160 protein-coding genes, 1 tRNA gene, 1 other RNA gene and 1 pseudogene (1 of these 163 cut by a window edge) are annotated in these 198,864 nt (G+C 55.1%); 54 read left to right on the top strand and 109 right to left on the bottom strand.

The genetic code is table 11. The features are described from left to right. The 10 genes from ACETPC_RS08390 to ACETPC_RS08345 all read right to left on the bottom strand — a co-directional run. Nucleotides 1-6,566, bottom strand: a 6,566-nt coding sequence (locus tag ACETPC_RS08390) for a hemagglutinin repeat-containing protein (RefSeq protein WP_380180392.1), incomplete at its 3' end; no start/stop codon positions are given. 24 nt (nucleotides 6,567-6,590) lie between these two features. After that, a complete protein-coding gene (locus tag ACETPC_RS08385; RefSeq protein WP_380180391.1) occupies nucleotides 6,591-8,291 on the bottom strand; it encodes a ShlB/FhaC/HecB family hemolysin secretion/activation protein in 1,701 nt (566 codons plus the stop codon). 478 nt (nucleotides 8,292-8,769) lie between these two features. Beyond that, nucleotides 8,770-9,246 carry a hypothetical protein gene (locus tag ACETPC_RS08380; RefSeq protein WP_380180390.1) on the bottom strand — a complete coding sequence of 159 codons (477 nt, stop codon included), beginning with the start codon at nucleotides 9,244-9,246 and terminating at the stop codon, nucleotides 8,770-8,772. Nucleotides 9,247-9,536: 290 nt separating this feature from the next. Further along, nucleotides 9,537-10,964: an efflux transporter outer membrane subunit gene (locus ACETPC_RS08375; protein ID WP_380180389.1), complete on the bottom strand. Its 1,428-nt coding sequence runs from the start codon at nucleotides 10,962-10,964 to the stop codon at nucleotides 9,537-9,539. Between the two features lie 8 nt (nucleotides 10,965-10,972). Next, the gene (locus tag ACETPC_RS08370) at nucleotides 10,973-14,065 is read right to left on the bottom strand and encodes a multidrug efflux RND transporter permease subunit (RefSeq protein WP_380180388.1); all 3,093 of its coding nucleotides are present in this window, start codon (nucleotides 14,063-14,065) and stop codon (nucleotides 10,973-10,975) included. Next, nucleotides 14,062-17,241: an efflux RND transporter permease subunit gene (locus ACETPC_RS08365; RefSeq protein ID WP_380180387.1), complete on the bottom strand. Its 3,180-nt coding sequence runs from the start codon at nucleotides 17,239-17,241 to the stop codon at nucleotides 14,062-14,064. The genes ACETPC_RS08370 and ACETPC_RS08365 overlap by 4 nt, the downstream gene beginning before the upstream one ends. After that, nucleotides 17,238-18,473, bottom strand: a complete 1,236-nt coding sequence (locus ACETPC_RS08360) for an MdtA/MuxA family multidrug efflux RND transporter periplasmic adaptor subunit (protein WP_380180386.1) — start codon at nucleotides 18,471-18,473, stop codon at nucleotides 17,238-17,240. The genes ACETPC_RS08365 and ACETPC_RS08360 overlap by 4 nt, the downstream gene beginning before the upstream one ends. Nucleotides 18,474-18,663: 190 nt before the next feature. Continuing rightward, entirely contained in the window at nucleotides 18,664-20,064 is a 1,401-nt protein-coding gene (locus ACETPC_RS08355; protein ID WP_380180385.1) for an efflux transporter outer membrane subunit, read from the bottom strand. Further along, complete coding sequence (locus ACETPC_RS08350; RefSeq protein ID WP_380180384.1) at nucleotides 20,064-23,174, bottom strand: efflux RND transporter permease subunit; 3,111 nt, start codon at nucleotides 23,172-23,174, stop codon at nucleotides 20,064-20,066. Before ACETPC_RS08350 ends, ACETPC_RS08355 begins: the two co-directional genes overlap by 1 nt. A gap of 9 nt (nucleotides 23,175-23,183) precedes the next feature. Further along, nucleotides 23,184-24,311 carry an efflux RND transporter periplasmic adaptor subunit gene (locus ACETPC_RS08345; protein WP_380180383.1) on the bottom strand — a complete coding sequence of 376 codons (1,128 nt, stop codon included), beginning with the start codon at nucleotides 24,309-24,311 and terminating at the stop codon, nucleotides 23,184-23,186. 476 nt (nucleotides 24,312-24,787) lie between these two features. Here ACETPC_RS08345 and ACETPC_RS08340 point away from each other — a divergent pair, with 476 nt between their 5' ends. Then, nucleotides 24,788-25,246 (top strand): acyltransferase, encoded by a 459-nt coding sequence (locus ACETPC_RS08340; RefSeq protein ID WP_380180382.1) that lies wholly within the window; start codon nucleotides 24,788-24,790, stop codon nucleotides 25,244-25,246. A 94-nt stretch (nucleotides 25,247-25,340) separates the two neighbouring features. Here the strand turns inward: ACETPC_RS08340 and ACETPC_RS08335 are convergent, their stop codons facing one another. The 4 genes from ACETPC_RS08335 to ACETPC_RS08320 all read right to left on the bottom strand — a co-directional run bounded on the left by ACETPC_RS08335 (nucleotide 25,341) and on the right by ACETPC_RS08320 (nucleotide 33,795). Further along, entirely contained in the window at nucleotides 25,341-28,226 is a 2,886-nt protein-coding gene (locus tag ACETPC_RS08335) for an autotransporter domain-containing protein (RefSeq protein ID WP_380180380.1), read from the bottom strand. A gap of 328 nt (nucleotides 28,227-28,554) precedes the next feature. Further along, nucleotides 28,555-30,279 carry a penicillin-binding transpeptidase domain-containing protein gene (locus tag ACETPC_RS08330; protein WP_380180378.1) on the bottom strand — a complete coding sequence of 575 codons (1,725 nt, stop codon included), beginning with the start codon at nucleotides 30,277-30,279 and terminating at the stop codon, nucleotides 28,555-28,557. 387 nt (nucleotides 30,280-30,666) lie between these two features. Beyond that, nucleotides 30,667-31,329 carry a hypothetical protein gene (locus tag ACETPC_RS08325; RefSeq protein WP_380180376.1) on the bottom strand — a complete coding sequence of 221 codons (663 nt, stop codon included), beginning with the start codon at nucleotides 31,327-31,329 and terminating at the stop codon, nucleotides 30,667-30,669. A gap of 189 nt (nucleotides 31,330-31,518) precedes the next feature. Beyond that, entirely contained in the window at nucleotides 31,519-33,795 is a 2,277-nt protein-coding gene (locus ACETPC_RS08320; RefSeq protein ID WP_380180374.1) for a molybdopterin guanine dinucleotide-containing S/N-oxide reductase, read from the bottom strand. Nucleotides 33,796-34,045: 250 nt separating this feature from the next. Between ACETPC_RS08320 and galR the strand changes: the two genes are divergently transcribed. After that, a complete protein-coding gene (galR, locus tag ACETPC_RS08315) occupies nucleotides 34,046-35,047 on the top strand; it encodes an HTH-type transcriptional regulator GalR (RefSeq protein WP_380180373.1) in 1,002 nt (333 codons plus the stop codon). Here galR and lysA read toward each other — a convergent pair. Beyond that, nucleotides 35,044-36,297 (bottom strand): diaminopimelate decarboxylase, encoded by a 1,254-nt coding sequence (gene lysA, locus ACETPC_RS08310; protein WP_380180372.1) that lies wholly within the window; start codon nucleotides 36,295-36,297, stop codon nucleotides 35,044-35,046. The two genes, galR and lysA, sit on opposite strands and share 4 nt — an antisense overlap. 120 nt (nucleotides 36,298-36,417) lie before the next feature. Between lysA and ACETPC_RS08305 the strand changes: the two genes are divergently transcribed. Next, nucleotides 36,418-37,338 (top strand): LysR family transcriptional regulator, encoded by a 921-nt coding sequence (locus ACETPC_RS08305; protein WP_380180410.1) that lies wholly within the window; start codon nucleotides 36,418-36,420, stop codon nucleotides 37,336-37,338. Here ACETPC_RS08305 and ACETPC_RS08300 read toward each other — a convergent pair. Beyond that, complete coding sequence (locus ACETPC_RS08300; RefSeq protein WP_380180371.1) at nucleotides 37,335-38,498, bottom strand: MFS transporter; 1,164 nt, start codon at nucleotides 38,496-38,498, stop codon at nucleotides 37,335-37,337. The genes ACETPC_RS08305 and ACETPC_RS08300 overlap by 4 nt on opposite strands. Here ACETPC_RS08300 and ACETPC_RS08295 point away from each other — a divergent pair. After that, nucleotides 38,497-38,724: a hypothetical protein gene (locus tag ACETPC_RS08295; protein WP_380180370.1), complete on the top strand. Its 228-nt coding sequence runs from the start codon at nucleotides 38,497-38,499 to the stop codon at nucleotides 38,722-38,724. The genes ACETPC_RS08300 and ACETPC_RS08295 overlap by 2 nt on opposite strands. 216 nt (nucleotides 38,725-38,940) lie before the next feature. Next, nucleotides 38,941-39,564: a serine protease gene (locus ACETPC_RS08290; protein WP_380180369.1), complete on the top strand. Its 624-nt coding sequence runs from the start codon at nucleotides 38,941-38,943 to the stop codon at nucleotides 39,562-39,564. Nucleotides 39,565-39,572: 8 nt separating this feature from the next. On the opposite strand, the gene ACETPC_RS08285 is transcribed toward ACETPC_RS08290, so the two are convergent. The 8 genes from ACETPC_RS08285 to xerD form a co-directional block, all read right to left on the bottom strand. Next, complete coding sequence (locus ACETPC_RS08285) at nucleotides 39,573-40,268, bottom strand: aspartate/glutamate racemase family protein (RefSeq protein ID WP_380180368.1); 696 nt, start codon at nucleotides 40,266-40,268, stop codon at nucleotides 39,573-39,575. A 114-nt stretch (nucleotides 40,269-40,382) separates the two neighbouring features. Continuing rightward, nucleotides 40,383-41,903 (bottom strand): lysine--tRNA ligase, encoded by a 1,521-nt coding sequence (gene lysS, locus ACETPC_RS08280; protein ID WP_380180367.1) that lies wholly within the window; start codon nucleotides 41,901-41,903, stop codon nucleotides 40,383-40,385. 9 nt (nucleotides 41,904-41,912) lie between these two features. Continuing rightward, nucleotides 41,913-43,011 (bottom strand): peptide chain release factor 2 gene (gene prfB / locus ACETPC_RS08275; RefSeq protein ID WP_380180366.1). Its coding sequence is split into 2 segments (ribosomal slippage): nucleotides 41,913-42,935 and nucleotides 42,937-43,011, totalling 1,098 coding nucleotides; the frame shifts between segments, so codons are not numbered across the junction. Between the two features lie 126 nt (nucleotides 43,012-43,137). Next, nucleotides 43,138-43,536: a type II toxin-antitoxin system HigA family antitoxin gene (locus ACETPC_RS08270; protein ID WP_380180409.1), complete on the bottom strand. Its 399-nt coding sequence runs from the start codon at nucleotides 43,534-43,536 to the stop codon at nucleotides 43,138-43,140. Beyond that, entirely contained in the window at nucleotides 43,536-43,835 is a 300-nt protein-coding gene (locus ACETPC_RS08265; protein ID WP_380180365.1) for a type II toxin-antitoxin system HigB family toxin, read from the bottom strand. The genes ACETPC_RS08270 and ACETPC_RS08265 overlap by 1 nt, the downstream gene beginning before the upstream one ends. Nucleotides 43,836-43,989: 154 nt before the next feature. Next, entirely contained in the window at nucleotides 43,990-45,708 is a 1,719-nt protein-coding gene (gene recJ / locus ACETPC_RS08260; RefSeq protein WP_380180364.1) for a single-stranded-DNA-specific exonuclease RecJ, read from the bottom strand. Nucleotides 45,709-45,713: 5 nt separating this feature from the next. Continuing rightward, on the bottom strand, nucleotides 45,714-46,412 hold the full coding sequence (gene dsbC, locus ACETPC_RS08255) for a bifunctional protein-disulfide isomerase/oxidoreductase DsbC (protein WP_380180363.1): 699 nt from the start codon (nucleotides 46,410-46,412) through the stop codon (nucleotides 45,714-45,716). A gap of 44 nt (nucleotides 46,413-46,456) precedes the next feature. Beyond that, nucleotides 46,457-47,350, bottom strand: coding sequence for a site-specific tyrosine recombinase XerD (gene xerD / locus ACETPC_RS08250; RefSeq protein WP_380180362.1), 894 nt, complete (start codon nucleotides 47,348-47,350; stop codon nucleotides 46,457-46,459). Nucleotides 47,351-47,446: 96 nt separating this feature from the next. Here xerD and fldB point away from each other — a divergent pair, with 96 nt between their 5' ends. Next, complete coding sequence (gene fldB, locus ACETPC_RS08245) at nucleotides 47,447-47,965, top strand: flavodoxin FldB (protein ID WP_380180408.1); 519 nt, start codon at nucleotides 47,447-47,449, stop codon at nucleotides 47,963-47,965. A gap of 157 nt (nucleotides 47,966-48,122) precedes the next feature. On the opposite strand, the gene ACETPC_RS08240 is transcribed toward fldB, so the two are convergent. Further along, nucleotides 48,123-48,521 (bottom strand): protein YgfX, encoded by a 399-nt coding sequence (locus ACETPC_RS08240; protein WP_380180361.1) that lies wholly within the window; start codon nucleotides 48,519-48,521, stop codon nucleotides 48,123-48,125. After that, nucleotides 48,502-48,768, bottom strand: coding sequence for an FAD assembly factor SdhE (sdhE, locus tag ACETPC_RS08235; protein WP_380180360.1), 267 nt, complete (start codon nucleotides 48,766-48,768; stop codon nucleotides 48,502-48,504). Before sdhE ends, ACETPC_RS08240 begins: the two co-directional genes overlap by 20 nt. Nucleotides 48,769-48,982: 214 nt before the next feature. On the opposite strand from sdhE, the gene ygfZ reads away from it, so the two are divergent. Then, nucleotides 48,983-49,963: a tRNA-modifying protein YgfZ gene (gene ygfZ / locus ACETPC_RS08230; RefSeq protein WP_380180359.1), complete on the top strand. Its 981-nt coding sequence runs from the start codon at nucleotides 48,983-48,985 to the stop codon at nucleotides 49,961-49,963. Between the two features lie 26 nt (nucleotides 49,964-49,989). On the opposite strand, the gene ACETPC_RS08225 is transcribed toward ygfZ, so the two are convergent. The 9 genes from ACETPC_RS08225 to ACETPC_RS08185 form a co-directional block, all read right to left on the bottom strand. Further along, on the bottom strand, nucleotides 49,990-50,646 hold the full coding sequence (locus ACETPC_RS08225) for a hemolysin III family protein (protein WP_380180358.1): 657 nt from the start codon (nucleotides 50,644-50,646) through the stop codon (nucleotides 49,990-49,992). Between the two features lie 192 nt (nucleotides 50,647-50,838). Next, complete coding sequence (locus ACETPC_RS08220) at nucleotides 50,839-51,582, bottom strand: SDR family oxidoreductase (protein WP_380180357.1); 744 nt, start codon at nucleotides 51,580-51,582, stop codon at nucleotides 50,839-50,841. Nucleotides 51,583-51,732: 150 nt separating this feature from the next. Further along, nucleotides 51,733-54,600: an aminomethyl-transferring glycine dehydrogenase gene (gcvP, locus tag ACETPC_RS08215; RefSeq protein ID WP_380180356.1), complete on the bottom strand. Its 2,868-nt coding sequence runs from the start codon at nucleotides 54,598-54,600 to the stop codon at nucleotides 51,733-51,735. A gap of 87 nt (nucleotides 54,601-54,687) precedes the next feature. After that, the gene (gene gcvH / locus ACETPC_RS08210) at nucleotides 54,688-55,074 is read right to left on the bottom strand and encodes a glycine cleavage system protein GcvH (RefSeq protein WP_380180355.1); all 387 of its coding nucleotides are present in this window, start codon (nucleotides 55,072-55,074) and stop codon (nucleotides 54,688-54,690) included. Between the two features lie 55 nt (nucleotides 55,075-55,129). Then, nucleotides 55,130-56,224 carry a glycine cleavage system aminomethyltransferase GcvT gene (gene gcvT, locus ACETPC_RS08205; protein ID WP_380180354.1) on the bottom strand — a complete coding sequence of 365 codons (1,095 nt, stop codon included), beginning with the start codon at nucleotides 56,222-56,224 and terminating at the stop codon, nucleotides 55,130-55,132. A 472-nt stretch (nucleotides 56,225-56,696) separates the two neighbouring features. Beyond that, nucleotides 56,697-57,899 (bottom strand): FAD-dependent 2-octaprenylphenol hydroxylase, encoded by a 1,203-nt coding sequence (gene ubiI, locus ACETPC_RS08200; protein ID WP_380180407.1) that lies wholly within the window; start codon nucleotides 57,897-57,899, stop codon nucleotides 56,697-56,699. Nucleotides 57,900-57,912: 13 nt separating this feature from the next. Next, nucleotides 57,913-59,091 carry a 2-octaprenyl-6-methoxyphenyl hydroxylase gene (gene ubiH / locus ACETPC_RS08195; protein ID WP_380180353.1) on the bottom strand — a complete coding sequence of 393 codons (1,179 nt, stop codon included), beginning with the start codon at nucleotides 59,089-59,091 and terminating at the stop codon, nucleotides 57,913-57,915. Further along, complete coding sequence (gene pepP / locus ACETPC_RS08190) at nucleotides 59,088-60,404, bottom strand: Xaa-Pro aminopeptidase (RefSeq protein ID WP_380180352.1); 1,317 nt, start codon at nucleotides 60,402-60,404, stop codon at nucleotides 59,088-59,090. The genes ubiH and pepP overlap by 4 nt, the downstream gene beginning before the upstream one ends. Before the next feature lie 71 nt (nucleotides 60,405-60,475). Beyond that, nucleotides 60,476-61,054, bottom strand: coding sequence for a YecA family protein (locus ACETPC_RS08185; protein WP_380180351.1), 579 nt, complete (start codon nucleotides 61,052-61,054; stop codon nucleotides 60,476-60,478). A 170-nt stretch (nucleotides 61,055-61,224) separates the two neighbouring features. On the opposite strand from ACETPC_RS08185, the gene zapA reads away from it, so the two are divergent. From zapA to ACETPC_RS08170, 3 genes are all read left to right on the top strand, one after another. Next, on the top strand, nucleotides 61,225-61,554 hold the full coding sequence (zapA, locus tag ACETPC_RS08180) for a cell division protein ZapA (RefSeq protein WP_125287340.1): 330 nt from the start codon (nucleotides 61,225-61,227) through the stop codon (nucleotides 61,552-61,554). Between the two features lie 41 nt (nucleotides 61,555-61,595). After that, nucleotides 61,596-61,780: non-coding RNA, 6S RNA (gene ssrS, locus ACETPC_RS08175), on the top strand. A 77-nt stretch (nucleotides 61,781-61,857) separates the two neighbouring features. After that, nucleotides 61,858-62,445, top strand: coding sequence for a 5-formyltetrahydrofolate cyclo-ligase (locus ACETPC_RS08170; protein WP_380180350.1), 588 nt, complete (start codon nucleotides 61,858-61,860; stop codon nucleotides 62,443-62,445). Between the two features lie 48 nt (nucleotides 62,446-62,493). Here the strand turns inward: ACETPC_RS08170 and serA are convergent, their stop codons facing one another. The 3 genes from serA to rpiA all read right to left on the bottom strand — a co-directional run bounded on the left by serA (nucleotide 62,494) and on the right by rpiA (nucleotide 64,811). Then, nucleotides 62,494-63,729, bottom strand: coding sequence for a phosphoglycerate dehydrogenase (gene serA / locus ACETPC_RS08165; RefSeq protein WP_380180349.1), 1,236 nt, complete (start codon nucleotides 63,727-63,729; stop codon nucleotides 62,494-62,496). Nucleotides 63,730-63,752: 23 nt separating this feature from the next. Continuing rightward, nucleotides 63,753-64,052, bottom strand: a complete 300-nt coding sequence (locus ACETPC_RS08160; protein WP_380180348.1) for a hypothetical protein — start codon at nucleotides 64,050-64,052, stop codon at nucleotides 63,753-63,755. Between the two features lie 99 nt (nucleotides 64,053-64,151). Next, complete coding sequence (rpiA, locus tag ACETPC_RS08155) at nucleotides 64,152-64,811, bottom strand: ribose-5-phosphate isomerase RpiA (protein WP_380180347.1); 660 nt, start codon at nucleotides 64,809-64,811, stop codon at nucleotides 64,152-64,154. 198 nt (nucleotides 64,812-65,009) lie between these two features. On the opposite strand from rpiA, the gene ACETPC_RS08150 reads away from it, so the two are divergent. Further along, a complete protein-coding gene (locus ACETPC_RS08150) occupies nucleotides 65,010-65,906 on the top strand; it encodes a LysR family transcriptional regulator ArgP (protein ID WP_125287336.1) in 897 nt (298 codons plus the stop codon). A gap of 55 nt (nucleotides 65,907-65,961) precedes the next feature. On the opposite strand, the gene ACETPC_RS08145 is transcribed toward ACETPC_RS08150, so the two are convergent. The 34 genes and pseudogenes from ACETPC_RS08145 to epd all read right to left on the bottom strand — a co-directional run bounded on the left by ACETPC_RS08145 (nucleotide 65,962) and on the right by epd (nucleotide 109,488). Then, nucleotides 65,962-66,681, bottom strand: a complete 720-nt coding sequence (locus ACETPC_RS08145; protein ID WP_380180346.1) for an oxidative stress defense protein — start codon at nucleotides 66,679-66,681, stop codon at nucleotides 65,962-65,964. A gap of 143 nt (nucleotides 66,682-66,824) precedes the next feature. After that, complete coding sequence (gene argO, locus ACETPC_RS08140) at nucleotides 66,825-67,445, bottom strand: arginine exporter ArgO (RefSeq protein WP_380180345.1); 621 nt, start codon at nucleotides 67,443-67,445, stop codon at nucleotides 66,825-66,827. A gap of 150 nt (nucleotides 67,446-67,595) precedes the next feature. Next, complete coding sequence (mscS, locus tag ACETPC_RS08135; RefSeq protein ID WP_380180344.1) at nucleotides 67,596-68,486, bottom strand: small-conductance mechanosensitive channel MscS; 891 nt, start codon at nucleotides 68,484-68,486, stop codon at nucleotides 67,596-67,598. A 222-nt stretch (nucleotides 68,487-68,708) separates the two neighbouring features. Continuing rightward, nucleotides 68,709-68,975 (bottom strand): hypothetical protein, encoded by a 267-nt coding sequence (locus ACETPC_RS08130; RefSeq protein ID WP_380180406.1) that lies wholly within the window; start codon nucleotides 68,973-68,975, stop codon nucleotides 68,709-68,711. A 381-nt stretch (nucleotides 68,976-69,356) separates the two neighbouring features. Then, entirely contained in the window at nucleotides 69,357-69,635 is a 279-nt protein-coding gene (locus ACETPC_RS08125; protein WP_380180343.1) for a hypothetical protein, read from the bottom strand. A 2-nt stretch (nucleotides 69,636-69,637) separates the two neighbouring features. Then, entirely contained in the window at nucleotides 69,638-70,303 is a 666-nt protein-coding gene (locus tag ACETPC_RS08120) for an RHS repeat-associated core domain-containing protein (RefSeq protein WP_380180405.1), read from the bottom strand. A 295-nt stretch (nucleotides 70,304-70,598) separates the two neighbouring features. Then, the gene (locus tag ACETPC_RS08115; protein WP_380180342.1) at nucleotides 70,599-71,000 is read right to left on the bottom strand and encodes an NTF2 fold immunity protein; all 402 of its coding nucleotides are present in this window, start codon (nucleotides 70,998-71,000) and stop codon (nucleotides 70,599-70,601) included. 8 nt (nucleotides 71,001-71,008) lie between these two features. After that, nucleotides 71,009-75,151 (bottom strand): RHS repeat-associated core domain-containing protein, encoded by a 4,143-nt coding sequence (locus tag ACETPC_RS08110; RefSeq protein ID WP_380180341.1) that lies wholly within the window; start codon nucleotides 75,149-75,151, stop codon nucleotides 71,009-71,011. Nucleotides 75,152-75,313: 162 nt separating this feature from the next. Further along, complete coding sequence (locus tag ACETPC_RS08105) at nucleotides 75,314-76,894, bottom strand: hypothetical protein (RefSeq protein ID WP_380180340.1); 1,581 nt, start codon at nucleotides 76,892-76,894, stop codon at nucleotides 75,314-75,316. Between the two features lie 23 nt (nucleotides 76,895-76,917). Next, nucleotides 76,918-79,206 carry a type VI secretion system Vgr family protein gene (locus ACETPC_RS08100; RefSeq protein WP_380180339.1) on the bottom strand — a complete coding sequence of 763 codons (2,289 nt, stop codon included), beginning with the start codon at nucleotides 79,204-79,206 and terminating at the stop codon, nucleotides 76,918-76,920. 89 nt (nucleotides 79,207-79,295) lie between these two features. Continuing rightward, entirely contained in the window at nucleotides 79,296-79,688 is a 393-nt protein-coding gene (locus ACETPC_RS08095) for a DUF4150 domain-containing protein (RefSeq protein ID WP_380180338.1), read from the bottom strand. A gap of 5 nt (nucleotides 79,689-79,693) precedes the next feature. After that, a complete protein-coding gene (locus ACETPC_RS08090) occupies nucleotides 79,694-80,299 on the bottom strand; it encodes a DUF3540 domain-containing protein (RefSeq protein WP_380180337.1) in 606 nt (201 codons plus the stop codon). Nucleotides 80,300-80,310: 11 nt separating this feature from the next. Further along, nucleotides 80,311-81,381: a pentapeptide repeat-containing protein gene (locus tag ACETPC_RS08085; protein WP_380180336.1), complete on the bottom strand. Its 1,071-nt coding sequence runs from the start codon at nucleotides 81,379-81,381 to the stop codon at nucleotides 80,311-80,313. Beyond that, the gene (locus tag ACETPC_RS08080; RefSeq protein WP_380180335.1) at nucleotides 81,378-83,918 is read right to left on the bottom strand and encodes a DUF2169 domain-containing protein; all 2,541 of its coding nucleotides are present in this window, start codon (nucleotides 83,916-83,918) and stop codon (nucleotides 81,378-81,380) included. Before ACETPC_RS08080 ends, ACETPC_RS08085 begins: the two co-directional genes overlap by 4 nt. Nucleotides 83,919-84,142: 224 nt before the next feature. Continuing rightward, on the bottom strand, nucleotides 84,143-84,511 hold the full coding sequence (locus ACETPC_RS08075; protein ID WP_380180334.1) for a hypothetical protein: 369 nt from the start codon (nucleotides 84,509-84,511) through the stop codon (nucleotides 84,143-84,145). A 13-nt stretch (nucleotides 84,512-84,524) separates the two neighbouring features. Continuing rightward, nucleotides 84,525-86,861 (bottom strand): type VI secretion system Vgr family protein, encoded by a 2,337-nt coding sequence (locus tag ACETPC_RS08070; protein WP_380180333.1) that lies wholly within the window; start codon nucleotides 86,859-86,861, stop codon nucleotides 84,525-84,527. Between the two features lie 176 nt (nucleotides 86,862-87,037). Next, nucleotides 87,038-87,937, bottom strand: a pseudogene (locus ACETPC_RS08065) (serine/threonine protein kinase); the annotation flags it as partial. Between the two features lie 60 nt (nucleotides 87,938-87,997). Further along, on the bottom strand, nucleotides 87,998-89,047 hold the full coding sequence (gene tssG / locus ACETPC_RS08060; RefSeq protein ID WP_380180332.1) for a type VI secretion system baseplate subunit TssG: 1,050 nt from the start codon (nucleotides 89,045-89,047) through the stop codon (nucleotides 87,998-88,000). Next, entirely contained in the window at nucleotides 89,044-90,909 is a 1,866-nt protein-coding gene (tssF, locus tag ACETPC_RS08055) for a type VI secretion system baseplate subunit TssF (RefSeq protein ID WP_380180331.1), read from the bottom strand. The genes tssG and tssF overlap by 4 nt, the downstream gene beginning before the upstream one ends. 2 nt (nucleotides 90,910-90,911) lie before the next feature. Further along, nucleotides 90,912-91,481 carry a type VI secretion system baseplate subunit TssE gene (gene tssE, locus ACETPC_RS08050; protein WP_380180330.1) on the bottom strand — a complete coding sequence of 190 codons (570 nt, stop codon included), beginning with the start codon at nucleotides 91,479-91,481 and terminating at the stop codon, nucleotides 90,912-90,914. A gap of 52 nt (nucleotides 91,482-91,533) precedes the next feature. Then, nucleotides 91,534-92,319 carry a PP2C family protein-serine/threonine phosphatase gene (locus ACETPC_RS08045; RefSeq protein WP_380180403.1) on the bottom strand — a complete coding sequence of 262 codons (786 nt, stop codon included), beginning with the start codon at nucleotides 92,317-92,319 and terminating at the stop codon, nucleotides 91,534-91,536. Beyond that, nucleotides 92,309-94,066 (bottom strand): type VI secretion system-associated FHA domain protein TagH, encoded by a 1,758-nt coding sequence (tagH, locus tag ACETPC_RS08040; RefSeq protein ID WP_380180329.1) that lies wholly within the window; start codon nucleotides 94,064-94,066, stop codon nucleotides 92,309-92,311. The genes ACETPC_RS08045 and tagH overlap by 11 nt, the downstream gene beginning before the upstream one ends. A gap of 226 nt (nucleotides 94,067-94,292) precedes the next feature. Next, nucleotides 94,293-94,775, bottom strand: a complete 483-nt coding sequence (locus tag ACETPC_RS08035; protein ID WP_380180328.1) for an Hcp family type VI secretion system effector — start codon at nucleotides 94,773-94,775, stop codon at nucleotides 94,293-94,295. 177 nt (nucleotides 94,776-94,952) lie between these two features. Beyond that, nucleotides 94,953-96,452, bottom strand: a complete 1,500-nt coding sequence (gene tssC / locus ACETPC_RS08030; protein ID WP_380180327.1) for a type VI secretion system contractile sheath large subunit — start codon at nucleotides 96,450-96,452, stop codon at nucleotides 94,953-94,955. Then, nucleotides 96,449-96,991: a type VI secretion system contractile sheath small subunit gene (gene tssB / locus ACETPC_RS08025; RefSeq protein WP_380180326.1), complete on the bottom strand. Its 543-nt coding sequence runs from the start codon at nucleotides 96,989-96,991 to the stop codon at nucleotides 96,449-96,451. Before tssB ends, tssC begins: the two co-directional genes overlap by 4 nt. 58 nt (nucleotides 96,992-97,049) lie before the next feature. Next, nucleotides 97,050-98,087, bottom strand: a complete 1,038-nt coding sequence (gene tssA, locus ACETPC_RS08020) for a type VI secretion system protein TssA (RefSeq protein WP_380180325.1) — start codon at nucleotides 98,085-98,087, stop codon at nucleotides 97,050-97,052. A 24-nt stretch (nucleotides 98,088-98,111) separates the two neighbouring features. Then, nucleotides 98,112-98,816, bottom strand: a complete 705-nt coding sequence (tagF, locus tag ACETPC_RS08015) for a type VI secretion system-associated protein TagF (protein WP_380180324.1) — start codon at nucleotides 98,814-98,816, stop codon at nucleotides 98,112-98,114. Nucleotides 98,817-98,826: 10 nt separating this feature from the next. After that, complete coding sequence (gene tssM / locus ACETPC_RS08010) at nucleotides 98,827-102,411, bottom strand: type VI secretion system membrane subunit TssM (RefSeq protein ID WP_380180323.1); 3,585 nt, start codon at nucleotides 102,409-102,411, stop codon at nucleotides 98,827-98,829. 3 nt (nucleotides 102,412-102,414) lie between these two features. Beyond that, a complete protein-coding gene (locus ACETPC_RS08005) occupies nucleotides 102,415-103,644 on the bottom strand; it encodes a DotU family type VI secretion system protein (protein WP_380180322.1) in 1,230 nt (409 codons plus the stop codon). Nucleotides 103,645-103,664: 20 nt separating this feature from the next. Further along, nucleotides 103,665-105,008: a type VI secretion system baseplate subunit TssK gene (tssK, locus tag ACETPC_RS08000; RefSeq protein ID WP_380180321.1), complete on the bottom strand. Its 1,344-nt coding sequence runs from the start codon at nucleotides 105,006-105,008 to the stop codon at nucleotides 103,665-103,667. Further along, nucleotides 105,001-105,537, bottom strand: a complete 537-nt coding sequence (tssJ, locus tag ACETPC_RS07995; protein ID WP_380180320.1) for a type VI secretion system lipoprotein TssJ — start codon at nucleotides 105,535-105,537, stop codon at nucleotides 105,001-105,003. Before tssJ ends, tssK begins: the two co-directional genes overlap by 8 nt. Nucleotides 105,538-106,090: 553 nt before the next feature. Beyond that, nucleotides 106,091-107,170 carry a class II fructose-bisphosphate aldolase gene (gene fbaA, locus ACETPC_RS07990; protein WP_380180319.1) on the bottom strand — a complete coding sequence of 360 codons (1,080 nt, stop codon included), beginning with the start codon at nucleotides 107,168-107,170 and terminating at the stop codon, nucleotides 106,091-106,093. Between the two features lie 88 nt (nucleotides 107,171-107,258). Then, nucleotides 107,259-108,419: a phosphoglycerate kinase gene (gene pgk, locus ACETPC_RS07985; RefSeq protein ID WP_380180318.1), complete on the bottom strand. Its 1,161-nt coding sequence runs from the start codon at nucleotides 108,417-108,419 to the stop codon at nucleotides 107,259-107,261. A 22-nt stretch (nucleotides 108,420-108,441) separates the two neighbouring features. Beyond that, the gene (gene epd / locus ACETPC_RS07980) at nucleotides 108,442-109,488 is read right to left on the bottom strand and encodes an erythrose-4-phosphate dehydrogenase (protein WP_380180317.1); all 1,047 of its coding nucleotides are present in this window, start codon (nucleotides 109,486-109,488) and stop codon (nucleotides 108,442-108,444) included. Nucleotides 109,489-109,974: 486 nt separating this feature from the next. Between epd and ACETPC_RS07975 the strand changes: the two genes are divergently transcribed. Continuing rightward, nucleotides 109,975-110,712: a polymer-forming cytoskeletal protein gene (locus tag ACETPC_RS07975; RefSeq protein WP_380180316.1), complete on the top strand. Its 738-nt coding sequence runs from the start codon at nucleotides 109,975-109,977 to the stop codon at nucleotides 110,710-110,712. A gap of 40 nt (nucleotides 110,713-110,752) precedes the next feature. On the opposite strand, the gene tkt is transcribed toward ACETPC_RS07975, so the two are convergent. Then, nucleotides 110,753-112,744: a transketolase gene (gene tkt / locus ACETPC_RS07970; RefSeq protein ID WP_380180315.1), complete on the bottom strand. Its 1,992-nt coding sequence runs from the start codon at nucleotides 112,742-112,744 to the stop codon at nucleotides 110,753-110,755. Nucleotides 112,745-113,018: 274 nt separating this feature from the next. On the opposite strand from tkt, the gene ACETPC_RS07965 reads away from it, so the two are divergent. Then, nucleotides 113,019-113,771 (top strand): M48 family metallopeptidase, encoded by a 753-nt coding sequence (locus ACETPC_RS07965; protein WP_380180314.1) that lies wholly within the window; start codon nucleotides 113,019-113,021, stop codon nucleotides 113,769-113,771. 272 nt (nucleotides 113,772-114,043) lie between these two features. On the opposite strand, the gene speB is transcribed toward ACETPC_RS07965, so the two are convergent. From speB to ACETPC_RS07950, 3 genes are all read right to left on the bottom strand, one after another. Further along, nucleotides 114,044-114,967 carry an agmatinase gene (speB, locus tag ACETPC_RS07960; protein WP_380180313.1) on the bottom strand — a complete coding sequence of 308 codons (924 nt, stop codon included), beginning with the start codon at nucleotides 114,965-114,967 and terminating at the stop codon, nucleotides 114,044-114,046. Nucleotides 114,968-115,079: 112 nt separating this feature from the next. Continuing rightward, complete coding sequence (gene speA / locus ACETPC_RS07955; protein WP_380180312.1) at nucleotides 115,080-117,056, bottom strand: biosynthetic arginine decarboxylase; 1,977 nt, start codon at nucleotides 117,054-117,056, stop codon at nucleotides 115,080-115,082. Then, nucleotides 117,049-117,150 carry a hypothetical protein gene (locus ACETPC_RS07950; RefSeq protein ID WP_380180402.1) on the bottom strand — a complete coding sequence of 34 codons (102 nt, stop codon included), beginning with the start codon at nucleotides 117,148-117,150 and terminating at the stop codon, nucleotides 117,049-117,051. Before ACETPC_RS07950 ends, speA begins: the two co-directional genes overlap by 8 nt. A gap of 636 nt (nucleotides 117,151-117,786) precedes the next feature. Here ACETPC_RS07950 and metK point away from each other — a divergent pair. The 8 genes from metK (at nucleotide 117,787) to ruvX (ending at nucleotide 125,022) form a co-directional block, all read left to right on the top strand. After that, a complete protein-coding gene (gene metK / locus ACETPC_RS07945) occupies nucleotides 117,787-118,941 on the top strand; it encodes a methionine adenosyltransferase (RefSeq protein WP_380180311.1) in 1,155 nt (384 codons plus the stop codon). 412 nt (nucleotides 118,942-119,353) lie between these two features. After that, nucleotides 119,354-120,748: a sugar porter family MFS transporter gene (locus ACETPC_RS07940; protein ID WP_380180310.1), complete on the top strand. Its 1,395-nt coding sequence runs from the start codon at nucleotides 119,354-119,356 to the stop codon at nucleotides 120,746-120,748. Between the two features lie 69 nt (nucleotides 120,749-120,817). Next, nucleotides 120,818-121,342 (top strand): SprT family zinc-dependent metalloprotease, encoded by a 525-nt coding sequence (locus ACETPC_RS07935; protein ID WP_380180309.1) that lies wholly within the window; start codon nucleotides 120,818-120,820, stop codon nucleotides 121,340-121,342. 95 nt (nucleotides 121,343-121,437) lie between these two features. Continuing rightward, a complete protein-coding gene (gene endA / locus ACETPC_RS07930; protein WP_380180308.1) occupies nucleotides 121,438-122,145 on the top strand; it encodes a deoxyribonuclease I in 708 nt (235 codons plus the stop codon). 72 nt (nucleotides 122,146-122,217) lie between these two features. Further along, nucleotides 122,218-122,949 carry a 16S rRNA (uracil(1498)-N(3))-methyltransferase gene (rsmE, locus tag ACETPC_RS07925; RefSeq protein ID WP_380180307.1) on the top strand — a complete coding sequence of 244 codons (732 nt, stop codon included), beginning with the start codon at nucleotides 122,218-122,220 and terminating at the stop codon, nucleotides 122,947-122,949. A 51-nt stretch (nucleotides 122,950-123,000) separates the two neighbouring features. Further along, the gene (gene gshB, locus ACETPC_RS07920; RefSeq protein ID WP_380180306.1) at nucleotides 123,001-123,945 is read left to right on the top strand and encodes a glutathione synthase; all 945 of its coding nucleotides are present in this window, start codon (nucleotides 123,001-123,003) and stop codon (nucleotides 123,943-123,945) included. A 91-nt stretch (nucleotides 123,946-124,036) separates the two neighbouring features. Further along, nucleotides 124,037-124,600, top strand: a complete 564-nt coding sequence (locus ACETPC_RS07915) for a YqgE/AlgH family protein (RefSeq protein WP_380180305.1) — start codon at nucleotides 124,037-124,039, stop codon at nucleotides 124,598-124,600. After that, nucleotides 124,600-125,022 (top strand): Holliday junction resolvase RuvX, encoded by a 423-nt coding sequence (ruvX, locus tag ACETPC_RS07910; RefSeq protein WP_380180304.1) that lies wholly within the window; start codon nucleotides 124,600-124,602, stop codon nucleotides 125,020-125,022. Before ACETPC_RS07915 ends, ruvX begins: the two co-directional genes overlap by 1 nt. Nucleotides 125,023-125,107: 85 nt before the next feature. On the opposite strand, the gene ACETPC_RS07905 is transcribed toward ruvX, so the two are convergent. After that, nucleotides 125,108-126,103: a type IV pilus twitching motility protein PilT gene (locus tag ACETPC_RS07905; RefSeq protein WP_380180303.1), complete on the bottom strand. Its 996-nt coding sequence runs from the start codon at nucleotides 126,101-126,103 to the stop codon at nucleotides 125,108-125,110. Between the two features lie 15 nt (nucleotides 126,104-126,118). Between ACETPC_RS07905 and ACETPC_RS07900 the strand changes: the two genes are divergently transcribed. The 4 genes from ACETPC_RS07900 to hemW are packed head-to-tail and all read left to right on the top strand — an operon-like array spanning nucleotide 126,119 to nucleotide 129,138. Beyond that, nucleotides 126,119-126,817 (top strand): YggS family pyridoxal phosphate-dependent enzyme, encoded by a 699-nt coding sequence (locus ACETPC_RS07900; protein ID WP_380180302.1) that lies wholly within the window; start codon nucleotides 126,119-126,121, stop codon nucleotides 126,815-126,817. A 15-nt stretch (nucleotides 126,818-126,832) separates the two neighbouring features. Continuing rightward, the gene (locus ACETPC_RS07895) at nucleotides 126,833-127,384 is read left to right on the top strand and encodes a YggT family protein (protein ID WP_380180301.1); all 552 of its coding nucleotides are present in this window, start codon (nucleotides 126,833-126,835) and stop codon (nucleotides 127,382-127,384) included. A 31-nt stretch (nucleotides 127,385-127,415) separates the two neighbouring features. Then, nucleotides 127,416-128,009, top strand: a complete 594-nt coding sequence (locus ACETPC_RS07890; protein WP_380180300.1) for an XTP/dITP diphosphatase — start codon at nucleotides 127,416-127,418, stop codon at nucleotides 128,007-128,009. Beyond that, on the top strand, nucleotides 128,002-129,138 hold the full coding sequence (gene hemW, locus ACETPC_RS07885) for a radical SAM family heme chaperone HemW (RefSeq protein ID WP_380180299.1): 1,137 nt from the start codon (nucleotides 128,002-128,004) through the stop codon (nucleotides 129,136-129,138). Before ACETPC_RS07890 ends, hemW begins: the two co-directional genes overlap by 8 nt. Before the next feature lie 158 nt (nucleotides 129,139-129,296). On the opposite strand, the gene ACETPC_RS07880 is transcribed toward hemW, so the two are convergent. From ACETPC_RS07880 to trmB, 4 genes are all read right to left on the bottom strand, one after another. Continuing rightward, on the bottom strand, nucleotides 129,297-130,010 hold the full coding sequence (locus tag ACETPC_RS07880) for a hypothetical protein (protein ID WP_380180298.1): 714 nt from the start codon (nucleotides 130,008-130,010) through the stop codon (nucleotides 129,297-129,299). 112 nt (nucleotides 130,011-130,122) lie between these two features. Further along, on the bottom strand, nucleotides 130,123-130,830 hold the full coding sequence (locus ACETPC_RS07875) for a DUF2884 domain-containing protein (RefSeq protein ID WP_380180297.1): 708 nt from the start codon (nucleotides 130,828-130,830) through the stop codon (nucleotides 130,123-130,125). Between the two features lie 82 nt (nucleotides 130,831-130,912). Beyond that, nucleotides 130,913-131,239 carry a YggL family protein gene (locus ACETPC_RS07870; protein ID WP_380180296.1) on the bottom strand — a complete coding sequence of 109 codons (327 nt, stop codon included), beginning with the start codon at nucleotides 131,237-131,239 and terminating at the stop codon, nucleotides 130,913-130,915. Continuing rightward, nucleotides 131,239-131,958 carry a tRNA (guanosine(46)-N7)-methyltransferase TrmB gene (gene trmB / locus ACETPC_RS07865; RefSeq protein ID WP_380180294.1) on the bottom strand — a complete coding sequence of 240 codons (720 nt, stop codon included), beginning with the start codon at nucleotides 131,956-131,958 and terminating at the stop codon, nucleotides 131,239-131,241. Before trmB ends, ACETPC_RS07870 begins: the two co-directional genes overlap by 1 nt. A 152-nt stretch (nucleotides 131,959-132,110) precedes the next feature. Between trmB and mutY the strand changes: the two genes are divergently transcribed. The 3 genes from mutY to mltC are packed head-to-tail and all read left to right on the top strand — an operon-like array spanning nucleotide 132,111 to nucleotide 134,590. Beyond that, nucleotides 132,111-133,190 carry an A/G-specific adenine glycosylase gene (gene mutY / locus ACETPC_RS07860; protein WP_380180292.1) on the top strand — a complete coding sequence of 360 codons (1,080 nt, stop codon included), beginning with the start codon at nucleotides 132,111-132,113 and terminating at the stop codon, nucleotides 133,188-133,190. Next, the gene (locus tag ACETPC_RS07855; protein WP_125287307.1) at nucleotides 133,190-133,462 is read left to right on the top strand and encodes an oxidative damage protection protein; all 273 of its coding nucleotides are present in this window, start codon (nucleotides 133,190-133,192) and stop codon (nucleotides 133,460-133,462) included. The genes mutY and ACETPC_RS07855 overlap by 1 nt, the downstream gene beginning before the upstream one ends. A 51-nt stretch (nucleotides 133,463-133,513) precedes the next feature. Then, nucleotides 133,514-134,590, top strand: coding sequence for a membrane-bound lytic murein transglycosylase MltC (gene mltC, locus ACETPC_RS07850; RefSeq protein WP_380180290.1), 1,077 nt, complete (start codon nucleotides 133,514-133,516; stop codon nucleotides 134,588-134,590). A gap of 39 nt (nucleotides 134,591-134,629) precedes the next feature. Here mltC and ACETPC_RS07845 read toward each other — a convergent pair whose 3' ends face one another. Both ACETPC_RS07845 and ACETPC_RS07840 read right to left on the bottom strand, forming a co-directional pair. Continuing rightward, complete coding sequence (locus ACETPC_RS07845) at nucleotides 134,630-135,457, bottom strand: phosphoenolpyruvate hydrolase family protein (protein WP_380180289.1); 828 nt, start codon at nucleotides 135,455-135,457, stop codon at nucleotides 134,630-134,632. A gap of 2 nt (nucleotides 135,458-135,459) precedes the next feature. After that, nucleotides 135,460-136,680, bottom strand: a complete 1,221-nt coding sequence (locus ACETPC_RS07840) for a Tm-1-like ATP-binding domain-containing protein (RefSeq protein WP_380180287.1) — start codon at nucleotides 136,678-136,680, stop codon at nucleotides 135,460-135,462. A gap of 281 nt (nucleotides 136,681-136,961) precedes the next feature. Between ACETPC_RS07840 and ACETPC_RS07835 the strand changes: the two genes are divergently transcribed. Further along, complete coding sequence (locus tag ACETPC_RS07835; protein ID WP_380180285.1) at nucleotides 136,962-137,624, top strand: TetR/AcrR family transcriptional regulator; 663 nt, start codon at nucleotides 136,962-136,964, stop codon at nucleotides 137,622-137,624. A 40-nt stretch (nucleotides 137,625-137,664) separates the two neighbouring features. Here ACETPC_RS07835 and ACETPC_RS07830 read toward each other — a convergent pair whose 3' ends face one another. Both ACETPC_RS07830 and ACETPC_RS07825 read right to left on the bottom strand, forming a co-directional pair. Next, complete coding sequence (locus ACETPC_RS07830; RefSeq protein WP_380180283.1) at nucleotides 137,665-139,818, bottom strand: ornithine decarboxylase; 2,154 nt, start codon at nucleotides 139,816-139,818, stop codon at nucleotides 137,665-137,667. A 149-nt stretch (nucleotides 139,819-139,967) separates the two neighbouring features. Continuing rightward, entirely contained in the window at nucleotides 139,968-140,150 is a 183-nt protein-coding gene (locus tag ACETPC_RS07825; protein WP_380180282.1) for a hypothetical protein, read from the bottom strand. A 395-nt stretch (nucleotides 140,151-140,545) separates the two neighbouring features. Here ACETPC_RS07825 and ACETPC_RS07820 point away from each other — a divergent pair. Then, nucleotides 140,546-140,621, top strand: a tRNA-Phe gene (locus tag ACETPC_RS07820). A gap of 226 nt (nucleotides 140,622-140,847) precedes the next feature. On the opposite strand, the gene ACETPC_RS07815 is transcribed toward ACETPC_RS07820, so the two are convergent. After that, nucleotides 140,848-142,077 (bottom strand): alpha/beta hydrolase-fold protein, encoded by a 1,230-nt coding sequence (locus ACETPC_RS07815; RefSeq protein ID WP_380180280.1) that lies wholly within the window; start codon nucleotides 142,075-142,077, stop codon nucleotides 140,848-140,850. A gap of 746 nt (nucleotides 142,078-142,823) precedes the next feature. Here ACETPC_RS07815 and ACETPC_RS07810 point away from each other — a divergent pair. Then, complete coding sequence (locus ACETPC_RS07810) at nucleotides 142,824-143,951, top strand: glycosyltransferase (protein WP_380180279.1); 1,128 nt, start codon at nucleotides 142,824-142,826, stop codon at nucleotides 143,949-143,951. An 85-nt stretch (nucleotides 143,952-144,036) separates the two neighbouring features. Beyond that, nucleotides 144,037-147,699, top strand: coding sequence for a salmochelin/enterobactin export ABC transporter IroC (iroC, locus tag ACETPC_RS07805; protein WP_380180278.1), 3,663 nt, complete (start codon nucleotides 144,037-144,039; stop codon nucleotides 147,697-147,699). An 80-nt stretch (nucleotides 147,700-147,779) separates the two neighbouring features. On the opposite strand, the gene ACETPC_RS07800 is transcribed toward iroC, so the two are convergent. The 6 genes from ACETPC_RS07800 to puuD form a co-directional block, all read right to left on the bottom strand. Continuing rightward, nucleotides 147,780-148,721 (bottom strand): alpha/beta hydrolase, encoded by a 942-nt coding sequence (locus ACETPC_RS07800; protein ID WP_380180277.1) that lies wholly within the window; start codon nucleotides 148,719-148,721, stop codon nucleotides 147,780-147,782. Nucleotides 148,722-148,951: 230 nt separating this feature from the next. Next, nucleotides 148,952-151,228 carry a TonB-dependent siderophore receptor gene (locus ACETPC_RS07795; RefSeq protein ID WP_380180276.1) on the bottom strand — a complete coding sequence of 759 codons (2,277 nt, stop codon included), beginning with the start codon at nucleotides 151,226-151,228 and terminating at the stop codon, nucleotides 148,952-148,954. A 399-nt stretch (nucleotides 151,229-151,627) separates the two neighbouring features. Then, entirely contained in the window at nucleotides 151,628-152,908 is a 1,281-nt protein-coding gene (locus tag ACETPC_RS07790) for an NAD(P)/FAD-dependent oxidoreductase (RefSeq protein ID WP_380180275.1), read from the bottom strand. Beyond that, nucleotides 152,901-154,400: an aldehyde dehydrogenase PuuC gene (gene puuC / locus ACETPC_RS07785; protein WP_380180274.1), complete on the bottom strand. Its 1,500-nt coding sequence runs from the start codon at nucleotides 154,398-154,400 to the stop codon at nucleotides 152,901-152,903. The genes ACETPC_RS07790 and puuC overlap by 8 nt, the downstream gene beginning before the upstream one ends. A gap of 114 nt (nucleotides 154,401-154,514) precedes the next feature. After that, nucleotides 154,515-155,072: an HTH-type transcriptional regulator PuuR gene (gene puuR, locus ACETPC_RS07780; RefSeq protein WP_380180273.1), complete on the bottom strand. Its 558-nt coding sequence runs from the start codon at nucleotides 155,070-155,072 to the stop codon at nucleotides 154,515-154,517. Between the two features lie 23 nt (nucleotides 155,073-155,095). Next, a complete protein-coding gene (gene puuD, locus ACETPC_RS07775) occupies nucleotides 155,096-155,860 on the bottom strand; it encodes a gamma-glutamyl-gamma-aminobutyrate hydrolase (RefSeq protein ID WP_380180272.1) in 765 nt (254 codons plus the stop codon). Between the two features lie 218 nt (nucleotides 155,861-156,078). Here puuD and ACETPC_RS07770 point away from each other — a divergent pair, with 218 nt between their 5' ends. The 3 genes from ACETPC_RS07770 (at nucleotide 156,079) to ACETPC_RS07760 (ending at nucleotide 159,633) form a co-directional block, all read left to right on the top strand. Then, on the top strand, nucleotides 156,079-157,497 hold the full coding sequence (locus ACETPC_RS07770; protein ID WP_380180270.1) for a glutamine synthetase family protein: 1,419 nt from the start codon (nucleotides 156,079-156,081) through the stop codon (nucleotides 157,495-157,497). A gap of 197 nt (nucleotides 157,498-157,694) precedes the next feature. Then, a complete protein-coding gene (locus ACETPC_RS07765) occupies nucleotides 157,695-159,071 on the top strand; it encodes an APC family permease (protein ID WP_380180268.1) in 1,377 nt (458 codons plus the stop codon). A 295-nt stretch (nucleotides 159,072-159,366) separates the two neighbouring features. Next, nucleotides 159,367-159,633 carry a hypothetical protein gene (locus ACETPC_RS07760; RefSeq protein ID WP_380180266.1) on the top strand — a complete coding sequence of 89 codons (267 nt, stop codon included), beginning with the start codon at nucleotides 159,367-159,369 and terminating at the stop codon, nucleotides 159,631-159,633. Nucleotides 159,634-159,824: 191 nt separating this feature from the next. Here the strand turns inward: ACETPC_RS07760 and ACETPC_RS07755 are convergent, their stop codons facing one another. Then, the gene (locus tag ACETPC_RS07755; protein ID WP_380180264.1) at nucleotides 159,825-160,856 is read right to left on the bottom strand and encodes a Gfo/Idh/MocA family protein; all 1,032 of its coding nucleotides are present in this window, start codon (nucleotides 160,854-160,856) and stop codon (nucleotides 159,825-159,827) included. 220 nt (nucleotides 160,857-161,076) lie between these two features. Between ACETPC_RS07755 and ACETPC_RS07750 the strand changes: the two genes are divergently transcribed. Continuing rightward, nucleotides 161,077-161,415: a hypothetical protein gene (locus tag ACETPC_RS07750; protein WP_380180262.1), complete on the top strand. Its 339-nt coding sequence runs from the start codon at nucleotides 161,077-161,079 to the stop codon at nucleotides 161,413-161,415. A 700-nt stretch (nucleotides 161,416-162,115) separates the two neighbouring features. Here ACETPC_RS07750 and ACETPC_RS07745 read toward each other — a convergent pair. Next, entirely contained in the window at nucleotides 162,116-163,111 is a 996-nt protein-coding gene (locus ACETPC_RS07745) for a LysR family transcriptional regulator (RefSeq protein WP_380180260.1), read from the bottom strand. Nucleotides 163,112-163,194: 83 nt separating this feature from the next. Between ACETPC_RS07745 and ACETPC_RS07740 the strand changes: the two genes are divergently transcribed. The 7 genes from ACETPC_RS07740 to ACETPC_RS07710 all read left to right on the top strand — a co-directional run bounded on the left by ACETPC_RS07740 (nucleotide 163,195) and on the right by ACETPC_RS07710 (nucleotide 171,275). Next, complete coding sequence (locus ACETPC_RS07740; RefSeq protein ID WP_380180259.1) at nucleotides 163,195-164,274, top strand: tartrate dehydrogenase; 1,080 nt, start codon at nucleotides 163,195-163,197, stop codon at nucleotides 164,272-164,274. Nucleotides 164,275-164,930: 656 nt separating this feature from the next. Further along, nucleotides 164,931-165,338, top strand: a complete 408-nt coding sequence (locus ACETPC_RS07735; protein ID WP_380180257.1) for a transcriptional regulator — start codon at nucleotides 164,931-164,933, stop codon at nucleotides 165,336-165,338. Between the two features lie 92 nt (nucleotides 165,339-165,430). Continuing rightward, nucleotides 165,431-165,985 carry a fimbrial protein gene (locus ACETPC_RS07730; protein ID WP_380180256.1) on the top strand — a complete coding sequence of 185 codons (555 nt, stop codon included), beginning with the start codon at nucleotides 165,431-165,433 and terminating at the stop codon, nucleotides 165,983-165,985. A 57-nt stretch (nucleotides 165,986-166,042) separates the two neighbouring features. Beyond that, entirely contained in the window at nucleotides 166,043-166,735 is a 693-nt protein-coding gene (locus ACETPC_RS07725) for a molecular chaperone (protein WP_380180254.1), read from the top strand. A 72-nt stretch (nucleotides 166,736-166,807) separates the two neighbouring features. Further along, entirely contained in the window at nucleotides 166,808-169,435 is a 2,628-nt protein-coding gene (locus tag ACETPC_RS07720; RefSeq protein WP_380180252.1) for a fimbria/pilus outer membrane usher protein, read from the top strand. Between the two features lie 137 nt (nucleotides 169,436-169,572). Next, a complete protein-coding gene (locus tag ACETPC_RS07715; RefSeq protein WP_380180250.1) occupies nucleotides 169,573-170,601 on the top strand; it encodes a fimbrial protein in 1,029 nt (342 codons plus the stop codon). 35 nt (nucleotides 170,602-170,636) lie between these two features. Then, the gene (locus ACETPC_RS07710; RefSeq protein ID WP_380180248.1) at nucleotides 170,637-171,275 is read left to right on the top strand and encodes a helix-turn-helix domain-containing protein; all 639 of its coding nucleotides are present in this window, start codon (nucleotides 170,637-170,639) and stop codon (nucleotides 171,273-171,275) included. 262 nt (nucleotides 171,276-171,537) lie between these two features. On the opposite strand, the gene ACETPC_RS07705 is transcribed toward ACETPC_RS07710, so the two are convergent. The 5 genes from ACETPC_RS07705 to ACETPC_RS07685 form a co-directional block, all read right to left on the bottom strand. Continuing rightward, a complete protein-coding gene (locus ACETPC_RS07705) occupies nucleotides 171,538-172,638 on the bottom strand; it encodes an NADH:flavin oxidoreductase/NADH oxidase (protein WP_380180246.1) in 1,101 nt (366 codons plus the stop codon). A 138-nt stretch (nucleotides 172,639-172,776) separates the two neighbouring features. Beyond that, nucleotides 172,777-173,892 carry a fimbrial protein gene (locus ACETPC_RS07700; RefSeq protein WP_380180244.1) on the bottom strand — a complete coding sequence of 372 codons (1,116 nt, stop codon included), beginning with the start codon at nucleotides 173,890-173,892 and terminating at the stop codon, nucleotides 172,777-172,779. Further along, a complete protein-coding gene (locus ACETPC_RS07695; RefSeq protein WP_380180242.1) occupies nucleotides 173,880-176,456 on the bottom strand; it encodes a fimbria/pilus outer membrane usher protein in 2,577 nt (858 codons plus the stop codon). Before ACETPC_RS07695 ends, ACETPC_RS07700 begins: the two co-directional genes overlap by 13 nt. Next, complete coding sequence (locus tag ACETPC_RS07690) at nucleotides 176,443-177,141, bottom strand: molecular chaperone (protein ID WP_380180240.1); 699 nt, start codon at nucleotides 177,139-177,141, stop codon at nucleotides 176,443-176,445. The genes ACETPC_RS07695 and ACETPC_RS07690 overlap by 14 nt, the downstream gene beginning before the upstream one ends. Before the next feature lie 56 nt (nucleotides 177,142-177,197). Next, a complete protein-coding gene (locus ACETPC_RS07685; RefSeq protein ID WP_380180238.1) occupies nucleotides 177,198-177,752 on the bottom strand; it encodes a fimbrial protein in 555 nt (184 codons plus the stop codon). 572 nt (nucleotides 177,753-178,324) lie between these two features. On the opposite strand from ACETPC_RS07685, the gene mrdA reads away from it, so the two are divergent. Beyond that, nucleotides 178,325-180,220 (top strand): penicillin-binding protein 2, encoded by a 1,896-nt coding sequence (gene mrdA, locus ACETPC_RS07680; protein WP_380180236.1) that lies wholly within the window; start codon nucleotides 178,325-178,327, stop codon nucleotides 180,218-180,220. Nucleotides 180,221-180,247: 27 nt separating this feature from the next. Here the strand turns inward: mrdA and ACETPC_RS07675 are convergent, their stop codons facing one another. From ACETPC_RS07675 to ACETPC_RS07655, 5 genes are read right to left on the bottom strand one after another with little or no spacing between them, the layout of a single operon-like run. After that, nucleotides 180,248-181,021 carry a heme ABC transporter ATP-binding protein gene (locus ACETPC_RS07675; protein ID WP_380180234.1) on the bottom strand — a complete coding sequence of 258 codons (774 nt, stop codon included), beginning with the start codon at nucleotides 181,019-181,021 and terminating at the stop codon, nucleotides 180,248-180,250. Beyond that, complete coding sequence (locus tag ACETPC_RS07670; RefSeq protein WP_380180401.1) at nucleotides 181,014-181,979, bottom strand: FecCD family ABC transporter permease; 966 nt, start codon at nucleotides 181,977-181,979, stop codon at nucleotides 181,014-181,016. The genes ACETPC_RS07675 and ACETPC_RS07670 overlap by 8 nt, the downstream gene beginning before the upstream one ends. Before the next feature lie 32 nt (nucleotides 181,980-182,011). Beyond that, nucleotides 182,012-182,830 (bottom strand): hemin ABC transporter substrate-binding protein, encoded by an 819-nt coding sequence (locus tag ACETPC_RS07665; RefSeq protein WP_380180232.1) that lies wholly within the window; start codon nucleotides 182,828-182,830, stop codon nucleotides 182,012-182,014. Next, nucleotides 182,827-183,855 (bottom strand): hemin-degrading factor, encoded by a 1,029-nt coding sequence (locus tag ACETPC_RS07660; RefSeq protein WP_380180400.1) that lies wholly within the window; start codon nucleotides 183,853-183,855, stop codon nucleotides 182,827-182,829. Before ACETPC_RS07660 ends, ACETPC_RS07665 begins: the two co-directional genes overlap by 4 nt. A 51-nt stretch (nucleotides 183,856-183,906) precedes the next feature. Beyond that, complete coding sequence (locus ACETPC_RS07655) at nucleotides 183,907-186,294, bottom strand: TonB-dependent receptor domain-containing protein (RefSeq protein WP_380180230.1); 2,388 nt, start codon at nucleotides 186,292-186,294, stop codon at nucleotides 183,907-183,909. 234 nt (nucleotides 186,295-186,528) lie between these two features. Here ACETPC_RS07655 and ACETPC_RS07650 point away from each other — a divergent pair, with 234 nt between their 5' ends. Continuing rightward, complete coding sequence (locus tag ACETPC_RS07650) at nucleotides 186,529-186,819, top strand: SelT/SelW/SelH family protein (protein WP_380180228.1); 291 nt, start codon at nucleotides 186,529-186,531, stop codon at nucleotides 186,817-186,819. A 209-nt stretch (nucleotides 186,820-187,028) separates the two neighbouring features. After that, nucleotides 187,029-187,508, top strand: a complete 480-nt coding sequence (locus ACETPC_RS07645) for an Hcp family type VI secretion system effector (protein ID WP_380180226.1) — start codon at nucleotides 187,029-187,031, stop codon at nucleotides 187,506-187,508. 33 nt (nucleotides 187,509-187,541) lie between these two features. Here the strand turns inward: ACETPC_RS07645 and ACETPC_RS07640 are convergent, their stop codons facing one another. Then, on the bottom strand, nucleotides 187,542-187,868 hold the full coding sequence (locus ACETPC_RS07640; RefSeq protein WP_380180224.1) for a DUF2645 family protein: 327 nt from the start codon (nucleotides 187,866-187,868) through the stop codon (nucleotides 187,542-187,544). Further along, nucleotides 187,865-188,578, bottom strand: a complete 714-nt coding sequence (locus ACETPC_RS07635; protein ID WP_380180223.1) for a hypothetical protein — start codon at nucleotides 188,576-188,578, stop codon at nucleotides 187,865-187,867. The genes ACETPC_RS07640 and ACETPC_RS07635 overlap by 4 nt, the downstream gene beginning before the upstream one ends. A 307-nt stretch (nucleotides 188,579-188,885) precedes the next feature. Here ACETPC_RS07635 and ACETPC_RS07630 point away from each other — a divergent pair, with 307 nt between their 5' ends. Next, nucleotides 188,886-190,103 (top strand): MFS transporter, encoded by a 1,218-nt coding sequence (locus ACETPC_RS07630; RefSeq protein ID WP_380180221.1) that lies wholly within the window; start codon nucleotides 188,886-188,888, stop codon nucleotides 190,101-190,103. A gap of 119 nt (nucleotides 190,104-190,222) precedes the next feature. Here the strand turns inward: ACETPC_RS07630 and ACETPC_RS07625 are convergent, their stop codons facing one another. Further along, complete coding sequence (locus tag ACETPC_RS07625) at nucleotides 190,223-191,398, bottom strand: MFS transporter (protein ID WP_380180219.1); 1,176 nt, start codon at nucleotides 191,396-191,398, stop codon at nucleotides 190,223-190,225. Nucleotides 191,399-191,505: 107 nt separating this feature from the next. On the opposite strand from ACETPC_RS07625, the gene ACETPC_RS07620 reads away from it, so the two are divergent. Then, entirely contained in the window at nucleotides 191,506-192,474 is a 969-nt protein-coding gene (locus ACETPC_RS07620) for an AraC family transcriptional regulator (RefSeq protein ID WP_380180217.1), read from the top strand. On the opposite strand, the gene ACETPC_RS07615 is transcribed toward ACETPC_RS07620, so the two are convergent. Together ACETPC_RS07615 and ACETPC_RS07610 are read right to left on the bottom strand one after the other, a co-directional pair. Next, complete coding sequence (locus ACETPC_RS07615) at nucleotides 192,465-193,214, bottom strand: molybdate ABC transporter permease subunit (protein WP_380180215.1); 750 nt, start codon at nucleotides 193,212-193,214, stop codon at nucleotides 192,465-192,467. The two genes, ACETPC_RS07620 and ACETPC_RS07615, sit on opposite strands and share 10 nt — an antisense overlap. Nucleotide 193,215: 1 nt before the next feature. Continuing rightward, nucleotides 193,216-194,133: an extracellular solute-binding protein gene (locus ACETPC_RS07610; protein ID WP_380180399.1), complete on the bottom strand. Its 918-nt coding sequence runs from the start codon at nucleotides 194,131-194,133 to the stop codon at nucleotides 193,216-193,218. A gap of 407 nt (nucleotides 194,134-194,540) precedes the next feature. Between ACETPC_RS07610 and ACETPC_RS07605 the strand changes: the two genes are divergently transcribed. The 6 genes from ACETPC_RS07605 to pqqC all read left to right on the top strand — a co-directional run. Next, nucleotides 194,541-194,798 (top strand): hypothetical protein, encoded by a 258-nt coding sequence (locus ACETPC_RS07605; RefSeq protein WP_380180213.1) that lies wholly within the window; start codon nucleotides 194,541-194,543, stop codon nucleotides 194,796-194,798. A gap of 161 nt (nucleotides 194,799-194,959) precedes the next feature. Beyond that, a complete protein-coding gene (locus ACETPC_RS07600; RefSeq protein WP_380180211.1) occupies nucleotides 194,960-195,748 on the top strand; it encodes an alpha/beta fold hydrolase in 789 nt (262 codons plus the stop codon). A gap of 195 nt (nucleotides 195,749-195,943) precedes the next feature. Then, on the top strand, nucleotides 195,944-196,984 hold the full coding sequence (locus tag ACETPC_RS07595; RefSeq protein WP_380180209.1) for a dipeptidase: 1,041 nt from the start codon (nucleotides 195,944-195,946) through the stop codon (nucleotides 196,982-196,984). 166 nt (nucleotides 196,985-197,150) lie between these two features. After that, nucleotides 197,151-197,222, top strand: a complete 72-nt coding sequence (gene pqqA, locus ACETPC_RS07590) for a pyrroloquinoline quinone precursor peptide PqqA (RefSeq protein ID WP_071789594.1) — start codon at nucleotides 197,151-197,153, stop codon at nucleotides 197,220-197,222. A 51-nt stretch (nucleotides 197,223-197,273) separates the two neighbouring features. After that, nucleotides 197,274-198,185, top strand: coding sequence for a pyrroloquinoline quinone biosynthesis protein PqqB (pqqB, locus tag ACETPC_RS07585; protein WP_380180207.1), 912 nt, complete (start codon nucleotides 197,274-197,276; stop codon nucleotides 198,183-198,185). A gap of 7 nt (nucleotides 198,186-198,192) precedes the next feature. Beyond that, nucleotides 198,193-198,864 carry the 5' portion of a pyrroloquinoline-quinone synthase PqqC gene (gene pqqC / locus ACETPC_RS07580; RefSeq protein WP_380180205.1) on the top strand. It continues 81 nt past the right edge of the window, so only the first 672 of its 753 coding nucleotides appear in the window; its start codon is at nucleotides 198,193-198,195; the stop codon falls past the right edge of the window.

Here is a 198,864-nt window from a genome sequence, read left to right as displayed (position 1 = left end):
ACCTCTTTGCCAGTCAGGCTGATGTCTTTTCCGGCCAGCACGTCCGAGCCTTTTACCGTCAGGGCATTGCCCGCGCTTATCGTTACGCTGCCGCTGGTGCTGCCGATAGTGCTGCCCGTATGCGTCAGCGAGGTTTCACTGTCCTGCGTTTTCAGCTTGTTGGTGCCGATGCTGAAGCCAATGCCGCCGGTGCCGGAAATGCCCGATTTTTTGCTCTGGCTGGCGGATTCGGCGTGATAGTAATTTTCCGCCGTGGTGACGGTGATATCGTTGCCCGCTTTTAGCGACACATCGTCGGTGGCAACCACGCTGCTGCCCGCCACGCTGATATTTCTGCCGCTTTCCAGCGTCACCGCCTGCCCGCTTATCAGGCTGCCGGAAGCGGTACTGCTTTGCTCCTGCTGCTGATAAGCGTTTTGTTTGCTGCTCAGGGTTCCGGAGGATTTACTGCTGCCGGAGATCTGCATCTCACGGGTATCCTGACTGGCGGCAATGGCAATATCGCCAGCCGCACTCAGCCCAACCGTGCCTTTTTCACTCTCTACTGAACTGCCCTGAACGCGGATATCGCCTTCGCGGGCGATAATGGCGATATCGCCCTGCGCGCTGAAACCGCTGCCTGAGCCGGTATTACTCTCCGTGGTCATCTGCCGCTGACTGGTGGTAAGGCCGACGCGGTTATGCTCGCTGTCCTGGTCGTTTATCTGCTGGCGCGCTTCTTCAATCGTAACCTGTTTTGCGCTCAGGGCGATGCCGCCCTGGCTGCTGGCAACCTGCGAGCCAACCGCCGCGAAATCGCCGCCTGCCTGAATAACTACTCCTTCTCCGCCGCTCAGCGAACTGCCCAGCAGCCGCTCTTCCTGCCTGCTGTTGCTGACGGAAGAGGTGCTGCTGTTGGCCTGCAGATGCGTACTGTTGGTGGTGGTTTCAGTCAACAGCGAGACGTTGCCGCCAGCCTTAACGGTAAGGGTACCATCGGCCCGCGCCTGGCTTCCCTGAACGCTGATGTCCCGACCGGCCTGAAGGTTAAGGCTGCCGCCCGCCGACAGGCTGCTGCCCAGCGCCTGCTGCCATTCGCCGCCGACCTGCGCCATCCTTTTGCCCGCTTCTTCCATACCTTCGCTTTTACGGTTGCCCATAGCGCCCGCAATCACCTCAAGTTCAGCGGTTTTGCTGCTGCGGGCCGCGCCGACGCTAAGGATGTTGCTGGCGCTCAGGCTGAGGTTTTCCGTCACGGTAAGGCTGGCGCCCTTCAGGCTGATGTCGCCGCCGGTCAGCGTCAGTTCTCGCGCGCTCATACTCGCCTGCCGCAACGCGTTTTGCAGGTCGGTGCTCAGGCTGAGATTGTCGGCTTTAACATTGATGCTGTCCGCACGAATATCGCCGCCCTGCTGCGCGAACAGGCTACTGTCGATATCCAGCGCGGTGTCGGAAAACAGGTTTCCGGCGTTGCTGATACTGTCTGCCGACAGCTGCAACGAGCCGCCGCCAATAATCGCGCCGTCGCCGGTCAGACGTACGGTGGTATTAGCCAGATAGACTTTAGGTACCCAGACTGTTTGCGGCCCGTCGGTGGTTTCCACCGTTTCGCTGACCAGCCAGACGATGTCCTGTTCCAGCGCGGCAATCTGCGCGGGCGTCAGCGCCACGCCGGGCACCAGCTGGAAGTCCGTCGCCGTTTTGACGCCGTTATTCATCAGCTGCTGATAAAGCGCCATGGCGTCTTCGCCTTTTTCGGAAGGCCTTCCGGTCAGCATTAGTAGCTGTTCACGCACTACACGCTGTTCGTAGTAGCCGTCGCCCAGCCGCTTGAGCACCTGCGACGGGTCATAGCCGATCAGTTCCAGCATGTAGTCGCTGCTGATAAACTGGCCTTTATCGGTAAAGCGCGGGTCGGTTACAACCAGATAAGGCGCGCCCGCAGCGGTTTGCTGACGGAACAAAGCGTTATTGGGGATGCTGGTCGCGACGCCAGCCAGATGCTGCTGGCCGGTCAGTTGCAGCTCGCCTGGCAAAGCCGCGCTATTGGCTGCCAGCGGATTACGCTGCCACTCGGCGCGTTCCGCCTCCGCCACGTTTTGTGCCGCTTCCGCCTGACTGATTTGCGCCTGATTGACGGTAGTGTTTTCAATATGCGCGCCAGTGAGGATGACTTTGCCAAAGCCGCTAATTACGCCGTCAATGGTAGTTAGCGCGGTGGTTTCATCGAGGTTATATGTGGGATACCAGTGGCTGCCGGATTTATCATAATGGTCAACGATAAACTCTTCTCGCCGCTCGTTGACCGAATAGCCCTGATTAACGATGTTGCCGGAACCTTCAATCGATAACGCACCGTTAGCGCTGATAACGCTGGCGTCGTTCAGCAACTGCTGGCTGATGCGCAGGGTCATAGCGCCGCCAGAGAGCAGCGTGGCGCCAGTTCCGGCCGAAACCAGCCGGTCTGTAGTAAGGGTTCCCGTTACCGAGCGCTCCCGCAGCAGGCTGTAATCTTCCACAAAGCGGCTGCTGGTAAAATCGAGATGCTGCTGCGGATCCCACTGCTCCATTCTGCCTTTGTCATGCTCGCGCCAGACGGTTTGATGATAAGGCGTCGGCACGGTTTGCCTGCGCGTTCCCTGAGCTTCATAAAACGACATGCTGTAGCTGCCGTCTTCATTGGGAACCAGCGCCAGATAGTTGACCCACAGGTTGATCATTTCTCCCTGGGCATTTTTAACTTTGATTTCTGCACGCTTACCGGCAGCATCGATATTGATGATGGTGCCGTAGGGATTGTTTTCCGCCGCGTTTAAATCCTGAAAAGTCAGTCGCTGGGTAGAGGGCGCGATGGGATCGGTAATGCTGGCGGTTTCATAAGCGCGCCAGAAATAGTTGTAGCGATGCCAGTTATATTCGCTCTGCTCCGCTTCCCGCTCGATTTCCAGTCCTTCGCGCAGGTTGTTAAAGCGGCGGGCCTCCAGCATGATGTCGCCTTCCGCCTCGATGTTGCTGGCACGGTTTTCAATTAAATCGCCGCTTTTTAGCACCAGGGTGCCGCCGCTATAGATAAAACCGCCGTCGCGATTAAGCAGGCTTTCGCCGGTTCGCAGGCTGAGCTTTTCCGTAGCCGCAATCAGCGCGCCGCCGCCGTGGTTGTCGATAAGGCGGCTGCTGACGTCGATTTCATCGCCCATCAGCGTGGCCCGATTATCCAGGCTGTCGCTTTGCAGCGTCAGGCTATCGGCTTCAATGCGCCCCTGATTCAGCAACTTGCCGGTGGTCAGCGAGGCCGTTTTGCTTACTAACGTGGCCAGATTGGTCATATGCTCGCTATTCAGCGTCAGCCTGCCGGGCAGCAGCCAGTCGGCCAGATTGGTGAAGGTGCCGTGGATAGTCAGGATCAGCGCGCTGTTGCTGCTGAGCGTTTCTCCGGCGCGATGAATATAATCCTGCTGTAAATCCAGCGTCAGCGTCTGTTGGCTTAGCAAGGTGCCGTTCTGATTGTCCAGCGTTGCTGCCGCTATCGACAGCGCGCCGTTGCTCTCAATCCTGCCGCTCTGGTTCAGCAACCTCAGCGCCGTACTGCTGTCGAGCTGCAAATCCTGGCCGGAGACTAACGATCCCTGCTGATTATCCAGCGTTTGCCGCAGCGCCAGCGTTAAGGTTCCCGTGCTCTGTACACGGCCTGCGTTGTTGTTCAGGCTATCTGCGACCGCGCTGAGGCTGGTTGTGCCGATAAGTCGACCGCCATCGCTATTATCGATGCGACCGGCCTGGAGAGTTAAAGCCTGCTGGCTGCTGAGGGTGCCGTTAGCGCTGTTGTCCAGCGTTTTACCGGTAAATATCAGCGCCTGCATAGCCACCAGCTGGCCGCCGCGGTTATCTATCGATCCGCCGTTAAGCGTCAGCGTGCCGCCGCTGTGCAGTTTGCCCTGCCGATTATCCAGTGCCTCCAGCTGATAAGTGCCCGCCGCCTGGCTGATAATCGTACCGGACTGGTTATTCAGCGAAGCAGCTGTTGCCTGGAGCGTGCCGCCGCTGTTGATCGTGCCCTGTTCGTTTTCCAGTTGGCTGGCGGCAAGCAGCAGCGCCTGATTAGCCCGCAGGCTGCCCTGGCTGTTGTTCAGCATGCCGGATAACCGGATATCCAGCTGCTGCTGACTGCTGATTGTTCCCTCGGTGTTCAGCAAACTGGCCGCGTGAATCCTGGTATCGCCGCCGCTTTGCAGCGTGCCGGAACTGTTATCCAGGCTACTGATTGAGGTCAGCTGCAGCACGCCTTCGCTGTAGAGCAGGCCACTGCGGTTATCGATTTGCCCGGCGTCGATTTGCAGCTGTTCGCCAGCCAGCAGCTGTCCGCCGATGTTATCAAGCAGCCCTGTCGCCAGCTCCAGCCACAGCGCGCCCGTGGTGCTGGCTTTGCCTTTTTCGCTGTTAAGCAAGCTGCCAGCCAGAAGATGCTGGTTTCCCTGACTGAATAAAACGCCGCCGCGGTTATCCAGCGAGCCGACAAGCTGCGCCTCCAGGCTGGCCAGCGACTGGATTTTTCCCTGCTGATTGTTTAGCGAGGCGGCATTAATGCTGCTGTTGCCCGCGCTGATGATCTGCCCGCTCTGGTTATCAAGCGCATCGGTCAGACTGAGATTCAGCTTCTGCTGGCTTTGAATAACGCCCTGCTCACGATTAAAAAGCTGCGTGCCCTGTAAAAAAAGATCGCCGCCGGAAAGCAGCTCGCCGCCATCGTTATTCAGGGTTTTCTCCGCCGTCAGGCTCAGGCCCGCCGCGCTCTGCACTTTGCCTTGCCGGTTAGCCAGCTCGCCAACTTCCAGCCGCAGACTGCCGTTGCTGCCCATCAATCCCCATTGATTGTCGAGCATGCCGCTGATGCGCCAGCTTGTCGGGCTGTCGCCCAGCGCCGTCAGTTTGCCTCGCAGGTTGGTCAGCGAGGCGCTGTTCAGGCTAAGCTCGCGGGCTTCGATATTGCCATCGGTATTGTCCAGGCCGCCGCGCAGATCAAAGAAGCTCTCTTCCGCTCCTGTCTGCGCCCAAATCCCGCTCTGGTTAAACAGACTCTCTGCCTTAATGCGCCAGGCGCCAGCCTGGATTTGCGCCTGCTGCGAGTCGAGGCTGCCCGCGCTGTTAACAGTGAGTTGCTGACTTTCCACCCGCGCCTGTTTCATGACGACATTGCCGCTTTTGGCGGTCAGCACGGCTTCTTTTGCCGCCAGGCTACTCTGGCTGATATCCAGGTTTCTGCCGCTGAGGCTGACGTTTTTCTGGCTCAGCAGGCTGCCGCTGGCGTGGATGTCGCCTTCGCTGCTTAGCGTCAGATTCGCTGGCTGGATTAGCTTGCTTTCGGTATCGCTGCCCGCCAGGAGGTGGCCGCTGCTGCGGATCGCCTGCTTCGCCTGAAGCGTAACATCGCCCGCCGCCGCCAGCGTGCCGGACTGGACTATTTCGCCCTGGTGGCTCTGCACCTTAAGCTGGCCGCCGCTATAGAGTTTTCCGTGGTGCTCTACCGTATCGCGCGCGGTCAGCGTGATATCGCCGCCTGCCTGGGTATAAGATTCCGCCGCGGTTGACTGCCATAAAAGCTTGCCCTCGCTGCTGATAGTCAGGGTTTTCCCGGCCTGGAGATGGCCGCCCTGGTTGCGCACGCCTACGCCCGCTTCGGTGCCAATCATACGGATTGCGCCGCTGTACATGCCGCCCATCTGCCCCATATCAATCGCCAGCTCGGGCCTGTCGCCGCTGGCGGAGAGCGCAGTGATGTTGTTAACGTCTGCGTCGATTTGGTTGCGTCCGGCCACCGCCGCTATTTTCTCTTTTGCCCTGACTCCGGCGTTGACTTCCAGGGTTCGCGCCAGCAGATCGACATATTCCGTATCGTTTCTTGCATCGCCATTCAGGCCGCCGCCGGTAATGCGGATCGCCCCACGTTCAATCTGATAGCCCGCCAGGCTGCCGTCTGCATTCAGCTGCGGTTTGCCGGTCGTTAACGTCATACGTCCGGCGTTGATCGTGCCGCAACCGTCGCAAAGGATGCCTGCCGGATTGGCGACAATGACCTTAGCTTTGCCGCCTGCCACCTCCAGATAGCCGCGTAGCTGGCTGGGATTGCTGCTGTTGACCTCATTAAGGATGACTTTGGCCGCTGCGGCATTGGGGTTAAGTTTTGGATTGCCCTGGATATAGCCTGCCAGCTGCGTTTGGGTCATTACGACGGAGTTATTGAGGATCGCGCCTTTCTGCCCAACGTCGAACTGTTGATATTGATTGTGGGAGATGCCTGCCTGATTGGGCGCATTGATATTGACCTGCGGCAGGCCGTTTTGCGTGGCGATGACTTCCGGACGCTGAGCGGGCGCAGCCCGACCGTCAGCGACAATACCTTCCGCCAGCGTCGGCGTGCTAAACGCCAGCCCCAGCAGCCAGAAGGCCCGGCGCAGCGTCACCCATAACCGCGTGCCCGCCACTGCTGGAGACTGGCCTGAACGGGCACTACAGCCTCGGGCCAGTTCCGAAACAACTTTTAGTTCGCCGTGCGTGCGGCTGAAGATCAGGCAATAACATTTCTTATTCATTGATAACTTCCTTGTTAACTGTCGCTACAGCTGGAGGTTGAAGCTAAAGCCGCCGGTGACGCCGGAAGTATGCAAGCCTGCTGGCTTAGCCAGCGGCACACTGACAAACAGGTCATAGCTCAGCCGCTGCCACAGCGCGCCCCGTACGCCCAGCGCGCTGCCTGCCAGCGCTTTTCCGGCCAGATAACGGGCGCCTTGTCCACCAACCCGGCCATAATCGACGCCCCAGTAAAGTTCATGCGCGGTCGGGCGCAGGTTCCATGCCAGCTCGTTGCGCCAGACCGCACCTTTCTCGCCCGACAGCATCTGTTCGCCGTCGAAGCCGCGCACCGTGTAGCGCCCGCCGATCGCCAACCTGTCCTGCGGCGTCAGCGCATGTCTGCTCCACTGGCCTCGCAGGCTGGTGTGGTAACGCCATGATGTGGTGGCAATCGGCAGATTGAGGCTGATATCGCTGGTAAACATTGAAGTTCTGGCGCTGCCGTCATTGGATTTTTCTTCTGGCGCGGGCTGCGCGTTAAACAGGCCGGTGCCTTTACGCCAGTTAAGGCTGGCATCCGTTGTGGCGTTGCCGAAATAGCTGCGCTGGCTTAATCCCAGCTCCCAGCCAGCCGTGCGGCGCTGCTGCTGTGCGATATCAATGCCGTTGACCGCATTGGTGGCGTGGCGCCGCCAGAGGCGAAGATTGAATGTCGTTTTATGCGCCTGGTTGCGAAACAGCAGCCGGGACAAAGCAAGCTGCGTATTCTCGCTTTGGCCGCTGTAGGTCAGGGTATCGTTGGCGCTGGTGATATTTTGCTGATAGCTGTAGTCGTTGTAGTTAGCGGAGAAGAGCCAGTAACCATAAGGTATGTTGTAATTAACCGTGCGGGAGCGGCTGGCGTAAGGGCCATGCTCAAACATATCCCTGCCCAGGCTGACGTAAAAAAGATCGTTCTGGGCAAAAGGCGCATTGACGGCCAGCGTCAGGCTGCCCTGATATTTGCCGGTGCTTTTCGCGCCGCTGTCGTCAAGACCGATATTCAGATGCACCGGGCGGCTTTCCCGCCAGGCGATTTTAAGATCGCTGGTGGCTTCCTGAAGGCCCGGCTCAATGCTGATATCCGCCTCTACGCCAGGCACACGCCTGAAATTTTCCAGCGCCTGTTCAATATCCCGCAGGTTCAGGATAGCGCCCGGCGAAGCAGGCATCACATTCCACAGCCGCGCCCTTTTTGAGACGGGTTGGGTAAAAAGGATGCGGTCGATACGGCCCGGCTGTAGCGTCAGAGTCAACATGCCCTGGCTGAGATCCTGCTCCTGCGCCATGATACGGGTAGTGATATAGCCTTTTTGCAGAATGGCGTTTTGCACTTTATTCAGCGCCAGCATGATCCCCTGCGCGCCCAGGCAGCGGCCTCTGGCGTCTTCCGCCGCCTTTAACGCCCACTGGAAACGGCCATCGTCGCCGGTTAAGGCTATGCCCTTTATCGGAAAGCAGGGCCGTTCCGCAGCAGGATAGTCGGGCAGCGCAATGGCTGGCCGCGCAAGGCGCGCCTCGCTCTCTGGTTGGTTTTGCCGCTCCATAGCACGTGCTCTTTCCTGCTGGCGCATTTGCTCGCGCGCGTCAATTTCTGCCGCCTGGCTAATGGGTGTTGGGGAAGCCACCGCGTAGAGCGGAGTACAAATTTGGCCGAGCAGCAATAGCAGGCAGGCCTTGCCTGGCCCGACAGTGTATTGATTCATCCTTGAACGTTCCTGTTATCCATTCAGGTAAAGCAGCGGCGATTAACACATTGATAAAAAAGACTTATACTTTGCGCGCCACGGTAGATTACGTAATAAATTGTTTCTTTTAGCGTCAAAATTATTCAATAAGGGCGAGGTGAATGCAAGCATCGGGCTTAAATATGGCCTTATTTTGTAAGGTTTTTATTAAGCGACGGCTGCGAGACCGTCTTAGCAGCGGCTGAGAGGAATATTTCAGGAAGCGGAATGCGATCAGATTCAGAAGTATTTACGCGTTTCAGATACGTTTTCTGCTCTTAGCGGTGCTTTTTCGCCAGGCAGGAGTCGCGATTGATGTTGTCCGATGTCAACTTTATTACGTTCATACTTAAAACAAACTGTTATTTTAAATGCCAACCCGGAAAACTAAAGCTGGTTAAGCCCTGTTATGGAGCAAGCAGCTGGCTAATCTGAATAAGCATTAAACTTTTCCTGGTTAACGGTAATCATCAGGAGATTTTCTGGCTTCGATTAAATTGATTAACCGCTGACGTATCCACTGCATATGAGCGGCATCGTGCTTACGCTTTTTCGTACCAAACATTTCGTCATGAACGATCAACGTATGCAAAACAACGGCCGTCATCGGCTTGCCAAATTCTTCATACTTACGGAAGGTAACGACGATTAGTGGATCATAGTCGGGAGGTGGCATCACACGGCCGTGAAACAACCCAATGTAATAGGGGGAAGAGCCGAGGGTCGAATTTGAATCTTTAACACGGCCAGGAAAACCTTCGGGAGCTAATGTATAGATTTCAACCTGTTTGTTTTGTTGCCATGTGTATTGAATTAAGGAAAGCTCGGGTTCGTAATCATCCACTACGTCGCTGTCAAAGCCAAAAAAACCGCAGATGTCATCAAAGAGAGGGTTTACCTCTATTTTATCGATGGGCCTTACGTAAACTGGCATGCGATCCCTCTGAGCCTGAATTCGCTTTACGAGCCCGACGAAAGTTTGTTCGCACCTCTTCCAGTGAGGAGCCCGAAACTTCTATGCCTTGAACATCCGTAAGCAATTGAAACAAAGTATCCAGCTGCCCGGCATTGGCCGCTACTGGTTTTTCTTTATGATCCATTATCCCTCCCACTGCAATTTGTTTAAATAGTATACACGCGCGCTAACCAGGTTGTCATTAACTTCAGGCTTACATTGCTGTACCACCTTTAACCGCCGGAAGTCGCCTCCGGCGGCCTGTGGTTTTAGGGTGCGGTCTGCTGCCAGCCGCCGCCCAGCGCGGCGATGAGCTGCACGCTGGCAACCCACTGCGTGCTCTGCAACGACAGCAAGCTTTGCTGCTGGCTCAGGCTGCTGTTTTCGGTGGTCGCCACATCCAGATAGTCGATCATGCCCGCTTCATACTGGTTGCGCGTCACGCGTGCGGATTCCTGGGCCGCCGCCGTGGCGTTCTGCTGCGCCACGATTTCATCCTGTAACGTATTCAGCTCTACCAGGTAGTTTTCTACTTCCTGGAAGCCGGTCAGCACCGCCTGGCGATAGGCGGCAACGTCGGCGTCATAGGCCGCTCTCGCCTGCTCTACTTTCGCCGAGGTTGCGCCAAAGTCCAGCAGCGTGCCGCTGAGCGACGGCCCCAGCGACCAGACGCGGTTTGGCAGCGACAGCAAATTGTGCAGCGCGGAACTGGTGAAGCCGCCGCTGGCGCTCAGGGTTAAGTCGGGATAGTAGCCTGCAATCGCCACGCCGACGGCTGCATTAGCTGCGGCCACGTTGCGTTCAGCGTAGGCGATATCAGGACGGCGCTCCAGCAGCGTTGACGGCACGGCCTGCGGAATAGCGGGCAGCCTGGCCGTTATTTCCGTCGCTGCTGGCAGGCTGAATTCCGCCGGGGTTTTGCCAAGTAAAATGGCGATAGCGTGCTCCGTTTGCGCACGCTGCCAGCTGAGATCGAGCGCTGAAGCACGGGCGCTTTCCAGCTGCGTTTGCGCCTGGGCAAGCGTGCCGCGAGATTCGCTGCCAGCCTGGTATTTGTTATTGATGATGTTGAGATAGCGCTGATAGGCCTTGACGCTTTCCTGATAAAGCGCGATTTGTTGATCCATAATGCGCAGCTGGAAGTAGTCCTGTGCCAGTTCAGACTGGGCGCTAAGCGTGATATTCGCCAGTTCCGCCTCGCTGGCCTGGGCGCTGGCTTTGTTCTCTTCCAGCGTGCGTCGCAGTTTGCCCCAGATATCCAGCTCCCAGCTGGCGCTGGCCTGTAGCGAATGGCTGTCGCTGACGGTTCGCTGGCCCGTTCCCGTTGCCGCGCTGCCGCTGCGCGTGGACGAACCGCTGTAGGTCGCACTGGGGAACAGATCCGAACGGGATTCGCTGACCAGCGCCCTCGCCTGCCGGTACTGCGCTTCATACTGCGCCACGTTCTGGTTAGAGACAGAAACCTGGCGCAGCAGGTTGCTCAGCGTGTCGTCATGATAGACCGACCACCATTCTCCTTTGTTCTGCGCATCCTGCGGCGCGGCTTCGCGCCAGCCCTTAGCTTCTTTATAGTGGGTCGGCACGTTTATCGCCGGACGGTGATAGTCGGGGCCAACGGCACAGCCGCTCAGCAGCATCGCCAGCAAAACAGGCGTCAAAGCGCGACGCCCGGTTAAAATCATCGGTAACTTTTTCATTTTCATCATTAAGCTCTTAAACGCGCCCACTGGCGTTTAGTGGCGCGGCTGGCGCGGTCGAGATAGAGGTAAACCACCGGCGTGGTAAACAAGGTTAATAGCTGGCTCAGCGCCAGGCCGCCTGCAATTGCCAGCCCCAGCGGGCTGCGCAGATCGGCGTCGCCGCCGCTGCCCAGTGCCAGCGGCAGCGCGCCGAAGAAGGCCGCCAGCGTGGTCATCATTATCGGCCGGAAGCGCATCAGGCAGGCCTGGGTGATCGCCTGCTGCGGTGACATGCCCTGGTTACGTTCGGCGGCCAGCGCGAAGTCGATCATCATAATGGCGTTCTTTTTCACGATGCCGATCAGCAGCAGAATGCCGATTAGCGCAATCACCGTGAGCTGGGTGTTGGTGAGCAGCAGCAGCAGCAAAGCGCCAACGCCTGCGGATGGCAGCGTAGAAAGAATAGTCAGCGGATGGATATAGCTTTCATACAGCATGCCGAGCACGATATAAACGGCAGCCAGCGCGGCCAGGATCAGCCACGGCATAGAGGCAGTAAGATCGCCAAAGGCTTTCGCCGTGCCCTGGAATCCGGCCTGGATATCGCCCGGCAGCGCGATTTTCGCCATCGCGGCTTTGATCAAAGCAGAAGCCTGCTCCAGCGAAACGCCGTCCGCCAGGTTAAAGGCTATGGTGCTGGTGGCCGACTGGCCCTGATGCGCTACCGACAGCGGCGCGTTAGCACCGCTAAAGCTGGCGAAAGCAGAAAGCGGTATCTGGTCGCCGGAGTCGTTAACTACATAGAGTTTGTTGAGCATATCCGGATCGCGCGTGTAGGCATCCTGCAACGACATAACTACGTGATACTGGTTCAGCGTTTTATAAAGCGTTGCCACCTGGCGCTGCGCGAAGGAGTTATTGAGCAGCGTATCCACCATATTTACATCCACGCCGAGACGTTTGGCGCGGTCGCGGTCAATATTGATCATCACTTCCTGACCGCCGGTCTGCGAGTCAGAATCGACGCTGGTTAGCTGCGGGATTGCCTCCAGCGCTGCCTTCACTTTCGGCGTCCAGATGCGCAGCGTGTCGAGGTCATCCGCCTGTAAACTGTATTGATAGCTGGCGTTGGCGCTACGTCCGCCGATATGGATATCCTGCGCCGCCATCAGAAACAGCTCTACGCCCGGCACGTTGCGCGTTTTGCCGCTCAGCCGGTTGGCGACTTCCGTTGCCGTGGCGTCGCGCTTGTCGAAGTCTTTCAGATGCACAAAAAAGTTCGCGGTGTTACGCGAGCCAAACGCCCCGCTGCCCATTGAAGACATCACGCCGTCCACCGCCGGATCCTGCTGGATCATTTTGGCGAACGCTTCCATCTTCGGCTTCATCGCCTGGAAAGAGACGTTCTGATCGGCACGCAGCATCCCCATCAGCAGCCCGGTATCCTGGTTGGGGAAAAAGCCTTTCTGCACCACCGAGTAGAGAAACAGGTTAAGGATTACGGTTAGCATCAAGCTAAACAGCGTCAGCCGCTGATGCCGCATCACCCAGTTTAGCGCACGGGCATAGGCCGCCAGCAGGCGATTGAGGCCGTTTTCAATCCAGCGATAAACCGGATGCGGCCTTTTGGTTACGGCAGGTTTGCGCTTCAGCAGCCGCGAGCAGAGCATCGGCGTCAGGCTAAGTGACACCACCATTGAGATAATCAGCGACACGGTTAGCGTCACCGCAAACTCGCGGAACAGGCGGCCGACAATGCTGCCCATCAGCAGAATGGGGATAAAGACCGCCACCAGCGACAGCGTCATCGACAGTACGGTAAAGCTGACTTCGTTTGCGCCTTTCAGCGCCGCGCGTACCGGGCTTAAGCCCTCTTCGATATAGCGAGTAATGTTTTCCAGCACCACTATTGCATCGTCAACGACGAAACCGGTAGCGATGATCAATGCCATCAGCGACAGGTTATCCAGGCTGTAGCCCAGCAGATACATCACCGCGCAGGTGCCGATCAGCGAAACCGGCAGCGCCAGCGCAGGAATAGCCACCGCCTGTAGATTACGCAGAAAGACAAAAACCACGCCGATCACCAGCAGCATGGCGATCAGCAGCGTTTCTTCAGTGTCATAGAGCGAGGCGCGAATGGTCGGCGAACGGTCAACCACGATTTTTAACTGCACGTCGGCGGGCAGGTTTTTCTCCAGCTCCGGCAGCTGCGCCTTTATCGCATCAATGGTTTTTAGCATGTTCGCGCCAGCCTGGCGCGTGACGCCGATCATTACCGACGGCGAACCGTTGTAAAAACCAACGTTGTACTGATCCTCTACCGAGTCATAAACGGTGGCGACATCGCTGAGATGAATGGCGCGGCCGTTTTGATAGCTGACGATCAGGTTGCGATACTGTTTCGCCTGTTCCAGCTGGCCGTTGCCGTCAATCACCCAGGATTGCTTTTCGCCCTGCAACATGCCTTTCGGCAGATTGGTCGTGCTGTTAGCTACGGCCTCGCGCACCTTGTCCAGCGAGACGCCGAAGTGTGTCAGCATCTGCGGCTGTAAATCGATTCTTACCGCTGGCAAGGCGCTGCCCATTAGCGAGACGTCGCCAACGCCCTGCACCTGCGCGATTTTCTGGTCGATTTTACTTTCTGCAATATCGTACAGATCGCCTTTGGAACGGGTAGTCGACGTCAGCGCCAGCATCACGATCGGCGCATCGGATGGGTTAGCCTTACGATAGGTTGGCAGCGACGGCATGCTGCTTGGCAGCAGGCTGCGCGAGGCGTTGATCGCCGCCTGCACATCCCGCGCCGCGCCGTTGATATCGCGGCTCAGCTCAAACTGCAAAATGATATTGCTGGAGCCCTGCGAGCTGCTGGAAGTCATTTCGGTAATGCCCGCAATTTGCCCCAGCGCGCGCTCCAGCGGCGTAGCCACCGTGGCTGCCATCGTCTCCGGGCTGGCGCCCGGCAGACTGGCAGAAACCATAATGGTCGGGAAATCCACCTGCGGCAGTGGCGCAACCGGCAGCAAACGATAGCCCAGCGAGCCCAGCAGCAGCAGCGCCAACGTCAACAGCAGCGTGGTTACCGGCCGGAAAATAAAGAAGCGCGTAATGTTCATCGATAAGCCTTGCGCATTCTACGGCGCGCCCGTTCAGCCAGACGATCGAACCACAAATAGATCACCGGCGTGGAGAACAGCGTCAACACCTGGCTGAAGATCAATCCGCCAACGATTACCAGACCTAACGGCTGGCGCAGTTCCGCACCGGAACCGGAAGCCAGCATCAGCGGCAGCGCGCCGAGCAACGCCGCCATCGTGGTCATCAGGATCGGGCGGAAGCGCAATAAGCAAGCCTGATGTATTGCTTCGCGCGGGCTGAGGTGCTGCTTTTTCTCCGCATCCAGCGCAAAGTCGATCATCATAATGGCGTTCTTTTTCACGATGCCGATCAGCAGTATCACGCCGATTAAGGCGATCAGGCTGAACTCCGTGCCCGCCAGCAGCAGCGTCAGCAACGCGCCGACTGCCGCCGACGGCAGCGTAGAGAGAATGGTTACCGGATGAATAAAGCTTTCATAGAGAATGCCCAGCACTACATACATGGTCAGCAATGCCGCCAGTATCAGCCATAGCGTGTTGCCGGTGGCGCTCTGGAAAGCTTCGGTTTCGCCCTGATAGCGCAGCGTGATGCTGGACGGCACCTTCAGGCTCTGCTGCGTTTCCGCTATCGCCTGCTGCGCATCCTCCAGCGAGTAACCGTCGTTGAGGTTAAAGGAGACAGTTACCGCCGGGAACTGGTTCAGCCGCATATGCACCAGCGAACCGATACGCTGGTGGATAGTGGCAATAGAGGTCAGCCGCACCATGCCGCTGGTCGACGAACTGCTGGTGGAAGAATCAGCAGACGAACTCTCTGTTGAATCTGAAGACGTACTGCTGTCTGAGGAGGAAGTACCCGACGAGCCAGAAGTCGCCAGCCAGATATCGTTAAACGAAGCCGGCGACTGCTGATACTGCGGCGCAACTTCCAGCACCACGCGATACTGGTTCGCCTGGGTAAAGATCGTGGAGACCAGCCGCTGGCCGAAAGCATTGTAAAGCGCGGTATCCACATCCGCAGCGGTAATGCCGTAGCGTGCCGCCGCATCGCGGTTCAGCTCGACGTAAGCCACCTGGCCCTGATCCTGCAAATTGCTCACCACGGAACTGAATTCCGGCCGCTTTTTCAGCGCCTCTACCAGCTTCGGCGACCAGTTTACCAGGTTTTCGCTATCGGCATCGTCCAGCGAGAACTGGTAGCGATCCGGCGTCACCTGATCGTTGACCGTTAAGTCCTGCGCGGCCTGCATATAGAGCTGGATGCCCGGCACGTTTTGCGTCGCCTGCTGTAGTTCAGCAATCACTTTATCGGCACGTTCGTCGCGCTCGTCAAAGGATTTCAGGTTGATTTGCAGCCTGCCGCTGTTAAGGCTGGTGTTGTTGCCGTCGATACCGATAGTGGAAGAGAGGCTCTCTACCGCCGGGTTTTTCAGCACGATCGCTGCCAGCTGCTGCTGCCGCTTCGCCATCTCGTTAAAAGAGACATCCTGGGAAGCTACGGTAACGCCCTGAATCAGCCCGGTATCCTGCGCCGGGAAAAAGCCTTTTGGGATAAAGAGATATAACAGCGCGGTAAACACCAGCGTTGCCAGCGCCACCAGCAGCATCAGCCGCTGATGATTGAGCACGATAGTCAGCAGCCGGTCGTAACCGGCTACCAGCTTATCGAAGAACTGACCGCCCTTGCGGTAGAAACGGCTCTGTTTCTCTTCCGGGATATGGCGCAGCAGATAAGCACAGAGCATCGGCGTCAGCGTCAGGGAGACCAGCATCGAAACCAGGATCGAGACCGCCAGCGTAATAGCAAATTCGCGGAACAGCCGCCCGACAACATCGCCCATAAACAGCAGCGGGATCAGCACCGCAATCAGCGAGAAGGTCAGGGAGATAATGGTAAAGCCGATTTGCGCCGAGCCTTTCAGCGCCGCTTCCATCGGCGTTTCGCCCTGCTCCAGCCGCCTGGAGATGTTTTCCACCACCACGATGGCGTCGTCGATAACGAAGCCGGTGGCGATGGTCAGCGCCATCAGCGACAGGTTATTTAGGCTGAAGCCCGCCAGGTACATCACGCCGAAGGTGCCGACCAGCGACAGCGGCACCGCCACGCTTGGGATCAGCGTTGCCGCCACGTTGCGCAGGAACAGGAAAGTTACCATGACCACCAGCGCAATCGACAGCATCAGCTCAAACTGCACGTCGCTAATCGAGGCGCGAATGGTCTGGGTTCGGTCGGAAAGGATCTGTACTTTTACGCCATCCGGCAGCGCGGCCTGGAGCGTCGGCAGCTGCTTTTTGATGTTATCCACTACGGATATCACGTTCGCGCCTGGCTGGCGCTGCACGCTGATGATAATTGCCGGGCTGTTGTTGGCCCAGGCTGACTGATAAGTGTTCTCCGGCGCCTCTTCAATATGCGCGATATCTTTCAGCCGCAGCGCCGCGCCGTTTTTGTAGGTCAGGATCAGGTTGCCGTATTCTTCAGCGGTGCGCAGCTGGTCGTTGGCATCGATAGTGACCGAATGGTATTTGCCGTCGAAACCGCCTTTCGAGCCGTTAACGTTGCTGTTGCCGATCAGCGTGTTGACGTCTTCCAGCGTCAGGCCGCGCGCCGCCAGCGCTTTGGGATCCATCTGCACGCGAATGGCTGGCTGATGGCCGCCCGCCAGCGTCACCATGCCAACGCCGGAGATCTGCGACAGCTTCAGCGCGACGCGCGTGTTGACCAGATCCTGCACTTTGATCAGCGGCAGCGTATCGGAGCTGGCCGCCAGAGTAATGACTGCTGTATCCGCCGGATTGACCTTTTTATAGGTTGGCGGGTTAGGCAGATCGGAAGGCAACAGGCTGTTGGCCGCGTTGATCGCTGCCTGTACTTCCTGCTCCGCCACGTCCAGAGACAGATCCAGCGAGAATTTCAGCGTGATCACCGAAGAGCCGCCGGAGCTACTGGAGGCCATCTGGCTTAAGCCCGCCATCTGTCCGAGCTGCCTTTCCAGCGGCGCGGTGACGCTGGAGGCCATGACATCCGGGCTGGCGCCCGGATAGAGCGTGGTCACCTGAATGGTTGGATAATCCACCTGCGGCAGCGCCGAGGTGGAGAGAAATTTATAGGCGAAGATGCCTGAGATCAGCACGCCGATCATCAGCAAAATCGTCGCAACCGGCCGTGCGATAAAGATACGGGACGGATTCATTGCGCTTTCGCTTTGCCGCTGGCGGCCTGGGTTTCGTCTGCGGTAATCACGGAGACTTTGCTGCCGTTGCTCAGCCGGTCAATGCCGACCGTCACTACCTGTTCACCCGCCTTCACGCCTTCAAGGATTGCCTGCTGCGTGTCGCCCAATGTCGGCCCGGTTTTCACCGCGCGGCGCGTAACGGTTTTGTCTGCGTTAATTACATAAACAAAGCTGCCGTCGCTGCTTAGCTGAAGAGCCTGCGCCGGAATGACCGTTGCCTGCTTCAGCGTGCCGGTTTGCAGTTGCATATTAACGAACTGATTCGGATAGAGCGCCTCGTCCTTATTGTCGAACAGCGCCTTTAGCTCGACGGTACCGGTGCTGGTATCGATCTGGTTGCTGATAAATTTCACGCTGCCGGTAGCCAGCGCGGTATCACCGTTCTGATCGAACGCGGTAGCAGGCAGCGTCTGGCCGTTGTGCAACGCTTTAATCAGTGTCGAAATATTGCTTTGCGGCACGCTAAAGGTCACGGCGGCGGGCTGCATTTGAGTGATGGTGACGAGCCCGGTAGTGCTGCTGCTCTGCACCATATTACCTTCATCCACCAGGCGTAAACCCACGCGACCGGAAACCGGCGCGGTGATACGCGCATATTCGATGTTCAGCTTAGCGGAGGCGATCTGCGCCTGGTCAGCTTTAACCGCGCCGCGATACTGGCCGACGGTAGCGATTTGCGTATCCAGATCCTGGCGGGCGAGTGAATCCTGCGCATAAAGTTTGCGGTAGCGTGCCAGCGTCAGCTCGGCGCTTTGCAGCAGCGCCTGGTTCTGGCTGAGATCGCCCTGATACTGCGCCAGCGTCGCCTCATAACTGCGCGGGTCGATCTGCGCCAGCAAATCGCCTGCCTTCACCTGCTGCCCTTCCGTGAAGTAAACCTTCATCAGTTGCCCATCTACGCGGCTGGTGACGGTCACCGTGGCGTTAGGGATTACCGTGCCCAACGCGGTCAGATAGACCGGTACGTCCGCCGTGGTCACTTCACCAGCATGTACGGCTACCGGGCCGCCCATCATCATGCCCGGCCCGCCTCTTCCCCCGCCCGGCGGCCCGCCCGCGCCCGGAGGCCCACCGGCATTCTGCGGCGCGCCGCCTGCTGGCCAGAAGCGCCAGATCAGCAGCGCGGCAAGGATAATCAGGATGGCTACAAGGATTTTTTTTCGCGAGAGTTTTGCTGTTGTCGGGGTCATGAGGCTCTGTCAGATCAAATGGAACAAAGGCGCAACGGTATGCCGCCGCGTGAAAAAAGCCAGGTCTGTGTGACCCGGCGTTATTATGGTTTAGCCGGCTGATTAAATTCCATGCTCATAGTGTAAGGTTTCCGTTAAGGATTATTTTATGTCCGCAAAATAGGTTGGGCTGCCGAAGCAGCCCATTACACTAAGATTTCCAGCCGCCGCCCAGCGCTTTATAAAGCGTAATTTGCTGATTCAGCTGCCCCAGACGGGTGGTGATTAACGACTGCTGCGCCGCATAGAGCGAGCGCTGCGCTACCAGTACGTTCAGGTAGTTGTCCACGCCCTGCTGATAGCGGATATGGGCAAAGTCATAGTTGCGCTGGTTGGCCTGCTCATCCTGTTCGCGCGCGGTCAGCTCATCTTTGTAGGTGTCCTGGCCCGCCAGCGCGTCGCCTACTTCTTTAAAGGCGGTCTGAATTGCCTTTTCATAGTCAGCAATTTCAATGCGCTTCTGCAAATGGGCGATATCAAGGTTAGCCGAGTTTTTGCCACCGTCAAAAATAGGCAGGTTGATGCTCGGCCCAAACGACCAGGCCGCCGTGCCGCCTTCCAGTAAGTGTCCCAGGCTGCTGGAGGTGGAACCGCCGGAAGCGGTCAGGCTGATGCTCGGGAAGAAGGCCGCGCGCGCCGCGCCGATATTAGCGTTGGCAGCTTTCAGCGAATGCTCGGCAGAGATGATATCCGGGCGGCGCGTTAACAGATCGGAAGGCAGACCCGATGGCGTCGCCGGGAAGGCCCTATCTTTATTTAGTCGCGCGTTTTGCAACATATTGGCCGGTAGATCGGTGCCAACCAGCAGTCTCAGCGCATTTACGTCCTGCCGCACCTGACGCGTGTAAGAAGCTACATCCGCCTGCGCAGTATGCACGGAAGTTTCCGCCTGCACCAGATCCTGCTCGCTGCTGACGCCGCCATCCACGCTGCGTTTGGTCAGGTTATACGAATCCTGCTGGCTTTTAACCGTTTGCTGCGCCAGTCCGAGTAACTCATTATCGGCGCAGAGCGAGAGATAAGCCGAAGCGACCTGCGAGATCAAACTAATTTTGGTAGCCTGCTGCGTCGCTGCCGTCGCCAGATAGCTTTCCAGCGCTTCATCACGCAGGCTGCGCAGACGGCCAAAGAAGTCCAGTTCCCAGGCGCTGACGCCCAGGCTGGTATTGAACTCGTGGTAAGTCACCGGCCCGGTCGAAGCGGTGTTATAGAGGTTGCCCGGCAGATGCGCCGCCGTCTGCGAGCCGCTGGCGCTGATTGCAGGCAGCAGTGCCGCCCGGTCAATCTGTACCTGCGATCGTGCTACCTCGACGTTTAAAGCCGCTACCCGCAGATCGCGGTTATTTTCCAGCGCGCTGGCGATAAGCTTGTGCATCGTCGGATCGGTGAAAAAGCTCTGCCAGCCGATATCCGCGCCGTTGGCCGTTGCGGTTTCCTGCTGGTCATAGTGTGTCGCCACCGGCAGCGCCGGGCGCTGATATTTCGGCTCCATAGTACAGCCGCTCAGCAGAAGCGCCGTCGCCAGCGCGGTAAGGGGGAAAATGTGCCGCATTATTGTTTTACCTTGGTTTTTTTATCTGAGAAGCGTTGTGCGACCACAACGTAGAACATAGGAACAAAGAAAATTGCCAGGAAGGTAGCGGTGATCATGCCACCAACCACGGCCGTGCCTATTGAGTGCTGGCTGCCCGCGCCCGCACCGCTGGAGATAGTCAGCGGCAGCACGCCCAGCACAAATGCCATTGAGGTCATAATGATCGGACGGATACGCAGTTTGGCCGCTTCCAGCGCCGCTTCAACCAGCCCTTTGCCTTCTTTCTCGTGCAAATCTTTGGCAAATTCGACGATCAGGATGGCGTTTTTCGCCGCCAGGCCAACGGTGGTCAGCAGCCCGACCTGGAAGAAAACGTCGTTTTCCAGCCCGCGCATCAGTACCGCCAGAATGGTGCCGAGAATGCCCAGCGGCACCACCATGATTACCGAGAACGGAATCGACCAGCTTTCATACAGCGCGGCAAGGCAGAGGAACACCACCAGAATAGAGATGGCGTAAAGCGCGGTGGTTTGCGAGCCAGAGGTCTGCTCTTCATACGACAGGCCGTGCCACTGCACTTTAAAGCCCTGCGGCAATTTGGCCGCGATTTCGTTGACCGCTTTCACCGCATCGCCCGAGCTGTAGCCACTGGCAGGCGAACCCATGATTTCTACCGCCGATACGCCGTTAAAACGCTCGTAGCGCGGTGAACCATACTGCCATTCGCCGCTGCCGAAAGCAGAGAACGGCACCATGTCGCCGCTGGTATTACGGAAGTACCATTTATTCAGATCTTCTGGCGTAACGCGCGAACCGGCGTTGCCCTGGATATAAACCTTTTTCACGCGACCGTTGTAGATGAACTGGTTTACGTAGCTTGAACCCCAGGCCGTAGAGAGCGTGTCGTTGATATCTTCCAGACTTAGTCCCAGCGCGCGGGCGCGTTCATCATCAATGATCAGATGATATTGCGGCTCATCGTCCATGCCGTTGGGCCGGGTCGCGGTCAGGCGTTTATCCTGCGCGGCTAAACCAAGGAACTGGTTGCGCGCTGCCATCAGCGCTGCATGGCCTTTGTTATTGGTGTCCTGCAGATAGAAGTCGAAACCGGTGGCGTTACCCAGCTCCATTACCGCTGGCGGCACCAGCGCAAAGACTTTGGCATCCTTAAGCGTGGCGAAATGCGCCATTGTGCGCGCCGCCAGTTTTTGTACCGTCTGGTCGCTGTTGCGCTGCGCCCAGGGCTTCAGTAACACAAAGGACATTGCCGTATTTTCGCCGCGCCCGGAGAAGCTGAAGCCGTTCGGCGAGAATACCGAGCTGACTTCCGGCTCGTTTTTCAGCAGCCAGGCCTGAATTTCATCCAGCACCTGCTGCGTACGTTCCGCAGAGGCGTTGGCGGGCAGCGTAGTCTGCATCATCATCACGCCCTGATCCTCATCCGGCAGGAACGAAGTCGGCACGCGGCTGAACAGATAGCCGGTTGCCGCCACCAGCAGCAGATAGATAACTAAAAACAGATTGCGTTTGGAAATCACCGCGCCAACGCTGTTGGTATAGTGCAGCGTTCCCGCATCAAACTTGCGGTTAAACCAGCCTGCCAGCCCTTTTGTCTTATGCTCCGCCGAGCCAGGTTTCAATAGCGTGGCGCAGAGCGCGGGCGTAAAGATCAGCGCCATCAGCACCGACAGCGCCATTGCGGAAACAATAGTAATAGAGAACTGGCGGTAAATTACGCCTGTCGAGCCGCTGAAAAAGGCCATCGGCAGCAGTACGGCAGAAAGCACCAGCGCAATACCAAACAGCGCACCCTGAATCTGCTCCATTGATTTAATAGTGGCAGCTTTGGGATCCAGCCCTTCGTCGTGCATCACGCGCTCGACGTTTTCCACCACCACAATGGCGTCATCCACCAGTAAGCCTATCGCTAACACCATGCCGAACATGGTCAGCGTGTTGATGGTGTAGCCGCAGGCAGAGAGAATGCCGAAGGTTCCCAGCAGCACGACCGGCACTACCATAGTGGTAATCAGCGTGGCGCGCAGGTTTTGCAAAAAGACCAGCATCACCAGGAACACCAGGCCAATCGCCTCGAACAGGGTTTTCACCACTTCTTCAATCGAAGCGCTGACCACCGGCGAGGTGTCGTAAGGGAACTTCACTTCCACACCATCCGGCAGAGAAAATTTGATGTTGTCTACCGTGGTACGCACGGCATTGATTGCATCCAGTACGTTCGCGCCGCTGGCAAGACGCAGCGCCATCCCGGCGGAAGGCTTGCCGTTGTAGGTGGCGGAGATGCTGTAGTCCTGCGGCCCAAGATCGACTTTCGCCACGTCTTTCAGGCGTACTTGCGAGCCGTCCGCGTTGACTTTCAGCAGGATGTTTTCAAACTGCGCCACCGACTGAAGACGGGTTTTGCCAACGATAGTCGCGCTGAATTTTGCGCCCTGAACCGTTGGTAATCCGGCCAGCTTGCCGCTGGAGATCTGTACGTTTTGCTGAGTAATGGCGGTGGAGACATCGCTGGGGATCAGCTGATACTTGTAGAGTTTGGCCGGATCCAGCCAGATACGCATGCCGTACTCAGATCCCATCACCAGAAAGTCGCCAACGCCTTTGGTACGCGCCACCTGATCTTCCAGTTTTGAAACCAGTAAATCGGCCAGATCGCCGTTGCTCATTTTGCCGTTAGTGGAAATTAAACTCACCACCAGCATAAAGTTGGCCTGGTATTTACGGACGTTGATGCCCTGCTCTGTTACTTCCGTCGGCAGCTGCGATTCGGCCAGCGAAACCTTGTTCTGTACCTGCACCTGGGCAGTATCGGGATCGGTGCCCTGATTAAAAGTAACAATGATGGTGGCGCTGCCGTCGCTGTTGCTCTGCGATTCGATATAGCGCAGGTTGTCGATGCCGTTTAGCTGCTGCTCAATCACCTGCACCACGGTATTCTGCGCGGTTTCGGCGCTGGCGCCCGGATAGGTTACCTGAATGGAAATAGCGGGCGGCGCAATATTGGGATACTGGTTGATCGGCAGTTTCAGGATAGAAAGCCCGCCCACCAGCATCACGATGATCGCTATCACCCAGGCGAAGATGGGACGCTCAATAAAGAATTTAGACATGGATTTCCTCTACTGCGCCGAAGGATCGGTCGTGGTCAGATTGGCCTGCGGCGCTGCTTTCGCCTGCGCTTCCGTCGGCTGTACTTTGCTGCCCGAACGCACGTTTTGCAGCCCTTCCACTACTACGCGATCGCCCTCCTTCAGGCCGGAAGTCACCAGCCACTTGCCCTCGATCATTTCGCCAGTGGTGATGCTTTGCTGCGCCACCGTGTTATCCGCTTTCACCACAAAGACGTAAGGCTTGCCTTTGGTGTCGTGCATGATCGCTTCCTGCGGGGCCAGAATGCCCTGGTCAGCAACGCCCTGCGGGAAGCTGGCGTGTACGAACATGCCCGGCAGCAATACGCGTTTCGGATTCGGGAAGGCGGCGCGCATGGTCACGCTGCCCGTACCCTGATCGACAGTGACTTCCGAGAACTCCAGCTTGCCTTCCTGCGCGTAGGTTGAACCATCCTCCAGCGTCAGTTTTACCGCCGCCGCGTTGTCATCTACGGCCTTTAGCTTGCCTTCTGCGAGCGCACGCCGCTGACGTAGCAGATCCTGTGAGGATTCGCTGACGTCGACATAAATAGGATCGAGCTGCTGGATAGTGGTGAGGTAGCTGGTCTGGCCATTGGTAACCAGCGCACCTTCAGTGGAAAGCGAGCGGCCAATATGGCCTGAAATCGGCGCGCGGACTTTGGTGTAGTTAAGATTGACCCGCGCGGTTTCCAGATCGGCCTTAGCTTCCTTTGCGGCAGCTACAGCATCGTCATAAGTCTGACCGCTGATGGCGTGCGCGGCAGCCAGCGGCTTATAGCGCTGGGCCAGTTTATTGGCATTGAACAGCGTCGCTTCGGCCTTGTCGTAAGCCGCCTGATAGCTGGCGGGATCGATTTGATACAGCGGATCGCCCTCTTTCACTTCGCCGCCTTCCTGAAACAGCCTTTTCAGGATGATCCCGCTGACCTGCGGACGAACTTCCGCCGTACGCACGGCAGTTGTCCTTCCCGGTAGCTGAGTGAATAGCGTTACCGGCTCACGTTTTAGCGTGGCAACGCCCACTGAAGCAGGCTGGCTGTTGGCGTTGGGAGGAGCAGACTGGTCGCAGGCGGCCAGCAGAAAAATCAGGCTCGCGGAAAGGATCTTTAAGCGCATGGTGAATTCTCAATAATATAAAATAAAATAGTAATGTGAGTGACTATTCTCAATAAAGAGGCTGATTATAGGCGCCGCCAGCAAAGGGCGATGTTAAGTTTTTGCTAAGTAAGATGTCGAAACGCTACGGGACTTTCAGGCCGTTTTGACACTGCTGTAACCTGACGGTTTCAGCCAGCAAGAGCGTGTTCAGTTGGTAATGCAGGTCGGGATGACTGAAAGCAGCGGAGCCTCCCCTTTTTCGGCATCAGGTCTTTTAGGCTTCTCATCCATGATGAAAAGGTCGCCCCTGACGGCGCTACCAAACACGGAAAGGGGCTGGCACAACCTAACGGAATGCGCTGTTAAATTGTGATAGCGTTACGATACGCCAGTGCCGGCTTGACAGCTGTATCCTTAATGAAAATTATTGGTTAAGAGTTGTATGGTTTTTTCTTTGGCTCTTTGTTAATTCAATCTGTATGCAGGGAAGAAAGATGTCGCCAGAAATCCGCACCAGCAAAGTCAGCGGGGTTACCGCAGGTAAGAACGTAGTCATTTATGAGCCAGCCAATATTTACGGCTGCACGCTTAATGACGATGTGTTTGTGGGGCCGTTTGTTGAGATACAGCGCCATACGGTTATAGGAGAAAGAACAAAGATCCAGTCACACTGCTTTATTTGCGAGTATGTCGCCATTGGCCGGGATTGTTTTATCGGACACGGCGTGATTTTCGCTAATGATATGTTCCGCCAGGGATGCCCCAATCCAGACAGCGACAGCTGGGGACGTATTGTTATCGGCAATAACGTTTCTATAGGCAGCGGCGCAAAGATCCTCGCCGTGACTATCTGTGACGAGGCGGTGATTGGCGCTGGCAGCGTGGTAACCCGCGATATCCTGCGTAAAGGCGTTTATGCGGGCAATCCGGCCCGGCTGCTGCGAGAGCTTTAAAGCGGGCCGGGTCTTTTTTCGATGCTGTCTGCGCGTATTCAGGCATAAAAAAAGCTGGCAACGAGGCCAGCTTAAAAAAGGGCAGGCGAGCAGATTAAAACGCGATATCCACGCCGCCACGGAATACGGATTCATCACCTTTATCCGCTACGTGTTTATCCACACGCAGGAACAAACGCGCGTCCTGAGCTTTACCCACGTCCAGCCGCATGCCGTACCACTGCGAATCCCGATCCAGCGTCATGCCAGGAATTGAGAAGCTTTCGCCCTGCGTTCCCGTTCCAGTCCATCTGGCTGTCACGTCCAGCGAAGGATTAGTAAAAGCATGCTGATGCTCGCCGTAAACCGAGAGCAGCGACCACCATTTATCGACTTCAAGCAGCGGCGCGCTAACATTTAATCCGGTCAGGCCGACGGTGCGGCTGTAGCGTTCGCTGTCGCCTTCCAGGCCCAGCGCGCCGCCCTCGTCCTTAAAGCTGCCGGTATAGAGCTGGCTTAGCTTCATGCCGACATAGGGTTGCAGCGTGAGGCGATCGGTTGGCGACCAGCGATAGCCGGTTTTCACCAGCGCCTGCCAGGCGTCGTTGCTGGTTTCCGAAGAGGTAGAACGGACGCCGTTCAGCAGCATTACGCGATCGAGATCGGTATCGCCATGCTGATAGCTCAGGTTACCCTGCCAGAACCATTCCGGCGTGACGGCATACTGCCCATAGAGCATCACGCCCTGCAGGCTGTTGGTGCTGTTGCCGCCGCTGCCTTCGTAGTTGGCCCGGATTTCGCTGTCAGTGATCGCCGCGCCCAGCCTCAGGCCCGGTACATCAAAGTTGCTGTCCACGCCAATCGCCGTGGTGTTGGTGCGATAGTGGCTGCCCAGATAGCCATCCTGCTGTAGATCGCCGTGCAGCGTGCCGGTTTCAGCCCAAATGCCGTAATTCTTCTGCCGCTCAGGATCGAGGCGATTACTCAGCAGCTGGTTCTGGTAATCCAGGCTGTTAAACAGGATAGCGTTGCCGCTGGCATGCGCCTGGCCGGAAAGCGAATCAAGCACCGCTTCGGCGGCCGCACCGCTGCCAATTTGCTGGAAGGCAGCCGCATCCTGTAGCAGTTCGCTTTGCTGAGCGGAGAGGCCCGACTGCGTGGATAAGCTGTCCGCGACCTGCAGCGCTTTCTCCACGTTCGCCGCGCTTTGCAGCGTCGCTGCGCCAGTCAGGCCCGCTGCCTGCGCCGCCTGCACTGTGTTTAAGCGCTGAAAATGGCCGGTAACGCTGTTGGCGCTGTAGGCTACGGTTCCTTTCAGGAACACGCCGGTATCCACGCTGGTGAACTGGCCGCTGATCCCCTGGCTGCTTTGCAGCAGAGATTCATCGGTTTGCACCACATAAGTATCGGAAGGCAGCGTGACCTGCAGCGCGCCATTCAGCGTTGCCGGGCCTGCGACCGTCAGCGGCTGGGAAAGCGTAATGCGCAACGTTCCGTCGGCGCTTTGCTGATAGCTGCCGACTACATGCAGCGCGCCGTTGGCCGTGGTAACAACTGTCCCCTGATTGCTCAGGTTGCCGTTGATCCTGCCCGAGCCAGCCAGCAAACCGCTACCTGTTACCCGCACATCGCTGGCAACGCTGCCGTCGATATACAGCGTGTTGCTTTGTACCTGGGTCGCGCCGGTATAGGTATTGTTGCCGGTGAGATGCAAAACGCCGCCCGCGTTGCTGGCACCGCTAACGATTAGCCCGCCGTCGCCGCTAATATCATTGGCAAAAACATAGTCACCGTAGGTCAGCGCAGCAGTGAAATCATCGCCGTAAAACATGCCAGGCCCTTGCAACGCCTTATCAACATTGACGTTGCCCCAGCCGAAGGTGTTGTTATAAGGGCGGCCATTCGCCGTATCCGCACTAACTCCCGCCACGGCATCGGTATGATAATCCGCCGTAGTCAGCAAGGTTTGCTGGAGGTTATAGCCGGTCATCCACGGGAACTGCGCCGAGACCCGGGATGCGGCGCCGGTAACGCGCGGCGCAGCAAAAGAAGTTCCATATTTGCGTGCAAGCGAACCGTCATCCTGTAAATATTCGGCATAGCCCGGCGCGGCCAGACACCAGGCGGCGGCATCGCCGCAGGCATCGAACACAAACAGTTCTGGCGGGCGGCTGCCCTGCGCTACGGTATAACCCGGAATGTAACCGGTAACGGCAATCAAGCCTTTTTGCAGTGAGGCATCGTTATAAATCAGCGGGATCTGCGCATTAGGCGAAGGCGTAGAAGTTCCATTGTTGCCCGTGACCACGACGCCCAGCGCATTGGCGCTGACAATGCTACTCAGGCTGTCGCGCAGCAGATCGTAGCTGCCGCTGGCGCGAGCATTTTCTAGCTGCGCAGTCGTAGTCAGCCGCTCGCTCGATGCGTAAGACATGTTAATTATTTTTACGCCGTTATTGAGAAGCCCGGCGATAGCATTATGCGTATCCGAATAGTAAAACAGGTTGTTGCTGGAAGCCTGCGCTATCCATAGATCGCTGTCCGGCGCAACGCCGCCAGCAAAGGCACCGCTGGCGATACCGGCAGCGGTCAGCGCAACCAGCGTGCCGTGCCCTGCCTGCCCGTTATTATCGTTTAGCGTTTGGCTGCCGCCTGATAAATAGGAGGTAAAATGCACGTTGCCATAGTTAATATCGGAACGGCCAGCCGCCAGCCCCGAATCCACAATTCCTACTTTTACCTTGCCATAGGTTACGGGCACAGGCTCGGTGGTTGGTGTCGTTTCTGAAGTTGGGGTCGTTTCTGTGGTTGGTGTTGGATCTGTTGTCGGCGACGGGTCGACAACCGGGGTCGGGGTAGAATTCAGCGTCTCGTTGTTGCTGCCACCGCCACCGCCGCCGCCACCACCACAGCCGCTAAGCAGAAATGCGCTGACTAAAACTGCCAGTAGTGACAGCCTGGAAGGTGCTGAAAATACGGGGATAGTTCTGATAATTTGCACGAATGTCCTCATGAATTGCCATAACGGGAAACAGAGCCATCCATGCCTTGATATATACAGTTTAGATCTCAACTGGAGAGATAACAGTTCTTGATAGTTTAATAGATCAAATAGTTTCCAATTGTCAGAACAGCTTAGGTTTTTTTGGACTATTTCCCGATTGAAGTTTTTAGCAAAGGACAAAAAGCGCATGCTTCGGCATGAGCTGGGGTTGATGACAAACCTTCAAGTCGCGTTTAAATCAGTGACAGAGCAGCAGAGACAGAGTGTGAGTCGCGCATTTCACCGCGCGACCTGAGGTTTCTTCAGAAGAGGATTGGTGAGGGCATCAGGTGCCGCTGTGGGTGGAGTAAAGCGCATCCGGCGCCACGTTCATATGCTTGAGTACCGGCCCGATAATATTGCCGAAGACCGGGGCGGCAACCGAGCCGCCAAAGTGGTCGCCCGCCGTTGGGTGGTTGATCATAATTACCAGTGCCACCTGCGGATTGCTGGCTGGCGCTACGCCAGCGGTGTAGTTGATATAGCCGCCGTCATATTTGCCGCTGGCGCCCATTTTCTCGGCTGTACCTGTCTTGATTGCCAGACGATAGCCCGGCACCGCTGCGCGCACGCCGCTGCCGCCGGGCAGCGCATCGCTCTCCATCATATGAATTACCGAACGTACAATATCCGCATCCGCTACCCGCGTGCCGATTACCGGCGGCGTGACCTTAGTAATAGAAAGTGGCCGGTATACGCCAAGCGAACCCAGGGTAGCGTACTCGCGCGCGATTTGTAGTGGCGTAACACGCAGGCCATAGCCGAAGGAGAAAGTCGCCCTTTCGATATCGGCCCAGCGCTCGCGGTGCAGCGGGAAATAGCCCACGCTTTCGCCGGTCAGGCCCAGTCCGGTAGGTTTACCCAAACCAAACGAGTGAAAGGTGTTAACCAGCACTTCGGCTGGCATCGCCAGCGCGATATGCGATACGCCGATGTCGCTCGATTTTTGCAGGATGCCGGTCATGGTAAGGCGCGGCCAGTGGCCAACGTCGCGGATCAGGTGACCGTTAACGCGATAGGGCGTGGTATCCAGTACCGAATCCGGTCGCACCAGCTTACGGGCCAGGCCTTCCATCACCACCAGCGGTTTTACCGTCGACCCCGGCTCATAGCTGTCATTTATCGCCGCGTTGCGCATCTGTGCTGGCGAAACATTGCTGAAATTGTTGGGATTATAGGAAGGATAGGAAGCCATGCCTAAAATTTCACCGGTATCGACCTTGACCAACACCGCCGCGCCGGAATCGGCTTTGTTCAGCAGGACGCCGTCGCGCAATTTAGTGTACAGGGTGTACTGATCGAATTTATCGATGCTGAGCTGCACAGTTGGCGGCTGGCGAGGCGGCTCGTAGTTGATCATGGCGATAATATTGCCATGGGCGTCCTGGCGATATTTCTCTTCGCCCGCCGTGCCCTGCAATACTTTATCGAACCCTTTTTCCAGACCGTTCAGGCCGGTATTGTCCGCGCCGACAATGCCAATCAGCGGCGCTGTCGCTTCACTCATCGGATAAAAACGGCTGTCGTCGTAAACCGTGGAAATGCCGGCCAGATGCAGCTTAGCGATATCTTTGGCGATACCTAATTCGATTTTATGCCCGAGATAAAGAAAGCGGCGATTGGGATTGGCTTTAATTTGTCGGGCGATCTCTTCAGGACGCTGATCCAGCGCGTTAGCCAGATATTCCCATTTGGCACTGGTAAAGTCGGGGTTTGCCTCCAGTACGCGTTGCGGATCGGCAATGATATCGCGCGAGGGTACGCTCAGCGCCAGCGCTTCACCGTTGCGATCCAGCAGCGTGCCGCGATTGGTCGGGATGGTTACCGTACGCAATGAGCGTTCATCCGCCTGTTTTTCCAGCATTGGATGGTTAATCAGTTGCAGGTCGCCTACCCAGACCAGCAGCAGCAGCATCGAAGCGAACACGCCAAGGCAAATCAGGCGAAAGCGAACGGGATGAAAGGGCGTTTTTGCCTGGTCTTTAGCCAGTGATTTCTTTAAGCGGGGCATGGCTCTTCTGTCGGCGGATAGCGATTAACTGACCGGGAGTTATACAAAAAATGCGGAGGCGATAACAGGAAAACTGTGTTTCAGATCGTGATTGTTGCCGTGGGGTTTAGAGTAAAAACACAGGGTACGCAGATAAAAAAAACCTGCGCATCTGCGCAGGTCGGTGAAACAAAGTAATTTTGATGTTCACCCATCAATACCTCTGGGACTTCAACTGTAGCAATCGCACCCGCGCGCTCGCCACTGCGCATTCGCAACAGTTGCCCGCAAAATGTAACCAGCCATGTGATTTATAGGCACTTTTGCAACTTTTACGGCCGACGCTGCCTGGCGTTCAGATAAAAACCCCGCGTGCAAAGCTTGCTACATAGCGGGAATTCTCTGGCATCAGAAGCGGAAAAAGAGTTTCAGAGTAGCGGGAATAGCAGGGATAAGCTGCGCGAAAATGACTGCGCTAACGACCCAAAGAATAATCGAACTCTTCATTTCGCTAACTAAGGTTCTTGTATCGCTAATGGCAACTTTTAATTCATTGATTTGCTTTTTGAAATCACTATTGTCCCTTTTAATTTCTTCCCTGAGTGCATGATTGTCCTCCCCGAGCTCGTCTCTGAGTGTACTGATATCACTTTTAAGCTCTTCCCTGAGCGTGCTGATATCATCTTTAAACTCTTCTCTGAGCGTGCTGATATCATCTTTAAACTCTTCTCTAAGCGTGCTGATATCATCTTTAAACTCTTCTCTAAGCGTGCAGATATCATCTTTAAGCTCTTCTCTGAGTGTGCAGATATCATCTTTAAGCTCTTCTCTGAGCGTGCAGATATCATCTTTAAGCTCTTCTCTGAGTGCACGATTGTCCTCCCTGAGCTCTTCTCTGAGCGTGCAGATATCCTCTTTTGTCGCATAATTTGATTTAATTACGGCAATATCAATGCGAATTTCCGTTATGTCCTGTTCCAGTTTCCTTACGCGGCTCTGCATGCTATCTCCTCCTCCCTTACCGCCATCCCCCCAATAGCCGGGGAATGGCAACGTCTCCATTTGGTACATGCTTATTCCTCCCTGATGCTGACGTCATGGCGGTTTGCTACGCCTTTTTCTTAACGGCTCAGCAGACCAGGATTTTTTTTGCTCCTTTTCAAAATAACCGAGCCAGCTGCTGGCCCAGTTTTTTTAACCGTTTTTGGTCGCAAAATCAACCATTATTTTCCTTTAAAAACAAATGGTTACGCAAAACAGTTACGCGTTTTCCGGCCTCGCCTTTTTGATCTCCACCAGGCAGCTCATGGCGTTCGGCCCCTGCGTCAGCGAAGAAGTGCCGATATCCAGCGTCAACACGTTGGGATTGCCTGCGCGGTCGAACGGCTGCCAGGCTTTGCCGAAGCCCGGATCGAACCAGGCGCCGGTAGCAATCAGCACCACGCTGCGGCTGACGCCTTCCGTAAGCCTGACGCCAGCCAGCATGCGGCCGCGATCGTTGCTGACTTCAATAACGTCGCCGTCGGCAATCTTACGCGCCCCGGCATCTTCTGGATGCATCCATAACGTTTCCCGTCCGGCAGTTTTGTTTGCCTGCACCGTGGGCGTGGCGTCCATCTGGCTATGCAGGCGATCGCCCGGCTGTATAGAGATCATATGTAGCGGGAAACGCTGGCTGATTTCCGCGCCCAGCCACTCCTGCGGCGGTCGCCATTCCGGATGCGGCGCGAAATCCTTCAGGTCGAAGCTGGCGATAGTTTCGCTGAACAGCTCGATTTTGCCGCTGGCGGTTTGAATAGGGTTTTTCTGCGGATCCCGGCGAAACTCTTCCATAAAGACGAAGGGCTTGCCACCTTCCGGCACTTCCACATAGCCCTGCTGCCAGAACGTCTGAAATTCTGGCCAGTCTACGCCTTTGCGCTGGTGCGCCACCGCACACTGCTGATAAAGATGTTCGATCCACTGCGCTTCGTTGCGGTTTTCAGTAAAGGCTGCGCGATAGCCCAGCCGTTCTGCCAGGTCAGCGAAAATATCAAAATCATTGCGCGCCTGGTGCTGTGGCTTAATCGCCTGATGCATCGCCAGCACAAAGCGGTCGCGGGAAGACCCGCCGATATCGTTGCGCTCCAGCGTAGTGGTAACCGGCAGCACGATATCCGCCATCTGCGCAGCAGGCGTCCAGACGATATCCTGCACGATCACCGTATCCGGCTTCTGCCAGCCTGCCACCAGCCGGTTCAACTGCTGATGATGATGGAATGGATTACCGCCCGCCCAGTGAATCAGGTGGATATCGGGATAGGTTTGTGTTTGGCCCTGGAACGCATAGGGCTCGCCCGGATGCAGCAGCATATCGCTGATGCGAGCGACTGGAATAGCCCGATCGGCAACAGGATTAACGCCGGTGGACATCAATGGCGCTGGCCCTTCCATACGCGGGTTACCCACGCTGTTCATAGAGCCATGCCCAAAGGAGAACCCTGCGCCAGGCAAGCCTGGCTGGCCCAGCATGGAAGAGAGCGCGATCATCATCCAGTAAGGTTGTTCGCCGCGATGAGCGCGCTGAACGGAATAAGAGCTGGTGATGAAGCTGCGCTTGCCGATAAGCTGCTTAGCCAGCAGTTCAATGCGCGCTGCGGGAATGCCGGTGATCTCGCTGGCCCAGCGCGGCGTTTTCGCCACGCCATCGCTTTCGCCCAACAGATAGCCGCGCAGCTGCGGATAGCCAGTACAGTGCGAGGCCAGAAAGTTTTGATCCGCCGCGCCCAGCCGTTCTATTTCATAACCCAGCGCCAGCATTAGCGCCACATCGGTATTGGGTCGGATGGGTATCCATTCGGCATTAACGAATTCCGGGCAATCATCGCGCATCGGGCTGATATTGATAACCGGCGTGCCTTTGGCCGCTAAGGCCAGTAGCGCTGGCTTCAGGCTGTGCTCGCCTGCCCCGCCGGAAGCAACCTGGCTATTTTTCAGCGCCAGGCCGCCGAAGGCCAGAAAGATTTCGCAGTGTTCAATTACTTCCGGCCAGTCGGTCACTCTGCCGGTCAGCGGCATGTAAGTGCCAATAATATAAGGCAGGAAAAACTGCGCGGCGCCCCAGCTGTAGTTACCCAACTGATCGATGCCGCCGCCGCCGGTAAAATAAAAGCGGCGAATTAACGTGCGGGCATGGTTAACGCGGCCTGCCGAAGACCAGCCGTAGGAACCGTTGAAAATCCCTTCCGCGCCATAGCGATCGCGGATCCGCCGGTTCTCTTCCGCTACCAGATCCAGCGCCGTTTCCCAGTCCACTGCCACAAAGTCTTCACGTCCGCGCAGCGTGCGGTCGCTTTTCTCGCGTGATTTAAGCCAGGAGCGGCGCACCATCGGCTGGCGAATACGTTTGTCTGAGTAGACCAGCTCGGGAATGGTGTTCAGCATCGGCGAGGGATCGCGGTCGGCGAAAAAAGGTTCGCAGCGCTGTAGCTTGCCGTTTTCAACTACGGCGTTAAAGGCGCCCCAGTGAGCGAGGTGCGGTACTTTTTTTATAGTCATGGCGGGATCCGGCAGGTGGTGTTGTCGGGCTACAGGCTACCATTTTTCGTTTATTACAGAAATCTCTCTGCGGCTTTCGCCGGGGCTGTTTTAAAAACTATGCAGGCAAGCAGCAACAAGGTTTATGCGCCGTAGCTGGCTGGCGTACGCTTTTCATCGGCTTTGCGACACCGCCAGCATTCTGTCTGCTTGAAGTAACAGGAAATTTCCGCAACACTGGAGCTATGTAAACGTTTACCCTGGAAGGTTTATGGCTACCATTAAAGATGTTGCCAGGCTCGCGGGCGTCTCTGTCGCTACGGTTTCACGCGTGATTAATAACTCGCCGAAAGCCAGCGAAGCTTCACGCCTGGCCGTTAATAGCGCTATGGAAGAGTTGCAATATCATCCTAACGCTAATGCGCGTGCCCTGGCGCAGCAGTCAACGGAAACCATGGGGCTGGTGGTAGGCGACGTTTCCGATCCCTTTTTTGGCGCGCTGGTCAAAGCGGTAGAACAGGTCGCCTACGGCACCGGCAACTTTTTGTTGATTGGCAACGGCTACCATAACGAGCAGAAAGAGCGCCAGGCGATCGAACAGCTGATTCGCCACCGCTGCGGCGCGCTGGTGGTGCATGCTAAAAAAATTCCCGATGCCGATTTAATCCCGTTAATGAAGCAGATCCCCGGCATGGTGCTAATTAATCGTGCGTTGCCGGGTTTTGAAAAGCGCTGTATTGCGCTGGATGACCGTTACGGCGCCTGGCTGGCGACGCGTCATTTGATTCAGCAGGGCCACCAGAATATCGCTTTTATTTGCTCAAACCATCCCATTTCGGACGCGGACGACCGCCTTCAGGGCTACTACGATGCGCTGAAAGAACATAATCTGCCCTGCAACGATCGGCTGGTGGCTTTTGGCGAGCCGGATGAGGTTGGCGGTGAACAGGCGATGACGGAACTGCTGGGGCGCGGCAAGGCTTTCAGCGCCGTTACCTGCTATAACGATTCCATGGCGGCCGGCGCGCTGGCGGTGCTGAGCGACAACGGCGTGCGAGTGCCGGAAGAGATGTCGCTGATTGGCTTCGATGATGTGCTGGTTTCGCGCTATGTGCGCCCAAGGCTGACCACGGTACGCTACCCCATAGTCACTATGGCGCAGCAGGCAGCGGAGCTGGCTTTAGCGCTGGCTAACAACCAGCCGCTGCCTGAAATCACCAATTTATTTAGTCCGACGCTGGTGCGTCGCCATTCGGTTGGCTCGCCGGGCTAGATTTCCAGCGCCAGCAGCTCCTGAACGGTCTGCGGCCGGCGGATCTGGCGCGGCTGACCGTTTTCAAACAGTACTTCCGGCAGCAGCGGTCGGCTGTTGTAGTTAGAGGACATAGAAGCCCCATAAGCGCCCGTATCGTGGAACACCAGATAGTCGCCAGGTTTAACATGCGGCAGCGCGCGGGTTTCTACTTTGCCGCCTTCCAGCTGGGTGAAGACATCGCCTGATTCGCACAGCGGCCCGGCGACTACGCTGTCGATGGTCTGGCTTTCATCCAGCTCGCGTCCGTCACCGGCGATGGCGGAAATATGGTGATAGCTGCCATACATCGCAGGCCGCATCAAATCGTTAAAACCGGCATCCACCAGCACAAAATGGCGGCTACCCATCTGCTTGACCGCCCTAACCTGAGAAACCAGCACGCCAGATTCCGCCACCAGAAAACGTCCCGGCTCGATCTCCAGCTTAACCGGATGGCCCAGGTGCTGCGCAACGCGCTGGCGCGCCGCATCCCACAGCCCGAAATAGTGCGCGGTATCGATCGCCTCTTCGCCAAAGCGATAGGGAATGGAGAGGCCGCCGCCCGCTGAAATCGCCTGGAGATCCTGGCCGAAACCGATCACCAGGCTGACCATAGCGTCGCAAACCTGCTCCAGATGGCCATAATCGACGCCGGAACCTATATGCATATGGATACCGACCAGCTTCAGCTGATGCTGCTGAATGGCGGCCAGCGCCAGCGCCAGATCCCCATGCCAGATGCCGTGCTTGCTGTTTTCGCCGCCCGTATTGGTTTTCTGGCTGTGACCGTGCCCAAAGCCAGGATTAACGCGCAGCCAGACTTCATGTCCCGGCGACACTTCGCCAAGCTGATGCAGCATATCGACCGAGCCTGTATTTACCGGAATCTTCAGCTCCGTCAGGCGAGCCAGCGTAGGTTCGTCCAGCAGGTCAGCGGTAAAGACGATCTCTTCGCCGCCAGGCTGGAAGCCCGCCGCCAGCGCGCGCTCTACCTCTCCCAGCGACACAGAATCCACACGCACGCCCGCAGCGCGCATTATCTTGAGGATATGGATATTAGAGCAGGCTTTCTGCGCAAAGCGCACCACATCGAATTGTTGCAGCTGGCCGATGCGTTCGCGGATGACGTCGGCATCGTAAGCCCAGACCGGGCCGCCGTACTGGCGCGCCAGCGGCAGCAGATTAGTTTGGGTCAGAGCAGTTTCGGTGGTGCTAAGCGGGCGTGGCATGGGGCTTTCTCCTGTAAATAATAGTGTTATTACGCCACGCCATTCTCATATTGAAAAATATCTGTTTTACGCTTGTCTATTCATTCATGATATGGAAAACCTTTTTTGCAGAGAGCTTTTATGGCTGGCGTCACGCTACGGCATATTGAAATTTTTCACGCGGTTATTACTACCGGGAATCTCACCGAAGCGGCGGCGCTACTGCATACTTCCCAGCCTACCGTCAGCCGCGAGCTGGCCAGATTCGAAAAGCTGACCGGGCTAAAGCTGTTCGACCGGGTGCGCGGTCGCCTGCAGCCGACTGCTCAGGGACTACGGCTGTTTGAAGAGGTGCAGCGCTCCTGGTACGGCCTGGACAGGATTATCAATGCGGCCGAAAGCCTGCGGCAGTTTCGCCAGGGCGAGCTGTCGATCGCCTGCCTGCCCGTGTTTTCGCAGTCGCTGCTTCCCCTGCTCTGCCAGCCGTTTCTGCTGAGCTATCCCGACGTCAGCCTGAGTATTATTCCGCAGGAGTCGCCGCTTCTGGAGGAGTGGCTGTCGGCCCAGCGTTATGATTTAGGCCTGACGGAAACCAGCCAGACGCCAGCCGGCACGGTGCGCAGCGAAATTTTTACCGCTAATGAGGTCTGCGTACTGCCGCAGAATGATGTGCTGGCAGAGAAAAATTGCCTGACGCCGCAGGATTTCGCAGGCAGGAATTTTATCAGCCTGTCGCAAACGGATAGCTATCGCCAGCTGCTGGATAAGCTGTTCAGCGAGCATGGCGTGCAGCGCAGAATGGTAATGGAGACGCACAGCGCAGCTTCGGTCTGCGCTATGGTCAGAGCGGGCGTCGGCGTGTCGATAGTGAATCCGCTGACCGCGCTGGACTATGCGGGCAGCGGCGTGGCGATCCGCCGTTTCAGTATTGAGGTGCCTTTTACCGTCAGCCTGATTCGGCCACGGCATCGCCCTTCCTCAACGCTGGTTGACGCTTTCAGCCTGCATTTGCAGCAGCGCAGCGGCCTGTTTAACCAGCGTCTGGCAGATCTTCTTCGTTAAGCGCAGACCGTCTGTCGTTGTCCTTTGGCGCGCCGGAAAGTTAACAAGCAGATCAACAGACCAATTGCGGCCAGCACGGCGGCGGCAACCGGGACAGAAGTCAGTCCATAGCCGCCGTTAATCACCGCGCCGCCTGCCCAGGCGCCAAAAGCGTTGCCGACGTTGAAAGCAGAGATATTCAGCGTTGAGACCAGGTTCGGCGCCTCTTTACCGTGGCGAACGACGTTGATTTGCAGGCCTGGCACAGTGGCGAAAGTGGCCATTGCCCATAAAAACAGGGTAATTTCCGCCAGCCATAGCGCATGGCTTGTCCAGCTAAACGCCAGCGAGAACAGCGCAATCAGCGAGAAGCTGAGGATCAGGCTAAACGAGACTTTCCAGTCGGCCAGTTTACCGCCCAAAATATTGCCGACGGTCAGGCCTCCGCCGATTAAAAACAGCGTCCAGCTCACGCCTTTGTTACTGATACCGGTGACCTGTAGCAACAGCGGCGCGATATAGCTGAACAGCGCGAACATAGCGGCGGCGAAAAATACCGTCATCAGCAGCGAAAGCCACAGCTTGCCGTTTGCCAGCGCGCCGATCTCGCTCGCCAGATGCACCGGTTTTTCTTCACGGTTGACCGGCAGGCTGACAATCAGCGCAATGAAAGCCAGCACGCCGATAACCGCTACGCCCCAGAAGGTCGCACGCCAGCCAAAGAGCTGGCCGAACCAGGTTCCCAACGGCACGCCAAGTACGTTAGCCAGCGTCAGACCAGTAAACATCAGCGCTACCGCAGAAGCCTGCTTGCCCGGCGCTACCAGGCTGGCAGCCACCACGGCGCCAATACCGAAGAAGGCGCCGTGGCAAAGCGCGGTGATTACTCTTGCCAGCATCAGCAGATTGTAGCTGTAGGCGAGCGCGCACAGAATGTTGCCGATGATGAAAATAGTCATCAGCAGGATTAGCGTACGCTTGCGCGGTAAGCGGGCCGTCAGCAGAGCCATAATGGGCGCGCCAATCGCCACGCCCAGCGCATAGCCGCTGATTAGCCAGCCCGCAGAAGGAATGCTGACGTTGAGGTCGCCCGCCACTTCCGGCAGCAGGCCCATAATAACGAATTCCGTGGTGCCGATGGCGAAGGCGCTCAGCGCCAGCGCCAATAAAGAAACGGGCATGTTTTATTCTCCGGGAAGATTTTTTCCACCAATAAAAATCGGCGGGAAAAGACAAAAGAAAGTATTACAAAGTGTTAATTTTGATTCACATCACAACATAGAGTTAAGCACAGCTCGTCAAGGACTTACAGCCTTTTACCGGCAACAATCCTTTGCCTCAGAGGCAATAATCAAGGCTGTTACCCGCATTTTGGCATGGTTTCGCTGTTCTGTTGATTGGCTATAATCGGAAAGGGAAACCGTTTTTCTTGTAAAAAATGGTCGCGTAATACACGGATTGAGACGCCATCCATTACGAAAAATTATCAATTATCTGATAATCATTTGACGCAGAGTGAGGTTAAATAGGTAAAGTTTTCTGAGTGTTGGCCGATACCTCGATGATGGATGCACCGGGCGTTTATTGAGCTGGGCTTGTTCGATTCGTTACCGAGGAGTGAAGATGCGACTGGCTATTTGCCTGCTGACGCTGAGTATCGCCGGGTGCTCAGTAGGAAAATATGAGTACAGCAGCGAAGCAGAAAAACGTGTGGATATGACCGTTACCGGTATTCCGACCATTCTGGGCGTTGGCACGCTGGGCACGACTATTCCGCTAACCGCTGATTACAGCCTGACGGCGGCGCACGTAGCGAAATACTCGCTCTACCGCGTCAAGGCCCGCCATCCTGAATGCGATCTCGCCGTGGTTTACCATAAAAACGGCAATATTCCTGCGCCGAATTTCCGTAACGGCTTTATGGGCGACAAGATTAATATGTATGGCTACAGCTTTATTTCCGCTATGCCTGTCGCCTCAACCGGCACCAATCTGGTTAATACCGGGCTAAAGAATGACTGGAATAAGCTGAGCTGCGTGGTTGTGGCGACCAATGCGGGCGTGGTGCAGGGCATGTCGGGCGGCGCAGTCTATAATGCCTCTGATGATTCAGTCGCTGGCGTCATCGTTGGCTATTCCGACCGTATTAACGATATCAAAACAGGAAAGACGCTCTATAAGAACGTCTCTTTATATGTGCCCTATGCTCGCTTTAAAGACTGGCTGAACGAGGCGGTGAAATCCTGAGGGCCGTATCAGGTCGCCGAAAGCATAAATTCCACCGCCATAGCGGCATGTAGAACGGTGGTATCGAAGACCGGCACGGGGCAATCTTCTGCTTTCAGCAGCAAACCAATTTCGGTACAGCCAAAGATAACGCCCTGCGCGCCCTGCTCTTTCAACGCTTCGATAGCCTGTTGATAATATTTTTTAGCCTGCGGCGTGATAACGCCATGACAAAGTTCGGCGAAGATAAGGCGATGGATCTCCTGACGCTGCTCCTCATTTGGGATTAGGGTTTCGATACCTGCGCGCGCCAGCCGCTCACGGATAAAGTTTTGTTCCATTGTGTAGCGGGTTCCCAGCAGCGCTACGCGAGTTAAGTTCTGCTCCCGTATTGCTGCCGCTGTCGCGTCCGCTATATGCAGCAGCGGCAGCCCGCTGCGATCTGCAACAGCATCGGCAACTTTATGCATGGTATTAGCGCAAATCACGATGCCTTCCGCGCCCGCCTTTTTTAACGCCAGCGCCGCCCCGGCCAGCAGCAGCCCTGCCTTTTCCCAGTCGCCGCTTACCTGACAGGCTTCTATCTCAGCAAAATCGACGCTATAAAGCGCCAGCTTCGCCGAATGCAGGCCGCCCAGCCGCTGCTGTACTCCTTCGTTGATCAGCCGGTAATAAGGGATGGTCGATGCCCAGCTCATACCGCCAATCAGTCCCAGCGTTTTCATCGTAGTTCTCCGGTGTGCGGCTTGTGCCCTGTTGTTGCTTAATCCTTAAGCTTCGCACGGCTACAGGCATAAAAAAAGGGGCGAAAGCTCGCCCCTTGATGTTGCTACCGTCTGTTACTTGCCTGAAGGACGCAGCGCCGGGAACAGGATCACGTCGCGGATGGTGTGGCTGTTGGTGAACAGCATAACCATACGGTCGATACCGATGCCCAGACCCGCCGTTGGCGGCAGGCCGTGCTCCAGCGCGGTGACGTAGTCTTCGTCGTAGAACATCGCTTCGTCGTCGCCTGCATCTTTGGCATTAACCTGCTGCAGGAAGCGCTCGGCCTGATCCTGCGCATCGTTAAGCTCGGAGAAGCCGTTGCCGATTTCGCGGCCGCCGATAAAGAATTCAAAGCGATCGGTAATTTCCGGGTTCAGGTCGTTACGGCGCGCCAGCGGCGAAACCTCCGCCGGATATTCGGTGATAAAGGTTGGCTGGATCAGATGGCTTTCCGCCGTCTCTTCGAAGATCTCGGTCACCACTCGACCCAGGCCCCAGCTCTTCTCGACCTTGATACCCAGCGACTGCGCGATGGCGCAGGCTTTGTCGAAATCATCCAGATCCGCCAGGTTAGTCTCCGGACAGTATTTCTGGATCGCTTCTTTCATCGTCAGTTTTGCAAACGGCTTGCCGAAGTCGAACTCCTGGTCACCGTAAGGCACTACGGTAGTGCCCAGCACGTCCTGCGCCAGGGTGCGGAACAGGCTTTCGGTCAGTTCGATCAGATCTTTGTAATCCGCATAGGCCATATAGAGTTCCATCATGGTGAACTCAGGGTTATGGCGCGGCGAAATACCTTCGTTACGGAAGTTGCGGTTGATTTCAAACACGCGATCGAAGCCGCCGACCACCAGACGCTTCAGGTAAAGCTCCGGGGCGATACGCAGATACATGTCGATATCCAGCGCGTTGTGATGGGTGATAAACGGACGCGCGGAAGCGCCGCCTGGGATCACCTGCATCATCGGGGTTTCCACTTCCATAAAGTCGCGGCCAACCATAAAGCTGCGGATGCCCGCCATGATCTGCGAACGAATTTTAAAGGTGTTACGCGATTCGTCGTTCGAGATCAGATCCAGATAACGCTGGCGATAGCGGGTTTCCTGATCTGCCAGGCCGTGAAACTTGTCCGGCAGTGGACGCAGTGCTTTGGTCAGCAGACGCAGTTCGCTACAGTGGATAGAAAGCTCGCCGGTTTTGGTTTTGAACAGCTTGCCGCGAGCGCCGACGATATCGCCGAGATCCCATTTTTTAAACTGCTCGTTGTAGATGCCTTCCGCCAGATCGTCGCGGGAAACATAAAGCTGAATGCGGCCGCCCACATCCTGCAGCGTGACGAAGGACGCTTTGCCCATAATACGGCGAGTCATCATACGGCCAGCGACGCTGACCTCTACGCCCAGCGCTTCCAGCTCTTCGTTTTCTTTTGCGTCGTATTCCGCGTGCAGCCTGTCGGAAAGGCTGTCGCGACGGAAATCGTTGGGAAATGCCACGCCGTTCTCACGCAGCGCGCTCAGTTTTTCGCGACGCGCTTTCAGTTCGTTGTTCAGCTCAAGTGCGGCGTCGGCGCCCTGCGGTTGTTGTTCTGACATGTCAGTTCCTTATAGCCCTGCTTTCAAACTTGCTTCAATAAATCGGTCCAGATCGCCGTCCAGCACCGCCTGAGTATTACGGGTTTCCACGCCGGTGCGCAGATCCTTGATGCGTGAATCGTCCAGCACGTAGGAGCGGATTTGGCTGCCCCAGCCGATATCGGACTTGTTGTCTTCCAGCGACTGCTTCTCGGCGTTTTTCTTTTGCATTTCCAGCTCGTACAGCTTCGCCTTCATCTGCTTCATCGCCTGGTCTTTGTTTTTATGCTGGGAACGGTCGTTCTGGCACTGGGTCACGGTACCGGTTGGAATATGGGTAATACGTACCGCCGATTCCGTCCGGTTAACGTGCTGACCGCCCGCGCCGGAAGCACGGTAGACGTCGATACGCAGATCGGCTGGGTTGATCTCAATATCGATATCGTCGTCCACTTCCGGATAAACAAAGGCGGAACTGAAAGAGGTATGGCGACGGCCGCCGGAATCGAACGGACTTTTACGCACCAGGCGATGTACACCAGTTTCGGTACGCAGCCAGCCGAAGGCGTAGTCACCGCTGATGCGCAGCGTGGCGGACTTGGTGCCAGCCACTTCGCCTTCGGATTCTTCGATAACTTCGGTTTTAAAGCCTTTGGCTTCGGCCCAGCGCAGATACATGCGCACCAGCATGCTGGCCCAGTCCTGCGCCTCGGTGCCGCCGGAACCGGCCTGAATATCGATATAGCAGTCGGCGTTGTCGTATTCGCCGGAGAACATACGGCGGAACTCCAGCTCGGCAAGCTTTTTATCCAGCCCTTCCAGCTCGGCGACGGCCTCGTTAAAGGTTTCTTCGTCGTCCGCTTCCACCGCCAGTTCCAGCAGGCCGGAGACATCCTCCAGACCCTGGCTCAGCTGATCCAGTGTGTCGACCACCGCTTCCAGCGCGGAACGCTCTTTGCCCAGCGCCTGCGCGCGTTCAGGCTCGTTCCAGACATCCGGCTGCTCCAGCTCGGCGTTGACTTCTTCTAAGCGCTCTTTCTTGGCATCGTAGTCAAAGATACCCCCTGAGAACGCTGCTGCGCTCAGTGAGATCCTGAATTCGGTTCTTTACCGGATTAATTTCAAACATGATTTAGATCTTCAAAAGTCGGCAATGTAACTATGCAGTTTAACCGAATTTGCAGGGAGTTTGTAGCGTTTGCGCGGCAGCAATGTAAGGATATTAGCCACCGCGCCAGCCGGAAAAGCGGAGGGTTCAGGCTTGCTGACGCCTGGCCGTTTTCGCCGGATATTCCGCCACCAGCGAAGCCAGAGGAATATTAAACATCTTGTGCAGCTTGCGGATCATAGGGAGCGTCAGCGCGCGCTTGTAGTTTAGTACTTCGTAAACGCGGTTTTTTAGCCCTATTGCCGGCACAAGGTCATTAGCGGTCATGCCCATTTGCTCCATGCGAAACTTGATCGCCTCTACCGGATCGGGCGCCTCTATCGGATAGTGTTGCTGCTCATATTTTTCAATCAGCAGCAGCGTGACCTCTAAAAAATCGCCTGCCGCGGAGCCGGGCTCTGGCTCATCATCGAACAGCGGCGATACGGCAGCCAGCGCCTGCCGGTAATCTTCTTCCGTATGAATGGGCTTGATTTGATAGTGCATCATGTTTCCACCGTCTCAGCGTCAATCCTGTCATATTCGCTATGGGTACCGACAAACTTCACGTAGACCGCCTGAAAGCGACAGGCCACCGCGGCTATCAGTCTGTAGTCGTTGCCCTTGATCTGGAATATAACCCTGTTCTTTGGCAAAAAGTCCGCTGACGGATAGCGCCTTTTTATATCCTGAGGCGTTTGCCAGCTCACTTTTTTAACTTCATCAATCCAGGCCTTGAGCGGTTGCTCAGCCTGGTTATGGAGGGTCCAGAACTTCTTTAATGGCGCTAACGCGATAATCTTCACGTTCCCTCCCTGGATGAACGTTTAGTGAACTCACTATAGCAGTCCCATTATGGGACTGCAAGCTGAGGTTGGTGGAATACCTGGTGTACTCTTTTTGTCTCAACGTACTTTTTAACCCGCAGCCCCGGCTCCATACCGGCGCTACGGGCACTTTTTACAGCGGCCAGAGATGCTCGATAATCAACTGCACGCTGCGGTTGCCGCGAAACTCGTTGATATCCAGCTTATAGGCCAGCTCGACCTGCTTTACGCTGTTATCGGGCCAGAGCGCGGTATCAATATTAAAGGCGATGCCGTCCAACAGCGGCCCGCCGCCCAGCGGTTCCAGCATGACTTTCAGATGGCGTTCGCCCACCAGCCGCTGCTGGATAAGCTTAAACTTGCCGTCGAACTGCGGCTCCGGGAACGCCTGCCCCCACGGGCCCGCCTCACGCAGCAGTTCCGCCGTCGGCAGCGTCAGCTCCTGCGCCATTAGCTGGCCATCTGACCAGACTACGCCCTGTAATGACTCTTCGCTGAGCCAGTCGCCGATCAGCTCGCCGAAGCGCTGGCGGAACTCATCGAATTTATCAGCTTCCAGCGATAGCCCCGCCGCCATCGCATGGCCGCCGAACTTGATAATCAGGCCGGGATAAAGCGTATCCAGCCGCTCCAGCGCGTCTCGCATATGCAGCCCGGTTATCGAGCGCCCCGATCCTTTCAGCGTGCCGTCGCCGGCTGGCGCGAAGGCGATAACCGGACGGTGAAAGCGCTCTTTCAGGCGTGAAGCCAGGATGCCAACCACGCCCTGATGCCATTCGGGATGGTACATGGCAATGCCAAGCGGTAAAGCTTCGCTGCTGCGCTCAAGCTTATCGCACAGCGCCAGCGCTTCCGTTTGCATGCCCTGCTCTATCTCTTTACGCGTCTGGTTCAGTGCATCCAGCTCGCTGGCCAGCATACGTGCCTGAGCAATATCTTCGCTAAGCAGCAGCGCGACGCCGACCGACATGTCGTCTAACCTTCCGGCGGCGTTAAGACGTGGCCCCAGCGCGAACCCTAAGTCGCTGGCGGCCAGCTGGCGCGCGTCACGGTTGGCGATTTCCAGCAGTGCCCGGATGCCAACACGGCATTTACCCGCACGTATACGGCTTAGCCCCTGCCAGACCAGAATACGGTTGTTGGCATCCAGCGGCACCACGTCCGCCACCGTGCCCAGCGCCACCAGATCCAGCAGTTCAGCCAGGTTCGGCAGCGTCGCTACGCCGCTATCCCGCAACCTTGCGCGCAGCGCCAGCATCAGATAAAAAGCGACGCCCACGCCCGCCAGCGAGCGTGAAGGAAATTCACTGTCCGCCAGGTTAGGGTTAACGATAGCTTCGGCATCCGGCAGCGTCTCGCCTGGCAGATGGTGGTCGGTGATCACCACAGCAATGCCTTTTTCGTGCGCCAGCGCTACGCCCGCATGTGAAGAGATGCCGTTATCCACGGTCATAATTAGCTGCGCGCCGCGCGCGGCAGCCTGCTCTACGACCTCTGGACTCAGGCCGTAGCCATCGTCAAAACGGTTAGGCACCAGATATTTAATGTTGCGGCCACCCATGCTGCGCAGAGCCAGTACGGTCAGCGCGGTGCTGGTAGCGCCGTCGGCGTCGAAATCACCGACGATCATAATGCAGAGGTTATCGGCTATCGCCTTTTGCAGGATCTCTGCCGCCCGTTCAATGCCGCTCAGGGAATGAAAGGCGTGCAGGTGTTTAGCGCCGCGCTCCAGCTCTACGGCCTGCTTTACACCGCGATGGGCGTAGAGGCGACGTAGCAGCGGATGCAGATCCTCCGGCAGCTCGCTCTCCTGCGCCGCCACGCGGCGGCGTAATTCGGTTTTTCCTTTCACTGCGTTTAGCCGCCCGCTTTCTGGCTATCCAGCAGTTTTTTCATCTCCTGCGGCCCCTGGTAGCCCGGGATCATCATGCCGTTTTGCAGCAGGATCGCTGGCGTGCCCTGGATGCCGTACAGAATGCCCAGCTGGTAGTGCTTAGCCAGATCGATTTTGCAGTCGGCCGCCGCTGGCGTTTCGCCTTTCATCGCCGCGTCAAAAGCCTTGTTGCGATCGGCTGCGCACCAGATCGATTTCATATCCTTAGCGACCTGGCCGTTCATGCCTTCACGTGGGAAAGCCAGATAGCGCACGGTAATCCCCAGCGCGTTGTAGTCTGCCATCTGTGAATGCAGCTTGTGGCAATAGCCGCAGGTAATATCGGTAAAGACGGTAATCACGTGCTGCTCTTTCGGCGCTTTATAAACGATCATCTCACTGCTTAGCGCCTCGACTTTTTTCTCCAGCAGCTTGTTAGTGACGTTAACCGGCTGGCTGCCGCTGACGTCATAAAGCGGCCCCTGAATAAACTGTTTGCCGTCTTCGGTAACGTAGAGCACGCCGCTCTCGGTCAGCACGGTTTTCATACCCGGTAAAGAGGAAGGCTGGATCTCCATCTGCTGCAGTCCCAGCTTCGCCAGGGATTGTTTGATGGCCGTATCGTCGGCATGTGCCAGACCGGCTGCCACCAGCAGAGAAAGGAGAAGGTAACGCTTTTTCATTTATTATCCTCAGGGCCTTATGCTCAGGCCGTTTAATCTCCGCGTCAGGCGCGGGGATGGTGCTGTTGATGTAACTGCCGTAGCCGCTCTGTGGCGACGTGGGTGTAAATTTGCGTGGTTGAGAGATCGCTGTGCCCTAACAGCATCTGTACGACTCGCAGATCGGCGCCGTGGTTCAATAAGTGCGTGGCAAAGGCATGCCGCAGCACGTGGGGCGATAGCTTTTCACTGTCGATGCCCGCCAGCGTCGCGTAGTGCTTGATGCGGTGCCAGAACGTCTGGCGAGTCATTTGCTGCGCGCGGTTGCTGGGGAAAAGCACGTCCAGCGTTTGCCCGTTCAGCAGCCATGGCCGCCCGTATTCCATATAGTGCTCCAGCCAGTGCATCGCCTCTTCGCCCAGCGGCACCAGACGCTCTTTATCGCCCTTGCCCACTACGCGCACCACGCCCTGGCGCAAACTAACGTTGCTTAACGTCAGGCTGACCAGCTCGGTGACGCGCAGGCCGGTGGCGTAGAGCAGCTCCAGCATTGCCTTGTCGCGCAATTCGATCGGCACATCCGTTGAGGGTGCCTGTAGCAGCCGTTCTATCTGCGCCTCGCTGAGATCCTTTGGCAGCCGCTGCGGCAGTTTAGGCGAGGCCAGCAGCGCGCTGGGATCGTCCTCGCGCAGCTTTTCCCGGTACAGATACTGAAACAGACGCCGCATGGCGCTGAGCAGCCGGGCCGAACTGCTGGCCTTATAGCCGCCTTCCACCCGTTCGGCCAGGAAATTTTGCAGCCCGGCGCTGTCTACGTGCAGCAGATCCAGCTGATGATGCCGCAGCCATTCTACCAGCGACATTAAATCGAGCCGATAAGAGGCTACCGTGTTTTCCGCCAGGTTCCGCTCAATCCATAAGGCATCCAGAAACTGCTCGGTGAGATCGCTGTCCTGCACGTTTGCTCCTCTTCTGCTTAACCGGCGGGCACGCCGTCAAAGCCCAATTCTGATATAATTCGCGCCATTGAACCAGGAGAATTGAGTAAACCGCGTATGAACATCGGGCTTTTTTACGGTTCCAGCACCTGCTACACCGAAATGGCGGCGGAGAAAATCCGCGATTTTATCGGCGAGGATCTCGTTAAGCTGCATAACCTGAAAGAGGATCCGCCGCAGCTGATGGAGCAGTACGATATGCTGATCCTGGGCATTCCGACCTGGGATTTCGGCGAACTCCAGGAAGACTGGGAAGCCGTCTGGGCCGATCTGCCCACGTTAAACCTGCGCGGCAAAACCGTGGCGCTCTATGGCATGGGCGACCAGGCCGAATACAGCGAGTGGTTTCTGGATGCGCTCGGCATGCTGCATGAGCTCTTGCAGCCGCTGGGCGTGCATTTCGTGGGCTACTGGCCCAACGAAGGCTACGAGTTTATCAGTAAAAAACCGCTGACCGCTGAGGGTACGCAGTTTGTCGGCCTGGCGCTGGACGACGTCAACCAGTTTGACCAGACCGACGACCGTATCGCGCAGTGGTGCGAGCAGATCCTGACGGAAATGGCCGCCACGCTGTAAGCCTTGCTGCTTTCGATCTCAGACGGCGGCGATGGCTAATGCCGTCTGAAGTCGGAACAGCTATTGCCGTTTAGCCTTTTCGGTTTAGTGTTACGCACCCGAACCGCTTTCTTTATTTGTCCTGCCGTCCGGCTTTTTATCTGTTAGCTCTGCCGATTTATTCCGCCATCAGCAGCTGCTGGCGGAGCTGCCGCCACTCGGTTTCGGCCATGCTGTCCCGCAGCAGCCAGAGCCTTTCACGCTCGCCCTTAGCGGAGCGCAACGCCAGTAAGATTGCCTGCCGCGTCATCCAGGGCCTGCCGCAGATGCGCCAGTTTTTATCCCGCCATTGCAGCTGGCGATCGGCCAGTAGCGCTATATTGCCTTCCCGGCTACTAATACGGCGCTGGCTGCGCACGCATTCAAATACTGCCAGCGTCAGCAGCAGCATCCAGACCGCCGTTAAGCTCGCCGGCCAGGGAGCCAACAATAACGCCAGCATCACCACGCCGTGCAGCAATAGTGATACCCACTGCGCCAGCCAGGAGACGCGCAGATCAGAACGCCACAGGGCCACGCTGCTGGTTTCGCTGCTGGATCAGGTTAACCATGCGTTTTAGCTCTGCGTCGGCGGGTTCGCCGTGGTTCATTAACCAGTTAAAAAGATCGGGATCGTCGTTTTCCAGCAGACGCACGAATAGCTGTTTGTCGGTGTCGTTCAACGAGTCATATTCAAACTGGAAAAACGGCATGATAGAGATATCAAGTTCGCGCATGCCGCGACGGCACGCCCAGTGCACACGAGCTTTATTATTAATATCCATGCTTTCCATCGTCAGTCAGTGAAAGATGGCCGCTAGTGTAGCGCTTTTTTACAGCGATGTTGATGGCGCAATTTAGCTTTGCGTTCCGTCGCGCAGGATAATTGCGTTTGTTGCAGGCTTACCGCGCGTTTTGTGCGTCGTGTTCAGAAAACTGGTTGCAAAGCCGGGCGGCTCTTTTAACATGAAAGCAGGCTTTTTAATTCAGGAATCCGCTATGCCGACTTTATCTTTTCCGCCCCGTCAACCTGCGGCCTCGGCCCGTTTGCCGCTTACGCTGATTTCGCTGGAAGAGTGGGCGCTGGTGAAAGTATCCGGCGCAGACCGCGTCAGCTATCTACAGGGTCAACTGACGCTGGATGTCGCCGCGCTGGGCGCTAATGCGCATCTGCCCGCCGCCCACTGCGACGCGAAAGGAAAAATGTGGAGCAATCTGCGCCTGTTCCATCGTGGCGAAGAGCTTGCCTATCTGGAGCGCCGCAGCCTGCGCGATACGCAAATCACCGAGCTGAAAAAGTATGCGATTTTCGCCAAAGTCGCTATCGAAGCGGATGATGAAGCCGTGCTGCTCGGCGTGGCTGGTTTTCAGGCGCGCGCCGCGCTGGCACCGCTATTCGCCACGCTGCCGGATGCAGAAAACCCCGTGGTGCAGCAGGATGATGCTACGCTGCTCTGGTTCGCCGCGCCTGCAGAGCGCTTCCTGCTAATCCTCAGCAGCGATAAAGCCGAAACCTTGCGCGCCGCGCTGGATGGCCAGGCACAGCTAACCGACAGCTCACAGTGGCTGGCGTTGAATATCGAAGCGGGCCTGCCAATTATCGACGCGGCAAACAGCGCGCAGTTTATTCCGCAGGCGACAAACCTACAGGCGCTGGATGCCATCAGCTTTAAGAAAGGCTGCTACACAGGCCAGGAGATGGTGGCGCGCGCCAAGTTTCGTGGCGCCAACAAGCGGGCGCTTTACTGGCTTGCCGGTAGCGCCGGACACGTCCCCGCTGCGGCAGATTCGCTGGAGATGAAGCTGGGGGACAACTGGCGCCGAACCGGCACTATTCTGGCCGCCTGTCAGTTAGAGAATGGCGAAGTTTGGGTGCAGGCCGTGCTGAATAACGATCTGGAGCCGGATACGGTGCTGCGCGTGCAGGGCGATGAAGGCGGCAGCCTGGCTATTCAGCCGCTGCCGTACGAACTCTCTTAATGGTAAGGGGCCACGCGGCCCCTTTTTTACGAGACGTAAAAGTAAATAGCCAGGAAGTGGCAAATGCTGCCGCCAAGAACAAACCCGTGCCAGATAGCGTGATTATAAGGGATGCGGTTTGAGAGATAGAAAATAACGCCCAGCGAATAGATCACGCCGCCCGCTGCCAGCAGCCAGACGCCGCCTGGCGAAAGTTTCATCGCCAGCTGATAGATTACAATCAGCGACAGCCAGCCCATCAGCAGATAAGTTACCACCGACAGCGCCTCGAAGCGGTGCACAAACGCCAGCTTAAACAGCACGCCCAGCAGCGCCAGGCTCCAGATCACTACCATCAGGCCATGCGCCAGCGGCGAGTTCAGCCCGACCAGCAGAAAAGGCGTATAGGTTCCGGCAATCAGCAAATAAATGGCGCAGTGATCCAGCCTTTTCAGCCAGAATTTTGCGCGCTGGTGAGGGATGGCGTGATAAAGCGTCGAGGCCAGAAACAGCAGGATCATGCTGCCGCCGTAGAGGCTATAGCTGGTAATGGCCAGCGCATTCGCCTGGCTGTCAATCGCCTGCGAAAGCAGTAGCACCAGCCCGACGATACCGAAAATAAAGCCGATGCCGTGGCTGATGCTGTTGGCTATCTCCTCCGCTACGGAATAGCCCTGCGCTAAAAGTGGTTTCTTATTAGTCATGCTCTGTCACTCCCTAAGTTCGAAGCGAACAGGCTGGCTGAACGGAACGTTTTCAGTTGCCTGCCCGAAAATTGCGCACGTTTAGCTTAGCCGAGAGTGATTTCAGAGTACAAGTGTAAGCTTAAATAAACTGTGAATGGCTGTAACAGTTTTTTGACGACGGAAAACAGAAAGTTACTACGAGGCGGCAGGTCAGCGGCCGCCAGCGGCATCAATTATTGTGCCGGTAATATAAGAAGCCGCATCGCTGAGCAGCCAGAGAATAGCCTGCGCGATCTCTTCCGGCTCACCGCCGCGTTGCATGGGGATAGTTGGTGCAAGGCGGTTAACTCGATCCGCTTCGCCACCATCAGCATGCATATCGGTATAAATAAATCCGGGACGGACGCCGTTAACGCGGATCCCCTGCGCGGCCACCTCGAGCGATAATCCTTTAGTTAACGTATCTACTGCGCCTTTAGAAGCGGCGTAGTCAACATATTCATGCGGCGAGCCGCTGCGGGCTGCGGCAGAAGAGACATTTACAATCACACCGCCCTGCCCGCCATGCTGAAAGCTCATTCGCTTCACTGCCTCCCGACAGCAGAGAAAAGTGCCTGTGACATTAGTAGCGAAAACGCGGTTGATCCTTTCGGCGCTCAGTTGCTCTACGCGGGTTTGCTGGAAAAGGATACCGGCATTATTGACCAGTGCGCTCAACAAGGCGCCACGTTGATCCAGCACGCGAAACATTTCTACGACCTGTTCTTCATCCGCGATATCAGCCTGTACGCTAAATGCTTTTCCGCCCTGCTGATGAATAAGCGAGACGACTTCCGCAGCGGCGCTTTCGCGCTGATGGAAATTGACTGCAATTTGATAACCCTGCTGTGCCAGCAGTAGCGCAGTGGCGCGCCCAATTCCCCGGCTGGCGCCAGTAATAAGTGCCGTTTTCATACTCACCTTTCAAAAGCAAAAAAGGGTACATATTGTACCCTTTGAGGTTGATGACAAAGTATGCGAGTACTTCCGCAAAGGCGCAAAAAGCGTCCTCCGTGGCCCGTAATGCTTTGCTCCGGTCACGGGCAGGTTTGTCAGCGATCCGCTTTACTCATATTCGCTCATTGGCAAACAGGAGCAGAACAGATTTCGGTCGCCGTAAACATCGTCAAGACGCTTAACGGTCGGCCAATATTTGTTGTCGCTGCCCGCCGGGAAGACCGCCAGCTCGCGCGTATAGGGATGCGACCACTCGCCAACGATTTCCTTCTGCGTATGCGGCGCGTTGATTAACGGGTTGTCATCTGCTGGCCATTCTCCTTCCGCCACTCGGTCGATCTCCATGCGGATCGCCAGCATAGCGTCAATAAAGCGATCCAGCTCGACTTTGCTTTCCGACTCTGTTGGTTCCACCATCAGGGTGCCCGCTACCGGGAAAGACATCGTTGGCGCATGGAAGCCGTAGTCGATCAGGCGCTTGGCGATATCCAGTTCGCTAATACCAGTCTGTTCTTTCAACGGACGAATATCCAGAATGCATTCGTGCGCCACGCGGCCATCGCGTCCGGTGTACAGAATCGGATAGGCCGATTTCAGCCGCGCGGCGATATAGTTCGCGTTCAGGATAGCCACCGAACTGGCCTGCTTCAGCCCTTCCGCGCCCATCATGCGGATATACATCCAGCTTATCGGCAGAATCGAGGCGCTGCCGAATGGCGCGGCGGAAACGGCACCCTGCTGCGTTAGCGCGCCGTCGATTTGCACTACGCTGTGGCCCGGCACAAAAGGCGCCAGATGCGCTTTCACGCCGATCGGCCCCATGCCCGGCCCGCCGCCACCGTGCGGAATGCAGAAAGTTTTGTGCAGGTTCAGGTGGGAGACATCCGCGCCGATATAGCCTGGCGTGGTGATGCCGACCTGCGCGTTCATGTTCGCGCCGTCCAGGTAGACCTGACCGCCATACTGATGAACGATCTGGCAAACTTCGCGGATGGTTTCTTCATAGACGCCATGCGTGGAAGGATAGGTCACCATAATGCAGGAGAGCGCTTCGCCCGCCTGTTCCGCTTTCTGGCGCAAATCGTGCAGGTCGATATTGCCCTGTTTATCACAGGCGACCACGACTACTGCCATGCCCGCCATTTGCGCGGAAGCCGGATTTGTACCGTGCGCTGAGCTCGGGATCAGACAAATATGGCGGCCGCCTTCGTTACGGCTTTCGTGATAGCGACGGATCGCCAGCAGGCCCGCATACTCGCCCTGAGCGCCGGAGTTCGGCTGCATGCAAAGTGCATCGTAGCCGGTCAATTGCACCAGCCACTGCGACAGCTGCCCAATCATTTGCAGATAGCCTGCGGCCTGATCGACGGGACAGAACGGATGCAGCTCGGCGAACTCTGGCCAGGTAATCGGGATCATTTCGGCAGCGGCATTGAGCTTCATGGTGCAGGAGCCGAGCGGGATCATTGCCTGGTTCAGCGCCAGATCCTTGCGCTCCAGGCTGTGCATATAACGCATCATCTCGGTTTCGCTGTGGTAGCGGTTGAAAACCGGGTGCGTCAGGATGGCCTCTTTACGCAGCATCGCTGGCGGAACGGAGGCGCTATTGATAGCGGCTTCATCCAGCCTGGCAATATCCAGACCGTGATTTTCGCCCAGCAGAACGGAAAACAGCGCCGCGACGTCTTCCCGCTGCGTGGTTTCATCCAGCGTGATGCCGACAGCATTATGGATATCGCTACGTAAGTTGATGCCAAAGCTCAGCGCGCGATCCAGCACGGCAGCTTTATCGGCGACTTCTACGGTCAGCGTGTCGAACCAGCTTTGGTGGCGTAGCTTCAGGCCGCTCTGCTGTAATCCGGCCGCCAGGATATCCGTCAGGCGATGGATGCGTGAGGCGATGCGCTTCAGCCCTGCCGGGCCGTGAAATACCGCATAGAGGCTGGCGATATTGGCCAGCAGCACCTGTGAAGTACAGATATTGGAATTCGCTTTTTCGCGGCGGATATGCTGCTCTCGGGTTTGCATAGCCATACGCAGCGCGGTATTGCCCGCCGCATCGCGCGAGACGCCGATAATACGGCCAGGCATTGAGCGCTTGTATTCGTCGCGCGCGGCAAAAAAGGCCGCATGCGGACCGCCGTAGCCCATGGGCACGCCAAAACGCTGTGCAGAGCCAAAGACGATATCCACGCCCTGTTTGCCCGGCGCCTCCAGCAGCACCAGCGCCATAAAGTCTGCGGCCACGCTGACTATCGCCTTCCGCGCTTTTAGTTCCGCGATCAGCGAGGTGTAATCATGCACCTCGCCCGTTGTGCCGACCTGCTGCAACAGCACGCCAAACAGATCCTGGTGATCCAGCGCTTTCTCTGCTTTATCGACCAGCACTTCAAAGCCAAAAGTTTCCGCTCTGGTGCGCACTACGTCCAGCGTTTGCGGATGGATATCTTCGGCGACGAAGAAGCGGTTAGCGTTCTTTAACTTGCTGACGCGCTTTGCCATCGCCATCGCCTCGGCAGCGGCGGTTGCCTCGTCCAGCAGCGAAGCGGAAGCGATATCCAGCCCGGTTAAATCCAGCGTAACCTGTTGAAAATTCAGTAGCGCCTCCAGACGGCCCTGGGAAACCTCTGGCTGGTAAGGCGTGTAGGCAGTGTACCAGCCAGGGTTTTCCAGCATGTTGCGCAGGATAACCGGCGGCGTCAGCACCGGCGTATAGCCCATGCCGATGCAGGATTTATAGCGCAGGTTGCGGCTGGCTATCGCCTTTAGCTCGGCCAGCGCCTGATGCTCGGTCGCCGCATCGCCAACGGCGGGCGCGCCGGGCAGCTGAATATCCGCCGGGACGATAGAGGCGATCAGATCGCTAAGGGAAGCGGCGCCAACCGCGTTCAGCATGGCTTCCTGCTGGGCGTGCGAAGGGCCGATATGGCGTTCAATAAAAGCGCCGTGGTGTTCAAGCTGGCTGAGAGTCGTCATGAGCGGTGAATCCTGAATCGGGCAAAAGCATGAAGGGAAAAATGGCGTGGGCCGCGCCGCTAAAGAGCAGGCGGCCCACGCTGGCGCTTATTCGTCGATGCTGGTTTTATAGGCGTCCGCATCCATCAGCGAATCCAGCTCGGATTCGTCGCTGGCTTTGATGCGGAACAGCCAGCCTTCGGCATAGGGCGCGCTGTTGACCAGCTCTGGTTCGCCCTCCAGCGCCTCGTTAACCGCTACGATTTCGCCGCTGACCGGCGCATAGATATCGGAAGCGGCTTTCACCGACTCCGCGACGGCGCAGTCATCGCCCTGGCTGTAGGTATTGCCCACGGCAGGCAGATCCACAAAAACCATATCGCCCAGCAGCTCCTGCGCGTGCTCGGTGATGCCGACGGTATAAGTGCCGTCAGCTTCTTTACGCACCCACTCATGGCTTTCACGGTATTTCAATTCAGCTGGCACATTGCTCATGGCCTTTTCTCCTGAAAATGTTATGGGGCCGCATCCTGCTTCTGCATGCGGTCTTTTAGGCGACCGGCTTACCGGCGCGCACGAAAACAGGTTTAGTTACGCGAACCGGCATTTCGCGGTTGCGGATCTGTACGATCGCTTGCTCGCCAATACCGGCAGGCACGCGAGCCAGTGCAATGCTATAGCCCAGCGTCGGCGAGAAAGAGCCGCTGGTGATTACGCCTTCCTGCAGGTGGCCAGCCGCGTCGGTAAAGCGCACAGGTAATTCATTACGCAGTACGCCTTTTTCCGTCATCACCAGGCCAACCAGCTGCGCCGTGCCTTTTTCACGCTGGATTTCCAGCGCTTCGCGGCCGATAAAATCCCGATCTTCGGGTTGCCAGGCGATAGTCCAGCCCATATTGGCCGCCAGCGGCGAAACGCCTTCGTCCATCTCCTGGCCATATAAATTCATGCCCGCTTCCAGACGTAGCGTATCGCGGGCGCCCAGCCCGGCAGGCTTGACGCCCGCAGCCAGCAGGCGCTGCCAGAAATCCGCCGCCTGCTCGTCAGGCAGCGCGATTTCATATCCCGCTTCGCCTGTATAACCCGTGGTGGCAATAAAGAGGTCGCCGGCCTGCACGCCAAAAAAAGGTTTCATGCCGGCGACGGCTTCTCGCTGCTTATCATCGAGCAGGCTTTGTACTTTGGCCTGCGCCTGCGGCCCTTGTACGGCAATCAGCGACAGATCTTTACGCTCGTTCAGAGCTACGCCAAAAGGTTCGGCATGCTGCGCTATCCAGGCGAGATCTTTTTCCCGCGTGGCGGAATTGACCACCAGCCGAAAAAAATCTTCGGTCATAAAGTAAACAATCAGATCGTCGATAACGCCAGCTGAAGCGTTAAGCATGGCGGTATAAAGAGCTTTGCCCGGCTGGGTGAGTTTGGCGACGTCGTTCGCCAGCAGATAGCGCAAAAATTCGCGGGTGCGCACGCCGTGCAAGTCAACGATGGTCATATGCGATACATCGAACATTCCGGCATCGTTGCGTACCGCATGATGTTCATCTATCTGCGATCCGTAGTGCAGCGGCATCATCCAGCCGTGAAAATCCACCATGCGCGCGCCGCAGGCCTGATGCTGTTCGAACAAGGGAGTTTGCTGAGTCATATCATTCCTGTCTGCAAGTTATTCGCCATCTGCTCCTGCGACAAAAGGCCAGGCGCAAACGATATCCTTACCCGGAACTTACCACCTAACTCTGTTATTAACCATAAGTTAAACCGGGCATGATTTTTCTGGCGCTTTTTTTCGCCTGTCGAAGCATGCAGATATTTAAGCCATGTTTAGCTTTTTTTCTACTCACATATGTTATTAATTAGCCAAATATGCAGAACAAAAATAGCATATCGGCATGATGCAAATAAAAAGCTGCTTTCCGGTTAACGGCTATGGATTAGTAAAAGTAATGCGAAGCATGAGGCTAAATTAGAATTTTTCAAACGAAGCGCCATAGCGGGGCATCGTGCCCAATAAGGGTGCAACAGGCCCGCTGTAGCCAGAACAGATAATGAAATAAGGGAGGATGTTTGAGGGAAAAGCACTGCGTTCAGGATGCAAAGACCCCGAACGCAACAGGCTATTAGCGCAGCCACTCCGGCAGATCGTTCAGCCCCATCGCTTGCTTCAGCAGACGCGGCTTCACGCCGGGAAGGTTATCCGCCAGGCTGAGACCAAAATCGCGCAGCAATTTTTTTGCCGGGTTATTGCCTTTAAACAGCTCGCGGAAGCCCTGCATGCCTGCCAGCATCATCGCCGCGCTGTGCTTGCGGCTGCGTTCGTAGCGGCGCAGGTAAAGATGCTGGCCGATATCTTTGCCCTGCTGATGCAGGCGCTTGATCTCGCCGATCAGCTCGGCAGCATCCATAAAGCCCAGGTTCACGCCCTGACCCGCCAGCGGATGAATGGTGTGTGCGGCATCGCCAACCAGCGCCAGGCGATGGGCAGCGAAATTGCGCGCATAGCGGCCCATCAGCGGGAATGTTTTCCGCTCGCTCTCCAGCTTGCACAGCCCCAGGCGCATATCGAAAGCTACCGACAATTGCTGATTAAAGAGATCTTCCGGCATTGACTGCAGGCGCGTCGCTTCCTGCGGCGGCAGCGACCAGACTATTGAGCACAGATGTGGATCGCTGAGCGGCAGAAATGCCAGGATGCCTTCGCCGTGGAATACCTGACGCGCTACAGCCTCGTGCGGCTGGTCGGTGCGGATATTGGCAACCAGCGCATGGTGATCGTAATCCCAGAACGCCAGCGGAATATCCGCCTTGTTGCGCAGCCAGGAGTTGGCGCCGTCCGCCGCTACCAGCAGCCGTGCCGTCATCATGGTGCCGTCGCTCAGCGTAACGAAAGCTTCGTTATCGCCAAACGCGACCTGCTGCAGCCCGGCTGGCGAAATCAGCGTGATATCGCGCGACTCGCTGGCTTTCTGCCACAGCGCCTGATGGATGACCTTGTTTTCAATAATATGACCCAGATGCGCCAGACCCTGCTGGCCGTCATCGAATTCAATGCGGCCAAAGCTGTCGCGATCCCAGACTTCCATACCGTGGTAAGCGCTGGCGCGATCGGCCAGAATCGCGCTCCAGACATCCAGATGCTGCAGCAGCCGTTCGCTGGCGGCATTGATGGCGGAGACGCGCAGCGCTGGCGCGCTTTCGCCTGGCGTGGCCTGCGGCGCTTCGCGTTCCAGCACGGCAATCTTCATGCCGCTGCCCTGCAATCCGCAGGCAACGGCCAGGCCGACCATTCCGCCACCGGCGATAATAACATCATAGGTTTGCATCACTGCTCTCTCCTTAACGCTCGACCCAGCCTAACGTGCGCTCGGCCAGCAAATTACGCGCCAGCGGCAGCGAATCCATCGCCATCAGGCCCAGATTTCGCCCCAGCACCAGCGGCGTGTAGCGGTTAGCAAACAGCCTGACCAGACTGTCGGTTATCCCGATAGTTGCGATGGCATCCGGCTGGCGGCGCTGCTGATACTGCCGCAGCACGCCGTAGCCGCCGACATCCTGCCGCGAGCGCCAGGCTGCGGCGACGGTTTCCGCCAGCGACATTACGTCCCGAATGCCTAAATTAAACCCCTGGCCCGCAATCGGATGCAGCGTTTGCGCCGCGTTGCCGACCAGGGCCAGACGATGGGAAACGTGCTGTGAAGCGGACTGCAGCGTCAGCGGATAGCTGTGGCGCTGCCCGACCTGGGTAAAACGCCCCAGCCGCCAGCCAAAGGCTTTTTGCAGCTCTTCTAAAAACTGCTTGTCCTGCAAGCCGTCGACCCGCTCTTTCTGCGCCAGCGGATGGCACCATACTAAAGAACTGCGACCATTGGACATTGGCAGCAGCGCCAGCGGACCGTGCTCGGTAAAACGTTCAAACGCCCGGCCAAGATGCGGCTGCGCCGTTGAAACATTGGCAATTACCGCGACCTGTTGATAATCCTGCGCCTGCCACTGCACGCCGCAGGAAGCAGCGACGGCGGAACGGGAACCGTCTGCGGCTACCAGCAACTGTGCAGTCAGCGTTTCGCCGTTATCCAGCAATACATTGACCTGCTGCTGCGTGCGGTCGACTCTGTCTACCTTCGCCGGGCAGACGATGCGCACGCCGGGCGCTTTTTGCAACAGTTTAAAGAACCGCTGACCAATATCGTGCAGTTCTACTACCTGGCCCAGCGCGGGAATGCCGTAATCCTCTGCATTCAGCGACACAAAGCTGGCGTGGCCGCGATCGCTGACGTGCACATGGGTAATTGCCGTCGCGCACTCTTTGATGGCTGGCCAGAGATTGATCGAGGCCAGTTGCTGGCAGGAACCCTCCGCAAGCGCTATCGCCCTGCCATCATAGCCGGGATGCGTTCTGGAAGAAGGATCCCGCGCCTCGACCAGCGTGACCGGCAGCTTGCCCTGAGTGAGATGGGAAATAGCCAGCGCCAGCGTGGCGCCCGCCATGCCCCCGCCTGCGATAATTATGCTCATTGTGTTTTCGCCGCCACCATTAGCGCTTCGATCTCGTCGGCATCTTTAACCACGCTGTCGGTGAGATTTTCATTGCCGTTTTCGGTGATCAGAATGTCATCTTCCACGCGGATGCCGATGCCGCGATACTCTACTGGTACATCCGCATCCGGCGCGATATAGAGGCCCGGCTCTACCGTTAGCACCATACCCGGCTCCAGCACGCGATCTCGCTCGTGACCGTAGTCGCCGACATCATGCACATCTAACCCCAACCAATGGCTAAGGCCATGCATAAAGAACTGGCGGTGCGCCTGTTCTGCAATCAGCGTTTCCACCTCACCTTTCATCACGCCCAGCTCAACCAGACCCGTAACCATAATGCGTATTACTTCCGCATTGACTTCGCGGATGCTGGTGCCGGGACGAAACAGCGCCAGCGCACGGTGCAACGAAGCCAGCACGATATCGTAGACGGCGCGCTGAGGAGCGCTGAATTTGCCGTTGACCGGGAAGGTGCGTGTGATGTCGCCCGCATAGCCTTTCAGCTCGCAGCCCGCGTCAATCAGCACCAGATCGCCATCGCGCATCTGGCTCTCGTTTTCGGTGTAGTGCAGGATGCAACCATTTTCACCGGAGCCGACGATAGTGTTATAGGACGGGAAGCGCGCACCGTGCCGGTTGAATTCATGATGGATTTCGCCTTCCAGCTGATATTCGAACATGCCTGGCCGACACTGCTGCATTGCCCGCGTATGCGCCAGCGCGCTGATCCTGCCCGCTTCCCGCATTACTGCAAGCTCTTCCGGCGATTTAAATAACCGCATCTCATGCACCCAGGGACGCCAGTCGGTCAGCGTGGCTGGCGCCTTCAGATTCTGTCGGGAACCGCGCCGAAGTTTTTCCAGCGCGCCGAACAGCAGGCTGTCTGCCTCTTCGTAAAGCCCCTGCGCGTGGTAAACCACATCCAATCCGTTGAGCAGCTGCGGCAGCTGTTCGCTGACGTCGTTCCAGGGCAGCGCACGATCGACGGCAAGTTTCTCCGGCGCAGCCTGCTGGCCCAGACGACGGCCAAACCAGATTTCGGCGCTAAGATCGCGAACGCGATTGAACAGCACGCTGTGGCTGTGGTTTTCCGCGCTTTTGATCAGCACCAGCGCCGCCTCTGGCTCGTTGAAACCGGTGAAATACCAGAAATCGCTGTTTTGACGATAAGGGTATTCGCTGTCGTTGCTGCGCGTCGCTTCCGGCGCGGCAAAGATCACCGCCGCGCTGGCTGGCGCCATTTTCGCCAGCAGCGACTGGCGGCGGCGCACGAACTCTTGCTGTGTCATCAGCTTCTCCTGAATGCAATCCATGTTAACCGCCCGTCGCTCTGTTTCGACGCCCGGCGTAGCGCCTGATATCAATGCAGCGTCGGTTTCTTCACTTCAACCGCTGTTGGCGCGATATGGGTAAAAGTGTCATGGCAGAGCAGCGCCGCCACGCGCACGTATTCGATTACCTCTTCCAGCGACTGCTCCAGCTCTTCCTGGTCTTCATCTTCATCATAGCCGAGCTGGGCGATAGTACGCAGATCGTCGATCGCCTCGCCGGTTTCGCCTTTGACCTTATCAAGCTTAGGCTGTGAAACGCCCAGCCCCAGCAGGAAATGGTTGACCCAGCCCGCCAGCGCATCGGCGCGGTCAAAGACGGTGATATCGTCATCTTCCGGCAGATAAAGCTGAAACAGGAAGCCTTCGTCCTCAAGGGTATCGCCGATGCCCTGATGCAGCTGCTGCAAGGGCTGCGCCAGCGACTGCGAGAACGCCATGCCTTCGTTGGTCAGGTCGTGAACCAGCGTCTGCCAGCTGTTGTCCTTATTGCCGCCGCAGAGGATCCCGCTGATCAGGCCGTGCATTTCAGCCGGGGTCATCCCCACGCCCTGCTGGGTTAGTGCTGAAGCCAGCGCGTCGTAGCCCGGCATTGTGTTTGATAGTGACATAGGTTTTGGTCATCGTTGGCTGGTTAAGTTCGTGTTATGCTACCACCAGGTGCCTCTTTGATTCCAGAAAGGGGTTGTTTCTTCTGCCAGGGGTAGATATAGTTGCGCCCCTCCCAAGCCATTGAGCGGTAAGGGAGATTACCGGCGAAGTAATCAGTCAGGATGGTTTTATGTCTGCACAGCCCGTAGATATCCAAATTTTTGGCCGTTCCTTAAGAGTGAATTGTCCGCCTGAACAGCAAGATGCGCTGAATCTGGCTGCTGAAGACCTTAATCAACGGTTGCAAGATTTAAAAGTTCGCACTAGAGTCACCAATACTGAACAGCTGGTTTTTATCGCCGCCCTGAATATTTGTCACGAGCTGGCACAGGAAAAGATGAAAACCCGCGATTATGCCAGTAATATGGAACAGCGTATCCGAATGTTACAGCAGACCATCGAGCAGGCGTTGCTTGAGCAGGGTCGCATTACGGAAAGAACTGGAACGCAATTCGAATAACACGTTAGCGTTATCTGTGATACAGTGACGGTGATGTAAAAAATTCTCTGAGGTGTTTGCAAGCGGGCCAGTCCCCTGAGCCGATATTTCATACCAAACAGAGTGTGGCGCTCTGTAACCTGTGTGCATGCTCGGTCCGTCCGAGAAGCCTGATGGTTATGACGGTACACTCACCTTGAACCAAGGGTTCAAGGGTTACAGCCTGCGGCGGCATCTCGGAGATTCCCTTCTTTTCACCTGCAAAGCTCGACTGTTTTGACGGCGTGCGCTTTACGCCTCTCGCGCTTTGAAACGGTGAAACTCATGAACCTTAGCCTTCTCGATCGTCAGGATATCCGCACCCATGTGCGCCATTTGCGCCGCAATCTGACGCCGGAGCAGCAACGCCAGGCCGCCGTGCAGGTTGCCGAACACGCCCTGAATTTCCAGCCCGTTCAGCAGGCCCGCAAAATCGCGCTGTTTCTGTCCTTTGACGGCGAGCTGGATACCCGGCCGCTTATCGCCAAACTCTGGCAGCGCAAGCAGGAGGTTTACCTTCCCGTTCTGCACCCTTTTTCTCGCGGCCAGCTACTCTTCCTGCGTTACGATGCCGATACACCACTGAAGCCCAACCGCCTGCGTATTCCCGAGCCGCCGCTGGACGTGCGCAATCTGGCGACGCTTAAAGAGCTGGACGTCATCATGGTGCCGCTGGTGGCTTTCGATCGGGAGGGGCAGCGTCTGGGTATGGGCGGCGGCTTTTACGATCGCACTTTGCAGAACTGGCGCAGCCACGGCATGCTGCCGGTTGGCCTGGCGCACGACTGCCAGCAGGTAGAAAAGCTGCCGGTAGCAGAATGGGATGTGCCGCTGCCGGCAATTATCACGCCGGCGAAAATCTGGCAGTGGTAGAGGGAAGATAAAAAGGGGACGTCCGTCCCCAGATTTTAAGACGGCGCCTTAGTAAAGCAAGCGTGCGCGCATAGTACCCGGAATAGCCTTCATCAGCTGTAGCGCGGTATCAGCAACGTCTTTAGGTGCATCGATATCAATCACCACGTAGCCCATCTGCGGCGTCGTTTGCAGGTACTGTGCGGCAATGTTAATGCCCTGCTCTGCGAAGATGTTGTTGATAGCGGTCAGCACGCCAGGACGGTTTTCGTGAATATGTAGCAGTCGGCTTTGGTCGCCGTGCATCGGCAGCGAGACCTCCGGGAAGTTGACCGCCGAAAGCGTGGAGCCGTTGTCGGAGTATTTCGCCAGCTTGCCTGCCACTTCGATACCGATATTTTCCTGCGCTTCCTGAGTGGAGCCGCCGATATGCGGCGTCAGGATCACGTTATCAAATTCGCACAGCGGCGAGTTAAACGGATCGGCGTTAGTTGCCGGTTCTTCCGGGAACACGTCGATAGCCGCGCCGGCCAGGTGTTTATCTGCCAGCACTTTACACAGGGCCGGGATATCTACCACCGTTCCTCGTGAAGCGTTGATCAGCAGCGAGCCTGGCTTCATCATCGCCAGCTCTTCGGCACCCATCATGTTTTGAGTGGAAGCGGTCTCCGGTACGTGCAGGCTTACCACGTCGCTCATATTCAGCAGTTCCGAGAGGTAGCGAACCTGCGTAGCGTTGCCCAGCGGCAGCTTGTTCTCAATATCATAGAAGTAGACGTGCATCCCCAGGCTTTCCGCCAGCACGCCCAGCTGCATACCGATATGGCCGTAACCAATGATGCCCAGTTTTTTGCCGCGGGCCTCGTAGGAGCCGACCGCCAGCTTGTTCCAGATGCCGCGATGCGCCTTAGCGTTGGCCGCCGGCACGCCGCGCAGCATCAGCAGCAGTTCGCCGATAACCAGCTCTGCCACGGATCGGGTGTTGGAGAAAGGCGCGTTGAACACCGGAATGCCGCGCTTTTCCGCAGCCTGCAGATCAACCTGGTTGGTGCCGATACAGAAGCAGCCGACCGCTACCAGTTTCTCCGCTGCCGCGAAAATTTCTTCGGTCAGGTTGGTACGCGAGCGGATGCCGATAAAATGCGCGTCGCGGATCGCTTCTTTTAGCGTTTCGCTGTCCAGCGCGCCCTTATGGAATTCGATGTTGGTATAGCCCGATGCCCGCAGGTTATCAATCGCGCTCTGGTGCACGCCTTCGACCAGCAGAAACTTAATCTTGTCTTTCTCCAGTGATACTTTTGCCATTTCCCGACCCTATTCAGCAGACTTCAGAAGGGGCTGGCTTTGTCTGTAATAAGCCAGCCTTCTGTCAAAATATCAAAATTTTCGCGCGCGGCAATACAAACGATTGCCTGCAAAGCTTTCCTCAGCCGGAAAGCCCGTGCCGGAATTGGCAGATAATCACGGCGCAGAGAACATCCCCAGCAGGATCGCCATGCAGGGATTGATTCCGTGATATAAGTCACCAAATTTACGGCAGGAAAGAAAAGATGTTTTTTTAGTAAAAATAACCGGCGCAAGCGATATGGCGGTAAGATCGTTTTTTTATGGCGTTTGCCTGCCAGCAAAGCTGGCCGCTCTGTGATAAAAAGTGGCCGTCTGGCGGCTTACTGTCAACCGGCGGCCATTTCTTTTACTCTTTGCTCTGACGTTGCCTGCTGTCAGGGTTATTCGCCCAGCGTTTTTACGCCATCCGCCGTGCCGATAAGCGCTACATCCGCGCCGCGCGAGGCGAAAAGCCCCACCGTCACCACGCCCGGCAGCGCATTAATAGCCTTTTCCAGCGCCACGGCGTCCAGGATTTCCAGGTTGTGTACATCCAGGATAATGTTGCCGTTATCGGTTACCACATGCTGACGATATTCCGGTAAACCGCCCAGCTTGACCAGCTCGCGCGCCACAAAGCTGCGCGCCATAGGAATGACCTCTACCGGCAGCGGAAATTTGCCCAGCACGCCTACCTGCTTGGATTCATCGGCGATGCAGACGAATTTCTTCGCCACGGCGGCAATGATTTTTTCGCGCGTCAGCGCCGCGCCGCCGCCTTTGATCATCTGCATCGCGCCGTTGATTTCGTCGGCACCGTCGACGTAGACCGACAGCGAATCTACCTCGTTCAGATCGAAAACCGGAATGCCCAGGCTTTTCAGCCGCAGCGTGGAAGCCTCCGAGCTGGAGACCGCGCCTTCGATCTCGTTTTTGATCGAACCCAGCGCATCAATAAAGTGGGCGGCGGTAGAGCCGGTGCCCACGCCAACGATAGTGCCGCGCTCGACGTATTTCAACGCGGCCCAGCCAACGGCTTTTTTCAGTTCATCCTGCGTCATGATAAGTTTAGAATCCGTGCTGCTACTGTGTGGCGATAGTATAAAACAACCCTCGCCGAAAAAACCGCCCGGCGTCGCCATTTGTTGTCACTCTGGAAGCGAGGCCGCAAAACAGGGACGCGGCGGTTTAAGCGCAGGCAAAATGGCAAAAATATGGCATAGTGCAGCATCCACACCTGAAAGAGAGCTAAAAGAACAATGAAACGCCCGGACTATCGAACGCTTCAGGCGCTGGACGCAGTGATTCGCGAACGCGGCTTTGAGCGCGCGGCGCAAAAACTTTGTATTACCCAGTCAGCCGTTTCCCAGCGCATCAAGCAGCTGGAAAATATGTTTGGCCAGCCGCTGCTGGTGCGCACCGTGCCGCCGCGCCCTACGGAACAGGGGCAAAAGCTGCTGGCGCTGCTGCATCAGGTAGAGCTGCTGGAAGAAGAGTGGCTGGGCGATGAAAATAGCGGCACTACGCCGCTGCTGCTGTCGCTGGCGGTCAACGCCGATAGTCTGGCAACCTGGCTGCTGCCCGCGCTGAAAACGGTGCTGAGCGATTCACCGGTGCGCCTGAATCTGCAGGTAGAAGACGAAACCCGAACTCAGGAACGCCTGCGCCGGGGCGAGGTGGTTGGCGCAGTAAGTATTCAGCCACAGCCGCTGCCAAGCTGCCTGGTAGATCAGCTGGGCGCGCTGGATTATCTGTTTGTTGGCTCAAAAGAGTTCGCCGCTCGCTATTTTCCGAACGGCGTAACGCGCTCCGCGCTGTTAAAAGCGCCAGCGGTAGCTTTTGACCATCTGGATGATATGCATCAGGCGTTTTTGCAGCAGAACTTCGACCTTTCGCCGGGCAGCGTGCCCTGCCATATCGTTAACTCTTCGGAAGCTTTTGTGCAGCTGGCGCGTCAGGGCACTACCTGCTGTATGATCCCGCATCTGCAAATTGAGCGCGAGCTGGCGGAAGGCGAACTGATCGATCTGACGCCGGGCCTGTTCCAGCGCCGCATGCTTTACTGGCACCGCTTCGCGCCGGAAAGCCGCCTGATGCGCAAAGTGACGGATGCGCTGATTGCGCATGGCCATCGCGTGCTGCGCCAGGGCGAGTAGCTGCCCGGGCAAAAAACGTCCGGTAAGCCATTACCGGACGCGGTTTTCATTAATCTTACTGCTGGCGCTGCAGTTCAAACACCACATCTACCTGATCGTCAAAGTGGATGCTCTGCTGCTCGTAAGTCTGCGCTGCCGAGTTCATTGGCGCGGCATCGGCGGTTTTAAACATTCTCGCCATCGGCATTGGCTGATAGTTAGCGACGTGATAGCGGACGCTGTAAACCGGCCCTAACCGGGCATTAAAGCCTTTTGCCAGCGCGCCTGCCTGCTGAGTGGCGTTCTCGATAGCGGCCTGGCGGGCTTTATCACGATAGCTGTCCGGATTGGCGACGCCCAGCTCCACGGAACGGATTTCGTTCAGGCCGGATTTTAACGCGCCATCCAGCAGCTCGTTCAGCTTATCCAGCTGGCGCAGCGTTACCTGAACCTGACGCACCGCACGATAGCCTTTCAGCTCCGATTTGCCGTCTTTAAGGTAGTCATACTCCGGCTGGGTACGCAGATTAGCCGCATTGATATCTTTTTTATCAATGCCGTTTTTTTGCAGGAAATCAAAATACTGGGCGACGCGGCTGTCGGCCTGCTTTTTCGCTTCCGAGGCATCTTTCGAGGAGACGCCGACTTCGATCGCCAGGGTAGCGATATCGGGCGTTGCATCAACGCTTGCCTGCCCGGAAGTAACAACGTGCGGGCCGTTCGGCAGTTCATCCGCCACAGCGGCCAAAGGAGAGGTAAAAATCAGGGCGGCCAGCGCCAGTTTGGTCAGCTTCAAAAGAGATCCTCCGTGGGACTTCGGTCATAGCAGAAAAGCCGGTTTGACTACAGCGCACCGGCTTCGGCTCCGTCAGTTCGCATCTTAGTGCGATTTTGCCTGCCAGACTATGACCTTAATTCCTGGAATGAGTTCGGCTCCGCTTACCAGAAATCCAGCGCCTGCAGCGCCAGTTTCAACGCAATGGCCCACATCACCAGCCCTACCAGCAGGTTGATAATGCGCTGCGCTTTCGTAGTATTCAGCCGCGGCGCGAGCCAGGCCGCAAGAAGAGCCAGGCCAAAAAACCAGAGCAGCGAAGCACTGGCCGATCCCAGTGCAAACCACTTGCGCGCTTCCGCCGGTAATTGGCCGCCCAAACTGCCCAGCACGACAAAGGTATCCAGATAGACATGTGGGTTAAGCCAGGTGACGGCCAGCATAGTAGCGATAATCCGCCAGCGGCTTTGCCTGACCGCTTCAGACGAGGCCAGCGCCACATCGCCGCTAAAGGCTGTGCGTAAAGCGCCCCAACCATACCACAGCAGAAACAGCACGCCGCCCCATGTCACCAGATTCAGCAACAGCGTGGAGTGGGTCAACAAAGCGCTGCCGCCGAAAACGCCGCCGCAAATCAGCAGGATATCGCTTAAGGTACAGAGCGCGGCGGTCATTAAATGGTAGTGGCGACGCACGCCCTGGTTTAGAACAAAAGCGTTCTGTGGCCCCAGCGGCAGGATCAGCGCGGCGCCCAGCGCCATGCCCTGAAAAAAGACAGATAACATAAAATTTCCCTTAAAAGATGTCGGCTGGCGGCGAGTTTAATGCGGCCTAATCATTAGAGGAAATTTAATGATCTTATATACCATCAGTACAACTAATAGTACCGACAATAAAAAGGCGGACCGAAGTCCGCCCTTTTCGCTATGATAACGTTATTCCGGCTTCGCAGGAGATGCGGCTGGCGCCGTCTCCGCTTTCGCTTCGGCAGGCTGATGCAGATGCACGTCCATCTGCGGATAAGGAATACCAATATTGTTGGCATCCAGCGTGCGCTTGAAGTTTTTCATCAGATCCCAGTAAACGTTTTGCAGGTCGCCCGCGTTGCTCCAGCAGCGTACCACGTAGTTTACCGAAGAGGCGGCCAGCTCATTCAGGCCGATCTGCACGCCCATATCCTGCAGCACGCGAGGATCGGCATCAACAACCTCACGCAGCAGCTTCAGCACCTGATCTGCATCCGCATCGTAAGAAACGCCGATAATAAATTCGTTACGACGAACCGGCTCGCGTGAGAAGTTAATGATGTTGCCAGCAATAATTTTACCATTTGGCACCACTACAGTTTTACCGTCGGCGGATTTCAGCGTGGTAGAGAAAATCTGCACATTCTGCACCGTACCCATGACGCCAATATCGATAAAGTCGCCGGTACGGAACGGACGGAAAATAACTAACAGCACGCCAGCAGCTAAATTGCCCAACGCGCCCTGCACGGCCAGACCGGCGGCCAAACCAATAGCACCCAACAACGCGATAACAGAGGCGGTCTGTACGCCAACGCGGTTTAAGGCAGCGGTAAGCGTAAAGGCAATAATGCCGTAGCGGGCAATAGCCGCCAGAAAGTCGCATACGGTAGTGTCGATATGCCGTGCCTTCAGCACTTTATTCAGCGTATTAGAAACGATTTTCGCCACCAGCACGCCGACAATTATGATAACTATTGCCGCAACGATATTTACCGCATAGCTCAGCAGCAGCGCCTGGTTATGCACCAGCCAGCTGCCCGCTCGGTTGACGCCGTCTACTACGTTCAAATCTTCCATTTAGTTATCCTGTTGTGGTTCCCGAAGTGTTTCCGTAGGGAAGTAAGCCTTATCTTTTGCCGGCCAATGCCAGCATCCCAAACCCCAAGCGTAACCAAAAAACGTGATCGGTGCCAAATAACCAACGGAATTAACCGGTTGATATAAGCGCATCATTTGTAGGGAATTAGCTAAAAAACGCTTAGCATATGGGCTGGCCTGAGGCTGACGATACACCACCCTTTAACCTTCGTGCTGGCGGGTTTGCAGCTGATTGCCCGCCGCATCCTGCAGCCTGCCAGCCGCATCGTAAGTATAATGGCTGGTATCCTGCTGGTTCAGCGTAACGGATGTCAGCTGGCCACGGTTGTTATAGCCATAATCTACCCGGTGTCCGTTCTCGGTATGGCGGCTAAGGCGATTGCCCGTTTCATCGTATTGATAATAAAAGCCCAACCCGTCCTGATGCTCTGCCGTTAAGCGGCCAGCGGCATCGTATTTCCGGGTTATTTCACGCCAGGGGTTTAAAAGTAATAAAAGAGTAGCTGTGATATACGGTGGGCTATATCAGCGCCCGCCACGAAAACCGTAAAACCGGTATGGCAAGATTCACAGCATCCAGCCCTGCAATTAAAAGGGAACTGGGTGGCCGGTGCGGAATTTAACTCTGGGACCGGCGTTACCGTATGAGTGTCGGAAAGATATCTGACGATATCGCCGACAGAAAAGAAGTGCTACAGCTGCGTGTAAAATTTTAAAGGAAAGGCTGGTGCAGCTAATTTAAATAACAAAAACTAGATTTATTATATAATTTTTTGATTAATTATTAACCATAGTATATCTTGATTTATTTTAATCTTCTAATAAAACTATAAAATAGGTATTTTTTCATTATTTGTAACCTTTTTTATCACTGACAGTAATTCTCTTTATTATTCTATCTCTTATTTCTATTGTTACAAAAAAATCCTTACCACAATATGGGCACTCACTATACCCTTCAGATATAAAATTTTCGGCTAACTTTACTTTCTTCAAATTACTAAGCTTATCCCCCAATTTATATCTTTCCAAATTTCCTGATGGAAAAAAGGCCTCTATCTCAAAATTAGCATGAGTATTACATGTTGGACATACACATGGCGCAATAAGCAAATCATAAGTCGACATAATTAGCTCCGAATAATGTATCTAAAAATAGGTACTTCAAGTTTGGGCACAGTATATATTAAGTAGTTACTCAGCCTTCTTTCTGCCGTTACTGCGGTAATCCCAGTAGCTTTTGCAAAAGCAGCTAAAGCGACATCTCCTCGACTATGCCCTGCTCCCAGAACTGCTTCAAATACGTCTCTGAACCCAGAAGATTGAGATGCTTCCCTGGCTGCCTCCCCACTAAATGTTTTTATATTTTCTTGTGACAAAAAAGTTTTCCTTGCAGCAAGCTGCGCCTTATCTGTTACATCTAAAAACTCATGTAATTGATTAGGAGTAATATAGGTATTTTTACTTCTAATAAGGTCTAAGGCTCCCTGTTCTCCTCGTGATGCAGCAATGAGAAAGTCATTATCTGCAAAAATTGAACATCCCTTTTTTAATCCAAGCGGATCAATATGCCCCAACGCATTAGGCGCATAAGCATAGAGGTTTATGCCCCCCGCTAACCCAATAGGATCCTGACTGATAAAGCTACCGCACTCCGGATTATAATACCTGTGGCGGTTATAATATAAACCCGTTTCCCGATCGTAATACTGCCCCTGGTAGCGCAGCGGATTATCTGTTTGCCGGGTCTGGCGTTTTATTCCGCCCCAGGCGAGGTATTGCGCTTCCCAGACGATTTTGCCGCTGCCGCTGGTTAAGCGTACCGGGCAGCCGTTTGGATATTTAAAAAATCCTTTTTAACCGAAAGGTAATATTCGTAAGGAATTCATTTTAAATAAACTACTTAACCGAGCATTAATGAGCTTTCCAAAGATGGGCAACACCTATCCAGAGTTACAAGTTGACGACGTCATAGTTAACCATTTATTTTAAAAATTAATTAGGTGACGTAATAACACATATTAAAAGTCGAAAGGAATAATTAACATTTACAGAACTAACAGGAATCGCCATGCGCTATTTCCGTTCCATTTATAAAATATCCTTAATCCATTTATTCTCATAGTCACTGAAACGTTCTTTTTTATCAATCAGCCATCTACCATTCTTAAAGTGCAAGGTATACCTGTATTTCTCTTTAAATCCCAAATGTTGTTGAGTATCTATTATTACTTTATTTTTAAATTCCTCTTCATTTACAACCTCCTCGTCTGGAGAATACGTAGGGGGTTCTGAACAAGAAAGTGAAACCTGCCTTCCTTGCTTTCTTTCTCTTCCTGTGCAAAAATTATTAAATATTTTATCCAGTTCTTTCCTCATTTCATCCTTTATTGAAAACATTCCTCCACCTTTAATTAAAGGGTAATAAGTCAACTCCCAATAATTCATAGCCTTAATAAATTCAAATAAGACTACTCGTGCTTCATTACTCATCTTCCCTCCTAATTATTAAATACATCACTTAGTACTTTATTTCCGTTCATGAATACATCATAATTTATTTGCGTAGGTCTTAACCCACCATTTCCATAAACGAATGTCCAATGTATGTCGACCGTTCCATACTTTGCAATGTAATCCCTTACTCTTTTTTCAAAAATCCGATATGCACCACGATTAACTCCAGGCAATTGAGGGAATACATTTCCTATCCCGCCTTGCCCCCCAAGAATTCTGGCTAATATATGACCAGCATCATCAGAAGATCCATATCCCATACTTTGAGCAAAAGCTCGTGCTGTGGCATTAACTGCTGTTCCAGTCCCAATATCTTTAGGGGTAACTGTTGCCTGTGCTGATGTTATTTCGCCATTGCTGCCACGTTCAACAGTTGGACATTTCGCCAGACCGAACGGATCAATATAAGATAACGCATTAGGCGCATAAGCATAGAGGTTTATTCCCCCCGCTAACCCAATAGGATCCTGACTGATAAAGCTACCGCACTCCGGATTATAATACCTGTGGCGGTTATAATGTAAACCCGTTTCCCGATCGTAATACTGCCCCTGATAGCGCAGCGGGTTATCTGTTTGCCGGGTCTGGCGTTTTATTCCGCCCCAGGCGAGGTATTGCGCTTCCCAGACGATTTTGCCGCTGCCGCTGGTTAAGCGTACCGGGCAGCCGTTTGGATCGTTGTGGTAATAATAACTGCAGGAGCGATCGTCTTCTGCTTTATGCAGCAAAGCAAAAGGCCTGAAGCTGCCCGGCCAGTACACGTATTCCCGTACGCTCCGCCATAAACTTTTTGCGGCCTGCTGGCGCTGCTTTCTGCCCGCCACGTCCTCTGCGCCCAGCGCGCCTGTGTCCGGCAAACCTTTGGCGCCGTCAGGTCGGGTGACTTCTCCCAGCAGCGCATCGCCGTCCCACCAGAACCAGGTGGTTTCATGCTGGCTGCGTTTGAATACCCGGCGTCCGATGGCGTCATAGCCGTACTCTACGGTGTAATTTTTATCGTGGGTACCGCGTAGCCGCTGGTTGCCATCCCAGCGATAAACGCGCTTTTCGCCCTCTGCGTCAACGGACTGGCGCAGGTTGCCTGCACGATCGAATACGTAACGTTTGCCATGCAGCTCGCCTTCGCGCCACCATCCTCGTTGATCTTCGTGCTGGCGGGTTTGCAGCTGATTGCCCGCCGCATCCTGAATAAAACGCGTTATCTTGCCTTCGGGACAGGTATGCGACAGCAGCCTGCCCACCGGATCGTAGCTGAAATAGTCCGTTCCCTGCCTGCTGTCGCTGCGTGCGGTCAAACGCCCGCCCCGATCGTAGCTGTATGCGGTGCTGAACTGCCCGAAGTCGTTGCAGCCGACGGTCACTGAGCTCAGATTGCCGCGGGCATCATAGCTGCTGTGGCGGTTAAGCGCTTCGCTCAGCGCCTCATCCTGCAGCCTGCCAGCCGCATCGTAAGTAAAATGGCTGGTATCCTGCTGGTTCAGCGTAACGGATGTCAGTTGATCACAGTTGTTATAGCCATAATCTACCCGGTGTCCGCTATCGGTATGGCGGCTGAGGCGGTTGCCCGTTTCATCGTATTGATAATAAATGCCCAACCCGTCCTGATGCTCTGCCGTTAAGCGGCCAGCGGCATCGTATTTCCGGGTTATTTCACGCCAGGGGTTTAAAACTTTGGTGAGACGCCCACAACGATCGTAGCTGAACCTTTCCTGGCGTTCCGCTTTCCCGTCCTGATAACGCTTTTCCGTTAATCTGCCAGACCGATCATAGCGATATTCAGTTTTTTGCCCCAAAGCATCAATGCGCGAAGTCAGATCCCCTGCCTCGTCATAACGGTACGCGGTTTGCTGTTCCCAATAATCAGTGGTTCGGACGATCCTGCCCAACCCATCGCGTTCCAGACGATAGCGCTGGCCCACTTCATTGACTACGGCGATAAGCTGTTCTTCGGTATCGTACTCGCGGCGAAGCGTTAATCCGTCGGGCATAGTGCAATGAGTAAGTACGCCCATACCGCTGTAGCTCAGCCGGGTTTCACCATTCAGCTCGTCCACATAACGATTCGGGTTGTCGTTCGCGTCCCAGTTTAGCGTCTGTACGCTTCCGTCTTCCGCTCGCCACTTTGTCAGCCGTCCTTTGGCGTCATATTCCCAGCGAGCGATTTGCCCCAACGCATCCATTCGCTGACGTAACAGTCCGCGGCTGTCATGTTGAAAGCAGGTCTGTGCGCCTTCCGCATCGGTAAGCCGACTTAAAAAGCCATAGCGATCGTAATCCAGACAGGTTTCCGCCCCTTTGGGATCCATGCTGTAGATCAGGTCGCCATAGTCGTCATAACGGTAAAGCGTGCGGTTTCCCAACTCGTCCGTGTAGCTGAGCAGTTTACCCTGTTCGCTCCACGTATAGTTTTTTTGAGCGCCTTCTTCGTTGATCTCCGTTATTAATCGATTATTACTGTAACGATTAGAAATCTTATGGCGATCCGGCTTAATTAGCGTAATCAGGTTACCCGTTTCGTCCCATTCGAAACGGGTTTCCCTGCGCGCAGCGTCTGTCCGGCTAACCAGCCTTCCCACTTCGTCATAGCTATAACGCGTGGCGTTGCCTTCAGCATCAATTTCACAAATCGGCAGCCGATCGGCATCGAACTGGATCAGGGTGCCATTTCCCAGAGAATCGGTGACTTCTACCTCATTCAGCAGATCCCGATAGGTGAAGTGGTAGTTATAGAGCCCTTCATCGCCCCATGAATGTTGGACTCTTCCCTGCTCGTCATAGGCATAATGAAAAGTTAAGCCGGTGCGTAGGGTATGACTCACCATTCGGCCATCGCTGTAGGCATAACGGCGGCAAAGCCCTGTGGCATCTTCTTCCGCGCTCAGTCGCCGATCCCGATCATAGTGGTAACGTGTAAAAGTCACGGGTTCACCGTGCTCTTCGACTAACGAAAGTTCCGTCAGGCGCTCTCCCTGCCAGTGCGCCCGCAAGACCCTTCCTTGACCGCCGCTGGCATCCCATTCGTTAAGACGCAGTAGCCGCCCATTCTGACGCTCAAACTGCCAGCGATTGCCGGTCAAATCGCTAATAGCCTCTACTGGCAGCGCCCGCTCTGGCACCGGTTGCTCGGAAGGATAGCGAAAGTGGTAACGCCGCCCCGCTTTGGTTTCCACAATTAGCCGGTTACAGCCTGCCTCCTGTAGCAGCCAGACGATACCGCCCTCAACCAGTTCGGTAACCGCATGTTCACGTCCCGGCGCTGCCGGAAAAGCCGGGAATACGGTAAAGGTCAGCGCCTCGTAGAAAAACAGCGCCTCATGTTCAGGATCGTAGCTGAGCTGCACATCCGCAGGCGTCTGCCAGTCCATACCGCATACGCGCTCTACCAACGGAACCACAGAAGGCTTTGATGTGTAATAGCGAGTCCAGTCCAGAGGCAGCCTGCCTGCCAGCAGGAAATCCTGATGCTCAACCACTACGCTGCCATCGCAGATATCGACCGGGTCGCCAAAAATAGTTCGGCAAAGCCACGAGTTTTCGCAATTCATATTGGGAAAAATTTTTTTTCGCAGCCCTTTGACGAATTCGGATCTAATTATTTTTTTTAATAATGGCAGCCCTGCCTTCATCGCTATAGCGTACCTGTTAATTGTCGAGGGCCCGCCTACTTTCACCCCGTTAGGGACAGCCAGATTGATCCCCAGCGGTAATTCCAGCGATTTTGGCTTTTCTTTTTCCGCGCTTTTTTCCCGTATCGGCGGCACCATGCCATAAATACAGCAGTCCAACACCGGCTCGGAGAAGCGGGACATAGGTTCGCCATCGGCAATAACCGTTTTACTGCCTAAAAAAATTTCGTCACCAATCTGCGGGCCATTGCAAACTCGCGGTAAGGGCATCAGGCTGGCAGCAACCGGAATGTGGTAGCCTATCCCGCCTGTTCCGGCAGCCCCACGTATCAGACCATTTATTTTGGTCGTACTGCCAATAATCGGTAAATAGTCAAAAATATCCAACACAAACGCAATACGCGGCGTTGGCAATATTACCGGAATAACAGCAGGCGCTATCACGTAAGAATGAATATCCAGACCCAGCTGTGGATCGAGATGATGATTAGAGTGAGGCATTATTCCGTCCCTGAATAATATATCAGATAATTCTTTTCAGGCTGTTTAAAAAGGACCTGGCCTCGTTGCCATATTCTCCACCCATATAATAAACCAGGATAATCATCAGTATTGCAGCAACACAGATAATCAATAGCCTTTTCAACATAGTAAAAATCCTTTTTATTTTTTTGCCTGGCCTTCATTCAACAGGCTTTCTGTGGCATCAGGCTCCGTTCTGATAAATGACAGCGGCGCTTGCCACTCTTCACTATTTTTATCAAACGGATGAGCGATGTCGGGCGAGCCGCTCCAGTGTAGGTTGAGCAATTCCCGACCGACGAAAATAATTTTCTGAAAGGCGCTGCCAGATTGACGGATCAGCGTTTCCCGCTGTCGGCAGCAGGTCAAAAAAGCTTGCTCCATGGCCTGCTCCATCTGTTGTTCCAGCAGCGCTATTTTGCCAGGCTGCGGATATATTCCTGAAGCCAGCGCCTGCTTTTCCGCTTTTTGCTGCAAGGCTGACAGCTGCTGGCTGTAATCCGCCGCCTTTTTTACCAGCGCACCCGCTCTTTTTTTATCCTGCATTGCGAGCAACGATTGTAGTATTACGCCCAACGTGGTCAGCTTGCGTTCATCGGCAGGAAGCTGTGCCGCTACGCGTATGGCCTCTCTGTAGAAGCCCATAGCCAATGCGTTCTGGCTGTTACACTGATGGCAGTAACCCGCCATGCGGTATCCTTCGATCGCAAACAGCGGATGAGGTATTTGCAGCGCTGTCGCCGCCGAACGGGCGTAGATATCTGCCGCCTGCTGGTAATGTTTGCCGGAAAACCAGGCACCAGCTTCGCCCATAAGGCTTTGGACAGTAAGCTGATATTTGACAGGCGCATGTTTAATAAGGGCTGCCTGCCCGCAAGCCAGCCGATAAGCTTGTACCGCTTCGGGTATCGCCTGCGCTTTCAGCCATGCGCCAGCCGTTAAATTGTGCATAAAGACCTGCTGCTCAAACCAATCTTTTTGCTGCGCCAGCGCCAGCGCTTTTTGCGCCCGCTCCGCCACCTGTTGAGGCGTACCCAACTTCAACAGCGTCAAACTGTCCGTCATAAAGCGGCGATAGAGAAAGGAGGTATTATCTTCCGTACTTTGATTGGCTATTTCCGCCACCAGGGTTTGTGAATATAACTTTGGCTGTAGGATCTGCACGTCATCCGGATATTCCTGCGCCAGCGGTCGCCAGGCTGGATCGCTCTGGCTTTGCAGTAACATAATACGCAGGTTATGCGGCCATTCGTGCTGTAGAGCCAGTTGCATCCAGTTCAGAAAAGATGACTGCCTGCTGACAGAGTCTGGCGTGAGTGCAACAACCAGATAACGAAAGCGTGTTTGGTAACAATGGATAAAAGATTGCAGGCAGGCCAGAGTTCCCGCTACAGAATCGGCATTCGCCTCTGGAGGAAGCTGCCAGTCTGCTGAAATGCCCTGCTCAGCCAGGCTGTTATTGTAGCTTTCGAGCAATTCATTACGTAGCGCGCGGCTATAGCCAAACAGGGTATCAAAAGGCGCCCTGAAAGAGATAAACATATCAGAAACGTCATATAAAGTATTATGCCGCTGCAAAGCCGTAAAGGCGTAAATAAAGTTTATTTCTTCGTCTTCCATATCCCAAAGAAGAACTTTTGATTTTTTAGCGGATTTCTCCAGCCACATCCCCTGGAGAATTTCTATTCTCCGCTCGACAGGGTTCTTTACCGTTTTTGCCATAGCTATTTTCCCGACACGCTTTTCTATGCGTTGAGCTTGATTTCCTGGCCGTTTACCGCCACGCCTTCACTGTTGATAACAATAATGGCGCCTCCTGCTGATAATGTTATTTCACCATTTTTTATTGAGATCCCGCTATCTTCGCCAACCACAATATTTATTTCTCCCGTTGCGCAATCTGTGATATTTCCATTAGCCTGACGCAGGTCGTTTCCGACAATACCAACTTCCCGGCCAGCTAACAGGTTAATAGTTTGCAACTGGTTCACGGTTAGGGTTTGTATCCCATTCACTTTTTCTATTTGCATACCGTTAACTGCACTGATTTCGCCGCCTCTGATAGTTTTAGTTCTTAGCCCCGCAACGGTAAGTTTATCATCCGCTCTAATCAGTGCTTTTCTGCTGCCTTTGATTGAGTCACGTTTATTACCATTAACTAATAGCGAATCATTTGCGCCCACCTGATGCTTTCGACTTTTGCTAATTTTGCTTGTTTCCATTCCTTTGACCGTTTTGCTTTTATTATTTTGTACTGTTAGCTTCTCACTGCCGGTAACGGTAATTTTTCTTTCACCGCCGACAGTAACGGTTTCATTTTGCTCAACGGTTTTCAATCTTTCTCCCGACACCGTTACCGTTTCGCTGCCGCCCACGCTTTCCGTCCGGCTGCCCGCGATGGCGATCGCCTCATCGCCATTTACCGTTTCGGTGCGGTTTTTTTCAACCGTGGTGGTTTCGTTGCCCTTAACGCTTTTGGTGCGGTTACTGCCTACCGTATGGGACTCTTCGTTTTTTACGCTGGTATCCATGTTGCGTTCGGCCTGGATAAACACCTGTTCAGAGCCGGCCTTGTCTTCAAAGCGCAGCATGTTGGCGTTATCAACGGTGCCGCCCTTCGAGCGGCTCATAAAACCCATCTGGGTTGCGGCAGCTGGCAGCGACCACGGCGGCATGCTGGCCTGGTTATAGACGCGGCCGGTAATGATGGGCCGATCCGGATCGCCGTTGATAAAGTCGACAATCACCTCATCGCCAACCCGTGGGATCTGTACGCCGCCATATCCCTGCCCTGCCCAGGCACTGGAGACGCGGATCCAGCATGAGCTGGTGGCGTCGCCCTTTGCTTCCCGATCCCAGTGGAATTTCACCTTTACGCGACCGTAGCTGTCGGTCCAGATGGCTTCCCCTGCGGGGCCGACGACCTTCGCCGTTTGCGGGCCAAAGGTGCGCGGCCACTGCGTGCGCGGCTCGGGTCGCCAGGGAATATCGGCGGGCAGTACGGTAAATTTCAGGGCCTGTACGGGCGCGCTTTCGTTACCGCTGGCGTAGCGGTTTTCTTCAAATTTGTATTCCACGCTGGCGACCAGATATTTGCCGTTGTCGTTTTTGTCCGGCGCGTTAAAGAGGGTAAAGGTATATCCCGGGCAAAGCCCCAGCGCGGTAGCCAGACCGTGAATTTGCCTGTGCTCTACCTGCCAGCGTTCCTGCCGCATGCGAGCGTAAAACTCTCCGTGGCCGTGATCGATGTAGTGTCCGGGCCAGTCGAATACGTCGATATCGCCCGGCTGTGGCGAGGCCGGATTTTGCCGCGCCTTTAGCAGCCAGGCGTGCGGTTTTCGGAAGTCATAATCATCCAGGCTGTAGAGGCCCGGCGTGACCACCATTTCTGTTTCCCACAGGCCGATGCCTTCTTCATCCGCCACGCCGCCCGACTGCGTCTGGTGATAGGGAATGGTCTCATAACCGCTGAAGGCCTGATGCCGATCCGGACTGTCCGTCAGCACCAGCGTATGGTCGTTTTCCTCATGGCGAAAAAAGTAGCCGATGCCCTCCAGCTCCATCAGGCGGCTGATAAAGTTCAGGCTGCTTTCCTGATACTGTACGCAATATTCCCAGATGCGGTAGCTGCCGATCAGCCTGTCTTCTACGCTGACCTGATATTCCTTCAGCAGCGTTTTGACGATTTGCGGCACGGTTTTTTCCTGAAAAATACGCAGGTTGCGATCCCGCTTCATCGGCCAGAGGTTTGATTCCAGCGTCAGCTCGCAGGTCGTGTAGCGCGTGCCGCCAAGCTCCACCGCGCCCTGCGCCACACGGGTAATTTTGCCGTTCAGGTAGCGGACAGGGTTCGGAGTTTGTAAAGGGACGGACAGCGTCAGCGGCTGGCCCAGCAGGCTGGCGCTGTCAATGCGCGCCGCGGGGCTTAGCAGCGTGATTTTAAAGCCGAAAGGTTCAGATAACGCCTCGTGGCCGGACAGTTTCCAGAAAAGAAGGGTTTTATCGGGTGCATGAACGGTAATTCGGTTAAGCATAATTTCATCCATGAATAATAAGATTAGGGAATGCTCAGCAACAGCGTGGGAAGCCTGAATGGATTTTGATCGGCTAACCGATTTTGCCGTCAGGGCGCTAACATCAACACCTTAAACTGGCTGGGAACGGTGCGCATTCCCACGGCATTGGTTGAATTTTGCAGGCTGAGGCTGGTGGTTCTTGTCGCTGGCATGCCTTTCAGCAGCACGGTGAAAGCACCAGTAGTATGCCGCGAAGGCCCCATCACGCTTCCTGAGGCGATACCTAATGCGACACCTGCGTTATCCCCGTTGGTCAATGGCGTAACCGTCGCCATATTGTGGGCCGGCATGCCCATAAACAGGATATTAAAGGCGTTAGGTATAGCGGTTGTTCCCACAGCGATATTGGGATAAGGAATCGGCGTTTGTACTGCTGGAGGCGTCAGGCAAGCATCGGGAAAAGCCATATCTGTTCCGCTCAGTTGGCAATTAGCAAACATAGTTTTTATCCTATATGTATCTGTTCAGAGTCGACTTTGGTTATGGCTTTGGCGGTAATGACCATATTTTCCGCATGCAGACGGGCATAATTTTCTGCTTTTATATCCAGCTGGCCAGCCCGCACCTGCTCGGTCTGTTGTGTGGTACGCAAAAAGTTGCGGCTGATTTGCGTTACCGAACGCCAGATCGACTCTATTTTCTCTCCTGCAATACGCGAGAGGCCGATCCAGGCGGAAACCGTTTCGCCGCTGTATTCCATCTCTTTGATATGGCAATCCCCTTTTGCCGCGCCGATCCGCAGGCTTTCGCTGCTGAGACTTAGCTCGCCGCTGCTGTGAATATGCAGGTTGCCCGGTACGCTTAGCTCGGCCTGCTGGTGGTCGGCCCGCGCCAGGATCGCCAGCAGCCACATTTGGTTTTCGATGCCCGCCACCATTACTTTATCCCCAACCTGAGGGGCAATAACGCAGCTAACCGCGCGTTGACAGTGCCAGCTCCGCCCTGCGCTTTCGACAACCAGATTTCCATCGGCGCACCTGTGGGTAACGCTGCCCGCAACGGCTGCGGAAGGCATCACCGACTGAACCAGTTGATGGTTGATATTGCTCATCGCTGCTCTCCTTAATGGCGGCTTTGCCGCTGAATGCTCCATGCTTCAGCGGCCAGTAACTCTTCATCATGTTCAAGAATGCCCTGCCGGGCGGAAAATTGGGCGCCTTCCTGCCGCGCGCGATGCAGGCGAGTACGGAAAAAAGTGGCGCGGCTAAAGTCAGCCCGGCGAAGATCTGCGCCGGAAAAATCGCTGTAAGTGAGATTGCACAGGCGGAAACAAGCCTGTTCTGCGCATACCTTTTGCAGGATGCTTTGATACAGATTGCTGTGGCTGAAATCGGTCTTTTCCAGCCGGGCGCCGACGAATATCGCCTGCTCGAACAGGCTGTCTTTGCAATCGGCTTCACTGAGGTCTGCTGCCATAAATAGCGCCTGGGCCGCGTGGACTTTACGCAGCCGCGCCCGTTTTAGCGAAGCGCCCTTAAAACAGCTTTGCGTCAGCCGTGCGCCGCTGAAGTCGACCTCATCCAGTTGGTTATCCGTAAACTGGCAGCCAGAGAACTGCTGCTGCGCATAGCAGTTGCCGCGATGATCGCAGTCGAAAAAAATGCTCTGTTCAAACTGCGACTCTTGCAGCTGAAGCTGACGAAAATCAATGCCGAAGAAGGTGGTAAGCTGACAACGGCAGGCTTTAAACTCAGCCTGCGCCAGCGGCGACTGGAAAAAACTTGCACGTTCAAAGGTTGAGTGGCTGAAACAGCTACCGGCAAGGTTGCAACACATAAACTGGGTTTTATTCAATATCCCCTGCGAGAAATCAGAACTGTTTAATTCGCACTGGTTAAAAACGCACTCTTCCAGCGTAGTGTGACCTGCGCTTGTTTTGGTCATCCGGCACTGGTTAAAAACGGTTTGTTTTAACAAGGCTTTGTTCAGCAATATGCCATCCAGCTGGCATTCCGAGAAAACCGTCTCATGCAGGTTAGCCTGCTCCAGGTTCGCGCCCTGCAATGAGACTTCCTGGAAGATTGCGCCAGAGAGATCGCATTCCCGGAGATCCAGTCCATCGAGACTGATTTCGGTGATGGCTTCTCCTGCTTTTATTTTTTGCTGTAGCTCTGCTGCGCTCAGGGCACTCATACTACTTCTCCGTCTCTTTTCGGCAGCACTTTGGTTCTTTTGGTAAAGGCGCCCGCCAGTTGCGTCTTTTCATCCACCAGGGATTGCGATAAATCCGTGCGGAAAAGGTTAGTGCCGCTGAAGCAGGCACCGCCCAGCGCCGCTTTTTGCAGCAGCGCTTCCATCAGGTTGGCATCGGTAAAATCCGCACCGCGAAAGTCCGTGCGAATAAACAGGCTGCCCGCCAGGCAGGCGTGAATAAAGCTGGCGTTGTCGCAGCGGGCTTCGCTGAGGTCGCTGTTTTCCAATTTTGCCAGCTCGAAAGAGGCGTCGGTTAACAGCGTCTGCCGCAAATTGCTTTCACTGAGGGTTGCGCCGCTGAAGTCTGCGCCAGCCAGCGAACTTTCTGCGACCACGGCACAGGTTTTTAGCACGGCGCTATTGAAACAAGCGTTATCCGCTTTGCTTTCTATCAGGGAACAGCCATCAAGCTGCGCCTCGCTAAATATGGCAGCCTGCAATTCGCACTTGATAAAGGTGGTCTTATGCAGGGTCGCCTGACTGAAATTCGGCTGCGGCAAAGTTAGTTCCATAAACAGGCAGCTATCCAGCCGCGCCTGCAGGAAACAGCACTGGCTAAAGCCAGTATTACGCAGCAGCAGCGTTTCCATTATTGCCTGGCTGAAGTCGCACTCTGTAAACAGCGCGCTTTCCATCTGCGTTTCTTTCAGCCGTGAGCCGCTGAAGTTTGTACGCCCGCACTGCGCCAGTGCCAGGCTGGCTTTGGTAAAGTCACAGCCGCGCAGCGAGGCGTTGCGCAAATCGGCTCGCGCCAGTATCGCCTCGGTAAAGTTTGCGCCATCCAGTTTGCAACCGCTGAGATCGGCGCACTCCAGCAGCGCTTTACTGAAATTGCCGCCGCTTAAATCCATCCCGGAAAAATCGACGCCGGTCAAATCCATAGCGCTGAAATCGCCGCCCTGCGCCAGCGTGCGCTCTGCCCGCTGGCGTAAGATCAGGGCTATATCGCCCTTTATCCGCAAGGCTGGCGGCTGGCTTTGTACCGACATCAGGTAGAGGCTGTGTAACGCATCGCGGCTTTGCGCCAGCTTTTTTTCACTCATTTTATCGGCGTGCTTGTGCAGCATAGCCTGCATACGGTGCATGGATTCCGGGCCGCGCGACTGGCCGTGCTGGTTTTTCGCTGCGGGAAAGCGGGCCTCCATCTCAAGCCTGCGCTTTTCCGCCTGCGCCTTCATCCCGGCGGCCTTTAGTTCCATTCCCTCGATAAACTCAGGCAGATCTTCTAATTTCGGCAAGGCTGGCTCTTTGAATTCCTCCAGCAGTTCGCTAACGTCGCCGCCTTTCCCTTCCAGCCGCGTCCGGTGCTGCTCGCGCAACTGACTGACGCGGGTTTTCAGGTTTTCGCGCATCGGACTGTGATGCTGCTGTACCTCGCTATCGAACCATGGGCCGATGGTTTCCTGCGGGATCAGATCTTTTTCACGAAAGGCAAATAGCGCGCCTTTTTCTTTGTCCAGCCGCTGGTTGAGCACCTTGCGATAGTGACTGAGCGAACGCGAACCGCCTGTTTTTTCCAGCGCGGGCATCAGTTGCAGAATGTCGGCGGCATCATCTTCATTAATGCGCCGGTTGCCGTGCCAGATCAGCAGCATCTTCTCCAGGTGAGGAAAAAACCACACTGTGGTGGCGCGTAAGGGAATTTCCTCGAACAGCGTTTCTTCACCACGCTGGCGATTGATAAAGCAGCGCGCCTGCCACGGCGGTAGTTTCCCCTGCTGCACAGGTATTTGCGGGTGCATGTTCCAGATACGCCATTCCGCTTCCGGCGGCAGCGAATCGCGATCTTGCCACCATTGATCCGCGCTGGCTGCGTTGAATACCCGCCAGTCGGTATCGCGGGCTACGCCGGGAAAATCCTGTTTTAGCCAGCGATCGTCATATTTTTTGCCCATGCGCTTAAAACGACGCGGCCACTGCATATCCAGCGCGCTAAAAGAGGCAGGCTCCGGCTGCTGGCGCGGCGCGGTGATACGGGCGTGCATCGCTTCAATATTGGGCAGTCGGCGATACTTAATGCCGTCCTGTTCTTCTTCTACGGCGCCAATGCCGTGCGGGTTTTCTTCGTAGCCCTCGCCGCCAAAGGCGCGACTCCAGTCCAGGCGCATCTGTTCAAAAGGCAGTGGCCGGGTGGGACTGGCACCAGACCAGAAGCGATCGCCGGTAACTATCAGCGTTTTGGTGAGTTTTTCTATTTCTATCCGTACCGCGCAGGCGGTTTTTTCCTGCTGGTGGTGGGTGCAGGCAAATCCCGTTGCCAAAAATTCGGCTTTAACTTTGGGAATAGCTATATCAACGACGCCGCCGCAGGTTTGGAGTTCGTCAGCGGCAAGCTGCCATAATTCCATTTCCGGCCTTAGCTGCGGTGTCGCGCTCATATCCGTCAGCGCCAGCACCGCCACGCCAAGATGGTTTTTCCCCTCCAGGCGAAAAGGCCGGTTAAGCACGCTTAACCGCAAAGGCTTGATAATTTTCATTGGCGGTTATTCCTGATAAATAACAGAGGGTTTTATTTAATATTATGGGTATTACTGAAAAGAGGATGCAATGCTTTTGATTAATGTGTATTTCTATGATGGAAATATATTTAGCTAGTCAGGCTTTGGGGGAAATGCACCTGGACTATTATCATTGCATATTAGCCTGAATTCCTTCCTGACTTTATGAAAAGCAAAAAAAACAGCATTGCCGCAATGTTTATTCACTGAAAATCAATATCAATTACAGCTATCCTGCTGGGAGGAAAAGCATCGAATTTAACCATAACTTCCATATTTTTCTTTAACCTGCTCATATTTATCGGCTTGATATCCGTAATTGCATTATATTCTTTCATTTTATATTCAAATGTAAGAACGAACAAATAATTGAGACCATATCTTATTTTAGTCTGCCGCCAGGCTGTGAGCCTGGCCTGGCAGATTTCGCCTGGCCACTCATTCCTTTTTTTCCAGTCCCGGACTAAACCTATATCCTCCTTCTGATCTTTCAATCCCCTTAAAGAAATGAATATTATTAAAATAAAAATAGCCCAGCTAATTTTAATAGCATGTTCACTTAGAAATTCCATTGATTTTCCACCGCTATGTGAAATTATGAATAAGTCCTATCATTACATTCTGCAACATGCTTTCAATTTTAATTAATTTTCTTTCATATGCCATATCTGAATTTTTGACACAAGCTAACACTGTGGAAAATTGAAGAGGTGTATAAGCTACATCTACCCCACTAGCGCAAAGATTAAAACCATTTATTTCAGCATTAAAACCCGTTAAATTAATATTATACCCATTAGTTACCCAAAGTTTTTCAGGCGCATTAATTTTCACTTCAGTGTTACTGCTAATCGTTATTTTACCAAAACTGGATATATCAACTCCAGACTTTGCAAATTGTTTATATCTTCCAGAAAGAATCTGAACAGATGCATCTCCATCAATAATCTCTTCAACCTTACCTCCCAAAATACTTTCTCTTTTCCCATTTTTTATCGATACTCTTTTACCTCCCGTTATAAAATCATCTTTACCACCTGCTTTAATAATTGTTTTCGTGCCTGCTTCGAAGCTTTCAGTTAATAACCCACAAACGTTCAGCTCTTTATCGCCTAAAACAGTATGTATATCACTGTTATTCAAAAGTGTTACTCTATCACCCGTTATCGTTACATTATCACCTCCAGCAGCAACTTCCATTTTCCGGCCATTAAAGATAGTGGTTTGCTCTCCACCGTTAAAAAATTTTGTTTCAATACCCTCGACGGTGGTGGTTCTTTTACTCTGAAAATGGTAGCTGGCGTCTCCGCTTACGTCGTAATTCAGGGTTCCGCCCACGCTACAGGTCAGGTTTCCACCAATACCTATAGTGCAGTTGCCCTCAATCATTTCGACCTTGTCATTTTCCGCCGTGACTTTGATATCTTTTTCGGCATGCAGATGCACCAGCTCCATACCGGCCCGGTCTTCAAAAAACAGGTGGCTGGAATTATCGATATGGCCGCCCTTGCTGCGGGTCATAAAGCCCATCATGGTTGCGCCAGCGGGCAGTGGCCACGGCGGCATTCTGGCTTCGTTGTACACGCGGCCGGTAACGATCGGACGATCGGGATCGCCGTTGATAAAGTCCACCACCACTTCATCATTAACCCGCGGGATCTGCACGCCGCCGAACCCCTGGCCTGCCCAGGCGCTGGAAACGCGCACCCAGCAGGAGCTGGTGTCGTCGCCTTTCGCCAGCCTGTCCCAGTGAAATTTTACTTTTATCCGGCCATATTTATCTGTCCAGATTGACTTGCCTTCCGGGCCTACCACGCGGGCCGTCTGGGGACCATGCGTACGCGGCCACGCGCTGGTCTGCGGCGAACGCCAGGTTACGCTGGCCGGTATCACCCTGAATTTAATCTCATGTCTGCTTTCCTCGCCGCCGCTGGCGTAGCTGTTTTCCTGTAGCCGGTAAGCAGCGCTAACCACCTGGTACTCTTGTTCTTCGCTGGCGAACGGTGGATTACCGAGCCTGAACCTGTAGCCGGGAGCTATGCCCAACGCGGTGCCAGCGGCCTTGATGCGCTGATGCTTAGCCTGCCACTCTTCCTGACGAATTCGCGCATAGAATTGACCGTGGCTATGGTCAACGAAGCGTCCCGGCCATTCGTAGTAGTCAATTTCTCCCGGCGATGGCGAAGCCGGATTCTGTCTGGCCTGAAACAGCCAGGCGTTGGGCTTGCGAAAATCATAGTCGTCAAGACTGTAGAGCCCTGGCGTGACGCGCTCGGAGATCGCCCACTGCCCGATCCCCTCTTCGTCGGTGATGCCGCCGGAAACCGTAGCGTGATAAGGAATAGTTTCATAGCCGCTAAAGGGCTGGTGACTGTAGGCGGAATCCATCAGCATCAGCGTGTGCCGGTCCGCTTCGTGTTTAAACCAGAAGTAGATCCCTTCCAGCTCCATCAGCCGCGAAATAAAATTAAAGCTGCTTTCCTGGTACTGTACGCAATATTCCCAGTTGCGATAGTTACCGATCAGATGATCTTCAACGTTGACGTTATATTCACGCAGCACGGTTTTGATGATATCCGGCGCCCGCAGGTTTTGAAAAATCCGCTGGTTGCGATCGCGCAGCATTGGCCAGAGATCGGACTCCATTCGCAGCCTGTAAGCCGCATAATGCGTTCCGCCCAGCTCAATATCCTCAATATTTACCGAAGTGATTTTGCCGTTCAGGTAGCGAAGCGCTCCCTGCGTTGGGATAGTGACGGCGATTGGCTGGCCCAGCATCGCCTTGCGGTCAAGGCGTCGGTTGGTGCTGAGCAGGCTAACCTCCAGCTTAAAAGAGTGCGAGAGCTGTTCCGTACCGGACAATTTCCAGAACAGCAGCGTATTGTCGCCTGCGGGCGTGGCAACGGAGATGCGTTCGAACATAAAATCCCTCTTTTGTTTCAGGCCGACGCCTCATTGCGCCAGTAGAGAAATGACTGCTGCCCCGGACGTTTTGTTGTTCTGGCCGGTCGTGAGCAAATGCAGCGGTTTGCCATGTGTTATTTTGCGCGGCTCCAGCTTCGCTGTCCTGTGGGCCGAAAAGGCTGTGATGCTTTGAGATCCGCCTCGGTTAGCTGTAGCAGCTTTGCCAGCTGCGCCATAGTCTGCGGCCTTTCTTCAGGCGTAAGCGCCAGCATCCTGTCTATTACCTCCAGCAGCGCGGTGGAGTAACCTGTAGGCCGCATCTTAACCAGCGGCTGATAACTCTCTTCAATACTGCGCACTACGCTGACCGGCGGCGGCGCGCCGACAATCAGCGTGTGCAGCACCGCGCCCAGCGCATAGATATCGGTCCAGGCACCCTGCTGGCTTTCGTTATCGCTATACTGCTCTACCGGCGCAAAGCCGGGCCTGAGCATGGTTTCGGTTTCATCCGAGAGCGTAACTGTGGCTTTGCGCGCCGAGCCAAAATCAAGCAATACGGGCGACATATTGTCGAGGATCTGAATATTCTCCAGCGAGATATCACGATGCAGATAGCCTTGGTTATGGATAGCGCTGATGCCGCCGATCAGCGGCGGCAGCAGGTCGCGAATAAAGCTTTCGTTGATTTTTTCCGGACGCTGCGCGGCCAGCGTCGAGAGCGTAACGCCGCTGTAAAACAGCGTGCCCATATAGGCAGTATCGTTTTGCACCCAGAAACGCAGCACGTGGAGCAGGTTGGGATGGCTAAAGCGCGCCAGCAGCCTGGCTTCCTGAATAAAGCTGCGCAAACCGGCCTGAAAAATTTTGTTAAAGCGTTCGCTGCGCAGCACCAGCTTCAGATCTTCACTGCGCGTTGCCAGCGATAGCGGCATAAATTCTTTAATGGCGATAGTGCGTTCCAGTTGCCGATCCCAGGCACGATAAACGATGCCGAATCCGCCGCCGCCGATAACCTCCTGAATGTCGAATTCATTGAGGTGATAGCCCACCGGCAGCGCGCTGGCGATATTTTTTGGCTTGATTTTTTCCGGCATAGCAATCCTTTTGCGTCTGTTCCATCTGGCAAGCGTTATTCCTTCTGCCCACTTAGTTCTTCACGGTGTGCAGTTGGCTGAGCTTAATCCCATGACTTTTTCCGGGCTGTAAGTTAAATCTCCGCGAGGAGCAGGTCTCGGCTGCTTTCCCAGCCAGCTGCTGTAGCCAAGGCGAGCCGGGTTGCCGACCTTGATGCCTTTTACCTCTTCGCTTGCCAGCAACAGCCGTAGTTCCCATTCAAATTCGATCCCCACGTAGCGGCGCAGCCAGTTAAGTAGCTCGCTGGCACCGGTAGCTCCGGGCAGAAACTGGTTATAGGTTTTCAGCGGCAGCGGCCCAAGCTCAATCCTGAATTTGTGCTGTACGCTGCGCGCGGCCAGACCAAGAAAAGCGGATTCGCCGACGCGCGGCATCCCGCGTCCCGCCTTTAGCCGCGCCTGTTCCCGCACGGCGATCCGCATCCAGCCTGTAACGTTCTCCACGATTTTCACCGGCAGCCGGAAATAGTGGTGTAGCATCTTTTCCAGCCCCTCGGCGTCCTGTATCTGGCGGCAAAGGTGCCCGGCAGCGGCAAAAAAGGCATGGCGATTGGGGGCCGCCATCTGCGCGGGCAGCCCTGCGCCCGTGAGGCTGGCAAGATAGCGTTCAAAAGAGCCTGTATCGGGCCGATCCAGAGATACCACAGGCTGTGCGTTGGCCCAGGCGCGGTAAAACAGCAGCGTCAGGCGATGATGGAAAAGATTGGCGAAGGCGACGAGGCTGCCGTCCTGCTGGTTAAATAGCCGGTCACGCGCATATTCGGTCAGGTGCAGCGGCAGCGGGCCGCCCGGTCCAAACAGGCCGAAGCTGAGGATGCTGACATCGTAAAGCGGGCTATCATCCCGCTGGCGCACCTCGGCCAGCGTTGAAGGTGCGAACGCCAGCGAAGGCTGCTGCCCGAGGCGCAGCGGTTCATGGCGCGGCTGCGGCGCTCGTCCCAGCGGAAAAGCGTGTCCGCCCTGGGCATCCAGACGCCGCAGCATGGCAAAGAGATCGTAACGCCAGGGCGCGGCGCTTAGCTCAGACCAGAATGTTGCCGAAAGCCGTTGCGCCTCGTTGTTGTCGCTCACAGCAGCCTCCTTTTACCCATGCGCGGCCTCCACCAGCCAATATCGCCACGCTGCTGACTACTGAGCGAGGTTTCAGTAAAGCTGTTGATCGTGACCAGGCGGGAAAATACCTGCTCCAGCACGCTGCCCATCAGCCACGGACTGCTGCCCGAAAAAGCCTGCTCATCCACCTGTAAATCGATAGCGACGCCGCGAGCGAACACCACCGGCCCGGGAACCGGCACGCGACGGTTAACGGGGCGTAATCGGCAGCGGCGGATGCCCTCTATCTGACGCAGCGTCGAGGCTTCGGCCAGGTTGCCGTACAGTCCCAGCATCTGGCGCAGCGCGCCGCTTCCCTCGCCGGTTTCCTGCTCCATCAGGCTCAGGTAGTTCATTTGTAAGTGGCTGATTAGCCGCCAGGCGCTGAGCCCTTCGGCCAGCGCGGCGCGCGGCGGCGTTGGCCCTTTGCGCAGGGTCAATTTGCCGACCGGAATAGAGTCCGCCATTTGAAAACGGGCCTGATCCTGCTGGATCAGCATCAGCGGCAGATCGCGGCTGGTACACATCACTTCGGCGGTAAACCAGCTCAGATCTTCGCGCCAGGGCGAGTTTTTTTCGTCCACCAGCGAGACAAAGACTTCAGAACCGATATAGCCGGTACGCGTGCCGTAGCGCTGGGCCTGCTCCGACAGCGTGCGCTGTTCGCGGCGTAGCGAGAAGTAAGCGCCGTAATTGCCCGCTTCGCCGCTGTAGGTATGCCAGAAAGGGCGAAAGACCTGCTCCTGCTGGCTGCCGCTGGCATAAAGTTTACTTACCGAGAAAATTTCATAATCAAGCGGGCGAATGTTGTCCACTACAAGATGGTATTCGTATTGCCCTTCGCTAAGCTTCTGCCGCTCCGCCACGCGCGGAAACAGGTTAATAACCGGCGTGCAGTGCAGCGCCAGATGCGAGCTGTCCACTACTCGCTCCAGATCCGGAACGCTTTTATCCAGCAGCACGATAATTTCAAATTCGCTGGCGCTGGCGCTGCGCGCAAACAGCGGACGCAGGCCGCCGATGCTGAAGAATTGAAAACGCTGGGGAAAAGAAAAATATTCGTGCAGCAGGCGATAGCCGCTGAAGCTTTGCAGGTTTTCCGGCAGCAGCGCCTGACTGGAGGAAAATCCCTCATGGCATAACGCATTCTCGTCGAGCCTGATGCGCTGCGGCTTCGGCTCCACCGTCTGGCAGAGCAGGCCTACATTGTGCGCCATAATCAGCTCCAGCAGCTGCGTCGCCTGGATATCCGGGCCGCTGAGGAAAAAGGTCAGGCTGTCGAAATTAAAATGGCTCAGCAATACGCCATCGCCACTAAGGCGGATCCGCAGAGCGCTGACCGCCTCATGCTGGCTCAGCCCAAGCTGGCTCGGCGGCACATCGGCGGGTACGCCGCCCAGCGCAACCTGGGTAAGGCAAACGGGCTGCAGCATCACGTCCTGCGCCGTGCTGTAGTTACAGGCTACCCCGTTTTGCTTCAGCGTCTGGCTTTCCAGCATGGTGCCGCGCGGCACGCAAAATCCGTTACTGATATCACCTTTGCTGCCGTCCGGATGCAGTTCGGCAATCGCCATTGAAGGCGTTGGCGCCAGATAATCGGGGGCAATCATCTCCAGCAGGCGCTGAGAAAAGCGGGGAAACTCCGCATCCATTTTTAGCTGCACGCGCGAGGTCAGGAAAGCGAATCCTTCCATCAGTCGCTCCGTGTAGGGATCCGCAACTTCAATACCGTGCATGCCTAAACGCCCCGCGACTTTGGGGTAGCGTTGGGCGAATTCCGCGCCCATTTCACGCAGATAAGCCAGTTCACGGTTGTAGTAGTCAAGCAGCTTGCTGTCCATAATTAGCTCATATCCTTCAGCTCGAAATTGCCGTTTTCCAGATCCAGATCCGTTTGGTAGAGAAAGGCAAGCGGCCAGGGCACGCACCAGAGCCGCCCTTTGATTTCAATAGAGATCACGTTGTGCAGGTCGAGCGATTTGATAGTCGATAAACAGCGGACTTCCAGGTCATCGGGCAGGATGCGCGGCTCAAAGTTAAGAATGGCCTCGGTTAGCTTGCTCTGCATATCCTGCCACTCAATATCCGACATTCGCTTGCCTGCCAGCGGCGCTATGCCGAAGTTAAAAACCGAGCGCTGTACCTGCGGGAAGAGCGATAGATCGTGTTGCGCTTCGTTATTAATACAGTTGAGCAACCATTGCAGATCGCGAAGTACGCTGCGCCGCAGCGTGGTATGAGAAACCAGGCTGTTTTGCACTGATTCGACTCGCTTATGCGGTTCATTATCCGTTAGCCTGTCGAGCAGCGTGGGCTGCAGCTTGTCACGCGCGTTGAGTTCTTCGCGTTTTTTACGCTGATGGTGACCGCTGTGCAGCAGATCACGATTCAGGGAATCAAAATAGTGGCTCATGGTCTGGCGCCTGAGAAAGAATGAATAAAAGATGCGGGCAGCCGCGCCTGCTTTATGTTCTGAAAGGAATAAATTCTGCCGTTCCGGCCAGCGAGTGCAGTAAAGTAATGTCCGGCGGCGATCCTATCCAGACCGCCAGAGCGCTGTAGTTATCCTGTTTATCGTCGGGCTGCCCGGCGATAATTTGCCGCATCAGGGTCAGCCATTCGTCGGGGGTATTGACCATCTGTAGCGACTGCTCCATCTGGCGCGCCGTTACCCCGTTCCAGAAGCCGTCGGTACAAAGCAGAAAGGCATCACCATCTTCAATTGACGCCACGTCGCTATAGGTGACGCCGCTTACCTCCTCGCTCATTCCCAGCGCGTAATAGAGCAGGTTGCTGTTAATGCCCTCAGTAGAGTGGCCCGCATCACGCATCTGCTGTATCAGGCTGTGATCGGCTGTGACTTCCCGCAGGCAGCCGCGGCGAAACTGATAAAGCCGGCTGTCGCCCGCGTGCACCCACCAGGCCAGTTCGTAATCCCGATCGATAAAGAGTCCTACCAGCGTCGTACCCATGCGGCTATATTCAGCGGTTTCGTTCTGCGCCCGACAAATAACCTGATTTGCCTCGCCAATAAAACCGCGAATGGATTGCGCATTGAGGTGCCGATCTGCGTTGAAACGGTTGAGAATAGTGTTGCGGGCGAGCTTCGCGGCCACTTCTCCGCCAGGAAAACCAGCCACGCCATCGCAAACCAGGAAACAGGCCGAGCGCTGGCCGATCAGCTCGCCGGTCTGATCCTGGTTGCTGGCGCGATCGCCCTGCTTCGATATCAAGGCAATATCAATATTTATCATGTTCCGATCGATTCTGAGAGTCCTTGTACTGGTTCACTTCCATGTCGTAGGCGTGCAGAAAGGCTTCGCCAAACAGGGTATGAAAGTCGTCTTCAATCTCGCCCGCCGTTTCCTGGTAGCGCCGGGTAAAGTGGTCCCAAAAGGCGGCCTTACGGCGCACAGAGAAGTCAAATCGCGCGGCGCGTTTTTCTTCCTGCACTTCCGCCTGGAGCTGCTCCGGATTAAAAGATTGCAGCATGGAAGCGATAATGGCGCGGATCCCGGCGATCATACCAAGCTGATGCGCCTGCAAGTCGATCAGCGCATCGCGCACCGACTGTACCGGCACCATAAAACCCGGCATGCGGCTGCCGTACATTTGCATCAACACCGACTTGCCCGAAGGCAGCAGCTTGAAAGGATTATTGGCCTCGTCCAGGATCACGGTCATTTCCGCTTTCACGCCGCGCTTGAGGATCGAGCGCGAAGAGAGCAGCGCCACCGTTCCCTGTGAGAACATGCTGAACATCTGGCCCAACTGGTAAAGCTGCTCTTTATCCAACTGCGGTACCGGTTGCAGATCGTTCAGTCCCATACCGTCAATCAGCGCCTGCAAAAGTTCGCCCTGTAGCGAAGCGCCTTTCTCGCCATCCTGAGGGGTTACACCAGCCGCGCGGGATGCAGACGGCCGGGCTGGCCCCAGCGGGTCGATACGCAGACGACCGCCATTTGGCCGCTCGGCTTTTTGCGGGATTGCCTGAGGGATGGGTAAAGCGATGCCGCCAAACTCTCTGCCAGCGGCCGCCTTTTCACTGACGCTTTCCGCATCCGGCATACCAGAAAACAGCGGAGAGGCGCTCAGTTCCGCCAGCTCAGGCGAAAGAGTCGCCTTTATAGCGGGATCTCTCTGCGCTGACGGCGCAGCCACTGCGGCAGCCGTGGTTCCGGTTAAAGGCCTGCCACCATTAAGCATTAACCCTAACGGATCGCTGTCGTCGGGCTTAGCGGGGCCGCCGCTGCTTGCTTCGCCAAAGAGCGCTAATGGATCTGGCCTGGCCTGTGGCGCGGTGGCCGACGGGCATTCAAGTGTGGAAGGCGACAGATCGGCAAAAATGCTTTTACCGTCAAACAGCGTCTCGCCGGTAAAAAGATCGTCAGGATTATGGCTTTGGCTTCTGTCCAGTATGCTGTCACCTTCCGGCAGTCGCGACAGCGGATCTTCCGGGTTACGCTCGGGTTCAGCCGCCGCCGTAAGCGGGTTAGCCGTTACGGCTGATGCCGGCTCGGCAGGCCGGGCTACCGGGCTGGCAGCAGGAGCGAACTCCTGTACCAGGCTATCCCAGATTTCTGAAGGTATAGCGCTGGCTGGCTGTTTCACCGCGGCTGCCAGAGCTGGCTGAACGTCTACCGTCCCGGCAGCTATGGGGTGCAAGCTTTCTTCCGGCGGACAGCCAACCGCACTGACCATTAGCCGGTATTCGCCAATGCCGAGCACGTCGCCCCCTTTCAGGACAGCCTGAGCATCCTGCCCCAAAGGGGTATTATTCAGCAGGATCCGGGTAACGTTGCCACGGCTGCTGATGCGGCATTCTCCGTCTGCCGCAACATGTACGATAGCCTGAAAGCGCGAGATGGTGCGGCTCTCGTCCGGCAAGATCAGGTTGTTGTCGCTGCCTCGCCCGATGGTGCCGCCCGGCGGTAAAAAATCGACCCATTGCTGCGGCGGCCGCTGGCCGGGTTTAGCGGTTATTATCGTAAATCTCATCAAGGATACCTGTTCAGGAATAACCGGTTCCTGTACTTCTTTCTGGCTATTATTCCCGGTGGGTAGAGGAAACAGATCGCTTTCCGCTCTGGCAAAATCAGCACGAATGGCCCTGAGCTGTTTATTAAAATGTGTTCAGGGAATTTGTGTGGCCAGGGAATGAAATGAAAACGCTGTTTCTTTTCTTTTTTTAAATAGTGCCTCCCGCAACGGGAGGCTTTTTTACTTAAACTTCTTTGTTGCCTTTAATATCCCAGCCCGCGCTGGTTTCCGCGCCCTTTCCGCCGGAAGCGGACTGCTCCCAGTACTGCTGCTTCACTTTGGAAGCCTGGAAAGCATATCTGACGGCCAGCGCCTCGTTATTAACAGCTTCATCAAACTGTACCGTAGTCACCAGTACGTCCTCCAGCGTAATGCGGGTATATTCGATTTGCGAACCTCCTGCCTTACAGGCCGAAACCTCTACCTTGCTGATATGTTTGCCGCTGGCGCAGGATTTAAGCAACGCGGTAAAAGCTTTATCGATATTCGCTTTAACGATAAGGTCGTTAAAGTTGACTTTGCCGACGCCGCCACCGCCGCCCACAGCCATATTTCCCGGCTGGGAAGCGCCCCAGGTAAAGGAATTAATATCAATCCAGCCGGTGTGATTTGAATCTTTTGATTCTCCCGTCACGCCGTCAACCTTTAAATATGTATCAATAGCCATAGTTTCTACTCTTCTTTAGTTTTGGTCGCTTAAAAAGCGTTGTTATGGCAAACAGGAAAGCGTAACGCTAACTCATCCTTGTTTTACCTTTTCCACCTTCTGAAAACAGCGCTACGGAGATTACTCAGAAGGCCCGATAGCCGGTCAGGGTGACAGGCCAGCAGATTTTTATTGCCGCTATGCCTCGCTGTTTTTCAGCGAAGGCAGTTTGGAAACCAGACGCAGCGACACGGTTAAGCCTTCCAGCTGGTAGTGCGGCCGCAGAAAGAATTTGGCGGCGTAATAGCCGGGGTTATCTTCGATCTCTTCCACCACCACTTCGGCAGCGGCCAGCGGCTTGCGGGATTTAGTCTCCTGCGAAGAGTTCGCCGGATCGCCATCCACGTAGTTCATTACCCAATCGTTCAGCCAGACTTCCATTTCGTCGCGCTCGCGGAAGGAGCCGATTTTGTCGCGCACGATGCATTTCAGGTAGTGCGCAAAGCGACAGCAGGCAAACAGATAGGGCAGACGCGCCGCCAGCCGGGCATTAGCCGTAGCATCGCTGTCGTGATACTGTTCGGGCTTTTGCAGCGACTGCGCGCCGATAAAAGTGGCAAAGTCGGAGTTTTTGCGGTGCACCAGCGGCATAAAACCGTTTTTCGCCAGTTCTGCTTCGCGGCGATCGCTGATAGCGATTTCAGTAGGACATTTCATATCCACGCCGCCATCATCGCTCGGAAAGGTATGGCAAGGCAGATCTTCAACCGCCCCGCCCGACTCGACGCCGCGAATAGCGGTACACCAGCCAAATTCTTTAAAAGAGCGGTTGATATTGGACGCCATCGCGTAGGCCGCATTGGTCCAGGTATAGTTAGCGTGGCTGGCACCCTCGGTTTCCTCTTCGAAATTAAAAGCGTCAACCGGATTAGTGCGGATGCCGTAAGGCAGGCGCGACAGAAAGCGTGGCATCACCAGGCCAAGATAGCGGGCGTCTTCCGATTCGCGCAGGCTGCGCCAGGCAGCATATTCGGTGTTCTGAAAAATTTTGGTTAAGTCGCGCGGATTGGCCAGCTCCTGCCAGGATTCCATCTGCATCACGCCCGGCGAAGCGCCGGTAATATAGGGACAGTGCGCCGCCGCGCCTATGCGGGCCAGCTCGCCCAGCAGTTCGACATCCTGCGGGCTGTGGTCGAAGTAGTAGTCACCGACCAGGCAGCCAAAGGGCTCGCCGCCAAACTGGCCATACTCTTCTTCATAGATTTTTTTAAACAGCGGGCTTTGATCCCAGCCTGCGCCTTTATAGCGTTTTAACGTGCGGCCCAGCTCCTGTTTGGAGATGCACATAAACCTGATTTTCAGCATCTCGTCGGTTTCGGTGTTATTGACCAGATAGTGCAGACCGCGCCAGGCGCCTTCCAGCTTCTGGAAGGCTTCATTGTGGATAATCTGGTTAACCTGCGAAGAGAGCTTTTCGTCTATTTCGGCGATCAGCGCCTGAATAGTCCGATAAGCGTCATCGGTAAAAGTAACGGCGTTTTCAAGCGCCTGTTCCGCCAGCGTTTTTACCGCCTCTTCCACTGCGGTCAGCGTCTGCTCGGTTCTTGGGCGAAACTCTTTGTTTAATAGCGCGCTGAATTCATCCTGGCTCAGCGCGACGGCACTCTGTGTCTGCGCCTGTTTCATAGACGGGCTCATTGGCTATCCTCGCTCTGCGCCTTATTGTTTTTCGGCAGCTGCATCAGCGACTGCATCAGCGCGGGATCCTGCAGGATTTTACTGACCAGCGCTTCGGCACCGTTTTTGCCATCCATATACGACAGCAGATTCGCCAGCTGCGTACGCGCTTCCAGCAGCTTTTTCAACGGCTCAACGTTGCGCGCTACCGCATCTGGCGAAAAGTCTTCCATGCTGTTAAAGGTCAGATCGACAGACAGCATGCCGTTATCGGTCAGGGTATTTTTGCTGTTGAAAGCGACGCGCGGTTTCAGTGATTTCATGCGATCGTCGAAGTTGTCGATGTCGATCTCCATGAATTTACGTTCGTCGACGGCTGGCAGATCCTCTACCGGCGTTCCTGCCAGATCGGCCATTACTCCCATCACAAACGGGAGCTGTATTTTGCGTTCCGCGCCGTAAATTTCCACGTCGTATTCAATCTGTACGCGGGGTGCACGGTTACGGGCGATAAATTTCTGCCCGCTGCGGGAGCTGTTGCCTGCCATGATCTTCTCCATCAGATAATGCGGTAAAAAATGAGTCGCCGGAGCGCGCCCGGCATCGGATATCAGAGCCTCAGCGCTCCTGACGGCCCAAAATAGTTTCCAGCTGCTGCACGCAGTCCGGCGCCAGATCGCGCACGATCGCCATAAAATCCAGGTCGATCGTGCGTAACAGGCGGTCGATCATTAGCGGTGCGGGATGGCTTGGCTCATGACGGATAAAGTACTGCTTTACCTTCTCCAGCATCAGTTGCGCATCCTGCCGCGAAGCCAGGCTGACGCTGCGCCAGTCCTGACTCAGCTGGGGTTCGGTAGCGTCCGCGACAATAGCGGCTGGTGCTCCTGGCGCTGAACGTGCCTCGACCTGCACCAGGGGTGTCGGCAAAGGCGTGGCAGGCTCGGCCTCTGTACTGCTGAATTGCGCCACCAGCCGCAGCGAGCGCATCAGTTGCCTCATTTCAGGCACGCCGCTGCCGCTAAGATGATGCGCCAGGATTTCCTGTAGCCTTTCCAGCTCAGCGATAATCGCGGCTACGGCTGCAACTTCAGGACTACGGCTTTGCGCCAGCCCGGCTGTCAGGCGAGCCCGTCCGCCCGGATAACCCGGGCAATCTGTTTTGCTGCCATCAAGCAGCGCGGCAGCATCGCGTAATGTGATAGTCTCGGCGGCGTTGCGGATTAAGACCGCCTGCCGTACCGCTGTTGATAAGGTAGAGGTGTCGCCCAGCGCGGCCAGCGCGTTGATCCTGAAGAAAGGATCGGCTTCGCCGTCGTACCATAGCGCCGGATAGAGATCGTCCCAGTAGCGCTGTAGCGCCTGGTTTATTAACGCCAGTCCACTTGCGTAGCCAGCCAAACCTTGCAGATGCGTTCGCGCACGGGTCAGCGCCAGCAGCACGCGTAAATCTTTAGTCCGGCTTAGCAGCTCGCTCGCCAGCTTTTCTACTTTGTTCCAGTCGGCAGGCGCGGCCGGAATAATAGTGTCGCCAAACTGCTGCTCCGCTTTGCCGTGGCTGGCCTGCTCCATCGCCAAAAAATCCGCGTCATACTCCAGATTTTCGCCACAGGGAGAAGCTTCGCTCACCGGAGCCAGTAGGGTTTCTGTGTTCATCAAGTCATCCTGACAGGTCGCCGCTTATTCAAGCATGGGTGGATAAAGGCTGTTGCTGCCTGGCCGCCCGCCGCCGCCGGGATTGAACAGCAGGGAAAAAAGCTGTCCGGTCAGGTTGCCACTGTGCACGTGCGTATAAAGCGGATAGCCATCCGCCTGGTTTGTCCACCAGAAACTGCTGTAGCGCTGAGGGGAAAAACAGTTGGCTGCCTGCTGCCAGCTCAGCGTGCAGAAGCTATCGTCGTAGCCAATGATGTCCAGAATGTCCGATTTCGCCGGATCGGGATCGGCCAGCGCCGGCAGTGTTAGCAGCGCCCTGTCCAGCTGCTCCGCCGCATAGCTGTTGCGCATCGCATGCAGCAGCGTGCCGCCCAGGACGCTATACCAGCTGCCCGCTTCCGCCAGCCGCTGGGCAGACCAGCTCTGCACGGTAAAAAACCGCTGCGCGCAAAGCGGGTAGCAGCGCCCTATACTGTCGCGGCCCGGGATAAGGCAGCCCATCTGCACCAGCTGGCTGCCCAGCAGCGGCGGAACCACAAAATTCCACACTGGCGCATGGCTGAACGGGTGCCGGATTTCCTGTCGCTCTACGGCTCTCTGCCAGTTGAGCAGGCCGACCTTAAACCACTGGCCCCACTGCGAAGTCAGCGCTTCCGGAAAACGGCGCCGCAGGAAATCACCCGCGCTGGGCAGCTTGCCGTACCAGCCAATTGTTGAGGCGTGATGCATGATGATTTCCTTAAGGACATGAGAAGCCGGAGAGCTGAAACGGATTACGCATGCTGTTGGGCGTGAACTCCAGCATCACCTTATGACCGTCAACGTTCAGCGTTGCCCTGCGGCTCAGGCTGTGGCTTCCCGCCGTCTGCCGCGCCTGGTCGAAGAAGCGGTTCAGCGCCCATGCGCCGCTGGTGACGCGAGTCGAACTGGTACCGTCAGCCAGCTCCAGTGAAAGCCTGACCTGGCTGCTTCCGCCGCTGCCGGGCCAGTTAATCAGCTGCTGTACCTGCGGGCCGTGGCTGTAGCGCAGCAGTTGACCATCCACATCCAGCGTCATCGCCAGGATTTCGTTATCCATCCCTACCACTCGTACCGTTACGCGATATGAAGGTGTAGTGCCGCCCTGGCTGAAAAAAGCGTCCCGGATGCTTTGCGCCTGCTGGAAGGGCCGCAGCATGCTTTCGCTGCCGGGCAGGGATTTACCGTCGATGCCGGGGATAAACCGCCATTTTGCGCCGCTGGTATCGACTTTTCCCGCCAGGTTTTCCCGGAAAAAGGTATCCATCAGGCCGCTGCCCGGCGCGAACATCTGCGCCAAATCACCGGGCGTGATCTCCGCCCGGGCGTTGCGTAACAGCGGATAACGTCCGGCAATAGCCTGCCGACAGAATCCGCCCAGTTCCACACCGACGCGTTTGCGCACGTTGTTCATTTCGCTTTTTCGGGTATCCGCGCTGGCGCCGATTGCCAGCGCTGTAAGCATTTTTTGCAGCGAGCCCGGCAAACGCCCGGCGCTGGCCTGCAAACGCACGATTGCCTCGCCGTCCGGCGGCGGCATACCGCTGTTGGCCGCTCCCTGCACTGCCGTCAGATAACGATAGAGTTCATCTATCTGCTGGAGAAAAGTATCGAAAACTATCGCTTTACCGCCCTTTTCGCGCGGCTGCGCCAGCAGCAAAAAAGGGGCAAAATGAAAGGTTGCCCGCTGCTCCGGCGTGCGGGCTTCCGCCGCCGTGCTAACGCTGCGCATGCCGAACAGCGAACGTAACGTATTCGCCGCGCGGCTCTCTTCTTCTCGCTCGTCGGCCTGCGCGATGCCATTCATTTCCAGCACCAGATAGTGGCTAAGGTTGAGAAGCAGTTCGCGCAGCGGCGAGTTGTTTTCTGAGAGCAGGCGCGCGCTGTTGATACGCTGCGCAAGGCTGGCGACATTATTGAGTTCAATATCGTCCAGCAGCTCGTCCCACAGGCGAATATAGTCCTCAATGTAATGCTGGCGAACGGCCTGGTTCACCTGCTTTCCCGTCTCGCGGTTGCCCTCCGGCAGCAGCCAGGCATCATCGGCGTGCAGCGCGGCGGTTACGCTGTTAATTTCCTTATCGAAACGATTCCAGTACGCTTCCGGCGTAAAAAGGCCCGGTATCCCTTCGGTAAGCGGCCTGCCGCTTTTGTAGCGGAAAACCAGTTCGCTTTGCGGCCCGGCCAGCATCGCCAGCGAGATCGGCTTCAGGCGTTCATCCTGCATCAGCAGACGTTTCAGGCGTCCATAAACCCGCTCCGCCAGAGAACTGCGCAGGATCAGCTTTTTCTCGCGTGCGATTAGCTCCTCATCTTTCGCAAAAGGCGAAGTCCGAATTTGCGCATTCAGCAGCTGCGCAAGATGTGCATCCAGCTGTGCCAGCTCGCTGCGGGTAACGTTTTGCGGCAGGTCGCGCCGCAGATTGAGCATCAGCCAGGCGTGCAGGAATTTGCCGTCGTAATGCTCAGGCTGGTACAGCATCAGGTATGCTTTCAGCGCTTCGTAGCTAAAATCCGTGTCGTTGCCGTTATCGTTGCGTAGCCAGCTGGCTATTTTCTGCGCCGCCTGCGGCAGCAGCAGCCGCTGTAGCGCTTTTTGGTAAAGAGCTGTGGCGGCGGCGCCTACTTCATTGCCCCGATACAGCCCCATGCGCCAGCTAAGCGGCGGACGACGAATATCGATTTGCTCGCTGCTCGTTAACTGTTGCAAACGATTGAGGTATGGCAACAGCGCAAACATATCGCCAGCGTCGGTCAGCTTCTGCTGCGGCAGCTGCGAAACCCGGGCCGCCACCTCCTCTAGCCAGGCGCGGTTATGACCGTAGCTGGTAAACCAGGCGACAGCGGCGACCAGCAGAATAACGCCCAGTGTCAGGTAGCCTGACCAAATCGCCGCGCGGTTGCGCAATTCCCACCAGCGGTTGCTGCCCGCCAGCCCGGCTTCCGGGAAAATAACTTTTTTCAGCAGGTCGTGCAGGAAGAAGCTTTGCCCTTTTAGCGGCGGAATGGCCGAAAGCGCTTCGCTGTCTTCGTAACCGGTGGTTACTGGACGGGTGATTTGCAAGGCGCGATTTAGTTCGCCCATGACCTTATCGAAGGGTTCACCTTCCTGCGTACCGCTGGCGAAATAAATTCCCCGAGGTGCCAGCGCAACGCTAAAACCGGAGCGGCTAAATATCTGCTGCAGGTAATCGCTTAACCGCAGGCGCAGCGAGGCAAATTCCTGAGGAAACAGGTAGCTTTCGCCGCGTGCTTTACTGTCCCGCTCGCCAGGCAGGACATCGATCAGTCCACTGTTCAGCCGCTGTTGCAGCTGGCCGAACTGCTGGTCAAATGCCGTTTGCAGATCGAAGCGCTCGCTGTTCAGTTCTGCCCAGGGGAAAGTAAATCCCCAGATTTGACTGCGCCCCGCTTTATCAAGCGAGTCAAAGTAAGCGCTGAAGCCTCTGAGCAAATCGGCTTTGGTCACCAGCACGTAGATGGGGAAGCGAATATTCAGCTCTTCGTACAGCTCCAGCAGACGCAGGCGCAAAGCGTTAGCCTGCTGGTGACGCTGTTCAGGGGTCTGGCTCAGCAAATCGGCAATGCTGACAGTGATAATGGTGCCGTTGATCGGCTGGCGGCCACGGTACTTTTTCAGCAGTCGGATAAAATGCTGCCATTCGCTGGCATCCAGCTCGCGCTGGCTTTCCTGGGTGGTGTAACGGCCAGCCGTATCCAGCAGCACCGCCTCGCTGGTAAACCACCAGTCGCAATTGCGCGTGCCGCCGACGCCCCGCAGCGCCGTTTTGCCAAAACGCTCGGCAAGAGGAAAATGCAGCCCGGAATTGATCAGCGCCGTGGTTTTGCCCGCGCCGGGCGCGCCGATAATCACATACCAGGGAAGCTGGTAAAGATACTGGCGGCTGAAGCGGCCGCGCCAGAAGGATTTTACGCCGGCCCTTGTCTCGCCGAAGCGCGCTTTTTTCAGCAGCGTCATGGCCTCGTCAAAGCGCTCCCGCAGCACTCGCGCCTCTTCATCGGACTCTTTATTTTCCTGGGCAACGGCGCGCTGTCGGACATCCAGGTTGCTGACCAGCTTGCGGTTGAGCCAGGCATTATATAGCCGCACCAACAGTTTACCCGTGGCCCAGGCAAGCCAGAGCAGAGCCAGGCAGATAACACGGTTAATTTCTGGCTCAAGGGGCCGATAGTCGCCGATCGCCAGCAGCGGCCCGGCAATCCAGATAACAGCCGACAGCGCGACCAGGCCGAGCATACCCCACAGCATCCGGCTGCAAAGTACGGCCAAAAGCATCTTCAGCATTCCTTAGTTTCCTTGCTGTAAACTCCTGAGCGTCACGTCTGGCGCAACCAGTAATACGATTTCGACGCGGCGATTCCTGGCCCGGTTTTCCGCCGAGTCGTTGGGAGCGACGGGCCAGGCGTCGCCCTGTCCTTCCGCGCTTAAACGCTGCGGCTGGTTAAGTCGGCGCTCCAGCTGCTTCACTACCGACATCGCCCTCGCCAGCGAGAGTTCATAATTTGAGGCGAACCGTGCGCTGCGGATCGGCCGGTTATCGCTGTGCCCAATGACCAGAATATTGCCGCTGACCTGGTTCATGGCACTGGCGATGCGGGCGATAACAGGCTCATATTTTTCCCGCAGGCTGGTGGAGGCGGAGGCAAAAAGTTCGTCGCCCTGCAGCGTCACCACGCTGCGATCCGCTTCGTCACGAACTGACACCAGCCCCTGCTGGATTTCCCGCGACAAAAATCCTTTGAGATCCAGCGCGGGCGGCGCTTGCGGCGCCGGATTAGCAATAGCGGCTTCCGGCACCTGGGTTTGGTAAATCGAGGCCAGCACCGGCGTCGCGGCGTCGCCTAACCGCCAGTTTAAAGTGATATAGAGCAGGCAGGCCAAACACCCCGCGACCGCCGCGACCGCCCATAGTGGGATGACCGGACGCCAGAGCCTGGTCTGCTCCGGACGATCCTCCGCATGTTGCGAAAGCGCCTGCGGATAGCTGCCCCGCACCGAGCGGATCATCTGGTGCAGACGCTGGCGTATGGTATCCAGCTGCGCACGCCCGTTGTCCAGCACGCGATAGCGCCCTTCAAACCCCAGCATTAAGCAGAAATAGATCAGCTCCAGCATAAAAAGGTGATCGCGCGGGTTTTGCGACAGCCTGGCCAGCAGCTGAAAGAATTTTTCGCCGCCCCAGGTTTCGTTATGAAAAGTGACCAGCAGGCCGTTGCCCGGCCAGACATGCTCGCCTCCCCAGGGCGTCAGCGCGGCGGCTTCATCCAGCACGGTGCAAAGGCAATAGCGGGCGCCCACGATCACTTCATAAGAAAGTCCGGCTTTCTGGGCGCGCACTTCAACGCGCTGGATCTCTTCGATCAGCCACTGGCGCAGGCCGGCGGGATCGGGACAGGAGACCAGATGCCGGATCTGTGGAACGACGTTAATTAATGTATTGGCAGCGGCGACAAGGACATTTTCCCGCAGATCGCCTTCCCATGGGGCATCCTCGCCTTTGATAGCCTTATCCTGCATCTTTTGCTCCCTGCTTATGCTCAGGCCGAAACGTCGCGTACAGCCCAAAACGCCATCTCCAGTCCCGGAAACTCACCGGCCAGGTGCAGCGCAAAAGCGCCGGAATGCGCCATTCCATCCCACAGCTCGCCGCCTTTTTCCAGCCGGAAGTAACTGTAGCCCGCATGCCAGGGGATCTGCGGCGGTACGGCGGGCATGGCGTGAAGCGTGATGCCAGGCAGCTGTAGCTGAACCAAATCGCGAATTTTCGCCACGGGCGCGACTTTCATCTGCGCCGGGAAGTTCGCGAGCAGCATTTCGTCCGGTACATCCGCCTTTACCGCTAACACGAAATTGCATTCCCGGATCATATTGGCGTCCGGCACCGTAGCCACGTTCAGGCCATGTGAGCGATCTTCCAGCCTGAGTTGGGTCGCGTTCTCTTCAATAACTATCGACAACCCCTGGCGCAGCAGCAGGATCAGTTCGCTAAAGCACGCTTCTAAATCCTGATGGAGGTAGACCGGTAACCTCTCGGCTTCGCATATGCGCTGCGGTAGATAGCTTTTCAATTCGGTTGCCAGCGAGAGCCAGTGGCAAAACAGCGTTTCGGGATGAAGCTGCGGCAGCTCACGAAGATGCGCCAGCAGGCCGATATGCCGGTTTACCAGCGCCAGCAGCATAAAATCGGCGAAGTCGGCGCGATTAAGACGGCCCGGTTGCTGTATCCTGTTGCCGAAATCTACGCTGCGCTCTGTGAGCAACGCCTGAACGTCGTTAAGAAATTCGAGCAGTCGGGTATGCGCTTTCATGTTCAGCATGGGCGGCACATAGCGTTCGAGCAGCAGCCCATTAGTGTTATTTTTACCTGCAACTTTGCCGATGCCGATAGCCGTCCATTCGGCGCTTAGTTCGCTTTCCAGCATCAGCCGCAGCCGCAACTGGCCGAACTGTACTACGGCTGGCCCAATTGATACTTCGTTATAGTCGTCAATTTCCGCTTCGTAACTCAGCCAGCGGGCCAGCGAATCAGCCGCCGGGCTGAAGATGACTTCTTCACGATCGCCGCGCCTTGCGGGTAGCGCCAGCAGTACCTTTTGCCCTGTCTGGTTATCCGCAATAGTCAATGGCGCCGGTGCCTGCTGGCCATTGCCAAAGGCAAAAGGCGTCCCATCTGGCAAAATGCCGCTGGCGCCGTTCAGGGCGACGCTGCCCAGCCGCAGCATCTCTTGATCGAATTCAAGATGGAAAAAACCCCATGCCCAGCAACGCTGCGCCATGCCCCAGTCGCGTATCAGGCCTGACAGATAGCGTTCAGACTGCTGAAAATGGTGCGGACGAAGAAACATGCCTTCCGTCCAGACCACCTTTGCTGCTTTAGTCATAATCTATTTCCCTGCCAGGCTGGTAGTTACCTGTTTCCTTAATCCGAAGTCCGCCGCCGTCGGCAATAATTTCCGCATTGAATTCATTTGAATTACGCCGCCAGAATTTCAGCAGGCTTTTTTTTGCTGGCGCGGGAAGCGGCAGCGAAAGACGCCATTTTTTGCCGTTCAGCGCTTTATATTCCGCCATTACGCCAATAAATCGGGCATCGGCCTGACGCTGCCCGGTAATTCTTTTATTGAGCTGCTCCGGCAGTAGAAAAAACTGTTCGGAACTGAGTAAAGCATTGCCCAATACTTGCTGAGAATGGCTTTGCAAAGAATAGAAATCGGCCGCCATAAAATCGGCATCTGATTTAAGCAGCAGCACGCGTAGTTTCAGCGGCGCGGAGTCGTTAACCTGCGTGTAGGCGTTGAAATTCAGACTGTAGCGCAAGGGTTCTGGCGCTGAAGACGAAGTGCAGCCCGGCAGTAAAAGGATTAAAAGCAGGAACAGCCTGCGAGTCACTGAGAATACGAGAGAGAACATAATTTCTCCGTGTGCTGCATATAATAATGATTGATTCTGTTTTTTACAAAGGTAGTTAATTACCTACAGCGAATAAACTTATAGCTTTCTGCTGTTTAAGGAAACCACTTATCTCTCCCTGTTAAATAAACAAGTAACACCACTCTTTTATTTATCCTAAAATAGCAACGCTACCGCCCTTAGGTTTCACTGCGCCTAATAATATCCGTAGCTGAAATTTATTACAGACGATCTTACCCGGCGAAAATATTTTTTCAACAAAGACAGAAAACGTTCTGGCGGCGTCAGTTTTTTATTGATGAGACGATTCTGAGTAAAAAACTATTTCTGCTTTATTTCTAAGAAATCTCCTGGAATAATCAGGAATAACGGCAGCAATGTATGTAAACAGAAATATATAAAATGTGTTTTTTATAAAAATAGATTATTAAGAAATTTCTTTTCTGCATTACATTGCGAGTATGGGTGGATTGTTTAGTATTAATGAATAATTAAAAAGGCGTAAAAAAAGGCCCATGATAAACATGGGCCCTTGAGATGCTGGTTAATCAGCTTACAGCACGTCTACCGCGTTCAGCTCTTTAAACGCCTGCTCCAGACGAGTAATCATAGAGGTCTGGGCGGAACGCAGCCATACGCGCGGGTCGTAGTATTTTTTGTTCGGCTTGTCTGCGCCTTCCGGGTTGCCCAGCTGGGCCTGCAGGTAGCCTTCGTTCTTTTTGTAATACTGCAGGATGCCGTCCCAGGTTGCCCACTGGGTATCGGTATCGATGTTCATTTTGATCACGCCGTAGCTGATAGACTCTTCGATTTCGGCAGCGGAAGAACCGGAACCGCCGTGGAAAACGAAGTCCAGCGCGTTGTGCGGCAGGTTGTGTTTTTTAGTCACATATTCCTGAGAATCGCGCAGGATGGTCGGGGTCAGCTTGACGTTGCCTGGCTTATAAACGCCGTGCACGTTGCCGAACGAAGCCGCGATGGTGAAACGCGGGCTGATAGCGTTCAGTTTTTCATAAGCGTAGTTAACGTCTTCCGGCTGGGTGTAAAGCGCGGAAGCGTCCATATGGCTGTTGTCCACGCCGTCTTCTTCACCGCCGGTGCAGCCCAGCTCGATTTCCAGCGTCATGTTGATTTTCGCCATGCGCGCCAGGTATTTGCTGCTGATTTCGATGTTTTCTTCCAGCGACTCTTCAGAAAGGTCGATCATATGGGAAGAAAACAGCGGCTTGCCGGTTTTTTCGAAGTGGGCTTCGCCCGCGTCCAGCAGACCGTCGATCCACGGCAGCAGTTTTTTCGCGCAGTGGTCGGTGTGCAGGATAACCGGCACGCCGTAATGTTCCGCCATCTGGTGCACGTGGTGCGCGCCAGAGATTGCGCCCAGGATGGCTGCGGCCTGCGGCTTATCGGATTTCAGGCCTTTACCCGCGATAAAGGCGGCGCCGCCGTTAGAGAACTGGATAATAACCGGCGCTTTAACCTTAGCGGCGGTTTCCAGTACGGCGTTGATGGAGTCGGTGCCGACACAGTTAACCGCTGGCAGGGCGAATTTGTTCTCTTTTGCGACTTTGAAGATTTTCTGTACGTCGTCACCGGTGACAACGCCTGGTTTTACGAAATCAAAAATTTTAGACATGTTTTTTGTCCTGTTTCGTCGGCAGTGGTAAAGATTTTGCGCCTTATGGGCAAATCATTCAGGCGGAGGCAGCCCTCCGCCACAGAGGTTACTGTTTCGCGCGCTCTTCCAGCATGGCAACCGCCGGCAGTTTTTTGCCTTCTACAAATTCCAGGAAGGCGCCGCCGCCAGTAGAGATATAGGAGATTTTATCTTCAATACCGAAGAGGTCGATGGCAGCCAGCGTATCACCGCCGCCTGCGATAGAGAATGCGTCGCTGTCGGCGATGGCTTTCGCGACAATTTCGGTGCCTTTACGGAAGTTCGGGAACTCAAAGACGCCAACCGGGCCGTTCCACAGGATAGTTTTGGCTTCTTTCAACAACTTAGCCATCGCCTGAGCAGTTTCGTCGCCGAAGTCCATGATCTCTTCGTTATCCGCTACTTCGCTCACTTTCTTCACGGTAGAAGGCGCAGTTTCAGAGAATTCCGTGCCGACGCGGGAGTCAGTTGGCACCGGGATTTTGTAGTCATCGCGCAGTTTTTTCGCCGCGTCGACGAAATCTGGCTCATACAGAGACTTACCAACATTGTTGTCGATAGCGACAAAGGTGTTGGCGATGCCGCCGCCAACAATCACCGTATCGGCAATTTTCACCAGCGAATTCAGCACGTCAAATTTAGTGGAAACTTTAGAACCCCCGACAACGGCCACCATTGGGCGAGCAGGTTCTTTCAGGGCTTTACCCAGCGCTTCCAGCTCGGCCGCCAGCAGCGGGCCAGCACAGGCCACAGGAGCGAATTTGCCTACGCCGTGGGTAGAGGCCTGGGCGCGGTGCGCGGTGCCGAAAGCATCCATTACATAGACGTCGCACAGCGCGGCATATTTCTTCGACAGCGCTTCGTCGTCTTTTTTCTCGCCTTTGTTAAAGCGGACGTTTTCCAGCACCACCAGCTCGCCTTCTGCAACTTCAACGCCGTCCAGGTAATCTTTAGCCAGGCGCACCGGCGAAGAGAGTTTTTCTTTCAGGTAGTTTACTACCGGCAGCAGAGAGAACTCTTCGTTGTATTCGCCTTCGGTCGGACGACCCAGGTGAGATGTGACCATTACTTTCGCTCCCTGCTTCAGCGCGGCCTCAATGGTCGGCAGCGAAGCACGAATACGCGCGTCAGAGGTAACTTTGCCCTCTTTAACCGGCACGTTTAAATCAGAACGAATCAGTACGCGTTTCCCGGCAAGATCCAAATCGGTCATTTTAATTACAGACATGGTGAGTCCTCTCGTTGATTCTCTAAATTTTAAAGGCGCAATCCGCGCCCTGGCTGAAACCGCTGGCGGCCATTGCTAACGTAGTGTCGAGCATGCGATTAGCAAAGCCCCATTCGTTGTCGCACCAGACCAGCGTTTTGATCAGGTGCTGACCGCTGACCCGCGTTTGCGTGCCGTCCACAATGGCACTGTGCGGATCGTGGTTAAAATCAATGGAGACTAAGGGTAATTCCGTATAGTCAACTATACCACTAAATGCCCCTTCTGATGCGTTTCGCAGCAGTGCGTTAACCTCACACGCATTGACCGGCTCGCTTACGCTGACGCTTAAATCAATGGCAGTAACGTTAATGGTAGGTACGCGCACGGCTATCGCCTCAAAGCGATCGTTAAATTTCGGAAAAATACGCGTGATGCCAGCAGCAAGACGGGTATCGACCGGAATAATCGACTGGCTGGCCGCGCGGGTGCGGCGAAGGTCAGTGTGATAAGCGTCGATAACCTGCTGATCGTGCATGGCGGAGTGGATGGTTGTTACCGTTCCCGACTCTATGCCGAAAGCATCGTCCAGCAGTTTGATAATGGGAATAATACAGTTGGTAGTGCAGGAAGCATTAGAGACGATCAGGTCTTCAGGCTGCAGCGCCTGCTCGTTTACGCCATAGACCACGGTGGCATCCAGATCGTTGCCGCCCGGATGGGAGAACAGCACTTTTTTCGCCCCGGCGGCGAGATGCGCCTGCCCGTCGGCGCGGCTGCCCCAAACGCCGGTACAGTCCAGCACTATATCCACATTCAGCTCCTGCCAGGGCAGATCGGCAATATCGGCGCGATGCAATATGCGGATCGCGTCTTCGCCTACCCAGAGCGTATCGCGCTCCTGGCGCACTTTCCAGGCAAAGCGGCCGTGGCTGGTGTCATATTTCAGCAGATGCGCCATGCCGGCGGCTTCCGCCAGCTCGTTAATGGCCACCACGGTAATCCCGGCGCGGCGTCCGGTTTCGTAAAGGGCGCGCAGTACGTTGCGTCCGATGCGGCCGAAACCGTTTATGGCAATGCGAACCGTCATATCACTCCTGCATCCAAATTCAGTGCAAAACCGGAGCGTTAGCCTGAGGCAGACGTGCCCGTTTGTACAGGGAATTTTTTTCGTTTCCGGCCCGCTTTTACCGCGGAAATGTGCCAGCTTTAACGCTTGTTGAAACGGTTCAGCTACAATAAAGACAATGCGGAATAATTGGAATGCGCCAGATCAAACGTCAGTTTAAAAATCTGACCTGCATCACATTTAAGAGAGGTTTTGCATAAAAAACCAACCAGGTTACATCAACAAAGTAGTAAAGTAGCTTTTACGGATATTTACCTACAGATAACCAGCTGGCGACAGGATCTACGGAATTATCTTACTTTTGCAGCTTTATCTCAGAATTTTCTCTCTGACATCGTTTCCAGGAAGGGGACGCCCGCAGCAGAGTGCCGCTCACCGGCACGGCTGGCTGTAGCAAGATCGGGAAGGATCTGGCGCCGTTTTTCTGGTCAATAACAGTACCGGAATATGAACTACAACCTGCTTTGGTATCTCTGGATAATCTGGGCTTCAGCGCTGGTCGTTTACTCTTTGAGCTGGGCGACCACGCTGATGCTGATCCGTCAGCATCGGGGGCTGCTGATAGCGGCGGCCTCTGCGGTTATAACCTGGCTTGCCTTCAGGAAAATCACGTTAAATAAGGAAATGACGATGTTCAAACGTAAAGAGAATCCTCTTCAGTCCACCCCAACCGCTCCGCTGCAGTACGGCGCTCGTCCACAGTCTGCGCCACCGGAAAACAGCAATTTTGAAGAGACCGTCTCCGCGGCAACTGTGGTTAGCGTCGCTAATACGCCAGCCAGCGGCACAACCACGATCCCGGATACCTGCACCATTGTGGGTGAAATCAGCGCGGCGGGCGATATTCATATCACCGGCAGCGTCAGCGGCAAGGTGAATTCGGAAAAAACCGTTTTTGTACAAAAGGATGGACGGGTTGAAGGGGAAATCTGGGCGCAGCGTACCGAGATCAGCGGCGAGCTGAAAGGATTATGCTGCAGTCGGGAAGTGGCGATTAACGCTAACGGGTTTATGGACGGCACTATCGAGTGCGAATCGCTGTCCATTAATCAACAGGGCAAATTCTACGGCCAGTCCAAACCCTATAAGGCGGAAAAAGAGCCGGAGAACAACGTGGTGAAAAGCTTTGTCGAGCCGCTGGTGCCGCCCAGTCAGGATTTTCACCTGCGGGATACTGCGCAATAAACAGGTTCGCCTGCCTGCACAGGCAGGCGAACCTTAACGGTTACAGCAGCTCTTTAGCTTTAGCTACCACGTTGTCTACGGTGAAGCCGAAGATTTCGAACAGCTTCTCGGCAGGTGCCGATTCGCCGAAGGTAGTCATGCCGACAACCGCGCCGTTGAGGCCGGTGTACTTATACCAGTAGTCGGCGATGCCCGCTTCGATAGCTACGCGCGCGCTGACGGACTTCGGCAGCACGGCTTCGCGGTAGGCCGCATCCTGCTTGTCGAAGGCATCAGTAGACGGCATAGAAACCACGCGCGCCTTGCGGCCTTCTGCGGTGAGTTTTTCGTAAGCACCAACCGCCAGCTCTACTTCGGAACCGGTCGCAATCAGGATAACTTCTGGCGTCCCTTCACAATCTTTCAGGATGTAGGCGCCGCGAGCGACGTTAGCCAGTTGCTCTGCATCACGATCCTGCTGCGCCAGGTTCTGGCGAGAGAAGATCAGCGCGGTCGGGCCGTCGTGACGTTCAATCGCGTATTTCCAGGCTACTGCAGATTCTACCTGGTCACATGGACGCCAGACGCTCATGTTCGGCGTAACGCGCAGGCTCGCCAGCTGCTCGACCGGCTGGTGCGTCGGGCCATCTTCGCCCAGACCGATAGAGTCGTGGGTATAAACCATTACCTGGCGGATTTTCATCAGCGCAGCCATGCGGGCCGCGTTGCGCGCGTATTCCACAAACATCAGGAAGGTCGCGGTGTAAGGCAGGAAGCCGCCGTGCAGCGTAATGCCGTTGGCGATAGCAGTCATGCCGAACTCACGCACGCCGTAGTGAATATAGTTGCCTGCTGCGTCTTCATTGATCGGCTTAGAGCCAGACCACATGGTCAGGTTGCTTGGCGCCAGGTCGGCGGAGCCGCCCAGATATTCCGGCAGCAGTTTGCCAAAGGCTTCCAGCGCGTTCTGCGAGGCTTTGCGGCTGGCGATTTTCGCCGGATTAGCCTGCAGCTGCTCGATAAACTTCTGGGATTCGGCCTGCCAGTTTTCCGGCAGCTCGTTTTTGCTCCGGCGCTGGAATTCCAGAGCCAGCTCCGGATAAGCTTTGGCGTAGGCGGCGAACTTCTCGTTCCAGGCCGCTTCTTTCGCCTGGCCAGCCTCTTTGGCATCCCACTGCGCGTAGATATCCTGAGGGATTTCAAACGGCGCGTGGTTCCAGCCCAGCTGCTTGCGGGTCAGCGCGATTTCGTCTTCGCCCAGCGGCGCGCCGTGGGAATCGTGCGTGCCGGCTTTGTTCGGCGAGCCGAAGCCGATCACGGTTTTGCACATCAGCAGCGAAGGCTTGTCGCTGACCGCTTTGGCTTCTTCTACCGCTTTGCGGATTGCTTCTGCATCATGGCCGTCCACGCCGCGCACGACATGCCAGCCGTAGGATTCAAAGCGCTTAGCAGTGTCGTCGGTAAACCAGCCGTCGATATGACCATCGATAGAGATGCCGTTGTCGTCATAGAAGGCAACCAGCTTGCCCAGCTTCAGCGTGCCGGCCAGCGAGCAGACTTCATGGGAGATGCCTTCCATCATGCAGCCGTCGCCCATAAACACATAGGTCTGGTGATCGACGATGTCGTGGCCCGGACGGTTGAACTGCGCCGCCAGCGTACGTTCGGCAATCGCCATGCCTACTGCATTGGCAATGCCCTGCCCCAGCGGGCCGGTGGTGGTTTCAACGCCTGCGGTGTAGCCGAATTCCGGGTGACCTGGAGTTTTGGAGTGCAGCTGACGGAAGTTAGCCAGTTCGCCGATCGGCAGATCGTAGCCGCTGAGGTGCAGCAGGCTATAGATCAGCATAGAGCCGTGACCGTTAGAGAGCACGAAACGGTCGCGGTCGGCCCACAGCGGGTTAGTCGGGTTGTGATTCAGGAAATCACGCCACAGCACCTCGGCAATGTCCGCCATACCCATAGGCGCGCCCGGATGGCCAGATTTGGCTTTCTGTACAGCATCCATACTTAAAGCGCGAATAGCATTCGCAAGCTCTTTACGAGAAGACATGTTCTACTCCAGATCGGATTAAAGGCTTCGCCGTGCTTAACCTATTTTAATCAATGAGTTATCAGGCAAAGCTGCAAAAGACGACCCTCAATGTACATGAAAGAGCGGCCCGCTGTACATGGCGAAAAGTGCAAAAAAATGGGATCATATTTGCGTTTTTCAGACATCAGGGCTATGCATTAGCACGCAAACAGTTAACATAGCGCTGTTTTTCTTACCTGTCTTTAACGGCAGGTGTTTGTTTTTATTACCTTGTTATCTAATGGATGGATATATGAAACTACCCGCTTCCGTGATGGCGCTGGCCGTCGCAACCGCGCTTACCGGCTGCCAGAATTTTGACAGCAACGCCCTGCTGCAGTCCGGCGCTCAGGCCTACCAGGCCGCGACGCTTACCGATGCACAGGTCAAAGAGCTGAGCGTAAAATCTTGTGAACAAATGGACAGCGAGGCAAAAATCGCGCCTGCCAGCAGCGTTTATACTCAACGCCTGAATAAAATTGCCGCCGCGCTTGGCGACAATATTGACGGCACGCCAGCGAACTATAAGGTTTACCTGACCAACGACGTTAACGCCTGGGCGATGGCTAACGGCTGCATTCGCGTTTACAGCGGCCTGATGGATATGATGACGGATAACGAAGTGGAAGGCGTGCTGGGCCACGAGATGGGCCACGTTGCGCTGGGCCATACCCGCCGCGCGATGCAGGTTGCGTATGGCGCTACCGCCGCGCGCTCCGCCGCCGCTTCCGTTGGCGGCATTACCGCCACGCTTTCGCAGTCGCAGTTTGGCGAGCTGGGCGAAAAACTGATTAACGCGCAGTTCTCGCAGAAGCAGGAGTCGCAGGCGGACGATTACTCTTTCGATCTGCTGAAGAAACGCGGCATCAGTCCGCTGGGGCTGGAAACCAGTTTTGAGAAGCTGGCGAAATTGGAAGGCGGCAACAGCAGCTCCATGTTCGATTCTCATCCCTCTTCCGAATCGCGCGCGCAGCATATTAAACAGCGCATCGCCGCCGGGAAATAAAACAAAGGCCAGCCTGCGGGCTGGCTTTTGAGGTTGATGACTAACCCCTGGGTCGCGTTTACATTAGCAACAGAGCAGCAGTGGCCGATCGGAACACGGACACGCCGTAAATACGGTCCCTGTAGGCTCGGTTGGCGCGTCCATGCGCCCGCCTATCCGCTCGGCCTCTGCCGCTATCAAGCTGCGGTGTTGCTGTAAAAACAGGCATCCCTGACGAACGGTTCAGGTCAGTCAGCAGCCTGAAGCCAGCCTGCGGGCTGGCCTTTTCGCGCTTATTCGCCTTTATTAACGGCCTGGACGTGCAGCATATCCAGCGCCAGCGTCGCGGCGGCCAGCGCGGTGATATCGGACTGGTCATAGCCCGGTGCCACTTCTACCAGATCCATACCTACAATATTCAGCCCTTGCAGACCGCGCACCAGTTTGGTGGCCTTATCTGAAGTCAAACCGCCAACCACCGGCGTGCCCGTGCCCGGCGCGTGAGCCGGATCCAGACAGTCGATATCAAAAGTCAGATACACAGGCATATCGCCGACGATCTCTTTGACCTGGGCGATAATATCGTCAACGCTGCGATCGTTAACCTGCGCCGCATCCAATACGTTAAAGCCCAGCGAAGCGTCGAACTCGGTGCGAATGCCGATCTGCACGGAGCGGCTCGGATCGATCAGGTTTTCCTGCGGCGCGGTGTAGAACATGGTGCCGTGATCGAACGTTGGGCCGTTGGAATAGGTGTCGGTATGCGCATCAAAATGCACCAGCGCCATTTTGCCAAAGTGCTTTGCATGGGCGCGCAGCAGCGGCAGCGTCACGTAATGGTCGCCGCCAAAAGTCATCATGCGTTTGCCGTTAGCCAGCAGCTTTTCCGCATGCGCCTGCAGCTTGTCGCTTAAGTCCTGAGAGTCGCCGAAAGCGTAAACCAGATCGCCACAGTCCACGACTTTCAGGCGCTGACGCAGATCGAAGTTCCACGGCCAGCGGCAGCCTTCCCAGGCCAGGTTGGTGGAAATCTGGCGGATGGCGCCTGGCCCTAAACGGCTACCTGGACGGCCGGAAGTAGCGGCGTCAAAAGGCACGCCGGTAATTACCCATTCGGCGTCGCTGTCGTAAGGCTGAAAGTTAACCGGAAAACGCATAAAACCAAAGGCGTTGGAAACCAACGAGTTGTCGTACTGGTTGCCCAGAGTGTTATACATAAGTCCCTCTCTTGCTGTTGACGATAAAAAAAATCCCCGCCGCGTCGTTAGGCCCGACGAGGAAGGGATGGGGTTTAGTTGGCCGGGTCGCCCGGCCAGACGCGGCTAAGGCTTACTCATCTTCCAGATAAGTGTAGCCATAGAGTCCCGCTTCAAACTCTTCGATAAACTGCGCGCGCAGCTCGTCGTCCAGATCGCTTTCGGTGATTTGCTTGCGGAAGTGCGTCAGCAGCTCTTTAGGATCAAGCTGCACGTATTCCAGCATATCCGCAACCGTATCGCCTTCGTCCGATAGCTGGACGTCAACGCGGCCATCCGCATAGGCATAGACGTCCACCGCTTCGGTATCACCAAACAGGTTGTGCATATTGCCCAAAATTTCCTGATAGGCGCCAACCATAAAGAAGCCCAGCATTGGCGGATTATCCACGTCGTACTGCGGCATTGGCATGGTAGTGGCGATACCGTCGCCATCCACGTAGTGATCTATAGTGCCGTCTGAGTCACAGGTGATATCCAGCAGCACCGCACGGCGCTCCGGTTTTTTATCCAGCCCTTCCAGCGGCAGCACCGGGAACAGCTGATCGATGCCCCACGCGTCCGGCATTGACTGGAACAGCGAGAAGTTGACGTAAATTTTATCCGCCATGCGTTCCTGCAGCTCGTCGATAATTGGACGGTGCGCGCGGTTGCCCGGATCCAGATGCTGCTGAATATAGTTGCAGACGCTCAGATAAAGCTGCTCCGCCCAGGAACGCTGCTCAAGGTTGTAAATCCCCTGAGAGTAGCCGGTGTGGATGTCGAACAGATCCATCTGGCTGTCGTGTAGCCATTCGCGCAACGAGCGGCGGTTGCCCGGCTCGTGCATCTCCTGCCAGGTATCCCACAGGCTGATAATTGGGCGCGGCGCGTCTTCTGGCGGTGATTGCGGCGTGATGAACTCGTTGCGCTCCACGCCAATGATGTTAGAAACCAGTACTGTGTGATGCGCAGTTACCGCACGGCCCGACTCGGTAATCACCGTTGGATGCGGCAGGTTATGTTCTTCGCAGGCGTCGCCAATGGCCCAGATAACGTTGTTGGCGTATTCGTTCAGGCCATAGTTTACCGAGCAGTCGGACTGCGAACGCGTACCTTCGTAATCGACGCCCAAACCGCCGCCCACGTCGAAGCACTGGATATTTACGCCCAGCTTCGCCAGCTCCACATAGAAACGTGCCGATTCGCGCACGCCGGTAGCGATATCGCGAATATTCGCCATCTGCGAACCAAGATGGAAATGCAGCAGCTGCAGGCTCTCCATTCTTCCGGCTTCGCGCATGATTTCCACCAGTTTCAGTACCTGAGTGGCGGAAAGGCCAAATTTCGATTTTTCGCCGCCGCTGGACTGCCATTTGCCGGAGCCCTGCGAAGCCAGGCGCGCGCGAATGCCCAGGCGCGGCACCACGTTCAGACGCTCGGCTTCTTCCAGCACCAGCTTCACTTCGGTCATTTTTTCCAGCACCAGATAGACTTTATGGCCCATCTTTTCGCCGATCAGCGCCAGACGAATATATTCACGGTCTTTATAGCCGTTGCAAACGATCACCGAACGGGTCATACCCGCGTGTGCCAGCACCGCCATCAGCTCTGCTTTAGAACCCGCTTCCAGCCCCAGCGGCTCGCCAGAGTTAATCAGCGATTCGATTACGCGTTTGTGCTGGTTAACCTTGATGGGGTAAACCAAAAAGTAGTCGCCGCGATAGCCGTATGATTCCCGCGCGCGCTTAAACGCCGCATTAATAGAGCGCAGGCGATGCTGCAAAATTTGCGGAAAGCAGAACAGCGCGGGCAGACGCTGCCCTTCGGCCTCGCGCTCTTTGACCAGCTTTGCCAGATCGACGCGCGCTTCCGGCACGTCCGGATCGGGACAGACGCTGATATGCCCCAGCTCATTGACGTCATAATAGTTATTGCCCCACCAGGCAATATTGTAGGTGCGCAGCATTTTGCTGGCATCTTGATCGCTCATGGCAACCTCCTGCATTGAGCGGAGTACACCCTGTTCGCCTGCTGACGAACCCTTAATCATCTTGCTGTCGTCAGACATCGCAAACCTCGAATTTCAATGATGCGGAACAGTTCACTACTATCGCAGGGAAAACCCACGACAACAACCCATCGACTACCGGGGAACCCAGCATAAAACGCTGAGGCGCCGCACCAGGCGATGTCAGAAGTATAACATTAAACACGTCGCGGACTCCGGGAAGGGGTCTGAGAGTCAAAATCCGTTTGCCCTGGGGAAAGCGGAAGCTTAGTTGCTTTACGTGGCGAAATGATTAACGCCGCAACATCGGCATGGCGTTAAAAAGGAAGCGAATGGGGAGAAACTCTGTGCGCCAGCATGGCGCAATGAACCGGTGGCGATCATTACCGTATTCAGCTCCGCATAGGGAAACAGGGAGTATAAGCCGACACCGTGGTCGACCCGTCCGCTGGCCGACGGAGAAAGCCCGTTTTACGGCAGCGGCGTTTTATACAGCTCGCACGGCCGGAATGCAAAATTTAAATGTAAGAAAGGCAAAGCCCCTAAGCGAAATTTGCTACTTCTTACAAAATTCACCGGTTGTTTCCAGCAAAAAATGCTGGCAATCTGTTTAACGAGTAACCTAAAATAGCCGTCCAGATGTGAATCCATCTATACTGGTTAACTTCTAAGCGTCTTAAATAAGTATTGACCTGCTCATGGCTTTGCCTGAGGGGGCGCAAAGAGAGAAGACCATTCTTTTCAGCGCTATGCAGTCGATCCCAACCCGTTTCAGTAAGGTAAAGAATAAATGGCTAAACACCTTTTTACTTCCGAGTCCGTTTCAGAAGGACATCCCGATAAAATCGCCGACCAGATCTCCGACGCCGTGCTGGACGCCATCCTTGAGCAGGATCCGAAAGCCCGTGTAGCCTGCGAAACCTATGTGAAAACCGGCATGGTGCTGGTCGGTGGCGAAATCACCACCAGCGCATGGGTGGATATCGAAGAGATTACTCGTAATACCGTGCGTGAAATCGGCTATGTTCATTCCGATATGGGCTTTGATGCCAACTCCTGCGCCGTGCTGAACGCCATTGGCAAACAGTCTCCGGATATTAACCAGGGCGTGGATCGCGCCGATCCACTGGAACAGGGCGCGGGCGACCAGGGCCTGATGTTTGGCTATGCCACTAACGAAACCGACGTGCTGATGCCTGCGCCGGTAACCTACGCGCACCGCCTGGTACAGCGCCAGTCTGAAGTGCGTAAAAATGGCACCCTGCCGTGGCTGCGCCCGGACGCGAAAAGCCAGATTACTTTCCAGTACGATGCGGGCAAAATCGTCGGTATCGATGCGGTAGTCTTGTCTACTCAGCATGCGGAAGAGATTGGCCAGAAAGATCTGCAGGAAGCGGTGATGGAAGAGATCATCAAGCCGGTTCTGCCTGCCGAATGGATCAATGCCGATACCAAATACCATATCAACCCAACTGGCCGTTTCGTTATCGGTGGTCCAATGGGCGACTGTGGCCTGACCGGCCGTAAAATTATCGTTGATACCTACGGCGGCATGGCTCGTCACGGCGGCGGCGCGTTCTCTGGTAAAGATCCATCCAAAGTTGACCGTTCAGCAGCCTACGCAGCGCGCTACGTAGCGAAAAACATCGTGGCCGCTGGCCTGGCGGATCGCTGTGAAATCCAGGTTTCCTACGCGATCGGCGTAGCGGAGCCTACTTCCATCATGGTGGAAACCTTTGGCACCGAGAAAATTTCCACTGAACAGCTGACGCTGCTGGTGCGTGAATTCTTCGATCTGCGTCCTTACGGCCTGATTCAGATGCTGGATCTGCTGCATCCCATCTACCGCGAAACGGCGGCTTATGGCCACTTTGGCCGTGAGCACTTCCCATGGGAAAAAACCGACAAAGCTGCCCAGCTGCGTGAAGCTGCCGGCCTGAAGTAAGGTTTTACCTATTTCAACAAGGGCACCTACAGGGTGCCCTTTTTGCTGCCCGCTGACTGGCAGATTGGTAAACTCCGTGTAAACTTTTTTTGGCCTGAAGCGGACATAATGTTAACGATTACATCCAGAAACATCATGCAGCATCTGATAATTAAGAATTTCCAGCCTTAACAAAGCTGGCGAGAATGCGCTATTTTCAGCGCTCTCCGATAGAGGGCCAACAGGGAATCAGGAGAAGCTATTTAGTGCTATGTCCAAACGGTTATAAAGCGTAAGCGCGTGTGAAAACCGCTGTTTTCGGAAAGATCTGGCGTGTAACCGATTACACCACTGTGATCTGCCGCACAGTCTTTCGCGCCCGGTTTTTTTAACATTTATAAAAACAATATAGTTACACCACTATGGAGGCTTTATGCCTGATAATAAGAAACAGAGCAGAACATCCAACAAGGCGATGACCTTGTTCGTTTGTCTGCTCGCTGCACTCGCCGGGCTGCTTTTCGGGCTGGATATCGGCGTGATTGCCGGCGCTTTACCTTTTATCGCGAAAGACTTTAACGTCACGGCGCACCAGCAGGAATGGATCGTTAGCTCCATGATGTTCGGCGCTGCCGTGGGTGCAGTCGGCAGCGGCTGGATGTCTTCTCACCTGGGCCGTAAAAAGAGCCTGATGATCGGCGCTATTCTGTTCGTTATCGGCTCACTGTGGTCAGCAATGGCCGGCAGCGCGGATATGCTGATTGTTGCTCGCGTGCTGCTGGGCCTCGCCGTTGGCGTCGCTTCCTACACTGCACCGCTCTATCTTTCTGAAATCGCGCCGGAAAAAATTCGCGGCAGTATGATTTCGCTTTATCAGCTGATGATTACTATCGGTATTCTGGGCGCTTACCTTTCCGATACTGCCTTCAGCTATACCGGCGAATGGCGCTGGATGCTGGGCGTGATCACTATTCCGGCCGCTCTGCTGCTGGTAGGCGTTTGCTTCCTGCCAAACAGCCCGCGCTGGCTGGCCGCTAAAGGCAACTTCCGTGACGCCCAGCGCGTGCTGGATCGCCTGCGCGATACCAGCGAGCAGGCGAAACGCGAGCTGGATGAAATCCGTGAAAGCCTGAAGATCAAGCAGTCTGGCTGGAACCTTTTCAAAACCAACAGCAACTTCCGCCGCGCGGTCTGGCTGGGTATTCTGTTACAGGTGATGCAGCAGTTTACCGGCATGAACGTAATCATGTATTACGCGCCGAAAATTTTTGAAATTGCAGGCTTTACCAATACCACCGAGCAGATGTGGGGCACGGTTATCGTTGGCCTGATCAACGTACTGGCGACCTTTATCGCTATCGGTCTGGTAGATCGCTGGGGCCGTAAGCCAACCCTGAAGCTGGGCTTCCTGGTGATGGCCGTAGGCATGGGCGTGCTGGGCACGATGCTGCATGTGGGCATTCATTCTTCGGGCGCGCAGTACTTCGCTATCGCCATGCTGCTGATGTTTATCGTTGGCTTCGCCATGAGCGCCGGCCCGCTGATTTGGGTACTTTGCTCTGAAATTCAGCCGCTGAAAGGCCGTGACTTTGGTATCACCGTTTCCACAGCGACTAACTGGATTGCCAACATGATCGTCGGGGCAACCTTCCTGACCATGCTGAACAGCCTGGGCAACGCCAATACTTTCTGGGTCTACGCCGGTCTGAATATTGTCTTTATCATTCTGACTATCGTGCTGATCCCGGAAACTAAAAACGTTTCTCTGGAACATATCGAACGCAACCTGTTAAGCGGCAAAAAGCTGCGCGACATCGGTCAGCGTTAAGCCTTACTGGCCGGGGTAACCCGGCCAGCTTTATTGAATTCCCCCGCTTCCCATCGTATTCTCTGCCACATGAAATCCCTTCGACTTCCTATAGCTTTACAGCAGGCCGTGATGCGTTCGCTGCGTGAAAAACTGCAGTTGGCCAACCAGCGTCTTGCGCGCGACTATCCTGAACCCAAACTGGTTTATCAACAGCGCGGCACGGCGGCAGGCACCGCCTGGCTGGAAAGCTGGGAGATCCGCCTGAACCCGGTGCTGCTGCTGGAAAACCAGCAGGCGTTTATTGCAGAGGTTGTACCGCACGAGCTGGCTCATTTACTGGTGTGGAAGCATTTTGGCCGCGTCGCCCCGCACGGCAAAGAGTGGAGATGGATGATGGAAAGCGTGCTGGAAGTGCCTGCGCGGCGAACCCATCAGTTTGCCATCGAGTCGGTGCGTAACCGTACTTTTCCCTATCGCTGCAGCTGTCAGCAGCATCAGCTAACCGTGCGCCGCCACAACCGGGTCACGCGCGGCGAAAGCGAATATCGCTGCACGCGCTGCGGCGAGCGGCTACTGCCCGGCGACTATCTTTCCGCCGAAAAATCTGCCTGACGTCAAAAAAATTGCCGATAAGGCACGGGACGGTTTCCGGTTATCCGGCGCTTCTGCTACTCTCGCCGCTTCTTTGACTGACAGAAAACCGGACTATGTTACGCAAAATTATCGGCAGCTTTGCGCTGCTGCTTCCTGCTTTTTTTGCCCATGGGCTAAGCCTTAACAACTACCACCAAAATAATTTCAGCCAGGCGAAAGCTTACGCCGCGCAGATCAACGCCGATGCGCCAGGCTCATTCTACTGCGGCTGCAAGATTAACTGGCAGGGGAAAAAAGGCGTGCCGGATCTCGCTTCCTGCGGCTATCAGGTGCGCAAAAACGCTAACCGCGCCAACCGTATCGAGTGGGAACATGTGGTGCCTGCCTGGACCTTCGGCCATCAGCGCCAGTGCTGGCAGGAAGGCGGCAGAAAGCAGTGCGCCAAAGACGCAGGCTATCGCCGCATCGAATCTGACCTGCATAACCTGCAGCCCGCGATTGGCGAAGTCAACGGCGATCGCGGCAACTTTATGTACAGCCAGTGGAACGGCAGCGAACATCAGTACGGCCAGTGCGAAATGAAGATAGACTTTAAAAACAAGCAGGCCGAGCCGCCAGCCCGCGCGCGCGGCGCTATCGCCCGTACCTGGTTCTATATGCGCGACCAGTACCAGATTGTAATGTCAAAACAGCAGACGCAGCTGATGACGGTATGGGATAAACAGTATCCGGTTACCGCCTGGGAATGCGAGCGCGACAACCGCATCGCCAAAGTCCAGGGCAACCATAATCCTTACGTACAGCGCGCTTGCCAGCGGTAAAACCCCTGGCCTAAACTGGACAGCATATTTTGGCCGCGCCCGACGCGGCCCGTTACTTTGATCGGGATCCCCATGCGTATACCTCGCATTTATCACACCGAGCCTCTGGTCGTCGGCAGCGAAATTTTCCTTAACGAAGAAGCGGCGAATCATGTAGGACGCGTTCTGCGCATGAGCGCCGGCCAGCGCCTGGAATTGTTCGATGGCAGTAATCTGACATTTAACGCCGAAATCGTGCAGGCGGATAAAAAAAATGTGCGCGTCGCGGTGCTGGAAAGCCGCGAAGAGTGCCGTGAATCGCCGCTTCACCTGCATTTAGGCCAGGTAATGTCGCGCGGCGAGAAGATGGAGTTCACTATCCAGAAGGCAGTGGAACTGGGCGTAAACAGCATTACCCCCTTGTTTTCTGAGCGCTGTGGCGTAAAGCTTGATGCCCAGAGGCTGGCGAAAAAAATCCAGCAGTGGCAGAAAATCGTGATTGCCGCCTGTGAACAGTGCGGCAGAAACCGCGTGCCGGAGGTGCGCGAAGCGATGACGCTGGAGGCCTGGAGCGCCGAAGAAGATAGCTGCCTGAAGCTCAATCTGCATCCCAGAGCGAGCCAGAGCATTAATACGCTGCCGCAGCCCGTGGAGCGGGTACGTCTGCTGATTGGGCCGGAAGGCGGCCTGACCACGGATGAAATCGCCATGACGGCGCGCTACGGCTTTACCGATATCCTTTTAGGGCCTCGCGTGCTGCGCACCGAGACCACAGCGCTGACCGCTATTACCGCCCTTCAGGTGCGGTTTGGCGATCTGGGCTGACAGCAGCGCTGCACAGAAACGGCAGGCAAAAAAGCTCAACTGGAGAGAAGAATGATCAAGCTTGGCATTGTGATGGACCCGATTAGCGCCATCAATATTAAAAAAGACAGCAGCTTTGCGATGCTGCTGGAAGCACAGCGCCGCGGTTACGAAATTCACTATATGGAGATGAAAGATCTCTATCTGCGCGGCGGCGAAGCGCGTGCCGCAACTCGCCTGCTGAGCGTTGAGCAGGATTACGATAAATGGTACGAGTTCGGCAGCGAGCAGGATATTGCGCTGGCAGACCTGAATGTTGTACTGATGCGTAAAGATCCGCCTTTCGATACCGAGTTTATTTACGCGACCTATATTCTTGAGCGCGCGGAAGAGAAAGGCACGCTGATTGTTAACAAGCCGCAGAGCCTGCGCGACTGCAACGAGAAGCTGTATACCGCCTGGTTCGCCGAACTGACGCCGGATACGCTGGTAACGCGCAGCGCGCAGCAGATCCGTGACTTCTGGCAGCAGCATGGCGATATCATTATGAAACCGCTGGACGGCATGGGCGGTTCTTCGATTTTCCGCGTGAACAAGCAGGATCCTAACCTGTCGGTGATTATCGAAACGCTGACCAACCACGGCAGTTTTTACTGCATGGCGCAGAATTACCTGCCGGAAATCAAAGATGGCGATAAGCGCGTGCTGGTCGTGGACGGCGAGCCGGTGCCCTATTGCCTGGCCCGTATTCCGAAATCCGGCGAAACTCGCGGTAATCTGGCAGCCGGTGGCCGCGGCGAAGCGCGTCCGCTTTCTGAAAGCGACCGGGAAATCGCCCGCCGCGTAGGCCCGACGCTGAAGCAGAAAGGCCTGATTTTTGTCGGCCTGGATATCATTGGCGACAAGCTTACCGAGATCAATGTGACCAGCCCAACCTGCATACGTGAGATCGAAGCCGCATTCCCGATTTCAATTACTGGTATGCTTATGGATGCGATTGAAAAACGACTGGCCTGATAAGATAGGGATTGCCGGGCCTTCGTGCTAACCCTGTTTTCCGCCCGCGACGCCAACCCGCGGGCGGATAACCCGACTACAGAATCCTGATATGAATTTACAGCATCATTTTTTGATTGCCATGCCCACGCTGCTGGATCCTTTGTTTAAACGTTCGGTGGTTTATATCTGCGAACACAATGACGAAGGCGCCATGGGTATTATTGTTAATAAACCAATGGAAAATCTTACCGTTGACGGCATTCTCAAGAAGTTAAAAATTATGCCGACCCCGCGTGAGCCCGAGGTGAAACTTGATAAGCCGGTTTTCGCCGGTGGCCCACTGGCGGAAGATCGCGGTTTTATTCTGCACTCTGCACAGCATACTTACGCCTCCAGTATTCGCGTGTCCGATAACACTGTGGTGACGACTTCCCGCGATGTGCTGGAGACGCTCGGCACGCCGGAACAGCCGGAAAGCGTGCTGGTCGCCCTGGGCTACTGCGCCTGGGAAAAAGACCAGCTGGAAAACGAGCTGCTGGAAAATGCCTGGCTGACCATTCCGGCCAACAGCAATATCCTGTTTAAAACGCCCGTGGCCGAACGCTGGCGCGAGGCGGCGAAGAGCATCGGCGTGGATATCCATAATATCACCAGCGACGTTGGACACGCCTGATGAGCCATCACACCCTGCTGGCTTTTGATTTCGGCACCAAAAGCATTGGCGTCGCCATCGGCCAACAGCTGACCGGCACCGCCCGCCCGCTTGCCGCCCTGAAGGCGCAGGACGGCACGCCCGACTGGAGCAAGATAGAAACGCTGCTGAAAGAGTGGCAGCCGGACTTTGTGGTGGTCGGCCTGCCGCTGAATATGGACGGCAGCGAGCAGCCGCTAACCGCCAGAGCGAGGAAGTTCGCTAATCGGCTGCATGGTCGTTTCGGCGTGAAGGTGGAGCTGCACGACGAGCGCCTGAGCACGGTCGAAGCGCGGGCCGATCTGTTTTCACGCGGCGGCTTTCGCGCGCTGAATAAAGGCAGCGTTGATTCGCTCTCCGCCGTGATTATTCTTGAAAGCTGGTTCGAGAACGCCTGGAACTAGCCCAGGCTGGCAGCCGCCAGCCTTATTGCCCTTGCCCTTACTTTTGCCATCGCCATCGCCATCACCATCACCATCACCATCACCATCAGGCAATCATGCCCGCTTTTTTCCTCCCGTCAAGGCTCTGGGCAAAGGTCTGCATCCCAAGCTGCATGCCGGTTTGCAGGATGCCGGGCAGCTGATGCGTTTTTCCCTCGCGGATCAGGCTGGCTGCCGCTGGCGTGTTGACCAGCACCTCGAACAGCGCCACCCTGCCCTTAGCAACGCCCGGCACCAGCTTCTGCGCAATCACCGCTTTAAGACTGCCAGCCAGCTGGCTGCGGATCAGATTTTTCTCCGCGCCGGGGAAAACATCCACCAGCCTGTCGACTGCCTGGGCCGCGCCGCGCGTGTGCAGCGTTGCCAGCACCAGATGGCCGGTTTCCGCAGCGGTCAGCGCCAGCTGGATGGTTTCGCCGTCCCGCAGCTCGCCCAGCAAAATCACATCCGGATCCTCCCGCAGCGCCGCTTTTAGTCCGGCGCTAAAGGAAGAGCAGTGCTGCCCTATTTCCCGCTGCTGGATCAGCGAGCGGTCGCTGTGATGGATAAACTCCACCGGATCCTCCAGCGTCAGGATATGGCGGTGCTGCTGCTGGTTGATCGCGCCGATCAGCGCAGCCAGCGTGGTGGATTTACCGCTGCCGGTCGCGCCTGTTACCAGCACCAGGCCATCTTCCAGCCGCAGCAGCTCCGCAGCCACCGGCGGCAGGCCAAGCTCCGCCAGCTCGGGACAGCGGCTGGCGATAAACCGCAGCGCCAGCGAAATCCCCTGCCTTTGCCGGAACAGATTGGCCCGCAGCCGCGTGCCGTCGCCCAGCGTTACGGCGAAATCCAGCTGGCCCGCCTGAGAAAAGGCGTGCTGCTGATCTTCATCCAGCCAGCTCTGACGGATTTGCTGTAGCAGCTCGTCGCTTTTTGGTAGCTCGCCCGGCATCGCCTCCAGCCTGCCCGCCAGCCGCCAGAATGGAGAATGACCACTGCAGAGGTGCAGATCCCCGGCGTTATGCTTTACACTAAGCGCCACTAATTCCTCAATATCCATATTAACTCCCTGACTATGACTTCGATTCAGCACAACTTACAGCAAGTCCGCGAGCGGATCTCAGCGGCTGCCGCGCGTTGCGGCCGCGATCCAGCAGAAGTTACGCTGCTTGCAGTAAGCAAAACAAAACCTGCGAGCGCGGTCGCAGAAGCGGCGGCAGCGGGCCAGGCAGCCTTTGGCGAAAACTATGTGCAGGAAGGCGTGGATAAAATCCAGGCGCTTCACAATTGTGCGCTGGCATGGCACTTTATCGGGCCGCTGCAATCCAATAAAAGCCGACTGGTAGCGGAAAACTTCGGCTGGTGCCATACCGTAGATCGCCTGCGGATCGCCACCAGGTTAAACGATCAGCGCCCGGCCGATCTGCCGCCGCTGAATGTTCTGATCCAGATAAATATCAGCGACGAGCAGAGTAAATCTGGCATCATGCTGGCTGCGTTACCGGATCTGGCTAAAGAGATCGCCCAGCTGCCGCGCTTAACCCTGCGCGGACTGATGGCAATCCCGGCACCAGAGGCGGATTATCAACGCCAGCTGGCGGTTTGCCGTCAGATGGCGGCGGCTTTTAGCGAGCTGAAAAAAAACTACGCTTCCGTCGACACGCTCTCTCTGGGCATGAGCGACGATATGGAAGCGGCTATTGAGGCAGGCTCGACCATGGTGCGCATTGGCACCGCTATATTTGGCGCGCGCGATTACGGCGCCACTAACTAACCTTTGAGGGACTCCATGCTGACGTTGACTTTTCTGGTCTCAACGATAATTAATCTTTACGTAAAAGTGCTGCTGCTGCGCATCTGGATGCAGTGGGCAAGATGCGACTTTTACAATCCTTTTTCGCAATTTATCGTTAAGATCACCCAGCCGGTTATCAGGCCGCTGCGCCGGATTATTCCTTCTGTCGGGCCGCTGGATACCGCTTCGCTGCTGTTGGCTTACGTGCTCAGCGTGCTGCTGTTTACCGTGATGTTTGCACTGCAGAGCGGCGTGATGATTTTCGATCCCGTATTCCTCTATTTCGGCCTGGTTTCGCTGGTCAAAGCCGCTGGCGTACTGGTGTTCTGGGTCATTATTATTCGTTCGCTGATGAGCTGGGTAAGCCAGGGCCGCAACCCGGTAGATTACGTGCTGATCCAGCTAACTGAGCCGCTGATGGCGCCTGTGCGCCGCCTTATTCCGGCGATGGGCGGCATCGATTTCTCGGCAATGGCCGTGATCCTGATCCTTTATATGCTGAACTATCTGGGAATGGATTTTATTCCCGGCTGGGCGCAGCTCTGATTCTGTACGGTAGTTAACTTCTGGATTTGATATGCAAAAAGTAGTGCTCGCCACCGGCAACGCCGGAAAAGTTCGTGAACTGGCCGATATCCTGGCCGACTTCGGCCTGGATATCGTGGCGCAGACCGACTGCGGCGTAGAGTCGGCCGAAGAGACCGGCCTGACCTTTATCGAAAATGCCCTGCTGAAAGCGCGCCACGCGGCGGCCATTACCGGTTTGCCCGCCATTGCCGATGATTCCGGCCTGGCAGTGGATGCGCTCGGCGGCGCACCGGGCATCTATTCTGCGCGCTATGCCGGCGTGGATGCCAGCGATCGGCAGAATATCGACAAGCTGCTGCAGGCGATGGAAAACGTCGCCGACGGCCAGCGCCAGGCGCAGTTTCACTGCGTGCTGGTTTATCTGCGTCATGCGGAAGATCCGACGCCGCTGGTGTTTCACGGTAGCTGGCACGGCGAAATTACCCGTGCCATAAGCGGTGAAGGCGGCTTCGGCTACGATCCGGTGTTTTTTGTGCCGGAGCTGGGTAAAACCGCAGCGGAGCTGAGCAAAGAAGAGAAGCGCGCGGTTTCCCATCGCGGCAAGGCGTTAGCGCTGCTGTTGGAAGCAATGCGTAATGCATAATTTGCCGCCGCTCAGTCTCTATATTCATATTCCCTGGTGCGTACAAAAATGTCCTTACTGCGACTTCAACTCGCATGCGCTAAAGGGCGAAGTGCCACACGAAGACTATGTACGCCATCTGCTGGCCGATCTGGATGCCGATCTGCCGCTGGCGGCTGGTCGCGAAGTCGGCACCATCTTTATTGGCGGCGGCACGCCGAGCCTGCTGAGCAGCGAAGCGATGCAAATGCTGATGGATGGCGTGCGGGCGCGGCTGCCGCTCTCGCCAATGGCAGAGATTACCATGGAGGCTAATCCCGGCACCGTAGAGGCAGACCGTTTCAGCGGCTACCAGCGCGCCGGGATCAACCGTATTTCGATTGGCGTGCAGAGCTTTAGCCAGCCAAAGCTGACGCGTCTTGGCCGCATTCATGGCCCGGAAGAGGCGAAACGCGCGGCAGCGCTGGCTAAAGGGCTTGGCCTGCGCAGCTTTAACCTCGATTTGATGCATGGCCTGCCCGATCAGTCGCTGGAAGAGGCGCTGGACGATTTGCGCCAGGCTATTGAGCTGGATCCGCCGCATCTTTCCTGGTATCAGCTGACCATTGAGCCTAATACGCTGTTCGCTTCGAAGCCGCCGGTTTTACCGGATGACGACTCGCTATGGGATATCTTCGAACAGGGCCATCAGCTGCTGACAGCGGCAGGTTACGAGCAGTATGAGACTTCCGCCTATGCCAAACCGGGCTACCGCTGCGAGCATAACCTTAACTACTGGCGCTTTGGCGACTACCTGGGCATCGGCTGCGGCGCACACGGCAAGCTGACGCAGGCGGACGGACGTATTATTCGCACCACTAAAACCCGCCATCCGCGCGGCTTTATGAACGGCAACTATCTGGATCGCCAGCATGAGGTTGCGGATAAAGAGAAGCCTTTCGAGTTCTTTATGAACCGCTTCCGGCTGCTGGAGGCCGCGCCGCGCGAGGAGTTCGCACGCTTTACCGGTCTTGATGAAGAGGTTATCCGTCCACAGCTGGACGAGGCGCTGGCGAAAGGCTATCTGACCGAGACGCCGGAGAGCTGGCAGATTACGGAAAAGGGCAAGCTGTTTTTAAATTCGCTGCTGGAGCTGTTTCTGGCAGAATAGTGTTGTTATCTCCCCGCCGACTAAAGCGGGGAGCTACTCAATATCTATCGCTGTACGGACGGCTTTTTACTCAAATCATTATGCAGCATTATTTATGGGCTTACCTAAATCAAGGCAGCTTAAAGGATTCGGTCTGAATAAAATCAATGCATATATATTTAAACGGAGCTTTTAATGTTGCTTGCCCAGCTTTTTACTTCTTTCAGTAAAATTTTGATTTCGTTTACCTCATGATCCTTACATATTTCTGTGTCACCAAAATCATTAAACTTTTTACCGTTGATCGTATGTTCAAGATACTTTTTCGCCTGAGAAGCGATGGATTTTGATTGTAATTCTGAGAAGTATTTTAATAGCGTCACCGTAGACCGCGACATGTAATTCGTATTGTCGATCTTATTAAGAATAATGCTGTCACAGTGTTTAGCCAGCCTTTCCGCCATCTCCTTTATAAATTCCGGCGAATTTTTAGCCACCTCAATACTGACGCTTTGTTTTGGGACATTTTCCATTGGCTTATCTACAGGTTTACTGCACACCACCTTTCTTTCGCTAATTTTGGCTGCCATTTCCTTGAATTCAGGCCTTTGCCTGATATCAGCCGTCTTTGACAAATCCTTTACTCTTACAGAGTTAATATTTGAATTAGCTACGGTTCTGCAGCCTTTATCTTTTTCCGGGTTGCGCAGGAAGCTTAATTGCCTTTCATATTTTTGTATTTTATATGGGCTGAAACTATTAGAACTTATCCTTACTTTTTCCAGCTTCTTTGTGATAAGCCTTATTGCAAACTTAGTACTTTTCTCATCATTTGCTAACAGAAAAGCCGCATCAGAACTATTAAAAACATGTGCTTTTATGTAATTTATCATGGTTATCTCCCTGAGTGTAAAATGTCATACTACAGGGCCTGTTTATAACAAACTTTCAGAAAACGCTTACCAAATATTATTTTGCCGAAAAAATTTTCCGGCAAAATAAAGTCTAGTTTATGCTTTTAATCAGTTCATTACGCTTTTCTTCCAGGCTGGTCACGCGGTTACAAACCTCATGGCCGAAGTTCTGGAAATCCGCTTCCTGCTTGTTCCATTCTGTCTGTACGGCCTGCTGTAGCCCGCCCAGGTTGCCCATTACCGCCTGCAACGGATTATCACCGTTAACCTTGCTGCCCATTTCATTAAGGCTGTCCTGAATCACGCCACCCATCGTGCTCTGTACCAGCTTTTCGCCATCCTGCCGTACCTGCTGGATGGCCTGGTGATGAAAAGTCAGGCCGTCGCTGCGGTGTTCAATAATGCGGTTCATCTGCTGCTTTAACTGCTCATCGAGCTTTGTCAGGCGGCCGCGCACTTTGCTGTCGGCACCCAGCTTGCTGACGATAACGCCGTCCAGCGCCACGCGGCTTTTCTCCAGGCGCTGGCGCGCGCCCTGATCGACCCACGGCAGATCGCGGCGCAGTGCGGCCTGGTAATCAATGGCTTTCTGGCGGGAAGCATTATCTACGGCGACAGCCTGGCCGTTGTGCTGCACCTCGCCCGTTGGCGTAATAGTCAGGTTGCCGCTGGCACCCACTACCTTGACATTTTGCGCAGAGATAATGATATCGTCCTGAGGATTAACGCTGCACTGATAGTCGGCCTGCGCCTGTCCCGCCGCCAGTAATAGCGCGGCCACTGCGATCGCTTTACGCATTTACTCTTCTCCTGAGCAACAAAAGGCCACGCGTGCGTGGCCTCAATGGACGATTTGCCTGCCTGCTACAGCAGGCAATGAATTAGTCCCACCAGACGTCGAAAAGTTCGGTTACCTGAATATTATTTAGCTGGCGATCTTCCAGCCACTTGCGCACCAGTTCACGATGCTCGTCGGTGCATTTGCCGGTCTTCTGCAGGCAAACCAGCCCTTCCCACTGCAGGTAGCCGCTGCCGTCAAAGGCCAGGCCGTTGGGATCGATTACCTCGTTGATAAAGGCATCAAGGGTGCTGTCAATCGTCTCGGCGCTGCTGCCTTCCGCAAAAGTGAAAGCCACGGAAAAGCCTAGTTCCTGAAACTCGTCGATGTGCATTTTCTTGCGCAGGCGACGGCTGCGTTGAGTAGCCATTATTTAATCCTCTCAAACATCAAATCCCATACACCGTGGCCAAGACGCTGGCCGCGCTGTTCGAATTTCGTTAACGGCCGCGAATCGGGACGCGGCACATAGTCGTTGGTGGCCGACTGGTTTTTGTAACCCGCGATGCTGTTCATTACTTCCAGCATATGTTCCGCGTAGGCTTCCCAGTCGGTGGCCATATGGAAGACGCCGCCCAGCTTCAGCTTGCGCATTACCAGCTCGGCGAAAGGCGTCTGCACGATACGACGTTTATTATGGCGCGCTTTATGCCAGGGATCCGGGAAAAAGAGCTGCACCATGCGTAGCGAGTTATCCGGGATCATTTTCTCCAGCACATCCACCGCATCGTGACACATTACGCGCAGATTCTCTACGCCAGCCTCGTCGGCCGCGCTCAGACAGGCGCCGACGCCCGGCGAATGTACTTCTATGCCCAGAAAGTTTTGCTGCGGGTTTGCGGCCGCCATCGCCACCAGCGATGCGCCCATCCCAAAGCCTATTTCCAGCACTACCGGCGCTTCGCGGCCGAAAAGCTCGGCCAGATCGACCGGCTCTGGCTGATACTCCACACCTTTTACAGGCCAGAAATGGTCCAGCGCGTGCTGCTGGCCTTTGGTCAGGCGGCCCTGACGGCGAACGAAGCTGCGAATACGGCGCAATGGGCGGCCGTTCTCGTCAAACTCCGGTGTAATCACATCATTCTTCATGTTTCTGCCTGCTGGTCTGCAATCTCTGGAAAACGGGCATTATGCAAAGTTACAGCTGTTAAGCAAGCCCAGGTAACTTCCGGTTTACAGCATAACGGGTCTGTGCTGGAATCCCAGCCTGATTTTTAATTTACCCGGGAAACTTCGTAAAGATGATGCAAGCGCCGCAGTTCTCACGGCAGGTACTGGACTGGTATCAGCGCTTTGGCCGCAAAACCCTGCCCTGGCAACAGGAAAAAACGCCTTATAAAGTCTGGCTTTCTGAAGTGATGCTGCAACAGACGCAGGTCGCTACCGTTATCCCCTACTTCGAGCGTTTTATGGCACGCTTTCCCACCGTGACCGATCTGGCCGCCGCGCCGCTGGATGAGGTGCTGCACTTGTGGACGGGGCTTGGCTATTATGCCCGCGCGCGTAATCTACATAAGGCGGCGGTTCAGGTAGTGGAAAAGCACGGCGGCAAATTCCCCGAAACCTTTGAAGAAGTCGCCGATCTGCCTGGCGTTGGCCGTTCAACGGCGGGCGCGATCCTTTCTTTATCTTTAGGCAAGCATTTCCCAATTCTGGATGGCAACGTCAAACGGGTGCTGGCTCGCTGCTATGCCGTGAAGGGCTGGCCGGGCAAGAAAGAGGTGGAAAAGCGCCTGTGGCAGATTAGCGAAGAGGTTACGCCTGCCGAGGGCGTCAGCCAGTTTAATCAGGCAATGATGGATCTGGGCGCGATGGTCTGCACCCGCTCGAAGCCGAAATGCGAGCTTTGCCCCCTGAACCTGGGCTGCATCGCTTATGCCCAGGGCGATCAAACCAGCTACCCCGGTAAAAAGCCGAAGCAGACGCTGCCGGAACGCACCGGTTATCTGCTGATGATGCAGCGGGACGACAAGGTCTGGCTGGAGCAGCGGCCACCGGTCGGTCTGTGGGGCGGCCTGTTCTGTTTTCCGCAGTTCACCAGCGAGGAGGAGCTGCGCCAGTGGCTGCACCTTCGCCATATCGACCATGCATCGCTGACCCAGACTATCGCCTTTCGCCATACCTTCAGCCATTTCCATCTGGATATAGTGCCAATGTGGCTGAAACTGCCTGCCGCAGGCGCAGTCATGGATGAAGCTGCGGGTCTCTGGTATAACTTAGCGCAGCCGCAGTCCGTAGGACTGGCTGCTCCGGTGGAACGTCTGCTGGCGCAGCTGCGTCAGAGCGAGCCGGGCATTCGCGCAACAAAAGAGGAAGAGTAATGAGCAGAACCATTTTTTGTACATTCCTGCAGCGCGACGCTGAAGGACAGGATTTTCAGCTCTATCCGGGAGAGCTGGGCAAACGCATCTACAATGAAATCTCCAAAGAAGCCTGGTCGCAGTGGATGAGCAAGCAGACCATGCTGATCAACGAGAAGAAGCTGAGCATGATGAACCCGGAAGATCGCAAACAGCTTGAACAAGAGATGGTGAAATTCCTGTTCGAAGGACATGACGTCCATATCGAAGGTTATACCCCGCCGGCAGAATAAACGTTGGGCCTCGCTATGGAGGCCCCCTCAATTTGGGCGTAGCACGACATAATGAAGAAACTGATAGGCTTGCTGGTTATCGCGCCGCTGTTGATTTCCTGCTCCAGCAATAAAAAACCGGTTTTCCACGAAGAGTGGGTCAAGGATACCAACGGGTTCGACATTTTAATGGGCCAGTTCGCCCATAATATTGAGAATATTTGGGGCATCAACGAGGTGCTGATCGCCGGCCCGAAAGACTACGTAAAATATAGCGATCAGTATTATACGCGCAGCCATATCAACTTTGATGCCGGTACCATTACTATCGAGACCATTGCCGGTACCGATCCTATGGCCAGCCTGCGCCAGGCGATTATCACGACTTTGCTGATCGGCGAAGATCCCGGCAATGTCGATCTTTATTCCGACGCCAACGATATTCAGCTGGGCCAGGAGCCGCTGCTTTACGGTCAGGTGCTGGATAACACCGGTCAGCCGATCCGCTGGCAGGGCCGCGCGGCTAATTTTGCTGATTACCTGATCCAGAATAAGCTGCAGCGTCGCAACGCCGGTTTGCATATTATCTGGTCGGTGACTATTCCGATGGTGCCCAACCACCTGGACAAGCGTGCGCATAAATATCTGCCGATGGTGCGTAAGGCAGCGGAGAAATATGGCGTCGATCAGTCTTTGATCCTGGCAATCATGCAGATCGAGTCGAGCTTTAACCCCTATGCGGTTAGCCATTCTGATGCGCTGGGTCTGATGCAGGTGGTGCAGCATACGGCTGGCGTGGACGTGTTCCGCATGAAAGGAAAATGGGGCAAGCCGAGCCGCAGCTATCTGCTGGATCCGGAAAACAATATTGATGCAGGCACCGCTTATCTTTCGCTGCTGCAGGACAGTTACCTTTCCGGCATCGCTAACCCGGTTTCACGCCGCTATGCGGTGATTACCGCCTATAACGGCGGCGCGGGCAGCGTGTTAAGGGTCTTCTCCAGCGACAAGAACCGCGCCTTTAGCGCCATCAACGAGCTGTCGCCTGCCGAGGTTTACCAGACGCTGACCACCAACCACCCTTCCGCGGAATCGCGCCGCTACCTCTATAAGGTCAATAGCGCGCAGAAGAGCTATCACCGCTATTAAGCACGGTGAGAAAAGGCGGATGCTGGGATCCGCCTGCTGTTAACGGCTGATATTTTTAAACTGCCGGGTGGTCTCGGTCAGCGCGGTTTCCGCTGGCAGCCGCTCCATTGAGCTGGCGCCGTAAAAACCGTTGCACTGCGGACAGTTGGCGAGAATGTAGCTCGCATCTTCCGGCGTGGCTATTGGGCCGCCGTGGCAAAGCACGATCACATCTTCACGCACCTTCCTGGCTGCTACCGCCCATTCGTTGATTAACGGCACGCAGTCCGCCAGCTTCAGCGCCGTTTCCGCACCTATGTTGCCGCCGGTTGTTAGCCCCATGTGCGCCACGATAATGTCCGCGCCCGCTTCGGTCATGGCTACGGCGTTTTCCGCACTGAAAACGTAAGGCGTGGTCAGCATCTCTTTTTGGGCCGCCAGCCGGATCATGTCAACCTCCAGCCCATAGCCCATGCCGGTTTCCTCAAGATTTGCACGGAAGTTGCCGTCAATCAGCCCCACCGTCGGGAAGTTCTGCACGCCGGAGAAGCCCAGCGCTTTGAGATCGTCCAGAAACTTATCGAACTGGCAGAAGGGATCGGTGCCGTTAACGCCCGCCAGCACCGGCGTATTTTTCACGACTGGCAGCACTTCTTTCGCCATATCGACGACTATTTCATTGGCGTTGCCGTAGGCAAGCAGGCCCGCCAGCGAACCGCGCCCGGCCATACGGTAACGGCCTGAGTTATAGATCACGATTAGATCGATGCCGCCAGCCTCTTCGCATTTAGCGGAAAGCCCTGTACCGGCACCGCCGCCGATAATCGGCTCGCCACGCGCAATCATCTCTTTGAATTTTTTTATAATTTCCTGACGGGGAAATGCCATCTTCAGCTCTCCTTTTCAGCCAGTTGACGGAACTCTCTGACCGCGGCCTGGGCAAACTGCACATCGTTGATATTAAACGGCAGACGGCGAATCACCCGGCGGCTGGTCTGTTTGACTTTGGCTTCCAGCGTGCCGATAAAGGCCTGGTTCGCCTCTGGCGACCAGAAAAGCTGGCCCTGTGCATCAAGCGCGGAGAAGCCGCCTTCCGGGATCAGAAAAACGATATCGCCTTCGCAACGGTTCAGCTTATCGGCAATCCAGGTTGCCATCGCCGCGTTCTCTTCCGGCGTGGTGCGCATCAGCGTGACCTGCGCGTTGTGGTGGTAGAACAACCGATCGGCATATTTTTCCGGCACCGTGGAAGGATGGCCGAAATTGACCATATCCAACGCGCCACAGGACATTACGCAGGGAATACGGCTGTTGGCCACTGCATCAAAGCGTGTTTCATCACAAGCCAGCACGCCGCCGAACAGGTAGTCGCAAACTTCGGTGGTGGTTAAATCCAGCAGGCCGTTCAGCATGCCGCTGTCGGCCAGCTTTTCCATCGCCTTGCCGCCGCTGCCGGTAGCATGGAAGACCAGGCAGTCGTAGCGCTCCTCCAGCATGGTGCTGACCGCCTGGATGCAGGGCGTGGTAACGCCAAACATTGTCAGACCCAGCGCAGGTTTATCACTGCTCTCTTCCGCTACCGGAAAGAGCACCGCGCCAGCGATTTGATGTGCGGCATTACCCAGTACCTGGCGGGAGATACGGTTAAGACCGGAAACATCGGTTACTGAATAAACCATACTGATATCGCTGGCGCCGACATAGCCGGAGACATCGCCGGAAGCCATAGTAGAGACCATGACTTTTGGCACACCGATCGGCAGAGCCTGCATAGCTGGCGTAATCAACGCCGTGCCGCAGGAGCCACCAAGCCCGATCACGCCCAGCAGATCCTGACGTTGGTTAAGGAAAGTCTTAAATGCCAGCGCCATCGCGTCAATCGCTTTGCCGCGATCGCCGCAAAAGACGGCCTGACGCCCCTGCGGATGAAAATCCGCAATCAGCTCGGGCGGGAAATCCGCCGCCGAAGGTTCACTAACTGGTTGAGTTGACAGGTCAACTGTTACTACTTCAGCACCCGCTTTGCGCAGGCAATCGCTGACATAAAACAGTTCCCTTCCTTTAGTATCTGCCGTTGCGACGGCGTAAATAAAGCCACTATTTGTAGTCATAGTCGTAACAACACCCTGTTATCAGACGAAATAAAGACTTGATAAAGAAGCAATAAAACAGTAAATAGAAGCTGAGGGTTTTTAACCTTCCGCTTGATGAGATAACAGTATCACTGTTATCAATGATAAATCAATTGAATGGAATAGGTGTCTCACAAGGATGTCGGCTATGCTTAATAACGAAACCTGTCCTGCAGACGCTGGTGCAAGGTGACGCCCGTTGCCCACCTGCCGTCTTCAATCGCTTGAATATCAGGCAGATTTAACAAAATGAGGTTAATGTGGAGCAAAGGGATTCCGCTGGGGTTGTAAAGCTGACCGCCACACGCGCAAGAACACGTCGTTTACTGATTGAGACCGCTATGCGGCTTTTTGACAGCGGCGCGTTCCCATCTATCACCGAAGTCGCGCAGGAAGCTCAGCTTTCCCGCGCTACGGCCTATCGTTACTTTCCGACCCAAAGCGCACTGGTTTCCGCCATCGTTACGGAGACGCTTAGCCCGATTAAAAGCTGGCGTCCTACTCGCGAAGAGGCCAGCGATCGTGTTGAAGAACTACTGACGTTCGCTTTCCCGCGCATGCTTGAACATGAGGGAACGCTGCGTGCAGCGCTGCACCTCTCGCTGACGCAGTGGGCGCAGTCGCGCGCCAGCGACAAGCCGGATAAGGAGAAGCTGGTAAGGGGAAACCGTAAGGCACTGCTGCAACACGTGCTGGAACCTCTTAACAACGAGCTGCCGCCGGCCATCGTTGAGCGCGTTATCAAATCGCTGTCGCTGGTTTACGGTTCGGAGATTTTTTTGGTGATGAAGGATATCTGGGGCTGTGATAACGACCAGCTGCAGGATATCGGTAAATGGATCGCCAAAGCCATTGTTCGTCAGGCGCGGGAAGATGCCGCCGGGCTGGAACATCAGGCGCAACAGGTCAACGTGACCGAGTAAAGCTGCGCCGCTGTCCGCGCCTTCCCTGGCGCGGGCTATGCTATGCGCCGGACTGGTTAATTACATAACCCATCAGGCGCTTTTCGCCCTTTTCATCCGTTTCAACATAAACGCCCTGCAGCTCTGGCGAGAAGCCCGGCAGCAGGTTGAGCCCTTTCTCCAGCGCCATAAAATAGCGCTGTACTGCGCCGCCCCAGATTTCACCAGGCACTACGCAAAGCACGCCTGGCGGATAAGGCAGCGCACCTTCCGCTGCGATACGCCCTGCCGCCTCCGCAATCGGTACCAGCTCAACGTTGCCACGGATAAACTCTATATTGGCATCCTGCGGATTCATCGCCACCTTTGGCAAACTCGCCTGACGGAACATGGCTTTCTGCAAATCTTTGACGTCGCTGCTGGCGTATAGCTGATGCATTTCCAGACAGAGACGGCGCAGCGTATAGCCTTCATAGCGCGCGGCGTTTTTGCGATAGATCGTAGGCAGTACATCGCGCAGCAGCGCATCTTCCTGAATGTGGTGCTCAAACTGCGCCAGTTTGGCTACCAGGTGCGCCATTTTTTCAACGCTTTCCGCTGGCGTAAGCAGGAACAGGATGGAGTTCAGGTCGCACTTCTCCGGCACCACGCCGTTTTCACGCAGGTAGTTAGCCAGTATGGTTGCCGGAATACCAAAATCGGCATACTGGCCGCTGGCGGCGTCAATGCCCGGCGTGGTCAGCAGCAGCTTGCAGGGGTCGATCAGGTACTGATCTTTTTCGTATCCTGCAAAGCCATGCCAGGCCGCGCGCGGCTCAAAGCTGAAGTAGCGGCTGTCGGCGGCAATCTCACCGGTCGGCGCGTCCTGCCATGGTCTGCCGTTCACTTCATCAGGAATAAAAGGCTTAATCAGCTCGCACTTCGCCAGAATTGCCTTACGCGCATCGATACCCAGCGTCACACACTCGTGCCACAAGCGCCGCCCGGCTTCGCCCTGATGCATTTTGGCGTTGATATCCAGCGCCGCAAACAGCGGGTAAAATGGGCTGGTCGAAGCATGCAGCATAAAAGCGTTGTTCAGCCGCTTGTGGCTGCAAAAACGCTGCTGGCCGCGAATATGATTATCTTTTTTGTGGATCTGCGAGGTCTGCGAGAATCCGGCCTGCTGCTTGTGTACCGACTGAGTGACAAAAATGCCCGGATCGTTTTCGTTTAGATCCAACAGCAGCGGCGAGCAGGCCTCCATTACCGGGATAAACTGCTCGTAGCCTACCCATGCCGAGTCAAACAGGATGTAGTCGCAAAGATGACCAATGCTGTCGATGACTTTGCGCGCGTTGTAGACCGTGCCGTCATAGGTGCCCAGTTGGATAATCGCCAGCCGGAACGGACGCGGCTGGCTGGCGCGTTCAGGCGCAACTTCAGCAATTTGTTCGCGCAGCCAGGCTTCATCGAAACAGTGCGCGTCGATACCGCCGATAAAGCCGAACGGGTTACGCGCCGTTTCCAGATAGACCGGTGTAGCGCCAGCCTGAATCAACGCGCCATGGTGGTTGGATTTGTGGTTATTGCGATCGAACAGCACCAGGTCGCCACGCGTCAGCAAAGCATTGGTAACGACTTTGTTGGCGCTGGAAGTGCCGTTCAGCACGAAATAGGTTTTATCGGCATTGAAGACTTTCGCCGCGAATTTTTGCGCATGCTTGGCCGATCCCTCATGGATCAGCAAATCGCCCAGTTTGACGTCGGCATTGCACATATCGGCGCGAAAGATATTCTCGCCGAAGAAGTCGTAGAACTGGCGTCCCGCCGGATGCTTTTTAAAAAATGCGCCGCCCTGATGACCGGGACAGGCAAAGGTACTGTTATCCATTGCGACGTATTTGGTCAGCGTGTTGAAGAAAGGCGGCAGCAGCCTGGCCTGATATTCCGCTGCAGCGGCTTCCAGCCGGGCGGCATCGTCTTCTTCGCCCGTCAACAGGCCGGTCACTTCCGGCAGATTTTCCGTTTGGGCGGCGTCGTCCGGCGCGATAAAAACCGGCAGATTAAAGCCGGTATGGCGCAGCAGCGCCAGCATGCCGCTGCGCGAGTCGGCTACGGAGAGCACCACCGCCGCCACGTCGGTGAAATCGGTTTTTTCCAGCGTGACCACTTCACGGCCGGTCTGAAGGTGGATAGCTACTGTGGTGCTGGCTGCAATTTTTAGTGGTGTCATTACGCAAATCCCTGGGCAAGGATAAGGGTGCCTGAGGCACGGCAACGGGAAAAGGCTGGGCCTTTGCCCGACGAAAGCGTCAGTAGGGTTAGCGGCGAAAAGGCCGGCTTCGACCAACAGACATCAGTAAAATCAGCGTACGGCTGCTTTTACTCATGGCTAACGGCGAAGCGAAACCTCACCGCATGACGAGCGGCATAGCGGGCAGAAAAATCTGAACGGATCGGCGGCGCGGCATCGGGTAAAAACGGCAGTGCAGCAGAGCTGGCATGATGGCGGCCTCGCAGACGGGGAAACGGCGCAATAATCGCATCTTTTATTTTGATGTTCAAGTTACGGGCATGATGCTATTGCGGACGCGAATATCAAATAAATATTCTAAATTCAGTTATTTAAATAAAATATCGACTTTTATCGATCTAATTACTATGCAGTAAAAACGCAAAATTATTCAGGTGACACCCCGGTTATGCGCGCCTGCCCTGCACTCTTTTACGGCAAGAAGGGAAATTTTACTGCCGCATGCATTATTAGCATGATGTAACTAAATTTAAAAAAACTGGCGATCGACAGTGTTATTGGTATAAAGCACCTGGCGCCCAAGCCTACAAATTTCGTGCAATATGCCGTAAATCCCGCCAGATTGATGGAAAAGAGTGCAAACGGTTCACTTTACCGCATAAAGCCGTTGACGCTTTTCCGCGACTCCTGTTTAATGCGCCTCGTTGCCCGGATAGCTCAGTCGGTAGAGCAGGGGATTGAAAATCCCCGTGTCCTTGGTTCGATTCCGAGTCCGGGCACCACTATTTAAAGAACCCGCCCCCGTGGCGGGTTTTTGCTTTTGTAGCACAAAGGCCAGCGCTCACCCGTGAATCCCCTTTCCTCTGATGAACTGTTCATGTTCAGAGCAGTCACAAGGCATAAACCAAATCCTCACTCTCAAATAAAACTCCCGTGCTTTATTCGACAGGGCGTATACCAGCATCTCATAAATGCCAATAATTACGATAAAGACAACCCCCCAAAAGGCTAAACCTCCGCCAGCCCATCGATCAGCGCGCCGCGCCACCATGCGTAATCGTGGCCGCCGGTATAAACTGCAAGCTGGCTCTGTACGCCTGCGGTCATCAGCCGCTGATGCAGCTGGCGGACGTGCGGCACCATAGTTCCTTCCAGCGAGCCGATGCAAAGCCTGATCTTTACTTCTTTCGGCGGCGCGGAGAGCACATGTTCGCTTACCCAGGAAACATCGCTTTCTTTGAACATTTTGGGCCGTCTGTCTTTATCTGCTGTCCACCACATTGAAGGCGAAGTGGCAATTATCGCGCCAAAGGTTTCCGGCGCATAAACGGCAGCCATTAATGCGGTCACGCCGCCGAGACTTTGCCCGCATAACAGGGTGCGTTCACGCCCTGCCCACACTCTGTCTGGATAAGCGGCACGCGCCTCGGGCAGCAGACGGTCGGCGATATCTTTCACCAGCTCAGGATTGCCGCCAAGAATGGCGGCGCGATCGGCCACGTCCAGATTATCAATGCCCAACACCGCCAGCGGCGCAATGCGACCGCTGTCGATAGCCGTTTCGATGGCGGCAAGCGCGCCGACATGATCGAACCAGCTTTCGGCATCGGGCAAAACCAGCAGCCCTAAAGGCGTGGAGTGCGGCACATCGGGCAGCCAGAAGCGAACCCGGCGCCGCTGACCTGCAACAACAGGAAAGGATGAGGTAAGCGTGCCGCGCGTTTTGTTACTTACGCTTGCCCATTCACTCTGCTCTGGTGCCTTATCCAGGGCTAATACCGACTCTTTGTTACCGCGTAGAGTAATGCCCGAAGCTTTATTCAGCGGATCGGCCTGGCCTGGAAACGGTGGGCTGCGCGTACCAAGCTGTTCAAGCTGCTCTGGTGACGTGCCTGAAGGAATTTCGGTAAAAGTGTAGGAACCGCGATAGCTGGCGGGCAGGCGCAGCGTCAATGTCCAGATATCGCTGGCCGGAAGGCGGTTCAGCATGCCCAAACCGATACGCTCTTTATCAGTGACGCGATTCAGGCTGAGGTAAACGCCCTGCAACGGTTTTTGCGCGCGCCATAAAAAAGTGACGTCGCGCTCTTCGCGATTACCGGCAACCCCAGCGATCAGCGGCACTTCCACTGCCGCGACATCCTGCCAAAACTCATCAACGCACGGCACTACTCGTTGCTTCAGGCTGTTTCTTATACGCTTTGCGGCAGCGTCATCGCCAGGCGTGCTGTTGCTCATTACCGATATTCCATTAAATAAAAAGGGTTAATTGAGAATAATAAATATTGGGCCATAGTAGATCTTTCATCAGCAGGTGTCACCACTGAAAATCCAAATCCTGACTTATTGAATAACTCTTTTATTATACATACGGAAATTAAGTGGTTAATGAATTTATTACCCATCGCAATTAAGCGGATAAATCTATATTTTTATATTCTTTTGTAAATACGCAATTTACAATCCATTTTAACCTGTGCTAGCGTAATTAACAGAGCCGGTATTAATGGCTCCAGGCAAATAGCTCACTCAAGCCCTGTCGCCAGAGTAGCTTTTTCATCATCTTATTCTGAGATAAATTGATGCTGAGATATTTCCAAACGCAGCTGTGTTCCTGGCGAGCATCTGCCACGCTGGCAACAGTGGTGAAAGATGCCCTTCCTGCGCGGTATCTCGCGCCTCACAAGCGTAATGCCCCGTCCGTTTATCCACATTATGCGTGGTATTTTGTGGCGAACGGAAATGTATTCTCTATGGCTCCGTCATAATAATAACCCTGCCGTTATTATTATTTATTGTGAGATTAAGGTCTTTATTTTTTAGTAATGACCAGACTTACGTTATTTACGGTTACTGAGTTAAACCCTGCTATTTAAAGGGACTCAGTTCTGGTTCACTGCATATTAACCTGACAATGACTCTATGTTTAGGTCGGCAGACTTGATCATTTTGGTTCGGCTGTCAGGCAGGAGATGGATTTTTCTATGCGTATTCTCTTTGTTGGCCCGCCCTTATATGGCCTTTTATATCCGGTATTTTCTCTCGCCCAGGCATTTCGTGTTAACGGGCATGAAGTGCTGATCGCCAGCTCGGGAAAGTTTGCCCAAAAAGCCGCCGAGGCTGGTCTGGTAGCCTTTGACGCCGCGCCCGGTTTTGATTCGGAAGCCGATTATCGGCGGCGGGAAGATCTGCGTAAAAAAAGCAACGCGGGTACCAAAATGGGCAACTTCTCTTTCTTTAGCGAAGAGATGGCCGATCGCCTGGTTGAAATGGCGGGCGAATGGAAGCCTGATTTAATCGTCTACCCACCGCTGGGCGTCGTCGGTCCGTTGATTGGTGCCAAATACAATATTCCCGTGGTAATGCAGTCGGTAGGGTTTGCCCACAAGCCCTGGCATATCAAAGGCGTTACCAAATCGCTGGCCGATGCCTACCGCCGCCACGGCGTGGAAGCGCCGCCGCGCGATCTGGCCTGGATCGACGTTACGCCACCAAGCATGAGCATTCTGGAAAACGATGGCGAACCCGTCATCCCCATGCAGTACGTGCCCTATAACGGCGGCGCGGTGTGGGAAGAGTGGTGGGAAAGAAAGCCGGATCGTAAACGCCTGCTGGTAAGTCTGGGCACCGTTAAGCCGATGGTCGATGGGCTGGATCTGATCTCCTGGATAATGGACTCGGCTGATGAAGTGGATGCGGAAATTATCCTGCATCTGTCGGCCAATGCGCGCGCCGGTCTGCGCAAGCTGCCGCCAAACGTACGTCTTGTCGACTGGATCCCGATGGGGCTGTTTCTTAACGGCGCCGACGGCTTTATTCACCATGGCGGCGCGGGCAATACGCTAACGGCTCTGCATGCGGGCATTCCGCAAATCGTCTTCGGCGAAGGCGCGGATCGTCCCGTCAATGCCAAAGCGGTAGTGGATCGCGGCTGCGGCATTATTCCTGGTGAAAAGGGTCTTTCCGCCACGCTGATTAACGAATTTTTAAATAATACCTCACTACGCTCCGCTTCCGCCCAGGTGGCGGCAGAGATGGCCGCGCAGGCCACGCCTTCCGAGGTGGCGATGCAGCTTATCGCCAGTCTGAAAGGCAGTTTGCAGGCGGCCTGAAGCAATATTACGCCGGTGGCGGCTCGCCTGCCCCGGCGCGACTTTTACCGTGCTTTAGCATGGTTCTACCGATAACGGAGGCTTGATGCCCACTGCTCATTCTTCAAAGCCCGCCTCATGGCTTGTGCGCCTGGCTGGCGTTTGCTGGGAACGTAAGAAATTAAGCCTGGTTGTGATCCTGGCTTCGGTGTCGACTATTCTGCTTGCCGCGCTGACGCCTTTACTGACGCGCCAGGCGGTTAACGATGCTTTAGCTGGCGATGCCACCAGGCTGCCGTGGCTCGCAGGCGGGCTACTTTTTATCGCGCTGTTCGATTTTATCGGCAATTACGTGCGTCGCGGCTATGCCGGAGAGCTTTCGCTGTGGGTGCAGCATACCTTGCGCGGCCGGGTTTTCGACAGTATTCAAAAACTGGACGGTGCGGGTCAGGATGGCCTGCGTACCGGCCAGGTCATCTCGCGCACTAACAGTGATTTGCAGCAGATGCATATTATGCTGCAGATGAGTCCGGTGCCGCTGGCCGTGATGACTTACTACATTGCGGGCTTAACCGTGATGCTGTGGATGTCGCCAGCCATGACGCTGATCGTAGTTGCCGTGCTGGCTGGTTTAGCCGTAACAGCATTACGCGCGCGTCGCCGCGTGTTTGCCCAAACAGGCATGGCTTCAGATCGCCTTGCGAATATGACCGAACATATGCGTGAAGTGCTGACGCAAATCGCCGTAGTTAAATCCTGCGTGGCAGAGCTGCGCGAGATGAAATGGCTGGATCGCGAATCGCGGCATATGGTGCGCGTGCGCATCGGCGCGGCTATTTCTCAGGCAATGCCAGGCGCAACCATGCTGGCGCTGCCGGTGCTGGGGCAAATCGTTCTGCTGGGTTTTGGCGGCTGGTCGGTAATGGCCGGACGCATCGATCTGGGCACTTTTGTCGCCTTTGCGAGCTTCCTTGCGATGCTGACAGGCCCTACCCGCGTGTTCGCTTCGTTTCTGGTAATCGCCCAGCGTACCCAGGCTTCCGTCGAGCGGGTTTTTACCCTGATCGATACCCGGCCACAAATGCAGGATGGCGCGGAAACGGTTAAAGGCAAAGTAAGCGGCCTGACGCTGGAGAAGGTTGGCTTTAGCTATAACACTGGCACGAGCGTGCTGCGCGACGTCTCTTTTTCCGTTAACGCGGGCGAGACGGTGGCGATAGTGGGCGGTTCCGGCTCGGGTAAATCGACGCTGCTGATGCTGCTTTCCCGTTTTTATGATGCTTCTGCCGGAAAGCTGTGGCTCGAAACCGCTGGTGGCCGTCAAAGTATTGCCGATTTACGGCTGGATGAGCTGCGTAAGGCAGTCGGCGTAGTGTTCGAAGATACCGTGCTTTTCGCCGGTACGGTCACGGAAAATATCGCCTATGGCCATCCGGATGCAAAAGAGGAAGATATTCGCCGGGCGGCCGATGCGGCTGGCGCTACCAGTTTTATTTCTGCGCTGCCGCAGGGTTTCAATACCCGGCTGGCCGAGCGCGCGACTAATCTTTCCGGCGGACAGCGGCAGCGTCTGGCGCTGGCCCGCGCGCTGCTGACCGCGCCCGGCATTCTGATTCTGGATGACACTACTTCGGCGGTGGATGCGGGTACGGAAGCGGAGATCAACACCGCGCTCGGGCGCTATGCCGATGACGATCATATGCTGCTGGTGATAGCCCGTCGCCGTTCCACGCTCCAATTAGCCAGTAAAATTGTGGTGCTGGAAAACGGGCGCGTTGCGGATATCGGCACCCAGGCCGAGCTGGAAGCCCGCTCGCCAGCCTTCCGTGCGCTGATGTCGGGAACAGGCGATTTGCTGGAAGATCCTGCGGCAGCGGATGCGCAGCTTTGGCCTGAATCCCCTGCTGCGGCGGCTACGGAAGATGAGGCGAAAAAAGGTTTCCGCGAGCGTATGGGTAGCGTGCCGGAACCTGCTTTGAAGCTGGCACATAGCGATAAAGCACGGCGTATTACCTCGCTGGTTTCTCCTGTCGCCTGGTTGTTTGCCGCAGCCGCCGCGTTGATAGCCGTAGATTCCGCAGCCAGCGTCGGTGTATTGATGCTGCTGAAGCGCGGCATTGATTCAGGTGTGGCAATGAGCAATCTTAACGTGGTTGGCGTTTGCGCATTAGGCGCGCTGCTGCTGGCGGCAATCAGCTGGTGCTGCTATTCGCTACAGACTATTGTCTCCGCGCGCGCTGCGGAATCCGTACAGCATACGGTCAGGCTACGCAGTTTCGGCCAGCTACTGCGGCTGGGCCTGCCTTACCATGAGCAGCACGCTGATTCCCGCCTGACCCGCATGACCGTGGATGTAGACGCGCTGGCGCGATTTTTACAAAACGGTCTTGCCAGCACTGCCACCAGCCTTATTACCATGGCGGCGATCGCGGTGGCGATGTTCTGGCTCGATCCGGTGCTGGCGCTGGTGGCGCTGGGCGCAATCCCGGTAGTGATAGTAGCGACGCTGATCTATCGCCGTTTAAGTTCACCAGCCTATGCGAAAGCGCGTCAGGAAATTGGCAAGGTAAACAGCACGCTTCAGGAGAAAGTATCGGGTCTGCGCGTTGTGCAGTCGCATGGGCAACAGGATGCGGAGGCAGCCAAATTACGTAAGCTTTCCGATCGCTTCCGCGCCACCCGCGTGCGGGCGCAAAAATACCTTGCCGTCTATTTCCCCTTCCTGACTTTCTGCACTGAAGCTTCTTATGCTGCCGTGCTGCTGGTTGGCGCTTCGCGCGTGGCCGAAGGGCAAATGACTGCTGGCGTACTGGCAGCCTTTTTCCTGCTGCTGGGGCAGTTTTATGGGCCGGTACAGCAGCTTTCCGGCATTGTGGATGCCTGGCAGCAGGCTTCCGCCAGCGGCAAGCAGATCGATGAATTACTGAATGCCGAAGGCACAGAGGAGCTACAGCCTTCCGATCCCGCCATGCTGACACCGATAACAGGCGCGCTGAAGCTGGAAGCGGTGACGTTCCGCTATCCCGACAGCGATGAAATGGCGCTGGATAAGCTGAGTCTTGCCATTCCGCAAGGCAGCATGGTGGCCGTAGTCGGCCCCAGCGGCGCAGGGAAATCAACGCTGATCAAGCTGATAGCCGGGCTTTATACGCCTTCGGGTGGAAAAATCCTCGTTGGCGATCGCGCTATTACAGAGACGCGGCTGGCCGACTATCGGGCGCAGGTTGGTTTGGTAGAGCAGGATGTGGCGCTTTTCAGCGGCGATATAGCTGAAAACATCCGCTATGCGCGCCCGGGCAGCAGCAACGAGGAAGTGGAGAACGCGGCGCGTCAGGCAGGTCTACTCAACACGGTACGCGCGCTGCCACAGGGATTCCACACGCCGGTCAATAATGGCGGCGCAGGGTTGTCTGCCGGACAGCGCCAGCTTATCGCTCTGGCTCGCGCGCAGCTGGCGGGCGCACATGTGCTGCTGTTAGACGAGGCGACGGCGCGTCTGGATCGTGCAGCCGAGGAGACGTTGATGACCTCGCTGGCCGAGGATGCTCATACGCATGGCAGAACAGCATTGGTAGTAGCTCACCGACTTACCACCGCTCGTCGTTGCGATGCAATCGCCGTGCTGGAAAAGGGCCGTATCGCCGAATATGGCAGCCATGCGGAACTGCTCGCGGCTGGTGGGATCTATGCAAAACTGTGGCGCGACAGCGTTGGCTCTTATCAGGAAGAGGCGCAGATTACGGAAGAAGCTGAGAAAGCGGTGTCGTAAGAGACTGGTAAAAGCTGGCGCGGGCTTTGTAAACATAACCCGGAGCGCGTGTTTCACGCGCTCCGCTTAGGCAGAAAAATTCAGTTCTTCTTCAGGCAAATGCCCTGCTCTTCAGGCTGCCGTGACAGATGCAGCAAAGCCTGCTGCAGACCGGTGTTAAAGGTCTGACCGTGCGAAAGCTGCGGATCTGACCAGTACGCAGCAGTCAGGCCTTCCTTTTGCAACGAAGCCAGCGTGGCGCGGACTTTATTCAGTACGTCCGGCGTCGGCGCCTGCGGATTTTTCCCCGGCAGGCCATTGCCCTCAATAACATAAAGCCGCTTGTTGCAGCGCGTATCGCTTGCCGTTAACTGTGTCAGCACGCCGCCATATTGCTGGTTCAGCGTCGGGCTGGTCGGGTAGTAGAAATGAAACAGCGGCGAAGAGAGATAAGTATTCAGCACGAAGACGCCGCCCAGTGAATGTCCCCAGATACCGCGTTCGTCGGCATTTATCTTCAGTCCTTTTTCAGCCTGCGGCACGATTTTTTCCGTCAGTAGCTGGCGAAAACGCGCATCGCCACCGCCCTGTCGGCCCCGAAACTGCACGGGCTGGCCGCGATTGTCCTTAATTAGCGGCGTATAGTCGTAGTTTCTGGCAAGCAGATCGAAAGGTTCCGCCGTCTGGTAACCCACAGCGACGATCACTGGCGGATTGTGCGCCGACAGCTGTTGCAGCAGCGTTTCCGATAACCTGTCCATTGTGGCATTGCCATCCAGCAGATACATCACAGGAAAGCCGGAAGGCGGCGGGTTTTTATTCGGTACGCCTGTCCAGACTTTGTAATGGCGGCTGCCATCGGCGGAATCGAAGGTGCTGACGCTGAAGCGGTAGAAAGCCGATCCTTTGTCCGCGATATTCGGCCCCAGCGGCGTCATATCCGGTCGGCACCAGGTATCCGCCGCAAAGAAGAAGGTAAAAAGAAGCGCGGCCAGCCGTAAAGCCGCGCGCCCGTTTTTGCTGTTTAACACTTTATTGCTCATTAACTTGCTCTCAAAAAAAGAGCCGCTGCGCGGCTCAGAGGTTGCTGACGAAGTATGCTGGTGTCGGCTCAGGAGGGCCTGTGTCTTCCGCAAAGACGCAAAAAACGCCATCCCTGGCAGCTCAGTACGTGCCGTCCATGGCCCGTAATGCTTTGCTCCAGCCACAGGCCCTCCATCGCTTTAAGTTTGTCAGCAGTCTGAGAGCCGCTGCGCGGCTCGGCTATAGCACCTCAGAAATGCAGGCCCAGCTGCATATAGTAAGTCCTGCCCGGCTCGTTATAGGTATTGGCTCCCGCGCCCCACAAATAAGCGCCCGTAGTGGCATTACCCGTGCTCTGGGCATTGCCCTCGCGGAAATGACGTTTATCGAACAGGTTATCGATACCGGCCGTGACATCCAGATATTTAGTGGCGCTATAGGTTGCGCTTACGCCCACCAGCGCGTACGGCTTGACCTGACGCGTTTCGCTGCCGGAGGTCGCTTCGCCTTTGTAATTGTATTTTTTCGGTTTCTGGCGACCATACCAGGTCAACGTGCCCTGCACGGAAAGATCGTTAGTGGCCTGCCAGTCCAGCGTCGAGTTAATGGTATATTTGGGGATAATCGACAGGTAGTCGCCGGTAGTTTTGTTCTGGTTGTCGATGATGTAGGTAAAGTTATTCTTCATCATCAGCGCATCGCTAATCGGGAAGTTAAGCGTCCCTTCCAGTCCCTGCACTACCGCTTTCGGCACGTTTTCCCATTTATAAATATCCGAAGTACCGTTGGAATATTCTGCGGTGTAGCCACCTTCGATTTTGTCGTGGTAGTCGTTGCGATACCAGGTCAGCCCAGCCTGCACGTCGTCGTGGTTATACTCGATGCCGATCTCTTTGTTGACGCTGGTTTCGGCCTTGAGATCCCGGTTACCCTGGAGATAGCAGTAACCGGCGCTGTCGTAGCAGCCCTGACCTTTGCTGAACAGCAGATAGTTTGGATTGGTCTGGTAAAGATTTGGCGCTTTCCAGGCCCGTGCGATGCCCAGTTTCAGGGTGAAGTCGCTGCCCAGCTCCTGCGACAGGTTCAGCGCCGGGCTCCAGTTGCTGCCGGTAATGCTTTGATGGTTGAAACGGATGCCCGGCGTGAGGCGCGTGGTATCCGTGAGTTCGATATTGTCTTCCGCGTATAAACCGTAAATATCGGCCGAGCTGTTAATATCGCGTCCGGAGCTGGCAATCCCGTCCACCGCGCCGCCCGCCGAGGTAGATTCGGTATTGGAAGCGGGATCTTTCATCGCCTGATGGTTCATTTCCGCGCCCAGAGTCAGCGTCTGGTTCACCCAAAGATCGAGCGGAACGTTCACCTCGGAATGCAGATTGGTGTCATAGAGCGTAATAGTGGAGAAGCCTTCGTCAGAAGGGCTGAAAATCCCCGCAATCCCGCCTGAAAGCCCTTCGTTAAGCCGTGTGTTGCGTGTTTTCTCAAACTGAACGTAGTTGCTGGTGGTGACGCCGTTATCCCATGCGCCGGTATATTTCAGGCTAAGCGACTGGCGATAAAGAATATTGGTCTCTTTGCCGTAATATTTTTTCACCAGCGCGTTGCTGTTAGTGTTTTGCGTATCGCCAGCATACAGGTTGCCCTGACGGCTAAAGCCGCCGTCCAGCTCCAGCGCCTGGCGCGGCAGGAATTCCCAGCGCAGCGCGGAGTGAATATCTTTATTGATAAAGCCTTCGCGGCCGGAAGGATAAGAACCGGCGTAAGAGCCGATGCGCGGCGTGGTGTGGCTTTCGTTAATATCCTGCGCGTCGGCCTGGGTTTTATTCCAGTTGCCATAGAGCCGCAGCGTTACGTTATCCGCCAGCGCGCCGCTCAGGCTGCCGTTATAGCGCTTAGTGGCGCCTTCGGCTTTATGCTCCGGCGCATTAAGGTAAGTATTAAAGCTGCCGTGCCACTCGTCCGTGGTGGGTTTAGTAATAATATTCACCACGCCGCCCATTGCGCCATTGCCATAAAGCGCAGCGGCCGGACCGCGAATCACTTCGATGCGGTCAATCATTTCCGGCGGCACCCAGTTTGTGTCGCCGCGGGTATCGCGCTCATCGCTCCAGCCATAGCGTACGGAATTACGGCTGGCGACCGGCATGCCGTCTACCAAAATTAAAGTGTTCTCCGGCCCCATGCCGCGAATATCGATTTGGCGGTTATTACCGCGCTGGCCGCTGTTGGAATTACCGGTAAGGTTTACGCCGGGCATGGTGCGGATAATTTCCGCTACGTCACGCTGGATGGGATGTTTTTTTATTGCTTTGCTATCAATGGTCGATACGCCTGGCGCCTGTAGCGTTTGTTCACGGGCGGTGACCAGCATGGTGCTTTCGCTATCGCCTTGCTTGTCTTTTATAGCCAGCGCTTGCTGTTGCTCTTTTGCCGGTTCGGGCCTGGTCTCATTTGTTTGTGCGCCGACTACGGCGCAGGCTGTGGTAATAAGCGTAGCCAGTAAAGAGAGTTTGTACTTAACTTTCATAATGGTATTAGTCACCTGCCCTGTGAAAAGCGGATCAGCGGAAAAACGCCACTATAGTGAGAATGATTATTAATTACAATTAGGAGTTTTCTTAGCTGAGGATGCACTGGCCCTGAATCTCGCTACTGGCAGGAGCCTGATTTGCCGCGCAGATAAATAACCCTGCTTTTTATACAAAGATAATTCCGCAATATTTCCCTCGGTTACGAGCAATAATATTGTCTGATAGCGAAAGTTTAATTTTTTATAAAGTAATCCCGTACTAAATAAGGGTGAACTTTCTTTTGCAGAGCGTCCATTTCAATCAACGTGAGGGAGAACATTAGCATTAAAAAAACCGCTAATTATTTATTTTTGCGGCACGGTGCCGATCGTTTTAGCGCCGTGCCGCAGAGAAAGCTATACGCCCAGCCTGTCCCGGATACTGTAATATGCCGCGCCCATCGCAGTGAGCGGAATGCGCATGTTACGGCCGCCAGGGAACGGATAGTGCGGCAATTTGGCAAAGGCATCAAAACGCTCGGCGTCGCCGCGCAAAACTTCGGAAATCAGCCGTCCCGCCAGATGCGTGCAGGTGACGCCGTGGCCGCTGTCGCCCTGCATATAGTAAATATTGTTCTCCAGACGGCCAAATTGCGGCATGCGCGAAAGCGTAAGCAGGAAGTTGCCCGTCCAGCGATAGTCAATTTTAACGCCCTTTAACTGCGGGAAAGTTTTTAGCAGCTTGGGTACTATCAGCCGATCGATATCGTCCGGATCCCGCGCGCCATAGACAACGCCACCGCCGTACAACAGGCGGTTATCCGCCGTCAGCCGGAAATAGTCCAGCAGATAGTTGCAGTCTTCCACGCAATAGTTGGAAGGGATTAGTGAAGCGGCCAGCCCGGCGCTAAGCGGCTCCGTAGTTAATACCTGGGTGCCACAAGGCATGCTGCGCTTCGCTAACGCAGGTTCAAGTTTGCTGCCGAGATAGGCATTCCCCGCCACTATCACATAGCGTGCGCTAACCCGTCCTTTAGCTGTTTTAACTATTGCCGGATTGCCATGCTGGATCGCTACCACCGGCGACTGTTCGAAAATCAGGCCGCCGTTTAGCGCCACCGCCTGCGCTTCGCCAATAGCCAGGTTTAGCGGATGCAGATGGCCACCGCGCTTATCCAGCAGCGCGCCGACATAGCGGTCGCTGTCGACCTGTTGGCGGATTTGTTCGGCGTCCAGCAGCTCCAGCTGGTCGTTGCCATAACGCTCCCAGTTCTGTTTCTGCTCCTCCAGCGTGGCGAACTGGCGGGCGTTCAGCGCCACAAACAACCCGCCCGAACGATAGTCGCACTCGATTTTGTAGCGCTTAATGCGTTCGCGGATAATATCGCCGCCTTCGAACATCATGCTGCCCAGCATGCGGGCCGCCTCTTTGCCGTAGCTCCTTTCAATCACATCCACATCGCGGCTGTAAGAGTTAACCACCTGTCCACCATTGCGCCCGCTGGCGCCGAAACCGATCTTTGCCGCTTCCAGTACCACGACTTTGTATCCGTTTTCCGCCAGGTGTAGCGCCGAGGAAAGCCCCGTATAGCCCGCGCCAATAATGCAGACGTCGCAGGAGAGCGATTCTTCCAGCGCCGGAAAAGGATCGTAGGCGTTGGCGCTGGCGGCATAATAACTTTGCGTATGTTCAGTCATGGTACGACTCCAGAGTGATCCAGGTGGTTTTCAGTTCGGTGAATTTTTCCAGCGCGTGCAGCGATTTGTCGCGCCCGTTGCCGCTTTGCTTATAGCCGCCAAAAGGCACGGTCATATCGCCATCGTTGTAGTTGTTTACAAAGACGGATCCGGCTTTCAGGCGGCGGCTCATCCGGTGCGCGCGCGAGAGGTTTTGCGTCCAGACTGCCGCGCCCAGGCCGTAATCGCTGTTGTTAGCCAGCGCCAGCGCTTCCGCTTCGTCCTTAAAGCAGGCCACGACCAGCACCGGGCCGAAGATCTCCTCGTGAAAAAGCGGATCTTGCGGATCGATACCGGCGAAGATGGTCGGCCCAACGGCTGCGGGATAAGGCCCATCGCGGCCATCCAGCGCCAGTGAATTGCCTCGCGCTACGCCTTCTGTAATAAATTTCCGGACTTTCTCCGCATGGTCGGTATCGATCAGCACGCCCTGGACAGTAGCCGGGTCGAGCGGATCTGCCGGCTGCCATTGCTGTGCTTCTTCTTTCAGCAGCTCAATAAAGGTGTCGGCAATACTTTGCTCTACCAGCAGGCGGCTTCCGGCAATACAGACTTCGCCCTGGTTGTAAAAAATCCCGGCGGCGGTCGCCGCAGCCGCTTTACGCAGATCCGGGCAGTCGGCGAAAACAATATTGGCGCTTTTGCCGCCCGCTTCCAGCCAGACTCTTTTCATATTGGATTCACCCGCATCTTTCAGCAGCTGTTTTGCCGTTCGGGTCGAACCGGTAAAGGTCATCACGTCGACATCCATATGGCGGGAAAGCGCCTGTCCCGCTTCGTCGCCAAATCCCGGGATGACGTTCAGCACGCCATCCGGCAGCCCGGCCTGCTGCGCCAACCCGGCCAGCCGCAGCGCGGTCAGCGGCGACTTTTCAGAAGGCTTCAGCACCACGCTGTTGCCTGCGGCCAGCGCCGGGCCAAGCTTCCAGCAGGCCAGCAGCAGCGGAAAATTCCAGGGCACCACTGCCGCGACTACTCCAATCGGCTCACGAGTAATCAACGCCAGATCGCCTTCGCCAGTTGGCGCGACTTCGCCGTAGACCTTATCAATAGCTTCGGCATACCAGCGGATAGCGCGCCAGGCGCCCGGAATATCATCACGCAGGCTGTGGCGAATAGGCTTGCCGGTATCCAGCGTTTCCAGCAGCGCCAGCTCCTCGTGATGCTGTTCCAGCAAGTCCGCCAGACGCAGCAGGACCGCTTTTCGCACTGATGGCGCTGCCCGCGACCAGTCGCCACGTTCGAAAACTTCCCTTGCCGCCGCGACTGCCCTATCGACATCCGCTTTCCCGCCGCGCGCCACGCGCGCCAATACTGCGCGCGTTGTCGGATCCTCTTTGCTAAAAACAGCTTCGCCAGCCGCTGCCTGGTAGTCGCCGTCGATAAAAAGTCGGCTTTCAGAGCGGTATTCGCTGGCGAGCCGCCGCCAGTACTCCAGAGAGTGAAATTCCATACTTACTCCTTTTTTCAATAAGATAAGTAAACTGGCTATCCGGATTCAGGCGACAGCAAAGCCCCGGGAGCCTTTCCCGGGACGGCGGTCGTGAAACAGAGCGGCGGCGAAGCCTCAGAAAGTGGTAGGCGTGTGGGCGCTGATAATGCGGCAAATTTTTGCCGAGGTATTGCTGAAGCTGTGCGGAATCGCGGTGTTGATAGCGTAGCTTTGCTGCGCCACCAGATGATAGCTCTGACCGTTGAATTTCAGCACGACTTCCCCTTCCAGCAAGGTGCCTATCTCTTCTCCCTGATGCTTGATCCGCTCCCCGGTCGTGGTGCCGGGCTGATAGGTTTCAATCATCATCGCCAGCGTTCGGTCTGGCGCGCCGTTATGAATCAGCTTCATAGAGACGCCCTGGCTGCCGATTTCAATCAGTTCCTCAGGATTGATCACCACCTGAGGCTCAGCCGGAATTTCCGGCTCGGCAAAAAATTCGGATAGCGACAGACCGTAAACTTTCAGCAGTTTTTGCAGCGTGCTGATGGCCGGACTGACCTTGTCCTGTTCGATGGTGCTGATAGCGCTGTGTGTTAATCCAGACAGTTCGGCAACCCGGCGCTGTGACAGGCCCAGTTGCTGGCGGATCCCGGCTAAACGCTTGCCTGGTGCCAGGCCGTCATTGTTCATAAACGCATTTCCTTCAGTGTGGGTCAGAGCTGCTGCTTTTCAGCGTGGCGCTGCTGACAGGCCGTAATAAATCCCTCGAGCAAGATGCGCGACAGCGCATACTCGCTGCTTTTCCATTCCGGGTGCCACTGCACGCCCAGCGCCCAGGGGTGATCGCGCACGCTGACCGCCTCCACCAGGCCGTCCTGCGAGCACGCCTCCACGCGTAGCCGCGGGCCCAGGGTTTTCGCGCCCTGCCCGTGTAACGAGTTTACCCAGAATGTTTTACTTCCGGGTATCAATTGTGAAATTAATCCGTCCGGCTGGATTTTGATCTCATGCGAGGGCGCGTACTGCTGCTCGGTCGGCAGATCGGGATCTTCCCGGTGCTCCAGAAACTGCGGCTGTTCATACAGCCGCCGATAAAGGCTGCCGCCCGTAGCGACCACCAGCTCCTGCAAACCGCGGCAGATGGCAAAAATGGGGATGCGCCTTTCGAGCACCTGCGCAATCAGCGCCATGCTCAGAAGATCTCGCTCAGGATCGGCATCAGGCTCATCGCCGTTTTCACCATAGAGGTGCGGCTGCACATTGCTGGGGCTGCCGGGCAGCAGGACGCCGTCCAGCATCGGCATCACGCTGGCCAGCCGCGTCGGCTCTGCCAGCGCGTGCGGCAGGGCTACCGGCACGCCGCCCGCATCCAGTACGGCATTCAGGTACTTATTTTGCAAGGTATGACTCTGATGGCCTTTGACGAGGTTGCTGCACATCACCACCCCGACCACCGGCCTGTAAAATATATCGACCATCCTTCACCTCTCGTTGCGGACTAAATTTTTTACAAACGCGCCTGAAATTACCTGAAATGTTCAATATTTCCGCTCTTGTGTATTTTGATAACCCTTTTTTAAATCAAATGCAACATTTGAAAAACATTTTATTTGCGTATAGATTCTTTTCTTGTGCATTATATTTAACATTGCAGTAGCGTTCCCGTAACCCCACACAAAGCGAACAGCGGTGAATCATGGAAACTAATCTGATAGCAGTTGAAAATTTTGTACAGCAGGTGGAAGAGAGACGGAGCAGCGCCTTTGCCCGTGAGGTGGAAGAGTATCTGAGCCGCTACCCGGCAACCCAGTATGTCGATGTGATGCTGACCGATCTTAACGGCTGTTTCCGGGGAAAACGCATTCCGGTGACGGCGCTGCGTAAGCTGGAGAAAGGCTGCTATTTTCCCGCTTCGGTTTTCGCCATGGATATTCTGGGCAACGTGGTAGAAGAGACTGGCCTTGGTCAGGATCTTGGCGAGCCCGATCGCGCCTGCATCCCTGTTCCCGGCACGCTGACGCCTTCCGCTACCGATCCGGAAACGCTCGGTCAGCTGTTGTTGACCATGCTGGATGAAGATGGCGCTCCCTTTGACGTTGAACCCCGGAACGTGCTCAACCGCCTGTGGCAGCAGCTACAGCGGCGCGGGCTGCATCCTGTGGTAGCGGTAGAGCTGGAGTTCTATCTTCTGGATCGCCAGCGCGACGCCGAAGGCTATTTGCAGCCGCCGTGCGCGCCCGGTACCCAGGATCGCAATATGCAAAATCAGGTTTACTCGGTAGATAATCTCAACCATTTCGCGGCGGTGCTTAACGATATCGACGAGCTGGCTCAGCTACAGAAAATCCCGGCAGACGGCGCGGTAGCGGAGGCTTCGCCTGGGCAGTTTGAGGTGAATCTGCATCATACCAGCGATGTCCTGCAAGCCTGTGACCACGCGCTGGCGCTGAAGCGGCTGGTGCGGCTGGTGGCGGAGAAACATCATATGCACGCCACTTTTATGGCCAAGCCTTATGAAGAGTACGCCGGTAGCGGCATGCATATTCATCTTAGTATGCTGAACGATAAGGGCGAAAACGTGCTGAGCGACGCGGCTGGCGAAGATTCGCCGCTGCTGAAAAGGTCGCTGGCCGGTATGATTGCGATGATGCCCGCCTCTATGGCGCTGCTGGCGCCGAACATCAACTCCTACAGACGCTTCCAGCCCGGTATGTACGTGCCAACGCAGGCTTCGTGGGGCCACAATAACCGTACCGTTGCGTTACGCATTCCCTGCGGCGACCGTGATAACCATCGCGTGGAATACCGGGTCGCCGGTGCCGACGCCAATCCCTATCTGGTCATGGCTGCAATTTTTGCCGGTATCCTGCATGGCCTGGACAACGATTTGCCTCTGCCGCCTAAAGTCGAAGGCAACGGGCTGGAGCAGGACGGCCTGCCTTTTCCCATCAGGCAGAGCGATGCGCTGTGGGAATTCGCCCAACATGAGGCGCTATGCCGCCAGTTAGGCGAACGTTTTAGCCACGTCTGGCACGCCTGTAAGAATAACGAATTAGTACAGTTTGAGCGGTTGATCACAGATACAGAAATTAGCTGGATGTTGAAAAACGCCTGACGCCAGGCCGCCACCCTGCGCGTCCCGTGAGGAAACGGGATGCTTCGCCGGTTTTCCGGCAGCCCTGACTGTCGCCGCAGGAAAGTGAAAGCGGCAGCAGGTTTATAACGAGGTTCGCAGATGCGCTCTCTGTTACCTGCTCCGTACCCAATGAAGTTGTTCACGGCCCAGGCTTCTTTGCCGCAAGGGGGTTGTTGATGGCCGACGCCCTTCAGGAACAAACAGCGAAACCGGGACTGAAAAAATCCCTGAAGCTCTGGCAAATCGTCATGATGGGTCTGGCTTACCTGACACCGATGACGGTTTTCGATACCTTCGGCATCGTCTCCGGCATCAGCCACGGCCACGTTCCCGCTTCTTATCTGCTGGCGCTGGCTGGCGTGCTTTTTACCGCTATTAGCTATGGCAAGCTGGTGCGCCAGTTTCCCGAGGCCGGTTCGGCCTATACCTATGCGCAAAAGGCTATTAATCCGCATGTTGGTTTTATGGTGGGCTGGTCTTCGCTGCTGGATTATCTGTTTTTGCCGATGATTAACGTGCTGCTGGCGAAGCTCTATCTTTCGGTGCTGTTTCCGGAAGTGCCTCCCTGGATTTGGGTGGTGGGTTTCGTGGCAATAATGACCGCCGCCAATCTGAGGAGCGTCAGCCTGGTGGCGAACTTCAATACGCTGTTCGTGCTGGTTCAGGTCGCCATTATCAGCGTTTTTATTTTTCTGGTGATCCACGGGCTTTATCGCGGCGAAGGCGTGGGCACGGTTTGGTCAATGCAGCCCTTTATCAGCGAGAACGCCCATCTGATCCCCATTATTACCGGCGCGACCATTGTTTGCTTTTCGTTTCTCGGCTTTGACGCCGTCACCACGCTTTCTGAAGAGACGCACAATGCCGCAAAAACTATCCCGCGCGCTATTTTCCTGACTGCGCTTTACGGCGGGCTGATTTTTATTGTCGCCTCTTTCTTTATGCAGCTCTTTTTCCCGGACGTCAGCCGCTTTAAAAATCCCGACGCCGCGCTGCCGGAGATTGCGCTTTACGTCGGCGGCAAGCTGTTCCAGTCTGTTTTTCTCTGTACGACCTTTATCAATACTCTGGCTTCCGGGCTGGCTTCCCATGCCAGCGTTTCGCGTCTGCTTTATGTGATGGGCCGCGATAATGTGTTTCCGGAAAGAATTTTCGGCTACGTTCATCCCAAATGGCGCACGCCAGCGCTTAATGTGATTATGGTCGGCATAGTGGCGCTTTCAGCTATGTATTTCGATTTAGTCACGGCTACAGCGTTAATAAATTTCGGCGCGCTGGTGGCCTTCACTTTTGTGAATCTCGCCGTGTTTAACCAGTTCTATCGCCGTGAAGGACGTAATAAAAGCTGGAAGGAGAAGCTGCACTATTTGGCGCTGCCCATGGTTGGCGCGGCCACGGTCGCAGTCCTGTGGGTCAATCTGGAAGCGACGTCGCTGACGCTGGGTCTGGTATGGGCGGCATTTGGCGTGCTTTATCTGGCCTGGCTGACCCGCCGTTTCCGCCAGCCGCCGCCGCAGTTTGACAAGCTCCGCGCAGAACTGGGCGGAAAGTAGCATCAGCCAGGCTTAAGGCCTGGCTGGTTTATATCTATTTTCGCTGGGGAAAACGCAGAATTATTTATTGCCGGTCGGCAGAATAATACTGGAAATGTGACTGTCTATAACAGCTTTTATTAATAGCCATTATTCAGCAGTAGAAAAGATAAAATAGCGCATTCATTTTCCTGATATTTATAGCCAGGCTAATTGTGCTAAGAATTTGTAATTAGGATATTCCCCTGTTTACTCCTTGCTTTTGGCTAAATATATTAACCCCGCTGTATTAACCTTATATACAAGGAGAAAAGTAATGAGAGAAATCAGCCAACATGAAGTACAGATGGTCAGCGGTGCAGGCCTGACAGAAATTATCGGCGGCTTAACTACCGCCATGGACAATGTCTCAACCGCACTGCAAACCACCGTTGAATCTATTTCTGCCGCAACGGATAGCTGGACGATCCGCGGGCTGACCCACAAAGCCCTGAGCCTGTCTCGCGCCTATGCGAAACTCTCTTTCCTGTCCAGCATTCTGACCAGCCTTAATAGCACTACCGATACGACCACTACCGCTTGATTAGCGGATCAGGGTTATAAATAAGGCAGGCAATTCGCGCCTGCCTTTATTAACCACCGTATTTTTCCATAATATTCGCTGCGACCTGCGTGCGGCGGTGAAAAAGGCCAGAAAAGAGCATCATTAGTTTTCAAGTCGACAAAAATCGTAGCCTGACTGCCCCAGCCATTTTTCCCCTGTCCTGGACGACGCTATTTTTCTTCGTTAAAGACAATGCCAAGCTGTTTGCGCACCTCGTCCATCACCGAGAGCGTTTGTAATGAGGTTTCCAGAGAACGGATCGGCGAGCTGGTCAGGCCCTGCCCTACGCACCAGGCGAAGTGATCCGCCTCGTGATGCAGCTGTGCGTAACGATTACAGGGTTCTTCCCAGCGCAGTGTTTTGCCGCCCTGGCTGGAGGTCATCACAAAACCGCCCGGCGCGTAAAATTGCCCGTCCAGCACGATAGTTGCATCGCGTCCAGCGATCACCGCTCTGCCCGGTGTATTGCTGAACAAAGTAGTATTAAGTACCGAATGCATACCGTTGTTATGCTGCAATAACATTGAGGCCTGGCCATTCACGCCGCTTTCTGCGGGCTGACCGCATGCCTGAATGGCGGAAGGTGCGCCACCAACCATTGTGCTGAAAGCGATTAGGTAGCTGCCCAGATCCAGCATCGGACCGCCTGCCAGATCCACATTGAAAATGCGGTGATCGGGGGTAAAAAACTCACCGTGATCGGCGATAAGCGTATGCAGATCGCCCAGCGCGCCATCGGCAAGAAGCTGGCGCAGCACGCTATATTTGGGCGTGAAATCGCACCACATTGCTTCCATACAGAGCACGCCCTGCCGCTGTGCCTCCGCCTGTAGCTGTGTTCCTTCGCGGGCATTAAGTGCCAGCGGCTTCTCTATCAGTACGTGTTTACCTGCCTGTAGCACCTTCATCCCGTCAGGAAAATGATGGTTATGCGGCGTGGCTATGTAAACGGCATCAAGATCCCGCGCGGCAAGTAGTTCATCAACAGAGGTAAAAACCTGCGGAATGGCCCATTTATCGGCGAACGCCCGCGTTTTCTCGCTGTTGCGCCCCGCCACGGCAATAATTTGCTGTCCGCCCTGCTCCCGCAATGATTTAGCAAAATGCGCGGCGATCCAGCCTGGCCCCAAAATACCCCAGCGCAAAGCGGGCAGAGTTTTGCGATCGGGAAGCTGGGGTTCAGGTAATGAAGTGGGAAACATGCTGGCTCCTTGTAGGGTAAGAATTGCTGTCGGATACGCCGACTTTTTGTCGGTCTTGCCACTACTATAAGACTGAAAACGGCAGGTAGGTGCCGCCTGCTTGATGGAAATCCCTCAGTCTTTTTTCTTTACCGCAGTACAACAGAGCCAGCAATAAACTGGCGAAAAGAGGCATGACGCGCTAAGCTCGCCGCCAAATTTCCAGAATCGAAACGCCTGTATGAAACATAAAAAACTTGTCATTGTCGCTCTGCTGGCCGTCATTGCCGGGCTTTATCTCTTTAACAAGCCCCATAAGCAGGATCCGCACTATTATGCTGCCGTCTGCGTGGTGATTAACGATATGGCTAAGCCCACTTCGACAGCGGATTTTATGCAAAAAATGCAGGCAGTGATCGCGAACGAAAATTCTTCTTATGCGGTTGATAAAGTCGCTTTTGACGCACAGTCGGCACAGAGCGCGATCCGCCGCTTTCAGGAAATGAACGAGCAGGATAAAGCGCAGGCCGCCCAGGGAACCGACGCCTGCCTGAGCAAGATGTTGCCCACCGTCAGATAATTTTGCCCGGCCCGTCTCTGGCGACGGGCCTTTTTCTGCCCTGGTTTGGATTAGTAAAGCTTTATCATTCTTATCCCGCGCCGCCAGGCAAAAGCAAACAGGCTGTAATAGTCCTTTACAGTGCTAGCAATCCCCCTCACCTTTATGTGGAACTACTCGGCTCGTTCAGATTATTCGTAGCCATAAAATGGTAACAGAGCAGACCAGATTTCTCTTCGCTAAGCGTAAAGATAGCGACAAGATGAAATAATTTCAGGTTAGTTTTACGACCAGATAAAAATAATTTTTATCACAGCATTTTGTAAAAACGAAAAAAAACAGAAACAGAATAATCGGCTTTCCGGGCCGCTTATTATAGAAATAATCAGGCCCATTTTGTTATTAATAAAATATTCTTAACAACTTAAGTAGGTATTAATCTGTAAATTACATGCCCGTCTCATTCTACATCTTAGAAAAGTTATACTATCTATCATAGACTTACCTGATAATACCCTACTTTTAACATGGGAAAGCAAATGCAAGCTGAATATTATTATGTAACTCAGTATCCCGATCATATGGAATTTCATTTACTGCACAGGCGCGGCTGCCAGAAGATGCCCGGGAAAAGCAGAATGACATTTATCGGCAGCTTTTATGCGCCGTTGCAGGCGCTGACCATTGCTAAAGTCCGCTTCGGCAGCCAGGTGAAAGCCTGCTATTTTTGCTGCCGGGCAGAGCCTGAACATAGCGGCCGCTCCGGCTCGTCTGTTTCCTGTCGCTCCTGAAAATCAACAGAGGCGTATTCCTTCAACTGTTCGTGCAGATAATCTATAAAATACCTGATCCTTTTCGGCACCTGCCTGGTATGGGTATAAACCGCGTAAATATCCGCTGATGGCAATTGGTATGAGGTCAGCACCTGTACCAGATTGCCCGCCAGGATCGCTTCACGTGCATCCCACCAGGAGCGCAGGATCAGGCCGTGACCGTCAAGCGCCATGCGCATGGCTACTTCTCCGTCGTTAGTAGTCAGGCTTCCCTGTACCTTTTGCCGCAGCTCTTTCCCCGCTTTGTTGAAGCGCCAAACCGCAAAGTCCGCCTCGTGCTGGCGCAGCACTATGCAGTTATGCTGCGACAATTCTTCTACTCGCTGCGGCGTACCGTTGCGCTGCAAATATTCCGGCGAGGCGCATACCACACGATAGTTGGCAGCAATACGCCGCGCAACCAACCTGGAATCGGGTACTTCTCCCACGCGGATATCCACATCAATTCCCGCATGCAGAAAATTAAGCGGCTGGCTGGAAAGCTGGAGGTTAAGCGCCAGCGTCGGATGCCGGGCAGCAAACTGCGAAACCAACGGAGCAATATAGCGACGCCCAAAACCAAAAGATGCATTGATATTCAGGCTGCCATGCAGCACGGCGCTTTCACGACTGACTTCTTCCTCCAGCTGCGCCAGCTGGCTAAGGATTGGCTTAGCACCTTCTGCATAGCGCGCGCCTTCCGGCGTCAGTTCCAGCCGTCGCGTCGTACGCCTGACCAGCTGCACCCCTAATTTTTCCTCTAAAAGCGTCAGCCGCTTGCTGACGGCTGGCAGACTCAACCCCAGTTCACGGGCTACCTCAGTCAGGCTGGAGAGCACGGCAACGCGCATAAAGAAGCGCAGATCTTCGCTGGTTGTTGCCAGTTCTTTACTTTTAGTTAACATTGCATTGAATTCCAGGCTAATTATTTAATAATAATGCGGCAATACACTCGGTGCGGAAAGTCAATTTTTACAGGAGAAGCGCTATGGGTGAGGAAGCACGTTATAAAATCGCCGTTATTCCCGGCGACGGCATTGGCAAAGAGGTGATGCCGGAAGGCGTGAAAGTGATAACTGCCGCTGCTGAAAAATTCGGTATCGCGCTGGAATGGGTCTGGTTCGATTTTGCCAGCGCGGATTATTACCAGCAGCACGGCAAGATGCTCCCGGATGACTGGTTCAGCTTACTGAAGCCTTTTGACGCTATTTACTTTGGCGCGGTCGGCTGGCCGGAGATCGTCCCGGATCATATCTCACTGTGGGGCTCCCTCTTACAGTTCCGGCGGCAGTTCGATCAGTATGTCAATTTGCGCCCGGTCAGGCTGCTGGCTGGCGTCGCATCGCCGCTGGCAAACCGCAAGCCGGGCGATATCGATTTTTACGTGGTGCGTGAAAATACCGAGGGTGAATACTCCAGCGTTGGCGGCGTCATGTTTCCCGATACGGAAAGAGAAATCGTGGTCCAGGAAACGGTAATGACGCGCACCGGCGTCGACCGCATCCTTAAGTTCGCCTTTGAGCTGGCGCAAAAGCGTCCGGCTAAACATCTGACTTCTGCCACTAAATCTAACGGTATCGCCATTACCATGCCATGGTGGGACAGTCGGGTAGAGGCGATGCGCGGCAATTATCCTGAACTGAACGTGGATAAATATCATATTGATATTTTAACGGCGCACTTTGTACTGCATCCCGACAGGTTTGACGTAGTGGTCGCCAGTAACCTGTTTGGCGATATTCTCTCCGATCTCGGGCCAGCCTGCACCGGCACTATCGGCATTGCGCCTTCCGCCAACATCAATCCGGAACGCAACTTTCCCAGCCTGTTCGAACCGGTGCATGGCTCCGCGCCGGATATCGCCGGAAAAAGCATCGCTAACCCGGTCGGCCAGATCTGGTGCGGCGCGATGATGCTGGAACATCTGGGGCATGCCGACGCGGCGGAAGCTGTGGTCAACGCTATTGAATCCATACTGGGCAGGGGCAATAAAGCCATATTAACGCCCGATATGGGCGGCACCGGAAAAACCTCTGACGCGGGTAATGCTATTGCCGCCGCGCTTTAAATTTTCATCCGGGGAGAAATGGGACTTCTCTCCTTTAAGTTTAATTTACAAATAAATTTTCTCCGCCCCGTTGTAAAATCATAAAAATATGAGACTATTCTCATTAAAAACGCGATAAACTTATGAAATAGCGATTCAGTACCGTTAAACAATGGCTGAGAATATTCCTGGCTAACTCGCAACTTTTTAATTAATGTAAGTTATCCGTAAGATGAAATATTTTTTTCTTCTGCGGCGAAGTTAACGCTAAGTTATGCAGATTGCTAAAGAAATAAATAAGTCGGCTCGCTTAACACTTTTACTAACAGTTAAAAAAATGTTTGTGTATCGTTACGCCATTAGATGCGCATAGTAAATCAAGTAAGATTTAATTCTAAAACCCCGTCTTAAAATAGCCTTTAATTTTGATGATTATAGATCAACCTCAACAGATTATAATTCTGTCATTAAGAAAATAATCAACACCAATCACCAACAAAGAACAAAACTACAGCCTTAAACTTCATAAAAATCAGAAATACAGGTTAAATAACAAAGTGCAATGTCAGTGTTGAGCCCATTTTACCTCAACGGGTACTATGGCCTTGTTCAGAAAGGGGACTCCGTTTGACCGGCTTTATAAAACCGCTCTGGTTTTTTGTAGGGAGGCAAGAAAAATGGATCGGCAAAGCGCGAAAATCTATGGCTACAGGATTGAACCGGATATCCAGGTAGATATTGCCCAGAACAGGATTATTAATATTACCCAGCTGACAAACGAAAAGGGCAAGAGCGTAGTAAAACTAAGAAAAACCATGATGCGCCTTTTTATTTATCTGCTGGAAAACGCTAATGGCAAAGTTGTCGGCAATGAAGAGATCTTAACCAACGTTTGGGATAAATATGGCCTTAGCTCTTCATCCCAGCGGCTTTGGCAGGTTATGCGCTGCCTGAGGAATAATCTCGCCAAGCTGGGTATTGCAGAAGACTTTATTATCCGCGCCGAGAAAGACCACGTCAGGGGCTTTTATATTAATAAAGACAGGGTAACACCTATTTATTATTTCGACGCCAAGAATTTGTAGTAAACAAACTGCAAATGTCCCTACTGGGGAAAAGAAGATCCTGGCCAGCCAGGCCGGATCTATTTTAACTTTTATGAAAATAAGGATATGTAATGAAAAAATTGCTAATCGCCGCCGCCGTGATGGCCGCGTTTGCGGGTGGAAGTGCTCAGGCTGCTTCAACAGGTGTGATTGAGTTTAATGGTTTACTGACTGAAAGTACTTGTAATGTTGACAGTGTCAATGGTACAGCAGGGGCAGACGGAGAAGTTACTTTGCCGCCCCTTGATATTAGCACGTTACCTGCACAGGATTCTACAGCAGGCGATACAGCCTTTACAATTGAGCTTAGTGGTTGTACAAATGCAAGTACAGTAGCAGCTTATTTTCAGGCTGATACACAAGTCAATACTAATGGCCGTTTAACAAACACCACTACAAACGGCGCTAACGTAACGCTGCAGCTTCTTGATTATGCTGACGCTGCAGATAGTAATAATAATGCTATCACTATTGGCAGCGACGCTCAGAGCAATAGTACCGAGTTTGTTGATGCAACTTCTGGTGTAGCAACGCTTAAATATGGTGTTCGCTACTTTGCAGAAAACGGCGCCGCTACTGCCGGTACTGTTACCAGCAGTGTTGTCTACGCGCTTATGTACAAATAAAAAAGTTGCAGAGAGAGAAATTGCTCTCTCTGCCTTTTATTTTATAACAAGATAAATATGAAAAAGTTCTTTTACCTGATATTGATCACTGCCATAACGGTGATCTCAGAAAATATAGCTTTCGCCGGCATAGTTATAACTGGAACCAGAATCATCTATCCATCAGATGCCAGAGAAGTAAGCGTAAAAATAACGAACAAAGGCAAAAGGCCCGTATTAATTCAAAGCTGGATTGATGATGGCGATACCGAGGCCACGCCGGATAAAATTAGCGTGCCTTTCGTTTTGACGCCGCCGATAAACCGCGTAGAACCAGAAAAAGGACAAACGCTGCGCATCAGCTATACAGGCGCGAATCTGCCTGCAGATCGGGAAACGGTATACTGGCTAAACGTGCTGGAAATCCCGGCCAAAAACCCGCTTCTGAAAGATAAAAATCTGCTGCAAATGGCTTTTCGTACCCGAATTAAATTGTTCTTTCGCCCGACGAGTTTAAAAGATGATGCTAATGAAGCAATAAATGCTCTCACCTGGCGACAAGCCGGGCAGCAAGTGATTGCGAACAACCCTACACCTTATCATGTTTCTTTAATTAAAATTGACATCAATGGTAAAGAAAAATCTGTGGATATGGTTATGCCCTTTTCAGAGAAAGCTTTCAATATCGCAGGTAAACCCGGAGCAAAAATAACCGGGAGTTATGTTAATGATTATGGTTCGGTCAGGGAATTTGAATCGCAGATTAGATAGGCGTCGCTGTAATTTTAATTATATACATGCTTCGCCGATGCTTAATCCGCTCTTTTTATAAAAAGGATTTTTATGGAAAATGCCGCGCCACAGGGAAACAGGTGGAAAAAAGCGCAGCTGGCTTTTATTTTCCCTTTTATTTCTTCCGCCTATGCACTTAATACCCCTTCACCAGCCGTGCAGGAGGTTGCCAAAAACGTGGAGTTTGACCCTTCATTTCTGAACCTTGGCGACAAAAATGCGATCGATCTTAGCCGTTTCGCTAATGGCGCTGCCGCATTGCCCGGTATTTATCGCACGGCGGTTTATATTAACAACGACCTGTTGGGGACATATAGCATTGAGTTCAAAACCGCCACGGATAAGAGCGTTTATCCGTGTCTCGCTGCCGATATATTGAAAAGCATTCCTTTTAACTACGATAAATTGCCTAAAGATTTTTTAAAGGAGGAGCGGGAAAGCAAATCCTGCACGAATTTATCTGCAGCCACTACTGAAGTTGCCCTTTATTACGACAGTAACGAGCAGCGGCTTGATATTGCCGTACCGCAAATCTATATGTTGCGTAATGCACGTGGCGCGATTAGTAAAGAGCGCTGGGACAGCGGTGTTCCGGCCGCGCTGCTGGGGTATAACGTTAATGCCTACAGCAGTGAAAGCGGTAACAGCAGCTACAAATCCGTTTATGCCAGCCTCAACGCCGGGCTGAATATCGGCAGCTGGTATCTGCGCCACAACGGCAGCTGGAACTGGCAGGAAAACGGCGGCGGTAAATATAGCGCCTCTAATACATATCTACAGCATGATGTGCCGGCGCTGGAGAGCCGGGTGTTGCTTGGTCAGGCCAATACTTCGGGAACGCTTTTTGACACTCTGCCTTTTTCCGGCATACAGCTTGCCAGCAACACGCAAATGCTGCCGAACTCGCTGCGCGGCTACGCGCCAGAAATCCACGGCATCGCTCGTACCAACGCAAAAGTTACGGTGCGCCAGAGCAGCCGGGTGATTTATGAAACTACCGTGCCGCCTGGCGAGTTTTTAATTAACGATCTTTATCCCACCGGCTATGGTGGCAATCTTGCCGTCACCGTGCATGAGTCTGACGGCAGCGAGCAGCATTTTGAAGTGCCCTACGCTTCGGTTGCGCAGCTGCTCAGGCCGGGCAATAGCCGTTACGCTATCACTGCCGGGAAGCTTCGCGACAGCTCGCTGTCGGAAAAGCCCGCTTTCGGTCAGGCTACGCTGCAGTATGGCCTGAACAATATGCTAACTGCCTATGGCGGTTTTCAGGCCAGTCAGCATTATTATGCCATACAGTCAGGTATGGCATTGGGCACCGGTATCGGCGCTTTCGCGCTGGATGCGACCCACGCCCGCACTCAGTTGAACGGCGATGCTTCCTTGCTAAGCGGACAAAGCCTTGAGCTGAGCTATAGCAAGACGCTTAGCGCCACCAGCAGCCAAATTTCGCTGGCGGCCTGGCGCTTTTCTACCAGCGGCTATATGGATTTTATGACCGCGATGCAGACGCGAGACGCGCTTGCAAACGGGCTGCAAAGCGGCTCGATCGGGCGCGCCAAAAACCGTCTGGTGATGACCTTCAACCAGGGGCTGCCGGAAAGCTGGGGCAATCTTTATGCCAGCGGCTCGCTGCAGAATTACTGGAACCAGGCGGGCAGCAGCAAGCAGTACCAGCTGGGCTACAGCAACCAGTATAAAAAATTATCCTGGGGATTAAGTATCAACCGCAGCTGGTCTCTTTACGGCACTGCGCAGAATAACTACCTGTTAAATTTCAGCCTGCCGCTGGGGAACAGCAGCGGTTCATCCGTACCACAGCTGCGCGTAGACCTGGCGCACGACAGTACCGGCAGCACTTCTGAGCAGGCATCGGTTTCCGGCACGGCCGGACAATCCAGCCAGTTCAGCTACAGCGCTACCGCCGCTCATGCCAACCAGGGTTCCGGCAGCAGCGGCTCGCTTAGCGGCTCCTGGCGCAGCGCTATATCTTCACTCAGCGCCGGCTACAGCAAAGGTTCCGGCTATCACAGCCTTTCCGGAACGATTAGCGGCACCGCTATCGGCCATGCTGGCGGCGTAACCTTCTCTCCCTATACCTCCGACACTTTCGCGCTGGTCGAAGCGAAAGGCGCACAGGGCGCCAGCGTCTCCAGCTATCCTGGCATCTATGTCGACTGGAACGGCTATGCCGCCGTGCCCTACCTGAATGCCTGGCAGCTGAATGAGGTCTCGCTGGATCCCAACGGTATTCCGGATGATATCGAGCTGGATAACACCTCGCTGAAGGTAGCGCCATGGTCAGGCGCGGTCGTTAAATTGCAATACGGCACCAGGCGCGGCACAGCGCTATTAATTACGGCGACTTACCAGGGCGAACCGGTTGCTTTCGGTGCCGACGTGCTTGACAGCAAGGGCAACCATGTCGGCACCGTCGGCCAGGGCGGCGTGGTTTACGCACGCGTTCAGGAGCAAAAGGATCGGCTGCGCGTGAAATGGGGAGACAGCCCGGATAGTCAATGTAGCCTGGGCTATAGGCTGATAATGCAGGCTGATACCCCCAACCAGCGTGAACTCCAGCGCTTTAACGGCGTCTGTGAAGCTATCGGCACGACAACGCCAGAGACAACAGATCAAAAAATGGCGGAAGCGCCGCATGCTACCGGCCACGGCCACACTTAATACGGATTACGGAAATGGATATTTGCTGTCTGACAAAAATACGCGGCCTGGCCGTAACACTATTCGCCCTACTGGCTTTGGCCTGCAGCCCGCAGGCATTTGCCCTGAGCTGTAGCTTAGATGCCAATGCGGGTTATATGAAATACGAGATTCCTTTGCAGCCTCAGGTGACCGTTGGTCCTGACGTCAGCGTTGGGACTATTATCTATCGCCATACCTTTAAGCCTTCTCGCGAAACAAACGTTCGCTGTTTTCAAAGTACCGCGACTGAATACCAGCCCACTCTCAGCTGGCATTTTGATCGCACTTATACTCCTACTTCAGGATCGGGCGGCAATTTTAATCCTGATAAAGTTTTCGAAACGGGCATACCGGGTATCGGCGTGGCGGTTTATGCCCATAATAAGCCGCTGGATGGTTTTACCCTTCCGTTTACCCATAACTCCTGGAACAAAGAGCATTCAGAAAATGAAATTGTCTGGCAGGCACAAGGCGGCTTCGGATTTGATCTGGTATTGATTAAAACCGGCACGGTTTCGCCCGGCACTATCACCAAAGCGAATTTGCCTGTTGTTCAGGTTGATTTCCAGGCGCCGGGCATCGCCGATATAAGAATGGTTGATATTAGTTTCCAGGCAGCATTAAAAATTTACTCACAAACCTGTACGACACAGGATGTTCCGGTAGATATGGGAAATTATGAAGTGGCCGATACTTTTACCGGTAAGGGCAGCGTGACGAAATGGGAGGATGCCTCGATTCATTTATACGATTGCCCACCATTCTACGGTATATTGAATGACGAGCAAAATACCTGGAACAGCAATGACGGCGGCAAAGGAATAGGTGCCATCACTAATAATATTCTTAATTTGGTGCTAACAGCTAATACTCAAATCATTGACAGCGCCAAAGGTATTTTTGGCCTGAAGTCGGAAAGCGGCAGCGCCCAGGGCGTCGGGATCCAGCTGGCCTATGGCAACACTACCGATGCCGATCTTGAATCCAATTTCGTTAACTTTGGCGCCAGCAAGAATTACACCATGCTAACCGATACGGCAACGGCACAGACGCTACCGCTGGCCGCTCGTTATATCCAAACCGAATCGGCCGTTAGCGCAGGAAAAGCCAATTCTAGCGTAACCTTCACCATCAATTATTACTAGGGCTGGCGCAGCAGGAATAAAAGGAAGAGGGAACTATGTGCATATATGTTATTTCAGATGATATCTATTATGTGGCAGGCCTGAAGCATTTTCTGGCTGCCAATGGCATAGCGATGAAAGGATTTAGCTACGAAAGCTGGCTAACTGAATTTCGGCCCGGCGACCTGACCAGAGAAGACACCGTGATTATTGATGTTAATTTTACCAACTGCCATACCAAGCTGGGCATGGCAAAAAATATTGACTACTTCGGTATTAATATCGTATTTATCGTTGATTTCCCTTTACAGAATGAGCATAAGGGTTTTCATCCTTACTGGCTGATTTCAAAAAAAAGCACCTTTAAGAAATATATTCCCCTGTTGCGCGTCGTTCCTGATGACGATGTGCTGCACTATAACCAGCTTTCCCGCAAAGAGACATTGATTCTGAAAGAGCTTGCCTCCGGAAACTCCGCTATTTTTATTTCACGCAAGCTGAATATTTCTGTGAAAACCATTAGTTCGCACAAGCAAAATGCCGTTCGTAAGCTGGGCATGGTGAAAATGAACGATATGGCGCTGGTCTGCTATAAAGAGATCCTGAATCTCTATTCCGGCTTTAATAACAGCTATCTGGGATTAAGGAATGCCTCGCCCTTTGGCACCTCGCCGCCCTTACCGCGACTGCAGTAAAAAAACAGGAGGTATCAGCCTCCTGTGAGGTTGATGACAAACCCCTGGTCGCGTTTAAACCAGTGGCAGAGCAGCAGAGGCAGACCGGAACATGGACACGCCGTCCCCGTGGGCTCGGTTGGCGCGTCCATGCGCCAAACGGTCCGCTTATCCGCTCTGCCTCTGCCGCTATCAAGCTGCGGCGTTACTGTAAAAGAGTCACTCCTGATGAACAGTTCACGTTTGTCAGCAGTCTGACAGGAGGCATCAGCCTCCTGTTGAGCTATTCGCTGACGCGATAGCGCTCCAGCCAGTGCGCGTATGGCGCTGGCAGCACCCATGAAGGCCGCTCCTGCTTCAGCGCGCGCGCGGCCTGATAGGCCCAGTTCGGGTTCGCCAGGTGCGCTTTACCAACCATGACCAGATCCAGCTGACCTTTTTCGACGGCTTCATCCGCAATCAGCGGCGCATCGATTCCCCAGGCGGAAGCTACCGGAATATCTGCTTCACGACGGACGCGTTCCGCGATCGGCGCCAGGAAAGCTGGTCCCCATGGGATATTCGCATCCGGCGTAGAAAAGCCGATGCTGACGCTGAGCAGATCCAGACCGCCCTCGCGGAATTTTTTCGTCAGCTCGATCGCTTCTGCCAGCGTTTCTTCATCGCGGCCATCGTATTCGATCACACCAAAACGCGCCGTCAGCGGCAGGTTTTCCGGCCACTCGTTACGCACGGCGGCCAGCGTCTCCAGCAGGAAGCGGCTGCGCCCTTCCAGATTGCCGCCGTACTGATCCTGGCGCTGATTCGCATGCACCGAGAAAAAGCTCTGCGCCAGATAGCCATGCGCAAAATGCAGCTCCAGCCACTCAAAACCGGCATCGCGGGCGCGCTGTGCCGCCACGGCAAAATCATTGCGTACGCGGGCGATATCTTCCAGCGTCATCTCATGCGGCACCTGCTGCAGGTTAGCGCCGAAAGCGGTAGCGGACGGCGACAGCGTTTCCCAACTGCGCGGATCGGTTTTGGCAATATGATCGTCGCCTTCCCAGGGACGGTTAGCGCTGGCTTTACGGCCCGCATGAGCGATTTGAATGCCCGGCACCGCGCCTGCGGCCTTGATTTCGCGGGCAATAAGCGCCAGCTTTTCCGCCTGTTCGTCGTTCCAGATGCCCAGGCAGCCCGGTGTGATGCGGCCTTCCGGCGCAACCGCCGTTGCTTCCACCACGACCAGGCCAGCGCCGCCGCGCGCCAGGCTGGCGTAGTGCACGCGATGCCAGTCGTTGCTCAGGCCTTCTTCAGCGCTGTACTGGCACATTGGCGCTACCGCAATGCGATTGCGTAACGTTACATCTTTTAAGGTGAACGGGGAGAATAACCCTGACATAAAAAACCTCTTGATTACTGGGGAGAGAGACCTCGGCAGATAACAGCTCTGGCGCGCTCTGAACATGCGAGGATTATTAACGCGATGCCAGGCGTAGCGATAAGCGGTTAATGCTCTGACTAAGCCTGGCGTAAGGGCTTACTCGTAGTAGATATAAAAAATTGCCGTAGAATCAGCGCGTCCGGCTTTAATGCTTTCCGCTACCTGGTAGTAGTTGGCGGTAAAAGGAATCAGGGTCGTGCCCTGCTGAAAAGGCACCTTTATGCTGTCCACGTCAGGATTTATTTTTTTACCGTCCAGCAACAGCCTGATGCCTACTCCTGCAGCGCTATTTTCCTCCTGGCTCAGGGCAATCACGGAGTTGTTTAAATCGGCATAACCATAGTTTGGTTCAACATGCACTCTTACGTTAGCAGCGCTTCCCTCGCAATTTGTCAGCGTAATGGCGAAAGGCACAGTCGGCCCCATGCTGCCAACGCCATGAAAACTGGCGGTAGAAACCGTGCCCATATCTACGCTGGTCTGGCTATTGATGGTACAGCCGCCAGTGCTTATCTGGACGCTACCGTGAAAATCAATATCGTAGAGTTCTCCCATTAAGTTGTCATCCTGATCCGACTCGGAGACGGCAATGGATTGTTCTATCTGGCCGCTTTTACCGTAGTCACTCTCGCTATGGGTTTTTACAATATAAAGCTTGTCGGTGATGGCAGCCGTGCCGTTATATTGCAGCCCGCGTCGCAGCCTTGCGCCGTCCAACCCTGGAAAAAGCGAGGTCATACATCCCCAGGTACCAGCCGCCGAATTGTAGTTTGTCCAGACGATCCCTAAACCCAGGTCGCTGATCCCCATGCCTTTGTCCAGAACCCGGCAAATAACGCCATCCACAGTAACCGTCATTCCTGAGCTGTCCCAGCCCGGATTGCTGACGCTGGAGACCTGCTGATTGCGAGCTCCAGCGCCGCAGGTAATATTTACCGTATTGGTCGCCACTTTTAAAATATCGCCAGGCTGAGCGTCGGCAGGCACAATCACTGTCTGCATATTAACGTTGTATCTGCTGCTGTCGGACTGGCAAATACTCTCCGCGCTGGCGTGTCGGGCAAACAGCAGCCCCGCGAAAATAAGCAGGATAAGTGTGGGATACAGCCGAGGTAAATTGTTTTTCAGCCGGTAAAAAGCTTTATTGCCGCACTGCGCTTTATCCCGCCGGTGTAGGGCAAATAGCGATGATTCGAAGATTAATCTTTGCATTCCAGCTCCGCTATAATTATCCCGCTGCGCTTTACGCCGTCGCGCGGCTGAAAGGGAACTTTACATTGACGATTTCCAGGCAGGGCCACCTGCAAATCCACTTTTTCCGGTACGCCGGTGAGATAAACCTGCCCGCGTTCATCCGCTATGCCACTGATGTTGCCCGCACTGACGACTGCGCCCAGCGGCAGCGGTTTGCCATGATGCGTAAGCGTTAAAAAAACCCTGTATCCTGACCGGGTAGCGTAATCCATCAGCACCAGCGCTTCGCGTGTGGGGACTTTTTTCTGCACGCGCTCCGTTAGATCGATTTCATCATCAAGTCCGTCGCCATCCAGCACGATTTCGTTCTCCTGATAGGCAGCCAGCGCAGGTACGATGGCATAGCCCCAGCTATTGGTGGCCAGGCCGTTCCGGTTAACTATTTTTACATTCTTTGCGCCAGCGGCCCGTACCAGGGCGTAACTGCTGCCTTCCGACAGAGGTTGGGAAAGCGTAACACCATAGGGATGCGCCACTATCGCCCCGCTGGCGGCCCAGGTAAGGCGCTCATTCTGACCGTAATAGTTGCTGTAGCCGAGACTGAGGGTGGCTGAGGAAGTTTGCAGGCTGCCGGTAAGCGCCGTGCTGTCGCTGGTTTTACCCGCGAACTGCGCGCGCGCCTGTGCAATGGACCAGGAGAATTTATTGTCCTCCAGCGTTGAGCCAAAAAGCGTGGTCGCCATACTGCTGCCGCCAGAACGGGAGTCCGAGAGGCGATTGCTGAGGGTTAAGGCACTGGCGGAACCAGGCGCCAGCCATTTACCGAGCGGTAGCGAAAAGCTGGCGGAAACCACGCTGTCTGTTTTTCCCGTGCGCCCGCTTTTATTCAGACTCTGGCTAAGGTTTAGCGTGATCCCGTCTAAATTTTTGCTCCAGTTACTGGTGACGGCACGCGCCGTGCCCTGATGATCATGCCAGTATGCCTGCTGCCAGGCGGAAAGCGACACCGAGCCAAACCAGCCGAAGTTCTGATTAAGCGTCAGCTGGGCGCGTTTTTTTACGCTGCCGCTGCTGACCAGCGCAGGATAGCGGTAGTAGCGGCTGGCTTCGTCAAAATTCAAATAGCCTTCGGTATCAAACCGCCAGGCAGACAGCGACAAAGTTGTCGCGGTGCTGTCCAGCCGTTTGCTATAGCGTAGTCGCCATGATTGCCCTTTACTGCTGTCGCCGTTGTTAAAATGCGTTTCGGCATGGGTCATATCCAGCGATAGCGCGCCCAGCTCTCCCAGGCTCTGCCCTACACCCAACATCCCTGCCTGATAGTCTCTGGCCGCAATAGCGCCGCCATAAACGGAAGTGTTATTCAGCAGGCCATAAAGCGCTTCTATCTGTATAAAGGGTTGGGTTATCGCTCCCTCAGCATCCGTATAGCCGTTGCCATATTCGCCTGCTGCCAGCGCATATTGCACTCGCCCCTGGCGAAGAGCGACCGGCGGCGTAGCAAAAGCCTGCACGGTTTTTCGAATTTCGCCGTTTTCCTCGCGAATAGTGACCTCCAGATCGCCAGAGGCACCTGTCGCATACAGATCGTTAATCACAAAGTTGCCAGGCGGCACGAAGGTCTGATAAAGAAGATTGCCGTTTTGCCGAATTTCTACCGTGGCGTTGGTCAGGGCAACGCCGCGAACTATTGGCGCATAGCCTCGCTGACTGAAAGGCTGCATTTCGTCCTGGGATGAGAGCGCGATGCCGCGAAAGCTAAAGCTGTCGAAAACCAGCCCGGGGCTACCCGTTTCGCCGATAGTCAGACGTGAACGCAGCGTGCGGATATCCCTTTCCAGCCAGGTTTGCAAACTTTTCCACGAGGCTTTTCCTGAGCTGATGGTGGCGTAGTAACTGGTATTACGTAACCGCCATGCGCCCACATTAAGGCCGCTACGCAGGTTAAGGTATTGCGAAATACTCTGCTCGCCGGACAAACGCTGTGGCGTTTTTGTTTTGAGCCCGCTCAGGTTATAGGAGGAGAAAAGCATTGGTATTCCCTCTTCCCAGCGCTCAGGCGCTATATAGCCGCGCGCCTGTTTATCCAGAGCCGCCTGGGGAACAGAGAGGTTAAGCAGCCGCCGCTCGAAATTGAATTCCGTTTTTGCCTGGGGAATGTAAGACGCGAGATCGGTTATTTCAGCCTCTTCCGGCAGCGCCGCCAGCGCGGAAATGGCCTGAACTTTTACGCCCAGCGCTTTTAGCAACCTGACGGAAAGCGTCGGGCAGAGGCGATCGCCGCAAGTCACGAACTTCAGCATTTTTATATCGGCTGGCTGGTGATTAACGTGAATCGACACCCGGTAATTTCCCGGCAGCTGGCCGGAAGTCTGCGCAAGCAGGGAGAGATCCAGCTGTGCCTTCTGTTCTTCGCTAAGGTGCAGCGCGTTAACATTGAAATAGAGTTCGGCCCAGGCCGGAAGGGAGACTGCTGTCAGAAAGGTCGCCACCAGGCCGGAAAAAACGATAGCCGACGTTTTTTTTCCGGGTAGTTTTTGTCCAGCGCTCGGGCGCGCGAGTCCAACATTAGAATCTTTCATTCCGCTCCGGCGTGGAGCCGCCGAAATCGTTGATAGTGCTGAAGGTCACGCTGGCGATTTTGCCGGCGGGCGTAGTTATCGTGCGCGAGGAGAAAGGCATCAGCGTTCCCGGCCTTTCCAGCGGCTGCCCGTTAACTTTCATGCGGGTCAGCGTTACCACGTAAGGCGTGGGATTATTAAAAGTCAGGCTACCCACACTCGGCGTCAGTCTTAGTTTTTTCCAGGCATCACCAGCGCTTTGCGAAGTCAGGCTCGCAGGGCGATAAATCAGTTTGATAATATTTTGCGTGGCGATAATCAGGCGGTTAGTCGGCCCCGCTTTTGGCGTTGCCGGCACGGCCCGGACGTTAAGCAGAAACAGGCTTTCTCTGTCGTTCGCCAGCCCGTTTGCTCCGCCACCGGTATAAACGACCCGAACTGCGCCAGCGCTGTTGCTATCCAGCTTAAACAGCGGTGGCGTAGTAATAAAAGGCGTTTTATTCTGGCTCTGGCTAAAATCTGTTACCCATGCCTGAACTAAATAAGGCACGCTGTCGCCGCGATTATTTAAAGGCACGCTGGCCTCGTTTTTTCCCTGAAGGTAAATAAGGCGCGTGGCTCCCAGTGCCAGACCATTGGCGTAGCCAGCAGAAGAAAATAATATCGCCAGACAGGGTGCCAGGATGGCGCAATTAAATAATCGCATTGAGACCTCTTCAGAAAACTGGCCCCTTATTTGATAAAAGGCCAGTTCAACACGGATTAGGATTCGGAATAATCAAGAACAAAAGTCACATCCGTATTAATGCTTCCTGTATAGGTGCCCGAACTGTAAGCGACCAGATAAGCGTTAAATCTGCCGGTCGCACTGGCAACCTCTTTCGTCAACCCGCTAAAGCCACTGTTGGCGGCAGCAACACCGGGCGTGTAAAAGCTGCCGATGTTGCCAGCATCTTCCAGGCGAATGCCTACGCCCGGCACCTGACTGGTAAAAAGATGGGTGTAGCCAGTAGTGGTCACCGCTGGCCCTTTAAAGGCAATGTCAGGCGCGGTATCTACGGCACAGTGGGAAAGCTCAATGGAAAAAGGCACCGCTGCCGTAGCATCGCCAGCGCCAGCCAGCGCCGCGCTGCTGATCTGGCCAAAAGCTACGGTGCCTGCCGTAGTGCCCGATCCGGCAACGCTTGAAACCGAGCAGGCTGAGGCCAGAATAGTGCCGGTAAATTGAATGGTGCCGTCATCCGCCGCCTGCGCCAAACCCGAGCAGCCGACGCCTGTGGCGATAAAACCCAGCGCCAGCATTGTTTTTTTCAACATATAACGTTCCCTTAATTATGGATTAAAAAAACCCAGAAAAAACGCATCTGCCAAATGCCGTTTCCTGTCGCTCGCCACGTTTGAGCCCAGGTTAAACAAACTATTCAGGCTGATTATTTTTATTAATTACTGAGCAGTCACGCCTGCACTCAGCGTGAAATGATTAACAAGTTATTTATAACAAAATTATCCTAAACACAGCTAAAATAAGGCTGTGATAATAAAATAAAGGTTTGCAGACTGTGCCCGGTCATTGATCCACCTCAATTAAAAAAACCATTACAATTGCCACATATTTATTACCAACAAACCTTAATAGATTTAAAGAAAAAATAATAAATGGGCTATCACGACTAAAAAATATATTTTTTTGCTATTTTTCGGTGGCGCTGGGGAAGGGCTAAAAGCGGGCACAGCCGGAACCGTCGGTGTCAGCACGCCAGGTAGCATTTCTGTTACAACTTCAATAAATGTCACACTTTAGCCGCCCGGGACGCATCTTTCTGGTCGTGATCTGCCGCGTAATCTCTATGATGGAGCGGCTAAATGAGAAGCTATGCGATTGCCCGGTAATGAAATTCAGAGATTTTGCAGAAGAAGAGAAGCTGTTTGCGCGCAGGGCGCTGGTAGCCTTTGGGATAGTGCTTGCAGGTTTTGTGACGCTTGTCGTCAATCTCTGGCATCTGCAGATCGAACAAAACGGCTACTACAAAACTCGCTCTGACCAGAACGATATCAAAATGATCCCTGTTGCCCCGACTCGCGGGATTATTTTCGACCGCAACGGGACGCCGCTGGTAAAAAATGTTACCTGGTATGACATAGAGGTCCTGCCCTATAAAATTAAGGATATGAAGGCCTTACTGGCCGAGCTGACGCCTATTGTTGACCTTTCCACAGAGGATATTGAAACTTTCACCCATAACCTGCACAGCGCCAGCCGCTATAAGCCGGTGGTGTTGAAGACCGAGCTGACGGCGGAAGAAGTCGCGCGCTTCTCGGTTAATCAGTTTAAATTTAGCGGCGTCGATATAAACAGCTATGAGGATCGCCAGTACCCTTACGGTGCGGATCTGGCGCACGTGGTGGGCTATGTCTCTAAAATCAATGACAGCGATTACAAAAGGCTGGATAAAGAAGGGATTAGCGAAAACTACGCCGCCGATCATAACATTGGCAAGCAAGGGATCGAGGGCTATTACGAGTCAGTGCTGCACGGCAAAACCGGTTACCAGGAAGTAGAAGTAGATAACCACGGCCGGGTGATCCGCGTCTTAAAGGAAGTGCCGCCCATTGCCGGGAAGAACATCTATCTGACGCTGGATCTTCATTTACAGCAGTATGTTGAATCGCAGCTGGTTGGCCAGCGAGCCGCCGTGATGATTGAGAACCCGAAAACCGGCGAGGTGCTGGCGATGGTCTCCAGCCCCAGTTACGATCCCAATCCTTTTGTTAAGGGCATTAGCTATAAGGCTTATAAAGCGCTGCTGGCCGATAAAAATCTGCCGCTGATTAATCGCGTGACTCAGGGACTTTATCCGCCCGCCTCTACCGTTAAACCCTATATGGCGATGTCGGCGCTGCTGACCCATGTGATCACCCCGCAGACAACCTTTTACGGCGCGCCGACCTGGACGCTGCCGGGCACCGAACGTAAATACCGCGACTGGAAAAAATCGGGTCACGGCATGCTGGACGTAACTCGCGCTATTGAAGAATCGGCGGACACTTTCTTTTACCAGGTCGCCTTTATGATGGGCATTGACCGCATTCACACTATGCTGAGCCAGTTCGGCTACGGCAAATCCACCGGCATCGATCTCAATGAAGAGTACAACGGCCTGCTGCCGAGCCGCGAGTGGAAGCAGAAAGTACATAAGAAGGGCTGGTATCAGGGCGATACCGTCTCGGTGGGCATCGGCCAGGGCTACTGGATTGCCACGCCGATCCAGATGGTGAAAGCGATGGCGACGTTGATCAACAACGGGCGCGTTATTCAGCCCCATCTGATGTATGAAGAAAAGCAGGGCAAAAGCGTGCAGCTCTGGCAGCCGACGCTGCCCGCGCAGCAGGTTGGCGACCCCAATTCACCCTACTGGGGCATAGTGCGCCGCGCCATGTTCGGCATGGCCAACGCCTCTAACGGCACCGGCTATAAATATTTCCATACCGCGCCTTACGGTATCGCGGCGAAAAGCGGTACCTCGCAGGTGTTTGGCCTGAAGCAGAACCAGATCTATAACGCCAAAATGATCCCGATCCGCCTGCGCGATCATATTTTTTATACCGCCTTCGCGCCTTTCGATAAGCCGAAGGTAGCGATAGCGCTGATTCTGGAAAACGGCGGCATCAACGGCGTGACGGCGGCGCCGCTGGTGAGAAATATCCTCGACCATATTTTCCTGCCGCCTGATGTAAAACCGATGGCGCCCACTGCCGATCCGCAGAGTAACCTGACGGCGCAGTAAAGCCGGCAAGGCTGATGTTGGCGGCCGCTAGCGCCGCAGGATGATTTGCGGCGTCGGGCCATGCTGATACACCTGAAGTTCGGCCCGATACCAGCGGATCAGCGTCTGCTCGGTCATCACTTCGGCAGGCGTGCCGCTGGCGACCAGCTTACCTTCGTGCAGCAACAGCATAGCGTCCGACCAGAGCGCGGCCAGATTAAGATCGTGCAGCACGCAGCAGACCGCCAGCGCGCCCTTGCGGCTAAGCTGGTGCAGCAGGCGCAGCGCATGCTGCTGATGATAGAGATCCAGCGCCGAGGTCGGCTCATCCAGAAAAAGCCAGCCGCGCGGCCCGTCGTCGTGCCAGAGCTGCGCCAGCACGCGCGCCAGCTGCACGCGCTGCTGTTCGCCGCCGGAAAGCTGACGATAATCCCGCTGCGCCAGGGTCTCGCTGCCGGTTAGCCGCATCACTTCATCAACGATGGCAAAGTCGGTGCGACCGCTCCAGGGCGCGCGCCCCATCGCCACTACTTCCCGCACGCTCAGCGCAAACTCTACATGGCTTTGCTGCCTCATTACCGCGCGGGTTCGGGCCAGACGCTCTCGTGGCCAACCTGCGACAGCCTGCCCGTTCAGCAGGCACTCGCCCGAGTCCGGCGGCAAATAGCCGGTGAGCATACGCAGCAGCGTGGATTTGCCTGCGCCGTTCGGGCCAATCAGGCTGACCATTTCACCAGGACGCAGCGTCAGCGAAACGCTATCCAACAGCAGCCGGGAACCAACGCGATAAGAAAGCCCGTTAGCCTGTAAGATGTCACTCATTTACGCCTGCCCGCCGACGCAGTATCAGCCATAAAAACCAGGGCGCGCCCAGCAGGCTGGTCAACAGGCCAACCGGCATTTCGGCAGGCGCTACCAGCGTGCGGGCCAGGGTATCGGCGATCAGCAGCAGCATTGCGCCAAGCAGCGCCGAGGCGGGCAGCAGCCAGCGATGATCGCCACCAGCGCAAAGCCGAACCAGATGTGGCACCACCAGCCCGATAAAACCGATCACGCCGCTGACCGCCACCGCTGCCGCTACCAGCAGCGCGCTGACCCCCAGCAGCAGCCGCTGCGTGCGCCGGACATCGACGCCCAGGTAGTGCGCCTCTTCATCACCCAACTGCAGTAAATTAAGCCGCTTCGCCTGCCACTGCGCCGCCAGCATTGCCGGAATAATCAGCGTGGCGCTGGCGATCACCGTAGGCCACTGCGCCTGACCCAGCGAGCCCATGCCCCACAGCGAAAGCTGGCGCAGCTGCTGATCGTTGCTGATCCAGGAGAGCACGCTGACCGCAGCACCACAGATAGCATTAATGGCGATACCGGCCAGCAGCAAACGGGAAAGTGAGGCGCGCGCCTGGCGGCTAAACATAAATATCACCAGAGTGACGGCCAGGCTGCCAGCAAAGGCGGCCAGCATCGGCCACCATAAGGCCAGCATGGCGGGAAGCGTTACGGGCATAACCACGGCCAGCGCCAGCGCCAGCGAAGCGCCGCTGCTGATGCCTAACAGGCCAGGATCGGCCAGCGGATTACGGAACAACCCCTGCATCGTTGCGCCAGATACGGCCAAAGCGGTGCCGACCAGCACGGCAAGCAGCACGCGCGGCAGCCGGATAGTCCACCAGATCTGCCAGATCATGCTGTCGGCTGGCGCTCGCCAGACCATCGGCAGCGACAGCCGCATTGCGCCGATATTGGCGGCAAACAGCGTTGCCGCCACGGTTAGCGCCAGCATTATCCACAACCCACGCCGCGCATTTACTGCTTTCATTGCGCTATCGCTTCCGCCGCCTTGCGCAGTTTAGCAATGGCGCCTGGCGTTTGCAGGCCAAAGCCCAGCAGCGCCATTTCATCGACCACCAGCAGATGGCGGTCTTTACCCGCTGGCGTCAGCGCCAGGCCCGGCAATTGCCAGATAGCCTCTTCGTCGCCCAGTGACTTCAGGCCATCTTTGCCGATGACCACCAGCTGCGGCGCGCTTGCTACTATGCCTTCCTGGGTCAATGCCTGATAGCGCGGAATATTGCCCATGGCGTTAACCAGCCCGGCGCTGCGGATAGCGCCATCCGCAGCCGTCTCCGTACCCGCCGCCATCGCCTTCATGCCGGTATGATTGAGGATGTAGAGCACTTTTACCGGCAGCGGTTTTTCGCTCATACCCGCCAGTTGGGCATCGAGCCGGGTCTCCAGCGCTTTGCCCTGCTCTTCTTTGTGCAGCGCGGCGGCAACGGTAGCTATCTTCTGGTGAATAGCCGTAAGCGAAGGCTCGCCCGTGACCGTCACTACTTTTACCCCAGCCTGCTCTACCTGCTGTAGCGCCAGCGAAGGCTTAGCCAGCTCGCTGGCGATCACCAACGTCGGCTGTAGCGCCAGGATACCTTCCGCGTTGAGCTGGCGCATATAGCCGATATCCGGCAGTTTGGTCGCCAGCGCGGGACGCTGGCTGGTAGAGTCGCGCGCCACCAGATTTTGCTGGGCATCCAGCGCGTAAACTATCTCTGTAACGTCGCCGCCTATCGTGATGACTCTTTCTTGCGCCATCAGCGTAAAAGGCAGCGCCAGCAGCGCAATCAGCCAATGCTTCATGCTGTCGCCTCCTGCGCGGCCAGCTGCGCTATCTGTTCACGCCAGCGCGCCTGTTCTGGCTGCCCTTCGCTACGCTGGCCGTAAAGCTGGGCGATTTGCGTACCGTCGGCGGCAAACAGCTCCAGGCTGGTGACAAAGCCATCAGCGGTGGGTTTACGAGTGATCCAGCTTTCCGCAATGTGGTTTGCCATCAGATGCAGGGTAAAAGTCGGATTAAAGATATTCAGCCAGTTTTCCATCGGCATCAGTTTTTCCACCGCGCCGGTAAATATCTGCACGCAGCCGCGGTTGCCGATAAAAATCATGATCTCATTGCCGTCCTGCTGCGCCAGCTTCAGCAGCCGATCGAGCGCGCTGTTATCTACCCGCTGCGCCAGGTCTTCCGGCACCGCGCGGAAAGCCTGCTGGCGAGAGAGATTATGCCGCTTCAGCAAACCGAAGAACTGATGCACATCGTTCATGGCTCGCCATTCCTGCTCTATTTTCGCGCTGTCCGGCTGCGGATTGAAGCTGGCTGGCGTCACGGGAACCACATTCAATTCGGGCACTTCTGCCAGGCGATAGTCGGCGAGCAGCTTGTGCCAGGCCGTCATATCAGTGTTGGGCGTGGCGTAAATTTTCAGCACCGCATCGCCGTGCGCGTCAAAAATCTGGATGCTGTAGCGTTCGCCACGTGTGGTTTCCTCATGCAGCGAGAAAGCGCTCTTCCACTGCTGCGGGAAGATACGCTGATCCAACGCGCGCGGATTGAGGATTAACCCGGCGTGGCCGCCCAGGTGAAGGTTCTCATAGCGGCCAATCTGTTCATGCACGGCAAAAGCGTTGCGGGTTATGGATTTGGTTTCGCCGACTTTTTCCAGATCGGCCAGCAGGGTTTTAAAGTCGGGCCTTAGCGCCACCGCATCCTCTGCGGTGCGGGCACGGGTCAGCTCAGCTTCGCTAACGCCCAGCAAATCTGCTAAATCGCGGGCATACTTCCTGGGGTGGTCAGCTTTTAGCTGTTTGTAACGTTGAAAAAGGGTCATCACTTGCTCTCCATAAAGCCCCGCGCGTACGCGGGGCAAAGTTAAGGGCTATCAGAAATCCACATTGACGCCCAGTTGGAAGGTGCGGCCCGGCATCACCGCCAGCTCTTTATCGTAAGCGTCCTGACTGGTGCTTTCCGTCAGGTTGCGGCTGCTCAGGTAATCCCAATATTTGCGGTCGGTCAGGTTATAGATGCCACCATTGAGGCGGACGTTTTTCGCTACCTGCCAGTAAGCGGTCATATCGACCATGCCGTAGCCCGGTATGCGCATATATTCCGAGGTCGAGTCGGTCAGCGCCGCGCCGCTGTTACTGTAGCTTTCACGGTTGGTTTCGGTAGCCCGCTTGCCTTTAACAAAGGTAGCCGTCACCGCTGCGCCATAGACTTTGGCCGGATCGTCCCAGGCTACGCCTATAATCGCTTTCACCGGTGCTACGCTGTCCAGGTCGACATAGCTGTCGCCGGAGTAGCTGGACTTAGACTTGCCTTCGCTGTAGCCCAGCGCGAAAGTGGCGCTCAGGCCGTTGACCTCGTCAAACCAGCTGCCGAAGTTCAGCTTCGTGCTGAGCTGGCCGCCATAGATAAAAGCTTTATCACGATTTTCCGCCTGATAGATAGTGTAAATATTCGACGGCACGTTGCCGAACATCGCCGGATTGCCGGAACGCGTGTAGCGGGTATAGGCGATAAAGTTGTCATAGGTGTTGTAGAACAGCGTGGCGTTCAGCGCTACGCCCCTGGCCGCTTCGCCCTTCAGGCCCCATTCGAAGTTGTTGCTGGTTTCGGTTTTCAGCGAGCTGTTGCCAATCAGCGCATACTGCGCCCTTCCTGCATAGCTGGAGCCCAGGTTCCAGGAGCCGTAAAGCTGGCTGGGGTTGGCGAACTGCGCGCCACGTTTGTACATCACGTAAGTCATCAAATCCGGCGTCAGATCGTAATTAAAGCTCAGCGACGGCAGGATCTGGGTATCCGTATTTTTTTGCCCGTAGAGTTTTTGCAGATCGGCCTCGGTAATAGCCGTGCTGCCGGTAGTGAGGCTGCTGAGGTTCTGCGGCTTAATATTCTGGTAAGCGACGCGCACGCCCGGTACTACGCTGAAGTCGTGGCCGCCCAGGTCGAAGTGGATCTTATCCTGCACGTAACCACCCAGCACATAGCTGCGGCTGTCAGCCTGCGGCTGCATAATCACGCTATACTGGCTCGGCGCAGGCTCCTGGCGGAACGGTCGTTTAGTATCGTTGATATTGCCGTTCAGGCCGCCGCTCAGCTCGTGGCGCCCCAGCGTCTTCGCCAGCCGGGTTTCGAAACCGTAGGTATCGACATCGTAGTCGGAATAGACGCGCTCCATCGCCGTGGCGCTGGAAGGCATATATGTGTTGTCATGCGCCTGAGTCTGCTGATAGTAAACGCGAGAGGTCAGGCTATCCACGATATCGCTGGAGGGTGTCCATTCATCTTTCAGGCTGACGCCCCAGCGGCGTGTGTTGCTCTGCTGCTGCGCGGTGCCCCAAATGGTGTTGCCGCTGCTGTCCCATGAGTCATAGTGGGTATGGTTGGTTTTATCGTAGTAGTCTACGGTGCCGGTCAGTTTGTGCTCGTCGTTGGGCTGCCAGATGCCGGAAGCCATCAGCGCGTTGGAGTGCCAGTTGGCCGGATATGCGTCCAGCCTGTCGCTGTTGTTGCGCGTTTGCTGCCCATCACGGCGGCTATAGACAAAAATGCCGCGCAGCGTTTCGTCGCCCGCCGCCGCCGTAATGCCGTTGTGCCAGCTGCGGTTGGAGGAGTCATAATCGGACTGATAGCCGAAGTAAGTCGATTTATAAGGCGAGAGATAGTCATCGGCAGATTTCGGCAGGAAAGAGACCGCGCCGCCGATAGCGTTGTTGGCTTTTGCTGTGGAAGTCGCCCCCGACTCCACATCCACCTGACCATAAATATAAGGATCGATATAGTCACGCCCAATGCCAAAGGTATTCACGCCCGCGCGGCTAACATAGCTGCGACCAGTCGCTTCCGGCTGGGGAATACCGTCCACGTCCAGCCCGACGCGGTTACTTTCCAGACCGCGAATGTTATAGCCAGTGTAGCCGCCGCGATCGAAGCCGCTTTTGCCATTGCCCGAGCCGCCGCTGGCGCCCGTAGCGCTGATTAAAGGTTCATAACGCATTACCGAGCCAAAATCGGTGGTGCCTTTTTGCTGCATTTCCGCTGCGGTAATAGTGGTTTTGCTGCCCGCTTCTTTTTCCCTCTTCGGCGCGGTGACGACCATCACCGGATCGGTTTCAACGGTTTTTTTAGCAGAGATCGCCAGCGTTTTATCCGCTGGCTGGGCGAGCGTTTCTGCCGCTAATGCGTTCGCGGCAAAGCCAGCGGCCGCCAGCGCGGTAAACAACATGGACTGACGGAAAATCCCCTGAGAAGAAAGTTTTCTGCGCATTCTGATAAGCCTTTATTCTTTATTAGTATCGACCCACATCGCTGCCAAAATTTGATTCGCACCTACCGCGCGTTATGCAGCCGATCCCTGACCTTAGTAAATGCGAATGATAATCACATTGATTACCATTGGCAATCATCTCCATAATTAATTCACAATGTAAAAAAAGCGGCGGCTTGACAGCAGCGGGCACTCGCCAGAAGATGAACATCCACTTTTCGTTGGAGCCTGACTGTGAAAGCACCCGCCATCACTATCCACTACTGTTCTCAATGTAACTGGCTGCTGCGCGCGGGCTGGATGGCGCAAGAGTTGTTGCACACCTTCGGCAGCGATCTGGCTTCGGTCACGCTGGTACCCGGCACCGGCGGCATTTATCAAATCACTGTAGATGGGCAACTGCTGTGGGATCGTAAAGCGGATGGCGGCTTTCCCGAGGTCAAAGAGCTAAAACAGCGGGTGCGCAATTACTGTTTTCCCGAGCGGGATTTAGGGCATATTGACAGGATCCAGTCCGAAAAATAGTTTTAGCCTTGTTGGCAATATCAGTGCTTTGTTAACGCAAGCGGATTGTGATACAAATTTGTTGTTTTATTACCAACCATTGCTACACAAAAAGATATACTTTATATATAACCGCTGGGTCATAAAAATCGATTCGAGATAAAGCAATTCTTTATGTCTTAGCGTTGGGATTGTAAAGTAAATGTTCAACTTAAGTTAAAGGGAATTATATGGCAAACTTAATTTACGTTACGATTAAAGGGAAAACACAGGGTTTGATCTCTGCTGGATGCTCAACCCTTGAATCAATAGGAAATAAGTATCAGGCAGGCCATCAGGACCAAATAATGGCTTTGGCATTTGAGCATACTCTAACCAGAGAAGAAAATGTTAATCATGGCCCTGTCTCTTTTGTAAAACCAATAGATAAATCATCGCCACTGCTTGGTATAGCCATATCCGACAATGAATGCCTTGAGCTGGAATTTCTTTTTTATCGAACCTCATCATCTGGCATAAATGAATTGTATTATAGCGTAAAGTTAACAAAAGCATATATATACAGGATAAATATCATAATCCCTCATGCTATTGATCATTCCAGTAAGCAGCCAGAAGAAATGATTACAGTCAAATACCAAAGCATTTCCTGGAGCCATCGAACAGCAGGAACTTCCGGTTATAGCATATGGGATGAACGGGTTTACTAATAAAAAGCACTCATATTTTACGATGAGTGCTTTTTAAAACCAAAGGCAACCTTGGTACTTAAATATAAAGTTCCAAAGCCAGGTAATTAAAAAAAACAGCAATATTATATTTATTGCTGGTAGCTTCATTTTTTTTAAACAGCTATAAATTAAAACGGGTGAAATAGCTATTAATGAAGCTATAGCCATCGTCTCCCTATAATCGTCCACGACTATATACCTTAAAACGTCACAAACATCCTTTATTTCTTCACCATTAATAAAACTCTCTTCCTTTAAGGTCCCGCCAATTACACACCAGAGACAAATAAAAAGTGCGTACATAATAAACACTATTTGCATCGCAATATTCTTATTCACTTATCCACTCCTAAAATATCCATAATGGTGTCCTTTTTTTCAATCATAGATCGACCATAAGAGGTATACTTTCGGGACAGGCTTCCCACAGGAGCCCGCAGCGAACTGATAAAATCTTCTTTTTTCCTTTCAATTCCCCTATTATATCTGGACGCGGCAAGCATTATTAATTCATCATCTATTTCTCTGGCATCAGACAGACCTGGGTTATCAAATAATATTAAAGATTTTAGATGTTTTGCGGCGACATCTATATTAAAATCATCCCCTAATAAGCAATTGGCAAGCTGTAATTGCTGAGTAGTGGTTAATTTAGATGCGTCGATATTTAATACTTCCGCGGCGGCTCTTAACTGAATAGCTATACTGCCAACCGATGTCTTATTTGATATCGTATTTCCGCTCGACTCAAAATAATCTCTGAGCTGATAAAACTGCAATACTCCGTACGCCTTAAATCTTTCAGGAGTTCCTGCAACCTCGGTAATCGCCACGCCAGCCAGTAGCAGTACAGGTATCTTTTCGCGCTCAGCATAATTAATTATCCTGTCTCTATTATAGTGTAGCCATGCAGCTTTATAGGCCCATAACCTCGACTCCCCCGTAACAAAACGGGAATTATTTGGCAACCCCTTCCATAAAGCTACATCTAAAAATGTCCATTTTGGAAAAGAAGATATAGAATTCACATCACAATAGTCGTTTTTCATCTGTCTGTCCCTTATTGTATAAATCCTTTATTGCCCACCTTTATTATGCTTTTTTAAATCCCCTGTCAATGCAACAGGAAATAACCCTGGCGTCAAAGAATCCACTATGCCTGTTGTCATCTAAAATCATGCTATAAATCCCGCTCGCCACCCTTGTTTCCCCTTCCCGCAACGCGCTACACTCTGCGCCTTCCGGTGCGGCACGCTGCCGCCCGGCTATAACGATAACGATTTTACCTGCCCTGCCACCGCGCGCCCGACATCTCTTGTGTACGGGTTTTTGCTTGTATCTACCGTAAGATTTTCTATGACTATTGAAAGCCCGACTCCTCCTGCGGCCCGCGCCGTTGGCCCGCTGCTGTTTGCCCTGGCGCTGGGCGCCTTCGCCATCGGCCTGAGTGAATTTGTGATTATGGGCCTGCTGCCGCAGGTCAGCGATGCTATGCACGTTAGCCTGGCGGAAGGCAGCCGCTTTATTAGTTACTACGCGCTGGGCGTAGTAATAGGCGCGCCGCTTTTTTCGCTAAGCACGGCGCGTCTGGGCCGTAAACATCAGCTGATGATTTTTATTACGCTGTTTCTGTTCGGCAACGTCAGCAGCATGCTGGCGGGCAACGCGCACGCGCTAATGCTTTCCCGTTTTCTGAGCGGCCTGCCGCACGGCGCTTTTCTGGGCGTGGCGGCGCTGGCTGCTGCCTCGCTGGTGGAAGAGAACCGCCGTGGCCAGGCAGTTGGTAAAGTGATGCTGGGACTGACGCTGGCTTCGCTATTAGGCAATCCGGCGGCGACGCTGCTGGGCGAGCATCTGGACTGGCGCTGGGCTTTTGCCTGCGTTTCGCTGCTGTCGCTGGCCGATGCGCTGCTGATTTTCAAACTCTTTCCGCAGCAGCGCGGAGATACGCAAAGTTCGCCATTAAAGGAGATCCGTGGCCTGGCGAACCTGCGCATCTGGCTGACGCTGGGCATCGCGGCGATCGGCTTTGGCGGCATGTTCGCCGTGATCAGCTACATCACGCCGATCCTGACGCTGGCGGCGCATCTCTCCACGCTCTGGCTGCCGGTAGTGCTGTTTATGTTTGGCCTGGGTATGGTGCTGGGCAATCTGGCAGGCGGCAGGCTGGCCGACGGTAAAATCATGCTGTCGATTTTCTGCATTCTGATCTGGAGCGTGCTGGTGCTGACGCTGTTCCCGCTGATGGTTTCTTCCGCCGCTGGCCTGATGCTGGGCGCTTTCCTGATCGGCACCAATCTGGCGCTGTGCGCGCCGCTACAGGTTCGCCTGATGCAGGTGGCTGGAAAAGCTCAGACGCTCGCCGCCACCCTGAATCACTCCGCGTTTAATATTGCCAATGCGCTGGGCGCTTTTTTAGGCGCATGGGTGGTGCAGCAAGGCTATCCGATGACGCAGACCGCCAGCTATGGCGCAATCCTGCCATTGCTGGGGATGGTGATTTTTATTTTTGCGCTGCTGAAAGAGGCGGCCGATCGGAAAAATAGCGCTATCAGCTCGACTGATTTGATTTAAATCCCGCCTGGTTAGTCTGTCCGCCTGCTTGCATGCAGGCGGACGTCATAAACAGCTTTTTAGCCGTTCTTTACTGATGTAGCGCGTTACCCTTATTTCACGCTTCTGAATTTATGTCCTTATACCCTGTCGCGCACGGGCGTCTTAACCCTTAGCGCCATAAATATAGTCAGGGTTGCCAGCAGCAAGGCCAGCGCGCTGCCCATAAAAACGCCTTTCGCGCCGGTAACGTTAAAGATCATGCCGCCAGCCGCCGCGCCTATGGTGATCGCCAGCTGAATAGCCGCCACCAGCAGTCCGCCGCCGCTTTCCGCCTCTTCCGGCATAGTGCGGGTAATCCAGGTCGACCAGGCCACGGGAACCGCGCCGAACGCCATGCCCCACAGGGCTACCAGCAGCGCATCCATCACTGGCGCAGAGCCTAAACCCACCAGCGCCACGCCCATCAGTCCCATTGCCAGCGGCATGCCGATTAGCGTCAGATGCAAATTACGCTCCAGCAACAACCCGGCCAGCAGTGTACCGGCAAAGTTAGCTACGCCAAAGCCTAACAGGATCATGGAGAGACCATTAACATCCACGCCGGTAACGCTTTCCAGGAAAGGACGCAGATAGGTGAAGAAAGCGAAGTGGCCGGAGAAAACCAGAATAATCGCCAGCAGCGCGGTCTGCATGCCCGGCCGCTTCACCAGCGCCAGGATTGAACTGTTTTTGCTGAGCGGATTCGGCGGCATTTTAGGTAAAGCGGCCAGCTGCCATCCCAGCGCCAGCACGCCGATAGCCGCCGCAGCGACAAAGACGTTGCGCCAGCCGATCAGATGGCCGAAATAGCTGCCCATCGGCGCGGCAACGATGGTGGCTACGGAAACGCCGCTGAAGACGATTGAAAGCGCGCGCGGCACCATTGCTTCCGGCACCAGTCGCATCGCGGTCGCCGCTGCCAGCGTCCAGAAACCGCCGATGGCGATGCCCAGAATCACGCGTCCTGCCAGAATAAAAGTCAGATTCGGCGCGAAGGCCACCAGCAGGTTAGAGACGATCAGCATCACGGAAAAGATCAGCATTACGCCGCGACGATCCAGCTTGCTGGTGGCGGCAGCGCTGAAAAAGCTGGTGATTAGCGCGAAGATCGCCGTTACGGTAACGGCCTGGCCGGTCATGCCTTCCGTCACGCCCAGGCTTGCCGCCATTGGCGTCAGCAGGCTGGCGGGCAGAAACTCTGCCGTCACCAGGCCAAATACTCCCAGCGCCATAGAGAAGACCGCGCCCCATTGCGGCTTAATCTGTGTAGTCATAAAAAATTCTCTTTAATCATTCGATATGCTAAGAGTAAAAGGCCCTCTCTGGATGGTCTATGATATAAAATCCGTCATTATTGATTAATCGTCCGGGGAAGAGAAAAATGTCGGCAGAAGGCCACGATCTGACCAGCGAGCTGCTGTATGGCATGCGGCTATTGGGATTACAGTACCGGCGCATTGAGCTGGCCGCGCCGTTCGGCGTTGGCTTCGTCAAAGCGGCCGGTCGCGCGCAGTTTCACTTTATCAGCCGCGGCCCGGTGCTGTTGCGCACTCAAAACGGAAAACTGCGCACGCTCAATACCGGCGATGCGCTGCTTTTGCCTCATGGTAGCGATCATGTCCTGCTTTCTTCACCGGACGTAGCCTGCAAAGATATTCGCGCTTTCAATGTCACGCCGGTTTGCGGCAACGTTTGCTGTATTAAAGAGTGCGCCGAAGAAGCGCCCAGGGAAAATACCGCGCTGATCTTTAGCGGCTGTATGGAGTTTGACCTTGGCGGCATGCAGATGCTGATTGGCTCCATGCCGGAGGTGCTGCTGGCGGATACGCTGATTCATAAATACCCGGAAGTACAGCCAATGCTGGAAGCGATGGAGCGGGAATCGCTGGGGAAAAGAGCGGGCTACGCAGGCATCCTGGCGCGGCTGGCGGATGTGGTTGCGGCCTTTATCGTACGCGGCTGGGTAGAGTCGGGCTGCGGCGCGGCTGGCGGCTGGCTGGAAGCCCTGCGCGATCCGAAATTAGGCAAGGCGCTGGTGGCGCTGCACCGCAATCCCGGTAAAAACTGGACGGTGGCGCAGCTGGCGGCGGAAATGGGCAGCTCGCGTTCCGTGTTTGCCGAACGCTTTTTGGCCGTCACTGGCATGACGCCAGTACGCTATCTGACCAACCTGCGCATGCAGCTGGCCGCGCAGTGGATTGGCCGCGATGGCGAAACCATAGAGAGCGTTGCCTGGCGGCTGGGCTATGGTTCGCTGGCCGCCTTTAGCCGCGCCTTTAAGCGCACTACCGGTATTACGCCGGGCGCGTTAAGGGCGGTTGAGAGCCAGCGGGCTTCGGTTCAGGCATGATGCCGCTTGCGCGCGCGCATAGCCAGCCACAGCGGCAGAGGCAGCGTGGCGGCCAGCAGTGCCCACAGCAGCGTATAAACAGCTTCCACGCCGTCATTTTGTAGATTGATAAAAAGTTTGACCGGAATGCCCTGCGGGAAGTAGCTGAACACCAGCACTATGCCGAACTCGCCGATGATCCTGACCCAGGCAAGGGCCAGCGCCGCCGCCAGCCCGCGCGAAGCCTGCGGCAGCGTCAGCCGCCAGAAAACCTGCCAGGCCGAAGCGCCCAGCGTCTCGCCAGCCTCTTCGGTATCGCGCGGCACATTCTCAAAAGCGGTACGGGCCGACAGCACAAACCAGGGCAGGCCCGCGTAAATCTGCGCCAGCACAAAAGCGCCGGGGTTGTTGTTCAGCCCCAGCCCCACTTTTGCCAGCGCTTCGCCGATGGAGCTGTAAGGCCCGTAAGCGGAGATCAGCAAAATGCCTACCGCCAGCGGCGGCGTCAGCAGCGGCACGAGTACGGCTATCTCAATCGGGCCGCGCCAGCGCGAGCGGCTTCTTGCCAGCCACAACGCCAGCGGTATGCCGCCCAGCGCGATCAGCGGCAGCGCCACGGCGCTCATCAGCAGCGAGACGCTAATCGCCTGCCCGTCGCCATAAGCCAGCCGAAAATCATGCCAGGGCGTAATCAGCGCCAGCGTCAGAAAGGGGATGACCAGCAGCGCGACCGCCGGTATCCCCAACCAGAAAGAGCGCAATTTAGATCGTGCCGCCTTTTGGCTGGCCGTAACCATTCTGTTTAAAAAGCTTTTGCCCTGCTTCGCTCTGCATAAACTGCACAAACTTCTGCGCCAGTTCAGGATGCGGCGCGTTTTTCAGCACGGCGGCATAAAAGACCAGCGGCTGCGGGTGCAGGGTTTTCTGCTGCCCTTTGGCATCGGTTACGGCAAAGCTAACCTTGCTGTACCAGGACGCGTCCATCGCAGGATTGCTCAGGTTAATCTCGTCCGGCAGCGTGATATAAGGCAGACCAGCGGAACGGGTCGCGCTTTCATAGCCGGAAGCCGCATCCACCTGGCCCGCTTCCAGTCTGGAAAGCAGCCCGCCCTCCGCAAACACCTGCTGCGGATTCTGCGTTTCGCCCAGCACGTTTTTGCTCAGCTCCGGCTGCTGGTAGTAGCGACTGGCCAGCATCATAGTGAAGATAATATTTTGTCCCTGCGGGTCGGTAACGGGATCGGTACGGCCAAAACGCAGCGATGGCGTCTGTAACACTTTCCACCATGGCTGCGCGTCAGCTTTGCCTTGCCGAATAGCGTCAAAGGCCTGAGCGTATTTGCCTTTCGGGTTGTAGGCGATCACCATGCTGGTGCTGGCGACCGGCAGCGCTTTTTCTACCAGCCCGGCTTTTTGCAGCACGGCAATCGGGCCCGGCGTCACCGAGACAAAAACGTCCGCCACCACTTTTTTCGAAGCCAGCAGGTTCGCCATGCCGTAGGCGCCCTGGCCCTGCCCCTGATAGTTAACCTGCTGCGCTTTGGCGAAGGCCGGGCCAAGCGCTTTATCCATTACCACGCCCATTGAGCCAGCGTAAGTGACGTGAAAATCTTCCGCCGCATAGGCAAACGAAGCCGTGGCGGCCAGCAGCAACAGAGCAGAGGAACAACGGTTTATCATCGGCATTAGCAAAACCTTTCGTTATATAGAGGGTGATATTACGACAGAGAGTCTGGCACGGCGTCAATCAACAAATCGTAAACATCAACATAACACTAACGCCGCTGTTCTAAAGCGCATTCCCTGTAGCATTCTTTTCCAGCCTGACGTAGCCGGTTGCCATATAAAATGATTATTTAACTAAATGATAAAAACAGTCAAAAGAGTACCAGAATAAATAAAAAATTACTGTCACTGGTAATCAAAAGCCACCAAATAAAACAATATACTTTGCTTTATTTAACTTTATAATACGCTCCACTTCAGGTAGCCGTTACTAATATCAGCTATGTTGTAGAAGAAGGCAGGAGGAATCTGTCGTTCGGCGCCTGAAGAAATCATGTATTGCTATAAAATGGAGAATTGTTATGCGTGAATTAAAATCCTTTGAGTGTTTTAAGGTTGGCGGCGCAGGTACGGCTAAGCTGACTCTTGATGATATAAAAGCCATGCTGGAAGATAACTACACTACCCAAAAGATCGGTGCTATCGGCCTGAAAACCGCCACGGAAGAAGCTAAACCCAGCTGGGGAAACAACGTTGCCGGCGACGCGGGCTATTATTACCTTGCAAATGGCCGGGTCACCCGCTGGTTTTTTGATGGCGCGGGTTATTTTACAGAATAACAACTATTAACCTGTGAAATTTAAATAAAGCATTTAAAAAGCCTCAACAAAGGCGACTGTTTTCACAGCCGCCTTTTTTATCCCCTCGGAATTAACCTGCAAAGAAGTTATAAATAGCCGTGCGTTGACCAACGCTAACTAATATTAAAAGGAGTTTCGCCATGGCTCGCCATGCACTTTCTTATTCGGTACAAGGTTCGGGGTTTCCCATTCTGCTTGGGCATAGCTATTTTTTTGATAAAACAATGTGGGCGCCGCAAATTACCGAGCTTTCCCGCCACTTCACGACCATAGCCGTCGATTTGTGGGGCCACGGCGATTCGCCGGAACTACCAGCCGGTTCGGCAACGCTGGCCGATCTGGCGCACGATCATCTTAAGTTGATGGATAAGCTGGGTTTTCAGGATTTCGCGCTGGCAGGGCTTTCCGTTGGCGGTATGTGGGGCGCGGAGCTGGCAGCGCAGGCCGGAGAGCGCTTAAGAGCGCTGGTGCTGATGGATACTTTTATCGGCGCGGAGCCGGAAGCGCAAAAGCAGCAGTACTTTTCCATGCTGGAGACGGCGGATCGGTTGGGCGCTATACCAGAACCCGTTATCAACTATGCTGCTGCCCAGTTTTATTCCGCTAAGGTGGATGCGCTACGGCTCGAAGCGCTAAAAACGCAGATGCGCTCGCTGTCGGCAGAACGTCTGCGTCAGAGCATAGTCCCGCTGGGAAAAATGATATTCGGCCGGCGCGACAGGCTCGCTTTATTAAGCGATATCCGCTGCCCTGTGCTGGTTATGACCGGCGAGCACGATAAGCCGCGTCCGGTCAGCGAGGGCCAGCTGATGGCGGCGTTACTACAATGCCGCCATATTACCGTGCCCGACGCGGGCCATATCAGCTGTCTTGAAAACCCGGCCTTCGTCAACCACGAGCTGCTCACCTTTTTAAGCGACGTGCTTTAATCCCTCGGGCTGCCGTTCCCGGCGGCCCGCTTTTATTTCTTTTGCACCGCCTGCCGCAAAAATACAGCGATTTACTTTTACAGGAATTACTTACACTTTTAGCTACTTTTCGCCGCTTTACCGCACTTTTCAGCAGGCCCGGCGCGGCAGTTTAAGGTATCATTTATTTAACAATGTACCTTCTGATTCATAACAATGCCGATACCTGTGAATGCTCTGCCCGTTTTTGACGGCCATAACGATCTCTTGCTGCGCCTGTGGATGCAGGAACAAGGCGATGCCGTCGCCGATTTTCTGCACGGCACGATGAACGGCCATCTGGATATGGCGCGTATTCGCAAAGGCGGCTTCGCGGGCGGCCTGTTCGCGGTATTTGTGCCGCCTGCGCAATACATGAAGCAGAGCAAAACGACTTACAGAGAAGAAGATCACGATCCGCTGGCGATTACCGAAGCGCAGATCGCCCTGCTGCATCAGATCGCCGACCGTTCTGAAGGCCAGGCGCGTATCTGCCGTACCGCAGGCGAAATTAAAAGCTGCATCGAGCAGGGCGTGCTGGCGATGGTGCTGCATATCGAAGGCGCAGAAGCGCTGGATGAAGAGTGCAGCCAGCTTGACGGCTGGATCGCCGCCGGACTGCGCAGCATGGGGCCGCTGTGGAATCTGCAAAACCGCTTTGGTACTGGCGTGACCGGTGGCTTTCCCGGTTCGCCCGACAGCGGCGACGGGCTGACGCCTGCGGGCATTAATTTGCTGCGCCTCTGTAATCAAAAAAAGCTGCTGATCGATCTGTCGCATATGAATGAGAAATCGTTCTGGCAGGTGGCTGAAGTTAGCGATGCGCCACTAGTCGCCACGCATTCTAACGTGCATGCAATCTGCCCACAGCCGCGTAATTTAACCGACCAACAGCTGGCTGCGATTGCGCAAAGCGACGGTTTTGTCGGCGTGAATTTTGGCAATGCCTTTCTGCGTGCCGACGGCAAGCGGGATGAAGATACGCCGCTGGAACAGATCGTGCGCCATCTGGATGCGCTGATAGAGAAGCTGGGTGAAGACCGGGTCGGCTTCGGCTCCGATTTCGACGGCATCAGCGTGCCTGGCGAACTGGGCGACGTCGCTGGCCTGCCGAAGCTGACAGCGGCAATGGCGCAGGCAGGCTATTCGTCTGAGCTGATTGAAAAGCTTTGCTGGCGTAACTGGCTGCGCGTGCTGGAGAAAACCTGGGGAGAATAAGGCGCGCCTTGCTTTCTCCTGTTAATCCCTGCGGCTTACAGGGTTGATATCGCTTTGACACAGGTGCAACATTTGCGCCGCCAAAGTGTCAACATTTGACAATAAGCTGATTACCTGCCGAACTTAACGGGCAGATTTTTCCCCTAACACCATGAGGAGCTCCGCTATGTGGACTAAACCAACTTTCGTTGATTTACGCTTAGGTCTGGAAGTAACGCTGTACATCTCCAACCGCTAAGCCCTTATGCCCACTGTCGTGGGCATTTCCTCTTTTTTTTCTGGTCTACACATGCAAATTAACGTTCTTGGCTCTGCGGCCGGCGGCGGGTTTCCCCAGTGGAACTGCAATTGCCGGAACTGTCAGGGCGTGCGTAACGGCACTGTAAAAGCTACGCCGCGCACCCAATCCTCTATCGCTATTAGCGATGACGGCATCGATTTTGTCCTGTGCAACGCCTCGCCGGATATTGCGCATCAGATTGCCGCTACGCCCGCGCTTAACAAAGAAGGCGTACTGCGCGGCACCGCTATCGGCTCGATTATTCTGACCGACAGTCAGATTGACCACACTACCGGCCTGCTGAGCCTGCGCGAGGGTTGCCCGCATCAGGTCTGGTGCACGCCGGAAGTGCATGAGGATCTGACTACCGGTTTCCCGGTCTTTACCATGCTTTCGCACTGGAACGGCGGCCTTGTGCATCATGCTATCCAGCCAGGCGAGCCTTTCTCGGTGGCTGTCTGTCCCGCGTTGAAATTCACCGCTATTCCGCTGCTCAGCAACGCGCCGCCCTACTCGCAGTACCGCGGCAAACCGCTGCCCGGCCACAATGTCGCGCTGTTTATCGAAGATACCCGCAGCGGTAAAACGCTGATGTATGCGCCCGGCCTGGGCGAACCGGACAGCGAGCTATTGGGCTGGTTGCAAAAAGCCGACTGTCTGCTGATCGACGGCACACTGTGGCAGGATAACGAGCTGGCAAACACCGGCGTGGGCCGCAATACCGGCAAGGATATGGGCCATCTGGCGCTGGCCGAAGAGCAAGGGCTGATCGCGCTACTGGCTTCGCTGCCCGCCGAACGTAAAATTCTTATTCATATCAATAACACCAACCCGATCCTGGATGAAGAGTCGGCCGAGCGCCAGGCGCTGGCGCAGCACGGCATCGAGGTCAGCCATGACGGGATGCGGATCGACCTGTGAGAAAATCATGAAAGATACCCCTATGACGCGCGAAGCGTTCGAGCAGGCGCTGCGCGCTAAAGGCGCTTACTACCATATCCATCATCCTTACCATATCGCCATGCATAAAGGCCAGGCGACGCGCGAACAGATTCAGGGCTGGGTGGCGAACCGTTTTTATTATCAGACCAGTATTCCGCTGAAAGACGCGGCGATTATGGCTAACTGCCCGGATCCGCAGACGCGCCGCAAATGGGTGCAGCGTATCCTCGATCATGACGGTCACGAAGGCAGCGAAGGCGGTATTGAAGCCTGGCTGCGGCTGGGCGAAGCCGTAGGCCTGACGCGCGAGACGCTGCTTTCCGAGAAATTAGTGCTGCCGGGCGTGCGCTTCGCCGTGGATGCCTATGTCAATTTCGCTCGTCGCGCGGTCTGGCAGGAAGCGGCATGCAGCTCGCTGACCGAGCTGTTCGCGCCAGAAATCCACCAGTCGCGCCTGGATAGCTGGCCGCAGCACTATCAGTGGATCGAGGCCGAAGGCTATGACTATTTCCGTGGTCGCCTGGGCCAGGCCAGACGTGATGTCGAGCATGGCTTAGCGCTGGCGCTGGATTATTTTACTACTGCGGAGCAGCAGCAGCGCATGTTGTCGATCCTGCAATTCAAGCTGGATATTCTCTGGAGCATGCTGGACGCCATG

This window comes from Pantoea sp. sgz302252, from assembly GCF_042610525.1.
Taxonomy (GTDB): Bacteria; Pseudomonadota; Gammaproteobacteria; order Enterobacterales; family Enterobacteriaceae; genus Erwinia.
This window is presented reverse-complemented; position numbering and strand designations above follow the sequence as displayed.

What these genes read in the sequence shown, in the direction of transcription:
- tssM (WP_380180323.1), bottom strand. Translation starts at nt 102,411, where the DNA reads ATGCTGAAGATGCTTTTGGCCGTACTTTGCAGCCGGATGCTGTGGGGT.
- ubiH (WP_380180353.1), bottom strand. Translation starts at nt 59,091, where the DNA reads ATGAGCATAATTATCGCAGGCGGGGGCATGGCGGGCGCCACGCTGGCG.
- puuD (WP_380180272.1), bottom strand. Translation starts at nt 155,860, where the DNA reads ATGGTCGATATATTTTACAGGCCGGTGGTCGGGGTGGTGATGTGCAGC.
- ACETPC_RS07840 (WP_380180287.1), bottom strand. Translation starts at nt 136,680, where the DNA reads ATGACTACAAATAGTGGCTTTATTTACGCCGTCGCAACGGCAGATACT.
- ubiI (WP_380180407.1), bottom strand. Translation starts at nt 57,899, where the DNA reads ATGCAAACCTATGATGTTATTATCGCCGGTGGCGGAATGGTCGGCCTG.
- ACETPC_RS07895 (WP_380180301.1), top strand. Translation starts at nt 126,833, where the DNA reads ATGCTGACGTTGACTTTTCTGGTCTCAACGATAATTAATCTTTACGTA.
- epd (WP_380180317.1), bottom strand. Translation starts at nt 109,488, where the DNA reads ATGACGGTTCGCATTGCCATAAACGGTTTCGGCCGCATCGGACGCAAC.
- tssK (WP_380180321.1), bottom strand. Translation starts at nt 105,008, where the DNA reads ATGACTAAAGCAGCAAAGGTGGTCTGGACGGAAGGCATGTTTCTTCGT.
- ACETPC_RS07830 (WP_380180283.1), bottom strand. Translation starts at nt 139,818, where the DNA reads ATGACACCACTAAAAATTGCAGCCAGCACCACAGTAGCTATCCACCTT.
- tssB (WP_380180326.1), bottom strand. Translation starts at nt 96,991, where the DNA reads ATGGAGAAGATCATGGCAGGCAACAGCTCCCGCAGCGGGCAGAAATTT.
- hemW (WP_380180299.1), top strand. Translation starts at nt 128,002, where the DNA reads ATGCATAATTTGCCGCCGCTCAGTCTCTATATTCATATTCCCTGGTGC.
- ACETPC_RS08380 (WP_380180390.1), bottom strand. Translation starts at nt 9,246, where the DNA reads ATGCCAGTTTACGTAAGGCCCATCGATAAAATAGAGGTAAACCCTCTC.
- metK (WP_380180311.1), top strand. Translation starts at nt 117,787, where the DNA reads ATGGCTAAACACCTTTTTACTTCCGAGTCCGTTTCAGAAGGACATCCC.
- ACETPC_RS08170 (WP_380180350.1), top strand. Translation starts at nt 61,858, where the DNA reads ATGAACCTTAGCCTTCTCGATCGTCAGGATATCCGCACCCATGTGCGC.
- ACETPC_RS07695 (WP_380180242.1), bottom strand. Translation starts at nt 176,456, where the DNA reads ATGAAAGATTCTAATGTTGGACTCGCGCGCCCGAGCGCTGGACAAAAA.
- ACETPC_RS07905 (WP_380180303.1), bottom strand. Translation starts at nt 126,103, where the DNA reads ATGGATATTGAGGAATTAGTGGCGCTTAGTGTAAAGCATAACGCCGGG.
- ACETPC_RS07705 (WP_380180246.1), bottom strand. Translation starts at nt 172,638, where the DNA reads ATGTCAGGGTTATTCTCCCCGTTCACCTTAAAAGATGTAACGTTACGC.
- ACETPC_RS07845 (WP_380180289.1), bottom strand. Translation starts at nt 135,457, where the DNA reads ATGGCATTTCCCCGTCAGGAAATTATAAAAAAATTCAAAGAGATGATT.
- ACETPC_RS07795 (WP_380180276.1), bottom strand. Translation starts at nt 151,228, where the DNA reads ATGAAAGTTAAGTACAAACTCTCTTTACTGGCTACGCTTATTACCACA.
- ACETPC_RS07855 (WP_125287307.1), top strand. Translation starts at nt 133,190, where the DNA reads ATGAGCAGAACCATTTTTTGTACATTCCTGCAGCGCGACGCTGAAGGA.
- ACETPC_RS07715 (WP_380180250.1), top strand. Translation starts at nt 169,573, where the DNA reads ATGAAATACGAGATTCCTTTGCAGCCTCAGGTGACCGTTGGTCCTGAC.
- ACETPC_RS08085 (WP_380180336.1), bottom strand. Translation starts at nt 81,381, where the DNA reads ATGAGTGCCCTGAGCGCAGCAGAGCTACAGCAAAAAATAAAAGCAGGA.
- ACETPC_RS07635 (WP_380180223.1), bottom strand. Translation starts at nt 188,578, where the DNA reads ATGAAAAACGACTATTGTGATGTGAATTCTATATCTTCTTTTCCAAAA.
- ACETPC_RS08330 (WP_380180378.1), bottom strand. Translation starts at nt 30,279, where the DNA reads ATGCCCCGCTTAAAGAAATCACTGGCTAAAGACCAGGCAAAAACGCCC.
- ACETPC_RS07935 (WP_380180309.1), top strand. Translation starts at nt 120,818, where the DNA reads ATGAAATCCCTTCGACTTCCTATAGCTTTACAGCAGGCCGTGATGCGT.
- ACETPC_RS07660 (WP_380180400.1), bottom strand. Translation starts at nt 183,855, where the DNA reads ATGACCCTTTTTCAACGTTACAAACAGCTAAAAGCTGACCACCCCAGG.
- ACETPC_RS07890 (WP_380180300.1), top strand. Translation starts at nt 127,416, where the DNA reads ATGCAAAAAGTAGTGCTCGCCACCGGCAACGCCGGAAAAGTTCGTGAA.
- mscS (WP_380180344.1), bottom strand. Translation starts at nt 68,486, where the DNA reads ATGGAAGATTTGAACGTAGTAGACGGCGTCAACCGAGCGGGCAGCTGG.
- ACETPC_RS07915 (WP_380180305.1), top strand. Translation starts at nt 124,037, where the DNA reads ATGAATTTACAGCATCATTTTTTGATTGCCATGCCCACGCTGCTGGAT.
- rsmE (WP_380180307.1), top strand. Translation starts at nt 122,218, where the DNA reads ATGCGTATACCTCGCATTTATCACACCGAGCCTCTGGTCGTCGGCAGC.
- ruvX (WP_380180304.1), top strand. Translation starts at nt 124,600, where the DNA reads ATGAGCCATCACACCCTGCTGGCTTTTGATTTCGGCACCAAAAGCATT.
- ACETPC_RS07870 (WP_380180296.1), bottom strand. Translation starts at nt 131,239, where the DNA reads ATGGCTACTCAACGCAGCCGTCGCCTGCGCAAGAAAATGCACATCGAC.
- ACETPC_RS07655 (WP_380180230.1), bottom strand. Translation starts at nt 186,294, where the DNA reads ATGCGCAGAAAACTTTCTTCTCAGGGGATTTTCCGTCAGTCCATGTTG.
- ACETPC_RS07880 (WP_380180298.1), bottom strand. Translation starts at nt 130,010, where the DNA reads ATGATAAATTACATAAAAGCACATGTTTTTAATAGTTCTGATGCGGCT.
- ACETPC_RS08005 (WP_380180322.1), bottom strand. Translation starts at nt 103,644, where the DNA reads ATGCAGGATAAGGCTATCAAAGGCGAGGATGCCCCATGGGAAGGCGAT.
- tssJ (WP_380180320.1), bottom strand. Translation starts at nt 105,537, where the DNA reads ATGTTCTCTCTCGTATTCTCAGTGACTCGCAGGCTGTTCCTGCTTTTA.
- ACETPC_RS07965 (WP_380180314.1), top strand. Translation starts at nt 113,019, where the DNA reads ATGAAACTACCCGCTTCCGTGATGGCGCTGGCCGTCGCAACCGCGCTT.
- tssF (WP_380180331.1), bottom strand. Translation starts at nt 90,909, where the DNA reads ATGGACAGCAAGCTGCTTGACTACTACAACCGTGAACTGGCTTATCTG.
- ACETPC_RS08075 (WP_380180334.1), bottom strand. Translation starts at nt 84,511, where the DNA reads ATGGAATTTCTAAGTGAACATGCTATTAAAATTAGCTGGGCTATTTTT.
- ACETPC_RS07595 (WP_380180209.1), top strand. Translation starts at nt 195,944, where the DNA reads ATGCCGATACCTGTGAATGCTCTGCCCGTTTTTGACGGCCATAACGAT.
- ACETPC_RS08285 (WP_380180368.1), bottom strand. Translation starts at nt 40,268, where the DNA reads ATGAAAACGCTGGGACTGATTGGCGGTATGAGCTGGGCATCGACCATC.
- tagH (WP_380180329.1), bottom strand. Translation starts at nt 94,066, where the DNA reads ATGAGATTTACGATAATAACCGCTAAACCCGGCCAGCGGCCGCCGCAG.
- serA (WP_380180349.1), bottom strand. Translation starts at nt 63,729, where the DNA reads ATGGCAAAAGTATCACTGGAGAAAGACAAGATTAAGTTTCTGCTGGTC.
- ACETPC_RS08370 (WP_380180388.1), bottom strand. Translation starts at nt 14,065, where the DNA reads ATGAACATTACGCGCTTCTTTATTTTCCGGCCGGTAACCACGCTGCTG.
- ACETPC_RS07700 (WP_380180244.1), bottom strand. Translation starts at nt 173,892, where the DNA reads ATGCAAAGATTAATCTTCGAATCATCGCTATTTGCCCTACACCGGCGG.
- tagF (WP_380180324.1), bottom strand. Translation starts at nt 98,816, where the DNA reads ATGCATCACGCCTCAACAATTGGCTGGTACGGCAAGCTGCCCAGCGCG.
- ACETPC_RS07675 (WP_380180234.1), bottom strand. Translation starts at nt 181,021, where the DNA reads ATGAGTGACATCTTACAGGCTAACGGGCTTTCTTATCGCGTTGGTTCC.
- ACETPC_RS07810 (WP_380180279.1), top strand. Translation starts at nt 142,824, where the DNA reads ATGCGTATTCTCTTTGTTGGCCCGCCCTTATATGGCCTTTTATATCCG.
- ACETPC_RS07725 (WP_380180254.1), top strand. Translation starts at nt 166,043, where the DNA reads ATGAAAAAGTTCTTTTACCTGATATTGATCACTGCCATAACGGTGATC.
- ACETPC_RS07620 (WP_380180217.1), top strand. Translation starts at nt 191,506, where the DNA reads ATGTCGGCAGAAGGCCACGATCTGACCAGCGAGCTGCTGTATGGCATG.
- ACETPC_RS07900 (WP_380180302.1), top strand. Translation starts at nt 126,119, where the DNA reads ATGACTTCGATTCAGCACAACTTACAGCAAGTCCGCGAGCGGATCTCA.
- dsbC (WP_380180363.1), bottom strand. Translation starts at nt 46,412, where the DNA reads ATGAAAAAGCGTTACCTTCTCCTTTCTCTGCTGGTGGCAGCCGGTCTG.
- rpiA (WP_380180347.1), bottom strand. Translation starts at nt 64,811, where the DNA reads ATGACGCAGGATGAACTGAAAAAAGCCGTTGGCTGGGCCGCGTTGAAA.
- argO (WP_380180345.1), bottom strand. Translation starts at nt 67,445, where the DNA reads ATGTTATCTGTCTTTTTTCAGGGCATGGCGCTGGGCGCCGCGCTGATC.
- ACETPC_RS08360 (WP_380180386.1), bottom strand. Translation starts at nt 18,473, where the DNA reads ATGACCCCGACAACAGCAAAACTCTCGCGAAAAAAAATCCTTGTAGCC.
- sdhE (WP_380180360.1), bottom strand. Translation starts at nt 48,768, where the DNA reads ATGGATATTAATAATAAAGCTCGTGTGCACTGGGCGTGCCGTCGCGGC.
- ACETPC_RS07740 (WP_380180259.1), top strand. Translation starts at nt 163,195, where the DNA reads ATGGGTGAGGAAGCACGTTATAAAATCGCCGTTATTCCCGGCGACGGC.
- ACETPC_RS07750 (WP_380180262.1), top strand. Translation starts at nt 161,077, where the DNA reads ATGAAACATAAAAAACTTGTCATTGTCGCTCTGCTGGCCGTCATTGCC.
- ACETPC_RS08385 (WP_380180391.1), bottom strand. Translation starts at nt 8,291, where the DNA reads ATGAATCAATACACTGTCGGGCCAGGCAAGGCCTGCCTGCTATTGCTG.
- ACETPC_RS07685 (WP_380180238.1), bottom strand. Translation starts at nt 177,752, where the DNA reads ATGTTGAAAAAAACAATGCTGGCGCTGGGTTTTATCGCCACAGGCGTC.
- ACETPC_RS08320 (WP_380180374.1), bottom strand. Translation starts at nt 33,795, where the DNA reads ATGACTATAAAAAAAGTACCGCACCTCGCTCACTGGGGCGCCTTTAAC.
- pgk (WP_380180318.1), bottom strand. Translation starts at nt 108,419, where the DNA reads ATGTCTGTAATTAAAATGACCGATTTGGATCTTGCCGGGAAACGCGTA.
- zapA (WP_125287340.1), top strand. Translation starts at nt 61,225, where the DNA reads ATGTCTGCACAGCCCGTAGATATCCAAATTTTTGGCCGTTCCTTAAGA.
- tssA (WP_380180325.1), bottom strand. Translation starts at nt 98,087, where the DNA reads ATGAACACAGAAACCCTACTGGCTCCGGTGAGCGAAGCTTCTCCCTGT.
- ACETPC_RS08100 (WP_380180339.1), bottom strand. Translation starts at nt 79,206, where the DNA reads ATGCTTAACCGAATTACCGTTCATGCACCCGATAAAACCCTTCTTTTC.
- fbaA (WP_380180319.1), bottom strand. Translation starts at nt 107,170, where the DNA reads ATGTCTAAAATTTTTGATTTCGTAAAACCAGGCGTTGTCACCGGTGAC.
- iroC (WP_380180278.1), top strand. Translation starts at nt 144,037, where the DNA reads ATGCCCACTGCTCATTCTTCAAAGCCCGCCTCATGGCTTGTGCGCCTG.
- ygfZ (WP_380180359.1), top strand. Translation starts at nt 48,983, where the DNA reads ATGCCGACTTTATCTTTTCCGCCCCGTCAACCTGCGGCCTCGGCCCGT.
- tkt (WP_380180315.1), bottom strand. Translation starts at nt 112,744, where the DNA reads ATGTCTTCTCGTAAAGAGCTTGCGAATGCTATTCGCGCTTTAAGTATG.
- mltC (WP_380180290.1), top strand. Translation starts at nt 133,514, where the DNA reads ATGAAGAAACTGATAGGCTTGCTGGTTATCGCGCCGCTGTTGATTTCC.
- ACETPC_RS08125 (WP_380180343.1), bottom strand. Translation starts at nt 69,635, where the DNA reads ATGTCGACTTATGATTTGCTTATTGCGCCATGTGTATGTCCAACATGT.
- mutY (WP_380180292.1), top strand. Translation starts at nt 132,111, where the DNA reads ATGATGCAAGCGCCGCAGTTCTCACGGCAGGTACTGGACTGGTATCAG.
- ACETPC_RS07665 (WP_380180232.1), bottom strand. Translation starts at nt 182,830, where the DNA reads ATGAAGCATTGGCTGATTGCGCTGCTGGCGCTGCCTTTTACGCTGATG.
- ACETPC_RS08105 (WP_380180340.1), bottom strand. Translation starts at nt 76,894, where the DNA reads ATGGCAAAAACGGTAAAGAACCCTGTCGAGCGGAGAATAGAAATTCTC.
- ACETPC_RS07800 (WP_380180277.1), bottom strand. Translation starts at nt 148,721, where the DNA reads ATGAGCAATAAAGTGTTAAACAGCAAAAACGGGCGCGCGGCTTTACGG.
- gcvH (WP_380180355.1), bottom strand. Translation starts at nt 55,074, where the DNA reads ATGAGCAATGTGCCAGCTGAATTGAAATACCGTGAAAGCCATGAGTGG.
- fldB (WP_380180408.1), top strand. Translation starts at nt 47,447, where the DNA reads ATGAACATCGGGCTTTTTTACGGTTCCAGCACCTGCTACACCGAAATG.
- puuR (WP_380180273.1), bottom strand. Translation starts at nt 155,072, where the DNA reads ATGAACAATGACGGCCTGGCACCAGGCAAGCGTTTAGCCGGGATCCGC.
- ACETPC_RS08080 (WP_380180335.1), bottom strand. Translation starts at nt 83,918, where the DNA reads ATGAAAATTATCAAGCCTTTGCGGTTAAGCGTGCTTAACCGGCCTTTT.
- ACETPC_RS08095 (WP_380180338.1), bottom strand. Translation starts at nt 79,688, where the DNA reads ATGTTTGCTAATTGCCAACTGAGCGGAACAGATATGGCTTTTCCCGAT.
- ACETPC_RS08340 (WP_380180382.1), top strand. Translation starts at nt 24,788, where the DNA reads ATGTCGCCAGAAATCCGCACCAGCAAAGTCAGCGGGGTTACCGCAGGT.
- ACETPC_RS08350 (WP_380180384.1), bottom strand. Translation starts at nt 23,174, where the DNA reads ATGTCTAAATTCTTTATTGAGCGTCCCATCTTCGCCTGGGTGATAGCG.
- ACETPC_RS08270 (WP_380180409.1), bottom strand. Translation starts at nt 43,536, where the DNA reads ATGCACTATCAAATCAAGCCCATTCATACGGAAGAAGATTACCGGCAG.
- gcvP (WP_380180356.1), bottom strand. Translation starts at nt 54,600, where the DNA reads ATGACGACTCTCAGCCAGCTTGAACACCACGGCGCTTTTATTGAACGC.
- ACETPC_RS07875 (WP_380180297.1), bottom strand. Translation starts at nt 130,830, where the DNA reads ATGCGTAAAGCGATCGCAGTGGCCGCGCTATTACTGGCGGCGGGACAG.
- speB (WP_380180313.1), bottom strand. Translation starts at nt 114,967, where the DNA reads ATGTATAACACTCTGGGCAACCAGTACGACAACTCGTTGGTTTCCAAC.
- ACETPC_RS07670 (WP_380180401.1), bottom strand. Translation starts at nt 181,979, where the DNA reads ATGCTGGCGCTAACCGTGGCGGCAACGCTGTTTGCCGCCAATATCGGC.
- tssE (WP_380180330.1), bottom strand. Translation starts at nt 91,481, where the DNA reads ATGAGCCACTATTTTGATTCCCTGAATCGTGATCTGCTGCACAGCGGT.
- ACETPC_RS08300 (WP_380180371.1), bottom strand. Translation starts at nt 38,498, where the DNA reads ATGCCCGTTTCTTTATTGGCGCTGGCGCTGAGCGCCTTCGCCATCGGC.
- ACETPC_RS07735 (WP_380180257.1), top strand. Translation starts at nt 164,931, where the DNA reads ATGGATCGGCAAAGCGCGAAAATCTATGGCTACAGGATTGAACCGGAT.
- ACETPC_RS07610 (WP_380180399.1), bottom strand. Translation starts at nt 194,133, where the DNA reads ATGATAAACCGTTGTTCCTCTGCTCTGTTGCTGCTGGCCGCCACGGCT.
- ACETPC_RS07625 (WP_380180219.1), bottom strand. Translation starts at nt 191,398, where the DNA reads ATGACTACACAGATTAAGCCGCAATGGGGCGCGGTCTTCTCTATGGCG.
- ACETPC_RS08110 (WP_380180341.1), bottom strand. Translation starts at nt 75,151, where the DNA reads ATGCCTCACTCTAATCATCATCTCGATCCACAGCTGGGTCTGGATATT.
- endA (WP_380180308.1), top strand. Translation starts at nt 121,438, where the DNA reads ATGTTACGCAAAATTATCGGCAGCTTTGCGCTGCTGCTTCCTGCTTTT.
- ACETPC_RS07975 (WP_380180316.1), top strand. Translation starts at nt 109,975, where the DNA reads ATGAACTACAACCTGCTTTGGTATCTCTGGATAATCTGGGCTTCAGCG.
- ACETPC_RS08090 (WP_380180337.1), bottom strand. Translation starts at nt 80,299, where the DNA reads ATGAGCAATATCAACCATCAACTGGTTCAGTCGGTGATGCCTTCCGCA.
- ACETPC_RS07815 (WP_380180280.1), bottom strand. Translation starts at nt 142,077, where the DNA reads ATGAGCAACAGCACGCCTGGCGATGACGCTGCCGCAAAGCGTATAAGA.
- gcvT (WP_380180354.1), bottom strand. Translation starts at nt 56,224, where the DNA reads ATGACTCAGCAAACTCCCTTGTTCGAACAGCATCAGGCCTGCGGCGCG.
- lysA (WP_380180372.1), bottom strand. Translation starts at nt 36,297, where the DNA reads ATGCCACGCCCGCTTAGCACCACCGAAACTGCTCTGACCCAAACTAAT.
- ACETPC_RS08150 (WP_125287336.1), top strand. Translation starts at nt 65,010, where the DNA reads ATGAAACGCCCGGACTATCGAACGCTTCAGGCGCTGGACGCAGTGATT.
- ACETPC_RS08355 (WP_380180385.1), bottom strand. Translation starts at nt 20,064, where the DNA reads ATGCGGCACATTTTCCCCCTTACCGCGCTGGCGACGGCGCTTCTGCTG.
- ACETPC_RS08375 (WP_380180389.1), bottom strand. Translation starts at nt 10,964, where the DNA reads ATGAAAAAGTTACCGATGATTTTAACCGGGCGTCGCGCTTTGACGCCT.
- ACETPC_RS07710 (WP_380180248.1), top strand. Translation starts at nt 170,637, where the DNA reads ATGTGCATATATGTTATTTCAGATGATATCTATTATGTGGCAGGCCTG.
- lysS (WP_380180367.1), bottom strand. Translation starts at nt 41,903, where the DNA reads ATGTCAGAACAACAACCGCAGGGCGCCGACGCCGCACTTGAGCTGAAC.
- ACETPC_RS07605 (WP_380180213.1), top strand. Translation starts at nt 194,541, where the DNA reads ATGCGTGAATTAAAATCCTTTGAGTGTTTTAAGGTTGGCGGCGCAGGT.
- ACETPC_RS07690 (WP_380180240.1), bottom strand. Translation starts at nt 177,141, where the DNA reads ATGCGATTATTTAATTGCGCCATCCTGGCACCCTGTCTGGCGATATTA.
- ACETPC_RS07940 (WP_380180310.1), top strand. Translation starts at nt 119,354, where the DNA reads ATGCCTGATAATAAGAAACAGAGCAGAACATCCAACAAGGCGATGACC.
- ACETPC_RS07720 (WP_380180252.1), top strand. Translation starts at nt 166,808, where the DNA reads ATGGAAAATGCCGCGCCACAGGGAAACAGGTGGAAAAAAGCGCAGCTG.
- ACETPC_RS07645 (WP_380180226.1), top strand. Translation starts at nt 187,029, where the DNA reads ATGGCAAACTTAATTTACGTTACGATTAAAGGGAAAACACAGGGTTTG.
- ACETPC_RS07745 (WP_380180260.1), bottom strand. Translation starts at nt 163,111, where the DNA reads ATGTTAACTAAAAGTAAAGAACTGGCAACAACCAGCGAAGATCTGCGC.
- ACETPC_RS08035 (WP_380180328.1), bottom strand. Translation starts at nt 94,775, where the DNA reads ATGGCTATTGATACATATTTAAAGGTTGACGGCGTGACGGGAGAATCA.
- ACETPC_RS07630 (WP_380180221.1), top strand. Translation starts at nt 188,886, where the DNA reads ATGACTATTGAAAGCCCGACTCCTCCTGCGGCCCGCGCCGTTGGCCCG.
- ACETPC_RS07600 (WP_380180211.1), top strand. Translation starts at nt 194,960, where the DNA reads ATGGCTCGCCATGCACTTTCTTATTCGGTACAAGGTTCGGGGTTTCCC.
- trmB (WP_380180294.1), bottom strand. Translation starts at nt 131,958, where the DNA reads ATGAAGAATGATGTGATTACACCGGAGTTTGACGAGAACGGCCGCCCA.
- ACETPC_RS07950 (WP_380180402.1), bottom strand. Translation starts at nt 117,150, where the DNA reads ATGCTGGGTTCCCCGGTAGTCGATGGGTTGTTGTCGTGGGTTTTCCCT.
- ACETPC_RS08115 (WP_380180342.1), bottom strand. Translation starts at nt 71,000, where the DNA reads ATGAGTAATGAAGCACGAGTAGTCTTATTTGAATTTATTAAGGCTATG.
- ACETPC_RS07765 (WP_380180268.1), top strand. Translation starts at nt 157,695, where the DNA reads ATGGCCGACGCCCTTCAGGAACAAACAGCGAAACCGGGACTGAAAAAA.
- pqqB (WP_380180207.1), top strand. Translation starts at nt 197,274, where the DNA reads ATGCAAATTAACGTTCTTGGCTCTGCGGCCGGCGGCGGGTTTCCCCAG.
- galR (WP_380180373.1), top strand. Translation starts at nt 34,046, where the DNA reads ATGGCTACCATTAAAGATGTTGCCAGGCTCGCGGGCGTCTCTGTCGCT.
- ACETPC_RS08295 (WP_380180370.1), top strand. Translation starts at nt 38,497, where the DNA reads ATGTTTTATTCTCCGGGAAGATTTTTTCCACCAATAAAAATCGGCGGG.
- puuC (WP_380180274.1), bottom strand. Translation starts at nt 154,400, where the DNA reads ATGGAATTTCACTCTCTGGAGTACTGGCGGCGGCTCGCCAGCGAATAC.
- ACETPC_RS07790 (WP_380180275.1), bottom strand. Translation starts at nt 152,908, where the DNA reads ATGACTGAACATACGCAAAGTTATTATGCCGCCAGCGCCAACGCCTAC.
- ACETPC_RS08305 (WP_380180410.1), top strand. Translation starts at nt 36,418, where the DNA reads ATGGCTGGCGTCACGCTACGGCATATTGAAATTTTTCACGCGGTTATT.
- ACETPC_RS08225 (WP_380180358.1), bottom strand. Translation starts at nt 50,646, where the DNA reads ATGACTAATAAGAAACCACTTTTAGCGCAGGGCTATTCCGTAGCGGAG.
- ACETPC_RS08325 (WP_380180376.1), bottom strand. Translation starts at nt 31,329, where the DNA reads ATGTACCAAATGGAGACGTTGCCATTCCCCGGCTATTGGGGGGATGGC.
- pepP (WP_380180352.1), bottom strand. Translation starts at nt 60,404, where the DNA reads ATGACACAGCAAGAGTTCGTGCGCCGCCGCCAGTCGCTGCTGGCGAAA.
- ACETPC_RS08070 (WP_380180333.1), bottom strand. Translation starts at nt 86,861, where the DNA reads ATGTTCGAACGCATCTCCGTTGCCACGCCCGCAGGCGACAATACGCTG.
- ACETPC_RS08220 (WP_380180357.1), bottom strand. Translation starts at nt 51,582, where the DNA reads ATGAAAACGGCACTTATTACTGGCGCCAGCCGGGGAATTGGGCGCGCC.
- ACETPC_RS07730 (WP_380180256.1), top strand. Translation starts at nt 165,431, where the DNA reads ATGAAAAAATTGCTAATCGCCGCCGCCGTGATGGCCGCGTTTGCGGGT.
- speA (WP_380180312.1), bottom strand. Translation starts at nt 117,056, where the DNA reads ATGTCTGACGACAGCAAGATGATTAAGGGTTCGTCAGCAGGCGAACAG.
- ACETPC_RS08290 (WP_380180369.1), top strand. Translation starts at nt 38,941, where the DNA reads ATGCGACTGGCTATTTGCCTGCTGACGCTGAGTATCGCCGGGTGCTCA.
- ACETPC_RS07770 (WP_380180270.1), top strand. Translation starts at nt 156,079, where the DNA reads ATGGAAACTAATCTGATAGCAGTTGAAAATTTTGTACAGCAGGTGGAA.
- ACETPC_RS07755 (WP_380180264.1), bottom strand. Translation starts at nt 160,856, where the DNA reads ATGTTTCCCACTTCATTACCTGAACCCCAGCTTCCCGATCGCAAAACT.
- ACETPC_RS08185 (WP_380180351.1), bottom strand. Translation starts at nt 61,054, where the DNA reads ATGTCACTATCAAACACAATGCCGGGCTACGACGCGCTGGCTTCAGCA.
- ACETPC_RS07760 (WP_380180266.1), top strand. Translation starts at nt 159,367, where the DNA reads ATGAGAGAAATCAGCCAACATGAAGTACAGATGGTCAGCGGTGCAGGC.
- mrdA (WP_380180236.1), top strand. Translation starts at nt 178,325, where the DNA reads ATGAAATTCAGAGATTTTGCAGAAGAAGAGAAGCTGTTTGCGCGCAGG.
- ACETPC_RS08345 (WP_380180383.1), bottom strand. Translation starts at nt 24,311, where the DNA reads ATGCGCTTAAAGATCCTTTCCGCGAGCCTGATTTTTCTGCTGGCCGCC.
- tssC (WP_380180327.1), bottom strand. Translation starts at nt 96,452, where the DNA reads ATGAGCCCGTCTATGAAACAGGCGCAGACACAGAGTGCCGTCGCGCTG.
- ACETPC_RS08365 (WP_380180387.1), bottom strand. Translation starts at nt 17,241, where the DNA reads ATGAATCCGTCCCGTATCTTTATCGCACGGCCGGTTGCGACGATTTTG.
- gshB (WP_380180306.1), top strand. Translation starts at nt 123,001, where the DNA reads ATGATCAAGCTTGGCATTGTGATGGACCCGATTAGCGCCATCAATATT.